191 protein-coding genes and 1 pseudogene (2 of these 192 running past the window's edge) are annotated in these 230,686 nt (G+C 64.2%); 76 read left to right on the top strand and 116 right to left on the bottom strand.

Annotated elements, in window-relative coordinates; all coding sequences use genetic code 11:
* On the bottom strand, positions 1-11,600 hold the 5' portion of the coding sequence (locus HV753_RS09360; protein WP_175174176.1) for a polyketide synthase. Its footprint begins 427 nt before the window's first position; 11,600 of the gene's 12,027 nt are visible here — the first part of the coding sequence; the start codon lies at positions 11,598-11,600; its stop codon lies beyond the left edge, outside the window.
* A gap of 582 nt (positions 11,601-12,182) precedes the next feature.
* Between HV753_RS09360 and HV753_RS09355 the strand changes: the two genes are divergently transcribed.
* From HV753_RS09355 to HV753_RS09335, 5 genes and pseudogenes are all read left to right on the top strand, one after another.
* Positions 12,183-13,364, top strand: coding sequence for an acetyl-CoA acetyltransferase (locus HV753_RS09355; RefSeq protein WP_175174175.1), 1,182 nt, complete (start codon positions 12,183-12,185; stop codon positions 13,362-13,364).
* A 6-nt stretch (positions 13,365-13,370) separates the two neighbouring features.
* Positions 13,371-14,906 carry a class I adenylate-forming enzyme family protein gene (locus HV753_RS09350; RefSeq protein ID WP_175174174.1) on the top strand — a complete coding sequence of 512 codons (1,536 nt, stop codon included), beginning with the start codon at positions 13,371-13,373 and terminating at the stop codon, positions 14,904-14,906.
* 65 nt (positions 14,907-14,971) lie between these two features.
* Positions 14,972-16,066: a TRAP transporter substrate-binding protein gene (locus HV753_RS09345; protein ID WP_175174173.1), complete on the top strand. Its 1,095-nt coding sequence runs from the start codon at positions 14,972-14,974 to the stop codon at positions 16,064-16,066.
* A gap of 52 nt (positions 16,067-16,118) precedes the next feature.
* Positions 16,119-16,649: a TRAP transporter small permease subunit gene (locus tag HV753_RS09340; protein ID WP_175174172.1), complete on the top strand. Its 531-nt coding sequence runs from the start codon at positions 16,119-16,121 to the stop codon at positions 16,647-16,649.
* Positions 16,650-16,670: 21 nt separating this feature from the next.
* Positions 16,671-17,906, top strand: a pseudogene (locus HV753_RS09335) (TRAP transporter large permease); the annotation flags it as partial.
* 103 nt (positions 17,907-18,009) lie between these two features.
* Here the strand turns inward: HV753_RS09335 and HV753_RS09330 are convergent.
* Entirely contained in the window at positions 18,010-18,570 is a 561-nt protein-coding gene (locus HV753_RS09330; RefSeq protein WP_175174170.1) for a LuxR family transcriptional regulator, read from the bottom strand.
* 287 nt (positions 18,571-18,857) lie between these two features.
* On the opposite strand from HV753_RS09330, the gene HV753_RS09325 reads away from it, so the two are divergent.
* The 4 genes from HV753_RS09325 (at position 18,858) to HV753_RS09310 (ending at position 22,383) form a co-directional block, all read left to right on the top strand.
* Entirely contained in the window at positions 18,858-19,535 is a 678-nt protein-coding gene (locus HV753_RS09325) for a 4'-phosphopantetheinyl transferase family protein (protein WP_175174169.1), read from the top strand.
* Between the two features lie 144 nt (positions 19,536-19,679).
* The gene (locus HV753_RS09320) at positions 19,680-20,861 is read left to right on the top strand and encodes an acetyl-CoA C-acyltransferase (protein ID WP_175174168.1); all 1,182 of its coding nucleotides are present in this window, start codon (positions 19,680-19,682) and stop codon (positions 20,859-20,861) included.
* Between the two features lie 266 nt (positions 20,862-21,127).
* Positions 21,128-21,520 (top strand): DUF4168 domain-containing protein, encoded by a 393-nt coding sequence (locus HV753_RS09315; protein WP_175174167.1) that lies wholly within the window; start codon positions 21,128-21,130, stop codon positions 21,518-21,520.
* Between the two features lie 164 nt (positions 21,521-21,684).
* Positions 21,685-22,383 carry a glutathione S-transferase family protein gene (locus tag HV753_RS09310; protein WP_175174166.1) on the top strand — a complete coding sequence of 233 codons (699 nt, stop codon included), beginning with the start codon at positions 21,685-21,687 and terminating at the stop codon, positions 22,381-22,383.
* Here the strand turns inward: HV753_RS09310 and HV753_RS09305 are convergent, their stop codons facing one another.
* From HV753_RS09305 to HV753_RS09280, 6 genes are all read right to left on the bottom strand, one after another.
* Positions 22,384-23,145, bottom strand: coding sequence for an ABC transporter permease (locus HV753_RS09305; RefSeq protein ID WP_175174165.1), 762 nt, complete (start codon positions 23,143-23,145; stop codon positions 22,384-22,386).
* On the bottom strand, positions 23,142-24,065 hold the full coding sequence (locus tag HV753_RS09300) for an ABC transporter ATP-binding protein (RefSeq protein WP_175174643.1): 924 nt from the start codon (positions 24,063-24,065) through the stop codon (positions 23,142-23,144). Before HV753_RS09300 ends, HV753_RS09305 begins: the two co-directional genes overlap by 4 nt.
* A 96-nt stretch (positions 24,066-24,161) precedes the next feature.
* Complete coding sequence (locus HV753_RS09295; RefSeq protein ID WP_175174164.1) at positions 24,162-25,091, bottom strand: dihydrodipicolinate synthase family protein; 930 nt, start codon at positions 25,089-25,091, stop codon at positions 24,162-24,164.
* A 7-nt stretch (positions 25,092-25,098) separates the two neighbouring features.
* Positions 25,099-26,271 (bottom strand): L-rhamnonate dehydratase, encoded by a 1,173-nt coding sequence (locus HV753_RS09290; protein WP_175174163.1) that lies wholly within the window; start codon positions 26,269-26,271, stop codon positions 25,099-25,101.
* Between the two features lie 9 nt (positions 26,272-26,280).
* Positions 26,281-27,309 carry a 4-hydroxythreonine-4-phosphate dehydrogenase PdxA gene (locus HV753_RS09285; protein WP_175174162.1) on the bottom strand — a complete coding sequence of 343 codons (1,029 nt, stop codon included), beginning with the start codon at positions 27,307-27,309 and terminating at the stop codon, positions 26,281-26,283.
* A 4-nt stretch (positions 27,310-27,313) separates the two neighbouring features.
* Positions 27,314-28,294: a Bug family tripartite tricarboxylate transporter substrate binding protein gene (locus HV753_RS09280; RefSeq protein ID WP_175174161.1), complete on the bottom strand. Its 981-nt coding sequence runs from the start codon at positions 28,292-28,294 to the stop codon at positions 27,314-27,316.
* A 123-nt stretch (positions 28,295-28,417) separates the two neighbouring features.
* Here HV753_RS09280 and HV753_RS09275 point away from each other — a divergent pair, with 123 nt between their 5' ends.
* On the top strand, positions 28,418-29,344 hold the full coding sequence (locus tag HV753_RS09275; RefSeq protein WP_175174160.1) for a LysR family transcriptional regulator: 927 nt from the start codon (positions 28,418-28,420) through the stop codon (positions 29,342-29,344).
* 89 nt (positions 29,345-29,433) lie between these two features.
* Entirely contained in the window at positions 29,434-29,775 is a 342-nt protein-coding gene (locus HV753_RS09270) for a zinc ribbon domain-containing protein YjdM (RefSeq protein WP_175174159.1), read from the top strand.
* 74 nt (positions 29,776-29,849) lie between these two features.
* On the opposite strand, the gene HV753_RS09265 is transcribed toward HV753_RS09270, so the two are convergent.
* From HV753_RS09265 to HV753_RS09220, 10 genes are all read right to left on the bottom strand, one after another.
* Positions 29,850-30,086, bottom strand: coding sequence for a hypothetical protein (locus HV753_RS09265; protein ID WP_175174158.1), 237 nt, complete (start codon positions 30,084-30,086; stop codon positions 29,850-29,852).
* A 13-nt stretch (positions 30,087-30,099) separates the two neighbouring features.
* Positions 30,100-30,354, bottom strand: a complete 255-nt coding sequence (locus HV753_RS09260; protein ID WP_175174157.1) for a FixH family protein — start codon at positions 30,352-30,354, stop codon at positions 30,100-30,102.
* 19 nt (positions 30,355-30,373) lie between these two features.
* Positions 30,374-31,864 carry a cytochrome c oxidase accessory protein CcoG gene (gene ccoG / locus HV753_RS09255; protein WP_175174156.1) on the bottom strand — a complete coding sequence of 497 codons (1,491 nt, stop codon included), beginning with the start codon at positions 31,862-31,864 and terminating at the stop codon, positions 30,374-30,376.
* A gap of 75 nt (positions 31,865-31,939) precedes the next feature.
* On the bottom strand, positions 31,940-32,917 hold the full coding sequence (gene ccoP, locus HV753_RS09250) for a cytochrome-c oxidase, cbb3-type subunit III (protein WP_175174155.1): 978 nt from the start codon (positions 32,915-32,917) through the stop codon (positions 31,940-31,942).
* Positions 32,914-33,090, bottom strand: coding sequence for a cbb3-type cytochrome oxidase subunit 3 (locus tag HV753_RS09245; protein WP_175174154.1), 177 nt, complete (start codon positions 33,088-33,090; stop codon positions 32,914-32,916). Before HV753_RS09245 ends, ccoP begins: the two co-directional genes overlap by 4 nt.
* A 2-nt stretch (positions 33,091-33,092) precedes the next feature.
* Positions 33,093-33,848, bottom strand: a complete 756-nt coding sequence (gene ccoO / locus HV753_RS09240; protein WP_175174153.1) for a cytochrome-c oxidase, cbb3-type subunit II — start codon at positions 33,846-33,848, stop codon at positions 33,093-33,095.
* A 10-nt stretch (positions 33,849-33,858) separates the two neighbouring features.
* The gene (gene ccoN / locus HV753_RS09235) at positions 33,859-35,346 is read right to left on the bottom strand and encodes a cytochrome-c oxidase, cbb3-type subunit I (RefSeq protein WP_175174152.1); all 1,488 of its coding nucleotides are present in this window, start codon (positions 35,344-35,346) and stop codon (positions 33,859-33,861) included.
* A 218-nt stretch (positions 35,347-35,564) separates the two neighbouring features.
* On the bottom strand, positions 35,565-35,726 hold the full coding sequence (gene ccoS, locus HV753_RS09230; protein WP_175174151.1) for a cbb3-type cytochrome oxidase assembly protein CcoS: 162 nt from the start codon (positions 35,724-35,726) through the stop codon (positions 35,565-35,567).
* Entirely contained in the window at positions 35,723-36,697 is a 975-nt protein-coding gene (locus tag HV753_RS09225) for a P-type ATPase actuator domain-containing protein (protein ID WP_175174150.1), read from the bottom strand. Before HV753_RS09225 ends, ccoS begins: the two co-directional genes overlap by 4 nt.
* Positions 36,698-36,798: 101 nt before the next feature.
* On the bottom strand, positions 36,799-38,067 hold the full coding sequence (locus HV753_RS09220) for an adenosylmethionine--8-amino-7-oxononanoate transaminase (protein ID WP_175174149.1): 1,269 nt from the start codon (positions 38,065-38,067) through the stop codon (positions 36,799-36,801).
* Positions 38,068-38,151: 84 nt separating this feature from the next.
* Here HV753_RS09220 and bioF point away from each other — a divergent pair, with 84 nt between their 5' ends.
* From bioF to bioD, 3 genes are read left to right on the top strand one after another with little or no spacing between them, the layout of a single operon-like run.
* Positions 38,152-39,339, top strand: coding sequence for an 8-amino-7-oxononanoate synthase (gene bioF, locus HV753_RS09215; protein ID WP_175174148.1), 1,188 nt, complete (start codon positions 38,152-38,154; stop codon positions 39,337-39,339).
* Positions 39,336-39,998 carry an alpha/beta fold hydrolase gene (locus tag HV753_RS09210; protein WP_175174147.1) on the top strand — a complete coding sequence of 221 codons (663 nt, stop codon included), beginning with the start codon at positions 39,336-39,338 and terminating at the stop codon, positions 39,996-39,998. The genes bioF and HV753_RS09210 overlap by 4 nt, the downstream gene beginning before the upstream one ends.
* 24 nt (positions 39,999-40,022) lie before the next feature.
* Positions 40,023-41,459 (top strand): dethiobiotin synthase, encoded by a 1,437-nt coding sequence (gene bioD / locus HV753_RS09205; protein ID WP_175174146.1) that lies wholly within the window; start codon positions 40,023-40,025, stop codon positions 41,457-41,459.
* Between the two features lie 18 nt (positions 41,460-41,477).
* Here bioD and HV753_RS09200 read toward each other — a convergent pair whose 3' ends face one another.
* The 3 genes from HV753_RS09200 to HV753_RS09190 are packed head-to-tail and all read right to left on the bottom strand — an operon-like array spanning position 41,478 to position 44,595.
* A complete protein-coding gene (locus HV753_RS09200; RefSeq protein WP_175174145.1) occupies positions 41,478-42,671 on the bottom strand; it encodes a CaiB/BaiF CoA transferase family protein in 1,194 nt (397 codons plus the stop codon).
* Positions 42,668-43,549, bottom strand: coding sequence for an HpcH/HpaI aldolase/citrate lyase family protein (locus HV753_RS09195; protein ID WP_175174144.1), 882 nt, complete (start codon positions 43,547-43,549; stop codon positions 42,668-42,670). Before HV753_RS09195 ends, HV753_RS09200 begins: the two co-directional genes overlap by 4 nt.
* A 41-nt stretch (positions 43,550-43,590) precedes the next feature.
* Positions 43,591-44,595, bottom strand: a complete 1,005-nt coding sequence (locus HV753_RS09190) for a tripartite tricarboxylate transporter substrate binding protein (RefSeq protein ID WP_175174143.1) — start codon at positions 44,593-44,595, stop codon at positions 43,591-43,593.
* A gap of 143 nt (positions 44,596-44,738) precedes the next feature.
* On the opposite strand from HV753_RS09190, the gene HV753_RS09185 reads away from it, so the two are divergent.
* Positions 44,739-45,596 carry a LysR family transcriptional regulator gene (locus tag HV753_RS09185; RefSeq protein ID WP_175174142.1) on the top strand — a complete coding sequence of 286 codons (858 nt, stop codon included), beginning with the start codon at positions 44,739-44,741 and terminating at the stop codon, positions 45,594-45,596.
* Positions 45,597-45,600: 4 nt separating this feature from the next.
* Here HV753_RS09185 and HV753_RS09180 read toward each other — a convergent pair whose 3' ends face one another.
* Positions 45,601-46,512 carry a LysR family transcriptional regulator gene (locus HV753_RS09180; RefSeq protein ID WP_175174141.1) on the bottom strand — a complete coding sequence of 304 codons (912 nt, stop codon included), beginning with the start codon at positions 46,510-46,512 and terminating at the stop codon, positions 45,601-45,603.
* 106 nt (positions 46,513-46,618) lie between these two features.
* Between HV753_RS09180 and HV753_RS09175 the strand changes: the two genes are divergently transcribed.
* Positions 46,619-47,683 (top strand): NAD(P)-dependent alcohol dehydrogenase, encoded by a 1,065-nt coding sequence (locus HV753_RS09175; protein WP_175174140.1) that lies wholly within the window; start codon positions 46,619-46,621, stop codon positions 47,681-47,683.
* A gap of 92 nt (positions 47,684-47,775) precedes the next feature.
* Here HV753_RS09175 and HV753_RS09170 read toward each other — a convergent pair whose 3' ends face one another.
* A complete protein-coding gene (locus HV753_RS09170) occupies positions 47,776-48,135 on the bottom strand; it encodes a hypothetical protein (RefSeq protein ID WP_246288205.1) in 360 nt (119 codons plus the stop codon).
* Between the two features lie 297 nt (positions 48,136-48,432).
* Positions 48,433-49,752: an isocitrate lyase gene (gene aceA / locus HV753_RS09165; RefSeq protein WP_175174139.1), complete on the bottom strand. Its 1,320-nt coding sequence runs from the start codon at positions 49,750-49,752 to the stop codon at positions 48,433-48,435.
* A gap of 322 nt (positions 49,753-50,074) precedes the next feature.
* Between aceA and queF the strand changes: the two genes are divergently transcribed.
* A complete protein-coding gene (gene queF, locus HV753_RS09160; RefSeq protein WP_175174138.1) occupies positions 50,075-50,899 on the top strand; it encodes an NADPH-dependent 7-cyano-7-deazaguanine reductase QueF in 825 nt (274 codons plus the stop codon).
* Positions 50,900-50,920: 21 nt separating this feature from the next.
* Here the strand turns inward: queF and HV753_RS09155 are convergent, their stop codons facing one another.
* Positions 50,921-51,925, bottom strand: coding sequence for a cytochrome-c peroxidase (locus tag HV753_RS09155; protein ID WP_175174137.1), 1,005 nt, complete (start codon positions 51,923-51,925; stop codon positions 50,921-50,923).
* Positions 51,926-52,084: 159 nt separating this feature from the next.
* Positions 52,085-52,993 (bottom strand): LysR substrate-binding domain-containing protein, encoded by a 909-nt coding sequence (locus HV753_RS09150; protein ID WP_175174136.1) that lies wholly within the window; start codon positions 52,991-52,993, stop codon positions 52,085-52,087.
* 99 nt (positions 52,994-53,092) lie between these two features.
* On the opposite strand from HV753_RS09150, the gene HV753_RS09145 reads away from it, so the two are divergent.
* From HV753_RS09145 to HV753_RS09135, 3 genes are all read left to right on the top strand, one after another.
* Positions 53,093-54,169, top strand: a complete 1,077-nt coding sequence (locus HV753_RS09145) for a tartrate dehydrogenase (RefSeq protein ID WP_175174135.1) — start codon at positions 53,093-53,095, stop codon at positions 54,167-54,169.
* Positions 54,170-54,356: 187 nt separating this feature from the next.
* A complete protein-coding gene (locus tag HV753_RS09140) occupies positions 54,357-55,511 on the top strand; it encodes an amidohydrolase (protein WP_175174134.1) in 1,155 nt (384 codons plus the stop codon).
* 91 nt (positions 55,512-55,602) lie between these two features.
* Entirely contained in the window at positions 55,603-56,934 is a 1,332-nt protein-coding gene (locus tag HV753_RS09135) for an MFS transporter (protein ID WP_246288204.1), read from the top strand.
* A gap of 72 nt (positions 56,935-57,006) precedes the next feature.
* On the opposite strand, the gene HV753_RS09130 is transcribed toward HV753_RS09135, so the two are convergent.
* From HV753_RS09130 to HV753_RS09075, 12 genes are all read right to left on the bottom strand, one after another.
* Entirely contained in the window at positions 57,007-58,299 is a 1,293-nt protein-coding gene (locus HV753_RS09130; RefSeq protein ID WP_175174133.1) for an MFS transporter, read from the bottom strand.
* Between the two features lie 226 nt (positions 58,300-58,525).
* Positions 58,526-59,098, bottom strand: a complete 573-nt coding sequence (gene pgsA, locus HV753_RS09125; RefSeq protein ID WP_175174132.1) for a CDP-diacylglycerol--glycerol-3-phosphate 3-phosphatidyltransferase — start codon at positions 59,096-59,098, stop codon at positions 58,526-58,528.
* Between the two features lie 85 nt (positions 59,099-59,183).
* Positions 59,184-61,013 (bottom strand): excinuclease ABC subunit UvrC, encoded by a 1,830-nt coding sequence (gene uvrC / locus HV753_RS09120; RefSeq protein ID WP_175174131.1) that lies wholly within the window; start codon positions 61,011-61,013, stop codon positions 59,184-59,186.
* Positions 60,976-62,034 carry a beta-N-acetylhexosaminidase gene (gene nagZ, locus HV753_RS09115; RefSeq protein ID WP_175174130.1) on the bottom strand — a complete coding sequence of 353 codons (1,059 nt, stop codon included), beginning with the start codon at positions 62,032-62,034 and terminating at the stop codon, positions 60,976-60,978. Before nagZ ends, uvrC begins: the two co-directional genes overlap by 38 nt.
* Positions 62,035-62,104: 70 nt before the next feature.
* Positions 62,105-62,536 (bottom strand): holo-ACP synthase, encoded by a 432-nt coding sequence (acpS, locus tag HV753_RS09110; RefSeq protein ID WP_175174129.1) that lies wholly within the window; start codon positions 62,534-62,536, stop codon positions 62,105-62,107.
* A 66-nt stretch (positions 62,537-62,602) separates the two neighbouring features.
* The gene (locus tag HV753_RS09105) at positions 62,603-63,343 is read right to left on the bottom strand and encodes a pyridoxine 5'-phosphate synthase (RefSeq protein WP_175174128.1); all 741 of its coding nucleotides are present in this window, start codon (positions 63,341-63,343) and stop codon (positions 62,603-62,605) included.
* Complete coding sequence (locus HV753_RS09100) at positions 63,340-64,857, bottom strand: efflux transporter outer membrane subunit (protein WP_175174127.1); 1,518 nt, start codon at positions 64,855-64,857, stop codon at positions 63,340-63,342. Before HV753_RS09100 ends, HV753_RS09105 begins: the two co-directional genes overlap by 4 nt.
* Positions 64,854-68,099, bottom strand: coding sequence for an efflux RND transporter permease subunit (locus tag HV753_RS09095; RefSeq protein ID WP_175174126.1), 3,246 nt, complete (start codon positions 68,097-68,099; stop codon positions 64,854-64,856). Before HV753_RS09095 ends, HV753_RS09100 begins: the two co-directional genes overlap by 4 nt.
* Before the next feature lie 65 nt (positions 68,100-68,164).
* Positions 68,165-69,427 carry an efflux RND transporter periplasmic adaptor subunit gene (locus HV753_RS09090; protein ID WP_175174125.1) on the bottom strand — a complete coding sequence of 421 codons (1,263 nt, stop codon included), beginning with the start codon at positions 69,425-69,427 and terminating at the stop codon, positions 68,165-68,167.
* Positions 69,428-69,633: 206 nt separating this feature from the next.
* Positions 69,634-70,044, bottom strand: a complete 411-nt coding sequence (locus tag HV753_RS09085) for a helix-turn-helix domain-containing protein (RefSeq protein ID WP_175174124.1) — start codon at positions 70,042-70,044, stop codon at positions 69,634-69,636.
* 145 nt (positions 70,045-70,189) lie between these two features.
* Entirely contained in the window at positions 70,190-71,383 is a 1,194-nt protein-coding gene (locus HV753_RS09080) for a DUF3734 domain-containing protein (protein ID WP_175174123.1), read from the bottom strand.
* A 14-nt stretch (positions 71,384-71,397) separates the two neighbouring features.
* On the bottom strand, positions 71,398-72,003 hold the full coding sequence (locus HV753_RS09075) for a DUF4136 domain-containing protein (protein ID WP_175174122.1): 606 nt from the start codon (positions 72,001-72,003) through the stop codon (positions 71,398-71,400).
* A gap of 159 nt (positions 72,004-72,162) precedes the next feature.
* Between HV753_RS09075 and HV753_RS09070 the strand changes: the two genes are divergently transcribed.
* The gene (locus tag HV753_RS09070) at positions 72,163-72,957 is read left to right on the top strand and encodes a TOBE domain-containing protein (protein ID WP_175174121.1); all 795 of its coding nucleotides are present in this window, start codon (positions 72,163-72,165) and stop codon (positions 72,955-72,957) included.
* 12 nt (positions 72,958-72,969) lie between these two features.
* Here HV753_RS09070 and HV753_RS09065 read toward each other — a convergent pair whose 3' ends face one another.
* The 4 genes from HV753_RS09065 to speD all read right to left on the bottom strand — a co-directional run bounded on the left by HV753_RS09065 (position 72,970) and on the right by speD (position 75,611).
* Positions 72,970-73,656, bottom strand: a complete 687-nt coding sequence (locus HV753_RS09065) for an ATP-binding cassette domain-containing protein (RefSeq protein WP_175174120.1) — start codon at positions 73,654-73,656, stop codon at positions 72,970-72,972.
* Positions 73,653-74,339, bottom strand: a complete 687-nt coding sequence (gene modB, locus HV753_RS09060; protein ID WP_175174119.1) for a molybdate ABC transporter permease subunit — start codon at positions 74,337-74,339, stop codon at positions 73,653-73,655. Before modB ends, HV753_RS09065 begins: the two co-directional genes overlap by 4 nt.
* Positions 74,340-74,363: 24 nt before the next feature.
* Positions 74,364-75,122 (bottom strand): molybdate ABC transporter substrate-binding protein, encoded by a 759-nt coding sequence (modA, locus tag HV753_RS09055; protein ID WP_175174118.1) that lies wholly within the window; start codon positions 75,120-75,122, stop codon positions 74,364-74,366.
* A 138-nt stretch (positions 75,123-75,260) separates the two neighbouring features.
* A complete protein-coding gene (gene speD, locus HV753_RS09050) occupies positions 75,261-75,611 on the bottom strand; it encodes an adenosylmethionine decarboxylase (RefSeq protein WP_175174117.1) in 351 nt (116 codons plus the stop codon).
* On the opposite strand from speD, the gene HV753_RS09045 reads away from it, so the two are divergent.
* Positions 75,600-75,761 (top strand): hypothetical protein, encoded by a 162-nt coding sequence (locus HV753_RS09045; RefSeq protein ID WP_175174116.1) that lies wholly within the window; start codon positions 75,600-75,602, stop codon positions 75,759-75,761. The genes speD and HV753_RS09045 overlap by 12 nt on opposite strands.
* Positions 75,762-75,788: 27 nt before the next feature.
* On the opposite strand, the gene HV753_RS09040 is transcribed toward HV753_RS09045, so the two are convergent.
* The 3 genes from HV753_RS09040 to HV753_RS09030 are packed head-to-tail and all read right to left on the bottom strand — an operon-like array spanning position 75,789 to position 78,725.
* On the bottom strand, positions 75,789-77,261 hold the full coding sequence (locus tag HV753_RS09040; protein ID WP_175174115.1) for a DUF4178 domain-containing protein: 1,473 nt from the start codon (positions 77,259-77,261) through the stop codon (positions 75,789-75,791).
* Positions 77,262-77,267: 6 nt separating this feature from the next.
* Complete coding sequence (locus HV753_RS09035) at positions 77,268-78,296, bottom strand: SPFH domain-containing protein (protein WP_175174114.1); 1,029 nt, start codon at positions 78,294-78,296, stop codon at positions 77,268-77,270.
* Positions 78,297-78,338: 42 nt separating this feature from the next.
* Positions 78,339-78,725, bottom strand: coding sequence for a DUF350 domain-containing protein (locus HV753_RS09030; RefSeq protein WP_175174113.1), 387 nt, complete (start codon positions 78,723-78,725; stop codon positions 78,339-78,341).
* Between the two features lie 89 nt (positions 78,726-78,814).
* Here HV753_RS09030 and HV753_RS09025 point away from each other — a divergent pair, with 89 nt between their 5' ends.
* The 3 genes from HV753_RS09025 to HV753_RS09015 all read left to right on the top strand — a co-directional run bounded on the left by HV753_RS09025 (position 78,815) and on the right by HV753_RS09015 (position 83,309).
* On the top strand, positions 78,815-80,326 hold the full coding sequence (locus HV753_RS09025) for a polyamine aminopropyltransferase (protein ID WP_175174112.1): 1,512 nt from the start codon (positions 78,815-78,817) through the stop codon (positions 80,324-80,326).
* The gene (locus tag HV753_RS09020) at positions 80,326-81,966 is read left to right on the top strand and encodes an NAD(P)-binding protein (protein WP_175174111.1); all 1,641 of its coding nucleotides are present in this window, start codon (positions 80,326-80,328) and stop codon (positions 81,964-81,966) included. Before HV753_RS09025 ends, HV753_RS09020 begins: the two co-directional genes overlap by 1 nt.
* Positions 81,967-82,049: 83 nt before the next feature.
* The gene (locus tag HV753_RS09015) at positions 82,050-83,309 is read left to right on the top strand and encodes an NAD(P)/FAD-dependent oxidoreductase (protein ID WP_175174110.1); all 1,260 of its coding nucleotides are present in this window, start codon (positions 82,050-82,052) and stop codon (positions 83,307-83,309) included.
* A 14-nt stretch (positions 83,310-83,323) separates the two neighbouring features.
* On the opposite strand, the gene gabT is transcribed toward HV753_RS09015, so the two are convergent.
* From gabT to HV753_RS08970, 9 genes are read right to left on the bottom strand one after another with little or no spacing between them, the layout of a single operon-like run.
* Positions 83,324-84,628: a 4-aminobutyrate--2-oxoglutarate transaminase gene (gabT, locus tag HV753_RS09010; RefSeq protein WP_175174109.1), complete on the bottom strand. Its 1,305-nt coding sequence runs from the start codon at positions 84,626-84,628 to the stop codon at positions 83,324-83,326.
* A gap of 55 nt (positions 84,629-84,683) precedes the next feature.
* Complete coding sequence (locus HV753_RS09005) at positions 84,684-84,902, bottom strand: hypothetical protein (protein WP_175174108.1); 219 nt, start codon at positions 84,900-84,902, stop codon at positions 84,684-84,686.
* Positions 84,903-84,904: 2 nt separating this feature from the next.
* A complete protein-coding gene (locus HV753_RS09000; RefSeq protein ID WP_175174107.1) occupies positions 84,905-86,602 on the bottom strand; it encodes a hydantoinase B/oxoprolinase family protein in 1,698 nt (565 codons plus the stop codon).
* 11 nt (positions 86,603-86,613) lie between these two features.
* On the bottom strand, positions 86,614-88,644 hold the full coding sequence (locus tag HV753_RS08995) for a hydantoinase/oxoprolinase family protein (protein WP_175174106.1): 2,031 nt from the start codon (positions 88,642-88,644) through the stop codon (positions 86,614-86,616).
* A gap of 42 nt (positions 88,645-88,686) precedes the next feature.
* The gene (locus tag HV753_RS08990; protein ID WP_175174105.1) at positions 88,687-89,391 is read right to left on the bottom strand and encodes a GntR family transcriptional regulator; all 705 of its coding nucleotides are present in this window, start codon (positions 89,389-89,391) and stop codon (positions 88,687-88,689) included.
* A 7-nt stretch (positions 89,392-89,398) separates the two neighbouring features.
* Positions 89,399-90,397 carry a branched-chain amino acid ABC transporter permease gene (locus tag HV753_RS08985; protein WP_175174104.1) on the bottom strand — a complete coding sequence of 333 codons (999 nt, stop codon included), beginning with the start codon at positions 90,395-90,397 and terminating at the stop codon, positions 89,399-89,401.
* A gap of 47 nt (positions 90,398-90,444) precedes the next feature.
* Positions 90,445-91,359, bottom strand: a complete 915-nt coding sequence (locus HV753_RS08980; protein ID WP_175174103.1) for a branched-chain amino acid ABC transporter permease — start codon at positions 91,357-91,359, stop codon at positions 90,445-90,447.
* 9 nt (positions 91,360-91,368) lie between these two features.
* Positions 91,369-92,124, bottom strand: coding sequence for an ABC transporter ATP-binding protein (locus HV753_RS08975; RefSeq protein ID WP_175174102.1), 756 nt, complete (start codon positions 92,122-92,124; stop codon positions 91,369-91,371).
* 23 nt (positions 92,125-92,147) lie between these two features.
* Positions 92,148-93,365, bottom strand: a complete 1,218-nt coding sequence (locus HV753_RS08970) for an ABC transporter substrate-binding protein (RefSeq protein ID WP_175174101.1) — start codon at positions 93,363-93,365, stop codon at positions 92,148-92,150.
* 209 nt (positions 93,366-93,574) lie between these two features.
* Here HV753_RS08970 and HV753_RS08965 point away from each other — a divergent pair, with 209 nt between their 5' ends.
* Complete coding sequence (locus HV753_RS08965) at positions 93,575-94,309, top strand: ABC transporter ATP-binding protein (RefSeq protein WP_175174100.1); 735 nt, start codon at positions 93,575-93,577, stop codon at positions 94,307-94,309.
* An 85-nt stretch (positions 94,310-94,394) separates the two neighbouring features.
* Here the strand turns inward: HV753_RS08965 and HV753_RS08960 are convergent, their stop codons facing one another.
* The 3 genes from HV753_RS08960 to HV753_RS08950 form a co-directional block, all read right to left on the bottom strand.
* Entirely contained in the window at positions 94,395-95,189 is a 795-nt protein-coding gene (locus HV753_RS08960) for an ABC transporter ATP-binding protein (RefSeq protein WP_175174099.1), read from the bottom strand.
* Between the two features lies 1 nt (position 95,190).
* Positions 95,191-96,081 carry an ABC transporter permease gene (locus HV753_RS08955; RefSeq protein ID WP_175174098.1) on the bottom strand — a complete coding sequence of 297 codons (891 nt, stop codon included), beginning with the start codon at positions 96,079-96,081 and terminating at the stop codon, positions 95,191-95,193.
* Between the two features lie 302 nt (positions 96,082-96,383).
* Positions 96,384-97,355, bottom strand: coding sequence for an ABC transporter substrate-binding protein (locus tag HV753_RS08950; protein WP_175174097.1), 972 nt, complete (start codon positions 97,353-97,355; stop codon positions 96,384-96,386).
* Between the two features lie 259 nt (positions 97,356-97,614).
* Here HV753_RS08950 and HV753_RS08945 point away from each other — a divergent pair, with 259 nt between their 5' ends.
* Positions 97,615-98,571 carry an aldo/keto reductase gene (locus HV753_RS08945; RefSeq protein WP_175174096.1) on the top strand — a complete coding sequence of 319 codons (957 nt, stop codon included), beginning with the start codon at positions 97,615-97,617 and terminating at the stop codon, positions 98,569-98,571.
* Between the two features lie 24 nt (positions 98,572-98,595).
* On the opposite strand, the gene HV753_RS08940 is transcribed toward HV753_RS08945, so the two are convergent.
* The 14 genes from HV753_RS08940 to HV753_RS08875 all read right to left on the bottom strand — a co-directional run bounded on the left by HV753_RS08940 (position 98,596) and on the right by HV753_RS08875 (position 115,363).
* A complete protein-coding gene (locus tag HV753_RS08940; RefSeq protein ID WP_175174095.1) occupies positions 98,596-101,040 on the bottom strand; it encodes a TonB-dependent siderophore receptor in 2,445 nt (814 codons plus the stop codon).
* 75 nt (positions 101,041-101,115) lie between these two features.
* Entirely contained in the window at positions 101,116-102,084 is a 969-nt protein-coding gene (locus HV753_RS08935; RefSeq protein ID WP_175174094.1) for a FecR domain-containing protein, read from the bottom strand.
* Positions 102,081-102,581, bottom strand: coding sequence for a sigma-70 family RNA polymerase sigma factor (locus HV753_RS08930; protein WP_175174093.1), 501 nt, complete (start codon positions 102,579-102,581; stop codon positions 102,081-102,083). The genes HV753_RS08935 and HV753_RS08930 overlap by 4 nt, the downstream gene beginning before the upstream one ends.
* A gap of 78 nt (positions 102,582-102,659) precedes the next feature.
* Entirely contained in the window at positions 102,660-103,631 is a 972-nt protein-coding gene (locus tag HV753_RS08925; protein WP_175174092.1) for a Bug family tripartite tricarboxylate transporter substrate binding protein, read from the bottom strand.
* 160 nt (positions 103,632-103,791) lie between these two features.
* Complete coding sequence (locus tag HV753_RS08920) at positions 103,792-105,333, bottom strand: malonate--CoA ligase (RefSeq protein WP_175174091.1); 1,542 nt, start codon at positions 105,331-105,333, stop codon at positions 103,792-103,794.
* Positions 105,334-105,338: 5 nt separating this feature from the next.
* Complete coding sequence (locus HV753_RS08915; RefSeq protein ID WP_175174090.1) at positions 105,339-106,130, bottom strand: enoyl-CoA hydratase/isomerase family protein; 792 nt, start codon at positions 106,128-106,130, stop codon at positions 105,339-105,341.
* A gap of 65 nt (positions 106,131-106,195) precedes the next feature.
* The gene (locus HV753_RS08910) at positions 106,196-107,512 is read right to left on the bottom strand and encodes a malonyl-CoA decarboxylase domain-containing protein (protein ID WP_175174089.1); all 1,317 of its coding nucleotides are present in this window, start codon (positions 107,510-107,512) and stop codon (positions 106,196-106,198) included.
* The gene (locus HV753_RS08905; protein ID WP_175174088.1) at positions 107,463-108,215 is read right to left on the bottom strand and encodes a GntR family transcriptional regulator; all 753 of its coding nucleotides are present in this window, start codon (positions 108,213-108,215) and stop codon (positions 107,463-107,465) included. Before HV753_RS08905 ends, HV753_RS08910 begins: the two co-directional genes overlap by 50 nt.
* A gap of 116 nt (positions 108,216-108,331) precedes the next feature.
* Positions 108,332-109,102, bottom strand: coding sequence for a class I SAM-dependent methyltransferase (locus tag HV753_RS08900; RefSeq protein WP_175174087.1), 771 nt, complete (start codon positions 109,100-109,102; stop codon positions 108,332-108,334).
* A 50-nt stretch (positions 109,103-109,152) separates the two neighbouring features.
* The gene (locus tag HV753_RS08895; RefSeq protein WP_246288203.1) at positions 109,153-110,202 is read right to left on the bottom strand and encodes an acyl-CoA dehydrogenase family protein; all 1,050 of its coding nucleotides are present in this window, start codon (positions 110,200-110,202) and stop codon (positions 109,153-109,155) included.
* A gap of 64 nt (positions 110,203-110,266) precedes the next feature.
* Positions 110,267-111,451 carry an acyl-CoA dehydrogenase family protein gene (locus tag HV753_RS08890; protein WP_175174086.1) on the bottom strand — a complete coding sequence of 395 codons (1,185 nt, stop codon included), beginning with the start codon at positions 111,449-111,451 and terminating at the stop codon, positions 110,267-110,269.
* A 5-nt stretch (positions 111,452-111,456) separates the two neighbouring features.
* Positions 111,457-112,425: a Bug family tripartite tricarboxylate transporter substrate binding protein gene (locus tag HV753_RS08885; RefSeq protein WP_175174085.1), complete on the bottom strand. Its 969-nt coding sequence runs from the start codon at positions 112,423-112,425 to the stop codon at positions 111,457-111,459.
* Positions 112,426-112,478: 53 nt separating this feature from the next.
* Entirely contained in the window at positions 112,479-114,563 is a 2,085-nt protein-coding gene (locus tag HV753_RS08880; RefSeq protein ID WP_175174084.1) for an acetate--CoA ligase family protein, read from the bottom strand.
* Positions 114,560-115,363, bottom strand: coding sequence for an enoyl-CoA hydratase (locus tag HV753_RS08875; RefSeq protein WP_175174083.1), 804 nt, complete (start codon positions 115,361-115,363; stop codon positions 114,560-114,562). The genes HV753_RS08880 and HV753_RS08875 overlap by 4 nt, the downstream gene beginning before the upstream one ends.
* A 113-nt stretch (positions 115,364-115,476) precedes the next feature.
* Between HV753_RS08875 and HV753_RS08870 the strand changes: the two genes are divergently transcribed.
* Entirely contained in the window at positions 115,477-116,250 is a 774-nt protein-coding gene (locus HV753_RS08870) for an IclR family transcriptional regulator (RefSeq protein WP_175174082.1), read from the top strand.
* Positions 116,251-116,296: 46 nt separating this feature from the next.
* On the opposite strand, the gene bktB is transcribed toward HV753_RS08870, so the two are convergent.
* Both bktB and HV753_RS08860 read right to left on the bottom strand, forming a co-directional pair.
* Positions 116,297-117,478 (bottom strand): beta-ketothiolase BktB, encoded by a 1,182-nt coding sequence (gene bktB / locus HV753_RS08865; RefSeq protein WP_175174081.1) that lies wholly within the window; start codon positions 117,476-117,478, stop codon positions 116,297-116,299.
* Between the two features lie 91 nt (positions 117,479-117,569).
* A complete protein-coding gene (locus tag HV753_RS08860) occupies positions 117,570-118,370 on the bottom strand; it encodes a crotonase/enoyl-CoA hydratase family protein (protein ID WP_175174080.1) in 801 nt (266 codons plus the stop codon).
* A 227-nt stretch (positions 118,371-118,597) separates the two neighbouring features.
* On the opposite strand from HV753_RS08860, the gene HV753_RS08855 reads away from it, so the two are divergent.
* The 4 genes from HV753_RS08855 (at position 118,598) to HV753_RS08840 (ending at position 122,323) form a co-directional block, all read left to right on the top strand.
* Complete coding sequence (locus HV753_RS08855) at positions 118,598-119,746, top strand: acyl-CoA dehydrogenase family protein (protein ID WP_175174079.1); 1,149 nt, start codon at positions 118,598-118,600, stop codon at positions 119,744-119,746.
* 11 nt (positions 119,747-119,757) lie between these two features.
* Positions 119,758-120,756 carry an acyl-CoA dehydrogenase family protein gene (locus HV753_RS08850; protein WP_175174078.1) on the top strand — a complete coding sequence of 333 codons (999 nt, stop codon included), beginning with the start codon at positions 119,758-119,760 and terminating at the stop codon, positions 120,754-120,756.
* Between the two features lie 87 nt (positions 120,757-120,843).
* Positions 120,844-121,788 carry a LysR family transcriptional regulator gene (locus HV753_RS08845; RefSeq protein ID WP_175174077.1) on the top strand — a complete coding sequence of 315 codons (945 nt, stop codon included), beginning with the start codon at positions 120,844-120,846 and terminating at the stop codon, positions 121,786-121,788.
* Between the two features lie 94 nt (positions 121,789-121,882).
* Positions 121,883-122,323 (top strand): CBS domain-containing protein, encoded by a 441-nt coding sequence (locus HV753_RS08840; protein ID WP_175174076.1) that lies wholly within the window; start codon positions 121,883-121,885, stop codon positions 122,321-122,323.
* Positions 122,324-122,356: 33 nt separating this feature from the next.
* On the opposite strand, the gene HV753_RS08835 is transcribed toward HV753_RS08840, so the two are convergent.
* Positions 122,357-123,121, bottom strand: coding sequence for a sulfite exporter TauE/SafE family protein (locus tag HV753_RS08835; protein WP_175174075.1), 765 nt, complete (start codon positions 123,119-123,121; stop codon positions 122,357-122,359).
* A gap of 271 nt (positions 123,122-123,392) precedes the next feature.
* Here HV753_RS08835 and HV753_RS08830 point away from each other — a divergent pair, with 271 nt between their 5' ends.
* From HV753_RS08830 to HV753_RS08815, 4 genes are all read left to right on the top strand, one after another.
* Positions 123,393-124,277 (top strand): FxLYD domain-containing protein, encoded by an 885-nt coding sequence (locus tag HV753_RS08830; RefSeq protein WP_175174074.1) that lies wholly within the window; start codon positions 123,393-123,395, stop codon positions 124,275-124,277.
* The gene (locus HV753_RS08825; RefSeq protein WP_175174073.1) at positions 124,267-125,172 is read left to right on the top strand and encodes an FxLYD domain-containing protein; all 906 of its coding nucleotides are present in this window, start codon (positions 124,267-124,269) and stop codon (positions 125,170-125,172) included. Before HV753_RS08830 ends, HV753_RS08825 begins: the two co-directional genes overlap by 11 nt.
* Positions 125,173-125,396: 224 nt before the next feature.
* Positions 125,397-127,988, top strand: a complete 2,592-nt coding sequence (gene acnB / locus HV753_RS08820; RefSeq protein ID WP_175174072.1) for a bifunctional aconitate hydratase 2/2-methylisocitrate dehydratase — start codon at positions 125,397-125,399, stop codon at positions 127,986-127,988.
* 216 nt (positions 127,989-128,204) lie between these two features.
* On the top strand, positions 128,205-128,804 hold the full coding sequence (locus HV753_RS08815) for a transglycosylase SLT domain-containing protein (RefSeq protein WP_175174071.1): 600 nt from the start codon (positions 128,205-128,207) through the stop codon (positions 128,802-128,804).
* A 104-nt stretch (positions 128,805-128,908) separates the two neighbouring features.
* Here HV753_RS08815 and HV753_RS08810 read toward each other — a convergent pair whose 3' ends face one another.
* The 4 genes from HV753_RS08810 to HV753_RS08795 form a co-directional block, all read right to left on the bottom strand.
* Positions 128,909-131,128, bottom strand: coding sequence for a TonB-dependent receptor (locus HV753_RS08810; protein WP_175174070.1), 2,220 nt, complete (start codon positions 131,126-131,128; stop codon positions 128,909-128,911).
* A 437-nt stretch (positions 131,129-131,565) separates the two neighbouring features.
* Positions 131,566-132,549 (bottom strand): Bug family tripartite tricarboxylate transporter substrate binding protein, encoded by a 984-nt coding sequence (locus tag HV753_RS08805; RefSeq protein ID WP_175174069.1) that lies wholly within the window; start codon positions 132,547-132,549, stop codon positions 131,566-131,568.
* A gap of 97 nt (positions 132,550-132,646) precedes the next feature.
* The gene (locus HV753_RS08800; RefSeq protein WP_175174068.1) at positions 132,647-134,149 is read right to left on the bottom strand and encodes an AMP-binding protein; all 1,503 of its coding nucleotides are present in this window, start codon (positions 134,147-134,149) and stop codon (positions 132,647-132,649) included.
* Entirely contained in the window at positions 134,146-135,033 is an 888-nt protein-coding gene (locus HV753_RS08795; protein WP_175174639.1) for an SDR family oxidoreductase, read from the bottom strand. The genes HV753_RS08800 and HV753_RS08795 overlap by 4 nt, the downstream gene beginning before the upstream one ends.
* 156 nt (positions 135,034-135,189) lie before the next feature.
* Here HV753_RS08795 and HV753_RS08790 point away from each other — a divergent pair, with 156 nt between their 5' ends.
* Together HV753_RS08790 and acnA are read left to right on the top strand one after the other, a co-directional pair.
* A complete protein-coding gene (locus HV753_RS08790; RefSeq protein ID WP_175174067.1) occupies positions 135,190-136,119 on the top strand; it encodes a LysR family transcriptional regulator in 930 nt (309 codons plus the stop codon).
* A 294-nt stretch (positions 136,120-136,413) separates the two neighbouring features.
* Positions 136,414-139,119 carry an aconitate hydratase AcnA gene (gene acnA, locus HV753_RS08785; RefSeq protein WP_175174066.1) on the top strand — a complete coding sequence of 902 codons (2,706 nt, stop codon included), beginning with the start codon at positions 136,414-136,416 and terminating at the stop codon, positions 139,117-139,119.
* 78 nt (positions 139,120-139,197) lie between these two features.
* On the opposite strand, the gene HV753_RS08780 is transcribed toward acnA, so the two are convergent.
* The gene (locus HV753_RS08780; protein ID WP_175174065.1) at positions 139,198-139,974 is read right to left on the bottom strand and encodes a DODA-type extradiol aromatic ring-opening family dioxygenase; all 777 of its coding nucleotides are present in this window, start codon (positions 139,972-139,974) and stop codon (positions 139,198-139,200) included.
* A gap of 243 nt (positions 139,975-140,217) precedes the next feature.
* Here HV753_RS08780 and HV753_RS08775 point away from each other — a divergent pair, with 243 nt between their 5' ends.
* The 3 genes from HV753_RS08775 to efp all read left to right on the top strand — a co-directional run bounded on the left by HV753_RS08775 (position 140,218) and on the right by efp (position 143,276).
* On the top strand, positions 140,218-141,420 hold the full coding sequence (locus HV753_RS08775) for a DUF2863 family protein (RefSeq protein WP_175174064.1): 1,203 nt from the start codon (positions 140,218-140,220) through the stop codon (positions 141,418-141,420).
* 6 nt (positions 141,421-141,426) lie between these two features.
* On the top strand, positions 141,427-142,539 hold the full coding sequence (gene earP, locus HV753_RS08770; RefSeq protein ID WP_175174063.1) for an elongation factor P maturation arginine rhamnosyltransferase EarP: 1,113 nt from the start codon (positions 141,427-141,429) through the stop codon (positions 142,537-142,539).
* Between the two features lie 176 nt (positions 142,540-142,715).
* Positions 142,716-143,276 (top strand): elongation factor P, encoded by a 561-nt coding sequence (gene efp, locus HV753_RS08765; protein ID WP_175174062.1) that lies wholly within the window; start codon positions 142,716-142,718, stop codon positions 143,274-143,276.
* A gap of 102 nt (positions 143,277-143,378) precedes the next feature.
* Here the strand turns inward: efp and HV753_RS08760 are convergent, their stop codons facing one another.
* The 17 genes from HV753_RS08760 to HV753_RS08680 form a co-directional block, all read right to left on the bottom strand.
* Positions 143,379-143,837, bottom strand: a complete 459-nt coding sequence (locus HV753_RS08760; protein ID WP_175174061.1) for a DUF1178 family protein — start codon at positions 143,835-143,837, stop codon at positions 143,379-143,381.
* Positions 143,838-143,965: 128 nt separating this feature from the next.
* On the bottom strand, positions 143,966-144,679 hold the full coding sequence (locus HV753_RS08755) for a DUF2968 domain-containing protein (protein WP_175174060.1): 714 nt from the start codon (positions 144,677-144,679) through the stop codon (positions 143,966-143,968).
* A gap of 117 nt (positions 144,680-144,796) precedes the next feature.
* Positions 144,797-146,197: a sigma 54-interacting transcriptional regulator gene (locus HV753_RS08750; protein ID WP_175174059.1), complete on the bottom strand. Its 1,401-nt coding sequence runs from the start codon at positions 146,195-146,197 to the stop codon at positions 144,797-144,799.
* A 49-nt stretch (positions 146,198-146,246) separates the two neighbouring features.
* Positions 146,247-148,340, bottom strand: coding sequence for a pilus assembly protein TadG-related protein (locus HV753_RS08745; RefSeq protein ID WP_246288202.1), 2,094 nt, complete (start codon positions 148,338-148,340; stop codon positions 146,247-146,249).
* 45 nt (positions 148,341-148,385) lie between these two features.
* Positions 148,386-148,856, bottom strand: coding sequence for a DUF3613 domain-containing protein (locus HV753_RS08740; RefSeq protein ID WP_175174057.1), 471 nt, complete (start codon positions 148,854-148,856; stop codon positions 148,386-148,388).
* A gap of 22 nt (positions 148,857-148,878) precedes the next feature.
* The gene (locus tag HV753_RS08735) at positions 148,879-149,751 is read right to left on the bottom strand and encodes a tetratricopeptide repeat protein (RefSeq protein ID WP_175174056.1); all 873 of its coding nucleotides are present in this window, start codon (positions 149,749-149,751) and stop codon (positions 148,879-148,881) included.
* Between the two features lie 11 nt (positions 149,752-149,762).
* Complete coding sequence (locus HV753_RS08730) at positions 149,763-150,761, bottom strand: type II secretion system F family protein (protein ID WP_175174055.1); 999 nt, start codon at positions 150,759-150,761, stop codon at positions 149,763-149,765.
* A 13-nt stretch (positions 150,762-150,774) separates the two neighbouring features.
* Entirely contained in the window at positions 150,775-151,701 is a 927-nt protein-coding gene (locus tag HV753_RS08725) for a type II secretion system F family protein (protein WP_175174054.1), read from the bottom strand.
* Positions 151,701-153,056 carry a TadA family conjugal transfer-associated ATPase gene (locus HV753_RS08720; protein WP_175174053.1) on the bottom strand — a complete coding sequence of 452 codons (1,356 nt, stop codon included), beginning with the start codon at positions 153,054-153,056 and terminating at the stop codon, positions 151,701-151,703. Before HV753_RS08720 ends, HV753_RS08725 begins: the two co-directional genes overlap by 1 nt.
* Positions 153,057-153,089: 33 nt before the next feature.
* Positions 153,090-154,433 (bottom strand): pilus assembly protein CpaE, encoded by a 1,344-nt coding sequence (locus HV753_RS08715; protein WP_175174052.1) that lies wholly within the window; start codon positions 154,431-154,433, stop codon positions 153,090-153,092.
* A complete protein-coding gene (locus HV753_RS08710; RefSeq protein WP_175174051.1) occupies positions 154,430-155,797 on the bottom strand; it encodes a type II and III secretion system protein family protein in 1,368 nt (455 codons plus the stop codon). The genes HV753_RS08715 and HV753_RS08710 overlap by 4 nt, the downstream gene beginning before the upstream one ends.
* 65 nt (positions 155,798-155,862) lie before the next feature.
* Positions 155,863-156,825, bottom strand: a complete 963-nt coding sequence (gene cpaB, locus HV753_RS08705) for a Flp pilus assembly protein CpaB (protein ID WP_175174050.1) — start codon at positions 156,823-156,825, stop codon at positions 155,863-155,865.
* A complete protein-coding gene (locus HV753_RS08700; RefSeq protein ID WP_175174049.1) occupies positions 156,822-157,313 on the bottom strand; it encodes a TadE/TadG family type IV pilus assembly protein in 492 nt (163 codons plus the stop codon). The genes cpaB and HV753_RS08700 overlap by 4 nt, the downstream gene beginning before the upstream one ends.
* Before the next feature lies 1 nt (position 157,314).
* Positions 157,315-157,728, bottom strand: a complete 414-nt coding sequence (locus HV753_RS08695) for a pilus assembly protein (RefSeq protein ID WP_425485883.1) — start codon at positions 157,726-157,728, stop codon at positions 157,315-157,317.
* Entirely contained in the window at positions 157,710-158,231 is a 522-nt protein-coding gene (locus tag HV753_RS08690; protein ID WP_246288200.1) for an A24 family peptidase, read from the bottom strand. Before HV753_RS08690 ends, HV753_RS08695 begins: the two co-directional genes overlap by 19 nt.
* A 151-nt stretch (positions 158,232-158,382) precedes the next feature.
* Entirely contained in the window at positions 158,383-158,565 is a 183-nt protein-coding gene (locus tag HV753_RS08685; protein WP_175174048.1) for a Flp family type IVb pilin, read from the bottom strand.
* A 116-nt stretch (positions 158,566-158,681) separates the two neighbouring features.
* Positions 158,682-159,512: an MHYT domain-containing protein gene (locus HV753_RS08680; protein WP_175174047.1), complete on the bottom strand. Its 831-nt coding sequence runs from the start codon at positions 159,510-159,512 to the stop codon at positions 158,682-158,684.
* 490 nt (positions 159,513-160,002) lie between these two features.
* On the opposite strand from HV753_RS08680, the gene HV753_RS08675 reads away from it, so the two are divergent.
* From HV753_RS08675 to HV753_RS08665, 3 genes are all read left to right on the top strand, one after another.
* On the top strand, positions 160,003-161,712 hold the full coding sequence (locus HV753_RS08675) for a ShlB/FhaC/HecB family hemolysin secretion/activation protein (protein WP_175174046.1): 1,710 nt from the start codon (positions 160,003-160,005) through the stop codon (positions 161,710-161,712).
* A 346-nt stretch (positions 161,713-162,058) separates the two neighbouring features.
* The gene (locus tag HV753_RS08670; protein ID WP_175174045.1) at positions 162,059-163,750 is read left to right on the top strand and encodes a collagen-like triple helix repeat-containing protein; all 1,692 of its coding nucleotides are present in this window, start codon (positions 162,059-162,061) and stop codon (positions 163,748-163,750) included.
* Between the two features lie 28 nt (positions 163,751-163,778).
* Entirely contained in the window at positions 163,779-164,327 is a 549-nt protein-coding gene (locus HV753_RS08665; protein WP_088589045.1) for a MarR family winged helix-turn-helix transcriptional regulator, read from the top strand.
* A 107-nt stretch (positions 164,328-164,434) separates the two neighbouring features.
* On the opposite strand, the gene HV753_RS08660 is transcribed toward HV753_RS08665, so the two are convergent.
* The 7 genes from HV753_RS08660 to HV753_RS08630 form a co-directional block, all read right to left on the bottom strand.
* Positions 164,435-166,138: an ABC transporter ATP-binding protein gene (locus HV753_RS08660; protein WP_175174044.1), complete on the bottom strand. Its 1,704-nt coding sequence runs from the start codon at positions 166,136-166,138 to the stop codon at positions 164,435-164,437.
* On the bottom strand, positions 166,135-167,649 hold the full coding sequence (locus HV753_RS08655; RefSeq protein WP_175174043.1) for an ABC transporter permease: 1,515 nt from the start codon (positions 167,647-167,649) through the stop codon (positions 166,135-166,137). Before HV753_RS08655 ends, HV753_RS08660 begins: the two co-directional genes overlap by 4 nt.
* A gap of 5 nt (positions 167,650-167,654) precedes the next feature.
* Positions 167,655-168,632, bottom strand: coding sequence for an ABC transporter permease (locus HV753_RS08650; protein WP_175174042.1), 978 nt, complete (start codon positions 168,630-168,632; stop codon positions 167,655-167,657).
* On the bottom strand, positions 168,629-170,869 hold the full coding sequence (locus tag HV753_RS08645) for an ABC transporter substrate-binding protein (protein WP_175174041.1): 2,241 nt from the start codon (positions 170,867-170,869) through the stop codon (positions 168,629-168,631). Before HV753_RS08645 ends, HV753_RS08650 begins: the two co-directional genes overlap by 4 nt.
* 90 nt (positions 170,870-170,959) lie before the next feature.
* On the bottom strand, positions 170,960-171,643 hold the full coding sequence (locus tag HV753_RS08640; protein WP_175174040.1) for a thermonuclease family protein: 684 nt from the start codon (positions 171,641-171,643) through the stop codon (positions 170,960-170,962).
* A gap of 122 nt (positions 171,644-171,765) precedes the next feature.
* On the bottom strand, positions 171,766-172,794 hold the full coding sequence (locus HV753_RS08635) for a magnesium and cobalt transport protein CorA (protein WP_175174039.1): 1,029 nt from the start codon (positions 172,792-172,794) through the stop codon (positions 171,766-171,768).
* Between the two features lie 65 nt (positions 172,795-172,859).
* On the bottom strand, positions 172,860-174,965 hold the full coding sequence (locus tag HV753_RS08630; protein WP_175174038.1) for an ATP-dependent helicase: 2,106 nt from the start codon (positions 174,963-174,965) through the stop codon (positions 172,860-172,862).
* 176 nt (positions 174,966-175,141) lie between these two features.
* Between HV753_RS08630 and HV753_RS08625 the strand changes: the two genes are divergently transcribed.
* Positions 175,142-176,038 carry a DUF72 domain-containing protein gene (locus HV753_RS08625; RefSeq protein ID WP_175174037.1) on the top strand — a complete coding sequence of 299 codons (897 nt, stop codon included), beginning with the start codon at positions 175,142-175,144 and terminating at the stop codon, positions 176,036-176,038.
* Between the two features lie 10 nt (positions 176,039-176,048).
* On the opposite strand, the gene pdxR is transcribed toward HV753_RS08625, so the two are convergent.
* A complete protein-coding gene (pdxR, locus tag HV753_RS08620) occupies positions 176,049-177,542 on the bottom strand; it encodes a MocR-like pyridoxine biosynthesis transcription factor PdxR (RefSeq protein ID WP_425485882.1) in 1,494 nt (497 codons plus the stop codon).
* Positions 177,543-177,638: 96 nt separating this feature from the next.
* On the opposite strand from pdxR, the gene HV753_RS08615 reads away from it, so the two are divergent.
* The 3 genes from HV753_RS08615 (at position 177,639) to HV753_RS08605 (ending at position 181,604) form a co-directional block, all read left to right on the top strand.
* Positions 177,639-178,901, top strand: coding sequence for a 4-aminobutyrate--2-oxoglutarate transaminase (locus HV753_RS08615; RefSeq protein WP_175174036.1), 1,263 nt, complete (start codon positions 177,639-177,641; stop codon positions 178,899-178,901).
* A 125-nt stretch (positions 178,902-179,026) separates the two neighbouring features.
* On the top strand, positions 179,027-180,496 hold the full coding sequence (locus tag HV753_RS08610; protein WP_175174035.1) for an NAD-dependent succinate-semialdehyde dehydrogenase: 1,470 nt from the start codon (positions 179,027-179,029) through the stop codon (positions 180,494-180,496).
* A gap of 253 nt (positions 180,497-180,749) precedes the next feature.
* The gene (locus tag HV753_RS08605; RefSeq protein WP_175174034.1) at positions 180,750-181,604 is read left to right on the top strand and encodes an inositol monophosphatase family protein; all 855 of its coding nucleotides are present in this window, start codon (positions 180,750-180,752) and stop codon (positions 181,602-181,604) included.
* A gap of 136 nt (positions 181,605-181,740) precedes the next feature.
* On the opposite strand, the gene HV753_RS08600 is transcribed toward HV753_RS08605, so the two are convergent.
* From HV753_RS08600 to HV753_RS08570, 7 genes are all read right to left on the bottom strand, one after another.
* On the bottom strand, positions 181,741-182,559 hold the full coding sequence (locus tag HV753_RS08600; protein WP_175174033.1) for an NAD-dependent protein deacetylase: 819 nt from the start codon (positions 182,557-182,559) through the stop codon (positions 181,741-181,743).
* A 51-nt stretch (positions 182,560-182,610) separates the two neighbouring features.
* Positions 182,611-183,558 carry a serine O-acetyltransferase EpsC gene (gene epsC, locus HV753_RS08595; RefSeq protein WP_175174032.1) on the bottom strand — a complete coding sequence of 316 codons (948 nt, stop codon included), beginning with the start codon at positions 183,556-183,558 and terminating at the stop codon, positions 182,611-182,613.
* A 183-nt stretch (positions 183,559-183,741) separates the two neighbouring features.
* Entirely contained in the window at positions 183,742-184,818 is a 1,077-nt protein-coding gene (gene galE, locus HV753_RS08590; RefSeq protein WP_175174031.1) for a UDP-glucose 4-epimerase GalE, read from the bottom strand.
* Positions 184,819-184,829: 11 nt separating this feature from the next.
* Positions 184,830-186,497: a glucose-6-phosphate isomerase gene (gene pgi, locus HV753_RS08585; protein ID WP_175174030.1), complete on the bottom strand. Its 1,668-nt coding sequence runs from the start codon at positions 186,495-186,497 to the stop codon at positions 184,830-184,832.
* A 13-nt stretch (positions 186,498-186,510) separates the two neighbouring features.
* Positions 186,511-187,914 (bottom strand): phosphomannomutase/phosphoglucomutase, encoded by a 1,404-nt coding sequence (locus HV753_RS08580; RefSeq protein WP_175174029.1) that lies wholly within the window; start codon positions 187,912-187,914, stop codon positions 186,511-186,513.
* 20 nt (positions 187,915-187,934) lie between these two features.
* Entirely contained in the window at positions 187,935-190,196 is a 2,262-nt protein-coding gene (locus tag HV753_RS08575; RefSeq protein ID WP_175174028.1) for a GNVR domain-containing protein, read from the bottom strand.
* An 80-nt stretch (positions 190,197-190,276) separates the two neighbouring features.
* The gene (locus tag HV753_RS08570; RefSeq protein WP_175174027.1) at positions 190,277-191,413 is read right to left on the bottom strand and encodes a polysaccharide biosynthesis/export family protein; all 1,137 of its coding nucleotides are present in this window, start codon (positions 191,411-191,413) and stop codon (positions 190,277-190,279) included.
* A 244-nt stretch (positions 191,414-191,657) separates the two neighbouring features.
* Between HV753_RS08570 and HV753_RS08565 the strand changes: the two genes are divergently transcribed.
* The 13 genes from HV753_RS08565 (at position 191,658) to HV753_RS08505 (ending at position 204,964) form a co-directional block, all read left to right on the top strand.
* Complete coding sequence (locus tag HV753_RS08565; protein WP_175174026.1) at positions 191,658-193,067, top strand: undecaprenyl-phosphate glucose phosphotransferase; 1,410 nt, start codon at positions 191,658-191,660, stop codon at positions 193,065-193,067.
* Between the two features lie 52 nt (positions 193,068-193,119).
* The gene (locus tag HV753_RS08560; RefSeq protein WP_175174636.1) at positions 193,120-193,572 is read left to right on the top strand and encodes a GDP-mannose mannosyl hydrolase; all 453 of its coding nucleotides are present in this window, start codon (positions 193,120-193,122) and stop codon (positions 193,570-193,572) included.
* Between the two features lie 5 nt (positions 193,573-193,577).
* A complete protein-coding gene (locus HV753_RS08555) occupies positions 193,578-195,008 on the top strand; it encodes a mannose-1-phosphate guanylyltransferase/mannose-6-phosphate isomerase (protein WP_175174025.1) in 1,431 nt (476 codons plus the stop codon).
* 76 nt (positions 195,009-195,084) lie between these two features.
* Positions 195,085-195,447, top strand: coding sequence for a VanZ family protein (locus tag HV753_RS08550; protein WP_175174024.1), 363 nt, complete (start codon positions 195,085-195,087; stop codon positions 195,445-195,447).
* A gap of 10 nt (positions 195,448-195,457) precedes the next feature.
* Positions 195,458-196,567, top strand: coding sequence for a GDP-mannose 4,6-dehydratase (gene gmd, locus HV753_RS08545; protein WP_175174023.1), 1,110 nt, complete (start codon positions 195,458-195,460; stop codon positions 196,565-196,567).
* A 6-nt stretch (positions 196,568-196,573) separates the two neighbouring features.
* A complete protein-coding gene (locus HV753_RS08540) occupies positions 196,574-197,536 on the top strand; it encodes a GDP-L-fucose synthase family protein (RefSeq protein WP_175174022.1) in 963 nt (320 codons plus the stop codon).
* A 32-nt stretch (positions 197,537-197,568) separates the two neighbouring features.
* Positions 197,569-198,885 (top strand): oligosaccharide flippase family protein, encoded by a 1,317-nt coding sequence (locus HV753_RS08535; protein WP_175174021.1) that lies wholly within the window; start codon positions 197,569-197,571, stop codon positions 198,883-198,885.
* A gap of 22 nt (positions 198,886-198,907) precedes the next feature.
* Positions 198,908-199,810: a glycosyltransferase family 2 protein gene (locus tag HV753_RS08530; RefSeq protein ID WP_175174020.1), complete on the top strand. Its 903-nt coding sequence runs from the start codon at positions 198,908-198,910 to the stop codon at positions 199,808-199,810.
* Positions 199,811-199,822: 12 nt separating this feature from the next.
* Positions 199,823-201,127, top strand: coding sequence for an O-antigen ligase family protein (locus HV753_RS08525; RefSeq protein WP_175174019.1), 1,305 nt, complete (start codon positions 199,823-199,825; stop codon positions 201,125-201,127).
* Positions 201,120-202,247, top strand: coding sequence for a glycosyltransferase (locus tag HV753_RS08520; protein ID WP_175174018.1), 1,128 nt, complete (start codon positions 201,120-201,122; stop codon positions 202,245-202,247). Before HV753_RS08525 ends, HV753_RS08520 begins: the two co-directional genes overlap by 8 nt.
* A gap of 13 nt (positions 202,248-202,260) precedes the next feature.
* Positions 202,261-203,148 carry a glycosyltransferase family 2 protein gene (locus HV753_RS08515; protein ID WP_175174017.1) on the top strand — a complete coding sequence of 296 codons (888 nt, stop codon included), beginning with the start codon at positions 202,261-202,263 and terminating at the stop codon, positions 203,146-203,148.
* Positions 203,145-203,705 (top strand): putative colanic acid biosynthesis acetyltransferase, encoded by a 561-nt coding sequence (locus tag HV753_RS08510; RefSeq protein WP_175174016.1) that lies wholly within the window; start codon positions 203,145-203,147, stop codon positions 203,703-203,705. The genes HV753_RS08515 and HV753_RS08510 overlap by 4 nt, the downstream gene beginning before the upstream one ends.
* The gene (locus HV753_RS08505; RefSeq protein ID WP_175174015.1) at positions 203,702-204,964 is read left to right on the top strand and encodes a glycosyltransferase WbuB; all 1,263 of its coding nucleotides are present in this window, start codon (positions 203,702-203,704) and stop codon (positions 204,962-204,964) included. The genes HV753_RS08510 and HV753_RS08505 overlap by 4 nt, the downstream gene beginning before the upstream one ends.
* A gap of 3 nt (positions 204,965-204,967) precedes the next feature.
* On the opposite strand, the gene HV753_RS08500 is transcribed toward HV753_RS08505, so the two are convergent.
* The 3 genes from HV753_RS08500 to HV753_RS08490 form a co-directional block, all read right to left on the bottom strand.
* Complete coding sequence (locus HV753_RS08500) at positions 204,968-205,630, bottom strand: helix-turn-helix transcriptional regulator (RefSeq protein WP_175174014.1); 663 nt, start codon at positions 205,628-205,630, stop codon at positions 204,968-204,970.
* A 355-nt stretch (positions 205,631-205,985) separates the two neighbouring features.
* A complete protein-coding gene (locus tag HV753_RS08495; protein WP_175174013.1) occupies positions 205,986-206,735 on the bottom strand; it encodes a response regulator transcription factor in 750 nt (249 codons plus the stop codon).
* 563 nt (positions 206,736-207,298) lie between these two features.
* Positions 207,299-208,903, bottom strand: coding sequence for a glucosamine inositolphosphorylceramide transferase family protein (locus HV753_RS08490; protein ID WP_175174012.1), 1,605 nt, complete (start codon positions 208,901-208,903; stop codon positions 207,299-207,301).
* 387 nt (positions 208,904-209,290) lie between these two features.
* On the opposite strand from HV753_RS08490, the gene HV753_RS08485 reads away from it, so the two are divergent.
* From HV753_RS08485 to HV753_RS08440, 10 genes are all read left to right on the top strand, one after another.
* Complete coding sequence (locus tag HV753_RS08485; RefSeq protein WP_175174011.1) at positions 209,291-209,962, top strand: TetR/AcrR family transcriptional regulator; 672 nt, start codon at positions 209,291-209,293, stop codon at positions 209,960-209,962.
* Positions 209,963-210,012: 50 nt separating this feature from the next.
* A complete protein-coding gene (locus HV753_RS08480; protein ID WP_175174010.1) occupies positions 210,013-212,361 on the top strand; it encodes an acyl-CoA dehydrogenase in 2,349 nt (782 codons plus the stop codon).
* Between the two features lie 12 nt (positions 212,362-212,373).
* Entirely contained in the window at positions 212,374-213,669 is a 1,296-nt protein-coding gene (locus HV753_RS08475; protein ID WP_175174009.1) for an acetyl-CoA C-acetyltransferase, read from the top strand.
* Complete coding sequence (locus tag HV753_RS08470; RefSeq protein WP_175174008.1) at positions 213,666-215,462, top strand: 3-hydroxyacyl-CoA dehydrogenase NAD-binding domain-containing protein; 1,797 nt, start codon at positions 213,666-213,668, stop codon at positions 215,460-215,462. Before HV753_RS08475 ends, HV753_RS08470 begins: the two co-directional genes overlap by 4 nt.
* A 94-nt stretch (positions 215,463-215,556) precedes the next feature.
* On the top strand, positions 215,557-216,879 hold the full coding sequence (locus tag HV753_RS08465; RefSeq protein ID WP_175174007.1) for an OmpP1/FadL family transporter: 1,323 nt from the start codon (positions 215,557-215,559) through the stop codon (positions 216,877-216,879).
* A 54-nt stretch (positions 216,880-216,933) separates the two neighbouring features.
* On the top strand, positions 216,934-219,324 hold the full coding sequence (locus tag HV753_RS08460; RefSeq protein WP_175174006.1) for a 3-hydroxyacyl-CoA dehydrogenase/enoyl-CoA hydratase family protein: 2,391 nt from the start codon (positions 216,934-216,936) through the stop codon (positions 219,322-219,324).
* A 10-nt stretch (positions 219,325-219,334) separates the two neighbouring features.
* Entirely contained in the window at positions 219,335-220,534 is a 1,200-nt protein-coding gene (locus HV753_RS08455) for an acetyl-CoA C-acyltransferase (RefSeq protein WP_175174005.1), read from the top strand.
* Positions 220,535-220,578: 44 nt separating this feature from the next.
* Positions 220,579-221,124 (top strand): DUF4442 domain-containing protein, encoded by a 546-nt coding sequence (locus HV753_RS08450; RefSeq protein WP_175174004.1) that lies wholly within the window; start codon positions 220,579-220,581, stop codon positions 221,122-221,124.
* A complete protein-coding gene (locus HV753_RS08445) occupies positions 221,088-221,678 on the top strand; it encodes a chalcone isomerase family protein (protein WP_175174003.1) in 591 nt (196 codons plus the stop codon). Before HV753_RS08450 ends, HV753_RS08445 begins: the two co-directional genes overlap by 37 nt.
* Positions 221,679-221,694: 16 nt before the next feature.
* Positions 221,695-223,401: an AMP-binding protein gene (locus HV753_RS08440; protein ID WP_175174002.1), complete on the top strand. Its 1,707-nt coding sequence runs from the start codon at positions 221,695-221,697 to the stop codon at positions 223,399-223,401.
* Between the two features lie 41 nt (positions 223,402-223,442).
* Here HV753_RS08440 and HV753_RS08435 read toward each other — a convergent pair whose 3' ends face one another.
* Positions 223,443-225,011, bottom strand: a complete 1,569-nt coding sequence (locus HV753_RS08435; protein WP_175174001.1) for a sulfatase-like hydrolase/transferase — start codon at positions 225,009-225,011, stop codon at positions 223,443-223,445.
* An 11-nt stretch (positions 225,012-225,022) separates the two neighbouring features.
* Positions 225,023-225,997 carry a tripartite tricarboxylate transporter substrate-binding protein gene (locus HV753_RS08430; protein WP_175174000.1) on the bottom strand — a complete coding sequence of 325 codons (975 nt, stop codon included), beginning with the start codon at positions 225,995-225,997 and terminating at the stop codon, positions 225,023-225,025.
* 128 nt (positions 225,998-226,125) lie between these two features.
* Here HV753_RS08430 and HV753_RS08425 point away from each other — a divergent pair, with 128 nt between their 5' ends.
* The 5 genes from HV753_RS08425 to HV753_RS08405 form a co-directional block, all read left to right on the top strand.
* A complete protein-coding gene (locus HV753_RS08425) occupies positions 226,126-226,659 on the top strand; it encodes a MarR family winged helix-turn-helix transcriptional regulator (RefSeq protein WP_175173999.1) in 534 nt (177 codons plus the stop codon).
* Positions 226,660-226,878: 219 nt separating this feature from the next.
* Positions 226,879-227,868, top strand: a complete 990-nt coding sequence (locus tag HV753_RS08420) for a 2-keto-3-deoxygluconate permease (RefSeq protein WP_175173998.1) — start codon at positions 226,879-226,881, stop codon at positions 227,866-227,868.
* On the top strand, positions 227,865-229,082 hold the full coding sequence (gene dtnK, locus HV753_RS08415; RefSeq protein WP_175173997.1) for a D-threonate kinase: 1,218 nt from the start codon (positions 227,865-227,867) through the stop codon (positions 229,080-229,082). The genes HV753_RS08420 and dtnK overlap by 4 nt, the downstream gene beginning before the upstream one ends.
* A complete protein-coding gene (gene pdxA, locus HV753_RS08410) occupies positions 229,079-230,131 on the top strand; it encodes a 4-hydroxythreonine-4-phosphate dehydrogenase PdxA (protein ID WP_175173996.1) in 1,053 nt (350 codons plus the stop codon). The genes dtnK and pdxA overlap by 4 nt, the downstream gene beginning before the upstream one ends.
* Positions 230,132-230,136: 5 nt before the next feature.
* A protein-coding gene (locus tag HV753_RS08405) for a GntR family transcriptional regulator (RefSeq protein ID WP_175173995.1) crosses the window boundary here: on the top strand, positions 230,137-230,686 show its 5' portion. Its footprint extends 341 nt past the window's final position; 550 of the gene's 891 nt are visible here — the first part of the coding sequence; it begins with the start codon at positions 230,137-230,139; its stop codon lies off the right edge, out of view.

Here is a 230,686-nt window from a genome sequence, read left to right as displayed (position 1 = left end):
TCCACCGGCAGCACGCCGCCGATGTCCGAGCCCAGCAAGGGGAAGTTCCCCATCGCAATGCAGCCTGAGATCAGGTTGTGCAGGAAGTCGCCCTTGTCCAGCCGGAAGTGGCCGCTGGCCGAACTGGCGCCCACGAACGGCAAGCGGTAGATCGAGGCCCGCGCCCCACGTCTGCGCGCGGCAGCCACCATCTGCTCGGCCATGTACTTGGAACTGAGGTAGCCGAACTCACGCTCTTCCTTGGATACCTCGTAGCCCAGGTAACGGGGCAGCGTGGCGGCAGTGGACACGAAATGCACCGCCTTGCCGCACCCACGCGAAGCTAGCCGCAGCACCTCGTGCGTACCGACCACGTTGGGCGCCAGGTAGTTGTCCAGCGGCAGCATCCAGTCGACCAGCGCGCCCGAATGGCAGATCGCGTCCACCTGGTTGGCCAACTGGTCGAACTCGTGTTCAGACAGGCCGAACAAGGGTTGGGTCAGGTCGCCGACGACCGGGTTCAGCAAGGCCGCGTATTCGGGTTTCCAGAGGTCGTACTTCTGCAAGATCTCCACTTGCCGCGCCATCGCCTTTTCCGCATCGTCCGCGCGCACCAGGCAGTACGCGATGACATTGGCGCTGAGCAGCTCGTGCAGCAGGAAGGCGCCGACAAAGCCGGTGGCCCCGGTCACGAAGACCGCTTCCGGGTCCGTTTCCATGGCCGCAACGTTGTCGAACTGCAAGTCGGGTTCCAGGAAGCCGCGTCGGGCCACCCGGTCGTCCATGCGCTTGGCGCCTGCCGCATCCTTGGGCGCCGCCCCCTCCACCGGCGCCGCCTCTTGGCTTTCCAGACCCGCCTCCGTCAGCTTTTCCAGCAGGAACTGGCTCAGCGCACGCAGGTTGGGATGGTCAAAGGCGATCTTGGCGGGCAAGGCCAGGCCCGTCATGTCTGAAAGCTGGTTACGCAGCAACACGGCCGTCAGCGAATCGATGCCGATGTCCTGTAGCGGCAAGCTGACGTCCACGTCTTCCGCCGACGCGAATTCCAGCGCCTTGGCGACTTCGGCGCGCACCGCTTCCAGTACCACGGCTTCGCGCTGTTCCACCGCGGTTTCCACCAGCAGCTTGCGCAGGCCGCTACCGCCGCCTCCCGCCCCCTGCCCGCGGGCACGGGCCGAGCGGCTGAACAGATCGCGGTACAAGGCCGGCGCCGCGCCGCCGTTGTTGTCCTCCAGCGTGCGTTGCAGGCGGCCCAGGTCCAGCGCTGCCGCCACGGCTGCCGGGGCGTCGCTCATCACGGCGGACTCGAACAGGTCCAGCGCCTCGGTCGGACCCAGCGCCTCCATGCCTTGACGGCTAAAGCGCGTCTTGTCGGCGTCGCTCAGGCGCGAGGCCATGCCCTGCCCGTCCCAGGCGCCCCATGCGACCGAGGTCGCCGCCAGGCCCTTGGCCCGGCGATGGTGCGCCAATGCGTCCAGGAAGGTGTTGGCGGCGGCATAGTTGCCCTGGCCCGGCGCTCCGGTCACGCCCGATATCGACGAGAACAGAACGAAGAAGTCCAGCGGCAGGTCCTGCGTCAGCTGATGCAGGTGCCAGGCGCCGTCCACCTTGGGTGCGAAGACCGTGTCGAAGCGCTCCGGCGTCTGGCCCGACAACATGCCGTCGTCCAGAATGCCTGCCGCGTGCACGACGCCCCGCAGCGGCCGCGCTTCGCTGAACTCGCCGACCACCGATTCCAAGCCTTGATAGTCGGCCGCGTCGCACGCCACCACCGTCGCCCGCGCCCCGAGCTCGGCCAGTTCCGCCACGAAGCTTTCCGCATCGGGCGACGTCATGCCGCTGCGCGAGGTCAGCACAAGATCCCGCACGTGGTGGTTCTGAACCAGCCACTTCGACACATAGCGGCCCAAGCCACCCAAGCCCCCGGTGACCAGCACCGCGCCATCGGGTTCGACCATGCTGCGGCGCTTCATCGGCACCAGCACGACCTTGCCCACGTGGCGGGCTTGCGCAATGAACCGCAAGGCGTCGGACGCACAATCCAGCGGGAATGTGCGCAGCGGCAAGGGCTTGAGTTTGCCTTCTGCGAACAGCGTGGCAATCGATGTCAGCATCTGCTGGATGGTTTCGACGCCCGCTTCCGGCAGGTTGTAGACCCGGTAGGTCACGCCGGGGTGGTTGGCCTCGACCCAGGTCTGGTCGCGCAGGTCGATCTTGCCCATTTCCAGGAAGCGGCCGCCCGGCTTGAGCATGGCGAAGCTTGCATCGATGAACTCGCGCGCCAGCGAATTGAGCACGATATCGAAGCTGCGGCCAGGTGCTGTCTGGGCGAATTCCTGCGCGAAGTCCAAGCTGCGCGAAGAACCGATATGGCTGTCCTCCAGTCCCAGCTTGCGCAACGCCGGCCACTTGGGCTCGCTGGCGGTGCCGTAGACCTCCGCACCGTGCAGCAAGGCCAACTGCACTGCCGCCATGCCCACCCCGCCCGCCGCCGCATGCACCAGCACGCGCTCACCGGGCTGCATATTGCCCAGTATGTGCAGGCCGTACCACGCCGTCAGGAAGGTCATGGGTATCGTGGCGGCTTCCTCGAAACTCAGGTTCTCAGGCTTGGCGACGACCTGCCGCGCATCCACCACGATGGACGAGCCGAACGCACCGCGCGCCAAGCCCAGCACCGGATCCCCGGGTTTCAGGTGCTTCACGGCGCTGCCCACTTCGGTCACGACACCGGCGAATTCCAGGCCCAGCGCAGGAATCTCCACCATCCCCAGCGCGTTCAGCACATCCAGGAAATTCACGCCGGTGGCTTTCACCGCCGCTCGGATCTCGCCCGCAGCCAGCGGTTCGTCCACCACCGTCTTCACCGACAAGGGCTGGTCCAAACGGCCCTTGGTGGCGATTTCCAGGCGCCAATTACCGTCGGCCGGCAAGGCCAGCCCGGCGGTCGACGGCGCCTTCTTCAGCCGCGCCGCCAGGATCTTGCCGCCGCGCACCGCGCACTCCGGCTCACCTTCCAGCGCCAAGGCGGCCGCCAGCGGATCCATCCCCGCCGCGTGCTCACCCAAGTCGATGATGCGCAGGTTCAGCTCGGGGTGTTCGTTGCGCGCGGTGCGCAGCAACCCCCACAAGGGACTGATGCCCAGATCGGCCACCGGGTCATCGCTGCTGGTGCCCACGGCGCCGCGCGTCACCCAGATCATGGGTTTGGCGAATCCGGCCAGCGCCAGTTCCTGCACTTGCAGCAACGCGACGGAGGCATAGCGGTGGGATTGGTCCACCACTTGCTTGTCCGCGCCCCACAGCTGGATCACCCCATCGCAGGCTTCCGCCTCGTTCAGCTGAGAGATGTCGATGATCTGCGCCCCGGCCTGTGCCAAGCGCGTGCGGACCTCGTCCGCCCAAGCGGTGTCGGCGCCGCCCATCAGCCCCCACGTACCGCCGAACACGGCCTCGGGCGCCTCAACCGGCTGCCACTCCATCCTGAAGAGATAGCGGTCCACCCCGGCGGATGCCAGGCGGCGCAACGCCGCGCGGTCGATTCGGCGGGCATGCAGACGGTGCAGCCGGCCCACGTGTTCGCCCGTGGCGTCATACAGATCCAGCGACGCCCAGAACTCGCCCTCGCCCATCTCAAATTCCGCCACACGCACCCACAATTCAGCCAAGCCGTCCTTCCAGACCGACAGGCGTTCGGCCTCGAACGGCACGAATACATCGTCGCCCACCTGATCCTTCAAGCGCTGCGTCAGCAGCAGCGAATGCATGGACGAATCCAACAGCGCGGGATGCAGGCCGTAGCGGATAGCCGACGGGGCGGCAGCCTCCGGCAGCGCCACACGCGCCCATACGTCACCATCCACATGCCAGGCCGCGGTGATGCCCTGGAAGGTCGGGCCGTAGCCGTAGCCCAGCTCGTGCAGGTCTTGATAAAGCGCGGTCACATCGATGGGGTCGCCATCCGGCGGCGGCAGTTGCGCCGCCTCGCGGCGCTCGGTCTGCGCAGGCACCAGCTTGCCTTCCGCATGCAACTGCCAATCCGCATCCTCGTCGGATTCGGGCGAACTGTATACATGCACCGTGCGCACACCGGCCGACTCGGCGCCCACCGTGATCTGCATGCGCAGGGGCGCCCCTGGGGTCAGCACCATGGGTGCCAGGATGATCACGTCGGCCAGGTCCCACTGGCCCTTGATGTGCTTGCCCGCCGCGCGCATGGCTTCGAAGAACGCCGTGCCGGGCATCAGCACGGCGTCCATCACTTGGTGCTCCTGCACCCAAGCCGGTTCGTCATCGGCCACCACCGTCGTGAACATCGTCAAGTCGGTGCCGGCGATCCGCACGCCACCGCCCAACAATTGGTGGTCCGCGTCATTCAGCCCCGCGCCAACCGCGCGCGTAGGCATGGGTTCCAGCCAATAGCGTTCACGCTGGAACGCATAGCAAGGCAGCTTCACGCGGTCACCGCCATATGGGGCGAAGAAGCCGCGCCAGTTGACCGGCGCACCCAGCACGTGCAGTTCGGCCAGGCCTTTCTGCATCGTCAGGGCCTCATCCTTGGCCGGATTGATGGACGTCACCCAAGCCACGGGACCATCGTCAGCCAGGCAAGCCGCGCCCATGCCGGCCAGGACCGGCTGCGGACCCAGCTCCAGGAAGGTGTTGACGCCCTGTTCGTAGAGGGTGCGCATGCCGGCGTTGAAGCGCACGGCCTGACGCGCCTGCTGCACCCAATATTCCGGCTGCGTCATCTCGCCGCTCTTGGCCAGCACGCCGGTCAGGCTGCTGACCAGCATCAGCTTGGGCGCGACGAAGCTCAGCGATTCGGCCACCTGGCGGAACTCCTCCAGCATGGGTTCCAGCAGATGAGAGTGGAACGCATGCGAGACTTCCAGTCGCTTGGCCTTGCGTTGCAGCGTCTTGAAGTGCGCCACCACACGCTCGATGCTTTCGATATCGCCCGACACCACCGTCTGCTGCGGCGCATTCAGGCCTGCCAGGGAAACCCTGGCGCCCAGGTCCAGCGCCGCCAACGCGGCCTCGGCTTCGGCGCCGCTGGCTTCAAGCGAGGCCATGCCACCGCCCGCGGGCAGGGCCTGCATGAGACGGCCCCGTGCGGCGACCAACCGGCAAGCATCGTCCAGGTCGAATACCCCCGCCACGTGCGCGGCGGCGATCTCGCCGATGCTGTGTCCCAGCAGCAGGTCCGGCTGCACGCCCCAGCTTTCCCAAACGCGCCACAACGCCACTTCCAGCGCAAAGAGCGCGGGCTGGGTGAAGTCGGTGCGGTTGAGCAATGCGGCGTCGGCGCTGCCCGCTTGCGCGAACATGACCTCCAGCAAAGGCTTCTCCAACGAGGTGAAACGCTGTGCGATGTCGTCCAGCGCCTGCTTGAACACCGGATTCGACTGATACAGACCATGTCCCATGCCGGGCAGTTGGCTGCCCTGGCCGGTGAACAGCAACGCCAGGCGGCATTCCTTGTCGCGGTCTTCCGCCGTGCTGACGGCGCCCGCCGGCAACTCACCGGTGCGGCCATACGCGGCCAGCGAATCCAGAAGATCGGACTTGCCCTTGGCGAACACCACCAGCCGCTTGCGGAAATGCGTGCGGGAGGTCGCCAGCGAGTACGCCACATCCAGGAAGCGGTCCTGAATGTTCATGCCCATGTGCAGGTGCAGCTTGTCTGCCTGTGCGCGCAACGCAGGCACGGTGAAGCCCGACAGTACGAAAGGCAGGGTCTCGGGCGGCGCGACCAACTTGGAGGTCTTGACCGCTGCTGTGGATTTGGGCGGCTCTTCCACGATGACGTGCGCGTTCGTGCCGCCAATGCCGAAAGAACTGACGCCTGCCCGACGCGGACGTTCGCCAGGCAGCCACGGCTGCTCCTGCTGCACCAGCGCCATCTGGGCTGCCGCCCAATCCACGGCAGGCGTGGGTTCGACCACATGCAGCGTGATGGGCAGCTTGTCGTGATGCATGGCCAGCACGGCCTTCATGACGCCGGCCAACCCCGCCGCCGCCTGGGTGTGGCCCAGGTTCGACTTGACGGAACCCACCCACAGCGGCTTGTCCGTCGTGTGGCTGCCCCCGAAAACGTCGGCCAGCCCATTGGCCTCGATCGGGTCGCCGAGCTTGGTGCCCGTGCCGTGCGCTTCCAGATAATCGATGTCCGCAGGCTTCAGCCCCGACATGGACAATGCCTGACGGATCACCCGCTGTTGCGCGGGGCCGCTGGGCGTGGTCAGGCTGGCGCTATGGCCGGCATGGTTCACGGCGGTGCCGCGCAGCACGGCCAGGATCGGGTCGCCGTCTCGCTGCGCGTCCGACAAACGCTTGAGCACCACCACGGCCGCGCCCTCGCTCCAGCCGGTACCGTCGGTGTTGGACGAGAACGACTTGCAGCGACCATCCGGCGACATGCCTCGCAGCCGGCTGAATTCCACGTGCAGGTCGGGCGACAGCATCAGCGTCACGCCAGCCGCCACCGCCAGGTCGCATTCCCCCTGGCGCAAGGCATTGCACGCCAAGTGGGTCGTGACCAGCGACGACGAGCACGCCGTGTCCACCGTCATGCTGGGCCCCTCAAGCCCCAACACATACGACACCCGGCCAGACATGGTGCTGCCGGCCGAACCCGTGCCGACGTAGCCATCCAGGTCGGCCAGGCCTCCCGCCAGCGCCAGGCCATACTCGTGATAGCCCTTGCCGATGCCGATGAAGACGCCCGTCTGGCTACCGCGCAGCTGGTCCATCGAATAGCCGGCCAGCTCGATCGCCTCTGAGGTCACTTCCAGCATCATGCGTTGGGCCGGGTCCAGCGCCCGGGCCTCGCGCGGAGAAATGCCGAAGAACGGCGCGTCGAACAGGTCGATCGGCGTGACGAAGCCTCCGCGCATGCAGTAGGACTTGCCGCGCGCGTCGGGGTCCGCGTCATAGATGGCCGCGGCATCCCAGCGTTCCTTGGGCACCTCGACAATGCCGTCGCCGCCCCGCTCCAGCAAGGTCCACAGGTCTTCGGCGCTGTTCACGTTGCCCGGCAAGCGGCACGCCATCGACACGATGGCAATGGGTTCGTCGGCCAGCGCATTGCGGCGCTTGGGCGTATTAAGCGCCGCGACCTTCTTGTTACCCGCCAGATAGGCCGCCAGGTCCTTGATGGTGAAGTGCTCGTACAGGGTCGACGTCGACACATTGCGGCCCAGCAGCTTTTGCAGCTCGGCCTGCACCCGCACCACACGCAGGGAATTTCCGCCAATCTTGAAGAAACTGTCGTTGATGCCGATGCGGTCGTGCCCCAGCACGTCGGCCCACACCGCCTGAAGCTGCTGCTCCAGTTCGTTGGTGGGTTGCACCGCCGGCTCCAGCATCACCTCGGTCGGTTCCGGCAAGGCCTTGCGGTCTATCTTGCCGTTGGGCGTCAGCGGAAACTCGTCAAGTTCCACGAAGAAGTCCGGGATCATGTATCCGGGCAAGCGCGTTTCCAGCCATGGCCGCAGCACTCGTTGCAAGACCGGCCGCGGCGGCGCCCCGGCGGTGGGCTGGTTGGCGAACTGCGACAGCGCGTCGCGGTCCATGGGCCTTGCGGCCTGCCAGGTGAAATCTGGCTGCGCGCCCGGCTTCCAGAACACCGCGTCGAACGCCCAGATATCGCGTTCGCGGCTGGGCAGCATCCGCATCTGGTAGCCCGCCGCCTCGGCCGCTTGCTTCAGGTCGCGCGGGTCCACCCACTGACCAGGGCCCGCCGCTGGCTTGACGCTCAGCACATGCCCCACCCGCTGCTGCACATCCGCCAACCGGCCGTTGGGAATATTGGCAACGGTCAGCTGCTTGTCTCCCTTGGCCAAGCGCTTGGCCAGCGCCGGCAGGTCAAGCCGGTCCTTCTTCCAATCCTGCGCCGCCATGGCCTGCGGCTTGCCGCGCGCAGAGGCAGGCACGGACACGCCGATGTGCAGTGTCACGTCATAACGGAAGCGCGTCATTTCATTGACGTAGCCGCCATCGCGCAACGCCACTTCAACCCGGGTGATTTGCGGGTATGCCGTGGGCAGATTGGCGAAAAACTCGGGCGACAGCACCAGCTCGCGCTCAGACCGCAGCGCACGCTGAACACGACGGTTCAATTCGTCGGCAGACAGGCTGCACAAACCTTGGAAGTTGGCGACATCGGCATGGAAGGCCTCCAGCAACGACAGATCCCGCACGTCGCCAATGAAGATTCGGCCCTGGGTCACGGCCTTCGTCGCCCAGTCCAGCACCGACAGCAGATACCCGGCATTGGGGAAATACTGCGCCACGGAATTGATGACCACGGTGTCGAAGCTGCCCGGCTCCACATCGGGCAGATCACTGGCCAGACGATGTTCGCAAGAGGCCTGCGGCAAGCCCGAAAGATGGCGGTTCGTTTTTTCCACCGCTTGGCTGGAGGCGTCGATGGCCCGATATTGACTCACCTTGGGCGCCACCCCGAACAACACCAGGCCCGTGCCGGACCCGATCTCGAAAACACGCTCGGGCGCGTTCGACAAAATGCGGTCCACGGTGCTCTTCTGCCAATCCCGCATCTCGTCCGCCGAAAACGGCAAGCCGTCATAGCTGTTGTACCAGCCGGCGGTGTTGAAACTGGGGTCGGCAGCGCCCGGTTCGTAGGCGCGGTCCCAGACGTCGCGCCACTCGGTCACGGCGGTATTTTCAGCGCGGCGGTCCTGCACGGCGCCAGAGGGCGCGGAATTGCGCAGGCAATAGGCAACCAATTGATCGTTGCGGCCCACCACCACGGCGCGGCTGATGTCCTCGTGGCTGGCCACCGTGTCCTCGACTTCGCCCAGTTCAATGCGGAAGCCCCGCAGCTTGATCTGGCCGTCGTTGCGGCCTAGCACCACCAGCTTTCCGGGCTCTTTGAAGCAGGCCAGGTCGCCCGTGCGGTACAGCGACCCCGGCGCAAACGGATTGGGACCGAACTGCGCGCGGGTCTGCGCCGCGTCCTTGTGGTAGCCGCGCGCCACGCCCGCGCCGCCGATGCACAATTCACCGGGAAAGCCCGCAGGCACCAACGAGAGATTCGCGTCCAGCACATACAACTGCGTGTTGGCGATGGGTTTGCCGATGACGATGTCTTCGCCCGGACGCACCTGCCACACGCTGGACCACACGGTGGTTTCCGTTGGACCGTACATGTTCCAAACCGACTCGGCCCGGGCCAGCAGCTCGTCCGCCAGCTGGCGCGGCAAGGCTTCGCCGCCACATAGGATGCGCTTGAGCGATGAGGCGCCCTGCTGCCATCCCGATTGCAGCAATAGCTGCCAGGTGGTGGGCGTGGCCTGCATCATCGTCACGGCGTGACGCTGCATCAGCGCCAGCAGCGTCTGTCCGTCCATGCTCTCCTGCTGGCGCGCGATGACCACGCTGGCGCCGCTGATCAACGGCAGGAACAGCTCCAGCGCGGCAATGTCGAACGAAATGGTCGTCACGGCCAACAGGCTGTCCGCGGCATCGCAACCCGGCTCCGTGCGCATGGACAAGAGGAAATTGCCCAGCGCGCCGTGCGTGACTTCCACGCCTTTGGGTTTGCCCGTTGAGCCGGAGGTGAAGATGACATAAGCCAAGTCTTCGGCCTGAGCCGAACTCGGCGGATTGGCCGAATCGGCCTCCGCGTCCGCCAGCGCCGCGTCGATATCCAGACAGCGGTCAGCCCAGGCACGCAGGCCCGACGTCCGCGCGGCCGGCGGTGCGATCAGCAACGCGGGCTGGGCGGCCTCCAGCATCTGCCGGATCCGTTCGGCCGGAAAATCCATGTCGACCGGCACATAGGCGGCGCCGGACTTCAGCACCGCAAGCAGCGCCACCACCATATCGATGGACCGATCCAGGCAAACGCCCACCAGTTGGCCACGCTTCACGCCTTTCTGGCGCAATGCGCTGGCCAGCCGATTGGCGGCGGCGTTCAGCTCACCATAGGACATTTCCTGGTCAGCGCATCGCAATGCCACCCGGCTCTCATGCTGCGCGGCGGCCTGTTCAAACAGTTGATGAACCACGGCGCCCAACGCGGCTTCGTTGCCCGTGTTGTTAAAGGTCTCCAGCAGTGCCTGCTTCTCGCTTGCGGGCAGCGCATCCAGCTCTCCCGGCGTCAGACTGGCGGCATCGGGCAGGCGACGGCACCAATCCGCCCATTGCGCGGCCAATTGCGCCGCCGTCCGGCGGGTGATTTTCCTGGGATTGAAATGCAGTTCAAACGCATCACTGCCCGGCAATACGACGAACTCCAGCGCGGGGCGCGCTTCGTCCGAGGCGTAGCTTGCGGGCACCTTGCTCGACACCAGCACGTCCGGCGTCAGTTCGCCCCGCTGGAAGCGCCCTGCCAGCCCGGCATCGCGGCCGATCAAGTCGCGGCGGATCAGACCGTGGGCGCACGAGTCGCGCAGGGTCTTGGCGATGATCTCCAGGTTCCGGGACACGGACGCAGCCGGGTCCACCTGCACCAACAGGGGCGTCCAGGCGCAGAACACATCGCGGTATTCCGGCGCCACGTCCGCGCACGCTGCCGCGATCGCCACATGTACGTCGGTCACGCCCGACGCGCGGGCCAGAAATGTGCACAAGCCGCCTACGGCCTGCTCGACGAACGCCTGCTCCTGGTCGCGTCCCTTGGGCGCGGCGGGCAGCTTGCCCACAATGGGCGCCGTATTGATTTCGGGCGATGCCGGCCGCGAATACGGCAGGCGATATGGCTGATAGGCAGCCAGTTGTCCGCGCCAGAATGCCGTCGCTTCGGACGCGGCCGATCCCGCCACCGTGACTTGCGCGCGTGCCGGCTCATCGGCCGACGCCAGGCTCGCGCCCGCTTGCAAGCTGCCGGCGTTCACCAGGTCGGCCAACGAAACATCCGCACCTTCCAGCGTGCATAGGGATTCCAGGCGGATTGCCCGGTTGCCGGTGGCAATGCTTGCGCCATTGGCGTCGACAGCAAGCACGTCGCCCGGCGTGGCGCCGGCGGCACGGGCGCCAATACTGGCCTTGCGCACCGCCAGGATACGGTCGTCGATCAGCACCTTGGGCCAGACCAACGGGCTGCTGAAGGGGCCGTTGTCTGTGGCGCGTACCAGCGCGGCAATCTGTTCCGCGTCCTGGTTCCAGTCAATCAGGCCTTCGGCCGAAATCTGCGAGTGCCGGGAAAAGTAGCGGCGGCGGGACAAGTCCTGCGGGGTTTCCTGTTCACGACCGGCAGCCAGGTCATCAACCAGCGTGCCAAAACTCTGAATGGCGGTCTCGTCGCATTTCAAGCCCAGCGACAATGCCGTATCCGTCGATTCGATCGGCACCGGCATGCGCTTCAAGATGCTGCCGCCGTCAATGATCTCGCCAATACGATGCCAGGTAATGGCGTAGTCAGTGGCGCGGTCATGTACCGCCCACGCCGGCACATGCAGGCCCGAGTATTCCGGCAGCGGACCATAGTGATAGTTGATGCTCATGCGCCGGGCGCGTTTGAGCAGGGAATCGGGGATCACCGAGTAATTCCCGATGCTAAAGAGGATGTCGGCCGAGAACTGGGACTCAAGCTTGACCGCATCGCTCAGGCTGTACTGCTGAATGCCTGCCTTGGCAGCCCATGAACGCACTATCAAGTCCGATGAAATCACTGCCTGTATGCGGTGCCCCTTCGCCATCAGCACTTCGCCGCAACGAACCAGAACACTCCCGTCTCCAACCAAAAGCGATACGAAACTCGTCATGATCTTATCTTCCTTTGAAGGACTACTCTGACCTTGGCGGCAGCACTTATTTCTTCTAATCCATTGCTTGCCGCCAGCGTGCTCGCGTCGACGAATTCTTATACAGATGATTCCAAATTTCCAGATACCTCACGGCGCCGAACACGTACGTTCACGGCCAATATTCGATTCAAAAATTCGCTTATTCATACGTTGTTCATGATGGCGAATCCAGCCCAAAAATGATGCTGATCATTTTCTCTGAAAGCCCCTGAATACGGGCTTCTTCACGTTATTTTCCCGACAGAAAACTGCCAAATTTCGATCTATTTTTTTGGCTTATTTCCACCTTGAAATCAGTACGTACGTGGACAGGCTGACGGCACCGAACTACGTATTCGCATACGTGGATGCACGTATAGAGATACGTACTTGCAACGCCCTACACTTAGTTCGCATAAGCACACCGCAGCGCAAGGGGAGAGACACATGTTCGATGACACGGGCGTTTCGATCGTGGGCAGCGGCCATACGCCGTTTGGCCGGTTGGATGCATTGAATCTTGAGCAGCTCATCGTGATGGCCGCGAAAGAGGCGATCGAAGACGCTGGGGTCGATCCCGCCGAGATCGACGCGGTGTACCTGGGGCATTTCAACGCGGGACTGGTGCCCGACGCTTTCGCCTCATCCCTGGTTCATCAGGCGCATCCCGCCTTGCGCTTCAAGCCCGCCACCCGATGCGAGAACGCCTGTGCTTCCGGCTCCGCAGCCATCCATGCGGGGCTGCGCGCCATCCAGTCCGGCGCCGCTCGCACGGTGCTGGTGATCGGCGTGGAGAAGATGACCTCGCGCACCACGCCCGAAGTCACCGAGGCCCTGGCCTGCGCCGGGTACAAGAACGATCCGCTTGAAAGTGCATTGAGCTTTCCGCAGCAGTTCGCCCGACTGGCCGATGAATACGCCGCGCGCTATCACGACCCCCTGCCCGTCATGGCCACCATCGCCGCGAAAAATCACGCCAACGCCCTTCGCAACCCGCTGGCGCAATTGCGGCGCGAATTGGATGCGGCGTTCTGCAACACGGTGTCGGAGCGCAACCCCATGATCGCGCCGCCCTTGCGCATGACCGACTGTTCCCCGATCAGCGATGGCGCAGCCGCGGTCATCATGACCTCCGAGCACCATGCCCCCCGGTATGCGCGGCAGGTCCGCGTTCGCTCTGCCACGCACGTCAGCGACATACTGCCGCTGGACGGCCGCGACCTGCTCGCCTTCGAAGGGCCGCACCGCGCCATGCAGCGCGCCTATGCAGACGCCGGCATCTCCGTGCAAGACCTGGATTTCGCCGAGGTGCACGACTGCTTCACCATCGCCGAACTGCTGATCTACGAAGCCATGGGACTGGCCGCGGCCGGCCAGGGTCATCGCGTACTGGACGAAGGCACGGTGCAGCGCGGTGGCGGCCTGCCCGTCAATCTGTCGGGCGGGCTCAAGGCCAAGGGGCACCCCGTGGGCGCAACGGGCGTATCCATGCATGCCCTGGCCTACCGCCAGCTCACGGGCCGAGCCGGCGACATGCAATGCCCTGGCGCCGAACTCGGACTCGTATTCAACATGGGTGGCATGGCCGTGGCGAACTACGCCTCGGTACTTGAAGCCGTACGAGCATAGCGCGCGATGAATATCGCCAACTGGTTGCAGGCCGCCGCCCTGGAGCACGGGTCCCGGCCGGCCCTATTCACGGGCCTGCGGTTGCATGCGAGCTACCGCGACTTCGCCCGCCGTGCCGCGGCGCTGGCTGACTGGCTGCATCGCGAACACCGCGTGGCGGCGGGTGACCGCGTGGCCCTGTTCGCCCGCAACCGCGCCGAGTATCTGGAATTACTGTACGCGGCATGGTGGTTGGGCGCGGTGGTGGTGCCCATCAATCCCAAGCTGCACGCCAAGGAAGTCGGTTGGATCGCCGAGAACGCCGGGGCCAGCGTCCTCTTCACCGACCGCTTGCATGACCTGCCGGCGGAATATCTGCCCGCCGGCTGTCATCACCTGGAAATCGACGGCCCCGACTACGCGGCTGCCTGCCAGACACCCGGCCCCTGGGCGCCGCCCGCGCCGCTTGCCGCGGACGCACTGGCCTGGCTGTTCTATACCTCGGGCACGACGGGCCGGCCCAAGGGCGTGATGCTCAGCCACCGGAACCTCGTGGCCATGGGGTTGTGCTATTCGGTGGACGTGGAAACCGTGGAGCCGGGAGACGGCATGCTGTATGCCGCCCCCATGTCGCACGGCGCGGGGCTCTACCACGTGCTGTACGTGCGCAAAGCGGCGCGGCACATCGTGCCCGAGTCCCGCGGTTTCGAGCCCGCCGAGATTCTGGCGCTGGCCGAGCAGACCGGCCCCCTGTCGCTGTTCGCGGCGCCCACCATGATCAAGCGCCTGGTCGAACAGGCGCGCGCCAGCGGCGGCGACGGCCGTGGCATCAAGACCATCATCTACGGCGGCGCCCCGATGTATCTCGCCGACCTGGAAGAAGCGCTGACCGTGTTGGGACAACGCTTCGTGCAGATCTACGGCCAGGGCGAAAGCCCCATGACCATCACCGCGCTATCACGCGAAGTGATCGCCGACGCCGCGCATCCTGAACGCGCGGCACGCCTGGCATCGGTGGGCACCGCCCAAAGCTGCATGGAACTGCGTGTGGTCGACGCCGCTCTGCAATCCGTGCCCTTCTGTACCGAAGGCGAGGTGCTGGTGCGTGGCAACGCCGTCATGCAAGGGTATTGGCGCAACGCGCCCGCCACTGCCGAAACACTGGTGGACGGCTGGTTGCGCACGGGCGATATCGGGCGGCTGGACCAGGCGGGCTTCTTGACGCTGACTGACCGCAGCAAAGACGTGATCATCTCCGGCGGCTCCAACATCTACCCCCGGGAAGTCGAGGAAACGCTGGCACGCCACCCCGGCGTGCGCGAAGTCGCGGTAGTGGGAGCACCCAGCGCGCAATGGGGCGAAGAAGTCGTCGCGTTCGTGGTGTCCCGCCCTGGCGCGACGCTTGTGCCCGAAGAACTCGATGCGTGGTGCCGCAGCGAAATCGCCTCGTTCAAGAAGCCCAAACGCTACGTCTTTCACGAAGAGCTGCCCAAGAACAGCTACGGAAAGATTCTGAAGACCGCATTGCGAGAAGCGCTGCGGCTCGCTGAATCCACCGGCTAGGGCGCTTCGATGCCCGGCCCATTCACCGGCGGAATCACACGCCGGAATCCCCCAAGGAGGAGAGCATGAGAAGACGCGATTTCATCAAGACGGCGGCCATTCTGGCCAGCGCTTCGGCGCCGGCCATCTGGACGGGCCGGGCCGCGGCAGCCGCCAAGCCGATCACGATCAAGTTCGACAGCTACATCAGCGAGACCGCGGGACCGTCCCGGCTGGATGACTGGTATCTCAAGCAACTGGAGACCCGGACCAACGGCGCCGTCAAAGTCCGCCGATACTGGGCGCAATCGCTGAACAAGGTCGGCGAACACCTGTCCGCCGTGCGCGACGGCACGTCGGAAATGTCGCTCATCTCTCCGGGCTACTACCAGTCGCAGCTGCCCGTCACCCGAGGGCTGGAATGGTACTACCGCATGCAGCGTTCGGACGCGCTGCAATGGCTGTGCCGTGACGTCTATGCCGAATACCAGCCACTGCGCGACGAATGGGAACGCCGCTACAACAGCAAGGTTCTCTATTGGACCAACTGGTACTACGCACCGTTGGTCACCCGTCAGCCCATCCGATCCATCGAAGACCTGCGCGGCAAGCGCATCCGTGGTTATGGCGCTGCCAACGAAGTCATCGAACGCTTGGGCGGCACCGCCGTTCCCATGGCCGCGCCCGAGGTCTACACCGCGCTGGAGCGCGGGGTGCTGGATGGCGTCTACGGCTTCGACTTCATCACCGCCGTGGCTTACAAGCTGCACGAGATCGCCCCGTACTTCACCGATATCGGCGACGGCCCGCACGGGCCGGCCGCGACCATCCTGAATGCCCGCACCTGGAATAACTATCCCGATCCGGTCAAGCAGGTCAGCGACGAAATCGTCAGCGAGATCTATGGCGGCAAGTATGCGCAGATCTATGATGCCGCCGCGCGCCAGTACGTGAAGACCGCCAAGGCCGAGGGCGCGAAGTTCTCGTCGCTGCCTCAATCGGAAAAGGACCGGGCCCGGGCGCTCGTGCAGCCGGCGCAGACCAACGGCTGGGAGGAAAGGGTCGCCAAGCCCGCAGGGGTGGATGGTCCGGCGATGCAGGCGTTGATCAATGCGGGAATAAGCAAGTACGACACGCAAGGCACGCTGAAGCGTTTCGACGAATTGGCCGCCGAAGCCTGACCCTCCGTCCCACGGCCCGGCCTCGGCGCCGGGCCGTCATAGGCAGACACTCATGGACCACACTTCCCGCCTGGGCGCGGCGTTGCGCGCCATCTCCAATGTCTTCGGCGCCATCGCCACCCTGTTCCTGCTGTTCCTGATGTTCGCCATCACACTGGATGCCTGCGTCCGGTTCTTCTATCAGCACTCCATACCGGGCGTGTTTGAAATGTCGGAGTTAAGCCTGGTGGTCATCGTCTTTCTCGGCCTGGGCTGGACCCAGATGGACGACGCCCACATCCGCGTCACCTTATTGCACAAGCGCGTGCCGCCGCGCGTCGCGCAATGGATGGACGCGCTGGCCTGGCTGGCGGCCGCCGCCGTGCTGGTCACGCTGGCCTATCCCGCCACGGGCGAAGCCCTGGAATCCGTCCAGATCCGCGAGTTCCGCTGGGGCTATGTCGAGGTTCCCATCTGGTGGACCAAGGTGATCGTGGCGGCCGGCTTGTGGTTCGGCGCCTTGCAAATGCTTGCCCAGGCCGGCTGTGCGCTATGTCGCACCGAAGCGGTTGCTCCCGCCTCGCCCGTGCTGGCCTCTCACTGATCTCCTCCGGGAACCCCTTCCATGGACGCCGTTACCGTTACGCTGATTGCCATCGGCCTGATCTTCGTGCTGCTTTTGCTTGGTGCGCCCGTGTTCGCCGCGCTGGCGCTGTCGGGCATCGTCGGGTTGATCATGGTTGAAGACACCACCTTTGTCTTGAACCGGCTCAAGTCCTATTCCTACGCCCAGTCGGCGTCCTACCTGTTGACCGTTATTCCGCTCTTTATCCTGATGGGGGCCTTCGCCCACCACGCCGGGGTGGGCAAGCGGCTCTTCGACGTGGCACGCAAATGGGTGGGACACATGCCTGGCGGGCTGGCCATCGCCAGTGTGCTGACCTGCGCAGGCTTCGCCGCCACATCGGGATCCAGCGTGGCCACCGCCGCAACCGTGGGCGCGGTGGCCATCCCCGAGATGAAGCGTGCCGGCTACGACCCACGCCTGTCGGCCGGGGCGGTGGCGGCAGGCGGCGTGCTGGGGGTGCTGATTCCTCCCAGCGTGCTGCTGATCTTCTATGCCGCGCTGACCGAGGTGTCCGCCGGAAAGATGCTGGTGGCCGGCGTGCTGCCTGGCCTGCTGTCGGCGCTGATCTTCATCATCGGCATCCGCGTGATCTGCACATCGCCGCGCATGTCGGCCGCTGTCCTGCCGAAGAGCCCATGGCGTGAGCGCCTCTTCTCGATCAAGAACGGCTGGCAAGTGCTGGTGTTGTTCGCCATCGTGCTGGGCGGCATCTACCTGGGTTTGGTCACCGCCACCGAAGCCGCTGCCGTGGGCGCGTTCGCCGCGTTCATCATGCTGCTGTTTGCGCGCCAGACCCGCAGCGACCTCAAGAGCAAGCTGTACGAAAGCCTGCGCAATGCCATCACTACGACGGTCATGATTCTCTTCACCATGCTGGGAGCAGGCATATTCAGCCTGTTCCTGAGCCTGGTGCAAGTGCCGCAGCAGATCGCCGAAGTCATCGTCTCGTCGGACGTGCCCCCGCTATTGATCGTGGGCCTGATGTTGCTGGCCTACTTCCCGCTGGGCATGTTCCTGGATGCGTTCTCGATGTTGGTCATTACGCTGCCGATCATGTTTCCCACGGTGGTTTCCCTGGGCTTCGACCCCATCTGGTTCGGCATCCTCGCCGTGAAGATGTGCGAGATCGGCCTGATCACGCCGCCAGTCGGGCTGAATGTATTCGTCATCGCGGGCATCGACCGCCAGACACCGCTCACGCAGATCTTTCACGGTGCCTGGTGGTTCGTCATCATGGAAATCGTCACCACGCTGATCCTGTTCGCATTTCCGGTCATCGTCACGATACTGCCCGAAATGATGCTCGGAAAATGACGCGGGTGAACCGGAGTTGAGCTCAGGAAATATTGTCGACCAGGATGATCTTCGATACCAATTCAGCGGTGTTTTTCGCGTCCAGCTTGCGCATGAGCCGGGCACGATGAACCTCCACCGTCCGATACGAGATATTGAGCCGAACGGCGATCTCCTTACAGCTCAGGCCGTTGGCAACATAAGCAGAGATTTCCCGTTCCCGGCGGGTCAGGTTGGCCGTGCGCAAACAGTTTTCGGCGATTCGTTCGAAGCTCCATATCATGAGCTCGAACGGATCTTCGGGGGTAAGCGTGATACCGCGCGCACGGGCCCAGAATACTTCGCGGCTGCGATGCTGCATGAAGCGCTCGTCTTCGTAGTAGCAGTTGCTTTCCAGGTGTCTAAGGCAACGTTGGCCAATCTGATAGAAGTCGGACAACGAGGGATACAGTTGCAGAATCGATTTACCCACCAGCTCCTTGCGCGTGTAGCCGAACAAATTTGCGAAGGAGTGATTGCATTCCGATATTTTGCGCGCGCTACATATCACTTGCGGCGCTGGGGATTCCTTGAAGGCGAGCAATGTCAGGTGAAAGTCACTCATATTGTCTCCCCGGTAAGTGCCGGTTTTGCCGTTGCGCAGCGGAATCCGCAGCGTGTTTTTGGCGGCCCGAATCTTGTCTGCACGGGCTTCGAGCGGCTAGTGTATAAGAAGCATTTGCCGCCTGGAATGCTCTTTTTCAGGCGGTTTGAAATTGAATTTCCCGCCCCCTGGAGTACGGGTAATTCCTCTGTTTTTCAGTACGATTGATCCCCATTTTTCTCGACCCAAAAACGGTGTTTTCCGTGCCTGATGCTGACCCCGATGAAATCCGGATTCGGACACGCTCCATGCGGCAGCCCGTCCTGAACCAAGACGAGGCGCCGGATCCCTGGGCGCCGTTTCCGGTAACACCGCGCCTACTCCAGCAAGTGCGACGAATCACGCCCGAAGAGATGGGGCGCGATGACCTGCCGCCCGGCAAGCGCAGGCAGGCGGAGTTTCAGGCGGGCCGCGAACTGGCCGCCGCCCTGCTCGCCTCGCTGGGTTCGGCATCGACACAAGTTGGCGTGGCCAAAGACCGGTCACCCATCTGGCCGGACGGCTATCTCGGATCCATCAGCCACAGCCGGCGGCTGGTGGGCGTGGCGATAGGCCGGAAACGGGAGGTGCGCGGTATCGGGATCGACATCGAGGCCATCGCCAACGAACGCGAAGTCGAAGCGATTGAATCGGTCTGCATGCGGCCCGAGGAACGCAAGATGGATCCCGGCGCGCTGACGCGCGCGCAGTTCACCACCCTGCTCTTCTCATCCAAGGAAGCGTTCTACAAATGCATGCATCCGCTGACCCGTTTCGAGTTCGATTTCACCGATGTCTCCCTGACCCGAATTGACCCTTCCCGCCAGCGCCTGGAGATGCAGCTGGTGCGCACGGCAACGCCCGAGTTCAGGCAGGGACACCTGTTTCACTGTGGTTATCAGATAGGACAAGGCCACGTCTATACTGCATTGGAGCTTGGCTATTGAGGCGCCCACCCGCAGCGCCAGACATCGCAATACGCAGCAAACAAGCCACGCGGCAGCCACGGGCGACACTCATCGCCGCCCTTGGGAATTCACCGCAAGTGCGCCCCTTTTTTTCGGTTGTTCCCTATCGATAGGAGAGTTCGCATGACTGACCATATTGTTATCGTGAGTGCCGTCCGCACACCGCTTGCTGCCTTCCAGGGCGAGTTTTCCACGCTGTCCGCCAATGAGTTGGGTGCTACCGCCATCAGCGCCGCCATCGAGCGTGCTGGCTTGAAGCCCGACCAGATCGATGCCGTGCTGATGGGCAACGTGTTGCAAGCAGGACAAGGCCAGGCGCCTGCCCGTCAGGCGTCCATCAAGGCTGGCATCCCCAGCTCTGTCGGCGCCATCACCGTATCCAAAGTCTGCGGCTCCGGCATGCAAGCCGCCATGCTCGCGCACGACGCCATCATTGCCGACACGCATGGCGTGGTCGTGGCAGGCGGCATGGAATCCATGACCAACGCCCCCTACCTGTTGACCAAGGCCCGTGGCGGCTACCGCATCGGCCACGGCACCATGTACGACCACATGATGCTGGACGGTCTGGAAGACGCTTATCAAGTGGGCCGCGCGATGGGCACGTTCGGCGAAGACTGCGCCGCCAAGTACGGCTTCACACGCGAAGAGCAGGATGCGTTCGCGGTGGAATCCGTATCGCGGGCACAAACCGCCGCCAAGGATGGCGCCCTGAAATGGGAAACCGTACCCGTCGTCATCAAGTCCAAGAAGGGCGATACGGTGATTGACCGCGACGAGCGCCCGCAAAAGCTCAACGTGGAGAAGATCCCCACGCTCAAGCCCGCCTTCGCCGCGAACGGCACCATCACGGCGGCATCCTCGTCGGGCAATGCCGACGGCGCCGCCGCGATGATCCTGATGCGGGAATCCACCGCGAAGAAACTGGGTTGCAAGCCGATCGCGAAGATCGTCGGCCACGCCAGCTTTGCGCAAGAACCGGAATGGTTCACCACCGCCCCCGTGGGCGCCATCAAGAAGCTGTACGACAAGGTGGGTTGGAAGACCACGGATGTCGACCTGTTCGAGATCAACGAAGCCTTCGCGGCAGTCACCATGGCGGCCATGAAAGAGCACGACATTCCGCGTGACAAGGTCAACATCCACGGCGGCGCATGCGCGGTCGGCCATCCCATCGGCGCATCCGGCGCGCGCATCATGGTGTCGCTGCTGGGCGCCCTGAAGGCCACGAACGGCAAGCGCGGCGTGGCCACGCTGTGCATCGGCGGCGGGGAAGCCACCGCCATCGCGTTGGAGCTGCTCTAAAGCGGCCGCGCGGGCGGGCTCTGCACCCGCCCGCCCGCAATTCCTGCGCGTTTCGCGGCCCCGACAGCGCCAATGCGGGCCGCGCAAACGATCTCTCAATGTCACAGAATGGCGCGAAAACGTTTCTGCGGCGCCCCAGGCGCCGCCCTCCTGCGCCGGCGCGCGCTACGGTGGCCTGCCGACACAGGAAAACACATTGCGAAACTTGAACCCCCTGCGGCGGCTTGTCATCATGATTGGACATTCATCCGGAACAAGGAGGTTTCATGCAGCGTTCCACTTACGCATTCCTATCCGCCGCCATTCTGACGACGGCGCTGTCCGGTGCCCCCGCCTTGGCGCAAAACGCGAGCCAGCCGCCGGCTCAGCCGCAAATGGCCCCCGCCATTCAACAGCCCACTGATCAGCAATTGCAGCGCTTCGCATCTGCATCGCAGAAGGTGTCCGGCGTGGTCGACGAATATCGTCCCAAGGTCGACGCCGCGAAGTCGGACGAAGCCAAGCAGAAGGTCGTCCAGGAAGCGGATGCCAAGATGGTGCAATTGGTTCGCGCTGACGGACTGACCGTCGAAGAATTCAATGGCATCGGCCAGGCCGTGCAGCAGAATCCGCAGTTGAAGCAGAAGGTCATGAACATGAGCCAGGGCGCTCCGAAATAACCCAAGGCCGAACCGGGGATTGTCCGGCCTGCGCCACGCGCCCCTTGGGCACGTGGCGCTTTTTCTTGGGCTCTCCGCTCACCCCTGGGTGCACGTCCCGCCGGAGAAAGCAGTATCCTGGCTGCGGTTCTCACCCAACATGCACGTCCAAGGAGCGCGGTATCTTGACCCCGGATCTCACCCTCTATGACCTGGCTGGCGCCGACTCGTCGCTACGTTTCAGCCCGCACTGCTGGAAAACACACATGGCGCTTGCCCACAAGGGCCTGTCCGCCACGACCGTGCCCTGGCATTTCACGGAAAAAGAAGCGATCGACTTTTCCGGCCAGAAGCTGGTTCCCGTGCTGGTTCACGGCACTCATGTCGTCAGTGATTCGTGGCAGATCGCCTGCTACCTGGAAGACACCTTTCCTGAACGGCCATCGCTGTTTGGCGGCACGGGGGGTCGCGCGGTCAGCCTGTTTGCGAATGCCTGGGGCGATACGACGCTGGTGCCGGTTCTGGCTCGCCTGCTGCTGCCCGCCATTCATGGCCTGATCCACGAGAAGGACCAGGACTACTTCCGGACCACGCGAGAAAAGCGCTTTGGCAGGCTGGAAGACCTGCCGGCGGGCTACACCGAGCAGATCACCGCGCTGCGGGCAGCGCTGCTGCCGTTGCGTCAGACGCTGGGCAAACAGCACTATCTGTCGGGTGAGCAGCACGCCTACGCCGACTACGCGGTCTTCGGCCTGTTCATGTGGGCCCGCTGCACCAGCCCGCTGGAATTACTGGCCGAGGACGACCCCGTCCATGCGTGGCGCGAACGGCTGCTGGATGCCTTCGACGGCTTGGCCCGCCGCGCGCCCACGGCCATGGGTTGATCAGGTCTTCAGGCGGTAACCCGTCTTGAAGATCCAGCGCACCCCGATCAGGCAGGCAAAGAGGAACACCAGGGTCATGCCAACGCTGACGCCCAGGCTGACGTCTGACACGCCGTAGAACGCCCAGCGAAAGCCGCTGACCAGGTACACCACCGGATTGAACAAGGTAGCCGTTTGCCAGAACGGCGGCAGCATCTTGATCGAATAGAAGGTGCCCCCCAGGAAGGTCAGCGGCGTGATGATCATCAGCGGGATGATCTGCAACTTCTCGAAGCCGTCGGCCCAGACGCCGATGATGAAGCCGAACAGGCTGAACGTGACGGCCGTCAGCACAAGGAAGCTCAGCATCCAGATCGGGTGCGCGACCTCGAAAGACACGAACAGCCGTGCGGTAGCCAGCATGATCAGCCCCAGGATGATGGACTTGCTGGCCGCGGCCCCCACATAGCCCATGACGATCTCCACATACGAGATCGGCGCCGAGTGGATCTCGTAGATGGTGCCGGAAAACCGGGGCATGTAGATGCCAAAGGACGCATTGGCGATGCTTTGTGTCAGCAGCGACAGCATGATCATGCCGGGCACGATGAACGCGCCATAGCTCACCCCGTCGATTTCGACCATGTGCGAACCGATGGCCGACCCGAACACCACGAAATACAGCGACGTGGAAATGACTGGCGACAACACGCTTTGCATCAACGTGCGCCAGGCACGGGCCATTTCAAACAGATAGATAGCGCGGATGGCGTAGAAGTTCATGATTGACCGTGTACCAGGCTGACAAAGATATCCTCAAGCGAGCTTTCCGATGAATTCAGATCCGTGAATTCGATCTCAAGCCGGCTCAGGTCGTGCAGCAGCTGCGACATCTGGCCGCCGCCCTGGTTGTCGTAGGTGTAAACCAGCTTATAGCCGTCGGCGGACAGGTCCAGCTGATAGGCGTCCAGCGCGGTCGGGATGCCCGGCAGCGGCGCCTTCAAGGTCAGGCTCAGTTGGCGCTTGCCCAGCTTGGCCATCAGGGCGTCCTTTTCTTCGACCAGGATGATCTCGCCTTTGCGGATCACACCGATGCGGTCGGCCATTTCCTGCGCTTCTTCGATGTAGTGCGTGGTCAGGATGATGGTGACGCCGCTTTCGCGCAGCCGCCGCACCATTTCCCACATGCCACGGCGCAGCTCCACGTCCACGCCTGCCGTGGGCTCGTCCAGGAACAGAATGGCGGGTTCATGCGATAGCGCCTTGGCGATCATGACGCGGCGCTTCATGCCACCCGACAGCGCCATGATGCGGCTGTCCTTCTTATCCCACAGGGACAAGTCGCGCAGCACCTTTTCGATGTAGGCGGGATTGGCCGGCTTGCCGAACAAACCACGGCTGAACGTCACGGTGTTCCACACGCTTTCAAAGGCGTCGGTGGAGATCTCTTGCGGCACCAGGCCGATCTTGGAACGCGCGGCGCGGAAGTCCGACACGATATCGTGGCCGTCGGCCAGTACCCGGCCGTCGCTGGGGTTGACGATGCCGCAGATGATGCTGATCAGCGTCGTCTTGCCCGCGCCGTTTGGCCCAAGCAAGGCGAAGATCTCGCCCCGCTGGATTTCCAGGTTGACACTCTTGAGCGCCTGAAATCCCGAGGCGTACCGTTTGGATAACCCTTGAACTGAAATAACCGGCTGCACGCGAGCCCCCAACATGATCGATAGTCAGGGATTTTACCCGCCATGCGGGGGCTCGCTTGGTCGGTCAGGCGGAACGCTGTGTTCGGGTTTCGAGAATTACCGGCCCCAGCGCAGGACCAGGGGGTCCAGCCTGCGGGCGGTTTCCAGCAGGCCCTGGCGGACCTCGGCACGCATGGGCGGGAACGGATGCCGGGGTGCCTCGCAATCGATCACGCCACCCGCCTTCATCAGCGCCTTGGCCGTCAGGATGCCGCCCTGGCGGTTTTCGTAGTTGATCAGCGGCAGCCAACGCTCGTACAGGCGATAGGCTTCGTCCCGCCGACCGGCCTGGTGCGCCTGGATAATGGGCCGGATCCCGTCCGCAAAGCCGCCGCCCGTCATCGAGCCCGTGGCGCCGGCGTCCAGGTCGGGCAACAAGGTGATGGCTTCCTCGCCGTCCCAAGGGCCTTCCACGGCATCTCCGCCCAGCGCGATCAGGTCGCGCAGCTTGGAGGCCGCGCCCGCGGTTTCAATCTTGAAGTAAGACACGTGTTGGATCTCGCGCGCCATCTTCGCCAGCAGCGCGGCCGACAACGGCGTACCCGCCACCGGCGCGTCCTGGATCATGATGGGAATGTCCACCGCATCCGACACCTGCTGGAAAAAAGCCTCGACCTGCGCGTCGGATACCCGGATCGTGGCCCCATGGTAAGGCGGCATGATCATCAGCATGGCTGCGCCCAGCTCCTGCGCGCGCCGGCTGCGCGCCGCGCAGATGCGGGTGCTGAAGTGCGTGGTCGTGACGATGACGGGCACACGGCCCGCCACGTGCTCCAGGATGGTCCGGGCCAGCACCTCGCGTTCCTCGTCCGACAGCACGAACTGTTCGGAGAAGTTGGCCAGGATGCACAGTCCATCCACGCCCGAATCGATCATGAAGTCCACCGCGCGCTTCTGGCTGGGCAGGTCCAGGTCGCCCGATTCCGTGAAAGGGGTGGGCACCACCGGGAAAATGCCGCGATAGCGCGGCGCCTGGATTGTCGTCATGGCGGGTTTACTCAATGATGTTGAAATCGTTCAGGTACTCGGTCTTCAGGGTCAGCCCCAGACCTGGCTTGTTGTCATCCAGATCGATGAAGCCTTCCTTGGCCACGGGTTCGCCGTCGAAGATGTAATAGAAGAGCTCATTGCCGACTTCCACATCGAACATCGGGAAATACTCGCTCATGGGCGAGGCCAGCGTGCTCATCGTCAGATGGTAGTTGTGCATCTGGCCGGCGTGCGGCACCACCGGCACGCTATAGGCCTCGCACAGGGCGTTGATCTTGTGCGCCGCCGTGATGCCGCCCACGCGGTTCGTGTCGTACTGCACCACCGACACCGCCTTGCGGTCCAGCAACTGCTTGAACCCGTACAGCGAAAACTCGTGTTCGCCGCCTGAGATCGGAATCGACGTCAGCTGGTTCAGCTCCGCATAGCCGTCGATATCGTCCGCGATGACCGGCTCCTCCAACCAACGCGGTTCATATTTTTCAAGCTTGGGCAGCATGCGCTTGGCGTATTCCAGGTTCCAGCCCATATAGCATTCCAGCATCAGGTCGGTGTCATACCCGATGACTTCGCGCACCGCCGCCACCGACTTCAGGTTCTCGCTCACGCCCTTCTGCAAGTGCGCCGGCCCGTAGCCAAAGCGCATCTTGAACGCCGTGAAGCCCTGGTCCAGATAGGTCTGCGCTTCGTCCTGCATGGCCTTCAGATCCGTGCGGTACAGCTTGGAGTAGTAAACGGGAATCTTCTCCTTCGTGCGGCCGCCCAGCAGTTTGAAGACCGGCTTGCCCACCGACTTGCCCAGGATGTCCCAGATAGCCAGGTCCACACCGGAGATCGCGGCCATCGTCACGCCTTTGCGGCCCCAGGCGTGCGTCGCCCGGTACATGCGCTGCCACAGGTATTCGTAGTCCCATGGGTCCTGCCCCACCACCAGCGGCGCCAAGTATTGGTCGATGATGGCCTTGGCCACACGCGGGGCCAGCGCCACATTGCCCAGACCCACGATGCCGTCGTCCGTTTCCACTTCGACGACGGTCCAGCCGTGAAAGCGGAACGTACTCATGGTTTCCTGCTTGGAATACAGCAGGTCCATGGCGTTGGAGCAGAAATTTCCTTGGGGCGGCACGGTCTTGCCGGTCCATTCAAAAACACGGGCACGGACGGATTTGATCTTCATGTCGGATTCCTACTTGAAAGAGGAGATGCGGTGCGAGACGCCCATGCGGCACGCAATCAGGAAGGCCTGCCAGGTGGCATCCACGTTGGCGCGGCCCTGACCGGCGATGTCGTAGGCGGTGCCGTGAGCCGGCGTGGTGATGGGAATGGGCAGCCCGCCCTGCACCGTCACCCCACGCGAAAAACCAAGCAGCTTGATCGCGATCTGCCCTTGATCGTGATACATGGTGACGATCGCCTGAAATTCGCCGGCTTGCGCCTTCAGGAAAATGGTGTCGGCCGGAAACGGTCCCTGCACGGGCAACCCTTCCTCGTTCAGTTGCCGCACGGCCGGCGCGATGATGTCGACCTCTTCGCGGCCGCAGGTGCCGCCGTCGCCGCCGTGCGGATTGAAGGCGGCCACGGCCACCCGCGGCGCGGCCACGCCGTTGGCCTGCAACGACCGGTAGATCAGCCGCGTGGCCGCCTTGATGCCGTCAACGCTCAGCGCCGCCGCGGCGTCTTTCAGCGGAATATGCGAGGACACCCGCGACGTCCAAAGATCGCCCAACGTATTGAATTCACAGAAGTAGCCGGTCACGCCCAAGTACTGCGCGAAGTGGTGCAGTTCGTCGTCGTGCTTCAGGCCGCCCAGCTTCATGGCGAACTTGTTCAGCGGCGCAAAGCAGATGGCATCGACATGCCCGTTGCGCGCAGCGTCCATGCAGGCGTCCAGCACACGCAACACCGACGCGCCGCCCGCGGCCTGCGGCTGACCCACCGCCACCTGCTCGGGGCGCACGGTCTCCATCGGCAGCCAGGCCGGCAGGTCCGTATCCGGCCGCTCACGCACCGCGTCGATGCGATCCACGGTGCGCGTCTGAATCTGAACCCCCGCCACGCGCTGGCCTTCTTGCCACAGCCAGGCATCGCCCACCAGCACGATGTTGGCCAGTTGGCAGGCCTCGGGCCGGGCCAGCAGGCGGGCAATCAGTTCGGCCCCTATGCCGGCAGGATCGCCCAGGGTCAGGGCAATAACGGGTTTCTGCTGCGTATTCATGCGGTCATTCCACGGAAATGTTGTTCTTCTTGATGATGCCGGCGTAACGCTGGTTTTCGGCCTTGTGGAACTGCGCGAACTGTTCCTGGCTCATCGGCGTGATGTCGGCGCCAATGGCCAGCAAACGGCTCTGCGTTTCGGGCAGCGCCAGAATCTGGTTGACGTCGTCATGGATGCGCTTCTGGATGGCGGCGGGCGTGGCGCTGGGCATGTAGATGCCGTACCAGGCGCTCATTTCGACGCCGGGCACGCCGGCTTCGGCCATCGTGGGCACATCGGGCAACTGGGCGTTGCGACGGGCGCTCAGCACGGCCAGCGCGCGCACCTTGCCGCTTTTGATATGCGGGATGACGGACGACGCGGTTTCAAAGGCGATCTGCACCTGCCCGCCCATCAGGTCCACCATGGCCGGGCCACTGCCCCGGTACGGGATATGCGTCATCTGCACGCCCGTGGCGTCCTTGAACAGTTCGGCGGCGATATGCTGGGTGCTGCCCGAACCGCTACTGGCGAAGTTGTATTCACCCGGTTTGCGCTTCAACAGCGCAATCAGTTCCTGCACCGACTGCGCGGGCACCTGATTGTTGACCACCAGGATATTGGGCACGGCGCCCACGAACACCACGGGCGTCAGGTCGCGGTCATTGTCGTAGCCCAGCTTCAGCAGATGCGGTGCGATCGCATGCGCGGTCGACACACCCATCACCATGGTGTGGTTGTCCGCGGACTTTGCGGCCAGGTCGGCGGCCAGCGTATTGGACGCGCCGGGCTTGTTCTCGACCACCACCGTCTGCTTGAGCATCGGCCCAAGCCTGTCGGCCACCGCGCGCGCCATGGCGTCCGTGCCGCCGCCGGGCGCGGACCCGACCAGCAGGCGCAGGGGCTTGGTGGGCCAATCGGCCGATTGCGCCTGCGCAAGGCCCGGCGTGGGCAGACTCAGGGCACTCGCCGCCATCGCGGCCAATACCAATACGCGGATCTTCATGGTTGTCTCCTTGATGACTTCTTTGCCGCTGACGGGCAATTTGTTGTGAAGGCATCTTATGAAGAACCGTTGTTTCCGTAAAATGAAACTTTTGCACCAACCGTTCACCCTAGGCGATCAATCATGGAACGCACCCTGAACGTCCCCGCCCTGCTGGCGCGACTGCGCATGCGGCAGATCGTGCTGCTGCTTGCCATCGACGACCGTGGCACGCTGCGCGCGGCCGCGACGCAACTGAACATGACCCAATCGGCCGCCAGCAAGATGCTGCATGAATTGGAATTGGCGCTGGGTCAGCCACTGTTTGAGCGCATAGGCCGGGGCCTGACGCTGACACCCGCGGGCGAATGCGTCATGGGGTATTTCCGAGGCATGCGCGGCACGGTGTCGTCGCTGGCCCGCGAACTGGACGAACTGCGGCTGGGCAGCGCCGGCAAACTGTTCATCGGCAGCATCATGGCGGCCTCGCCCGGCCACCTGACCGATGCCCTCTTGCGCCTGAAGCAGACGTATCCGCTGCTGGCCGTGGAGATCTCCACCGGCACCAGCGACCTGCTGATCGCGCAACTGAACGAGGGCAAGCTGGATGTGGTGATCGGCCGCATGCTGACCCTGCCGGAACGCAACTTCCTGTTCCGCCCCATCGGCGACGAAGCGCTGTCGGTGATCGCCGCCGTGGACCATCCCCTGGCCGGCAAACGGCGCGTCAGTTTCGATGCCATGCAGGCCTACCCCTGGATCCTGCAACCGCATGGCAGTCCGATGCGAGACGTGATCGAACATGAATTCCGGTCACACAACACAGCCATGCCTGCCGGGCTGATCGAATCCGCCTCCATCCTGACCACCACCAACCTGGCGATCAAGTCGCAGATGCTGGGCGTGATTCCGGAATCCGTCGCCAGCCGCTATGCCCGCCATGGCCTGCTGGCGATCCTGCCCTACCAGATTCAGCAGTCGTTGACGGCATTTGGCAGCATCGTGCCGCGCGACCGCCCCCTGACGGCAGCCGGCCAGCATTTTGTCGACTTACTGCATGAAAATACATGAAGATAGAGGCACGTTCAGCGCAAAACAACGTCTATCCCGACGTACAATCATGCATTGCGCGATCCGCGCGTTTTACCTGAGGTCCACCCGTGAGTGCATTGCCCGCCTGTCCGAAGTGCCAATCCGAATTCACCTATGAAGACGGCAGCGCCTACGTCTGCCCGGAATGCGCGCATGAATGGTCAGCAGAAGACGCCACGCCTGCCGATGACGAGGCCCGCGTCTACCGCGATTCCGCCGGCAATGTCCTGCAAGACGGCGACACCATCACCGTCATCAAGGACCTGAAGCTCAAAGGGTCGGGCGGCGTGGTCAAGATGGGCACGAAAGTCAAAGGCATTCGCCTGGTCGACAGTGACCACGACATCGATTGCAAGATCGACGGCTTCGGCCAGATGAGCCTGAAGTCAGAGTTCGTCAAAAAGGTCTGACGCAGCGCCCGCCCGCAGGCGGGCCACCCCTGCCCGCGCCGTGACCATTACGGACGGGCAGGAAGACCCCGGCATTACAGCGCGTCGTCCTCGTCGGCTTTAGGCATCAGGTACGCCGTCAACGTGCTGGACAAGCTGGCCATCACCCACAGCACGAAGAACGACACGGTGTAGAAGCCCGTGCGTCCCGTGGGGACATGCCCGAAGATCGCCACGTCCAGCGGGTCGATCAGCGCGAATATCAAGACGCTACCCATCGCAGCCGCCAGGAATGACGGCCACAGAATCCACATCAATGAACGCAGGCCCATCTGTGTCCTCCTGTCAGGGGTTGGCGCGCGCGGCGCCCGCACCCTGCGACGGCGCACCGTCACCGGTCTTCGGCGCTACCTGTTCAATCACCAGGCCACGCTTGACCACGCCGTCCAGGATTGGCTCGTGCACGAAATTGCTGTAGGCGAAGTAGATGGTGATGAAGCACCCGACCATGGCCGCGAACGGGCCAGCCATCAGGATCCAGGGCCAGGGTTCTTGATACCAGGGTTTGAGCGCCGGAGTGGCGGATTGGGCGATGGTCATGTGTTTGTCCTTTGCTTATTCAATCGGGCACGTAGAAGCTGGCGGGTTCGTCGGTCTCGATCGACCGGTTTTCACCGTCGTGACCGCGCGCGCGCAACGTGATGGCGTGCGCGCCCGGTTCGGCACCCGCAGGCGCCCGGATCACCATGGGAACCAGTTTGTTGGCAGCGGGCTCCACGTCCACCACGTCGGTCCCCTGTTGGCCCGCCATCACGGCCAGCCCCGGGATGCCATCGGCAGACAGCTGCAAGCGCATCGCCGTGTCTGAGGTGTTGATGATCTGCAAGCGGTAGACGTTCTCGATCTGGCCGCCCGCCACTTCCCTGCCCAACGCGCCACGGTCTCGGATGACATCGACCCGCAACGGGTTGCGCATCGCCAGCGACGCCACGAACGCAGCCACCAGGATCAAGATCAGCGTGCCATAGACCAGCACGCGCGGGCGTAGCAAGTGCGAACGCGCGCTCTTGCCGGACAGGCCTTCCTGCATGGCGCGATCCGACGTATAGCGGATCAGGCCGGGCTCGTATTGCATCTTGTCCATGACCTGCTCGCAGGCGTCAATACAGGCGCCGCAACCGATGCACATGTACTGCAAGCCTTCCCGGATGTCGATGCCGGTGGGGCAGACCTGCACGCACAAGCTGCAATCCACGCAGTCGCCCAGGCCGGCGGCCTTGTGATCCACCTTGCGCGAACGCCCCCCGCGCGGATCGCCACGCACTTTGTCATAGGTGACGACGAACGTATCGGGGTCCACCATCACGCTCTGGAAGCGCGCGTAGGGGCACATGTACTTGCAGACGGATTCACGCATGAACCCGGCATTGCCCCAGGTGGCAAAGCCATAGAAGAGCATCCAGAACCACTGCCACGGCCCCAGCTGCAACGTGAACAGTTCATGGCCCAATTCCCGGATCGGCGCGAAATAGCCAATGAACGTGGAGCCCGTCCACCAGGCCAGCGCGATCCACAGGAAATGCTTGGTGATCTTCAAACGTGCCTTGCGCCACGTCCAAGGCGATTCGTCCAGGCGGATGCGTGCGATGCGGTCGCCTTCGACCTTGCGCTCGATCCACATGAAGATCTCGGTGTAGACCGTTTGCGGACACGCATAGCCGCAGAACAGCCGCCCCGCCACCGCCGTGAACAGGAACAGCGCCAGCGCGGAAATCACCAGCAGCACGGCCAGGTACACCACGTCCTGCGGCCACAGCACCAGGCCGAACAGGTAGAACTTGCGTGCGCCCAGATCAAATAGCACCGCCTGCCGGCCATTCCATTGCAGCCAGGGCAGTCCGTAGAAGATCAGTTGGGTGATAAAGACGAAGGCGACGCGCCAACGGGCAAAGACGCCACTGACGGATCGCGGATAGATCTTGCTGCGCACGCCCGCCAGGGTTTGCTCCAGCGTTTCCTGCCCGGGGCGCGGCGGCCGAGTGTGCGGCCGCCAGGGTGGCGGGTCCCCGCCGGGCGAAGTGCCGACGCTTGCGGTTGACCCATCTTCCATTTGCTGCTCCGTACATTAAGTCCAATGATGTGGGGGCCGCATGCTGCGCCCCCCACCTAAACACCGCTGGCCGGCTTACTTGGCCGCCGTGCTGACGGCGGGCGGATTCCCCGCCGTCGTGGCCGCTGCTTGCGCGGCGGCTTCCGGCTTGTTCGACAGACCCCATACCCAGGCCGTCAGGATCTTGATCTGCTCGGGGCTCAGGATGTGTTCGTGCGCCGGCATGCGGTTGTCACGCCCGTCCAGGATCGTTTTGACAATCGATGCCTCGGAACTGCCGTACAGCCAGACGTCGTCCGTCAGGTTGGGCGCACCCAATAGCTGGTTGCCCTTTCCATCCACGCCGTGACAGGCCACGCAGAAGTTCGCGAACTCGCGCTTGCCGCGGAACACACGAATGTCATCCGACGTCAGACCCGACAACGAACGCACGTACTGCGCGATGTCGCCTGCCGTCTTGGCATCAATTGCGGCTTTCCAGGGCGGCATCACGCCATGGCGTCCTTTCGTGATGGTTTCCATGATGACTTCCGGCGAACCGCCATACAGCCAATCGCCATCGGTCAGGTTCGGAAAGCTGGGACCACCCTTCGCATCCGATCCGTGGCACTGCGCGCAGGTGTTCAAGAACAACCGTTGCCCCATTTCCCGGGCGCTGGGATCCCCCGCCACTTGCGGCACCGTCATGGTTTCAAAGCGCGCATAGATCGGACGCACGGCCTCGGCCATCTTGGCCTGGTGGCGCGCAACTTCCTCGGTGCTGCTATAGCCCAACTGGCCCTTGTACGAACCCAGCCCCGGCATGAAGAACAGGTATCCCAGCGCGAACACGCACGCCAGCAGATACATCCAGGTCCACCATGTGGGAACAGGGTTGTTAAGCTCGGTCAGGTCGCCATCCCACACGTGGCCGGTATCTTCGACCTGTCCGCTGGCCGGCTTGGTGCTGAGCCAGCGGCGCTGCGTGTACAGCAGCCACAGGCACCAGACCACACCGCCCACGGCGACGACCGAGATGAAAATCCCCCAGAAGCCATTAACGAAATCGCTCATGACCGATTCGCTCCATCTTGTTGTGCCTGATTGAACTCATCGGGCAAGGCGAACGGCAGCATGGCCGATTCGCGGTTGGCGCTCTGGCGGCCGCGCGAGCAGGCCCACCAGACAATGCCGAAAAAGGTTGCCATCGAAATGGCCGTAACGATTGCGCTCAGGTAGCCCACCATGATCAGCCTCCCGTTGCCGCTTGCGCGGCAGGTTGCTCTGCGGACGGCACGGAGGCTTGAGCAGCCTTTTTGGCTGCTTCGGCCTTCTTCGCGTCCTCAGCCTTCTTGGCTTCCTCGGCTTGCTTGATCTGCGCCTTGCGCACGCCTACGCCCAGGTCTTGCAGGTAGGCAACCAGCGCGTCCTCTTCCGTCTTGCCTTCGATGGCCTTCGGCGCAGCGGCGATGTCGGCATCGGTGTATGGCACACCCAAGACTCGCAGGGCGCGCATGCGTTCGGCCACGTTCTGGCCGGTGATGACCGTCTTCTCCAGCCACGGATAGGCGGGCATGTTCGACTCGGGCACCACCTTGCGCGGATCGCGCAAGTGGATGCGATGCCAATCATCCGAGTAGCGTTCACCGACACGGGCCAGGTCAGGCCCGGTGCGCTTGGAACCCCACAGGAACGGGTGGTCGAAGACCGATTCCGCTGCCGTCGAGTACGAACCGTAACGCTGCACTTCGGCAGCCAGCACACGCACCTGCTGCGAGTGACAGCCCACGCAGCCTTCACGGATGTACACGTCACGGCCCATCAGCCGCAGCGGGCTGTAGGGCTCGACGCCCGCAACGGGTTGCGTCGTGCTGTGCTGGAAGAACAGCGGAACGATCTGGACCAGGCCCGCGAAGGACACCACCAGGATGCTGGCGATGATCATCCAGCCGATGTTCTTCTCAAGCGTCTGGTGAGAAAAGAAGCCAGGTTTCTTGTTGGCCATGATGTCCTCGTCAAACAGTAGCCGGCGCGGCGGTCACGGCGACCGGCGGGCGAGCAGCATGGGGATCGTCTTGCGGAATGGCGGGGTTGACCGGTTGCGCGCCGCGCACCGTCATCCACACGTTCCAGGCCATGACAAACACACCAGACAGGAACAACGCGCCGCCGAGCAAACGGATCAGGTAGTACGGGACGCGCGTCTTCAGTTCTTCGACGAAGCTGTAGACCAACGTGCCGTCGGAGGCCGTGTCGCGCCACATCAGGCCCTGTTGCACCCCGGCAATCCACATGGCGGCGATGTACAGCACCACGCCAATGGTCGCGATCCAGAAGTGCAGTTCGATTGCCTTCACGCTGTGCATCTTTTCGCGGCCGTACAAGCGCGGGATCAGGTAGTACAGGGAACCGAAGGAAATCATGGCGACCCAGCCCAGCGCACCGGAGTGCACGTGGCCGATGGTCCAGTCCGTGTAGTGCGACAGCGCGTTGACCGTGCGGATCGACATCATCGAGCCTTCGAAGGTCGACATGCCGTAGAACGACAGCGCCGTCACCATGAACTTCAGGATCGGATCGGTGCGCAGCTTGTGCCAGGCGCCTTGCAGGGTCATGATGCCGTTGATCATGCCGCCCCACGAGGGTGCCAGCAGAATCAGCGAGAACGTCATGCCCAGCGACTGGGTCCAGTCCGGCAGCGAGGTATACAGCAGGTGGTGCGGGCCCGCCCACATGTACGTGAAGGCCAGCGCCCAGAAGTGGACGATGGACAAGCGGTACGAATAGATCGGACGGCCGGCCTGCTTGGGCACGAAGTAATACATCATGCCCAGGAAGCTGGTGGTCAGGAAGAAGCCCACCGCGTTGTGGCCGTACCACCACTGCACCATGGCGTCTTGCACACCGGCGTAGGCCGAGTACGACTTCCACATCGACACCGGCATTTCGATGTTGTTGAAGATGTGCAGGAGGGCGATGGTCAGGATGTACGAGCCAAAGAACCAGTTGGCCACGTAGATGTGCTTGGACCGGCGCTTGATGATCGTGCCGAAGAACACGATGGCGTAGGCCACCCAGACCAGCGTGATCAGGATGTCGATGGGCCATTCCAGTTCAGCGTATTCCTTGCTGCTGGTGAACCCCATCGGCAACGTGATCGCCGCGGCGACGATGACGATCTGCCAGCCCCAGAACGTGAAGGCGGCCAACGGGCCACAGAACAGACGCGCCTGACAGGTGCGCTGAACGACGTAGTACGACGTTGTGAATAGTGCGCTACCGCCAAAGGCGAAGATCACCGCGTTGGTATGCAGCGGGCGCAGACGCCCGTAGCTGAGCCATGCGGTATCAAAGTTCAACTGAGGCCAAATCAGCTGCGCGGCGATAAAAACGCCCACAGCCATGCCGACAATGCCCCAAACCACCGTCATGAGCGCGAACTGCCTCACGATCTTGTAGTTGAAGGTATCGGCCTTGCTTGCGATTGCGGCGCAATCGTTCATCACCCTTCCCCCAAAGTAACAAATAGCTCCAGGCTCAGATGATGGGACTAGTCACACAAGTCGGCGTTGATATGGATCAAGCTACCGACGCGCCGGTCGGGAACGCGGCGCGAGCGCAACGGAACAACATGAACTTTGAGAATTTTCTTAATCGAAAACGACGCAAGACGTCAGCACCGGCAGAGGGTGCCACGGAGGCCTCCGGTGTATGCCAGCGCTCAACCGCGGCTGGCTGGCCCGCTGTCGTCGTCGCGCAGGATGGCCGTGCCCGCGTCGTCGGTATCGTCGTACTGGCCATTGAATACGGCCCACCACAGCGATATGCCGATGGCCAGCACGAACAGCAGGGACACGGGCAACAGCAAGTACAGGATGGTCATTGCGCAGCCTCGAGCGCGCCGGACGGCACGCCTTCGCCGGACCAGTCCCGGCGGCAGAGGCGCCAGGAGTTATAGGCCACCGCCAGCGACGACACCAGCATGGTGATCGCGGCCAGCCATGGCGTGACCCAGCCCACCAGCGCCAGGGGCGTCATGAGCAGGTGCCAGATCAGCGACCCGTTGAGGTTCTGGCGGGCCTTGTGACGGGCCTGCCGCAGTAATTCGTCCAGCGCGGCATCCGGCATGGCGGGCTGGGCCGCCAACGCCGAATGCGCCGACGCCATGGCCGTGGGCACCGCCATCGACATGGCGCAAGGACAGCTCATCACCAGTAGCGCCACCATGACGGAGATGCTGTGCGCGGGGTCGATGTACGCCCATGCCGCCCCTGCCGCCAGCGCCAGGGCCACTTGCGCCAGGACGAAGCGTGACGCCAGGCGGTCGGCGCGGGCGCCAAGCTCCAGGCGCTGAGCCTCTACCCGCTGGTGCCGCACGCCGCCCGACGCCCCGCCGAAGGACTGGCGGGCGCAAAGCTCCAGATAGCGCGCGGTCAACAGGAACGCCACGAACATCGTGACGGAATCGAAATAGACTTCGCCACGGCCGGTCCAGGTGGCGTGAACGCTGGGGATGAAGGCGGCGACGATGCCCAGCGCCACCGGCACGTCCATGCCGGCACGGCCATGACGCAGGTTGTCGCCGGCATGGCGCCAGATGGGCCAGGCCGAATACAGCACCACGGGGATCGTCAACGCGAAGCTGGCCCAGTTCATCAGCACGATGGCCCAGTCCAGCGTTTCCAATGCGTCAACGGGCATGCTGTCGTGCCGCAGATAGCCGGGCCACGCGAACATCATGACCTGCATCATCGCCAGCCACGCCAGCGACAGGCGCACCAGCGCATGGCGGCGCTGCTGACGGTCGGCATCGGGCAGGGAGGCCGGGACGGCGAAGATCGATTTTGCTCGCATGCGCCGATGGTAACCAGCGCCTCGGCTAGGCGCCTTGATCTGGATCAAGGCGCCTTCCACCCCATGCGCAAGGTGGCAAGCGGATCAGGCGGCGGAGCGGATCAGGGACGTTGCTGGCGCAGCACGTCCACCACGGCACCCATCAACGTGGCCAATTCGTCATCGGCGATCGTCAACGCGGGCGTCAGGTACACCACGTTGCCGAACGGACGCACCCACACCCCTGCCTGAACCAGGCGGCGCTTCAGGCCTTCGCGGTCGGCGATACCCTCCAGTTCCACCACGCCAATCGCGCCCAGCACCCGCACATCGCGCACCCAGGGCAATTCACGGCAGGGTTCCAGGCCCGTGGCCAGGGCCGCCGACAGGGCTTGCGCCTGCGCCAGACGGGGTTCGCTCTGGAACAAGTCCAACGACGCATTGGCGGCCGCGCAGGCCAAGGCATTGCCCATGAAGGTCGGGCCATGCATCAGCGCGTGCGCCGGGTTGTCCGACCAGAAGGCGTCGAACACCCGATTGCTGGCCACCGTGGCGGCCAAAGGCAGCGTGCCGCCCGTCAACGCCTTGGACAGGGTGATGATGTCGGGCCGGATGCCGGCCTGCTCGAACGCGAACATCGTCCCCGTCCGCCCGAACCCGGTGAAGATCTCGTCGAAGATCAGCAACAGGCCGTGCCGGTCTGCCAACCGCCGCAGGCGGCGCAGCACTTCCGGATCATGCAGCAGCATGCCACCCGCGCCCTGCACCAGCGGTTCCACCAGGATCCCGGCCAATTGGGGTCCCCGGGTCTCCAGGAATTGATCCAGCGCGGCCATCCCGGCCTCGTCGCGCGGCAGATCCACGATATCGTGCTCGGCCAGCATGCCCCGATACAGGCTGTGCATGCCCTCGTCCGGGTCGCACACCGCCATGGTGCCGAAGGTGTCGCCGTGATAGCCGCCGCGAAACGCCAGGAACCGGCTGCGGCCGCGTTCGCCCTGGTTCAACCAGAACTGCACGGCCATCTTCATGGCGACTTCCACCGCCACGGACCCCGAATCGGTATAGAACACCCGGTCCAGCCCCGGCCCGAGCTGACCGGCCAGCCGGCGTGCCAGGGTCAGCGCGGGTTCATGGGTCAGACCGCCAAACATCACATGCGGCATGGCGTCCAACTGCGCGCGTACCGCCTGGGCGATATGCGGATGGTTGTAACCGTGGCAGGCCGTCCACCAGGATGCGACCCCATCAATCAGGCTGCGCCCATCGGCCAATTCCAGCCGGCTGCCCTGGCTGCGCACGACGGGCAACGGCGGCGTCGCCGTCTTCATTTGGGCATACGGCAGCCAGATATGGGGCTGGCCCTGGGCCACCCAGTCGGGTGTCTGCATGATTGAACTCCGCTCCACTACAATGGCCCGCATTCTACGGCCTGGCGCGGGTACACCCTTGCCCGGCCGCTGCCGGAACGATTGATGTCAAAGCTGGATTCCCTGTTTTCTTCCGAGTTGGCCGACGCCGACTCCCGCCGCGTGCGCCGTCGCCTGCGCACCGCCACGGCCGCACCGCCCGGCCGGATCGTGCTGAACGGCTCGCCCGTGCTGAATTTTTCCAGCAACGACTACCTGGGCTTGTCCAAGCACCCGCTGTTGATCGAGCGCGCCCGGGAATGGGCGGCCCGCCACGGCGCGGGCGCCCAGGCCTCGCGCCTGGTCTGCGGCAATCTGGATTTGCACGAACAAGTGGAAGCCAAGCTTGCCCGGTTAAAGGGCACCGAGGCGGCGCTGCTGCTGGCCTCGGGCTGGCAGGCCAACGCCGCCGTGCTGCCCGCCCTGCTGCGCGCGGCCGCAGCCCAAGGCCCGGTCGAGCTTTATGCCGACAAGCTCAACCATGCCAGCCTGCACCACGGCTGCCAGGCGGCCGGAATCAAGCAGATCCGCTTCCGGCATAACGATCTGGAGCATCTGGAACGGTTGCTGAAGGCCAAAGCGGACGCAGATTCCCACGCCCACGTCTCCCGGTTCATCATCACGGAAAGCGTGTTCAGCATGGACGGCGACCGGACAGATGTCGTCCGGCTGGCAGAACTGGCCGACCGCTATCAAGCGTTTGTCTATCTGGACGAAGCCCACGCCACCGGCGTGCTTGGCCCGGACGGCATGGGATTGGCCGGGCTGGCGCCCGGCCGCATCGATCTGGCCATGGGCACGTTCAGCAAGGCGCTGGGCGGATTCGGCGCCTATGTGGCGGGTTCCCGGGCAATGTGCGACTACCTGATCAACACCTGCTCCGGGTTCATCTACACCACGGCGCTACCGCCTGCCGTGCTGGGCGCCATGGATGCCGCGCTGGACCTGGTGCCCACGCTGAACGCGGAACGCGCCCGTCTGGCGGCGGCTGGCGACCGGCTGCGCTCAGCGCTCCAGGACCTGGGGCTGGATACCGGCGCCTCATCCACGCAGATCGTGCCGGCCATCGTGGGCGATGAAGGCCGCGCGCTGACCATGGCGGCGGGCCTGGAGCGCCAGGGCCTGCTGGCCGTGGCGATCCGTCCCCCCACCGTGCCGGCCGGCACCAGCCGGCTGCGCGTGACGCTCAGCGCCGCGCACCGCGATGCCGATGTGGCGCAACTGATCGAAGGCTTCGCGGCGGTGCTGGCATGACCGCCGCCCGCCCCACCCTGCTGTTCGTTCACGGCTGGGCCTTCGATGCGTCGGTCTGGGCGCCGCTCAGGGCAGAACTGATGGATTGGCCGCACGCGGTCGCCGACGCCGGTTACTTCGGGCCCGCCCAGATCCCGAAGATCGACGGGCCAGTGGTGGCCATCGGCCATTCCATGGGCGTGCTGCGCCTGCTGCGCGGTTTGCCGCCCGCCTGCACGGGGCTGGTCTCCCTTAACGGATTTCCCCGCTTTGGCGCTGGCCCCGGTTTCGACGCGGGCGTGCCGCGCCGCATGCTGGACCGGATGTTGAAGCGTTTTTCAGTGGAACCCACGGCCGTGTTGCAGGACTTCCGCCAGCGCTGTGGTGACGCCACCGCTTTTGGTCCCCCCCGGCTGGAACCGCTGGTGCAAGACTTGCAAGCCCTGCGCGACGAAGACCAGCGCGACGCCCTGGCGGCGCTACCCGTCCCCTTGCTGATCCTGACGGGCCAGGACGACCCGATCGTCCCCACCCCGATGACGCAAGCCGCCTTTGACGGACGTCCGGACGACGAACGGCATGACCGGGAACACGGCGGCCATCTGTTGCCGGTGTCGGACGCGCCCTGGTGCGCGCGTCACATCACCGGATTCATCACCCGCCTGACGCGGGCCGCCTGATTGCCGGGCCGGTTCACACGCACCATGACGCAAGCCCAACACAACAAGCAGATCGGCGCCCGTTTCGGCGCCGCCGCGCGCCGCTATGACGATCACGCGCGCATCCAGCGCATCACGGCCGAACGGCTGGCCGACGACATCAGCCGGCTGCGGCTGCCATCACGTCCCCGTATCCTGGAGATCGGCTGCGGCACCGGCCTGCTGACCCAGGCGCTGGCACGCCGGCTAGGCCCAGCGGACTGGACCATCACGGACATCTCGCCCGCCATGCTGGCCGCATCGCAACGCGGCCCCGCGCTACCCGGAACAGCCCGCTATCAGGTGTTGGACGGCGAATACCCCGAGGTCCTCGCGGGCCCCTACGATCTGATCTGCTCCAGCCTTGCCGTGCAGTGGTTTACGGACTTGAATGCCGGCCTGGGCCGATTGGCCGGGCTGCTGGCGCCGGAGGGCCACCTTGCCGTGGCGACGCTGGCCGACGGCACGTTCGGCGAATGGCAGGCAGCGCATCAGGCCGCGGGCCTCGTCGCGGCCACGCCACGCTATCCCTCGCACGCCGCCATCCGTCCGGCCATGAGCAATCTGGCCGGTGGCGTGCACAACGAACGGCTGATACAAAATCATCCTGATGGCCTGCATTTCTTGAAAGGCCTGAAAGGCATCGGCGCCACCACGCCCGCGCCCGGGCGCTCGCCGCTCAGTGCGGCGGAGCTGCGCCGCGTGCTGGCGGCGTTTGACGAACAAGGAGCCATGGTGACGTATCACCTGGCCTACGGTATGTGGAAAAAATCGACGCAACGCCCCGCCGGGGTTTTCGTGACCGGCACCGACACCGGCATCGGCAAGACGCTGGTGTCCGCCATTCTTGCGCGCGCCTGGAACGCTGATTATTGGAAACCGGTGCAAACCGGCGTATCCGAAGAGCCGGGCGACACCGACACGGTGGCCCAACTGGCGCAGTTGCCGCCCCATCGCCTGCACCTGCCTGCCTACGTGCTGCAAGCGCCGCTGTCGCCTTGGGCGGCCGCCACGCTGGAAGACACCGTGGTCGACGCCACCACCATCGTGCCGCCAACCACTCGCGCCCCGCTGATCGTGGAAGGCGCGGGCGGCTTGTACGTGCCGATCGACGACACGCACATGATGATCGATTTGATCGCCCGCCTGGACATGCCGGTGGTGCTGGCCGCGCGCAGCGGCCTGGGCACCATCAACCACACCCTGCTAAGCCTGGAAGCGCTGAAACGCCGCGGCATCCCCGTTCTGGGCGTCGTCATGAGCGGCCCGCTGTCGGCCGGCAACAAAGAGGCCATCGAGCGCTTCGGCAACGTGCGCGTGCTGGCCGAGATTCCGCCTCTGTCCAAGGTGGATGCCGCCGCCGTCGACGCCCTGGCGCAAGGCATCCCGCCGCTTGAAGAATGCCTGGCGGCACTCAGCGACGCACCGGCCCAGGCGGATTAGCGGACGCATCGCATCCGCTTATCCCAATGCCCCCTGGCGCCGTAGTTCCTCTACCCGGTTTGCCGGTATTCCCACTTCCGCCAGCACCGCTTCGCTATGTTCGCCAAAGGCGGGCGCCGCGCGAGGCGTGTCTGGCCGCGTGCGGCCGAATTTGATGGCTTGGGCAAAGCCTCGGTAGCTGCCCACCACGGGATGCTCGAATGTCGAGATCATGTGTTCGGCCTGCACCTGCGGGAAATCGAACATGTCCTCGACGCCGCGCGCCGCGGCGCAGGGAACCTCCTCGCCAAACAGTGCCTCCCATTCCAGCGCCGAGCGTGCGCGCAGCGCATCGTGCAGCCGCGGCACGATCTCGTCACAGTGTTCGGCGCGCTTGCGCACGGAGTCGTAGCGTTCGTTGGCCGCCAATTCGTGCAGCCCGGTCTTGGCGCACAGCGCCTGCCAGAAATGCGGCGTGTTGGCCGAGATGTACAGATAGCCTTCGCCGGTGGGATGAATGCCCGTGATGCCGCCCGAGCGCATGTCGCGCCCGACATGGCGCGGCTCGCCTTCGGCCCAGACCAGCCTGGCCGATTGCAGCGCCAGCGCGCTGCGCAGCAGCGACACCCCCACGAACTGGCCGCGCCCGCTGCGTTCCCGTTCATACAGCGCCGACGCGACACCAGCCGCCACCATGGACGAGGCGTAGTAATCCACCACCGACCCATACAGGACTTCCGGCGGACCTTCAGCCTTGCCCTGCAACGCGCACATGCCCGTCATCGTTTGCAGCACCTGGTCGTATCCCGCCTTGTCCTTCAAGGGGCCGGTTTCACCGTAGCCCGTGACCGCGCAATAGATCAACCGAGGGTTGATCTCGGCCAACTGCTCGTAAGAGATACCCAGCCGCGCCGGCACGCTGGGCCGGAAGTTGTGCACCAACACGTCCGCCTGACGCGCCAGTTCATGCAGCACGGCCAGCGCTTGCGGCTTCTTCAAGTCCAGCACCAGCCCGCGCTTGCCACGGTTCACCCCCAAGAAGGCCCGGCTTTCAGCTTCCAGCGTTGACGGATATTTGCGTAGGTTGTCGCCGCTGGGCGGCTCCACCTTCACCACGTCGGCCCCTTGGTCCGCCAACAATGCGCAACCATAGGGACCGGCGATGTAGGCGCTAAGGTCCAGCACCCGCACGCCCGCCAATGGCCCGCCCGTTGATTCCAACGCCGCCATCATTGCGCCTCCGTGATTTGCACCAGCCCCAACCCGGCGGCCGCGCGCAACACCGCCTCGGCGCGGCGCAGGAACGGGCCATCGATCATGCGCCCGTCCACCACGAACGCCGCCACGCCTTTCGCGCAAGCCTCTCGCGCGGCCTGCACCACGCGGCCCGCGTGCGCGATTTCATCATCGGTCGGACGGAACGCTGCATTGGCCAGCGGCACCTGACGCGGGTGGATGCAGCTTTTTCCGATATAGCCCAGTGCGCGCGCCAGTTCGGCCTCGGCACGGTAGCCGGCCTCGTCCTCGATGTTGGCGAAAGCGGAGTCATAGGCGAACACGCCGGCCTCGGCTGCCGCCATGCGCAGCGCGAACATCGCCTGCTGCACGGCGGCGGGCTCCCGCCGGCCGATTCCGGCCGGCTCAAACAAATCACCCAAACCCAGTTGCAAGCCGACCACGGAGGGATGCGCCGCCGCCAGGCAGGCGGCTTGACGCAGCGCGCGCGGCGACTCGATGTTCAGCAACAATCCCACCGGTTCTTCCACGCCGTTGGCGCAGCGCGCCTGCTCGATGGCACTGGCCGCCGCCACCACGTCGGCCTCGCGCTCTGCTTTGGGCAGGTTCACCAGATGCAGGCCCCGCCGCACCACCGCCTGGACGTCCGCATGGAAGTGTCCCGAATCCAGTGCATTGACACGCACGATCAGCGTCTTGCCCGACGCGGCGGCTTCAGGTGCGGCCAGCATGCTGGCCAGGTAGCCACGAGCCTCGTCCTTGCGTGTCGGGGCCACCGCGTCCTCCAGGTCGAACGACAGGGCATCGGCGTCGCCCGCCAAGGCTTTGGCGAACAATTCGGGACGCGATCCGGGTACGAACAGTTTGCTTCTCATGCTTGCACTCAGGGAAAGAGGAATGGATGCGGGAACGTTGCTTACTGGACGGAGATGTTGCGGTCGCGAGCCACCTGCTTCCACTTGGCGGCATCGGCTTCCACCAACGCAGCGAACTGCGGCACGGTCAGTTCGGCAGGCACCGCGCTTTCCTCGGCGAACATGGCGCGCATTTTCTGATCGTTGACGATGCCGCGGATCTCGGCGTTCAACTTGTCGACCAAGGGCGCGGGCGTGCCCGCCGGCGCCAGCACGCCCCACCACAGCTCCACCGAATAACCGGGCTGGCCTTCGCCGATGGTGGGCAGCGCGGGATAGAACTGCGACCGCTCGGGTGACGTCACGGCCAGCACGCGCAGCTTGCCGCCCTTGAGCAATGACGCGGTTGAAGCGAAGCTGCCGATCACGAAATCCACCCGGCCGCCGGCCAGGTCATTCAAGGCGTGCGACATGCCCTTGTAGGGCACGTGCGTGAATGCCGTTTTCTCGCCCCCCGCCAGGATTTCGCTGGCCATCTGGTTGACCGACCCCAGGCCGGCGCTGCCATACGTCAGCTTGCCGGGTTCCTGGCGGCCAGCCGCCAGCAGATCGGCCATGGTCTGGTAGGGCGAATCCTTGCCCACCACCAACGCCATCGGGCTGCGCGCCAGCATCGCCACCGGAGCGAAGCTGCGCACCACGTCGTACTTCAGGTTGGTCTGCACGGCGGCATTGGTCGTCAGCGTGGAGGACGACAGCATCAGCACGGAACCGTCCTTGGGCGCCCTGGCCACGTACTCCGCACCGATCGCGCCGCCCGCGCCGGGCCGGTTTTCAACAATGACCGTGGTCGACAGGCGGCCGCCCAGTTTCTCCGCCAGCACGCGGGCGAACACATCGTTGCTGCCGCCCGGCGGGAACGGCACGACCATCGTGATGGTGGCCGGCACGGCGGGTGCGGCCTGGGCGACGGACATGCCCGGCACGCCCAGCGCCATAGTCAACGCCAGCGTGGGCAACAGGGACGGCAACAAGACGGCGCGCAGGCCGGCTAGGGTCTTCTTCATGGATGTCTCCTCGGTGGCGGTCTGGCCGGCAGGCGTTCCACGCCACCGCTCCAGCCGCTTATCGTTTTGTCTGAAGCGAATACTAGGTCGCCTTCCTAGTGATATAAAGCGAGGATTCTTAAAACACTACGTGAGGATTTCTGATGAAGATCGAATCTTTCCGTACGCTCAACGCCGTGCTGCGCGGCGGCAGCTTCGCGGCGGGTGCGGCGGACATGAACCTGTCTCCCAGCGCGGTCAGCCTTCAGATGAAGCAGATGGAGGAGTATTTCGGGCAGCCCTTGTTCGATCGCTCCGCGCTGCAAGTGCGGCCCAATGCCTTCGCGGCGGAAGTCGACGCGGTATTGCAGGATGCGCTGGGCCGCCTGGACGAACTGCGCCGGCGCAGCACGCCCGCGGTGGAAGGACGTGTCCGGCTGGGCACCATCGAACCGCTGCAAGTCACACTGTTGCCGCCGCTGCTGCGCAAACTCCGCGAGCGCTATCCCCTGCTGGATGTGAGGCTGGTGCGAGGACGCGCCACGGAGCTGACGGACAAGCTCAAAAAAGGCGAAATCGACGCCGCCATCATCACGCAGCCTGAAACCGGCGGTTCCAGCCGCCTGTCCTGGACGCCGCTGTTTCGCGAAACCCTGGTGCTGATCGCTCCGCCCGATTCGCAGGAGACGCGCGTCACCGAACTGTTCAAGCAGTACGAATGGATCCGCTTCGACAAGACCACCATCGGCGGACGGCTTGCCGCGCGCTACGTGGCGCAGCATGCCCCGCATGCCCGCTGCCGCATCGACATGCAGTCGCTGGCGGCGCTGACGGCGCTGGTATCCGCCGGGCTGGGCGTATGCGTGCTGCCTGAACCGGGCCCGAACCTGCTGGACGTGCATCCCGTGCGCGTGCTGCCGCTGGGCAAGCAGGCGCCCTACCGGCAGATCTCGTTCGTCTGCCGCTTGGCGGACCAGGACAACCGGCTGGTGCAGGCCCTGCTGGAAGGCGCGCGGCCTTGAACCATCAATCGGGCGAAGGACTTGGGCGTCCTTCCAGTCTGGCCATGTCGATGAACGCCCGCAACGCCGACGACACACGCCGCTGCCGTGGGTAGTACAGCGTAAAACCCGGAAACGGCGGGCACCAGTCTTCCAGCAGCCGCACCAGCCGGCCAGAGTCCAGCAAGTCGTTCACGTAGTATTCCGGCACGCAGCCGATCCCGATGCCGTCGACCGCTGCCCGCACCTCGGCGTGCACATCGCTCAGTGCAATGCGGCCCGCCACATCCAGTTCGATCGCCTCGCCGCCTTTCTCGAATTCCCACTTGTAGAAGCGGCCGCTGGCAAAGCGGTAGCGCACGCATTCGTGCCGCATCAAATCGTTGGGATGACGGGGGGCCTCGCGCGCCGCCAGATAGGCGGGCGACGCCACGACCGCCATGCGCAGATTGGGGCCGATCGACACCGCCACCATGTCCTCGGGCACGGCTTCCAGCAGGCGCACCCCCGCGTCGAAGCCTGACCCGACGATATCGACAAAGCTGTCGTCTTCACCGATTTCCAGCTGGATGTCCGGGTAGGCCGCCAGAAAGCGCGCCGCAAACGGCATCAGCAGCATGTAGGACGCCGCCCGCGACGTATTGATGCGCAACGTGCCGGATGCCGAGCCCCGGAAATGGTTCATTTCCTCAAGCGCGTCGCCCAGGTCGTGCAGCACCGGCAGCAGGCGTTCGGACAGCCGCTGGCCGGCATCGGTCAACGCCACGCTGCGCGTGGTGCGGTTGAACAGATTCACCCCCAGCCGCTCCTCCAGGTTGCGAATGGCATAGCTGACCGCCGACGTCGACAAGCCCAGTTCCTCGCCGGCGCGGCGAAAGCTGCTATGACGGGCCACGGCCGCAAAGGCCGCCAGATGCGACAAATTATCGGGCAGCATGATTATGCAAATCCTTCGAACAAAGCATGCGGAAATTCTAGCTTGATGCCCGGTTTCGGCCAGCATATTGTGAACACCTGCTTAACAGACTTCATTCGAGACCCTGATGATTCAAGCCCGAGGCTACGCCGCCCACAGTACCGACACCCCGCTGGTTCCGTTCAGTTTCACCCGGCGCGAACCGGGCGACGACGACGTGCTGATCGAGATCCTGTACAGCGGCATCTGCCATTCCGACCTGCACCAGGCGCGCGGCGATTGGGGCAACTCGATCTACCCGATGGTGCCGGGCCACGAAATCGTGGGCCGCGTCACCCAGGTCGGCAAGAACGTCACCCGGTTCAAGGCCGGCGACTTCGCCGGCGTGGGCTGCATGGTGGATTCCTGCCTGCACTGCAAGGCTTGCCGCCTGAACCTGGAGCAATACTGCGAGGAAGGGCCCACGCCCACCTACAACGGCACGGAACGCGGCAGCGACCAACTGACCTTTGGCGGATATTCAGACCGCATCGTCGTCAAGGAACGCTTCGTCGTGAAGGTGTCCGACCAACTGGACCTGAAGGCCGTCGCCCCGCTGCTGTGCGCCGGCATCACCACCTACTCTCCTTTGCGCCACTGGAAAGTCGGCCCCGGCCAGAAGGTCGGCGTCATCGGCCTGGGCGGCCTGGGCCACATGGGCGTGAAGTTCGCCCGCGCCCTGGGCGCGCAGGTAGTGATGATCACGACCTCGGCCGACAAGGGGCGCGACGCCAAGCGCCTGGGCGCTGACGACGTATTGGTTTCTCGCGATGCCGAGGCCATGGCGGCGCACGCAGGCAGTTTCGATTTCCTGCTGAACACGGTGCCCGTCAGCCACGACGTGAATCCGTACATGGCGCTGTTGACCTTGAACGGCACCATGGTGATGGTGGGCGCGTTGACGCCGCTGGACCCGATCCCGGGCATCAACCTGATCCTGGGCCGCAAGTCGCTGGCCGGCTCCGCCATCGGCGGCATGGAAGAAACGCAAGAGATGATGGACTTCTGCGCCGAACACGGCATCGTCAGCGACGTGGAGATCGTGCCGATCCAATCGGTCAACGATGCCTACGAACGCCTGTTGAAAAACGATGTGAAGTACCGCTTCGTGATGGACATGGCTTCGTTGACCGATGCGCCGGTAGCCGCCTGATCTTCCACTTTCAAGCGTGTCACCGCCCTGCCCCCCAGGGCGGACAAGCGACCGACGATGCGCCCCGGAACATTGAAAACCGGAGTGGCCGTTTACGGCTCGTGCCCCCCGCGCCAGGGAATCAAGCCGGCTTTTTCCAGCTTCCAACGCGGGATCTTATATTCATACGACGCTTCCTCCAGCGTTTGATAGCGCTGCAACCAGGGCGCGGCGAACTGTTCAATATCCGCCGGCATCGCCGCCAGCCAATCGGCGAGGTCTTCCGGGCTGCTAATTTTGATCACCGCGCCGCTGCCCAGGGTTGGGTCCTGGGTCAACCCTCTGCCCGGGATCAGATAGGCGCGGCGGTACAACCGCCCCTTGTCCCAGATGTCGGACAAGACGTCGATCGATTCCGGCCAATGGCGTTCATAAGGAACCGACACGAATAGGCCGAGGGATACCCATTGCATGTTGTCGAACGACGCTTTGTGACGTATCAGTTCCACCCCTTGGCTCACATCGCCCAAAGCTTGCCACAGGCTCCGTTTCGATCACGTCGAATTCAATTGGCATGCCTGACTCTGGCCTGTGCGATGGATACGGGGCACATTCGACACCGATCAGGCGTGCGATGTGCGGCAAATGATGACAGCTGAAACGGAAATTGACGGGTATCTTGGCGGCACAAAAAAAGGGTGCCCGAAGGCACCCCGAATCCACCCTACAACAGCACCTACAACTGCAACTGCAAAGACTTATCCAGGCACTTACGCAACCTTCTGCGCCTTGCCGTGTTCAAACTGGGCCTCTTCCGTCGAGCCGGTCAGCGCGGTGGTCGAGGACTGGCCGTTCTCGATCGTCTGCGTCACCGCGTCGAAGTAGCCCGTACCCACTTCGCGCTGATGCTTGACGGCCGTGAAGCCCATTTCGGCGGCGGCGAATTCCTTCTGCTGCAATTCGACGAACGCGCTCATCTGACGGCGGGCGTAGCCATGAGCCAGCTCGAACATGCCGTAGTTCAGCGAATGGAAACCGGCCAGCGTGATGAACTGGAACTTGTAGCCCATGGCGCCCAGCTCGCGCTGGAACTTGGCGATCGTGGCGTCGTCCAGGTTCTTCTTCCAGTTGAACGACGGCGAGCAGTTGTACGCCAGCAGCTTGCCGGGGAATTGACGGTGGATCGCATCCGCGAATTTGCGGGCGTATTCCAGGTTGGGCGTGGACGTTTCGCACCAGATCAGGTCGGCGTAAGGCGCATAGGCCAGACCGCGCGAAATTGCCTGGTCGATACCGGCCTTGGTGCGGAAGAAGCCTTCCACGGTGCGTTCGCCCGTGATGAACGGACGGTCGTTTTCGTCGACGTCGCTGGTCACCAGATCGGCCGCGTCGGCATCCGTGCGGGCCAGCAACAACGTGGGCGTGCCCATCGTGTCCGCCGCCAGGCGGGCCGACACCAGCTTGGCCACGGCCTCGCGGGTGGGCACCAGCACCTTGCCGCCCATGTGGCCGCACTTCTTCACCGACGCCAACTGGTCTTCAAAGTGCACGCCCGCCGCGCCAGCGTCGATCATGGCCTTCATCAATTCGAAGGCGTTCAGCACGCCGCCAAAGCCGGCTTCGGCATCCGCCACGATGGGCGCGAAATAATCGATGTAGCCTTCGTCGCCGGGGTTTTTGCCTTCCATCCACTGGATCTGGTCGCAACGAGCCAGCGAGTTGTTGATGCGGCGGACCACTTGCGGCACCGAGTTGGCGGGGTACAGAGACTGATCGGGATACATTTCACCGGCCAGGTTGGCGTCACCGGCCACTTGCCAACCAGACAGGTAAATCGCCTTCAGGCCAGCCTTGACCTGCTGCATGGCCTGGTTGCCGGTCAAGGCGCCCAGCGAATTCACGAAAGGCTCGCTATGCAGTTGCTCCCACAGACGGGTGGCGCCACGCTGGGCCAGCGTGTGCTGCACGCTGATGGAGCCGCGCAGGCGGATGACATCTTCAGCGCTGTAGTCGCGCTTGATGCCCTGCCAACGGGTGTTTTCGGCCCAATCTTTCTGCAAATTGCGGATTTCGGTTTCGCGAGTGGTCATGGTGATGCTCCTGGTCAGTGATGGGAAGACTTCAAAAGATTCGCGTCCTGCATTGCGTGAATCGTTGGATAAAGTCTATGCCTGTGCTGCGGAGCAATGTGGGCTTATGTCTTATAGAAGAGGAAAAATATTTCCCTTTAAAATCATCATATTAAAAATTCAATTTCGCATTGCGAAACGATATTGCCATCTGTGAAATGGACTCTCGCTGCGTAGCAACAGGGACTTTCACATGACGAGACTTACATTTCACAATATGAAAAACGAAGGGTTTTACGACCGCCTACAATGCCCCCATTCCCCTTGTTTCTCTGATTCCGCCATGACCCTGTCTCACGGCCCGCTGGGCCAGAGCGTGGCCTACGCCTCGCAATACGACCCCTCGTTGCTTTTCCCCATCGCGCGCTCGCACAACCGCGCCGCGCTGAACCTGACCGCCGGCAACCTGCCCTTTACAGGCGTGGACTTGTGGAATGCCTATGAGTTGTCGTGGCTGGACGCCAAGGGAAAACCGCGCGTCGCCATGGCCACCTTCTCGGTGCCCGCCGACAGCCCCAACATCATCGAGTCCAAGTCATTCAAGCTTTACCTGAACTCGTTCAACCAGACGCGCCTGGTCAATTCAGCCGCCTTGCGCGGTCGCCTGGAGCGCGACCTGAGCGCCGCCGCTGGCGCCCCGGTGGGCCTGGACTTCTTCCTGCCGCAGCGCTTTTCCGAATTGCAGATGGGCGAACTGGACGGCATCTATATAGACAAGCTGGATATCGAGATCGACACCTACGAGCCCGCGCCCGAGGTGCTGCGCACCCGGCCCGGTGATGTCGTCGAGGAAACGCTGGCCTCGCGCCTGCTGAAGTCGAACTGCCCCGTCACCGGACAGCCCGATTGGGCCAGCGTGCAGATCCGTTATCGCGGTGCGCCAATCGACCGCGAATCGCTACTGCGCTATGTCGTATCGTTTCGCCAACATGCGGAATTCCACGAGCATTGCGTCGAACGCATCTTCAGCGACATCATGCAAGCCTGCGCGCCCGAGCAACTGACGGTCTATGCGCGCTATACGCGCCGTGGCGGGTTGGATATCAACCCGTGGCGCAGCAACGTCGAAACCGTCCCCCCGGCGGACGTGCGCACCGTCCGCCAGTAAGCGCACGGCGCGCGACCCCGCCTACTTCATGAATGGCTCAGGGCGGGGCGTGTCCGCTTCAGACGGCGGCAGCAAGGGATATTGAATCACCGGCTGGTCGCCTGTCAGCGTTTTCAGGAACGCCACAATGTCGGCGTTCTCTTCCTCGGTGAACTTGCGGCCCAGCTGCAAGCGGCCCATCACATCCACGGCCTGGGTCAGCGTGGCGGCCTCGCCGTCATGGAAGTACGGATAGGTCAGTGCCACGTTGCGCAAGGTCGGCACCTTGAAGTTGAAGCGGTCTGCGTCCTTGCCCGTCACGCCGGCCCGGCCTTCGGCCTTGTTGTCGGTCTGGTAGGGCTCGATCAACCCCATCTTCTGAAACGAGTTGCCGCCCACGGCCACGCCGTTGTGACAGGCAACGCATCCGCTGTTCTTGAACAACGTGTAGCCCGCCAGTTCCTTCACCGTCAACGCGCGGTCATTGCCTTTCAACCACTGGTCGAAACGCGAATTCGGTGTCACCAGGGTTTCTTCAAAAGCGGCCAGCGCACCGGTGACTTCGTCGATCGTGATGCCGTCCTTGCCAAACACCTGCTTGAACTCCGCCCGATAACCCGGAATCGAGTTCAACACCTGCACGGCCAGTTCATGCGTGGACGCCATCTCCATCGGGTTGGCGATGGGCCCGCCCGCTTGCTCGCGCAAGTCCTTCGCGCGGCCATCCCAGAACTGCGCGATATTCAGGCTGGAATTCAGAACCGTGGGCGAATTGATGGATCCCTGCTGCCACTTATGCCCAATGGACGCCTTCAGGTTATCGGACCCGCCCATGCCCAGGTTGTGACAGGAGTTGCAGGAGATCGCACCCGAGCGCGACAGGCGCGGATCGAAGAACAACTTCTTGCCTAGCTCGACCTTGGCCGGGTCCTTCACCACCGCCGCCTCGATCGGTTCAATGGGTTCCTGCCGCGCCGCCGCATTTGCCTGGCCCGCCCACAGGCCCAAGACGAGCCCCGCAGCCAGCATCGCACCATGCTTTTTCATGTGCTTCTCTCCTGTTGAATAACCCTTTTGCTCTTCTGGTTATTACATCGGGAGCCGGAAGCCCGGACCTTGCGTCGCGTCAATTCGCGGACCCGCCGGGCTCCGGGCGCAACGCCGGTTTGATATGCCGCAACCCGCAGATCAGTTGACCGGGGGGAATCAGTCCAGCGGCGCGTGGGTGCGCAAGTGAGCTTCCAGAAAGTCCACGCACACCCGTACCTTGGCCGACGCATTCAGGCGCGTGGGATACACGGCCCACACGTTCGCCTCTTGGCGATACTGGGGCAGCACCTGCACGAGCTTGCCCTGCGCGATCAACGGGCCCACATCCCAAGTCGAGCGCAGCACAATGCCACGGCCGTCCACGGCCCACTGCACCGCCATTTCCCCGTTATTGGCGGACAACGGCCCGCGCACCTTCACGGTGTATTCCTTCCGCCCGCGATGCATGCGCCACACGCCGAACGGATGGTCCCGTTCCTTGATGACCAGGCAGTCGTGCGCCGATAGCTCGGCCAGCGCGCGGGGTGCGCCGCGCGCGGCCAGGTAGGCAGGGGCCGCGCACAGCACGCGGTGGTTGTTGGCAATCTTGCGCGCGATCACGTGGGGTGCAATGTCGTCGCCCACTCGCACGTCCAGGTCATAGCCTTCGGCCGCCACGTCGATCAGGCGGTCGGACACATCAAAGCGCACCTGCATCGCGGGATACTGGCCCACGAACGCCGACAGCGCCGGCGCCACCACGCGCCGGCCAAAGCCGAAGCTGCTGCACACACGCAACAAGCCGCGCGGTTCGCGCCGCGACGCGCTGACCTCTTCAACCAGATGATCCATATCATCCAGCACCCGCTGCGCCCAGTGATAGACGCGCTCGCCGGCCTCGCTGATGACCACGCGCCTTGTCGTGCGATGGAACAACTTCACGCCCAGGCTTTCTTCCATCAGCCGGATGCGCTTGGTGACATAGGCGGGCGACATGCCCAGCCCCAGGGCCGCCTTGGAAAAGCTGGAGGCGCGCACCACCGCGTTGAAGACGCGCAAGTCGGCGGGCAGCAAGTCATTATTCACGATGTGTGCATAGTCATTTCACGATGACGCCCATTGTAAATGCGTACCACGCGCCCCTACCATGGCCGCACCTTGTTTCCCTCTTGAAGCGACATTCTCATGCCCCAGGTTTTCAAAATCGCAGCCATCGCCGGTGACGGCATCGGCAATGAAGTCATGCCCGAAGGCTTGCGCGCCGTCGACGCCGCCGCCAAGCGGTTCGGCCTGTCCCTGCAAATCGACACCTTCCCCTGGGCCAATTGCGACTACTACGCTGAGCACGGCGAGATGATGCCGGCCGACTGGAAGGCGCAGTTGCAAGGCTACGACGCCATCTTCTTCGGCGCGGTGGGCTGGCCCGCCACGGTGCCGGACCACATCTCGTTGTGGGGTTCGCTGCTGAAATTCCGCCGTGAGTTCGACCAGTACATCAATCTGCGCCATGTGCGCTTGTTCGATGGCGTGCCCTGCCCGCTGGTCGGCCGCCGCGCGGGCGACATCGACTTCTTCATCGTTCGCGAGAACACCGAAGGCGAATACACCAATCTGGGCGGCCGCCTGTTCGCCGACACTGACCGCGAAATCGTCATCCAGGAATCGGTGTTCACGCGGCACGGCACTGACCGCGTCATGCGCTATGCCTTCGAATTGGCCAACCGCCGCGCGCGCAAGCAATTGACCGTGGCCACCAAAAGCAACGGCATCGCCATCAGCATGCCGTGGTGGGACGAGCGCGCCGACGCCATGGGCAAGCACTATCCGGACGTCAAGACCGACAAGCAGCACATCGATATCCTGGCGGCCCGCTTCGTGTTGCAACCGCAGCGTTTCGACGTGGTGGTGGCCTCCAACCTGTTCGGCGACATCCTGTCCGACCTGGGGCCGGCCTGCACCGGCACCATCGGCATCGCGCCGTCCGCCAACCTGAATCCCGAGCGCACGTTCCCATCGCTGTTCGAGCCCGTGCACGGATCGGCGCCCGACATTTATGGCAAAGGCATCGCCAACCCCATCGCCATGATCTGGTCGGGCGCGCTGATGCTGCAATTCCTGGGCAGCCAGGACGCGCACGACGCCATCCTGGCCGCCATCGAACACTGCCTGAAGGACGGTCCCCGCACCCCGGACCTGGGTGGAGAAGCCCGCACGGAGGACATCGGCCGCGCCATCGCGGAACACATCGCGGCGCATGCCTGATCGCCGGTGTCAGCGTGCGCGGGACGTGCGCTTGCGTGCGCTGACGACGGCCGTTGGTCTGACAATCATCGGTAGCCAATCCGCATCGAGGTGATTTCGTCTATGGTTTGCCATGGCATTCACCCGGGCAGCAACGCCCGGGTTTCCATCCGCACATCAGACATTCACCTTCTGGCAGGAGGCCGCAATGCAGGTCCGTGATTGGTTTGTCGAACATCAGGCTGAATTTGCCGCTTGGCGGCGTGACATTCATGCTCACCCCGAATTGAGCTTCCAGGAACAACGCACCTCTGATCTGGTTGCGGCCAAACTGGATGAGTGGGGTATCGAGATCCACCGGGGTGTCGGCAAGACCGGCGTGGTGGGCGTGCTGCAAGGCGAACGGGCAGGCCCGCGCAGCCTGGGCTTGCGCGCGGACATGGATGCCCTGCCCATGCAGGAAAAAACAGGGCTTGCGTACCGTTCCACCCACGACGGCAGCTTCCATGGCTGTGGTCATGATGGCCACACGGCAACGCTGCTGGCCGTGGCGCGGTACCTGTCCCTGCACCGCGACTTTGCCGGCACCGTCAATTTCATCTTCCAGCCTGCCGAAGAAACCCTGTCGGGTGGCGCAGCCATGCTGGAAGACGGCTTGTTCAAACGGTTTCCCTGCGACGAGATCTACGGCCTGCACAACAACCCGATGCTGGGCAAGGGCCGCGTGGCCGTGGGCGAAGGCGCCATCCTGTCCGCCTGTGACGCCTTCAGCATCAAGGTGCATGGCATCGGCAGCCACGGCGCCATGCCGCACCAGGGCAACGACCCCATCGTCATCGCGTGCCAACTGGTCGGCATGTTGCAGACCATCGTCAGCCGGTCGCTGGATCCGCTGGTGGCGGGCGTGGTCAGTGTCGGCATGATGCATGGCGGTTCGGCGCCCAACGTGATCCCGGATTTGATGGAACTGCAAGGCACGGTTCGCACGCTGTCGACAGCCGCACGCGACACCGCATTGCGCCGCATGCGGGAAATCTGCGATGGCCTGGCGCTTAGCCACGGCACCCGCATCGACTGCGAAGTTGGCTTGGGTTGTCCGCCCACCATCAATGCCGCAGGCCCGGCCGCCACGGTCGCCGCCGCGGCCGCCCGCGTCGTCGGCGCGGAATCAGTCAACGCCCACATCACGCCACTGATGGCCTCGGAAGACTTCTCGTATCTGCTCCAGGCCTGCCCCGGCGCGTACTTCTTCATCGGCCAGGACGGCCACTTCTGCCATCACCCAGAGTTCGATTTCGACGACGACATCCTGCCCATCGGCGCCAGCGTCTTCGTCGAGATAGTGCGCGACCGTCTGGGCTGAATCCCCGATTCCCTTTATTTCCCACGGGACGTGGCGCAATGCGCCGCGCCCCGCGTCCCCTTGCGTCTTGTCACGCCTGCTGGAGTCCGTCATGCCATCCCATTGCCCCCCCACCTACGAGGTCTCAGCCAACATGCGCCGGCGCGTCGTCATCGCGTCGGTGCTGGGCAACGCCTTCGAGTGGTTCGATTTCGCCATCTACGGCATGTTCGCCGCCGTGATCTCCAGGCTGTACTTCCCGGCAGCGGACAACGCGAAATCCTTGTTGTTGGGTTTGGCCACCTTCGGCGTGGCTTTTGCCGTGCGCCCCATCGGTGGCCTGGTCCTGGGCATCTATGCCGACCGCCACGGACGTCGGCGCGCGCTGTCGCTGATGATCTTGATGATGGCCGGCGGCACCGCCATGATCGGCGTGCTGCCCACCTATGCCTCCATCGGCATGGCGGCCAGCGTGCTGATGTTGGTCGCGCGGCTGATCCAGGGGTTCTCGGTCGGCGGGGAATACGCCAGCGCCAGCGCGATGCTGGTGGAGTTTGCCCCCAAAGGCCGCAGAGGCCTGTATGGCAGCTTCCAGATGTGTTCGCAGTCGCTCGCGTTCTCGGCAGGCGCCGGCGTGGTGTATCTACTGTCCTCCAATTTGTCGACGGCCGACCTGGAAAGCTGGGGCTGGCGCGTGCCTTTCCTGTTCGGCATGTTGATCGGCCCGATTGGCTTCTACCTGCGCACGCAAGTTGACGAGACGCCAGAGTTCCGCCGCTTCCAGGATCAGCGCATCAAACCCGAACGCACGACGTTGCGTACGCTTTTCACGCGCTATCCGCGTGAACTGATCGGCTCATTCTGCCTGGTGGTGACAGGCACGGCGTCGAACTACGTGATGCTGCTGTACCTGCCCATCTACGCCGTGCAGGAATTGGGCTTGACCATGGGCGACGCGCAACTGAGCAGCGCGCTGGCGGGCGCCTTGTTGCTGGTGCTGTGCCCGATATCCGGAGCGCTGTCCGACAAGCTATCGCGTCGCGCGCTGATTCTTCCGGCCACGGTGGCGTTCGGCGTCGTCACCTGGATCATGCTGGCGCGTGTTCTGCAAAACCCGGGCTTTTCGACCCTGCTCCAGGCGCAGTTGTTGGCGGCGGCATGCATGGGCTTCATGTGGGGGCCGACACCCGCGCTGACCACCGAGATTCTGCCCGTGAACCTGCGGTCGACAGGCGTCTCGCTGTCGTACAACCTGGGGGTGATGCTGTTCGGCGGTTTGGCGCCATTCATCAACACGGCGCTGATTCAATACACCGGCAACCGCATGGTTCCGGCCTATTACGTGATGGTTGCCGTCGTCATTGGCCTGGGAGGATTGCTCTTGCTGGGTAACCGCGTACGCCCCCCCGGCGACGAGCTGACACCCGCGTTGCAACGGCCGTAGGTGCCGGGCCCGAGCCCTCGTGAAAACGGCGCCTTGCAAGGCGCCGTGGTTCATTCCGGAACAGCGTTGAAATCAGGAACGGGCCGCAGCCGTGGCCGCCATCGCAGGATCCGCCCGCCGTGCCTGCACCGCGATCCATTGCGCCAGGAACGCCGCCGCGGTGAATGCCACGCCAGCCCCCACCCACGGTCCCTGGCGGATGCCTGCGTCCAGCAACAGGCCGAACGCCAACGGCCCGAGCGCCGAGCCGACATCCATGCCGGAATACACCAAGCCATACACCGAACCCGTCGAGCCCTTGGGGGTCACCCGGCGAATCAGCATGTCGCGTGACGGTGCGGCCACGCCCGAGCAGAAGCCCGCCAATGCCACGACCGGCGCGGCCAGCGCCGCTGGCACCAAGCCCAGCGCCAGCACGACCAATGTCAGCCCCGCCAGGATCAAGGCCACCATCACCGTGCGTTCCGTCCGGGGATTGGCCGACACCAGGAAACCGCCCGCCGCCATGCCCACGGCCGATGCGACCATATAGCCTGACAAGGCCGAGCTGGCCGCCACCTTGGATAGGTCATACAGCTGGCCCAACAGCGGAATCGTGTAGTTCTGCACCGAAGACAGCGCGATGGACGTGCAGGCGAAGAACAGGAATGCCCCCCACAGCGCCGGCTTGGATAGCAGCGTGGTCAGCGTGACCAGCACGCCTTCCTGCGGTTTGGTGCCCGGCTTCGGGGACTTTGCATCGCCCTGGGCCTCCAGCGGCGACGGCCCGCCAATCAGATCACGGCCGATCACCGTCAGCAGCAACACCAGCGCCACCAGGCCGGCGGCGCTATAGGCCGCCACGCGCCAGTCCGCCAACAAGGTAATGGTGGTCATGAAGACCGGCGTCAGCGCCCAGCCGAGGTTGCCCGTCAACCCGTGCGCCGAAAATGCATGGCCCAGCCGGGGTGCGGTAATGCGATGGTTGATGATGGAGTAGTCGGCAGGATGGAACACCGAATTGCCGATTCCGCCCACCACCGCCGCGGCAATCAGCATCGTGTAGCCCGTGGCCGACCCGATCAGCAAGCCGGACACCACGAAGCATGTCAGCCCGAACCACAGCACCGGCCGCGCGCCGATGCGGTCGACCACGAAACCGGATGAGGCCTGTCCAATACCCGATACGACGTAGAACGTGGACACCAGCAAGCCCAGCCGCGCGAAGTCCAGTCCGAACTCATTGCCCAGCGACACATACAGCGAAGGCAGCACCAGTTGGAAGAAATGCGACGACGCATGCGCGACGCCAATCAGCAGAATGATTTTCCAGTCGCGTCGACGGACGTCGGCATCCGAAGGCAGGGTATTGGCAGCGGTGTTCATGACAAAAGGCCGCGGCAAGCGGCAGGTTACGCCCGCCTGAGGCGGTGCGCGGGGTTGTCTCCGGCAACGTCCGGGTGGCCCCGACGTTGTGTTCTCGGCGAATTCGGCCGGCACGTCCGGCGGATCGCTCTTGAAATGCCACGGCGGCCGTCTAGCGCGAGCCGGGCCGCCGGGGGTAGCGAAAAATGCATGGCCAGCGCGCAGGCGCCAGCCATTTCATCCAATATTACAGGGCCTTCTCGCGGATGGCGGGCCAGGCACGCTGTAGGTAGTACAGCATCGACCACACCGTCAGCACCGCCGCCACGATGATCAGCACATCACCCATCAGCTTGGTGCTGATGCCGTAGACCGGCTGGTTGTACAGCAGGCACGGAATCGCCACCATCTGGGCGGCCGTCTTGAACTTGCCCAAGCGGTGCACGGCCACGCTGGCGCTGGCGCCGATCTTGGCCATCCATTCGCGCAACGCCGAAATGGTGATTTCACGGCCGATGATGATCAGCGAGATGAAGGCATCGACGCGGCTCAGGTCCAGCAGGACAATCAGCGCGGCACAGACCATCAGCTTGTCGGCGACGGGGTCCAGGAAGGCGCCAAAGGCCGACGTCTGGTTCCAGCGGCGGGCCAGCCATCCGTCAAACCAGTCGGTCAGCGCCGCAATGATGAACGCCCACGCGGCAAAGGTGTCGCGCGTGGGGACCGACATCCAGCTTTCGGGCAGGTAGAACAGCCCGACCACCAGCGGAATCATGGCGATGCGCAGCCATGTCAGGATAATGGGTACGTTAATTGGCATAGTGTTCGTATGCTACATCAGCCGGGTGACACTGGCAGTATCGGCGCGGCGCGGCGGCCGCCCTCCGGCCGCTGGGACGCGGCGGTTATCCACGCAAGGCCTCATAGATGCGTTCGGCCAGATCCTGGGAAATGCCGTCCACCGACGCCAGGTCTTCGATGCTGGCCGAGGCCACGCCCGAAAATCCCCCAAACCGGGCCAACAGGCGCTGGCGCCGCCGGGCGCCGACGCCTTCGATTTCTTCCAGCCGTGACACATTGCGCGTTTTCGCGCGCCGCGCCCGCATGCCGGTAATGGCAAACCGGTGCGCCTCGTCGCGCACCTGGGCGATCAGCATCAGTGCGGCGGACTCGCCTCCCAGGGCCACGGGGGGCCGGTCATCGGCGAACACCAGGGTTTCCAGGCCCACTTTCCGCCCTTCCCCTTTGGCCACGCCCACCAGCGTCTGGATATCCAGGCCCAATTCCACGAAAACCTGGCGGGCGACTTCCACTTGGCCCTTGCCGCCATCGATCAGCACCAGGCCAGGCATTTGCGCGTCGCCGTCGGCCACTTTGGCAAACCGGCGCGTCAGCACTTGGCGCATGGCGGCGTAGTCATCGCCCGGGGTGATTCCGGCAATGTTGTAACGGCGATACAGCGAAGGCTGCATGTCATGGTGTTCAAACACCACGCAAGACGCCTGGGTGGCTTCGCCGGCCGTATGGCTGATGTCGAAACACTCGATGCGCAGCGCGTCCAGCGCGGCTTCGTCGGTATCCAGATCCAGCGCTTCGGCCAGCGCCAGGGTGCGGCCCGCGCGCGCGCCAGATTCCGTCAAGGCCCGCGCCAGCGCCATCTCGGCATTCTTTCCCGCCTGTTCCAGCCACGATCGGCGTGCGCCTTGCGGGCGCGTCAGCATCCTGGACGGCCGGCCGCCTGCTTGCTCGACCAGCAGATCGATCAGATCCGGATCGGGCAAGGCGTGCGAACAGACCAGCACGGGCGGCATGGCGTTGTCGGTGTAGTGCTGCGCCAGGAAGGCTTCCAGCACCTGGGGCGCGGCCTCGCCCTCGGCATGCGACGGAAAGAAGGGCTTGTCACCCAAATGGCGGCCGCCACGCACCATCGCCAGGTTCACGCATACCTTACCGCCCGCCACCGCCACGGCGATGATGTCGGTGTCTTCGCCGCTGGTGTTCTCCATGGTCTGCTGGTGCAGCACGCGCGCCAGCGAACCCATCTGGTCCCGCAACACCGCGGCTTCCTCAAAGCGCAACTCACCGGCCGCCTGCTGCATGCGGGTCTCGATCTCGCCCATCACATCCCGGGCTTCACCATTCAGGAACCGCACCGCGCGCTGCACGTCGCGTTCATATTCCTGCGCTTCGATGGCACCCACGCACGGCGCCGAACAGCGCCCGATCTGATGCAGCAGACAGGGCCGCGAGCGGTTGGCGAAGACCGTGTCTTCACAGGTTCGCAGGCGGAAGACCTTTTGCAGGATCTGGATGGTTTCACGCACGGCCCAGGCATTGGGAAATGGCCCGAAGTACTGCCCGCGCTTGTTCGTCGCGCCGCGGTAATACGCAATGCGCGGCCAGTCATGGCCCGTGATCAGCAGGTAGGGATAGGACTTGTCGTCGCGGAACAGGATGTTGTAGCGCGGCTTCAGGCTCTTTATGAGGTTGTTTTCCAGGATCAGCGCTTCGGCTTCCGAGCGCGTCACCGTCACCTCAAGCCGGGCCACCTTCGACACCATCTGGGCGATGCGGGGGCTGGCCAGATTCTTCTGGAAATACGACGAGACGCGCTTCTTCAGGTCGCGCGCCTTGCCGACATACATGACTTCACCTGCCGCATCCAGGTGCCGGTAGACACCCGGCAGATGCGGCAGATCAGTCAGGAACGATTTGAGATTGAAGTCGTCGGGCATTCTGGTAACGGCTTTCGGCCTGCAAGGTATCCCAGTCAGGGGCATCAAAACGCGGCATCAGGCGGCGAATGCGTTCAACCGATTCGGGCGCATGGTCGAACTTCAGGCGCGACAGCAATTCATCGGCCAGATCCGGCCGATTGCATACCAGCACCATGTCGCAGCCGGCGCGCAACGCAGCGTTGGCACGGTCCAGGATATCGCCAGCGACCGACGCGCCTTCCATCGTCAGGTCGTCGGAGAACACCACGCCGTCATAGCCCAGGCGTTTGCGGAGTATGCCCTGCACCCAGCGCTTGGAGAAACCCGCCGGATGCTTGTCGACCTTGGGATAGATCACGTGGGCCGGCATGACGGACGGCAGCACGGCGTCGCCCAGCCAGGCGTAGGGCGCGGCGTCGTCCTTCAGGATCTCGTCCAGGCCGCGGGGATCCACGGGAATCTCGTGGTGCGAATCAGCGCCCACGAAGCCATGGCCCGGAAAGTGCTTGCCGCAGGCCGACATGCCCGCCAGGGCCAAACCTTGGATAAGCGCGCGCGACAACATCGTGACCACGCGCGGGTCAGCGTGGAAAGCACGGTTGCCGATCACCTTGCTGACGCCGTAATCCAGGTCCAGCACGGGCGTGAAGCTCATGTCCACGCCGCAGGCACGCAGCTCGGCGGCCAGCACATAGCCGGCCTCGGTTGCCAGGCGCATGGCCTGTAGCGGATCGCGTTCCCACAAGGAACCCAGGTCATGCATCGCGGGCAAGGCGGTGAAACCGTCCTCGCGGAAACGCTGCACGCGGCCGCCCTCGTGGTCCACCAGGATCAACAGCGGCTCTTTGCGGGCCTTGTGGATCTGGCGCGTCAGCTTGGTCAGCTGCTTGCGGCTTTCAAAATTGCGGGCGAAGAGAATCACGCCACCCACCAACGGATGGCGAAGGCGACTCTTCTCTTCCTTCGTCAGCGTGAATCCCGCCACATCGACCATCACGGGGCCGGGGGGCAGGACCGCCTTGGATTTTTTCTTGGCCATGGGGCTGTCCTTGTGTCTATGTCAGGCAAGTTGATACCGCTGGCCCGGCAATCAGCGCCGGGCTTGGGGATCAGGGCTTGCGTTCGACCACCACGTAAGCGGCGGCCATGTCGGATTCGTCGGTAATGGAAACATGCGCCGCACCGAAGCGCTGGGCATACCATTCCAGCAAGTCGGGCGCGATCACCAGCACCGGGCGGCCGCCAGGCGCATTCAAGGTCTGCACCCGGCGCCACGTCATGGGCATCCGCATGCCCAGGCCGATTGCCTTGGAAAATGCTTCTTTGGCGGCAAAGCGCGTAGCCAGGAAGCGCACCCCGCGCACCGGATCCCGGGCACGGCGCGCGTGGAATTTCTGCAATTCTTCCACGCCCAGGATCTTTTCCGCAAAGCGGTCGCCGTGGCGTTCCAACGCGCGTTCGATGCGATCGATACGCAGCAGGTCCATGCCAATGCCGGCAATGGCGCCGGCCGGCGCCGGGGTTTTGGGCGTATCAGACATGGGTTTGCCCCCAGGGCATCGTCGCGGAACGCGCGGTGCGGGTTTCTATCATCCGGCCTGCGGTGGTCACAAGCCGCGCAGCGCTTGCAGGCGAGCCTGCACCATCAACGCCTTCATATCGCGCACGGCCTTTTCCCAGCCGTCGAACACCGCCTGCGCCACGATGGCGTGGCCAATGTTCAGTTCGGAAATGCCGTCGATCGCGGCCACCGGCGAAACGTTGCCCACATGCAGCCCATGCCCGGCGTTCACACGCAAGCCATGGCGCAAGCCTTCGGTCACGGCCAGCCGGATCCGTTGCAGTTCAGCCTGGGCAGCGTCACCCTCGGCTTCAGCATACGCGCCCGTATGCAATTCGATCACCGTCGCGCCGGCCTTGGCCGCCGCGGCGATTTGCACCGGGTCCGGATCAATGAAGAGCGACACGCGGATGCCGGCTTCAACCAGCAAGCTCACGGCATCGGACACCGGCCCCATCGCGCCCGCCACTTCCAGCCCACCCTCGGTAGTCAGTTCAGTGCGCTTTTCAGGCACCAGGCAGACGTCTTGGGGTTTGACCGCGCAAGCGATCTCCAGCATTTCGTCCGTCACCGCGCACTCCAGGTTCATGCGGGTGCGCAGCAGCGGACGAATGGCGTAGACGTCCGCGTCCTGGATGTGACGCCGGTCTTCACGCAGATGCAGCGTAATCAGATCGGCGCCGGCGTCCTCCGCGCGCAGCGCGGCGGCCACCGGATCCGGATACACCGTATGGCGTTGTTGCCGCAACGTGGCAACGTGATCGATATTTACACCAAGTTCTATCATTGAGCAGTCGTCGTAACTTTGGTCGGTTCTTTCGTGGTTTCTTCCCAGCCGCCGCCCAACGCCTTGTAGAGCTCCACGCGGTTGATCAGCGCGGCCAAACCGGTTTGCACCAGCGAAAGCTGGGCATTGAAGAAGTCCACCTGTGCAGTCTGCACTTGCAGGTAGCTGTCGATGCCATTCGTATAGCGCAGGTTCGACAGTTCCAGCGTGCGCGCGGACGAATCCTGCAATGCACGCTGCGCGTCAAGCTGGGCACCGTACGTGGCTTCACCAGCCAGCGCATCCGACACTTCCCGGAAGGCCTGCTGAATGGACTGTTCATACTGCGCCACGGCGATATTGTCGCGTGCACGGGCCAGGTTCAGACCTTCCCGGATGCTTCCGCCCGCGAACAACGGCGTCGTGATGGACGGCGAAAAGCTCCAGTAACCCTGGCCACCCTTGAACAGGTCACCCAGCGACGGGCTGGCCACGCCCAACAGGCCGGTCAGCGAAATGGTCGGGAAGAACGCTGCACGCGCCGCGCCGATGTTGGCGTTGGCTGCCTTTAGCTGGTTTTCCGCCGCAAGAATGTCGGGGCGGCGTTCCAGCAAGTCGGACGGCAGGCCGGACGGTACCGTCGCCAGCAGTTGGTCGCGGCCGAACGTTGCCGCTGCGGGCAGGTCTTCCGGCAAGGGCGTCCCCACCAGCAGCACCAGCGCATTCAGCGCCTGCGCCCGAGCACGGGCCAATTGCGCCAGGTCGGACGATGCCGTATCCAGCAGCGACTTGGATTGGTTCAAATCCAGTTCGGAAGCCACGCCGCCATCAAAGCGGCGCTTGACCAGGTTGTAGGATTCCTGGCGCGATGCCAATGTGCGCTGCGTCAGGTCGAGCTGGACTTCGGCGGCACGCAGATTGAAATACGACTGCGCCACGGAACCGACCAGCGTGATCTGCACGGTCTTCTGCGCCTGTTCGGTCGACAGGTATTGCTGATACGCCGCCTCGGACAGGTTGCGCAAGCGGCCGAACAGATCAATCTCGAAGGTCGTCAGGCCGATACCCGCCTGGTACGAACTGCTGATCGACGAGGAATCCGGACCACCCGCCCGCATGTTGGGGGGCAAGTGCTGGCGCTGGCCCTGGATGCCGGCGCCAATGCTGGGCCACTGCGCGCCGCGTTGCACGCCGTACTGGGCGCGTGCTTCTTCGACACGCTGCACGGCCACCCGCAGGTCGCGGTTGTTGACGAGCGACAGCGAGATCAGGCTTTGCAGACGAGGATCGCGGAAAAACTCGCGCCAGCCCAGGTCGGCGGCGGGCGTGCCTTCTTGCGGCATCACCGCCGTCGAAGGCTGCGTGCCCAGCGTCGACGGATTGGCGTAGCCGCCGTATTGCACCTTGGGCTGATCGGGCCAGGTGCCCGTCACCGGCGCATCGGGCCGCTTGTAGTCGGGAGCCAGCGAGCAGCCGGCCAACGCCACCGCCACAAAGGCGGACAGGGCGGTCTGTTTGAACATCAGGGCTTTCATACCTTGCCCTCCGGGCCACCGTTGGGTTGTGCGGGAGTGTGCGTCGCGTCGGGGGCAGCGGGTGCGTCCGGCGCCGTTTCGCCGGCGGCCTTCTTGGCGGCCTGCTCTTCTTCCCAGGCACGCAACTCGGCGCCCAGCAGGCGGGGACGGGTCTTGAACAGGCCCAGCACCACCACGAAGAACGTCGGCACGAAGATCACGGCGAACGGCGTGGCGGCCAACATGCCGCCCAGCACGCCCAGACCCACCGCGCGCTGGCTGGCCGCGCCGGCGCCGGTGGCCATCGCCAACGGCACCACGCCCAGGATGAACGCCAGCGACGTCATCAGAATCGGCCGGAACCGCAAGCGCGCGGCTTCCACCGCGGACTCGTAGAGGCCCATGCCCCGCGCGTACTGATCCTTTGCGAACTCCACGATCAGAATGGCGTTTTTGGCCGCCAGCCCGATCACCGTCACCATCCCCACCTGGAAGTACACGTCGTTCGACATGCCCAGGGCGCTGACCAGCGCCACCGCACCCAGCATGCCCAGCGGCACCACCAGCATGACCGAGATCGGGATGGCCCAGCTTTCATACAGCGCGGCCAACACCAGGAACACGATCAGCAGCGACAGGCCCATCAGGATCGGGGCCTGGTTGCCGGCCTGGCGCTCTTGGTAGGACAAGCCGGTCCATTCGTAGCCGAAGCCTTGCGGCAACTGCGCCACCAGGCTCTGCATTTCTTCCATGGCCTGGCCCGTGGTGTAGCCCGGCGCGGCCGTGCCGCCGATACGCATGGACTCGTAGCTGTTGTAGCGCACCACCTGCACCGGCCCCTGGACCCATTCCGCCGACACGAAGGTCGACAGCGGCACCATTCCGCCCTGCGCGTTGCGCGCATTCAGCTTGAGGATGTCGGACAACTGCATGCGATACGGCGCATCCGCCTGCACCCAGATGTTCTGCATCCGGCCCATGTTGGGGAACTTGCTCAGGTAGGCGGAGCCGACAGCCGTCGAGACGAGCGAGGCCGCCTCGTTGAAGTCCACGCCCAAGGCGGCCGCCTTGTCGCGGTCGATGTTCAGCGTCAGCTGCGCGCCCGCCGCAAGACCCGTGATCCGGACCTGCGACAACACCGGGCTCTTCATCGCCATGCCCATCAGCTGGCCAGTCGCCGCCGCCAGGGCTTCCGTGCCGCCCGACCCGCGATCCTGCAAGCGCAGGTCGAAGCCGGTGGCATTGCCCAGGGACGAGATCGCCGGTGGCACCAGCGTGAACACCATCGCGTCGTGCACACCCATCAGCTGCTTCTGGAACGCATTGAACGCGATCGCGCCCGCGGAATCGTCGTGGGCCTTGCGGTCCTTGAAGTCCTTCAGCGTGGTGAACGCGATGGCGGCGTTCAAGCCGTTGCCGTTGAAACTGTAGCCTTGCACGGTAATGACGTTCTCGACCGCCGGAATACCGCGGAAGTACTCCTCGACCTGCTCGATCACTTCAATCGTGCGGTTGGCGCTGGCGCCGGTGGGCAGCTCGATGTTGCTGATCACGTAACCCTGGTCTTCCTCGGGCAGGAACGACGACGGCAGGCGCAGATACAACCAGCCCAGCAGCACGACCAGGACCAGGAACGCCAGCATCATGCGGCCGCCCTTGTGCAGGACACGGGACACCCAGTTCTGGTAACCGTGGGTGGTGGCGTCGAACTTGCGGTTGAACCAGCCGAAGAAGCCCTTCTTTTCGTTGTGATGCCCCTTGGGCACCGGCTTCAAGATCGTCGCGCACAGCGCCGGCGTGAAAGTCAGCGCCAGCAATGCCGAGAAGAAGATCGACACGGCCATGGCCACCGAGAACTGGCGGTAGATCACGCCCACCGATCCGCTCATGAAGGCCAGCGGCAGGAACACCGTCACCAGCACCAGCGTGATGCCGATGATGGCCCCGCTGATCTGCGGCATGGCTTTCTTGGTGGCTTCCTTGGGCGGCAAGCCTTCTGTCGCCATGATCCGTTCGACGTTCTCGACCACCACGATGGCGTCATCCACCAGAATCCCGATGGCCAGCACCATCGCGAACATGGTCAGCACGTTGATGGAGAACCCCAGCGCCAGCATCACCGCGAACGATCCCAGCATGGCCACCGGCACGACCAGTGCCGGGATCAGCGTGTAGCGCACGTTCTGCAGGAACAGGTACATCACCAGGAACACCAGCACCATGGCTTCGGCCAGGGTGTGCAGCACCTGCTCGATCGACACCTTCACGTAGGGTGCGGTGTCGTAGGGGATGGAGTATTGAATGTTGCCCGGAAAGTACTTGGACAGTTCTTCCATCTGCTGGCGCACGCCCTGGGCCGTGGCCAGGGCGTTGGCGTTCGGCGACAGCACGATGGCGAATGCCGCCGTGGGCTTGCCGTTCAGGCGGGCCCCGAACTGGTAGTTGTCGGCGCCCACTTCAATGCGGGCGACGTCGCGCAGCAGCACCTTGGAACCGTCGGTATTGGCGCGCAGGACGATCTTGCCGAAGCCGTCGACGGTGCTCAGTTGGCCGTTGGCCGTGACCGTGGCGGTGATGCGCTGCGAATCCGGGTTGGGCGGTGCGCCGATGCTGCCGCCCGAGATTAGTACGTTCTGCCCGGAGATCGCCTGGTTGACCTCGGACATGCTCAGGTTGAAGCCCACCAGCTTGGCGGGATCGACCCAGACGCGCATGGCGCGCGGCGCCGCGAACAACTGGAACTGCCCCACGCCGGCCACCCGCGATACCGGGTTCTGCACGTTGCGTGTGATGTAGTCGGCCAGCGCGGTCTGATCCAGCGTACCGTCGGTGGACGACAGCGTCACGATCATCAGGAAGCCGGTGCTGGTCTGCTCGTATTGCAGGCCTTGCTGTTGCACGGCGGCCGGCAACTGCGCGATCACGTTCGATACGCGGTTCTGCACGTCCACCTGCGCCAGGTCGGGGTTGGTGCCCGGTGCGAAGGTGGAAGTGATCGTCGAGGTGCCGTAGGAATCGCTGACCGACTCGTAGTAGATCAGGCCCTTGGCGCCGTTGAGCTTGTCTTCGATGATGCTGGTGACGGATTCCGCCACTTCCTTGGCGGACGCGCCAGGGTAGGTCGCGGTGATCGTGATCGCCGGCGGCGCCACGTCAGGGTACTGCGCCACTGGCATGTTCGGGATGGCCAACACCCCTGCCAGCAGAATGAACAGGGCGACTACCCAGGCGAAAATTGGTCGATCAATAAAAAATTGCGGCATGTGGGCTGACTCTGAAAGCGATGCTCACCAAAGGGGAACGCGGCGCTTGTTGCGCCGCGTGCCGCTTACGATTTCTGGCCTGCTGCCTTGTCCTGCTGGGCAGGCGCGGCAGGCTTGGGCGATTCGGCAGGCGCAGCCGGCTTGGCGCCGGGTTGCGCCGCCGCTGGCTGGCCGCCTGGCGCTGGAGCGCCGTTCTTGCTCCATTGGCTGACCTGCACGGGTGCGCCGGGGCGGACCTTCTGGAAGCCTTCCACCACGACGACGTCACCGGCCTTCAAGCCGCTGGTGATCAACCAGTTGTTCTTGATGGCGCCGCCGGTCGTGACGGGCAACTGTTCAATCTTGTTGTCCTTGACCAGCATCAGGCTTTGCGACCCGTCGGCGGTACGTTGCAGCGCCTGCTGCGGTACCACCAGCGCCTGGTCGTTCACGCCCTGTTCCAGCCGCACGCGCACGTACATGCCGGGCAGCAGGACGCCGTCGGGGTTGGGCACTTCGGCGCGCAGGTTCACCTGGCCCGTGGACGGATCCACGGTGATGCCGGTGAACAGCAGCTTGCCGGGGTGCGAGTATTCAGAGCCGTCTTCCAGCACCACGGTGGCGCGGGCGGTGTCCTTGCCTACCTGCTGCAACTGACCGCTGGCGAATGCACGACGCAGCGTGGCCAATTCCGCGGTGGACTGGGTGAAGTCCACGTATACGGGATCCAGCTGCTGCACCGTGGCCATTTGCGTGGCCGACGTGGATTCAACCAACGCGCCTTCCGTGACCAGAGGCTTGCCGATGCGGCCGGTGATGGGCGACGTAACGTCGGTGTAGCCCAGGTTGATGGCCGCATTGTCTTGGGCCGCCTTGGCGGCAGCCACGGCAGCATCCGCCTGGCGGAACGAGGCCACGGCGTTGTCGTATTCCTGCTTGCTGACGGCGTTTGCCTTGACCAGGGGCGCATAGCGATCCGCCAGCAGCTTGGCGCTGAACAGATTGGCTTGTGCCTGCTTCAACTGCGCCGTCGCCTGATCGTAGGCAGCCTTGTAAGGCGCCGGATCGATCTTGAACAGCAGTTGATTTTCCTTGACGTCACCGCCCTGCTCGAAGGTGATCTTCTGGACGATGCCGGTCACGCGCGAACGGATCTGCGCGTCGCGCACCGCGTCCACGCGGCCGGGCAATTCGGAAACGATGGGGGCACGCTCAGGTTGCACGGTAATGACGCTGACCTGAGGCATGCCGGGGTTCATCTGGGGTTTTTCACCGCACCCCGCCAATATCAGCGCGAGGACGCCACCGGAAAAAGCCAGACCTGAAACACGTTTAGGCGAAAACCGCATTGAAACCCCCGCGTAGCGTAGTTAACCGCTTCAATTAACCGCGTCAAGCCAGCGCAATGTTCAATCGCGACGGCCATGCGCGATCAGAATAAGCCATGCGTCGTTGATGACACGTGAATAGCCCGATAATGTAACTCAGTTATTGGGGAAATTACGTATTTTCAGGCCGTGGCTTGATGCGCGAGGGTGACAATTACGTAACAGGTTCAGCGGTGGGGAATCTCCCTGAGATTGCCCAGGAACACATAGCCCGCGCCATGCACGGTATGCAGCGGCAGGCGGGTGCCGGTCTGTAGAACCTTATGGCGCAGCCGGCAAATGGCAAGATTCAGGCTGCGCATGTTGGTGCGGCTGCGCAATACCAGCAAGTCATCGCGCAGCAGCTCCCGGCCCGGATTTTGCAGCATGCAAAGGAAGCAGGCGCGCTCCGTTGCGGTCAGGTCGACGCGGACGCCGCTGGGCGTCACCAAGGTCCATCCCAGATAAAGCAGGTTCCACCAGCCGTCGATGTGGTCGGACGTCGAGGAAACGGGCGCGTTGCCCAAGTCGGGCAATGGCAGATGGCGTACAGGTTCCAGCGCCGGGTTCTGGCGGACGAAAGAGTCGGGAGCGTTCATGACGGGTCTCCACCGGGGCGGCCGCGCCAGGGATGGCGGCAGCCTGATCCGGAACAAAGTTGCTGATTGTCCCGAAAGGCTACCGGGGAGTCCGATGCCTTGGGTCACATTGCAGCAACTTTCAGACTAGTCCTGCTCCCTCGTGCTAACTGTGTTTTCCGTTGCGATGAATATCGTGCGTGACAAAGCAACTGTCCTCGGTAGGCCGAGCCAGAATCCCGGGTTTGGCCAGGGTCTGACGGATATCGGACAAACCGGACTCCCAGTGCTCGCGCATGGCCTCGGTGCCAAACTCGTAGTCCTTGGAGAAGCGTTCCAGGTGCTTGGATTCGTAGATGAGGTTGATGATATTGGTCGCGGGGGTATGCGACAACTTGCGGATTTCGGCCAGATCGGGCGCCTTGCGTTCATCCTCGGGCAGCCGTTCCAGGAGCCGCTGCAAACCATGACGCAGCTTCAGCACCCGCCGCAACTGGTCAGTGACCAGACGGGTCCGGCTGGAATACTGGATGTCCTTCTGGCGTTCAGCCACTTCTTCAAGCGAGGTGGGCAAACCGCCCCGCGCGGGCCACAAGTCCACCTGGAAGGCCAGCGTGTCGCGCATGTTATCGGTGGTCAACACCTGCGCCAACGGGGTGTTCGACACGACGCCCCCGTCCCAATAGTGTTCGCCGTCGATTTCCACGGATGGGAAACCGGGGGGCAAGGCACCGGACGCCATGATGTGCTCCGGGGTCAAGGTGTCCTTCAAGCTATCGAAATAGGCGAAGTTGCCCGTGCGCACGTTGACCACGCCAAAGCTGGCCCGCACCGCGCCGCTGTTGAGTAGGTCGAAATCCACGAACTCGCGCAGGGTGGCTGCCAGGGGCGTGGTGTCATAGAAGCTGGTGGACGCGGCCCCGCGCCCATGCACCAAATAGGGCGGCGGAATGCGAGGCTTGAAAAATCCGGGCTGCCCGGAGAACAGCGCCTGAAACGCCGACACCTGGCCGTTCAAGGCCGCCGAGCCGAACCCGAAGGGTATGCCGTCAAACATGCTTGCCAAGCTGTCGCCCCAGGGCACCGAGGCAAACCCGGAAGGACGGCAAATGCTCTCCCAGAATCCACGCAGCCGGTCAATGCGCTCATCCTCGCGGGAGCCCGCGATGATGGCGGCATTGATTGAACCGATGGAAATGCCCGATATCCAGTTGGGCCGAATGCCCGCCTCGTGCAAGCCTTGGTAGACCCCTGCCTGATAGGACCCCAGCGCACCGCCGCCTTGCAGTACCAGTGCGACGGTTTCGTAAGGCGGCGTATCGCCGGTGTCTTTGGACGGGGCCTTGCGGCGAGTGGTCATTCGGCTACCTCTGGCTAGGGTTTGCTTTTGTCCGGCAATTGCGGTGCGGCAACGCCCGCCCGGAACGGATACTTGGCGAAGATCTCGGCGACCGCCTTGTCGACGTTTTGCGGCGAACCGGCAGCTTCTGGGTTTCGGACTTCACCCACGGCGACGCCCTCCCACACCAATTGCTTGCGGCGTGTATCGACCAGGTCGATGTTCAGCGTGCCTTCGGTGTATTGATAGACGTCGTCGCCCCAGCCGTAGCCGGGCCAGCCGCCGTAGAACCCCGTCCGGTAGCCATAGTACGGCCCCATGGGCGGCGGCGCCGGCGTGACCTGGGTTTTTTGCTGGAGCTTCGCGCTGAAATTAACGAGCAAATCGGGGTTGGTCGCACTGTAGGCGTAGCCGCGCATTTCCATCTGGCCGCGCGTCGCGTCCTTGAGCCGTTCGGTCAGCAGGCTGCTGTAGCCCGCCTTGTCCGTGCCCAATGGGTTCATGTAGCCAAACGTCCGGTACTGCGCAAAATCGGCTTGGTGATCGTAATCGCCTTTTACCGTGGGGCCGGACGCGCAGGCCGCCAGCAATGCCGTCATGGAACCCGCCGTCACCCATTTCAACGCTGTAAACGCTTTCATGTCGATCTCTCCGAGAGCTCAGGGCCTGAACATAGTGCCGCGAACCCCATAAAGTTTCAACAGAATCTCATTCGCATCCTGCGAAAACGCAAGGAATCGATGGGCGCGCGTCCATTACACTCTGGCTGATTCCTCACCCTGATACAGACCTATAAAAGCATGTTGGAACTCGATGGCTCCATCTGGTTTCGTTCCGGCGCCCAGACCTGGGGCGGAAAGAACCGAATTGACCTACTGGCGCAGATTGACGCCACTGGCTCGATCACCGCGGCCGCCCGTGCCGTGGGCATGAGCTACAAGGGAGCCTGGGACGCCATCGACGCGATGAACAACCTGGCGGGCGAACCCCTGGTCGTGCGAGCGGCCGGAGGCAAAGGCGGCGGCGGCACACAGCTGACCGACCGCGCCCGCCGCCTGATTGCCACGTTCCGGGCCTTGGAAAACGAGCACCGGAAGTTCATGGAAAACCTGACGCGCGCGGGCCTGGATGCCAGCGGCGACATCGACCTGATGAGGCGTTTTATGTTGAAGACCAGCGCACGTAATAAATTCCTGGGCACCGTCGTCGAAATCCGCACCGGAGCCGTCAACGACGAAATCCTGCTGCGCATCGCCGGCGGCCAAACCATCACCGCCACGATCACCCGCGAAAGCACGGCCGAATTGGGCCTGGAAGCCGGCAAGGAAGCCATTGCCCTGGTCAAGGCATCGTCCGTCATCGTGGGTGCGCCGGGCCCCGGCTTGCGCGTGTCGGCCCGCAATCAATTGCAGGGCAAGATCACCGCCGTGCGTCCGGGCGCCGTCAACAGCGAAATCCTGATCGGCATGGAAGGCGGCACCACGATGGTGGCCATCGTCACCAACGAAAGCGCCACCGACCTGGGGCTGGGCGCCGGTGCGCCGGCCGTGGCGATTTTCAAGGCTTCCAGCGTGATCCTGGGCGTGCTGGACTGAACGCGGCGGGCGTCAGACGCCCAGATCGTCTTGGCGACGGCCGACCTTGCCGTCGCGCACTTCAAAAACTTCGTCGGCCAGGGCGTCGACGTCGGCAGGATCGTGCGTGATCAGCAGCATCGGCACGTCCAATTGCCGCTGCAAGGCATTCAGTTCCTGGCGCATCCTGCCGCGCAGTTGCGAATCCAGGGCCGAAAAGGGCTCGTCCAGCAGCAGGATGTCGGGTTGCAGCATCAGCGCCCGCGCCAGCGCCACGCGCTGTTTCTGCCCGCCCGATATCTCGTGCGGGTAGCTGCCCACGATAGCGCCCAATTCAAACGCATCCACCCAGCGCTTCGCCTGCGGACCAACCTCGCGCCGGGGCGGGTTGAGCCAGCCGCGACGCAGGCCGAACGCAATGTTCTGCGCCACCGTCAGATGGGGAAACAGCGCATAGTCCTGGAATAAATAAGCCACGCGCCGCGATTGCGTCGGCATGCAGACGCCCGCCTGGCTATCGAACAGCACATGGCCATTGATGTCGATGCGACCGGCATCCGGCCGCAACAGGCCCGCCACCGCGCGCAGGGTCAAGCTCTTGCCCGCGCCGGACGGGCCGAACAAGGCAATACGCTTGGACGACGAGGTGAACGCCACGTCAAGTTCAAAGTGGCGATCGCCCGACACCATCTTCTTTTTGATCTGGATGCCGACGCTCATCGTCCGCCTCCGTTGCGCTGGCCAGCGCCTATCGGCACGAGCTTGCCCGCCAACAACAGCACCACCACGCATGTCACGGACGTGACCAACACCAGCATGTTGGCGGTGCGGTCATCCCCCGCCTGCACTGCTTCGTAGATGGCGACCGACAGGGTTTGGGTGCGGCCCGGCAGGTTGCCGGCGATCATCAGCGTGGCGCCGAATTCGCCCAAGGCGCGCGCAAACGCCAACAGCACGCCCGCCGCGATCCCGCGAGCAGCCAGAGGCAAGGTCACGCGGAAGAACACGCCCGCTTCGCGCACACCCAGCACGCGCGCCGCGTTCTCCAGTTGGGGGTCCACATTTTCAAAGGCGGCCCGCGCCGACTTGAACACCAAAGGAAACGCCACGACGGACGCCGCGATCACAGCGCCCTGCCACGTGAAGACCAATTCGATGCCCCACTCCGCAAGGGTCTCGCCGATGACGCCACGGCGACCCAACAGCACCAACAGGTAGTAGCCCAACACGGTGGGAGGCAACACCAACGGCAGTGTCAGGATGGCGTCCAGCAGGTCGCGCCCTGGCCAGCGCCAGCGCGACAAGCCGAACGCCGCGGCGGTTCCGGCCACGGTGGCCAACAGCGTTGCCCAACCTGCCACTTTCAACGAAAGCAGCAGGGGCACCCAAACGGGATCAGTCATCAATACCTACAGCATCAACAAGGCTCAGGGCTTCTGGAAGCCGTAGCGCGACAGGATTTCCTGGCCAGCAGGCGACAGCACATAAGCCACGAAGCTTTCGGCTTCCTTGGGGGCGGCTTCGCGCGTGGTCACGGCGATGGGATACGTGACCGGGGTTTGCGACGGCACGCGCACGGCGATCTTGACCTTGTCCGGCATGACGGCGGCATCGGTGGCGAACACAAAGCCCGCGTCGACTTCACCGCGCGACACGTAATCCAGGCTTTGCCGCACGTTTTGCGCCAGCACGCTCTTGGCCTGCACGGCGGTCCACAAGCCGGCGGCTTCCAGCGCGCCTTGCGTGTACCGGCCGACCGGCACCGAGGCCGGATTGCCGTAGGCGATGCGCTTGACGTCATCGCGCGTCAGGTCTTTCAGGGCGGTGATGTTGGCCTTGCTGTCCGTCGGAACGATCAGCACGATCTGATTGGCCGCGAAGTCCACGCGCGAAGCGGGCTTGACGGCCTTTTCCTCGACGGCCTTGTCCATCGCCTTCTGATCGGCGGAGGCGAACACGTCCGCGGGCGCCCCCTTCACGATCTGCTGGAGCAACACATCCGAGGCGCCGAAATTCAGGACGACCTTGGTGCCGGCGTGCTGCTTTTCGTAGGCTTGCGCCACTTCCTTGAATGCGTTGGTCAGGCTGGCGGCGGCGGACACCACCAAGTCCCCGGCGTGGGCGCTGGCGCCCCAGAGGGCGGACAGCGCCAATGACAGCGCCAATACGGGGCGTTTGCAAGACATGATCTTCTCCTCGGATATCGCAATGGGCAGGCAATGGCTATCGCCATGTTCGTAACGAAATATATAGAGGTATATAACGCCAGTCAATTTCGCCCCTCAGGGCGATTTGCGCGATATCAAGCCGAAATGAAAGACGGATCAGCCGCGCGCCACGGTCGTGACGCGCACGGTTTCCGGGGCCAGCGCGGTTTGCAGATGCGCCAGCGCCAGCTCGGGCAGCGCGGCGCCGCACATGAAGATGTCCAGTGCCGCGAACTGGTGTTCCGGCCAGGAATGGATGCTGATGTGGGATTCGCTCAGCATCACCACGCCCGTCACGCCCGCGCCTTCGCCGAAATGGTGGAAATGCGCGCTCAGCACCTGCGCGCCCGCCGCCTGCGCAGCCGCGATCAATTGCGCTTCCAGCGCTTTGGCATCCGTCAGGCGCGCGGCCGGCACGCCGCGAAAATCCGCCAGGACGTGACGGCCAGGGGTGGCGTGCACGGTCACTTGTGGGATCCGCCCGACGACCAGCCCGAACTGCCGGACGAACTGCTGCCCCAGCTGCTGCTACTGCTGCTGCTGCCACCGCTGCCACCCGAGAAGCGGACACCGGGCGCACTGGCGCCAGTGGCCGCCATCACCACCACCAGCGCATAGACCGCATAGAGGAACTTGCCCATCGTCCTAGTCGTCCTTTCCGGAGAGCTTGTCTGCCAGCTTGGCCGGAATCCATAGGAATGCCATCCCGATCAGAACCGGGATGAAGCGGCCACCCAGGATATTGCTTATGTTCATGAAGCCCAGCGCAATCATCGCGACCCGTGCCCACGAGCCATACCGGCCAGACTTGCCGCCGCCCATGGGCCGTGACTTCACATTGGCCAGTTGGGCGTCGCCGAACCATTCCGCCAATTGCGTTGGCGACACCGGCGCCGACGCCGACCATCCCAACTCGTTGTCGGCCAGCTCTCGCGTCAGTTTCAGCGTGCCGGCCTTGTAATCGGTGATCTTCGTGGTGTCGCCCGCCTTGACGCGCCAATTGAACGCGCCCAGCGGTATCTCGACTCGCGAGGTGTAGTCGTACAGCTTCTGGTACAGCTTCGAGCGCCAGCGCACGCTGGACGCATTGTTCAAGCTAGGCCAGGTATCGCACACTTGCACGCGCTCCCAGCCTTCGTCCGTTTCCACCAGCCAGATGAATCCCTTGACCGGGTTGAACAACAGATATTCGATCCAGTCGGAAGGCTCTTCGGGATCGGGATCCGCGCATTTCATCAGCCCGATCAGCGTATAGCTGGCGCCCTCGATCTTGGCCACGGCGCCGAGCGCCAGCGTGGTCTTGATCGACTTGACCTTTTGCGCCTTCTCGATGACTTCCGCCGTGGGGCCCGAACAATCCACCGCAGCCGCACACGACGGGCAGACCACATGGGTCGCCATCGCTGCCACGAAACTGATCGGAGCGCCGCAATTCGGGCAGTCCAACGCCTTGATCTGGCCACGGAAGCGGCCGGCGGTTTCTTCGATCTGCTCGTTGGTGCGCAACGACCCCGCCTCCATGGCGGACAGATCGAACGCCTTGCCGATATAGAGCTCGGGCTCTGGCGCGTCGGAAAAATCCAGCGTCAGGAAGGCATCCAGGCTACGGAAGTCCGCGGTCTTGGCCTCCCAGCCGTCGCCCGGCACGAAGGGCAGTTCGCCTTGGGCGCCACCCGCCTTGCTGGTCCGCACGTCAGAGGCGACAAAGCGCTGGCCGTCCAGCTTCAACTCGTCGCCAGGCGCAATGTCGGCAAACGCCGGCATGCCCTGTGTGGATTTGACCTTGCGGCGGCGTGTCAGGGCGTACTGGCCCGAGGCATCCGACAGCCAGCCGTCGGACCCGTCGTCAAACCAGACGTACCACTCGTTCCAGAAACCCTCGTCGAAACGCAGCTGGATTCGGCCAATCACGTCGAACCGCTTGGTCTCGTACTTGCCGGTCGCGCCCAGGCACAACGGCGAATAGTCTTCCAGCACGTCGGCCATTTCGCCGATGCGCTTGACCGATTCGGCATCCTTTAGCAAGGTGCTGCGGCACGCGCCGCAGACCGCCATCACGGATGCGGTGGACGTGAATTTGACCGGGGCGCCGCATTGGGGACACAGAACCTGCTGCATGGGGCCTTAGCTGGTAAGTTTCTTCAGCACTTCCGCCTTGGCCGTGTCGTAATCGGCCGCGGTGATCAACCCCTTGTCCAGCAGGTCCTTGAGCTGTTGCAAGCGCGCGACCGGATCGACGCCGGCTGCCGCGGCGGGAGCCGCTGCTGGCGCGGCTGGCGCTGCTGGCTGGGCTTGCCCCACGCCCAGGCCGGCCGCCATCGTCTGCCCCAGCGCGGCGCCAGCCGCCAGGCCCGCGCCGATGCCGGCGATACCGCCTTCGTTCTGCGCCGCCAGCGGGATGGACGTGGCCGTCTGGTACTGGGTGAACTTGCCCAGATCACCCGCCATGCCCATCGAAATCCGCGTATCCAGCGCCTTTTGCAGCTCTTCGGGCAACGACACGTTTTCAACCGTGAAATTGTCCAGCTTGACGCCGTAGCGGTCGAACACGGGCGCCAGTTGTTCGCTGATGCTCTGCGACATCAGCCCCTGGTTGCCAGCGATGTCCAGGAACGGCACCTTGGAGCTACCGAGGGCGGTCGTCATGGCCGCGACCACCATGTTGCGCAATTGCGCTTCCAGGTCGTCGACCGTGTATTCGTCGCGCGTGCCGCTGATCTCGCGATAGAACTTGGCGGGGTCCGTGATCTGGTAGGAATACACACCAAAGGCGCGCAGGCGCACCATGCCGAATTCGCTATCGCGCAAGGTCACGGGCTGCGCCGTGCCCCAGCGCCGGCCCAATTGCAGCCGCGTGCTGAAGAAGATCACGTCCGACTTGAAGGGCGACTCGAACAGCTTGTCCCAGTTCTTCAGGTAGGTCAGGACCGGCAGCGTCTGCGTGGTCAGCTTGTACATGCCGGGGCCGAACACGTCGGCCACTTTGCCTTCGTTGACGAACACCGCCATCTGCGATTCGCGCACGGTCAGGCTGGCGCCGTACTGGATTTCGAAATCCTGCATCGGATGACGCCAGGCGAGCACGCCGTCGCGATCCTCGTTCCATTGCAGGATGTCAATGAACTGCTTGCGGATAAATGAACCGAGACTCATGGAAAGTCCTCCCGTGTCAGATCAGATGCAGCGCGCCTGCCATCAGGCCAGGCAGGCGGCGTTGACGACGCCCGCGGACAGCGAAATCGCGCCCATCAGGCCGCCCATGGCGATATTGTTTTGTTCGATGGCTTCGTCCATGCCGCGTATGGTCTTGTCCATGGCCACGTACACGACCAGCTGGACCACCATGGCGGCCACGCCCCACACCAGGAACATCACGAAGCTGGCATGCACGGCAATGCTGGAAGCCAGGGTAAAGCTGAAACCCACCAGCGCGCCGCCGTAGGACAGCACGGCGGCAATGTTGCCCTCGCGGATCAGCTCGAATTCCTTGTAGCTGGTCACCGCAGTGTAGACCGCGGTGAAAATGCCCAGCATGACCAACGCCGAGACGATATAGATCAGATAGACCACAGCCGGATGCATCGCTTCTCCCATTGCCATCCTCCCAATTGCGCGCAGTATATACGCGGCGTTCGATATACTGCGAACGCATTTTTCGCCCCGGAACCCTCATGCGCGACCGCGTTCTCATCCTATCGGTATTGATCGTTGCTTCCTGCGGTTTGGGCTATGAGCTCATCAGCAGTGCGCTGGCCAGCTATTTACTGGGCGATTCGATACTCCAGTTCTCTTCCGTCATCGGCTGCTATTTGTTCGCCATGGGCATCGGCTCATGGTTGTCAAAATATGTAAAAGACGAAGACGTTTTGAATCGGTTTATCGACGTCGAACTACTGGTCGCCCTATTGGGGGGAGTTTCCGCCGCCGTCCTGTTCCTGGTGTTCGCGTGGCTGTCGGCGCCCTTTCGCGCAGCCCTGTATGTGGGCGTGTTCCTCATCGGCCTGATGGTCGGCATGGAAATCCCGCTGGTCATGCGCGTCTTCAACCAGCGCAAGGCGGAATTCCGGGAAATCGTCAGCCGTGTGCTGACGTTCGACTACCTGGGCGCGCTGGCCGTGTCGCTTGTCTTCCCGCTGCTGCTTGCGCCCAAGCTGGGCCTGCTGCGCACCAGCTTCCTGTTTGGCATCATGAACGCCAGCGTGGCGCTCTGGACCACCTGGCTGTTTCGCGCCGAAATCCGCCGCCCCGGTGAAAAAGCCATCCGCGCCAGTGTCGTGATCGGCTTCCTGGCGCTGGGATTCATCTATTCCACCTCCATGACGGCGTGGGCCGAAAAGGGCCTGTACGGCGACGACGTGGTGCATGCCGAAACCACGCCCTATCAACGCCTGGTGGTCACGAAGTGGCACGACGACCTGCGCCTGTATATCAACAACAACCTGCAATTCTCGTCGCGCGACGAACATCGCTATCACGAATCGCTGGTGCATCCCGGGCTGCAAGCCCTGCCCTGGGCGCGCAATGTGCTGGTGCTGGGCGGCGGCGACGGCCTGGCCGTGCGCGAAATCCTCAAATACAAGAATATCCAGCACGTGACGCTGGTGGACCTGGACCCCGCCATGACGGGGCTGTTCTCGCGCTCGGAACCGCTGGTCGAACTGAACCAGGGATCTTTGAAGGATCCGCGCGTCACCGTCATCAACGACGATGCCGGCCGCTGGCTGGAAACCCATGCCGAGGTCTATGACTTCATCGTGGTGGATTTTCCCGATCCGTCCAACTTCGGCCTGGGCCGGCTGTACTCGGTGCCGGTCTACCACCTGATGGCGCGCCACCTGGCCGAAAACGGCTATATGGTCATCCAGTCCACGTCGCCCTACTTCGCGCCGCGCTCGTTCTGGAGCGTGGACGCCACCTTGAAGGAAGCCGGCCTGAACACATGGCCGTACCATACCTATGTGCCGTCCTTCGGCGACTGGGGCTTCATCCTGGCCAGCAAGCGACGCGACTACACGCCGCCCGACAAGATCACGGTGCCCACGCGCTACCTGGACTCGGCGACCACGCGCGAATTGTTCCACTTCCCCGCCGACATGCCACGCCTGGCGATGCCGCCCAACCGCTTGAATGAGCAGTCGCTGGTGCGCTATTTCGACGAGGACTGGCGCAAGGTCATCCGCTGATGCGCCGCCGCAGCTTCCTGCTGGGCGCGGCGACGGCGGCGGTGGCCGGCACCGCCGGCTACTACCGGTCGCGCATCATCGAGACCTCGCCCGACGTCCACTATCCGGGCATGCAGGCCGGCCACGCCTTGCGCGATGGCACGGCGCTGCCTGCCCCGTCCGCCAGCACCCAGCACGACGTCGCCATCCTGGGTGCGGGCGTCGCCGGCCTGTCCTGCGCCTGGAAGCTGGCACGGGAAGGCTTCACTGATTTTGTCGTGGTGCAAGGCCCGGAATTTGCCGGCAACGCCGCCGCCGGGCGGCGCGATGAACTGGATTATCCGCTGGGCGCGCACTACCTGCCTCTGCCTTCCCTGGCGTCCACCCATGTGCGCGAGATGCTGGCCGATTTCGGCATCATCGAACGCGGCGCCAACGACGTTCGCCCGTATTACGACGAATCCATCCTGGTGCATTCACCGCAGGAACGCCTGCTGCGCAATGGGCACTGGGAGGACGGCCTGCTGCCCATGACCGGGTTGCCCGAGGCCGATGTGGCGCAGCACCACCGGTTCCTGGCGCTGATCGACCGGCTGCACACGCAAGTGGGCAATGACGGCCGCAAAGTGTTCAGCATTCCCCTCGTGCTGTCGTCCCGCGATCCCGCGTGGCGCGCGCTGGACGCCATGACCTTCAAGCAATGGCTGGAACGCGAAGGCTACACGTCGCCCGCCCTGCACTGGTATCTGAACTACTGCTGCCGCGACGACTATGGCGCGCAATACGACGTCGTGTCGGCATGGGCCGGCCTGCACTACTTCGCCAGCCGCGACGGCCATGCCGCCAATGCCGCCGAAGGCGCGGTGCTGACCTGGCCCGGCGGCCTGGCGGTACTGGCCGACCGCATGCGCGCAGCCATCGACCGAGCGCTGGGACATCGCCGCTGGCTGATTCCAGGCACCGCGATGCGCGTGGACGACACGCCCGCCGGCCCGCGCGTGACCTGCGTCGCGGGCGGCGCCACGCCTGGCACCTACACCCTGCAAACGCGGCGCACCGTTTGCGCGATGCCGCTGTTCGTGGCGCAGCGCATCCTGCCGGACATCCGCGCTTACGGCTATGACCCGGCCGTGCACACCTCATCGCACGCGCCCTGGCTGGTGTCCAACTTCGTGCTCGAAGGCTATCCGCTGGAAGCGCCTGGCGAACCGCTGTCCTGGGACAACGTGGTCTATCAGGGGCGCGCACTGGGGTATGTGGTGTCCACGCACCAACTGTTGCGCGTCACGCGGTCTCCGCGCACGGTGTTCACGGCGTATCACGCGCTTAGCGGGCAAAGCCCCAGCGCCGCGCGGCAGTGGCTGGCCACGGCCAGCCCGCAGGACCTGCGCGACGAGGCCGCCGCCGATCTGGTCGCCGCCTACGGCCGCGAGTTCTGGCGCAATGCGCGGCAACTGGACATTACGGTGCGCGGCCACGCCATGGCCTCGCCACTGTGCGGCTTCTTGAGCAATCCGGGACTGGCCGCGCTGCGCGACGTGGACGGGCCCGTGCTGTTCGCCCATGCGGACTTGTCGGGCTATTCCGTCTTCGAGGAAGCGTCCTGGTGGGGTGTCGTGGCCGCCGGCCGCATCCTGGGGCAAAAGCCCGCGCAGGCCTGAACGCGCCGAGCGCCGATTTTTCTTCTTGGCCCCACGGCGGCGGCCCTACAATTCCCCGTCCTGGCCGCTTCAAAGAAAAACACATGGGAAAGCACGTCATCGTCTTGGGCGCGGGCATCGTAGGGGTGTGCTGCGCGTTGGAGTTGTTGCGCCGTGGCGCCAAGGTCACGCTCATCGACAAGCAAGACCCGGGCATGGAAACATCCCTGGGCAATGCGGGCGTGCTGGCGCGCAGTTCGCTGATGCCGTTCAACCACCCAGGCTTGTGGGGCCAACTACCCCGTCTGCTGAAGAACAACACCGTCCAGTTCCGCTACCGCCCGCAATACCTGGCGCGGAACCTGGGCTGGGCGGCCCGCTTCCTGCTGAATGCACGGCCCGCCGTGTTCCAGGAAACCGTCGAAGCGCTGGACGGACTGATCCGGCTGTCCGCCCCCGAACACCTGAAATTGCTGGACGCCGCCGGCGTACGCCATCGCTTGCGCGACACGGGCTGGGTGTTCCTGTACCGCAGCGAATCCGCATGGAACGGCAGCGAATTGGCGCGCAAAACCTTTGCGCGGCATCAGGTTCCGACCCAAATCCTGAGCCCCGCTGAACTGGCGCAAATGGAACCCGCGCTGGCCCCGATCTTCCATCGGGCATTGTGGATTCAAGGCTCGTATTCCGTGGACGACCCGCACGCCGTGGTCGCCGCCTATGCGGATCTATTCCGCCGTTCGGGGGGAACGTTTCAACACCTGACCGCCACCAGCATCCGCCGCGACGGCTCGCGCTGGACAGTACTGGGAGCCGAGGGGTCGAAATCGCTTTCGGCGGATCAACTGGTCGTGGCGCTGGGGCCATGGTCGAAAGCGTTGCTGAAGACCACGGGCATCAATCTACCCATGGCGTTCGAGCGCGGCTATCACATGCATTACCGCGGCGTGGACGGTGCCAGCGTCAGCCGGCCCATCCATGACACCGGCGGCGGATACGTGCTGTCGCCCATGGCGCGCGGCCTGCGCCTGACGACTGGCGTGGAACTGGACGCCTGCGATGCGCCTGGCAAGTCCGTGCAGTTGGAATTGGCCGAGTCGCGGGCCAGGGAGGCTTTCCCGCTGGGCGAGCGTCTGGACGCAACGCCTTGGCTCGGCCGTCGCCCCACCCTGCCCGACAGCCGCCCGATGATCGGCGAGGCGCCGCGCCACCCCGGACTGTGGCTGGCACTGGGACATCAGCACATTGGGTTCAGCACCGCGCCGGGCACGGCGAGGATATTGGGCGAACTGATGTATGACAGCGGTGCGGAAGGCAGCGAGACGTCTCGTCATCGCGCCTTCCGGCCGGGCCGATTTCTTTGACGCGGCAGCCAGGGTCAGGCCAGTTCTCTCGACTCGGCCAGCGCCTCTTGCAGCGCCGCTTCAAAAATATCCAGGCCTTCCTCCAGTTGCGCGAACGGGATCGTCAACGGTGCCAACACGCGCACGACGTTGCCATATACGCCGCAAGTCAACAGGATCAATCCCCGGTCAGCGGCTGAACGGGTCAGCGCCTTGACGAGCTCCGGCCACGGTTCTCGCGACTCCCGGTCTTTGACGAACTCCACCGCCACCATCGCACCCAGGCCTCGCACATCCCCCACGCATTGAAAACGATCGTCGTCCGACCACGCCTTGAAGCGGCGCGTCACTCGCTCGCCCACTTGTATCGCGCGTTCGGCCAGACTTTCCTCGGCCAGAATGTCGATCACGGCCAACGCGGCGGCGCAAGACAAGGGATTGCCGGCGAACGTGGAGCCCAGTCCCCCTGCGGGGATCTTATCCATGACGCTGGCGCGACCGGTGATCGCGGCAATCGGAAAGCCGCCGCCCAGGCCCTTCGCCATCGTGATGATGTCCGGCGCGACGCCCATGTGCTCCATGGCGAACATGCGGCCCGTGCGGCAAAAGCCGGTCTGGATCTCATCCGCGATCAACAAGATGCCGTGCGTGTCGCACAACTGACGCAGGCTCCTCATCAGGGAAGCGCTAGCGGGATTGAAGCCCCCCTCGCCTTGCACCGGTTCGATGATGATGCCGGCCACCCGTCCCGGATCCACCTCGGATTTGAACAGGGTATCCAGGGCGCGCAAGCTGTCGGCTTCGGTAATGCCCCGGTACGGCGTGGGAAACGGCACGTGGTAGACGTCGGGCACCAGCGGGCCAAAGCCCGCCTTGTATGGCACCGTCTTTCCGGTCAGGCTCATCGTCATCAGCGTGCGCCCGTGGAATGCGCCGGAAAACGCCACGAAGGCCGATCGTCCCGTCGCTGCCCGCGCCACCTTGATCGCGTTTTCATTGGCCTCCGCCCCCGTGTTCACGAGGAACGTCTTTTTCGGAAAGTCGCCAGGCGTCAAGGTGTTCAAGCGTTCGCACAGCGCAAGGTAGCCCTCATAGGGCGTCGTCTGGAATGACACGTGCGTATAGCGGTCCAACTGCGATTTGACCTGCGCAACGACCTTGGGATGGCGATGGCCCGTATTGGCCACCGCAATGCCCGCGCCGAAGTCGATGTAGCGCTTGCCGGCCTCATCCCAGTACTCGGCGTTTTCCGCGCGGTCGATCATCATATCCAGGTGCTGCGCCAGGCCAGCGGGAATCGCAGCCTTGCGGCGTTCGGTGAAAGTCTTGTTCTGGGACATCGTCCCCTCCTCCAGGTAAGTCTGCACCGCCCCGCGACCGCAGGGCGGCGTTGCCTCAAGCCTGCGCCGTCTCAAGCGCGCCTTCGCGCTGGGAAGCGCCATGCCTGGCTTCGCGCTCGCGCGCCCAATCCACGCACCACGATGAGCAGAAAAGACGCCCATCGGGCTCCACGCGCTTTGCCACGTCGTCCTCGGTGCCTTCGTAGATCAGCACGCCGCAATTGACGCACTTGATGTAGCGCTCGATATACAACCCGTTCTGAGAGAACTTCATGCTTATGCTCCTTGATAGTCGTAGTACCGACGCGCCGTGTCGGCCGACACGTAGCCTTCGTTCACGTCCTCTGCCACCGCCTCCGGCGCGCGGGCCTTCGGATCGCCGTAACCACCACCGCCTGGCGTGACGAGACGCACACGGTCTCCGCGCCGGATCACCACATTGGAGTACCGGCTGGAAGAGGCCTTGCCATAGGCTTCGCACATGGTTTCCCATGATTCGCCCCCTGCCTTCTGCACCAGAGTGGCGCCCAGGCCGCCTTCCGTGCCGCCATTCAAGCCCCAGGGCGCGAACTCGTGCCGGTCGGTCATCTGCGAGCAAGTAATGCTCTCGTTCAAGCAAAGCATCTGCTTGGAGTAGCCCACGCCGCCGCGATATTCACCCGCGCCGCAAGAGTCCTGGTTGAACGCCAGGCTTTCAATGCGCCAAGGGAAGCGTGTCTCATACACCTCCACGGGCGTGATGCGGCAATTGCCGTTGATGGAATCCACTGCGTCATTGCCATCGGCAAACGCACGCCCTCCCCAGCCCACGGCTTCCAGGTCATAGCATGCGAAGTACTCGCCGGAATCCGCCGACACGCCGCCGAACACGAAATTGCAGTGCGTGGCGCCTTCGGCCGCCATCACGCGGTTGGGCACGGCCTTGGCCATTGCGCCCAGGATCGTCCCAACGATGCGCGGGTGCGTTTCCGTGTTGCCGCCCACTTCGGGGGCCGGAAAGTCCACGTTGACGATGGTGCCAGGCGGCGCCACGACGCGAATCGGACGGAAGCACCCTGAGTTGCGCGGAATCGACGGGTCCGTCATATGCAGGACGGCGTTGTAGGCGGCCGACGTCGCCACGCCCAGCGTCGCATTGATGGGGCCGGCAGCCTGCGGCGACGATCCCGTGTAGTCGACGATGATCTCGCCGCCGCGCTTGTGTACTTCCACCTGCACCAGATATCTGCGATCCGCGTCGATGCCGTCGCTCTCGATCAGATCGTCAAAGGCGTAGATGCCGTCGGGAATGGCTTCAAGCTCGGCGCGCATGCGGCGTTCGGAATACAGCAACAGGTCATTGACCGTGCTGAGCATCTTTTCCTTGCCATACTTGGCGTAGACCTGCTTCATCTGGCGTTCGCCCAGATCGACCGCCGCGATCAAGGCACGTAAATCGCCGTAGTTGCTGCGTGGCGTGCGCACGTTGGCCAGCAGCAGCTTCCAGACATCGCGGTTGTCCTTGCCGCGCGACTTGATCTTCACCGGCGGAATGCGCAGGCCTTCCTGGAAGATTTCCGTCGCCTCGCCGCAGAAGCCGCCCGGCGCCATGCCCCCCACCTCGGCCAGGTGGCCGATGGCCACCGCCCAGCCCACCATCTCGCCCTCGACGAAAATCGGCTTGAAGAAGGTATGTTCCGGCGTGTGCAGGCCGCCCCGGTACGGGTCATTGTGCAAGATGATGTCGCCGTCTTCCAGCTCGTCCAGCGGCATTTCCCGCATGCACGACTTCACCAGCAGCGGCATGCCGCCGATCTGCGCGGGGCAATAGTCCGCCACCGCGATCATGTCGCCATTGCGATCCGCCAGGCCGCAGGTGAAATCCAGGGCTTCGTTGAAGATCGTCGAGTACGACGTCTTCATGAGCGTGATGCCCATTTCCCGGCAGATGGAAACCATGGTGGATTCCAGGATGTTCATCGTTACCATATCCATCGTGGTACTCCTTATGCCGAAATGATCAGGTTGCCGAACGGATCCACGCGCAACGTCTGGTTCGCGCGCAGGATCGTGACGGATGCGCTTTCCTCGATGACCGCCGGCCCAGTCACGACGTGGCCTTGCTTGAATGTCTCGCGGTCATAAGTAGGCGTATCGATCCAGCCTTCGTCGAGCCGCACGCGGCGGCTGCCTGATGCGGGCGGGCTGCCTTCGCCGCGAGCAAGCTCGCGCAGCACCGGTTTCTCGGACACCGCCACGGCAATGACTTTCAGGTTGACCATCTCGATGGTCTCGCCCGGGATGGCGAAGCCGAAGCGGGCTTCGTGCTGCTCATGGAAGCGCGCCCATAGCGCCGCGACGCTGGCATCGTCGAATTCGTCGCCATCCAGCATCACCTCCAGTTCGTGGTTCTGGCCCAGATAGCGCGCCTCGACCGACCGGTACACCTCCACGCCGCTGACATAACCTTGCGCATGTAGTTCGCCCACGGCGTCCTGCACCAGGGATTTCATCGCCGCCGTGACGCGCGCCTGCTCGAAGCGCGTGGACACCTGCTGCACCGTGCGATGCCGGTCCACCCGCGCATCGGTCATGATGAAGCCGAAGGCCGAAAACTGACCCGGATAGTTCGGCACCATGCCCTGCGGGATGCCGCTGATTTCCATCAGGTCGCATATATGCACCGGCCCCGCTCCGCCCGAGGCCACCAGCGTGAAATCACGCGGATCCAGTCCGCGTTGCAGCAATACCGCCCGCAACGCCCCCAACATGTTGTTGTTGGCGATCTGCACCATGGCGTAGGCGGTCTGGTCGACTTCCATGCCAAGTTCACCGGCAATGCGGGCAACCGCGCGGTGCGCGGCCTCGGCATCCAGCTTCATGCGGCCGCCCAGAAAATAATCGGGGTTGATGCGGCCCAGCACCACATTGGCGTCGGTCACGGTGGCGTGCTCGCCGCCCCGGCCGTAGCAGGCCGGCCCCGGATCGGCGCCTGCCGACTGCGGCCCCATGCGCAACATTCCGCCCTTGTCGATCCAGGCAATGGAACCTCCGCCCGCCCCGATCGTGTGGATATCGATCATGGGCACCTGGATCGGCAGCCCCCATTCGATCTCGAAGTTGGTCGTTACGTTCTCCATGCCGTCCACGACCGTGGAGCAATCCGTCGACGTTCCTCCCATGTCGAAGGTGACCAGGTTGCGCAGACCCGTCAATTGCGCCACCGCGCGGGTAGCGACCACGGCGCCGGTAGGCCCCGACAAGGTCATCTGCACGGGCGCGGCCGCAGCGCCCTTCAACGTCGATTCGCCGCCATTGGACTTGATGACACCCACCTTGCCACCGACGCCGATCTCGTCCAGACGCTTTTGCATGCGTTCAAAATTGCGCGAGACAATTGGCTTCAGATAGGCATCCGCAATCGTGGTGGATGCACGGTCATACTCTTTCCACTTGGGCAGCACGTCGTACGACACTGACACCGGCATGCCAGGAAGCTCCTCGGCAAGGATCTCGCGGATGCGGTGCTCGTGCGCCGGGTCGATATAGGAAAACAAAGTGCAGACGGCCACCGCTTCGATGTCGCCGCTTTCGCGAATGCGCGCCGCGACGTCACGCACGACAGCCTCGTCCAGCGCCTGCACGACGTCGCCGCTTGCCGACAGCCGCTCCGCCACTTCATAGCAGTCCGCGCGCTTGACCAACGGCTTGGTCTTGATCCAGGTGATGTCGTAATGGCTGCGGCGGTCTCCACGCTGGATGAAGGGCACGTCACGAAAGCCCTGCGTCGTGATGTAGGCGACCTTGGCGCCACGCCGCGTCAGCAACGCATTGGTCGCAATGGTGGTTCCCAGGCGGATCTTGGATACGGAATCCAGGTCCTGGTGTTGAGAAAGCCCTTGCAGGACGCCTTCGATCGGCTCCTTGGGGGTAGTCAGGTTCTTCCAGTTCCGTATGGCGCCGGTCTCAGCGTCATACGAGACAAAGTCGGTGAATGTGCCGCCTATGTCGATACCGACGATGTTGATGTCCTGCATTGCTTTCTCCCTTGAATTCCGCCAGAGCGAGCTGGCGGTGAACTAGTGATCGCTATAGGCAGCCGCGATCCGGCGCCAGGAATCCTGGATGTGGTCACGCAAGGCCTTGGCCGCTCTGTCCGGGTCACCCGAGGCGACTGCGTCGACGACGGGATAGTGGTCAACGGCCGCCGCTTCCAGGCTTTCAAAACGGTGTTCCACAAGCGTGATGAATATCTGCACTTCGGCATGCAGATTGTTGAAAGCCCGCAACGTCTGTGTGTTGCCGGACAATTCACAAATACGCTGATGAAAGCCGATGTCTTTCTGCACCAGCTCCATCTCCTTGCCCGCGTTGGCGGCTTCGACCATGCCGTCGACCATCTTGCGCAGGCCCTCGACATCGGCCGGCGTGATGCGCGTCAGCGCCTGACGGACGGCGAAATCCTCCACCATGGTCCGAAACGAGAACACGTCTTCGATGTCCTGCTTGGTGAATGACCGCACGAACGTCCCGCGCCGTGGCGAAGACACCAACAGGCCACGCTCCTCCAGCTTGCGGATCGCTTCGCGGATGGGATTTCGGCTGATGCCCAAGGTGCGCGCCAGCTCGGCCTCGTTGATGCGCTGCCCGCCTCGCAGCCGCCCCGACACCAGTTCGCGGAACAGGTGCTCCGCGACCTGATCGGACAGCATGCGGCTATCGATCAGGACGTTGCTGAGCAGCGGTTCATCAGGGGATGCCGTGTGCGGATAGGACGAAGTCATAAGTGGTTTATTCCTGTTTTTCAGACCGTGCCGGCCAGGTGAACTCGCGTCCACCCATCAGGCCTTCTCGCCGGTAAATGAGGATGAGCAACATCGCAGCGGCCAGCACCAGTTCCTGGGCGCCGCTTGGCAACGTGAATTGTGCTCCTCCCAGCGAAACGCCGCTTTCAAACTGGCGAAACACATCGATGACCAGTTGCACGAATACCACCCCCACCACGGCGCCAGCCAGGCTGCGCATGCCCCCCACGACCAGCATGGCAAGCGTGATGAATGTCAGATTCAGGAAAAAAGAGTCGACCGAGATCGTTCCCACGAAGTGCGCCTGCAAGACGCCCGCCATGCCCATGACCGCGCCGGACAAGGTGAAGGCGATCAGGCGGCTGCCGTACAACGACACGCCAGCCGCTCGCGCCGCGACTTCGTCCTCGCGCGCGGCCCGCAACACCAGCCCCCAGCGTGAACGCTGGTAGACGTACGCCGCCAGGATGCTGATCGTCGCGGCGCCGAAGGCCACGCCTGGCGTCACGAAGGTAGGCAGGCCCACGACCGAGGCGGTGCCCATGGTCACGCTATCCCAGTTGGAATACACCACGTTCAGGATGAACAGGATCGCCAATGTGGAAATCGACGCGGCCAGTCCCGACAACCGCATCAAGACCAGCCCGACGATGAAGGCGGCCACGGTGGCGGCAGCGACCGAAGTCGCCGCCGACATCCATACCGGCAGCGACTGCCCCAGCAGAAAGTCCGGCAAGCCCGACATGACAATAGGCTTCAATGCTTCGCAGCAGGTTTGCCACGCGGCGGCATACGCCGCTACCGCCATGAACGAAACCTGGCCAAACGAAACAATGCCGGAGTTGCCGATGAAGATGTACATCCCCACCACGGTGACGATGCGGATCAGCGCCAGGATCACGCTGCTTTGCAAAGACAGGCTGCCGTATTCGGCGGCCAGCAGACTGGCCAGCCCCAGCGGCACGACCAGCGCAAGAACCGGCATGGCGCCTTGCCATCCACGGCGTTGATTTGTAGCAGGTTGAGCATGTATCACACGCGCTCCCGGTTGGCACTGGTGGCAATCAGGCCCGACGGCCGCCACAGCAGCGTCAGGATCACAAGCGTGAAAACGCCGGCATCGCGGAAGGGCCGCAAATCCGCCGGCAGGTAGGATTGCAGCAGCACGCTGGCCGCGCCCACCAGGAATCCGCCGAGCGCCGCGCCCGGCAAGGACCCCATGCCACCGATGACGGTCGCAAAGAATGCATAGATGACCGGCATCATGCCCATGCGCATGTCCAGCGTGCCCGTCTGCATGATGAGCAACAACGACACCGTGCCCGACAACAGGCCGCTGACCGCGAACGCCACGGCAATCACGCGATTGGCGGGCACGCCCAGCAGCCGCGCCATCTGGAAATTCTCGGCCGCCGCGCGCATCTGCACACCGATGGATGTCCGCTTCAGGAACAGCACCAGCGCCACCAGCAGCACTGCGGTCACCCCCATCGTGAGCAGTTGCGTGCCCGGCAGCCGTAGTCCCCCGATATCGATCGCGCGCCCCATCCCGCCGCTGATGTCGATGGATTTCGGCCGCCCGGTATGCACCAGCATGATCAGGTGCTGAAGAAAGTAGCTGACGGCGAACGACGACACCAGCAAGGTCGCCGGATTGGTCTGACGCAGCGGCCGGAACGCGATGCGTTCGGTGGCCAACGCCAGGATGACGACAGTGAGCAATACCGCAATGACCATCAGCGGCGCGGGCAACGCGCCAAAAAGCAAGGGCGGCGCAACGCTGGCCGTGGGCACCACCAGCGCGTAGGCGCCCACCGTGATGTAGTCGCCCTGAGCAAAGTTGATCAGGCGCATGATGCCGAAGACGAAGCCGATCGCCAGCGACACCAGCGCATACAGGCTGCCTAGTGCTGCGGCATCTACCAGGGTTTGAATGAAGCTCATCATGGCGGGCTCCTAGATGTGCAAGGCCGGGTTGTCGGACTTGTGGCCCAGGTAGGCTCGCCGCACCTCCGGGTCCGCCTGGATTTCCTGCGGCGAGCCTTCGGCCAGGCTGCGTCCGCCGTCCAGCACGTGGATGCGGTGGCACGCGCCCATGATTACCTGCATGTTGTGTTCAATCAGCAGCACGCCGCAGCCGAAGCGGCCAGGAATCCCGGAGATCAGATGCATGAGGTCTTCGCATTCGGCGTCGTTCATGCCAGAGGCGGGCTCGTCCAGCAGCGCGAACGACGGTCCCAGCGCCAATGCGCGGCCGATGCCGATACGCCGCTCATGGCCATAGGACAGGCTGTCGCAGCGTTGGGCCGCCAGATCGCCGCATCCGATCCAGTCCAGAACTTCGAGCGCGCGCAGCCGTGCCGGACGGCTGCGCAAGCCGCTGCCCAGCGCCGCGACCATCAGGTTTTCAAGCACCGTCAGATCCTTGAACAGCCGACCGGCCTGGAAGCTACGCGCAATGCCGGCGCGCGCCGCGCGGCTGGGGCCGGATTCGGCCACGGGGCGGCCCGCCAGCCGCACGGTGCCGCGCGTGGGCTGCTGAAAGCCGCTAAGCACATTGACCATGGTGGTCTTGCCCGCGCCGTTCGGCCCAATCAGCCCGAATACCTGGCCGGGCGCAATCGTCAGATTCACCCCGGACAATGCCGAGATGCCGCCGAACGTCACATGAACGTCACGCGCTTCCAGCATCGCTGCTGTGTCGATGGACATCATCGTTTCCCTGGCCATCGTGCTCAGGCGCCCACCCGGAACAGCAACTTCAAATCCGGCGTGAACTGATTGCGGTACATCTCCACGGCACGGAACGACCCGTCCTTGACGGTCATGATGAGCCATGGCCGATTCACCTGCACGTGCAGATCCTTGGTGTAGCTGGTGGGGCCCACCAGGAACGGCTGGTCCTTGTATCCGTTCATCACCGCCAGCGTCTTGTCCGAGTCCGTACTCTTGGCTTCGGTCACGGCATGCGCCCATTGCTCGATCAGGCTGTAACCCAGCACGGAATAGGAAGACACTGGTGGCTCACCCCAGCGCGCCTTGAAGGCCTGAACGAACTGGTTCATTTCGGGGCGGGGATCGTCGCCGTATAGCGACATGAAGCCGGGCAGATAGAAATCCTTGAGGTTCGGCACAGCGTTAAGCCAATAGTTGTCCACCATGGCGGTCGTACCCAGGATGGGCATGTCCAGCCCGGCCGCGCGCAGTTGCCGGATGGCGGACGCCCCGCCCGGCGTGTAGCTGCACAGGAAGACCGAATCTGGCTTGTTCTTCAGGCCTTGCAAACGGGTGATCTGCGCGGCGATCGACGGGTCGTCATTGCGAAAAACATCCCCGCCCAGGATGCTCTCCTTGCCATTGACACGTGCCCAGGCCGCTCGGAATCCCGCGCACCCGGACTTGTTGTATTCAATGGAGACGTCCTCCAGCACATAGGTGGTTTTCAGCCCCAGCTTCTGCTGCGCGTATTCGGCAATGGCGATGCCTTCGGATTGGGCCGCGCTATTGGCGGTGAAGGCGAAATTGCCCACGCCCTGCACGCCCATCTTTGGATCGGCCGCGCAAAGACTCATTGAAATGATCTTGGCTTTCTGGGCAGCCAGCGCCGCCGGTGCGCCAAAGTCGTAATCGCACGACACCACCAGCATGTCCACGCCAGACTGCACCAGCTCAGCCCCGGCGCTGGCGGATCGCTCGCGCTCGGTCTTGGTATCCAAGACGCGGTACTTCACCTCGCGCCCCAGCAATCCGCCCGCCTTATTGATCTCGTCGATTTTCATGACGGCCGCACGAAACGGCGCGGCGTCGTAGTTGTGCAGCCAGCCAGACTCAGCGATGGCAAAACCGATAACGATGGGTTTGTCGGCGGCATGCCCTGCGCCGCTGCTGAGAACTCCGGCGCCGAGGACTGCCGCCAGACGAAGAAACTTCAGAAATTTTGACAACGTGCGCATCACTTCCCCTTGCGGAGTGCGCTCTTGGTCGCACCCCGGTTGTGTTTATGAATCACGACTCAATTTCTGACCACTGTTAACTGAAGACTGTGGACAGTTTGAATCTTGATCTTTAGAATTTGCAGCGTCAACCCGATTCATCCTAGTAACTTCCCTTACCCGGCTCTGGCAGCGCATGCGCTGGCCACGGTCTTCCCAAGAGGTGGTTCATGCTGGAAATCAAGGATCTGCACGCGGCCTATGGCCGTCTGGCCGCCCTCAAGGGAGTGGACATCCAGGTGCCCAAAGGCGGCATCGTCTTTGTGGTCGGGCCTAACGGTGCGGGGAAGTCCACCCTGTTGAAATCCATCGCCGGATTGGTCAAACCGGTGGGCGGCTCGATCGACTTTGAAAGTGTCCGCATCAATGGCCGCGCGCCTGAACGTTTATGCCGGGATGGACTGGTGCTGGTGCCCGAGGGCCGCCACATCTTTGGCACGTTGACGGTGGAAGAAAACCTCAAGCTGGCCATGAGCGCCCGCAAGCACAAGGCCGAGGCCGCTGCGGATCTGATGCAGGCGCTGGACGCCTTTCCCATCTTGCGCGAACGCTACAAGGGCGCGGCCGGCTATCTGTCAGGCGGCGAACAGCAGCAATTGGCGATCGCGCGCGCCATGCTGCTGCGGCCCCGTCTCTTGATGATCGACGAACCGTCATTGGGCTTGGCGCCCCTGGTCATTGATCAGGTCTATGACAAGCTGAGAATGTTGAATGCTTCGGGCATGACGTTGCTGGTGATCGAACAATCGACCGCCCGCGTCATGGATCTGGCGACCCACGTCTATGTGCTGCGCAATGGCAAAGTGGCGCTGGATTGCGACGCGCGTCATATCGGCGACGGCCGCGCGCTGGAGAATGCGTACTTCGGTTATGAGGCGGCGCAAGGCGTGGCGGTAGCAGCCTGAAACGCCGCCCCACCCTCAAGAAAAAGCGCCCGGCGCACACCCCTGGTGGGCATGCGCCGGGCGCGTATTCCGCCAATGCCGGGAATCAGCCCAGCAACAAGGCGTCGTCCGACAGTTTCTCGCCGCGTACGCGCTCGAACATGGCCAGCAAGTCTGGCACATCCATGCCACGGCGTTCGTCGCCGGACACGTCCAGCACTACCTGGCCTTGATGCAGCATCACGGTTCGGTCGCCCACGTCCAGCGCCTGGCGCATGCTGTGCGTGACCATCATGGTGGTCAGCTGATTCTCGGCCACGATGCGGGCAGTCAGTTGCAACACGAAGTCGGCCGTGCGCGGGTCCAGTGCTGCGGTGTGTTCGTCCAACAGCAGGATGCGAGACGGCTGCAAGGCCGCCATCAGCAAGCTGACCGCCTGGCGCTGACCGCCTGACAAGAGGCCGATGCGATCCGTCAACCGATCTTCCAGACCCAGGCCCAGCGTGGACAGGCGTTCACGGAAACCGTCCTTCATCGACGCCTTGACCGCGCGGCTGTAGCCGCGGCGCGCGCCGCGCATCTGCGCCAGCGCCATGTTTTCTTCGATGGTCAGGTCTTCGCAGGTGCCCGCCATGGGGTCTTGGAACACGCGGGCGACCCGGCCGGCGCGGGCCCAGACGGGCTGGCGCGTGACGTCCACGCCGTTGATGTCGATGCGCCCCGTGTCGATGGGCAGGTCGCCCGACACGGCGTTCAGGAACGTGGACTTGCCGGCGCCGTTGGAACCGATGACGGTCACGAACTGGCCCGACGGAATATCCAGCGACAGGCCGCGCAGGGCGCGGGTTTCGATGGGCGTCCCGGCGTTGAACGTAATTTTCAGGTCTTGTGCGGACAACATATCAGCGCCCCTTCTTGCCGACCAGGCGGCGCTTGAGCATGGGGATGACCAGGGCGACCGTGACCAGCACCGCGGTGACGAGGTTCAAGTCTTGCGCCTTCAGGCCGATGAAATCGCTATTCAGCGCCAAGGCGATGAAGAAGCGGTAGACGATGGCGCCAATGATGACGGCAAGCGTCGCCAGCACCAGCTTGCGCGAGGGCAGGATGCTTTCGCCGACGATCACCGCGGCCAGGCCGATCACAATGGTGCCGATGCCCATCGAGATGTCCGCACCGCCTTGCGTTTGTGCGAACAGCGCGCCCGCCAGGGCGACCAGCGCATTGGACAGCGCCATGCCGCCCAGGATCATGCGGCCGGTATTGACGCCTTGTGCGCGAGCCATCCGGCCGTTGGAGCCGGTAGCGCGCACGGCCAGGCCGGTCTGCGTGGCGAAGAACCAGTCCAGCGCCAGCTTGGCCAGGATCACGATCACGATCAAGATCAACGGACGGGCGACGTAGTCGGAAATCCAGGCGGGCTGCAAGATCGTGAAGACGGTGGATTCCGTGATCAACGGCACGTTGGGCTTGCCCATGATGCGCAGGTTGACCGAGTACAGCGCGATCATCATCAGGATGCTGGCCAGCAGATCCATGATCTTCAGCTTGACGTTCAGCCAGCCGGTCACCAGGCCCGCGGCCGCGCCAGCAAAGGTGGCGATGAGGGTGGCCAAAAACGGGTCGGTGCCCGAGGCGATCAGCGTGGCACAGACGGCGCCGCCCAAGGGGAAGCTGCCGTCAACGGTCAGGTCGGGGAAGCGCAGCAGGCGAAAGGAGATAAACACGCCCAAGGCCACCAGGCTGAAGATCAGCCCGATCTCCAACGCGCCTAACAACGAGAACAATGACATGGGTCAAATCCAATCAGGGTAAGGAAGGTGCATATTAAAGACTTGAAACGTCGGATTTCTTGCGTTTGGGGGTCAGTTTTACCCGAGCTTTCGCAATAAACGTTTCCCGGCCCGTCATTTTCACTTGTTTTCTGCCAAAGCGTCTCCGCGCGTGTCGGCCGGGCCGCAAGCGGAGTCGTTCAGGACCGTTCAGGGAGCAAAAACGCCACGGGCGGACAGGCGCCCCGGCAAGGCATCTAAAAAAACCTAACAAAAACCCCGCGCACGCCGGATAGGCGTGGCGGGGTCCGTGCGGAACCGCTTTACTTCACGACCACCGCAGCCGACTTGATGATGGCATCCGACAAGGTCACGCCTTGCTTGGCGGCAGCGCCCGGATTCACATACAGCTCAAGCTTGGAGATGGTTTCCGAGGGAATCGCGCCCGGCTTCTCGCCCTTCAGGATACGCACGACCACCTTGCCCGTCTGCACGCCCAGATCGTGGTAGTTGATGCCCAGGGCGGCAATGCCACCGCGCTTGACGCTATCGGTGTCCGAGGCGATCAGCGGGATCTTGGCGTCGTTGCCGACCTTCACCAGCGATTCATACGCGGACACGACGTTGTTGTCGGTGTTGGTGTAGATGACGTCGACCTTGCCGATCAGGCTGCGCGCGGCCGAGGCCACGTCGACGGAACGCGGAGCGGCGGCTTCAACCAGGCTCATGCCCGACTTGGGCAGGATTTCCTGAAGCTTCTTCACGACCACGACCGAGTTGGCTTCGCCCGGATTGTAGACAATACCGACGCGCTTGGCGTTCGGAACGATCTTCTTGATCAGTTCCACTTGCTTGTCCAGCGCCAGCAGATCGGACACGCCCGTCACGTTGGTGCCCGATGCGTCCATGCTGGCAACCAGTTGGGCAGCAACGGGGTCGGTCACGGCGGAATACACCACCGGCACGTCCTTGGTGGCGGCCACGACGGCCTGGGCCGACGGCGTGGCGATGGCGACGATCGCGTCGGGCTTGTCGCCGACGAACTTGCGGGCGATCTGCGCGGCGGTGCCGTTATTGCCCTGCGCACTTTGGTACTGCCACTTCAGGTTCTTGCCCGGCTCGTAGCCAGCTTGCTTGAGGGCGTCTTGCACCCCGTCACGCACGGCATCCAGTGCCGGGTGCTCGACGATGGCGGTGATCGCCACCGACTTCTGCTGCGCGGCCACAGGCGCGGCGATAGCCATCGCCAGCGCCATGGCGCCAACCGTCAGAAAATGTTTTTTTCCGATCAGCATACGTAAGCTCCTTGAACCCTTGGTAGTTGTTCGTTTAGGGGGTTGTCATGATTACGGCCGGGTCGGCGGCTTCCCGTCGGTTGCGCTGGCCGTAAAGCCGTATAGTCTAACTTGCCGCCAAGCAAAAGAACTTGGGGGGAATCCCTGAAATGGTGCATGCCAGGACTCGCATGCCCCAAGCCGGGGCGCGCGGCGCCAATATACTAAATCGGCGTGGCCGCCCTTCCCGCTGCCCGCTGCCGCATCCAAAGGCCACACCATGATCAAACGCGCTCTGGGCCGTTCCGGCCTGCAAATTCCCCCACTCACCTTCGGCGGCAACGTCTTCGGCTGGACCGTCGACGAGGCCGGCACGTATTCACTGCTGGACGCCCTGGTCGACGCGGGCCTGAACTTCATCGACACCGCAGATGTCTATTCGCGCTGGGTCCCGGGCAACCAGGGCGGCGAATCCGAAACGCTGATCGGCAAATGGTTGAAGCGTTCCGGCAAGCGCGACCGCGTGCTGATCGCCACCAAGGTCGGCATGGAAATGGGGCCCAACGCGCAGGGCTTGGCGCCCGCCTACATCCGGCGTTCACTGGAAGCCTCGCTGACTCGTCTGCAAACGGATCATGTGGACCTGTATCAGTCGCACAAGGACGATCCCGACACGCCCTTGACCGACACACTGGGCGAATACGCCAAGCACATCGAATCCGGCAAGGTGCGCGCCATCGGCGCGTCAAACTACACGGCGGTGCGCTTGTCCGAAGCGCTGATCTCCGCCGAACGGCACAACCTGCCGCGCTACGAGAGCATTCAGCCGGAATACAACCTCTATAGCCGCGAGCCCTTTGAATCGGGCTTGCAGAGCCTGGTGAAGACGCAGCAGATGGGCACCATCAACTATTACGCCCTGGCCAGCGGCTTTCTCAGCGGCAAGTACCGCAGCGCGGCCGACGTGGGCAAGAGCGCGCGCGGCAAGAAGATTGTCGACACCTACCTGAACGACCGCGGCTTGCGCATCCTGAAGGCGCTGGACGAGGTGTCCGAAGACGCCGGCTGCACACCCGCGCAAGCGGCGCTGGCCTGGCAGATCGCGCAGCCCGGCATCACATCGCCCATCGTCAGCGCCACCTCGATCGCTCAGCTGGACGAACTCGTCAAGGCCGCCAGCCTGACGCTGACGCACGACCAGCTGACCCGGCTGAGCCAGGCCAGCGAGTGGCGTTGAGCGCCAGGCGTCGAACACTGCCCCCTAGAAGCGCTGTGTCAACGTGACCAGCGCGGTTCGGCCTTCACCATAGAAGACCGAGTTATAGAAGCCCATCGAGCGGTAGTACTTCTTGTCGGCCAGGTTGCGCACGTTCAATTGCACCTGCGTCTTGTCCGAGAAGTTGTACTGGGCCATCAGATCAAACAGCGCATAGGGCTTTTGCACAATGGAACCGGATTGCAGGCCGTAATACGTCTGTGCGCTGGTCTGGCTCTGCCAGCGCACGCCGCCGCCCACCGTCAACTTATTCCACGCGCCGGGCAGCCGGTACGCCGTGCTTAGCTTCAGCAACTGCTCCGGCTGGGTGGTCTGCACCTTCTTGCCATTGTTGTCCTTGGACTGGCGATACGTGTAGCCCAGGAACACATTCCAGCCCGGCATCACTTCGCCAGCCAGCTCGGCCTCGAAACCACGGGTGCGAGTGCCGTCCAGGATGTAGTACCAGCCGTCGTCGTGCGCATAGTCGTAGCCGCCATACTCGGCCACATCCTTCTGATCGGTCTGGAACACCGCCACGGATGCATTCAGGCGGCCGTCCAGGTATGACGCCTTCAGGCCCGCTTCGTAGTTGTGGCCATACGCGGGCCCTGCCATGTCCCACGTCTGCGTCTTCACCATTTGCGGCTGGAAGATGTTGGTGTAGCTGGCGTAGGCCGTGTAGGTGTCGTTCAGGTCATAGGTGACGCCCACATAAGGCGTGACTTCGGAATACGTATGCGAATAGCCCGTCACGCCCGCGCTGGTCTCGGTGGATTCCCAACGAGTCCAGCGGGCGCCGGTCAGCAAGTGCAGCCGCTCGGTCAAGCCCAGGCGCAACGTGCCGTAGACGCCCGTCTGCTTGTTGCGGTTGGTTTGCGACAGCGCCAGGATGTCCCAGTTTGGCGTGGGCCAGTCGCCCGTCCAGTGGTTGACGTCAGGAATGGGGTACGTTGCCTGATCGGAGGTATCCCAGCTTTGGTTCCATGCCTTGATGATGGAATGGGAGAAACCCACATTGAACTGGTGACGCCGGCCAAAGGCATTGAAGTCGCCGTCCATGGAGCCGCCGTAAACATCCTGATCACTGCCGCCCACGAACTTGCGCAGCAGCGGCGGCGTCGAGAAGCCGTCGATCGTCACAGGCACGTCGGACGTGAACAACAACGGCGCATCGAACTTGTTTTCCAGGCGCGTATACGACAGGCGCGCGTTCCAGCCATTGGCGAAACCGTGGTCGATCTGCGCGAAGTACTCGTGGGAATCCGTATCCCAACGCGACCACTTGGCGCCCATGGCCTGCCCCTTGGGCCAATCAATCGGCTTGCCGTTGGCGTCCAGGGCGGGCAAGCCGCCCCAACTGATGCCGCTGGGCCGCGTGCGCTGCACCGAACCGCCGATGCTGACGGTGGTGGCGTCCGCCACGTCCGCCTCGATGATGCCGTAGAGCACATCGCGCTTTTTCTTGTAGAGGTCCATGGTGTCGCCGCGCCGTTCCTTGGCGCCGACGATGCGCCCTCGCACCGAGCCGGATTCGTTGAACGGCGTGGACAGATCCACTTCGCCACGGTAGGTATCCTCAGTGCCGGCCGAGAGTTTGACGTCGCCCTGGAATTCGCGCGTGGGACGCTTGCGGATGAAGTTCACCGAACCGCCGGGGTTGCCGGTGCCGCTCATCAGGCCCGTGGCGCCGCGAATGATCTCCACGTGGTCGTAGATGACCGGGTCCAGGTTGCCGTCGCCGAACTGGTACAGGCCGTTCAGCGGCTTGACCACGCCGTCGAACTGAAACGTGTCCATGGAAAAACCGCGTGAGTAATAGGTCAGCCGCTCGGACTCCGCCTGCTGCACGTTCATGCCCGTGGCGTTTTCCATGACGTCGCGCACCGACGTGATGGATCGATCGTCCATCTGCTGCCGGGTCAGCACGCTGGTCGACTGTGGCGTCTCGCGCTGCGACAGCACCAGGCCATTGGCCGACCGCATCCAGTCAGCGGTGTACAGCCCGGTGCCTTCGGTGGTGGCGCCCGCCCCCAGCACCACCACGGGAGCGAGCTGGGTGGCCGATTCGCCGCCCGCGCGTTGCAGCAGGTAATCGTTATCCGACCGGCGCACGGCCTCAAGCCCAGTGCCCGCCAACAGTGCGGCAAAGCCCTGTTCCACGCCGTACCCGCCTTGCAGGCCGGCGGTCTCCATGCCGGCAGCCAGCGCCGGGTCGAAGGACAGCAGCACCTGGGTCTGCTGGGCAAAGCTGGACAGCGCCGTGCCTAAAGCGCCCGGCGGCACATTGACGGAGTGGCGTAGCGACGCAGCAGCGTCCACAGGTTGGGCTTGGACCGAGGCCGGCGACAATGCGGCGCCGGCCATCGCAGCCAGCACCAGCGCGGCAAAAGCCTTCATGCGCAGGCCCGCTGGCGCGGCATGGTGGGAAGGAAAAAAGGGCAGAGACATATCGTTGGGTTCCAGGCGAAATCATTCGTTGCTTCACCCGTATGCCAATCGAGAATGCAAAAGTGACAGAAGAAATCAGCTTTTCGCGCGCAGCACCACCCAATATCGCGTGTAGCGGTCGGCGCGCACCGGCAGTGCGCGCTCGATGGCGGCCAAGATGCGGTCGGTGTCGCCCAGCGGGAACGATCCTGAAATGCGCAGTCCCGCCACGGACGGATCGCATACCAGCCTGCCCTTGCGGTAGCGGCTCAATTCATCGGTGAATGCGTCCAGCCGCATGCCATCAGCGAACAGGGCGCCCCGCACCCAATCGTCGGCGTGGGGCGCCGGCCTCGCCGCCCGCACGGCGCGTTCATCGAAATAGGTACCTGTGCCCGCTTCGATCACGCGGGCGGCATCCTTGTCCGCCCTGGCCGGTTCGATCCTGACGGCTCCTTCAGTCACGGCCACCCAGGTTTCGCCGTCCAGCAGCCTGACGACAAATCGCGTGCCCAGGGCCGTGATCCGGCCCATTGGCGTGGCGACCACAAGCGGCCGAGGCGGGATCATGGGATCGCCATGGGACGCAATATGCAGTTCCCCCCGGCGCAGCACGACCAGGCGCTGCACGTCATCGAAACGCATGTCGGCCGCGCTGTCGGTGTTCAAGATAAGCGCGCTGCCATCGGACAGCGTGGCGTTGCGCCGTTCGCCAACCGCCGTGCCGAAGTCCGACGTCCAGGCACGCCAAGGCAGACCCGCGGCAGCCAGCCCGCCCGCGCCCAGCCCCAGCGACAGCATCTTCAGCGCCTGACGCCGGCCACGCGACGCCCCTCGGTCCAGCACCGCCAGGCCTGCCTGCGGCTCAACCTGCCCGAATTGGCGCCCCAGCATCTCCACGCGCTCCCAGGCCAGCCGATGCAAGGGACTGGCATCGATCCAGCGGCGACAGGCGGCGTCATCTTCAGCGGTCACCTCTTCGGCGCCCAGACGCACGAACCAGATGCTGGCTTCGCGGATGACCGATGGCGGCAACTCCGCCCGGCCGGTCGCGCGCCCGCTCACCAGGCCGCCAGGCAGTGCTGCATGGCGCGGGCCAGATACTGGCGCACCGAACTGACGGACACCTGCATGCGTTCGGCGATCTCGCCGTGGCGCAGCCCTTCCAGCTGTGCCAGCAGGAACGCCCTGCGCACCTTGGACGGCAAGCCGTCAAGCAGGCGGTCGATCTCGATCAGCGCCTCCAGCGCCAGGGCACGCCGCTCGGGTGACGGCGCCGCCGCGTCCTCGACCAGCGCCAAGCTGTCCAGATAAGCGCGTTCTATGTCGCGCCGCCGGAACAGATTGACCATCAGTCCGTGCGCAATCGTCGTCAGATAGGCGCGCGGCTCGCGCAAGACCCGCGCGTCGTCGTCGCGCACCAGCACTTTCAGATAGGTATCGTGGGTCAGGTCGGCCGCGTCGAACGGGCACCCTGTCTTTCTGCGCAGCCAATCACGCAGCCACGATTGATGCTGGATGTAGAGCCCCTCGATGGGGGCTGGGGAACCGCTCTGATTCATGGCATTCGACGGATCGGAAGACAAACTTACCAATGATAACGATTATCAATAGTAATTGAAATCCGATCCGCGAGTGCATCAATCCAGCTTCACGCCGGAATCCTTGACCACTTTGGCCCAGCGATCCACCTCGCTGTCGACGAATTTTCCAAAATCCGCGCCCGTCAGCGTGGGTACCGACGATCCGTTGCCGGCCCAGGTTTCCTTGATCTTCGGCGTATTCAACGCCTTGGTGATTTCGACGGCCATTTTGTCGACCGCCTCTTTCGGTGTGCCCGCTGGCGCCCAGATGGCGTACCAGGTCGACACAACGTAATTGGGCACCCCCGCCTCGGCAGCGGTGGGCACATCGGGTAACGATGCCGAACGCTCGCTGGCGGCCACCGCAAGAGGCTTGATCACACCCGCTCGAATGTGACCCGAAGACGAACCCAACCCATCAAAGGCCAAATCCACCTGGCCTCCGATCAGGGCCGATAGCATCGGACCCGCGCCTTGGTAGGGCACGTCCACCAGCTTGATCCCGGTCTGCATGGCGAATAGCTCGCCGGCCAGGTGGTGCGTGCTGCCCTTACCGGCCGTGCCATAGTTGATTTCGCCCGGATGCTTCTTGGCGTAGTCGATGAATTCCTGCAAGGTCTTCACCGGCAGTTTGCTGGCGTTGATGACCACCACCTGCGGCGGCTGCGCCACCAGGGCAACCGGCACGAAGTCCTTCTGGATGTTGTAGTTCAGGCTCTTGTACAACGATGGAGCCAGCGCATGGTGCGCGCCGCCCATGAAGAACGTGTAGCCATCGGGCCGGGCCTTGGCGGCCACGCCTGCGCCCACCGTGCCGCCGGCGCCACCCTTGTTGTCGATCACGACCGTCTGCCCCAACTGCATGGTCAGTTGCTGGGCCAGCGGACGGGCGAAGGTATCCGTGCCCCCGCCTGCGGGGAACGGGACGATCAGCGTGATGGGGCGCTCGGGCCATTGCGCAGCGGCCGTGCCGCCGAAACCCAGGGCTGCCACGGCGAATAAGGCCGCGGCTGTCGTGCGATATCTCATATTGTCTCCTCTTGCTGCATCTTGGGGACGGCGCGATTTTGTGCGTCTCGTCTCTTGAAATTCTTATGGAATGAAGCTGCCAGAACGGCATGACGTTGTAGGGGGATGACCTCCTTGGATAAAAAATGCCGGCCCCATGAGACCGGCATTCTGGATGGCGTCAAAGTGCCTTGTAGGTTTCACGCAGCACGTTCTTCTGCACCTTGCCCATGGTGTTTCGCGGCAACTGCTCGATGATATGCACGCGCTTTGGCACCTTGAAATTCGCAATGCGCGACTTCAATTCAAGCTGCATCGCTGCCGCGTCCAGCGACACGCCGTCCTTGGGCACGACCACGGCCACCACGGCCTCGCCGAAGTCCGCATGCGGCACACCAATCACCGCCGATTCCGCCACGCCGGGCATGTCGTCGATCAGGGTCTCGATCTCTTTCGGGTAGACGTTGAAGCCACCAGAAATAATCAAGTCCTTGCTGCGGCCCACGATGGACAGATAGTCGGCCGGCACGTCTCGCCCGGCGGATTCCCCGCCCCAGCGGCCCACGTCGCCCGTCTTGAACCAGCCGTCTTCCGTGAATTCCTCGCGGGTTTTTTCCGGCATGCGCCAGTAGCCCGAGAACACGTTGGGCCCGCGCACCTGCACGTTGCCGATCTCGCCCGGTGCCAGCGCGATGCCGGTATCGTCCACCACGCGCACTTGCACACCCGGCAGCGCGCGGCCCACCGTGCCAGCCAGGCGCTCGCCCAGCTTGGCATCGTAGGGGTTGGACGTCAGCATGACGGTTTCGCTCATGCCGTAGCGTTCCAGGATCGCGTGCCCGCTGCGCTTCTGGAAGTCAGAGAAGGTCTCGGCCAACAACGGTGCCGACCCCGAAATGAACAGGCGCATGTTGGCGCAGGCATCGCGGTCGAAACGCGGGTCCGCCAGCAGGCGCACGTAATACGTCGGCACGCCCATCATCACCGTGCTTTGTGGCAGGTAACGCAGTGCCTGGTCGGCGTCCAGCTTGGGCAGCCAGATCATCTTGGCGCCGGCCAGCAAGGCCCCGTGCGACGCAACGAACAAGCCATGTACGTGGAAGATCGGCAGCATGTGCAGCAAGACGTCATCCTGGCGCCAGCCCCAGTATTCATGCAGAACCTGCGCGTTGGCGGCCAGATTGCCGTGCGACAGCATCGCACCCTTGCTACGCCCAGTGGTGCCGGACGTATACAGGATGGCGGCCAGGTCGTCGGGCTTGCGGCTCACCGTCTTGAAGGTCTGCGGCAAGCCACCCGCCGCGGCCAACAGCGTGCCCGTACGGTCCTCGTCCAGCGTGTAGACGTGCGCGCAACCGGCCTTGTCGGCGGCGCGCTGCACCCAATCCAGGTTCTTGCTGGCGCAAACCACCACGGCGGGCTCGGCGTTGCCCAGGAAGTACTCGATCTCGGATTCGCGGTAGGCGGTGTTCAGCGGCAGATACACCAGCCCGGCGCGCAACGTGGCCAGGTACAGCAACAGCGCTTCCGGCGACTTTTCAACCTGAACCGCCACGCGCGCACCCGCCGGCAGCTTCAACGACGTCAGCAGATTGGCCAGGCACGCCGTGGCGCGGTCGATGTCATCCCACGTGTATTCCAGGTCGGGCGTTTCCAGCGCGACTTTGCTGCGATCTTTGGGAAAGCCGCCTTGCAGGACGGCATAGAGGTTGGCGTTGCTCACCTTGGTCAGTCTCCGGAAAAGGAAGGGTCGACGCCGGCCAGGAAAGCGCGCACGCCTTCCTTGTGGTCCCGGCTTTCGGCATACGAGAAATAATCCTGGTACTCGTCCTCGGTCAAGGCGCCGCCTTGGGTCAGCCTTGCGGACAAGCGTTTATTGATGCGGGCGGCCAACGGCGCCCCCTGAGCGATGCGGTCGGCGCTGCGGCGCACGGCGGCGGCCACCTGATCATCCGCGACCACGCGGGTCAGCAGGCCGAGACTACGCGCCTCTTGGGCATCGAACACACGGCCTTCCAGCAAGATGGCCAATGTGGCGGCACGGCCGACCAGCGCCAGCAGGCCCCGCATTTCATCGGGCGCCATGGGAAAGCCCAGGCGGTTGATCGGCACGCCGAAACGCGCCGACGCACCGGCGATGCGCACGTCGCACTGGCTGGCGATTTCCATTCCGCCGCCCACGCATACGCCGTCGATCTGCGCGATCACGGGCTGCGGGCACGCCGCCACGGCCTGCAAGGCGGGCGCCAGGATCTCCCGGTGATAGCGTTGCACGCCGGCCATGTCGGCCCGTTCGACGGGAAACTCCCGGATATCGGCGCCGGCGGCGAAGTTGCCGCCTTCACCGCGCACGATCACGCAGCGCACGGTATCGTCGGCGCCGATCTGCGTGAACACGTCTTGCAGTTCACGCCACATGCCCACGGTGATCGCATTCAAGCGGCCCGGATGCGATAGCGTCACCCAGGCCAAATGCCCTTCGCGTTCCAGCCGCACACGGCCAGCCACGTCTTGCGTCATGTCCCCTCCTGCCCTGTCGTTCTTATGGTTTCCCTGTCCGGCCTACCTTGTGCCGGCAGGCTTCATCAGACCGCGCGCCCCACGCTTCGGCTGACCTGCGGCTTGCCCTCGCCCAGCTTCGCCAGATTCGTGTCCAGTTCATCCAGGTCGTACAGATAGTTCACCATCAGTCCGCAAGACTGCTTCAAGCCTTTCTGGGACGTATCTGCCGCCCAGTTCAGGCGTTCGATGCGCGCGCCGTTGCCCAGGTGAAAGCGGGCCACGGCATCCAGCGGCAAGCTGTTCTTCATGGTCTGCAAATAGCTGGCAGCCAGACGGAAGCCGGCACGCTTGACGACGTCTGAGGTGCTGCCTTGCGCCGCCTTGGCCAGCCGCGACACCCAGCGCTGCCCGTCGGGCACGCCTTCGCGCTGGCGCTCCTTGGCGCGCGCCTTGTCATCGCGCACGATGGCCTCGACGGCCGCGGCATCCAGCTTGCCCAACCAATCCGAGAAGCCAGGGATCGGGGACAAGGTGGCAAACGCCTTCAGCTTGGGCAATTCTTCCAGCAGTTGCTCGACGACTCGCTTCAGCAGGAAGTTGCCGAAGCTGATGCCCTTCAGGCCAGGTTGCGTGTTCGAGATGGAATAGAAGATCGCCCAGCGCGCCTTGTCCAGGTCCTGCGGCGGCAAAGTGCTGTCCAGCAACACCTGCACGTTGTCGGCCATCTGGCTGGCAAACGCCACTTCCACAAAGATCAACGGCACGCCCGGCATCTGCGGATGGAAGTAGGCATAGCAGCGCCGATCAGGCGACACGCGGCGGCGCAGGTCATCCCACGAGGTGATTTCGTGCACGGCTTCGTAGAGGATCAGCTTTTCCAAGAGTGAGGCCGGCGAATCCCAGGTCAGCGGGCGCAGCTCCAGCAAACCCACATCGAACCACGCCGACAACTGGCCTTCCAGTTCCTTGTCCAGGCTCTGGATGCCCGCCACCTGCTTGCGCCAACGCTGCATGTCGGCGCGCAGGTCCACCAGGAAACGCAGGCCTTGCGGCTGAGCATTGAAGCGTTTGAACAGGCGTGCGCCCTCGCCGCCGTCGTTGGCATAGGTGGCGCGCACTTGCGCCAGCGCAGCCAGCATCAAGCGGCGGTCCTTGCTGTCGGCCGCGCTGTATTGTTCGCACCAGCGGCGAGCCAGCTTGTTCGCGGCCACATCGGTCAGCCGCGCCTCGAACAGGCGCCGCACGTCGGATTCACTGGGCAAGCGCCCCCGTTCCCACAACCGGCCCAGCCGCGTGATCAGGCTGGACCCCTCAGCGGCCGAGGCGGCGTCGATGGCCTCGTTGTCGGGCTCAGGCGTGCGTGCGCCCCGCGCGGGCGCGAGATTGGCGGGTACGGACATGGATGGGCTCCTGGATGACGATGGGATCGGATAACGCCGGATCGGCGGCGTCTTCATTGGCCAATGCGCGCAGCGCTTCCAGCTGCCGCATCAAATGGGTGTGCGCCAGCGCTTGCGCGGCGTTGCTGTCATGCGCCTTCAGGGCGGCGAAAATGGCCAGATGCTCGGCGCAGGACTGTTCGATGCGCCCGGGCCGGGCCAGGCTGCGGTGCCGCGACAGGCTGAGCACCTTGCGCAGATTGCCCACCATGTCGTTCAACCACTGGTTCCCGGACAAGGCCTGCACGGCCTCATGGATCAGGTAGTTGGTCTGGTAATAGGCATCGATGCGGCCCGCTTCGGCGTGGCCCGCCAATTCGGCGTGCAAGGGCTCCAGCGCGGCGAGTTCCTCGTCGCTGGCCTTGCGCGCGGCCTCGAATGCGCAGCGCCCTTCCAGCATGGCCATCAGGGGAAAGATGTCTTCCAGGTCTTGGGTGGACAACTCGTTGACGAAGCAGCCGCGCCGCGGCTCCAGCCGCACCAGCCCTTCGGTGGCCAGCACCTTCAGGGCTTCGCGCAGCGGCGTGCGGGAAATGCCCAGTTCGCCCGCCAGACGCAATTCGTCGATCCATTCGCCGTTGGTCAGCGCGCGCGCATGGATCATGGCGCGCAGCCGATCCGCGACTTCCAGGTACAGGGCTTGGCGAACGATGGGTTGGCTCATGGGGAAACGGTTTTGACTTCACCGTAATTCATAATTATGAACAAACCCATCATAGATCCCAGGGCGGAAAAAGGGAAACCCCTTCCGCCCCGTGACTACCCTAATGCACCCAGGACTTAGAAATGCAGAACGCCGTCCACGGCGTGGCGGGTCAGCGCCCGCGCCCAGCGGCGAGCCGGCAGGCCATATTTGGATTCCACGACCTCGGCGCGCGCCAGCAGCTCGGCCGGCGTGACCGCCAGGCGTGGCCCCGAAAAGGCCAGCACGATCTGGTTGCCCGCGTCGACTTCGGGCAGCAGCAGCACGCGGTCGTCAAACGCCTTGGACATGTTGTCGATGTTCTTGCCGAAGCTCTCGTGGCGGCCGAACAGATTGACGGCCAACACCCCGACATCGCCCAGCACGCGGCGGCAGTCGCGATAGAACTTCACGCTATCGCGCACCGGCCCTTGCGCCGACGCATCGTACAGGTCAACCATCAGCACCGGGCAACGCCCCGCGTTCATCGGGTCGGCCACCCAGACGCCGGCGTCCGCGTGTTCGACTTCCAGCCGGTTCGATCCCGGCAGGCGGAAGAACATATGACAGGCGGCCGTCACGCGCGGATTCCATTCCACGGCCAACAAGGGGCTGCGCGTGTGCTTCACGCAGAACCGCACAAGCGAGCCGGCGCCCAGGCCCAGCATGCCCACGGCCTCTTCCTTGGGCGGTTCCAGGAACAACAGCCAGGCCATCATCTGGCCGGTATATTCCAGCACCAGTTCCGACGGATTCTTGATGCGCATGGCGCCCTGAACCCATTCGGTGTTGAAGTGCAGATAGCGGACGCCGTCCACTTCGGACAGCGTCGGCTGGTCCAGTTCAGAGGGGAGGTTCGATTTGTTCATGGCGGGATTGTAGGTCGGACACGGCCCAACGTCAGGCCACCCGCCCCACCCTAGCCCATGGCCACGGCCGCCCCCTGGGCGCCCCCTTCCCAGATGCGCTCAAGCAGTTCCGTGCTGGACGCCTCGGCATGCAGGCTGGCCGCCAGCCGCAGCACACGCTTCAGGTACAGATGCGCGTCGCACTCCCAGGTCACGCCCATCGCGCCGTGCGTCTGGATGGCATTTTGGGCGGCACGCCGGCCGCCTTCCACGGCCAGCAAGGGCACGTACAGGCTGTCGCGATCCGCCGACGCTTGCCCGGCATCGTGCGCGGATGCCGCCGCGGTGCCAGCCAGGCGCGCGTCATCCAGCGCCATCCAATCGTCGGCCAGACGATGTTTGATCGCCTGGTTGGCGCCGATGGCGCGGTCAAACTGGCGGCGTTCGCGGGCATAGGCCGCCGCCATGTCCAGCGCGGCCGAAGCCGCCCCCAGCAGTTCGGCCGAGCGCAACAGGGACAGCCGCGTGCGCAGCCGCCGCCAGGTGCCGGCGTCCACGCTCAGGTCGATACGATCCTGCAATTCGGGCCGAGCCACCCGCGCCACCGCCATCGTCGGGTCCAGTCCCGCCGCGCCGGGCACCGGCGCATAGCGTTCCAGCCTCAAGGTCTGGGGGCCAACGGCGCTGACAGCCAGCGCCGGCACGCCTTCGCCAGCGCCTTCAATAAAGGCTGAACCGTCCGGATACAACGTGACGTCGGCAAAATAGGCGCCGCCTTCCATCATCGTGCGCGCCCAGTCCGCCGGCCGCCCATCGATGCCGGCTTCGCACAAGGTCGGCAGCACAACCATGTTGGCCACCAGTGGCAGGCTCAACAGATGCCGCCCGGCCGCCTCGGCCACGATCCAGGCTTCACGCAGGCCCAAGCCCAGGCCGTCGAATGCCGCCGGCGCCAGCAGCGCGGGCCAGCCTTGCGCCGCGAGTTCGCCCCACAGGGCCAGCCGGGCATCCGCCGGCCGGATGGCCGCGCCACGCGCGGCCGAGACAGGATGGCGTTGCGCCAGGAAGCGCTGGGCCGCGTCTTGCAGCATGCGCTGGTCTTCAGTCAAAGGCAGGTTCATAGCGGGATCAGGGTGTGGGGCTGAAAACAGGGGATCAACATGCGGAATTCAACGTCGTCCGACGTCAGGCCTTGGGTAGCCCCAACATCTGTTCGGCGATGATGTTGCGCTGGATCTCGGAGGTGCCCGCCAGGATGGTTTCAGCACGCGACCACAGGTAGGCATGGGTCAACGCCACGGCTTGTTCGCCTGCGCCGTCCGCCAGGCAAGCCGTTTCGCCCAGCAGTTGCATGGACAGTTCCAGCAGGCGCTGATGCGCCTCGCTCCAATGGATTTTCGTGGACGAGCCTTCCGGCCCCGGAGGATCGCCCCGCATGGCCCCGGCCAATGCGCGCTGCGACTTCAGCGCCAGCACATGGCTGTCGGCTGCCAGCCGCGCCCATTGGTGGCGCACGGCTGCGGAGGACGCCGGCACATGGCCCTGCGCATCAGGACGCAACGCCAGATCGCGCACCAGCTCCAGCTCTTGCGCAAAGCGCACCAGACGCGGAATGAAGTAGGTGCCGCGCTCGAAACTGGCGGCGGCCATCGCCACTTTCCAGCCCTGATTCTGTTCGCCCAGCAACAGGTCTTGCGGCACAAAGACGTTTTCGAAGAACACCTCGCAAAACTCCGCGTCCCCCGTGATCTGCCGGATGGGCGCCACCCGCACGCCGGGGCTCTGCATGTCCACCAGCAGGAAACTCAGGCCTCGATGCTTGGGCGCCTGCGGATCGGTTCGAGCCAGCACGAAGCACCACTGCGCCCGATCCGCGAACGACGTCCAGATCTTGTGGCCATTCAGCAGATAGCCGCCCGCAGTCGGCTCGGCGCGCGTACGCACCGAGGCCAGGTCGGAACCGGCCCCCGGCTCCGAATAGCCCTGGCACCAAACCTCGTGGTTCGACAAGATACCCGGCAGGAAGCGCCGCTTTTGCGCCTCGGTGCCGAAGTGCAAGAGCGTCGGCGCAAGAATGCCGTGGCCGATCAGGTTCACCCCCAACGGCGCTCCGCTACGCGCATGCTCTTCATGGAACACGGCCTGCCGCGACAACGGCAAGGCCTGCCCGCCGTGCTCAGTCGGCCAACCCAACCCCGACCATCCGTTGGCGCACAACAGGTCTTCCCATGCGCGGCGAAAATCCAGGTCACGCGGCGCCGCCCCGCCCGGCCAGTCCCGGGCGAAGCCTGCGTAGGCCGACTCCAGCCAGCCGCGCAGTGTCTGGCGAAAGGCGGCGTCATCCTGCGCCGCATTTTCCAATCGACTCATTCCTGCTACTCCAGACGGATATTGGACTCGCGCGCCACCTTCGCCCAGGTCGTGACGTCCTGCCGGATGAAGGCGGAGAACGTCTTGGGATCGCTGCCGATGATGTCCAGCCCCAACCCCACGAACTGCGCCTTCACATCGGGCTGTTCCAGGATCTGCGCCAGGTTCTGATAGAGCTTGTCGATCACCGGCTGTGGCGTGCGCGCGGGCGCCACCAAGCCCAGCCACGGCATGGCCGAATAGCCCGGCAGGCCCGATGCGGCGACCGTCGACAAGTCCGGCACCGAGGCCGATGGGCGGGTCGTGGTCACGGCCAGCGCACGCAGCTTGCCGTCCTTGACGAAGGGGCCTGACGACGCCCAGGCATCGAACATCACCTGGATGCGTCCCGCCACTAGATCGTTCAGCGCGGGCGCGCTGCCTTTGTAGGGGATATGCGCCATCTGCACGCCCGCCATGCTGTTGAAGAGCTCGGCTTCCAGATGCGTCGAACTGCCGGTGCCCACCGAGCCGTAGCTGACCTTGCCCGGATTGGCCTTCAGATACGCGATCAGCTCGCCCACGTTCTTGGCCGGAATCGATGGATGCACCTCCAGCACGTGCACCACCGACGCCACCTGGCTGACCGGCGCGAAGTCCTTGATCGGGTCGTAATTGACCTTGGCGTAAATGCTGGGCGCAATGCCCAGGGAAGACGCCGCCATCAACAAGGTGTAGCCATCCGGTTCGGCGCGCGCCACGTAGTCGGACGCGATCATCGTCCCGCCGCCCGGCTTGTTTTCGACGATCACGGTCTGTCCCAGCTTCGCGGTCAGCCGTTCGGCCAGCAGCCGGCTCATGATGTCCGCCGCGCCGCCTGGCGAAAACGGCACCACGAGGCGCACGGGACGGCTGGGATAAGGGTCCTGGGCATGCGCCGGGTTCGCGACGCCGATGCAGGCCAGCGCGACGCCGGCCAATAGTCTCTTCATCATGCTTGTCTCCTCCTGGGGATACGCTGCGCGAGTTGCGTGATTGCGTGTTCGCGCTACGGGGTTGCGGGCAGGATCAGCGCGTCCAGTACCGCGACGCCTTGTCCCGCCTCTTTGATCAGCAATGGGTTGACTTCAATCTCCGCCACGTTGGCGGGCGCCGCAAGCAAGGCATTGCCCACGGCCACAATGCTCCGGCACGCCGCCGCCAGATCGGCGCGGGGCTTGCCCCGGTAGCCATCCAGCAGGGGATATGCCTTGAGTTCGCGCAACATCTGCAAGGCGATGTCTTCGTCGACCGGCAGCAGACGGTGGCTGGTGTCCTGGTAAAGCTCTGTCAGGACGCCCCCCAGGCCCACGGTCAGCACGGGCCCGAACACCGGGTCACGGGTCGCGCCGACGATGATCTCGGCCACGCCACGTTCCATCTTTTGCACCATCACGCCGTCAATCCGCGCATCAGGCTGCGCCTGGCTGGCCGACCGGACGACCTGATCGCAGGCGGCCTGCACTGCCTCGTCATCCGACAGGCCCAGCACCACGCCACCGGCCTCGGTCTTGTGTGCGATATCCGCGCTAAGGATCTTCAAAGCCACGGGATAGCCCGCCGCACGCGCATCCGCCACTGCGTCGCGGGCGTCGCGTGCCGCGTGCGCCCGAGCCTGCGGCAATCCGAAAGCGGCGACATACGCCCGCGCATCGACTTCGTTGCAAGGCAGCGTCGGCACGGCCACCGCCTCCGGGACCGGTGCCTGGGCCACGCGCTTGGCGCCGCGCGCCTCGCACCACAACAGGTACGGAGCCAAGGCAGACACCGCCTGCCCCAAGTCTTCAAACACCGCCACCTCGGCCTCGCGCAACGCAGCACGGCTTTGCGCCAACCCGGTATCGATCGCGACGAACAGGCGCGAATGTTGGCGCGAGGCTTCGGCCAGCGCATCCGCCATGCGGTCCAGCATGTAGCCCGGGGCATAGACCACCACGGCGTCGATCGCGTCCGTCGTGGCCAAGGCCTGCAACACGGTGCGCACGAAATCCGGGTCGTTGACCACATTGCCCGTCACGTCCACGGGGTTGCCGACCATGCCGTAGTCCGGGATGCCGCCGCGCAACACGCTTTGCAGCGTGTCGGGCAGATCGGGCAAGTCCAGCCCGGCGCCGATGAACTTGTCGGCCAGAATCGCCCCCAATGCCCCCGACATCGTCAGCACGGCCACCCGCTTGCCGGCGCTGCGATGGCGCAGCGTCGCCAGGCTGGCCAGGTGCGCCATTTGCGCAAAGTCCGACGCCTCGATGACATTCAACTGGCGAAACGCCGCCGCGTACACGCGCCGATCCCCGGCAAGCGCGGACGTATGGGACCGCACGGCCTGCGCCCCCTTCTCCGTGCTGCCCGCCTTCAACGCGATCAACAGCTTGCCCTGGCGTTCCAGCTCGCGGCAGGCGCGCACAAAGCGGTCGCCGTCACGCAATTGCTCGATGTAGCCCAGCACGATTTCCGTGTGTGGATCGGCCGCCAGATATTCCAGGTACTGCGAAAAATCCAGGCACGCTTCATTGCCGGTATTGATGAAGTGCGAAAACGGCAGATCCAATCTGCGCGCAATGGCATACACCGCCGCGCACACGTTGCCGCTTTGCGTCAGCAGGCTGACCACGCCCGGCCTGGTTTGCGCGGGCGCAGTCTTGAAGACCGAGGCGAACGCCGTATGCGCCTGCGTGTTCAGGTTGGCGAATCCCATGCAGTTCGGGCCCGCAACCGCCATGCCGCTTTCCGCCACGAAGGCTTCCAATTCATCCTGCAAACGCACGCCATCACCGCCCGCTTCCGCAAAGCCCGCCGCATAGACGATGGCCGCGCGCACGCCCTTGGCGTGACAACGGCGCAGCATGGGCGTGACCTCGGCCGCGGCAATTGCCAGCACCGCCAGATCAACGGGTTCGGGCACGGACTCGATGTCCGGCCAACAGCGCTTGCCGAACACTTCCTGATACTTCGGATTCACCGGATAGATGCCGCCGGCATAGCCGAAGCGGGTCAGCAGTTCCAAGGGCATTCCGCCAATGCGCCCCGCGTTCGCGCTGGCGCCGACCATGGCGATGGACGCTGGGTTCAGCAAGCAATCCAAAGGCGTTCTCATGCCGCCTCGCCCTTCTTGTTGCGCTGGATGGCCTGGGCCAGGCCGCGTTCGCGCACAGCCTGGAATTCCTCGCTCAGGTGCGAGAGCTGATGCGTATCAAAGTGCGCCGACAGCGCGGTGCGAAACCCCTGGGCATCCGCAGTGCGGTTCAGTGACCGCTTGATCAGGCGCAGGCCGAACGGTGGCGCCTGGGCAATGCGACGCGCCAACGCCAACGTGGCGTCATCCAGCTCGGCCTCGGGCACCACGCGGTTCACCATGCCGATGCGCAATGCCTCCTGCGCGTCGACCTTCTCACCGGTGTAAAGCATTTCCTTGGCTTTGCGCAGGCCCATGACCCACGGGTGGATCAGCACTTCGGTGGCCGCTGCCGCCAGCGTATGGCCGACCGGATCCGAGAAGTACGCCGTGTCGGAACACACCACCAGGTCGCACATGTTGGCGATCATGAATCCGCCGGCCACGCAGGCGCCCTGCACCTGGGCGACGGTCGGCTTCGGAAAGTCCCAAATGCGCAGGCAATAGCCGTAATAGCGGCGCGACTCGTAGTCCCAGCGCTCTTCCACCGTGAAGTCCGCGCGCTTGGCCTGCGCCTCCTTCAGATCATGGCCCGCCGAAAAATGCGCACCGCGCCCGGCCAGCACAACCACGCGCACCGCGTCGTCCTGCTCGGCCCGCGTCAGGGCGTCATCCAGTTCGTCCAGCATCTGCTGGCTTTGAGCATTGCGCGCGGATTCGCGCGCCAGGCTGATACGGCAAATCGAGTCAAGCCGTTCGACGGCCAGGGTGGCGTATTCCATAGTCTCCTCGTCTCTTGCTATGCCCGCGCTCGAAGCCGGCGCGGATCGACTGGATTGAATTAACGCACCTTAAATCCTAGAATACAAAATATTCGATCAATAATTCCCACAATATGAACAAATCAACTGCCACCGGCGGCACGCAAAGCATGCGCCGCGCCCTAGGGCTGCTGCGCGTGCTGGCGCAGCACCAGGAAGACGGGATCGACCTGCAAGGCGTGATGAATGCCAGCGGCCTGGAACGCTCGACCGCGCATCGCCTGCTGAGCTGCCTGCTGGAAGAACAGTTCGCCGAACGCGACAACCGCACCCGGCGCTACCGTCTGGGCGTGGATTCCATGCAGTTGGGGTTTGCCGCCCTGCGGCGCACGCCCCTGCTGGACGCGCTGCGGCCGTTCGCGCAGAAACTCGCGCGTTTGTCGGGCGACACGGTCTTTCTGGTGATCCGCCAAGGCGACTACGCCTTGTGCCTGCTGCGGGAGGCCGGGTCGTTTCCGGTCAAGGTATTCACGATCGACCAGGGCGAACGCCGCCTGCTGGGCGTGGGCGCGGGCGGCTTGGCGCTGATGGCCAGCTTGCCGGACGAGGAGATCGCATCGCTATACGCGCGCCATGCCGCCAGCTATGCGCAGATCGGCGTCAGCAGCAGCGCCTTGATGAAAGCGGTCAAGCAAACCCGCACGACGGGATACTCCGAGATCGTGGATACGATCACGCCGGGCGTGTCAGGGGTGGGGGTGGCATTCCCGGTGTCGGAACTGACCTGGGTAGCGTTCAGTTTCGGGGCGATCAGCAGCCGGCTGGATGGGCCGCGTCGCGTAACGATGGGCGCGCTGCTGCGCGCCGAATGCCTGGCGTGGGCCCAGGACTACCTGGGCCACGCCTGAAGGCCGCGCGTGCCGCCACGGGTGGCGGAACGCGCGGCCTTCAGGCTTAGATGCGCTCGAAGATAGCCGCGATGCCTTGCCCGCCACCGATGCACATCGTCACCAGCGCGTAGCGGCCGCCCACGCGCTGCAACTCGTGCAGCGCCTTGACGGTGATGATCGCGCCCGTGGCGCCAATGGGGTGCCCCAAACCGATGCCGCTGCCGTTGGGGTTGACCTTGGCCGGATCCAGCTTCAGCTCACGCGACACGGCGCAGGCCTGCGCCGCGAAGGCCTCGTTGGCTTCGATGACATCCAACTGATCCACCGTCAGGCCGGCGCGCTTGAGCGCGGCCTGCGTGGCCGGAATCGGGCCGATGCCCATGATGTCGGGATCCACGCCCGCGTGGGCATAGGCCACCAGACGGGCCAGCGGCTTGATGCCACGCTTGGCGGCCACCGAGGCATTCATCAACACCAGCGCGCCCGCGCCGTCGTTCAAGCCCGAGGCATTGCCCGCCGTGACGGTGCCGTTCTCTTTCTGGAAGACCGGCTTGAGCGTGGCCATGGTGGCAGCCGAGACATCGCGGCGCACGTGCTCATCGGTGTCGAACACGACTTCGCCCTTGCGCGTCTTCTGGACCACCGGCACGATCTGGTCACGGAAATAGCCTGCGTCGATGGCGGCGGCCGCGCGACGATGCGATTCCGCTGCCAAGGCGTCTTGATCCTGGCGGCTGATGCCGAACTTGGCCGCCACGTTCTCGGCCGTGACGCCCATGTGCATGCGGCCGAACGGGTCCGACAAGGCGCCCGTCATCATGTCCAGCATGACGCTGTCGCCCATGCGGGCGCCCCAGCGCTGGGACGGCACGATATAGGGGGCACGGCTCATGCTTTCGGCGCCCGCGCCGATGGCGATCTCGGCGTCGCCCAGCATGATGGTCTGCGCCGCCGACACGATGGCCTGCAAGCCCGAACCGCACAAACGGTTGACGTTGAAAGCCGGCGTTTCCTTGGCAATGCCCGCATTCATGGCGGCCACGCGCGCCAAATACATGTCGCGCGGCTCAGTGTTGATGACGTGGCCGACCGCCACATGGCCAACTTCGTCACCCTTGACGCCTGCGCGTTCCAGCGCGGCGCGGATGACGGTGGCGCCCAGATCGCACGGCGGCACGTCTTTCAGCGCGCCCCCAAAGTCGCCGATAGCGGTGCGGACGGCCGAAGCGACGATGACTTCATTCATGGTGTTTCCTCCTTGTAATACGTTCCATCATACCGCCGGCCCGCCGACGCCGTGCCGTCCCCAGCGGGCAAGTCCGGGTCAACCCGGAAGGTCACGCCCGGGGTTTGCGCGCCGCCCGCTGCGCGACAAAGTGGCCCACGGCATCCGCGTGCGCCTGCGTCTTGTGGGCCAGTGCCTGATAGGCAGCCGACAGTTCCAGCAAGGTGTCCAACCGCACGTGCTGGCTTTCGCGCAGCAGGCGCTTGGTCAGGCGTACCGCATCCGGGGAATTCGCCGCCATGCGCGCGGCCAGCGCTTGCGCGGCGGGCAACAATTCCACCGTCGGCACCACCCGCGACACCAGCCCCCAGTCCAACGCCGTGCCCGCATCAACGGCATCCCCGGTGAATGACATTTCGGCGGCCCGCGCCATGCCGATCAGCCGGGGCAGGAACCAGGCGCCGCCGTCGCCGGGAACAATGCCCAGCTTGACGAAACTCTCAGCGAAGCTCGCCGTTTCCGCCGCTATCCGCACATCGCACATGCAAGCGAGATCGCAGCCCGCCCCAATGGCAGGGCCATTGACGGCGGCGATGGTCGGCACTTCCAGCGCATGCAGGGCCAGCGGCAGGCGCTGAATGCCATGGCGATATTCTTGGCGCAAGGCGGCGCTGCCCACCTCGGGACCGATCTGGCGCTGCATGTCGTTGACGTTGCCGCCCGACGAAAACACATTGCCCGTTGCCGTCAGGATCAACACGCGCACGCCCGGATCGCGCTCAATGCGCGCGAACGCCGCCAGCAGCTGGTCCACCATGTCGCTGCCCGTCAACGCATTGCGCGTGGCGGGATCATCCAGCGTCAGCGTCACAATGCCATCCGCGCTCTGCTCGTAGTGCACGAGTTCCGTCATGCCTGTCTCCTGACCTCTAGGGTTCGTGATTCGCCGCCAACTGCGGCCCGATGCTCCGGACAGCGTAAGCAGGCAAGGCACCGCCGTCCAATATTAGTTTTTGCACTGGTGATACAGGATCGGTATCGAAAAACCAGAAAATAATATTGGACGACCGACATCACGCTCGGGGATAGTGGCCGTCAGCGCCCTTCCCATGACACGGCCCAGACCGCACCGGAGCACCCATGATCGACACGCTGGAACTCACTGCCATCCCTCCTGGGGACGAGGCCCTGCGCGCCGAGGTGCGCGCCTTTCTCGCTGACGCATTGGATGGCCTGGAACCCGACGAACGCGCGCGGTCATGGATGGGCTTTGACGCGGGATTCAGCCGCCAACTGGCCGAGCGCGGTTGGCTGGGCTTGACCTTGCCGCAAGAGCATGGCGGCGCGGCACGCGGCCACTTCGCGCGCTTTGTCCTGTCGGAAGAATTGTTGGGTGCGGGAGCACCCGTGTCGGCCCACTGGATCGCCGACCGGCAAAGCGCGCCGCTGATCCACAAATACGGCACGGCCGCGCAACAGGCCTTCTATCTGCCCCGAATCTGCCGCGCCGAAGCGTTCTTCTGCATCGGCATGAGTGAGCCCGGGTCCGGATCCGACCTGGCCAGCATCCGCAGCCGGGCCGAGCCCATGGCGGATGGATGGCGGCTGAACGGCAGCAAGATCTGGACGACCAACGCGCATCGTTCGCACTACATGATTGCGCTGGTCCGCACTTCCGGCACGGCGGAAGACCGCCATCAGGGCTTGTCGCAACTGATCATTGACTTGTCGCTGCCGGGTGTGTCCATCCGTCCCATCGAAGACTTGGCGGGCGACGCCCATTTCTCGGAAGTCTTCTTCGACAATGTCGAACTGGCCCCCGACGCCTTGATCGGTGAAGCCGGCGCGGGCTGGGCCCAGGTGAATGCCGAACTGGCATTCGAGCGCAGCGGCCCCGAGCGCCTGTATTCCAGCATCGCCCTGTTGGAATGCTGGCTGACGCATTGTCGCAACCTGTCGGACGATGCCGGCAGCCGTGCCGCGCTGGGCAATATCCTGTCGCAGATGGCGGTGCTGCGTGCCATGTCGCTGTCGATAGCCGGCAAGCTGGCCGCCGGGGGCAGCCCCGCCACGGAGGCCGCATTGGTCAAGGATCTGGGTACGGAACTTGAACAGCTTATTCCTCGCCTGATCGGCGACGTACTGGGCCGCCGTCCCGATGTGCCGCCGCCGTTGCCGCTGCTGCGCACGCTCGCGTATTTGGAACAGGTCAGCCCCACGTTTTCCTTGCGCGGCGGCACCCGTGAAATCCTGCGCGGCATCATCGCCCGCGGCCTTGGCCTTCGATAAGGACGACCTTCATGGACAATCTGCTTGGTGACGCCGCCGAACGCCTGTTCGCGCAGACCTGCACGCCCGAACAACTCCGCCGCATCGAGCAAGGCCACGCCGTCGCCGAAGCGTGGGCGGCCTGCGAAGCGGCCGGCTTTGCCGACGCGCTGGTGCCCGACGCGCAAGGCGGCGCAGGGCTGGACTTGCCCGATGCGTTGCCCGTGGTGCTGGCCGCCGGCCGCCACCTTTGCCCCTACCCGATCGCGCACACCTTGCTGGCACGCGCCTGGCTTGCCAACGCGGGACGCTCCCGGCCTGCGGGGTCGATCACCATCGCCGCGCACGGCCTGGCGATCCAAGGCAAGCGGGTGACAGGCAGCAACGTGCCCTGGATTCGGGTGGCGGACAATGTGCTGGCGCAGATCAATGGGCAGGCCTGGCTGCTGCCCGCGCAAGCCGGCTGCATCCACCCCAACGGCATCCATGGCAGTCTGGACGGCGAAGCGTCATGGACGTTGGCGGACGCGGAGTGCCTTGGCAGTGGCACGTTGCTGGACGAACTGTCGGCCACCGCCTATGCCGGCCTGATGGCGGGCGCGATGGACCGGGTCCTGGCGCTGACGCTGGACTACGCCAATACCCGCACGCAATTCGGCAAACCCATCGGCCGCTTCCAGGCGGTGCAGCAGCAGATCAGCGTGATGGCCGAGCAGGTTTGGGCCGTCCGCATGGCCGCGCAACTGGCCTTCCAGGGCCACGGCGCGCTGCCGCAAGCGCTGCTGGCTGCCATGGGCAAGGCCCGCGCCAGCCAGGCGGTGCCGGTCGTCGCCGACATCGCGCATGCCGTGCACGGCGCGATCGGCATCACGGCGGAATACGATCTGCAATTGCATACCCGGCGCTTGCGCGATTGGCGGCTGGCGGGCGGGTCCGAGTCCTATTGGCACGAACGCATTGGCGCGCACGCGCTGGCCAGCGGCGCGGACGCCCTGACCTACCTGCGCACGGCGCTTCAAGGCCAGGCATGACGCGCTGATACCAAAGGGATAGCACCGATGCCGTTGCCGATACGTGCGCCGTATCATCCAGGGCAACCATCGCCTCGGGCCGCCCCTATGGATTTCCGCCATCTACAGCAGTTCCTGGTGCTTGCCGACACGCTGAATTTCCACCGCGCGGCAGAAAAGCTGCACATGTCGCAACCGCCTTTGTCGGTTTCGATCCGCAAGCTTGAAGAAGCCGTGGGCGTGCCGCTATTCGTGCGTGGCCGTCAGGGCGTGCAATTGACCGAAGCCGGGCTGGCCGCCCGGGACGAAGCGCGCCGCGCCCTGTTCCATGCCGAACAGTTTCGGCTGGCGGCGCGCGCGGGCGCCGCCGGTGAAGGCGGCACCGTGCGGATCGGTTTCGTGGGCTCCGCCACCCACGGCATCCTGCCTCGCATCCTGCCGCTATTTCGCCAACGTTACCCTGGCGTGACGGTCGTGCTGCGCGAAGCGACGTCGATCCGCATCATGCAGGACCTGGCGGAAGATGCGCTGGAGGTCGGCATCGTGCGTGTGCCGGTCGCCATGGGGTCGAACGTGCGCCTGGCGCCGTTGACCACCGAGAACTTCGCGCTGGCCGTGCCCAAGGGGCATCCGCTTGCGCGCCGTGGCCGCATCCGCTTGACCGATCTGGCGGACGAAGCCTTCATCATGTATACCGCGACGGAAGCGGCGGGGTTGCGCATGGCGGCGATCAACGCCTGCCAGTTGCGCGGCTTCACTCCCCGCATCACGCAGGAGGCGGTACAGGTGCAAACGCTGCTGAGCCTGGTCGAAAGCGGGCTGGGCGTGGCGTTGGTGCCCGCCGGCAGCCGCCGCCATCCCGGCCCCAACGTGGTCTACAAGACGTTGGCCGACTTCCCGGCAGATGCCTCCATCGGCATTTCACTGGCATGGAATCCCGACACGGAACGCAGCGCCGCACGCAACCTGCGAGAGATGGCCAGCCAGGCATTCCGCGACAAGCCCGTCAAATATCCCGAGCCGCGCTTGCGGCAAGGTGGCCGGCAGGCTTAGGATGGAGCATGGTAGCGACGCGCGGCACCCCGCGGGGCCGAGCCCGCGACATGCGGTCCACGTTTGAACCTTGCAAGCGATTCGGGAGCACATCGTGAAGACAGTTGCTGAGATTCTCAGGGAAAAGCCGAACCAATCCGTCGTGACGGTTGCGCCGGACACATCGGTGTATGACGCCATCAAGACCATGGCCGAACGCAGCATCGGCGCGGTGGTCGTTGTGGAAGGCGATACCGTGCTGGGCATGCTGTCCGAGCGCGACTATGCACGCAAGGTCGTTCTGCAAGACCGTTCATCGCGCAGCACCAAGGTGCGCGACATCATGACGGACTCGGTCTATTACGTTGGTCCCGGTGACACCCGGGAACACTGTATGGCCATGATGACCGAACGGCACTTTCGCCATCTTCCGGTCATCGATAACGAAAAACTGATTGGCCTGCTGTCCATTGGCGATTTGGTCAAGGACGTCATGAGCGAACAGAAATTCATCATCCATGAACTGGAACGCTACATCAGCGGCGGCCACGCCTGAGCGTCCTTGCCGCGGCGCCGATGCGTTGACGGGCTAGCTCGTCGCCAGTATCCGCGCCGCCGGCACGATCAGTCCCAGGCCGGCGGCCAGCAGCAGTACAAACACCATGCGCTTGACGGTCTTCATCGAGCCAACCGTGCCGTAGCGCCGTGCCACCCAGGTCACGCCGATCACCACCGGCAGCGCCTGCACGCTGAGCCAGAACGACGAGGCCATGAATGCCCCCTGTCCGGTCACCAAGGCCAGGCGCACCGCGGCGTTCACTGAAAACAGCACGAGCAGGCTGTTGCGGATGGACGCCAGCGGCAAGGGTTGACGGTACAGGTGATAAACCATTGGCGGCCCGGCGCTGGAAAACAGTCCACCCAGCACGCCCGATATGCCGCCGAAGAAGACGAACGACAGCTTGGACGACAGCCGTTCCAACGGCTTCGCGCGCGCCACCAACAGGACGGCGCAAGCCAGGATCGTGACGCCCAGCAGCAGTTGCAACACCACCGTCGTCGAGCCACTGATCCACGTCAGCACCGCCACGCCCACACCCACGCCCGCCAGGCTTGCGGCCATCGCCGGCCGCATCACCGACCAGTTCACCTGCGGCTTGGCACGCGCCAGGGTCACGGCGGCGTTCACCAGCGACAGCACGCTGACCACATTCGCCACTTCGGACACCGACGCCAACTGAAACACGCCGGACAGCCCCAGCAGCACCAACCCGAACGCGAACCCGGTCATGGTCTGGGCATAGGTGGCAAGCGCCACGCAGGCCAGGAACAGCAGGTGTTGGGAGATGCTCATGCGTAAGGTTTTTTTGTCGCGGGCCGCCCCAGGACAACAGGCGCCCGTCAGGGGACGGCAAACCCGCACCGCGGATGCTGCGTGCGAGCTTTCAAGGGGATTTTCCTAAGGCGGCGATGATATCACCGGGGTACTGACACCCCGCTCAACGGCACCCGACGGGCCTGTTCACATATCTTGTCACAAATGGAAGCGTCCCTGCACCACGCCTTTGGCGCACTGCCGCTATCCTTGCCGCCCTGTCAGTCCTTACCGGTAAGACCTTGCCTGAATGACGCCCAAACAGACCACGATCAATACCGTGACGCTGACCTGCTCAACGTGCGGCAGCGCCCAGTTCACCAAATTGGCCCCAAACGAATACCGTTGCAACCACTGCCACGCCTTGACGCTGGTAGAGGACGACGTTGCTCAGCGGTTGGAAAAGATCCTGCGCGGCATGCAGCAGCCCAACGCTACGCCGCAGGTCAAGCCCGGCGCGGTCGCGGCAATCGTGCTGGCCGTGGTGGCCGCGATCGCCATCCCGCTTGTCGCCTCGCTGATGAATTCGGGCACCGCACCGGCCCCGCGCCGCGCCGCGCCGCCCCCGCCGATCGATGCCTCGCTGGTCAAGCTGACCGACGTACGCGAAACGCAGACGCGCGGCCGCAAGCAGTTGGTCATGATGATGCGCAACGAAACCGGCAAGAAGATCGATTCGCCGCGCGTGACCGCCACCTTCTTCCAGGGCGAATTAACGCTGTCGTCGACCTCCGCGTCCCCGTCGTCGCGCACATTGCAGCCGGGCGAATACGCCCCCGTGCTGATCACGGTGCCCGACAAGGCCTATACCCGCTATGCGCTGGAAGTGGCTACGCCGTCGCCCGCGCGCGGAAAGAACAATGACGTGACGCCCAGCAAGGTGCAATTGGTGCGCAACGACGGCTCGTACCGGCTGGTGGGCCTGCTGAAAAACCAGGGCTCGACGGTGGCCAACAGTACCCAGATCACCGTCATGCTCTATGGCGACGACGGCGCCCTGATCGGCACCGGCAACGGCTATGCCACTGCCGGTGCCCTGGCGCCCGGCGCGGTGACGGTGTTCGAGGCGCACTGCGAGATGCTAGGCGACGGCAACGTCGCGTCCTACGATTACATGGTGCAAAGTGAAAGCTGAACCGAAGCCCCTGTCCTGGCCGGCCAAGGCCGGATTGGCGCTGGTCGTTGTGGCCGCTGCCGGCTTTGCCCTGGCCAAGCACACCCCGATCGGCCCCTGGGTCGCGCAGCAGTTCGCGCCGCCCGCCCCCCCGCAGGCCGCTGCCGCGCCCAAGGATGAAGCGCCCAAGGACATTGGCCCTGCCAGCCGTATCGTGCGGGTCAGCCCGGCCAATACCCGGGTCATTGACCACGTACGCCTTACGACTGAAGAGCTGCTGGACCCGGATTTCGCGCTGTTCGACTCCAAGTCCTATGCCCTGTCCGAGCCCCGCAAGCTGTTGGACGAGATCGAACGGCCGGTCCTGTATGCCGAACTGGTCAACACCAGCGACAGCTACGTCGCCTTGTCGCCGGAGGTGAAGATCTCTGTGTTCGACGGGTCGCGCGGCGTGGACTTGCGCCAGGACTGGCGCCTGCCCGCCTACCTGTACCCGGGCGAACGGGTGCCGGTGGCCATGTCCGGTGGACGCTACGAACGGATAACCGAGGTCAAGGCGGATTGGCGGCCCGCCAAGCGCGCCGCGCTGCCCGGCCCCCGCGCGAAGCTGGCCGTCACGGTTGAGAAGACCGAGGCCGGCGTGGGCACCGGCACCCTCAATTTCAGCTACCGTTACCGTTACAAATACGTCACCGTCCACGGCCGGGTTCGTAATGACGACCAGATCGAGGTCGACAAGGTGCGCGTCTGGATCAGCCTGTATGACGCCCAGGACAAACTGTCGGGCGCCACGTACCAGGAACTGCGGTTGCCCAAGTTGAAACCTGGGGAAAGCGCGCCATTCGAGACCCAAGTCAAGCAATACGGCGGTAATTTCGCCCGCGTGGGACTGGTCTACGACACGGCGACCCGCTAGCCCCCGATCCGGCGCCTTCCCGTGGCGCGCACGCGAAACAGGCGGCCTGCGGGCCGTCTTTTTCTTGCCTGTGATGCTGCCGCGCGCCGTCTCCCGTCGCCGGTAAGCAACAGCTATCGGCTCAAGTCTTATATAAGATATAAGACATTTGCTAGCCGCCCCCTGTTACCTCTACAATTCTGCCCAACAACCCTTCTTCCAACCCGACTTTGAGCAGGCCTCACATGCTGGATAACTACCGCCAACACGTTGCCGAACGCGCGGCTCTGGGGATTCCCCCGCTGCCCCTTACGGCCAAACAAACCGCTGAACTGATCGAACTGCTGAAGAACCCGCCCGCTGGCGAGGAGCAGAATCTGGTCGAACTGCTGACCCATCGCGTGCCGGCCGGCGTGGATGATGCCGCCAAAGTGAAGGCGTCCTACCTGGCTGCCGTGGCGCTGGGCAAGGAAGCTTGTGCGTTGATCAGCCGTGCCAAGGCGACCGAACTGCTGGGCACGATGCTCGGCGGTTACAACATTGGCCCGCTGGTCGATCTGCTGGACGATGCGGAAATCGGCACCATCGCCGCCGATGCGCTGAAAAAGACCCTGCTGATGTTTGACGCCTTCCACGACGTGAAGGAAAAGGCCGATCGCGGCAATGCCAACGCCAAGTCCGTGCTGCAAAGCTGGGCCGACGCCGAATGGTTCACCAGCCGCCCGGAACTGCCGGAAAGCCTGACCATCACCGTCTTCAAGGTGCCTGGCGAAACCAACACCGACGATCTGTCGCCGGCGCCTGACGCCACGACCCGCCCCGACATCCCGATGCACGCCCTGGCGATGCTGAAGAACAAGCGCGACGGCGCCGCGTTCGAACCGGAAGAAGACGGCAAGCGCGGCCCGGTCAAGTTCATCGAATCGCTGAAGGACAAGGGCCACCTGGTCGCCTACGTGGGTGACGTGGTGGGCACGGGTTCGTCGCGCAAGTCGGCCACCAACTCGGTGCTGTGGTTCACGGGCGAAGACATCCCCTTCGTGCCGAACAAGCGCTTTGGCGGCGTCTGCCTGGGCAACAAGATTGCCCCGATCTTCTACAACACGATGGAAGACGCCGGCGCCCTGCCGATCGAACTCGACGTTTCCAAGATGGAAATGGGCGACGTGGTCGAACTGCGCCCCTATGATGGCAAGGCCATCAAGAACGGCGAAGTCATCGCTGAATTTGAAGTGAAGTCCGACGTGCTGTTCGACGAAGTGCGCGCCGGTGGCCGCATTCCGCTGATCATCGGCCGTGGCCTGACCGCCAAGGCGCGTGAAGCGCTGGGCCTGCCGGCCTCGACGCTGTTCCGTCTGCCCAAGGACCCGGTCGATTCGGGCAAGGGTTTCACCCTGGCCCAGAAGATGGTCGGCCGCGCTTGCGGCATGCCGGAAGGCCAAGGCATCCGCCCGGGCACCTACTGCGAACCGAAGATGACTTCGGTCGGCAGCCAGGACACCACCGGCCCGATGACCCGCGACGAACTGAAAGACCTGGCTTGCCTGGGCTTCTCGGCCGATCTGGTGATGCAGTCGTTCTGCCACACCGCCGCCTACCCCAAGCCCGTGGACGTCAAGACGCACCACACGCTGCCGGAATTCATCAGCACCCGTGGCGGCATCTCGCTGCGTCCGGGTGATGGCGTGATCCACTCGTGGCTGAACCGCATGCTGTTGCCCGACACCGTCGGCACCGGCGGCGACTCGCACACCCGCTTCCCCATCGGCATCTCGTTCCCCGCCGGTTCGGGCCTGGTGGCCTTTGCCGCCGCCACGGGCGTGATGCCCCTGGACATGCCGGAATCGGTGCTGGTCCGCTTCAAGGGCAAGCTGCAACCTGGCGTCACCCTGCGCGATCTGGTCAACGCCATTCCGCTGTACGCCATCAAGCAAGGCCTGTTGACGGTCGCCAAGCAAGGCAAGAAGAACATCTTCTCCGGCCGCATCCTGGAAATCGAAGGCCTGCCCGACCTGAAGGTCGAACAAGCCTTTGAACTGTCGGATGCTTCCGCTGAACGTTCGGCCGCCGGCTGCTCGGTGCACCTGAACAAAGAACCGATCATCGAATACATCAACAGCAACATCGTGATGCTGAAGTGGATGATCGCCAACGGCTACGAAGACGAACGCACGCTGGGCCGCCGCATCAAGGCGATGGAAGCCTGGCTGGCCGATCCCAAGCTGCTGGCGCCGGACGCCGACGCGGAATACGCCGCCGTCATCGAGATCGACCTGGCCGACGTGCATGAGCCCATCGTGGCCTGCCCGAACGACCCGGACGACGTCAAGACGCTGTCGGAAGTCGCTGGCGCCACGATCGACGAAGTGTTCATCGGCAGCTGCATGACCAACATCGGCCACTTCCGCGCAGCGTCCAAGCTGCTGGAAGGCAAGCGCGACATTCCGGTCAAGCTGTGGATTGCACCGCCGACCAAGATGGACGCCACGCAACTGACCGAAGAAGGCCACTACGGCGTGTTCGGCACGGCCGGCGCCCGTACGGAAATGCCGGGCTGCTCGCTGTGCATGGGTAACCAGGCTCAAGTGCGCGAAGGCGCCACCGTCATGTCGACCAGCACCCGTAACTTCCCGAACCGCCTGGGCAAGAACACGAACGTGTACCTGGGTTCGGCCGAGCTGGCCGCCATCTGCTCGAAGCTGGGTCGCATCCCGACCAAGGACGAGTACATGACCGACATGGGCGTCATCAACAAGAGCGGCGACCAGATCTATCAATACCTGAACTTCGACAAGATCGCGGACTACAAGGACGTGGCGGACGTGATCGAGGTCTAAGCCTCGCACGACCCGGCCAGGCCTCCTGGCCTGCACGACGGCCCCGGCGCAATCCGGGGCCGTTTTTATTTGCCCGCCACGGACGGGCGACGTGGTATTTCAGGGACGGAACTTTTTCCGCGATACGTTTTCATACAATCGCGCTACCTTGTGACACTTAGCCCTTGAACCGGCGCGGCTTGCCGCCTGCGCCCCCTTACAGGAGGACGCCCGCCAATGACCCGGCTTTTGCTGCCGCCGCTGCTACTGCTGGCGCTTGCCGGTTGCGCCACGGCGCCGCCATCCAACCCCGAGAACATTTGCGCGATCTTCCGTGAAAAGCCGGACTGGCACGACGCCGCCCTGAAGGTGCAGAAGAAATGGGGCGCCCCCGTGCCGGTGCCGATGGCCATGATGTACCAGGAGTCCTCGTTCAAGCAGGACGCCGTGCCGCCCCGCTACTACTTCCTGGGCATCATCCCCTGGGGCCGCGTCAGTTCCGCCTACGGCTACGCACAAGCCAAGGACGAGACCTGGGCCGACTACAAGAAGGATGCCGGTGGCTGGGGCTCAAGCCGCGACAACTTCGCCGACGCGCTGGATTTCATGGGCTGGTACATGAGCAAGTCGCAGCGCATCAACGGGGTATCGAAGTGGGATGCTTACGGCCAATACCTGAATTACCACGAAGGCTGGACCGGCTACCGCAACCGCAGCTATGACCGCAAGGCATGGCTGAAAACGGTGTCGCAAAAGGTGCAGGCGCGCGCGGAGAAGTTCACATCGCAGTACAAGAGCTGCGAGGCCGATCTGACGCGGGGCGGATGGTTCTGGTGAGAATGCGCCAACCAGAAGCCGCCCGGCGAGGCGGCGAGTACCAAGCAAAACCCCGGCGCCAGGCCGGGGTTTTTTTCATCCATGCCAGCGCAAGCCGGCCGCGATCAGAAGTCCATGCTGGCCGATAGCAGGAACGTGCGCGGGCCGCCCAGGACCAGATAGCCGTTGCCGGGATAGCCGCCCACCGACGACCAGTAGTTGCGGTTGGCGATATTCTCGACGCGCGCGCGCAGGGTCACGACGTGGCCGTCGATGTCCGTCATGTAGCGCAGGCCGGCATCGAAACGGGTCCAGCCCGGCACCTTGAGGGTATTCGCGTCGTCCGCGTAGGACGAACCGGTGTAGACGACGCGGCCGTCCACGGCCAGGCCTTGCACGCCGGGGATGTCCCATTCCACGCCCATATTGGCCTGGAAGCGCGGCACGCCGATCACGCGGTTGCCGTCGATCGCCGCATTGCCGGTGGAGCGTTGCTGAGCATCCAGCCAGGTCAGACCGCCCAGCACGCGCACGCTCTTGATCGGTTCGCCGTAGACGGTCAGCTCCGCGCCCTGATGGCGGTCCTTGCCCGAGGTGGTCAGCTCGTTGCTGGCGTTGTACATCGCGCGCGGCTTGTCGGTGGAAAAGAGCGCCAGCCCGGCTCCCAACCCATCGCCTTCATACTTCACGCCGATTTCCTTTTGCTTGGACACGTACGGTTGCAGGCTCTGGCCCACGTTAGGCACCGGCCTGCCATTGGCGTTCGCGGGCGCGGTCGGTCCCGCGACCAGCGCTTCGATGTAGTTCGCATACAGCGAAACGCTGGGCGCCACCTTGAAGACAATGCCCGCGGCGGGTGAATTTCGGCTGGCGTCATACGCGCCGTTTTCCTTGCCGGTGTTGTAGGCGTAGTCGCGCTGGGACAAGCGCTGATGGCGGATGCCCAGGGTCAGCAGCACCTTGTCGTCCAGGAAGGACAACGTATCGCCCAGGGCATAACTGCTCATGCGCGTGCGCCCTTGCAGCGCAGGGTTATCGATATCGTTGCCCCGCAGCGCGCCCGCGCTGAAGGCCGGCTTGTCGTAGGACACCGGGTCGTAGATGTTGGTCGCGAACGTGTTGGCGTAATCCATGATGTAGGCGTTCTTCTTCTTCAGATCGAAGAAGGAGGCCGACACGACGAATTCATGGCCCACCGGACCCGTGCGCACCTTGGCGCGCAGGCCCAATTCGCCGGTATTGACGCTGTCTTCACGGGTGTTGTCGAAACGGTAGAAGTTGCCTGCGCCCGTGCTGCCGTTGGTCAACGTCACGTTGCCCAACGAGTTCGCCTCGTCACTGCGGCGGAACCCGTATGCCGCCCAGCCCGTCAGCTTGTCGCTGAAATCGTGCTCGGCGCGCACCGTGCCGAACACGTCGCGTTCGTTGGAATAGGACCACGGCTGCGCATAGTTGGAGCTGGCGTCCGGCGCGTCGGGCACGCTGGTGACGCCGGCGCCCATCGTCACATTCGGCCGCGCGCGCTTCAGCTTGTTTTCCTGCCAGCCGATATCGGCGGACAAGCGCGTATCGGCCGACCGCCAATCCAGCCCCAGCGAAACCAGGCTGGTGCGGGAATGCTCATCATCGATCGCGGTATCGCCGCTGCGTTGCGCGGCGTTCAGACGGATGCCGGTGCTGTCGTCCGGGCCGAAACGGCGGGCGATGTCGGTGGACAACTGGAATTGGCCGCCGCTGGAAATGCCGGTGGTCACGCGGGTCAGCGGATCATTCGGCGCGCGCTTGGGCACCAGGTTGATCACGCCGCCGATGCCGCCGCCGCCGGGAGTCGCCCCCGTCAGGAAGGCCGTTGCGCCGCGCAGCACTTCGACGCGCTCGAACAGCTCGGTGGCGATGTACTGGCGGGGCAGCAGGCTGTACAGCCCGTTGTAGGCCACATCGTCCGAGCTGAGGACGAAGCCGCGGATGAAGTACGACTCTTGGAAATTACCGAAACCGCGCGCCACGCGCACGCCCGAATCATTTTGCAGCACGTCGCCCACGCTGCGGGCCTGCTTGTCCTGGATCAGTTCGTTCGTGTAGCTGGTGATGCTGAACGGCGTGCTCAAATTGTCTAGCGTACCCAGCACGCCGACGCGCCCACCGGTTGCCACCTGCCCGCCCGCGAACGGTGCGGCCAGACCGCCCGCCGAGGCGTCAGCGCTGGCTTCAACCTTGATGGCATCCATCGACACGACGGAGCCGCTGGCGCCGGCGGCTTGGGTTTCGGGGGAGGCAGTCTGGCCATAGGCAACGCCCAGGCACGGCAGCGTAGCGGCCACGCAGGCAAGAGTTCGGATTTTCATATGGGGATCGTGATAAGCAAGGGGAGCGCGTCGCCGCGCAAAGAAACACAAAATCCCGATGGGGTCACGCGCGGAAAACGGCTTATCAGATCGCACTACCGCAAGGCCGGGCAGCGGCCTTGCCGAGCCCGTTCGCCATGGGGTCTTGAGGTCTTACTTCGGAAATATTATCAAACGAAGAATCATTCTCATTCCGTCCCCAAAATAGAAAGGCAGTTCGTTGCCTGACTGCAACAAACACCCCTTGTCCGCATAGGGTTATGCGGCCAGGTCTTTTCTCACCTGGCCGCAGTCTCCCGCTTCATGGGCCGCCAGCGCCCTTGCCAGGCCACGCTGGCTGGACATCGCGATCTGGCCTTGCCTGAAAACAGGTTCGTCGACGGCATGACCGGCAACGAATACAAAATAGGTTCCCGCAAGCCCGCGCAAGCCATCAATCAATCCAGCTTGATCGCATTCGCCCGAATGACGGCGCCCCACCGTTCGCGGTCTTCGGAAACATATCGGTCGGTCTCCGCCTGCGTGCGCGGCGCCTGGATCACCAACCCAAGGGTTTGAAAGCGTTCCCGGAAATCCGGTTGGCTCATGACCTTCGCCACGGCGTCTTGCAGCGCCCGGGCCTCGGCGGCCGGTGTGGCCTGCGGCACGGCGATGCCAAACCAGGTCGCGGCGCGGAAGCCTGGAAATCCACTTTCCGCCACCGTGGGCACATCAGGCAATACGGACAGTCGCTCGGCCGTCGTCACCGCCAGCGCCTTGATCTTGCTTTCCTTCACCAGCGGCAAGGACGTGCTGATGACGTCCACCATCAACTGCGTGTCATTGGCCATCAATGAACTCAGGGCGGGCGCGCTGCCGTTGTACGGAATGTGCGCAATATCGATGCCCGTTCGTGACTTGAGCAGTTCCGTCGCCAGTTGCAGCGGGTTGCCAATGCCGACCGATGCATAGTTGAGCTTGCCCGGCCGCGTCTTTGCATAGCTGACGAACTGCGCCAGCGTCGTGGCGGGCACCTCGTTATTCGCCACGACCACCAAGGGCAGCTCCGCCACCACCGACAGCACGCGGAAATCGCGCGCCGCGTCGTAGGATATCTTCTGATAAAGCATGGGGTTAAGCACCATGCTGGCGTTGCTGGCCAGGAACAGCGTGTAGCCATCGGGTTGGGCGCGGGCCACCTGGGTCGCGGCGATCATGGTGTTGGCACCCGGCTTGTTTTCCACCACCACGGGTTGCGCGAGCTCGCGCGACAGGCGTTCGGCCAACACGCGCGACAACTGGTCGGCCGCGCCGCCAGGCGTGTAGGGCACCACCAATTTGACGGGCCTGTCGGGAAATGCCGCCAGGGCTTGCGGGGCGCCGGCGGCGCACACCAGCATCATGGCCGCCGCGCGGCCGAACCAACCATTCATCTTCAACATGCTTGTCTCCCGAGTCTTGGCCGACTCTTGTAGTGGGTACTGCCTGGAGGTACTGATCGAAGGAACTGCCGACCTGTCGGACGGGCCGCACGCATCGCTACACCTTGCGCGCCTGCCCTTCCCAGAATTCCGCCCTCAGGCGCCGCTTGGCGATCTTGCCGTTGTCGTCGCGCGGCAGCATCTGCCGCAGCAGCAACTCGCGCGGAACCTTGTAGCGTGCGATGCGGGAAGCCAGCCATTGCATGGCGTCCTCCACATTCAACGTGGCATCCGGCACGGGTTGGATGAGCCCCAGCAGACGCTCGCCGAATTCCGCGTCCGGCACGCCGAAGACCGCGCAATCGGCCACGCCCGGGTACTGCATCAGGTGATGCTCGATTTCCGCCGGATAGATGTTCACGCCGCCCGAAATCACCAAATCCGATTCGCGGTCGCACACGAATAGAAAACCATCCTCGTCGACGTAGCCGAGGTCACCCAGCCCGATCAGGCCGTCGTGCTCCACGGCCTGGCGGGCCTCGGGATGATTGCGGTAGGTGAAGTCGGCATAGGCCGGCTGGCGCACATGGATGCGCCCGATCTGGCCGGCCGGGCAGGCCGAACCATCTTCCGCGTAGATGCGCACCTGCGCCGGCCCGATCGGCCGCCCCGCGCTGCCCGGCTTTGCCAGGGCTTCGTGCGAATCAATCACCGTCACCATGCCCGCCTCGCTGGAGGCATAGGTTTCATGCACCACCGGCCCCAGCCAATCGATCATCGCGCGCTTGAGTTCGGGTGCGCAGGGCGCACCGGTCGACGCCACGAAGCGCAACGATGACAGGTCGAATGACGCCCGCACGCTGGCGTCCAGCTTCAGTAGGCGCACATACATGATGGGCACCAGATAAACGGTATCGATGCGGTGCTGCTCGATCAGGCGCAAGACCTCCACGGGGTCAAAACGCGCGGTCACCACCAGCGTGTCGCAAACGCGCAGGGCCACCTGCGCAAAGACGCTGGGCGCGCTGTGATAGATCGGCGCGGGCAGCAAGGCGCGGCATCCCGGGCGCAGTCCATAGGCTTGCTCCACCACGGCCTCCACGGCAGCCAGATGCTCGGCCAGGTGTTCCACGGGAAAAGGCTGGCGCACCACGCCTTTGGGGCGGCCCGTCGTGCCCGACGTATAGGCCATGTGGCCACGCGGCGCGACCAGCGGGCCGTCGTAGCGCGGCTGCGCGTTGCGCCAGGCCTCGTAATCGTTAGCCTCGAACGCGGATTCCCCGGCCCCCATCACCCGCAGCGCGGGCACATTCTTCGGTAGCGCCGTCCAGACCTGGCGCCACAGATCGTCCTCGGCGATCAACAGCTTCGCACCGCTGTCATTCACCAGGAATGCCACCTCATCAGGCAGGTAATGCCAATTGATCGGGCAGTAATAGCAGCCCAGGCGCTTGCAGGCCTGAATGATTTCCAGATACGGCATGCCATTGCGCAGCAGCACCGCGATCACATCGCCTTCGCGTATGCCCATGGCCGCCAGCCCTGCCGCCACCTGCTCGCCTCGCGCGATCAGGGCATCGCGCTCCAGGCTGACGTCTCCGGCAATGATGCGTCCGCTCATGCCGGCTTCCCGGCGCGCAAGGCCTTGTCTTGAGCCGTACGCGCTTCAATCGCGGCGCGGGCAGCGGCCCAGTCTTGCTCCGTCCATTCAAAGTACTGTTTGAAGTACGCACCGTTGGCCAGATAATCGCCACCATCCAGCGCGATCGTCTGGCCATTGATCCAGTCGTTGCCCGGCCCCAGCAGGAAGGCCGCCAATTCGCCAATGTCATGTCCGGTCCCCAGGCGCCGCATGGGATTCTGCTGGATCAAGGCGTCCTGGCCGTCACCATTCGGGCGCAGCCGCGCCGTCGCGCCTTCGGTCGGGATCACCCCGGGCGCGATGGCGTTCAGGCGGATGCCATGGCGGCCCCATTCAACGGCCAGCGATTTCGTCATTGCGTCGATGCCGGCCTTGGACATGGCCGATGGCACCACGAACGGCGATCCGGTCCAAACCCATGTCACAACGATGGAGAGGACCGCGCCCTGCGAACCGGTGGCGATCCAGCGCTTGCCCACCGCCTGCGTGGTGTAGAAGGTGCCACGAAACACGGTGTCCGCGATGGCGTTGAAGCCACGCGCCGACAGTTTTTCGGTCGGACTGATGAAATTGCCGGCAGCGTTGTTGATCAAGCCGTCCAAGCCGCCGTGGGCGGTCCAGATCCCCTCCACCATCGCGTCCACCGCGTCCGCATCGCGGATGTCCACGGCATGAGCGTGGGCCTGCCCGCCATGCCTGGCTCGCAGGGTGGCGGCCGCTTCTTCAAGTACCGACAGCCGGCGCCCACACAAATGCACGGTGGCGCCCAGGGATGCCAATTGCTCAGCCATCGCAAAACCCAGCCCGGTTCCCCCGCCGGTGACGAGGATGCGCTGGCCGCGGAACAAATCCGCCCGGAACATGCTTTGAGGCATGGTTTGTCTCCTGTTGTTGGGATGCCAGCACCGGACAGGTGAATCCGATGCGCTTCGGGCCCAGAATATCAACGGGCAGATATCGCGACAATCCTTCGTCTTGAGTAAACTCTGTTTCCTCACAGGCAACAATTGACGCCACCCATGTCCACCTTGCCCGCGCTGGACCTGAACCTGATTCAGCTGTTCGTGACCATCGTCGAAGCGGGCACGCTCAGTGAAGCGGCGCTGCGCCAAGGCGTGACCCGATCGCACGTCAGCCGCAATCTGCAAAAACTGGAACGCGCGTTTGGCGCACAACTGATCCGGCGCACCACCCGCCGCCTGGAACTGACCCATCAAGGCACCGTGCTGTACGAACATGGCGCCCGCATGGCCCGCGAAGTGGAATCCGCCCGCCATGCCTTGCAGAAACTGGGCGCCGAACCCACCGGCCATGTGCGCCTTTCCCTGCCCACCGGTCTGGGCGAACTGGATGCGTTGCGTCCGCTGCTGGTGCGTTTCGCCCTGGAACATCCCAGCCTGAGCCTGCGCGTGTTGTTCTCCAACCGGGTCAGCGACCTGATTTCCTCGGAGATCGACGTGGCCTTGCGGGTGGTTTCTTCACCCCCGCAGGACTATGTGGCGCGCGAACTGGGCGAAGTGAAATGGCATTTGTGCGCCGCGCCCGGCTACTTGCAACGCGCGGGCACGCCCTTGCATCCCCGCGACCTGGGCCGGCTGGATTTTCTTTGCCCACCGGGCCCCAAGAACCAGGCCACGCTGCGCCTGCACCGCAAGGGGCAGACCTACGAGACCAAGCTGGCGCCTCGGCTGCAATCCGAGTACTTCCCCTTTTTGGCCGAAGCGGCGCGCAACGGCGCGGGCGTGGCGCTGCTGCCTGCCTACATCGTGCAACCCGACCTTCAGGCCAAGCGGCTGCGTGAGGTATTGCCGGCCTACAAGGCCGAGGGCCCCGGGGACAAGCTCTTCATCCTGACTTCGCCCACCCCCTACCCCTCCACCGCCCAACGCGCGTTGGTGGATTATCTGAAGACCGAACTGGAACCGCTGCTGCGCGATTTCCTGGCATGAACCAGCGCCGACCGTCCAGGGCGCCCGGCCCACGGGCGGCCGCCATGCAACGGTAGGACTTTCTTGGTAAAACCGCAGGGTCTTGCAGGCTTGGCCCATGTCCGCCAAAGTAGGGGTTTTGCAGTTCCGGATGGAACCCTGCCGGAACACCGCCGGAACTTTGACGCGCAACCCAAGTCTTATATAAGATATAAGACACAAGGCCACACGCGGGCTTGTCTGTCCCTACAATGACAAACGCGCCAAAACGCCAGAAAATGCTGCCTTCAGTCGGGCAAAACCACGGAGTCCATCATGCCGCACAACACCCTAGACACCCTTAAGAACTTCAAGATCGGCAATAAATCCTGTCAGTACTATTCGCTGCCGGCGCTGGGAAAATCCCTCGGCATCGATGTGCAGCGGCTCCCGGTTTCAATCCGCATCGTCCTGGAATCCGTGCTGCGCAACTGTGACGGCAAGAAGGTCACGGAAGAGCACGTCAAGCAACTCGCCAACTGGCAGGCCAATGCCCGCCGCGAAGACGAAATCCCCTTCGTCGTGGCCCGCGTGGTGCTGCAAGACTTCACCGGCGTACCGCTGCTGGCTGACATCGCCGCCATGCGTTCGGTGGCCGACAAGATGGGCAAAAGCCCCAAGAGCATCGAACCGCTGGTGCCGGTGGACCTGGTGGTGGACCACTCGGTCATGATCGACTACTTCGGCACCAAGAATGCGCTGGACCTGAACATGAAGCTGGAATTCAAGCGCAACCAGGAGCGCTACCAGTTCATGAAGTGGGGCATGCAGGCCTTCGACACCTTCGGCGTCGTGCCTCCGGGCTTTGGCATCGTCCACCAGGTCAACCTGGAATACCTGGCGCGCGGCGTGCACCAGGACAAAAAGAACAACGTCTATTACCCCGACTCGCTGGTGGGCACCGACAGCCACACCACGATGATCAACGGCATCGGCGTGGTGGGCTGGGGCGTGGGCGGCATCGAAGCCGAAGCCGGCATGCTGGGCCAGCCCGTGTACTTCCTGACCCCCGACGTGGTGGGCGTGGAGCTCAAGGGCCAGTTGCGCGGCGGCGTCACCGCCACCGACCTGGTGCTGACCATCACCGAAATGCTGCGCCGTGAGAAAGTGGTGGGCAAATTCGTCGAGTTCTGCGGCGAAGGCACCGCCAGCCTGACCGTGGCCGAACGCGCCACCATCGGCAACATGGCGCCCGAGTACGGCGCCACCATGGGCTTCTTCCCCGTCGACGACCGCACCATCGACTACTTCCGCGGCACGGGCCGCACGGAAGCCGAGATCGCCGCCTTTGAAGCCTATTTCAAGGCGCAGAAGATGTTCGGCATCCCGACCGCCCAAGACATCAACTTCACCAAGCTGCTGACGCTGGACCTGTCCACCGTGGCTCCGTCGCTGGCCGGCCCGAAGCGTCCCCAGGACCGCATCGAAATCGGCAACGTCAAGAACACGTTCATTGACCTGTTCTCCAAGCCCATCGCGGAAAACGGCTTCAACCAGCCCGCCGAAAAGCTGGGCCAGACCTTCACCACCAGCGCCGGCACCAAGATCAAGAATGGCGACATCCTGATTGCCGCCATCACGTCCTGCACCAACACGTCCAACCCCAACGTGCTGCTGGCGGCCGGCCTGCTGGCCAAGAAGGCCGTGGAAGCGGGCCTGAAGGTGCCCAAGCACATCAAGACCTCGCTGGCCCCGGGCTCGCGCGTCGTCACCGACTACCTGACCAAGACGGGCCTGTTGCCCTACCTGGAAAAGCTGGGCTTCGACGTGGCCGCCTACGGTTGCACCACCTGCATCGGCAACGCGGGCGACCTGACGCCGGACCTGAACGAAGCCATCATCGGCAACGACCTGGTCTGCTCGGCCGTGCTGTCCGGCAACCGCAACTTCGAAGCGCGCATCCACCCGAACATCAAGGCCAACTTCCTGGCCTCGCCCCCGCTGGTGGTGGCCTACGCGCTGGCCGGCACCGTCACCCGTGACCTGATGACCGAACCCGTCGGCCGCGGCAAGAACGGCGACGTCTGGCTGGGCGACATCTGGCCCACCTCCGAAGAAGTCGAAGCGCTGCTCAAGCATGCGCTGGACCCGAAGGTCTTCGAGGCCAACTACGGCCAGGTCAAGAGCAATCCGGGCAAGCTGTGGGAGCACATCAAGGGCGTCAGCGGCGACACCTACAACTGGCCGGATTCGACCTACATCGCCGAACCGCCCTTCTTCCAGGGCTTCGACATGACGCCGGCCGCCATGCCCACCGTCAAGGGCGCGCGCGCGCTCGGCGTGTTTGGCGACTCGGTCACGACCGACCACATCTCGCCCGCAGGCTCCATCAAGGAAACCTCGCCCGCAGGCAAGTGGCTGAAGGAAAACGGCGTCATGAAGGCCGATTTCAACAGCTACGGCTCGCGCCGCGGCAACCATGAAATCATGATGCGCGGCACCTTCGCCAACGTGCGCATCAAGAACCTGATGATCCCGTCGCTGCCGGACGGCAGCCGTTTCGAAGGCGGTGAGACCCTGTTCCAGCCCACCGGCGAACAGATGTCCATCTATGACGCAGCCATGAAGTACGTGGCTGATGGCACCCCCACCGTGGTGTTTGGCGGCGAAGAGTACGGCACTGGCTCCTCGCGAGACTGGGCGGCCAAGGGCACGCAGTTGCTGGGCGTGAAGGCCGTGGTCACCCGCAGCTTTGAACGCATCCACCGCAGCAACCTGGTGGGCATGGGCGTACTGCCGCTACAGTTCAAGGGCGCCGACAGCGTGCAGTCGCTGGGCATCACCGGCGAAGAAACGTACGACATCTCGGGCCTGGAAGATGGCATCAAGCCGATGCAGGACGTCACGTTGACGATCACCCGCAAGGATGGGTCCAAGCAAGACGTGACGGTGCTGCTGCGCATCGACACGCCGATCGAAGTCGACTACTACCAGCATGGCGGCATCCTGCCCTTCGTGCTGCGCCAATTGCTGGCCGCCTGAGTCCCACTCCGGCCGTTGCAATGAAGAAAGCCCCGGAACCTTGCGGTTCCGGGGCTTTTTTACATCGGGGCGGATGAGCTAGTCGTCAAACTGATAAGCGTCCATGGCCAGCGCGCCATAGGAGACCTCGTCGATCAGCCGCTTGGCGGATGCGCCGCCCGCGCCCAGCGCCACATACAGCGGCATCAGGTGGTCGTCGTGCGGATGCGCCTGCATGGCCCCTGGCGCCTGCGCCTGCCAGTCCAGCAAGGCCGGCACATCGTGCTCTGCCAAGTGTTGCGCATACCAATCCTGAAACGCCGGCACATAGGGCACGACGGGTGCATTCTGTGGCATCCGCACATGACGCAAATTGTGCGTCAACGAGCCCGACCCAATGATCAGGATGTCTTCGTCGCGCAGTGGCGCCAACGCGCGGCCCAACGCCAGCTGACCGGCGGCGTCGCGCCCCATGTCCAGCGACAACTGCACCACCGGCACATCCACATCGGGGTATAGATAGCGCAGCGGCACCCAGGCGCCGTGGTCCAACGGACGACGCGGGTCCCGGTCAGCGGCAATGCCCGAACCGGCCAGCAGGGCCTGCACCCGCGCCGCCAGCTCAGGGGACCCCGGCGCCGCATACTGCAAGGTGTAGAGCTCGGGCGGAAATCCGCCAAAATCATGCCAGGCCACCTGCTGATCACGAGTCGACAACGCCAACCCTTCGCCCATCCAGTGCGGCGAGACCACCAGGATGCCACGGGGCTTGCGGCCTTGAGCAATGCTCCAGTCCGCAAGCGCGGGGCCCGTCAGGCCCGGTTCCACGGCCAGCATGGGCGAACCGTGGGAAACAAAAAGCGTAGGCCAACGCATGGCGATGCCTCCAGGAATCAAGTTGATGAGTACATTTTCGGACGTTTCCAATCAGCAATAAACCCCTTCGATGGGGATGATCTGTTGCCATTTCAGCACCAATCTGGAAACACCATCGCCGATGGCCTTTCCCGCCCGCACTTGCGATGGCACTTGCGCGGTCGCCAGGTTCGCCCTCATGCCAGCGCGCGCCGCGAGCGTTAAACTACGTCGTTACACACTTACTGGACGTCCCCCGAAGTTATGGCCCGATCCCGCAGCCAATCCGCTCCCCGCATGACCCGTGACGCGAACCGCCTGGTGGCGCTTGCCCAGGCGCTCAACCGCTCGGGCAGCCGCGTCGAAGACGTGTTCTGGGAGAACCAGCTTGGCGAAGCGATTCCCAAGCTGCTCAAGGCTGGCCAGGACGCCCCGTTGGAGGCGGCCCTGGACCACCTTGCGCAAAGCGACATAGGCGCCTACGAAGTCTTGATCGAACAAGCGGAAACCCTGTCCGAATCGATGAAGATGGAAAAGAACGGCGTCCGGTACGACATCTTGCTGATCGTCGCGCCGATTGTCGCCTGGACCCGTTACGCGATCCCCACCGGTCCCATCGCCGCCCCCGCCCAGCAAGCCCTGCTGGCCCAGCTGCATGGCCACGTACTGTCCAGCCAGGCGCAGACCGCCCTGATGCCGATGCTGGTCAGCGTGGACCAGATGCCGCGCACCTTCGGCGAAACCTGGCAGTGGCTGCAACGCCTGGGTACGCAGGCGCTGGGGGCCGAAACCACCAAGCCCGCGCTGAATACGGAAGCCGAAACCGCGAACATGCTTGCGGACACGCGCTATATCGTCGGCGCCGTGGCCGTGCCCGAAAACGCGCCCATCTTCCGCTGGCAGGAACAGTTGGGCGAAGCCGACGCCAGCCGCGACGCTTGCCAGGAACAATGGGCCGCGCAAGCCCAGCCCACCCTGGCGGCCCTGTTGCCCGGCTGCGGTTTTGAAGCACTGCTGCCCGATGCCTATTACGTCAGCAACCGCGAAGCCGACCGGCGCGTGCGCCCCTTGTCGCTGCGCGCGGCCATCAGCTGGCTGGAAGGCGCCGTCAGCCTGGAAGCCTCGCAATTGCGCGCAGTGGTGGCCGGCTGCGGTGAAAGCCGCATCGACGAATACCGCATCGGGTTCACGGCGCGCAGCAGTAACGACGTCTACTACGGCTGCGTGTGGCCCTTGTACGGCCGTGAGGAAGAATCGCCGTCCGACGAAGGCCAACCCGACGTTGTGGACGAAATCGCGGCCTTGCTGAAGGAATATGGCGTGACCGAAGTCCGTCGCATCCCGGGCGTGTTGCCCGCCGAATACTGCGAAGACTGCGGCGCCCCCTATTTTCCGAATCCGCTGGGCGAACTGGTGCACGCCGAATTGCCCGAAGACGCCGAAGCCGCGCCTGCCAAGTTCCACTAAGCAGCCATGCAAGCGGACATTTTTTGCCGGGTCGTCGATAACTACGGCGACATCGGCGTCTGCTGGCGCCTGGCACGGCGGCTGTCGCAAGGCCGCGGCTGGGATGTCCGCCTATGGGTGGATGACCTGGCCAGCTTCGCTCGCATCCAGCCCGGCATCGATAGCCGGGCGGCGCGACAGCGTCTGGGCGGCGTCGACATCGTGCATTGGTCCGACACGCCAGACCCCGCGCTCACCGCGCGCGACGTCGTCATCGAGGCATTCGCCTGCGATCCCCCGCAGACGTTCGTGGACAGCATGCGCCGCGTGCATCCCGCCTGGATCAACCTGGAATATCTAAGCGCCGAAGCCTGGGTGGAAAGCTGCCATGGCCTGCCGTCCCAACGGCCGGATGGCCTGGTGAAGCATTTTTTCTTCCCCGGTTTCACTGCCGCCACCGGCGGCCTGCTGCGCGAACCTGGGCTAAGCGCCGAACGCGATGCCCTGCAAGCGTCGATGGACCAGCAGAATGCCTTCCTGCGATCGCTGGGCGTGGATGAAGCGTTGCTGTTGCGCCGCCGCGACGGTGCCCGCACGGTGTCCCTGTTTTGCTATCCCACGGCCCCCGCCGACGCCCTGGTCCAGGCACTGGCGGCCGACGCGCGTCCCAGCGTGCTGTTGGCCCCCGAAGGCATCGCCCCTGGGCTGGAGCCCGCGTGTGCGGCGCCGGGCGCCCCTTTGCTGGCGCGTCTGCCTTTCGTGGCCCAGCCTGATTTCGATCGTCTGTTGTGGTGCGCCGACCTGAACTTCGTGCGAGGCGAAGACTCCTTCATCCGTGCGGCCTGGGCAGCCCGCCCCCTGGTATGGCAGATCTACCCGCAAGACCAGAACATCCATCTGGAGAAACTGGAGGCCTGGTTGGCGCGCTATCCGGCCCCGGATACGGCCCAGGCGCTGATTCGAGCCTGGAATCAGCCGGAAACAGGCCAGACTGCTGCCGCCCTGACGCAAGCCCTGGCGCCCAACTCCTGGCAAGCTTGGTCCGACGCCGCGCAACGCTGGGATGCCAGTCAAGCCGCCCTGCCCGATCTGGCCGAAAATCTGGCGGACTTTTGCGCAGACTTGGCCAAGAAACGTTAGAATAGAGAGTTTTCTGAGTCGCCCTGGATTTTGTCGGGCCTCAACAATGACGCCTCCCGGGGTGTGCATGAAACCGCTGTCAGGGTCTTTGGCCCTGCCCTATCGCTCGTATTTATTCGCGACGGCGGCTTTTTGCAAGCACGGCGAGTGCACCCATCACCCCCGGAGTTTTATCGATGAAAACCGCTCAGGAATTGCGAGTCGGCAACGTGATCATGGTCGGCAAGGATCCCCTCGTGGTCCAGAAAGCCGAATACAACAAGTCTGGCCGTAACGCTGCTGTTGTGAAGCTGAAGTTCAAGAACCTCTTGACCGCCTCGGCCAGCGAATCGGTCTACAAGGCCGACGAAAAGTTTGAAGTCGTCCAACTGGATCGCAAGGAGTGCACGTACTCCTACTTCGGCGACCCGATGTACGTCTTCATGGACGAAGAGTACAACCAGTACGAAATCGAAGCGGAAAGCATGGGCGATGCCCTGAACTACCTGGAAGAAGCGATGCCCGTGGAAGTGGTCTTCTACGACGGCCGCGCCATCTCGGTTGAACTGCCCACCACGCTCGTTCGCGAAATCACCTACACCGAACCCGCCGTCCGTGGCGATACGTCGGGCAAGGTCACCAAGCCGGCCAAGATCAACACCGGCTACGAACTGAACGTGCCGCTGTTCTGCGCCATCGGCGACAAGATCGAAATCGACACCCGCACGAACGAATACCGCAGCCGCGTCAACAACTGATCCGGCAAGCAGGTACAAAAAAGCCAGACCTTTTGGGGTCTGGCTTTTTTATTGCCTGTATCCACCGCGCTCTCAAGTGCCGCGAATCTTCGCTGCCACGCTTTACTGCAAGCGTTCGTCATCCAGGAAATCGGGCACGGCCATGACGTCAATGCCGTCATCGGCCAGCGCCTCGCGTTCTTCCGGGGTGGCGGTGCCACGGATGGGGCGCTCGTCGGCATCGCCTTCATGGATGCGGCGAGCCTCTTCCGCAAACCGTGGCCCGACGTTTTCGGTATTGCGCAGCAACGCCCGCACCTGCTTCATCACCACGGCCTGCAACGCAGCCATTTTTTCGGCCTCGGAAGCGCCAGCTGGCACGGCGGGCGGCTGAGCTGGCGCATGCAGATGCGACACGTTCAGGCGCGGCGCCGACAGACGCTTGGTAATGCTGGCCGACCCACAAACCGGGCACGTGACCAGGCCACGCGCCTGCTGCGCGTCATAGTCTTCGTGCGAACCGAACCAGCCTTCAAAGATGTGGCTGTGTTCGCACTGGAGATCGAAAACTTTAAGAGCCATGGTTGCTATATGGGGTCCGACATCCAGAATACAAGAAAGCCCCCGCAATGGGTGCGATCCCCCGCGTGATACGGGGGCCGCCCCAAGTAAAAACGGGCCCGCAGGCCCGTTCTGGCGAATGACGCCGCTTACTTGCCGCGCTTGGCGGCCGGGCTGGCGTCGATTTGTGCCTGCTGAGCCTGCAAGGAATCGATCTGGCGTTGCAGATCGCGCAGTTGCTGGCGCACATCCTTTTGCTGATCGGCCAATGCCGTGGCTTCCTGGCGCGACTGCTCCTGGCGTGCCGCAACCTGCTCTTCCTGCTGCATGCGCAGCGTACGGTCAGCCTGCAAGGTGCTGAGCTGGGCGTTGCGGCTGGCCAACAGTTTCTCGGCGTGGGCGTATTCAGCCTGAAGCTTGATGCGCTTGATGTCCACTTCGGCCAGATCGGCCGATTGCGTCGCGAAAGCACGATACGTGGTTTCAGCCTGCTTTTCCGACACCGTCTTCAGCACGCGCCAAAAGTCTTTCTGCTGGAACAGGGCAACGTAATAGGTCAGATCGTCCGGCTTGAACAACAGGCTGGCACCATACGAGCCGTTATAGGCCGTACGCAATTCGGAAACCTGCCGATTCTGGATCAGCCCCTGCAATTCGGCCACGGTCGAAGACGGCCGCGCGGCGGCTGCGGGAGCAGCGGCGGGCGGCGGGGTCACCGGCGTCGCGGCGTCGGGCTTGTCCTCGACCTGCTTAACCGTGGGCCGCGGCGCTTCGGATTGCGCGCTGGCGCAAGCCGCCAGGCCGGACAACGCCGCGCCTAACAGCGCCATGCGAGTGGCGGCACGGATAAATTGGACGTTCATGCCTTCCCCAAAAAAATCGTTGCGGAACTATAGCAATTTATTTCGCTCACGGTTGATCCACTTACATTCACCGCGAGCAAATTTGTGGCCCTCTACGGGCCTTTCCCTATTGCACGATCAGGACGCCTCGACAATCCCTTCTGCCGTTTCGCCCTGGCCACCCCCAAGATGCAGTTTTCGCATCTTCTCCCAGAGCACCTTGCGGCTGATGCCCAAGGTATTGGCGGTGTCCTGGCGGCGCCAGCCGTTGACGTCCAGCGCAGCCAGGATACGAGCGCGTTCCGCGCGTTCGGCGTCGGTGAACACGGGCGGTTCGCACAATGCGCTGGTACCGCCCAGTGCGCCGGCGGCGCGCAGCGGTTCGCCGATCTGGTCAAAAATGCGTTCAATTCGTGCCTGGTCCCAGCTTTTGAACTGCCGGCGCATGATCGCCACGCGCTCCGCCACGTTGGACAGCTCGCGCACATTGCCCGCGTAGCGGGTGCGCGCCACGCGCTCCAGCAGCCAATCCGGCGGCTCGCCCTCTCCGCCCAGGCGATCCAGCAGCGCTCGGAAAATAGCGATCTTCTCTTCGGGTCCGCGCTGTTCCAGGTTGGGAATGCGCAATTCGATCACCGCCAGGCGGTAATACAGGTCTGCCCGGAACTCGTCCTGGCCGACCAGCACCCGAAGGTCCTTGTTGGTCGCAGCCACCAGCCGGAAATCCACCGGTATCTCGACGGTGGAACCCAGCCGCGTGACCGCGCTTTGCTCCAGCACCCGCAGCAACTTCACCTGCTGATACAAGGGCAAGTCGCCGATTTCGTCCAGGAACAGCGTACCGCCGCTGGCCTGCTCGAAGTAACCCTTGTGCGCACCGACCGCCCCGGTGAAAGCGCCCTTTGCGTGGCCGAAGAAATGCGCTTCAAACAGGCCTTCGGGAATGGCGCCGCAATTGACCGCCACGAAGGGGCCGTCCGACCAGGCTGCCCGATCATGCAACAGACGGGCAATGCGCTCCTTGCCCACGCCTGTTTCACCGTGGATCAGCGCGTTGCTGCGGCAATCCGCAAACATCTCGGCCTCGGCCAGCAGTGCGCGCATCGACTCGGACACGGCAATCAACGCCTGCTCGCGCTTGGGCGCCGTGCGGTTCAACTGGTCCAGCGTTCCCAGCAACTCAAACAACAGCTTGCGCAAATCAGCGGTCGTGAACGACAGCGGCAAGGTGTAGGAATACTCGGGCGGGTAATAGCGCGAATCGCGCCCCCGGGCTTCAGCCGCGACCCAGATCACCGGCATGGCCTGCACCGCCAGCCAGTCATAGCCGCTGAAGCGGTTGTCGCCCATCACCGATACCGACACCAGCGCCACCGCCGGGCGCGTCGGGTCGCGTGGTGGCGGGAACGCCGTACCCGCGTCCGCACGCACCAACGAGACATCCATGCCGACCAGGCAACGCTCCGCCCGGGAGGCAATATCGGAAGTGCCTTCCCAAACGTATACGTCGAACTCGTCGCGGGCGAATTTTTGAGTCATGGCTGGGACCATGCTGGCAAAAGGGAAGCGGAAATCACAAACATCATCATCAGTACACCAAACGGGGCTGGCCGCAATCCACGGACAGCAGCGAGACATCGGTCTGACCGACGCTCAGGCCAAGCAGGTTGAGCAGTTGTTGCAGCAACGTCGACAGCGGCGCCAGCACCGGTTGCAGCAAGTTCACGACAATGGACAGCACGCCGCTGACTTGAGAGCCGCCGTTCAACGCCAAAGCGGAAACCGAGTTGATACGGCACTGCCGGATGGCGCTTGGCGTGATGCCCAGGGCGCAGACCACGTCATTGATCGGCGCCACCAGCAGCGAGGTCAGGATATTGCCCACCAACTGCAACGTCCCGCCCAGCACCCCCGTCAAGCCGCCCGTACTCAGGCGCTGGCCCAATTGGTTCAGGGCAGTCGTGGACCACTGTATGTCATTGAAAACCTGCGAAATCGACTTGCCTGCGTTGCTGCCGCCACCGCCCACCAATTTCGTGGCCAGCGCCGTGCGCTCCGCATCCGACAAGGGCGTTCCGGTATTGAAGAGATCCCCCAGAATGCCGCCGATCACGGCATCCGCCAGATTCGAGGCCAGCGTGCCCAGGTTGATGGACGTTGCGGTAACCGTCTGGGTCGACGGCGTGCCCGGCGGCTCGGTCAGCGTGACGGAGACCGGTGAAGTGGAATTGAAGACAGGCAGCGTGACCTTGGCGGTCAGCGGCAGGATGCCCAGCACATTCAACACCTGATAGCGCTGAATCGCGGCAAACGAACTGGGCTGGCAGCTATTGGTTAAAGAGACGAAGTTGGCCGCATTCTGGTCCGTGCTGGACGACATGCCCGGAAAGCGCCCCAGGCAGATGTTCGCCACCGAGGAGTTCACGGCGATGGTGGCCTGCGACTGCGTCAACGGCGCCTGGCACAGATTGGTCAACGTGCCCGTGGATTGCGCCACGTCGATGATGATGGGCAGATCCACATACGTGTTCAGCGTATTCGCCAGCAAGGGCCCTATCAGCGGAATATTGCTGGTATTGACGCGCAGGTACACGCGAATACCCGCGCTGGTGGCTTGCGTGCCGATGCCGCCGACGGCCAGCGTAGGCGGCTCCACGACACGCACTCGGGCGTCCACCCCCAGGATGGGCACGCTCAGGCCCAGGTTGATCAGGTTCTGGCCGTTGGCAATGACCAGTGCGGTTTCCAGAATATTCAGTGCGTTGACGTTCGCCGCCAAGGCCCCGGTGGCGTCACCGCCCACCACCGACAGGTTCAGCACGCCGCCATCACCGAACAGCTTGACGGGCAGGTTCAGCGGCATGACGGCGAGCACGGTATTGATGGCGTTGTTGATCAGCCCGATGCTGGCGCCTGCGGTGCCGCTCTGGTTGACCACCGTCAACGTGGCGTTCAGCAACTGGCCCAGCGTCAGGTTATTCACCGCCGCCAATTCCGCAGGCGTGCCCACGCCGGTCGCCACCGACAATGGCAATCCCAGCGCCTTCAGCAAGCCCGACGGCGTGATGTTGACACTGGCCAGGCCCGCCGCATCCAGCACGTCCAGTTGCGCGGGCGTCGCCCCGACGGAGGCCAGCAACTGCGACAGCAGGCCGCCGCGCTCCAACCGCACCAGGCGCGAGCCCACGGTGAAGGCCGCGACGGGCGCCGTGCTCGTGGCCACGGCAGTCGTCGTGACCAGCGTGCCGTTGTCCGCACCGGCTGAAAACTTGGGAATGATGCTGGTCAGTCTTTTGCTCACGGTCACGCGAACGGCGTTGAACGGCTGTCCGCTTGTGGCATCGAAGACATGCATCCCCGTGGCGTCGGCCCGGCTTGAATCCCAGACCTTGCACTCAACGGTGACGTTGGCCGCCGTGAACGTATCGAAGAAACCGGGCACGTTGGCCAATGCCGAGGTGCGGCCTGCGGTAACCGCCCGCGCGCAATCCGCTGACGCCCCCATGCCCAGCACCTGGACGGCCGACAAGGCCGCCAGGTCTGCCCCCTTCTGCATTTCTCGCTTCATGTAGAAGCTGTAGGCAAGATGCACCACCCCAAGCAACACCAACCCCACCAACACCGCGAATACGACAGCCACGGTGATGCTGCCGCGCTGGCGAAGCAAAGAAGCGGAACGCATTGGGGCGGCTCGCATGATCTGGCGACTCCGGCTCGTCTCCAAGCCTTAGTTGGTGTTCTTGGTCTCGACCCGTTTCTGGAACCATTCCGGGATGGGCTGTTTGAAGCTATCCACGTAGCGGTTCCAAGCGGCGGAAGAGACCGGCCCCAAGATGGGCAGCACGCCTCCCGCGCGACGCCCGTCGGCCTGCGCGGCCAGCAGGCCCCGCGTCACATCCCCAAACCCCTCACGCGCCTCGGCAGCGGCGGGCGCTGGTGCAGCCTGCTGCGTCGCCTGTGCCGTTCCTGGCTGCGCGGCAGGCGCTTCCGCTTGCGGCATCGCCGAGGGCACTTGTTGCACCACAGGCCTGTCAGGCAGGGTCGCGGCTGGCAGTGGCGCGGGCTGCGGCGCGGCCTGCGCGCCACCTGACATGTTCCCCGTCAGCGGCGCATTGGACTGGGCATGGGCCCCCAGGGGCGCCAACACGGCCAGCACCAGGGTCAAGGTGAAGGAAGGAATCAATCGCGGTTGAGACATAAAGAGTTTCCTGAACACGGAGTTAACGCACGATGGGCCCATTGCCCAGGCCATCGATCAACGGACTCATCATTGGCATCACGGCGCCGTCGCCGCTGGACACGCGGGTGGGCGCCTGCCCCCCCACCGCCGCGGCGGCCGGCATGGGCGCGGGTGCGCGTTGGCTGCGGATATCGGAGGCCAGGCGCAACACCTGACCGCGCGCATCATCCCCAAGGCGAGCCCGATCCATCACTTGCTGGGCCTTGACCGGATCGCCCTCGACCAGCAGCAAGACCGCCAAGTTGGCCAGGACCTTGCCGTTGTCCGGCGCCAATTCGGCTGCTTGGCCAAGGGGCACTCGAGCCCCCTCCACGTCGCCGGCCCGCAATCTTGCATAACCCAGGTCACCCAGGATCCGTGCGTTCATGGGCGCCAGCCTGGCCGCCCGGGAAAAATTGTCGACCGCCTGATCAAACTGGCCACGCCCGCCCGCGATCAGGCCAAGTCCATGCCACCCGTCCGCCGCCTGATCACCACTGGTCAGAGCGCGATAGGCCTGCTCGGCCAATGCGGTCTGGCCAGTCTGGCGCAAGGCGTCTGCACGCATGACGGCCAGCCGGCTGTCATTGCCGAATTTCTGCTGATACGCCTCGATGTACGCCAGAGAGGCGAAATAGCGTTCCTGACGCTGCGCCTCTGCGATCAGGGAGAGCATCATCTCGGGCTCCTTGGGCCGGCGCCGGCCCTCGGCTTCGTCTTCTTTCTGCCGCGCCAGCGCTTGTTCCTGCTGCTGTTGCTGCATCAACTGCCACGCCGTTTCCGCACTGTTGGTCTTGCATCCGCTCAAACCCGCGGTCACCGACACCGCCGCAGCCACAAGGGTCCAGCGCAATGCGCCCTGCCGACTTCCCATAGCGCTCGCCATCACGTCCCCCCCATGCGCGACATCGCGCGTATCACCGCAACAAACCCAGATCCGCCCGTGACGATCAACAGGGCAGGCAGCAAGGTCACGATCATGACTCCCGTCATCTTGACCGTCGTCTTGCCCACTTTCTCTTTCAATTCAAGCCGTCGAGAATCACGCAGCCGTTCGCCAAAGCGGTTCAGCGGCTCCTGCACCGCTCCGCCATGTTGATCCACCTGCGCGATCAGGCGGCAGATAGCGGACAGGTCATCGTTATCGAATCCAGCAGCCAGCCTGGACAGCGATTGCTCGCGCGTGCGGCCGCGCACATAGAGTTCCGAGGCCAGGCGCAATTCCTGCGACAGCACCGGCAACACCTGTCCGAACTCCGTCACCAGCACCTGCATGCTCTGATCAATCGACAGCCCCACGCCTTGCAACAGGCGCAGCAGGTCAATCAGCAAAGGCAGCTCATCGGCCGCCATCCGGCGGCGTTGCGCCACGCGCCGCCGCACGAACCACTTGGGAAGCATGTAGCCAACCGCGAAACCAAAGAAGGCGGCAACCAGCATTCCCGACAACGAATCGACGTAGTGGTAATGAATGGCCAGCGTCACTGCGGCGATGGGCAGCAGAATCGCCAGCCCGAACCGCAATACGACAAAACGCGACCTTGCCGCGGCGGCATCGGCATAGCCGGCGATGTCCACCAGTTTCCGGTCCTCGGCGGCCAGCAAGGCTTCCGCCAACCGGCCTTCGCTCAGACGCTTGCCGAACGAATCCGCCGCGCGCGTGGCGGCCGCGAATCTGCCCTGCCCGTCTTGCGGGGGCAAGGTGGCCGCCGCCGCGCCCCCCATCTGGCGCGATGCCAGCGCATGATCCACGATCTGCCGATTCCTGCTTTGGCCACGCAGCCGGCGCACGATGCCGATGCCCAACACCAGCATTGCTGCGGCGATCAGCATCAATCCCATCGCCAATACGGAGGAGACACTCCAGGATTTCAGGATATCCATCACGCCTCTCCCATCAAATGGACTTGGCCATGCGATACAGCCAATAGCTGCCGCCGATCTGCAAGAGCACGGCGGTCACCAACATCTTGAATCCCGCCGGGTCGCGCCACAGATTCATGAACAGATCGTTGTTCGTCAACATGATGAAACCCGCGATGCCCACCGGCAGCAGCGCCAGGACCCAGGCCGACAAGCGGATCTCGGCGGAACTCGCCGACAACTCATTGCGCGCCTGCGACACGTCGCGCATGAAAGCCGCCATGCGCTCCAGCACCTGGTCGCTGCGGCCGCCGAAACGCATCGCCAACGACACCACGGCGGCGATCATGTATAGCTCTTTCAATCCGTACAGCCGGGACACGTGCACCAGCGCCGCGTCCAGTTCCTTGGCCGAACGGCTAAGGCTGGCGGCCATTTCCACGACCTCGCGCAGCGGTTCGTCCGTGGTGGCGGACGCCGTCTGAAACGCGGCTCCCATGCTGTTGCCGATGGTGATCAGGCGAACAATGTTGTCCAGGAAGGCAGGCAGTTGCGAGATCATCCGGCGCTGCCGTTTGTCTGCCCGCAACCACAGCAGGAAATACTCGAAGACGGCCACAAGCAACAGCGTCACGATGCCCGACAGGATGCCCAACGTCAGCCACGCCAGCGCGGTCAGTCCCAACAGGGGCACGGCAAGCCGTACATAGAGCCCCGTGCTTTGGCGCACGCCGGCCAGCAGCAACAGGCGGTCCCATCCCGGCAGTCCGCTACGCAAGGCACGCGAGCTTTCGAAAATCGGCTCGGGTTTGGAAGATCCGTCGCGCCCCCGGTTCAGTTGATTTTCCAGGAACGTCGAACTCGCCGCCCGGCGAGCGCCGCTGCTGGCATTGCGCCAAAGCAGCACCGCACCGATCCCCAACACCAACGCCAGGCCCGCCAACACCAGGGCTTCCATCATCAGCGCCTCCGACTCCAGAATCCGCCGCCTTCGGTGTCGCCCGGGCCAGGCTCGTTGGTGCGCGCCTCGTTGCGCATCTTGGCGAGCTTGGGCGTATGGGGATGGATCCCCAGCCAGTTCCAACGATCCTTTTCTTCGCCCTCGGGCGTCGTGAACGTTTCGTGGCGATAGAGCTCCTGGGTGGAAATCACGTTGTCGCCCATGCCAGTGACCTCGGTCACCGACAGCACGCGGCGCTTGCCGCTGGACAAGCGGCCGATCTGCACAATGAAGTCCAGTGCGCTGGCGATCTGCCTGCGCAAACTGTCCTCGCTGCCCTGGAACCCGGCAAAGCCCGCCAACATCTCGATGCGATACAGGCATTCACGCGGCGAGTTCGCGTGGATGGTCGCCATCGACCCTTCATGGCCCGTGTTCATCGCCTGGAGCATGTCCATGACTTCGGCGCCGCGCACTTCACCCACCACGACGCGATCCGGCCGCATCCGCAGGCTATTGCGGATCAATTCGCGAATACTGACCGAGCCGCTACCGTCAAAGCCCCCCTGACGCGACTCCAACCGCACCACGTGCGGGTGATTCAGCGAGAGTTCCGCCGTGTCTTCCACCGTGACCACGCGCTCCGTTTCCGGAATGAAGAACGCCAGCGCGTTAAGCAGAGATGTCTTCCCGGAGCTGGTGCCGCCAGACACAAGCACATTGCAGCGGTTCTTCACCGCCTCGTGCAGCAGCCGGTAGATCTCTTCGTCAAACGAGCCCAGCGTCAGCAGGTCGGCAGGCTTTAGCGGGTCTTGCCGGAACTTCCGGATCGACACCATCGGCCCGTCCACCGCCAGGGGTTCGATCACCACGTTCAGACGGCCGCCATCCGGCAGCCGGGCATCGACCATGGGGCTGGACTCGTCCAGGCGGCGGCCGATGGGGGCCAGAATGCGGCGCACGATGCGCAGCACGTGCTGGTTGTCGGTGAAGCGCAGCGTCTCGCGGGCAAGCACCCCGCGGCGCGATACGAACACATTGTCGTAGCCGTTGATCAGGATATCTTCGACCGCCGGGTCCGCCAACAGATCCTCCAAGGGCCCCAGGCCGGCCAATTCCTTGGTCAGGGCTTCGGCTATCTGCCTCATTTCCCCTTCATTGATTGGCACCCTGCGCAGGCGCACGAAGTTCGCGACCTCGATATCGACGAATTCCTGAATCGCCGAGCGCGCCCAACGGCCGAACTCCGCGCCCAATTCCTCGATACGGGAAAGCAGGTGTTCGTACGCCGCCGTCTTCACTTCCTGAAAGCGGTTCGACGTCGAGAATCCCTTGTCGCCATCACCGCCAAACTCTATTGTCGCTGTCATGATCATGTCGGCTTCCGTTGCAATCCTTGCGTCGTTCCGTTAACCGACGACCATACGGCGATGCACACCGGGCAGCCAGGTGGCCAGCCAGCTTGCGCGCCCACCGGGCGTGCTTTCTTCCGCCCCCAGCTTTTCCACCAGTGTCTGCACTGCACGCACATAGACGTCGCGCTCGGCGTCCTCATGCAGCAGATGTCCCTGGTTCGTGCACACCATCAAGGCCAGCGTACGGTCAGGCAAAGTGCCCACCAGTTCCAGCTGGAAGCGCTCGGCGATTTGCTGCGCCGTCATGCCGTAACGTTCGTCGTAGCGGTTGACGATCAGGCCCAGGCTGCGGCGATCCACGTGCAACTGCTCCAGCTCTTGCAGCAACCCCGCCAGCGACACCAAGGCGCCGACGCTCTGATCGGTCACGATCCAGTTCTGCTCCGAGGCGCGCGCCAGGCCCGCCACGAACTCAGGATTGGTGAAGCCGCCCGAGTCCGCGATCACCACACCGAAATGCTGGCGCATGCGCTCAAACACCAAGAGCGAATCGGACTGTGAGACATCGCGCATCAGGGCCAGATCACGCGGCAACGACAGCACGCTCAGGCCGTTCGGCGTATGCGGCATGGCCGAGGCCAGCAACGTGGAATCCAGACGGCGCAGGTTGCGCGCAGCCTCGGAAAAATCGAACTCTCCGCCGATGTTCAGATAAAGCTGGCAATCGCCCACGGGCCACCCCAGGTCCATCAGCGCCACACGGCTCGACAAGGGCAGCGAAGCCCCCGACTCAGCCGCGGCGGCCTTGGCGCTCTTGCCGCCATTGGCCGTGGCACGGGCCCCGTGCGACTGTTTCAGGCGATCCTGTGCCATATGGGCCAGATGCACGGCCAAGGTGCTGGCGCCCACGCCGGGCCGTGCGCCCAGAAGCAGGACGCTACGCCGCGAACCGCCCGCGCGCCCACCGTCGGTCTGAGCGTCCAGCAGACGCAGCACGATTTCCTTGATTTCCTCGGGCGCGACCGTGGGGTCGACAAAATCGCTGACGCCCGCCCGCAGCGCGGCAATAGCCCCTTCCGGCTGACTCAGCAGACCCACCGCCACGCGCGGCAAGGTGGGTGCGATGCGCGCCAACAAACGCGCCAGCTCGGCGGACTTGAACAGTTTCCCAGGCTCGTCTTCGCTGAGCGTGAAATCCAGGAACACCACCTGCGGCGATATCTCGGCCAGACGCCGCGCCAATTCTTCATTGCCGGGAGACTCCTGGGTCAGCATGCCCATGTCGCCCAACACCTGCCCCAATTGCACAGCGACATCCGCACCCTTGGAGCAGAACAAAAAACGCTTGCTGTTTTGCAGGCCAACCCACTCGCTTGCATGTGTCTTCATATTGTTCACCGCGAAAAACCCGGCATTTGCTGGCCGCCCATTGGAGCCGTCAGGTAGTAGCCCCAGGCGTTAAAGCCGTTGTCCGCACGCTCTTGCTTTTCCCCTGGCAGTGGCAGATTCACCCCGCGTGCGATGGGGCGAACCAAGCGAGGTGTCACCACGATGACCAGTTCCGTTTCCTCTTGCGAGTAATCGAGGCTGCGGAAGAAGGCGCCGATGATCGGCAAATCGCCCAACAACGGCACCTTGCTGACCATGGCCTTGGTCTGGCGCGATACCAGGCCGCTGATCACGAAACTCTCGCCATCGCCCAGTTCGACGGTGGTATCGGCGCGGCGGGTGCGCAACGCCGGAATGATCGAGCTGGAATCCGTGCCGCTGTTCAGCACAATGCCGTTGCTGTAGTCCAGTTCGCTGGCCTCGGGCGCCACCTTCAGTGAAATGCGGTCCCGCGACAGCACCGTGGGCGTCACCGTCAACCCGATACCGAAAGGCTTGAAGGTGACCGACACCGTCCCCAGCCCGCCGGCTTCCGGAATGGGCAATTCACCGCCAGCCAGGAAACTGGCGCTTTGCCCTGTCATGGCCACCAGCGTGGGTTCGGCCAGCACGCGCGCCATGCCGTTGGTCTGCAACAGGCGCAGGTTCGCGGAGAAATTCTTGGTGTCGTAGAACAGTGAAAAGCCGGATGCCGCCGAAGCCAGGCTTGACGGCATCAAATTATTGGTCGCGCTCCAAGGGCCGCTGCCACCCGCGCTCCAATTGATGCCTGCCTCTTTCATCACCGAGCGCGACACCTCAACGACCTTGACCTCCACCTGCACAATGCCACCGGTGCCAGCGGAAGACAGATCGACGACGTTCTTCTCGCCGCCCACGGCGGAAGCCGCTATCGCGGCAGAGGCCACCTGCCCCATCGGCGTCTCGGCGTACCCGGACACCACCGCCCGGTCTCCCGCGATATCGACATTCGCCCCGCCGGCGATGCCTCGCGTGGCCAGTGCCCCCTGGACGCTGCCGCCTACGCGAAGGTTCCAGATCTGCGGCGCCGCGTTGTTGCCACTCCATATCTGCAACTGTGTCGTACCCGCCTTCTTGCCATAAATCAGCAGCGAGCCCGCGCGCTTGTTGGAGGCAGGCAAGACCTTCACGTCAGCCACCTCAGGGTCGCCGATCGCGATCCGCGACGGCACCGCGCCGTCCAGCAGTAGCGTCTGTTGCCCCTTCACGGCCAAGGCAAGATCTCGAACCGGCGCCGGCGCATTCGAGCCCGGCGCGGGCGCGGTGCTCTGCGCGGAGGCGATGACGCCATAGGACATCGATGCTGCCGCGGACAGGACGCAGATCATGGTGGTGCGCTGATATTTCATCATTGTGCTGAATCTAGTCATAAGAGAGAGTCCAGCCACGCGCGGCGACAAGCCGCGCGGAGCCACGTTCAATAACGGACACGTTCGGATTTGTCTCCGCGCAAGATTTCCACGGTTCTACCGCCGCCCGCCCCCGAGTTCGCACCGCGCACAGGTGCGGTAGGGGCACGCGCAGCAGAGGTCGAGCCGTCAAGCTGAACCAGGCTTTCACCGGCAAACGCGCGATTCGGCCCCAGCTTGAGCGCATCGCGTTGCTCCGGACTCAAGTCCGCGCGAACCGGCAATACCGTGCCGCGCTGGGCGAACAATTGCGTGTCGGGCATGCTGTCGTCATTCAACGGGCGCAACGCCAGTTGCAGGCGGCCAGAGCGGCTGGCCAATATCAATTCGTTCACGTGTTCGACCGGCACGGCCAGTACCGCGGTCTTGGCGGGCTGCGCTGGCGCACCCTGCTGCCCCACCGGCTTTTCTTCCGGCCCATCCACGGAATCCCTGCCGTACGCCAGCACGCGCACCTGCGATTGCAGCAACCGCGCCTGGCCGCCGGGCACTTCCTGGCCCTTTTCGATCATGAAGAACACATCCACCCAGTCGCCCGGCGCGACGCGATTGCCACCGCCGATCACTTCGTCCACCGCGATCGCCACGGCACGCTCGCCCGCCTTCAACTGCCGGGCCAACCCTTGCGCCAGCAAGCTGGGCAAGAGGGGATCGCCCTTGGCAATATCAACCTTGGCCACGGCGCCTTCCAAGGCGGCCTTGGTGCTATATCCGCCGGATAGCGGCGCCTGCCATTCGGCCACCGTCAACATGGTTTCGCTGTTGATGCGCGTGCCGGCCGGAATCGGATCCTTGGCCACGACAACCGAGTAAAGCTGGACCGGCGTGGCGGCAGCCGCCGGCGCCGAGGGCGCGGGCGTGGTGCTGACGGGCGGACTAGCGGGCGCGGATGCCAGACGCCAGGCGACGAAGGCCAGCACAAGGCCCGCCACCAACAAAAACCCTGCGACGATCTTGCTCAAACTGCTCATGGTGTCCCTTGCGATATCTGAACAACGGCTTGCGAATGCAATCGGGTAGGAATCCAGCTTGGCCCGACACCCGGCAGCGTGGTGATCAGGCGCTGAAGAGTGGCCAAGAGCGGCCAGGACTGGGTGTTGTAGGTCAGGCCAACGGTGGCGCAATTCGCTTGCTGCCCCCCCGAGCCCGTCCAGGCGCACGGTGCGCTGGTCGTCGCGCAGACGACAGCGGAACCCGAAGAGAAAGCGCTCATCGCGGCAGCGCAGGCGGCCACCGGGACATTCGCCTGGCCGTTGAACTTTGCGAACACCGCCGCGCGCGCGCCGTCAGTCGCGGCAGACGCCAGTTGCTGCTGCATCCAGAACAGCACCCCGAAGCTCAGCACGCCCAAGATGAACATCAGCAACATGATCAGGGTCAAAGAGAATTCCAGCGCTGCGATGCCACGCTGCCGCAAGAATGAAGAGTGGCCGGCACGGTGCCGCGGTTTGGCGCGCATATCAGCCTTCCCCATTCAAATGCACCGTGGCGCGAGCGCTCAGCACGCCAGAGGCCGGCATGAGCACCGTGCGCAGCAGCGGCAGCGAGGGAATCAGCGGATGTGCGCCATAGGCATAGGACACGGTGACCTCGACCTGCCCGTCGGCAAGGGGCCGGCCGCTGCAAGCCCCGCCCGTGGAGCTGCTAAGCGCGCCCGTGCTGCCGCAGACCGCCACCTGGACGGTGGCGGCGGACATGGAGCTGATCCATTGCGCCTGATACAAGGCGGCATCGCGCCCCGCGTTGGCCCGCACCGTCAATGACGGCGTGCCCGCCTGCCACTGCAAGACCTTGCGCGCGCCTTCCTGCGCGGCCAATGTCACGGATTGCTGTGCGGCGGCCACCAACGAATACGTCAGAATTGCGTAGAACACCAGGAAGAACACCACGAATACCAGGCCGAATTCAACGGCATAGACGCCACGCTGAGCGCGGCGACTCCCAAGTACGCGGCGTAGGGAATCTGGCGAATGCGATGGCTCAGCGGCCAGTAGCGCGACACGATCAGATACAGCAAACCATGCAGGCCGGCCAGCAGGCTCGCCAGTACCAGAATCAGAATCAGCGGTGCGATCCCCAGCAGCAGTCCGAGGATGGCGATGGCCTTGACGTCGCCCGCTCCCATCCAGCGCCGGGCCCACAAGAACATGAACGGTATTGCCGCCAAGAACCCGGCAAGCGCCATGAACCAGCCCGACCATCGAGGCGGGTAGACCCACCCCGGCACCACCCATGCGGCCACCAACCAAAGCAGCTGCGCCACGAACCCCACGATGATCAACCCGTTGGGGACACGGCGGAAGCGCAGATCGTTGTAGATCAGCACCAGATTCCAGCTTGCGAATAGCAGCCACCACAACACTTCCCCTGGATACAAGGCGGGACCTTCCGATAATTCAAAAAAACCAGACTTCAGAAGTGTTCGATCGGAACGGCAGAATCCTGCTGAAGCCAATGAATACGTCGTACAGCCTGCCCGTCGGGATGGCCCAAAGGGCCATCGCGACATGGACTAGGCTTGCCGGGCGTTAAATTGCCCCACCCTGGGAGGTAAGCTTGGCGCCCAAGTCTGTGAACAGACTGGTCAAGCCTCCAGTAAAGAAGCCAATCGCAGCGATGATCGCCACTGCCATCAGCCCGGCAATCAGCCCATACTCCAGGGCAGTGATGCCTTCTTCGTCATTCCAGAACTGCGCAAGTTTCGCTTTCATGTCGAGCTCCTAACACTCGATTGATCATTGAGCTGTGCCGCCTCGCGGTACTAGCCCCCTATGCCCGGAACTGCTTGCTTTGCGGATGTGCGACCCGCGCGCAAACCGGGGCCTTGCTAACCCGGCCCCAGCGGAGATCCAGGCACCCTGCCTGAATCCGACACTGGTGCCGATTCAATGAACGAGTCGATACGTTGCGCCATGCGGGCGCGAAACCGGGTTGATGCCCGCTGCAATTGCCAACGCATGATCAGCAAGATGACAGCGGACAGGGCAAAGGCGATATACGGCAACATCAGCCCGCCAATTTGCAGGCTGGAATAGTCCCGTGGCGTGGTGCAGATAACCGTGCCAGCCGCCGCGCCGGTGTAATGCATGCCGCACACGGCTATTGCCATCAAAACGGCGGCTCCGGCGCGTTGAAACTCATTCTGCGTATTGAAAGCCAGCCACAGCGCGGCTGACGCGGCAATTACCGCGATAAACACCGATAAAACAACCATCGGCAGATTCCAAAGCAATACGGCCGGCATGCGCATGGCGCCCATGCCCAGATAATGCATGGCAGCTACGCCCAAGCCGGCGGCAAGCCCGCCCACGAGGCAGCGCCCAAACGTGAAACTGTCGCGGCCGACATACCAGAACGCCCAGCCGGAGAAACCCGCGGCCACGACGAAGCTGAGTATGGTCAGGCCAACCTGGTAACCCACATCGAAGGGGAAGTCCTGCGCTTGCATGCCAATGAAATGCATGCTCCAGATACCCACCCCACCCATGGCCACGGCACCGATGAGGATGTAACCGATACGTATTTCACCGTCTTGGGTTTCGGCGCGGATACCGGCCGCGGCGAGCAATGCAACGTATGAACCCAATGCTGCCATCAGGAACGACAAGGCAACGAGACCGGCATTGAACGAGAGGGGAACAATGTCACCCGGGTTCATGGACGACCCCAGTGAAATAGCCTGCAATCGCGGGGTTCCGCTGGCAGGCCTTTACGAGATGTACTGCAGTCACACGCGCCCATCTTGTGGACTCCCGATAGCCCGAAAACCGATGTGTTTTGATACGTTTATATAGTCTTATCTATTAACATTTAATACACATCAGGGTTTACACCGATATTCGCGATACTACGACAGCAGACATGTAACGAATGCACGTAAATTCGCATGAATCTTATTAAAAACCACTAGTTAACCCTGACGTTCTCAATATGCATCAGTTGAAGAAAATTTCGCAATGTTGTTATCTTGCTGTTTCCGATCGGTCACAATGAAATAAATTGTCATTATCCTGAGCGACTGGCACCATACCGCCTACGGCGCACCGAATCCCTTCTTACTAATGTTATGTCCCTCAATAAATTCAATATTTAACGAATATCGAATACATGGCGGGACAGCGCCTGCGGAAATGAGAGACATAAAAGGCATGAGACGCACGTTCCAGGCAAGTCCGCTTACCCTCGCTCTTATCTGTGCCCTTGCCGTCAGTGCGAATGCGCGCGCGGATGGACCGTTGCGAGGAAACCCCGTTGACTCGCTGCCAACGCTTGAACGACCACCCGGCGCCGTCCCGCCGCCTCCCGTCGTGGAAACGGCCACTCCCGAGCAATTGGCATTGCGGGCCAGACTGGCGCAGCGCATCGTGCCGCTCAACTTCGACGTCAGTGGCGTGCACGCCATTCCGTTTGAAGAGGTGTCCGGCATTCTTGCCCCGCTGTCCGGCAAAGAGATCAGCTTGGGCGAACTGGTGCAGCAGGTTGACAAGATCACTCAGCTATACCGCGACAAGGGTTATCCGCTGTCATTCGCGCTGGTGCAGAACCAGACCTTCGCCAATGGTCTGGTCGTTGTGACAGTGGTCGAGGGCTATATCGGGAATGTGCGGATTGAAGGCGATATCGGCAATGCGCTGGACCGGCTGGAAACGCTGGCCGGCCCCCTGAAGGAAGACCGTCCGTTGCAACAGGCGACGCTGGAGCGCCAGTTGAATCTGATGCGTACGGTGCCTGGAGTTAAATTCACGCCCAATCTTGACCTGCCGCGCCGTGCGGACGGAGCGACGGAATTGGTGCTGACCGCCACCCGCCAACCGGTCAGCTTGACGGCGGGGATCGCCGACCTGGGCACCGGCATGCAGCCATTAGTCAATATGGGCACCAATAGCCTGACGCCATTGGGCGAGCAGGTGAAACTGACCGCTGCCGTTCCGTTCAATACCGACGACGTTAAATATGTCATGGGCGAAGTCCGCGTGCCCATTGGCCCGGACGGCCTGGCGATCAAGGTCGATGGTTATCACTACGACGCCAAGCCCAAGGACGATGCCATCGAGTACCTGGGATTCGAGCGCCGCGTAAAGAACGACCGCATCGGCATCGGCGTCAGTTATCCCTTTCTGCTGAACAACACGCGCTCCCTGACGGGTACGTTGGGGGTTTATGCCGCCAACTCAAAGGACCGATACGACTCCAAAACCTCGGATCTTTGGTTGCAGCAGGATGCGCGAGTGCGCGCCGCCAACGCAGAGCTCCGATATATTCAGGTGTCTGAAAGCAAAACAACAGACGTTACCGCCAGCGTATCCAAGGGGTTTGACGCGGCGGGTGCAAAGAAGGACATCACGACAAACTATGGATATTCGGCCACGCCGATCCTCGATTTGGATTTCACCCGTTACAACCTGAACGCCAAGCAAACGTTTGCCTTGCCCGCGCAGTTCGGTTTGACCTTTTCGGGTGCCGCGCAATACTCCAGCAATATATTGCCCTCGTCAGAGCAAGTGTCTTTCGGCAGCTGGCGATACGCCATGGGGTATGCGCAAGGCGAACAAAGCGGCGATAAGGGCGTCGGCGTATCTGCCGAAGTCAACCGTCGTTTCGGTACTGGTTGGGAATACCTGTCCAGTGTCCAACCGTATGCCTTGGTGGACTTTGCGCGCACCTGGTACAACAACAAGAGCTTGCAGGCACTTAACCAACGGCACTTGTCGTCGCTCGCGCTGGGCCTTCGGTTCACCGACGATAAATACTATCTGTTTGATTTCAACGTGGCCAAGCCGATCGGCTCCGCGTCCACCAACAACGACCGGGACGTGCGCTTCAACGCCAACTATTCCTTGTTCTACGACGCCTTCTAAGCCGAAGGCGATCCCCTCCCCGCTGATCAGCGCCTGTATTCACAGGCGCTTTTTTTTGCCGATTTCACACAGCACGTTACGTAACGTTGCCCGTAACGTAACGGGGATTAACCTTCCATTCGTAACATTCGCAGGGTTTTTGTGGTCGCAAAAGTGAGGGTTTCACAAGATTGGTATAAACCCTCAAAATTTACTGCAAGTCATTGATTTACAAGTATTTTATTTTCATCAAAACACTGACCAAGGGCAAAAATCCGGGCACGGAAAAAATATTGGCACGGTTTGTGCATGTAGAGACGTATCGGGCAGTTTCAACGCCTGACCTATCCAACCCAAGGAGCTCGCCATGTCTACCAAAGTCGAAGCAAACCGTGTTCAACGTATTCTGACCTCCACCGTCATGGCCGCCGCTCTGATGAGCGCTTTGGCTGCTTGCGGTGGTGGCGGCGGCGGCAGCAAGTCTGCCGGCCTGCCTGGTACCGATATTCCGACCAATCCCGGCGGCGGCAACCCCACCAACCCGGGCGGCGGCAACCCGACCAATCCCGGCGGCACCGATCCCAATCCTCCCACCAATCCGGTCACCGCCGGCTTGCTGCAAACGACGCTTGGCAATACCGGCAGCGCCGTGGATAACACCCTGCCCCTTAATCTGGGCACGACGCTGGGCGGCGTGGGCAAAGCGCTGGATCCGACGCTCGCCCCCGTGGTCGATACCGTCGTGGGCCTGACTCAGCAAGTCGGCGCCACGACGGGCTTGGGCCAACCCGTGGATGGCATCACCAAGCAAGTCGGCGGCCTGGTCAGCGACCTGGGCACCACGGTGAAAGGCTCGGGACTCCCTGGTGGCCTGAGCTCGGGTGTCGGCGGTTTGGTGGACGGCTTGGGCAAGACGGTGGCCAGCACGGGCGGCCTGCTGAACGCCAGCGCCAGCAACCCGCAACCGCTGACGACCATTCTGGGTAACGCGACGAACGCCGTGGGTGCATTGACCGCAGGGCTCTCTGGCCAAGGCGGATTGCTGAACCCGGTTACCCAAACGCTCGGCGGCATCACTGGCGGCGTGCTGGGCGGCCCCTCCAAGCCGATTCTGGAACCTGCTCTGGGCAACGTAGGCAAGACGGTGGACAACGTGTTGCCGCTTGGCCTGCAACCCACGTTGGCCGGCCTCGGCGCCGCACTGGACCCCACCGCCAGCCCGCTGGTCGGCACGGTCACGGGCTTGACGCAACAGGTCGGCGCGACGACCAAACTGGGCGCTCCGGTCGCCGGCCTCTTGACGAGCCTGGGCGGCACGCTGGCTAGCGCGGGCGGATCGCTGCCCGGCAACACGGCTGGCCTGAACGGCGTGCTGCAAGGATTGGGCGGCGCCGTCGCCAGCGCCGGTGGATTGCTGAACGCAACGCCGGGCAACACGAATCCGCTGGGCGCAACCCTGGCCAACGCCACCAACGCGGTCGCATCGCTGACGGGCGGCCTGGGTCTTGGCGGTGTCACGGGCGGCCTGACCGGCGGCGCTGGCGGCACGGGCGGTTTGTTGAGCCCCATCACCGGCATCCTGGGTGGCGTGGGCGGCGTAGGCGGCACGCCGGCCGCTGGCGGCATTGGCGGTTTGCTGGCTCCGGTGACCGGCTTGCTGGGCGGCGTGACCGGATCGGTCGGCGGCACGGCGGGCGGGACGGCCAACGGCGGCCTGCTGGGCGGCCTGTTGGGTGGCGTGACAGGCGGGGCGACGGGCGGGACGACGGGTGGAACGACCGGCGGTACGGCGGGCGGTACCAACAACGGCGGCCTGCTGGGTGGTTTGCTGGGTGGCGTGGTGGGTGGTGTCTCGGTCGGTGCAACGACGGGCACGGGTGCCAGTGCAGGCGCCAGCGCCGGTGGCGCAGCCGGAGCCGGCACGACCAACAATGGTGGCTTGCTGGGCGGTCTGCTGGGTGGCGTCACAGGTGGCGTGACGGGTTCCTCGACGACGGGCGGCGCAACGAATGGCGGCCTGCTGGGCGGTCTGTTGGGCGGCCTGTCGGCCAAGAAGTAATCCACCATATCCGCAAGGGAGCGACATCATGCTGCAACAAGAAACCATCGTTCACCACGAGCATGTGACCGTGATGCCTGAATCTCGCACGAGTGACCTGCGCCCGGGAATGCTTGACGATATCGCCCTGATGCTGGGTCGGCAGTTTTCGGTGTACAACGCCGCGTGCCAGTCGGCCCTGGCGGAAAAGCTGGGTATCCCCCTGGCGGATCTGAAAGCGCTGGAACTGGTGATGGAATTTGATGCCTTGCCCACCGGGCAACTCGCCCAACTGATGGGCATCAGTTCCGGCGGCGCGACCGCGTTGATCAACCGGCTGGAGGCGGCAGGATATGTGCAACGCGGCCGCCACCCGCTGGATCGCCGGATGATCGTGATCCGGCCGGTCGAAGAGCAGTGCCAGCATCTGTCGCAGGAGCGGCAGTGGATTGCCGAAGCGGTCATGTTGATGGCACGCCGCTACGACACAACCGAGCTGGAAACGGTTCATGCCTTCCTGGCGCAATGCGTCCGCACCTTGAGGCACGACACGTTGGTTTGGCTGGAAACCCGCAGCGCGCACCACGACGATCACTGACCCCGATCCGCGCGCAGCAGGTATGCGCCCGACGCGCCCTGATCCCACAAGATCAGGGCGCGTTTTTCATGGGCCATGCGCTTGTTGGCAGGACTTGGCGCCAGCGATCAGTCTGAGTCGGCAGCGCCGAATTGCAGCCGAGGCACCGCAGCCAGCAAACGGCGCGTCAGATCCTGTTGAGGTGCATGCAACACCGCATCAGCCTGCCCGAGCTCAACGATGCGACCGCCATCCATGACGGCGATGCGATCCGCCAGATATTCGACCACGCCGAAGTTGTGCGTGATGAACAGATAGGCCATGCCGAGTTCATCCTGAAGTTCGCGCAGCAGATCCAGGATCTGTGCTTGAACGGAGACGTCCAGCGCCGACGTGGGTTCGTCGCAGATCAGCACCTTGGGCTCTACCGCCAACGCCCGGGCAATGGCGATGCGCTGGCGCTGGCCGCCAGAGAATTCGTGCGGGTAGCGCGTCAGCGTGTTGATCGGCAAGCCCACGCGCTCGATCAATTGCGCGGCGTGCGCGGCGCGCGCTTCCTTGCTCATGCCGCGACGCAGGGATGCCAGCCCTTCGTCCAGGATCTCACCCACGCGCATGCGGGGATCAAGCGAGGCGTAGGGATCCTGGAACACGATCTGGATGTCTTGGCGAAGTTCACGCAGCGTGCGCCGGTCGGCCGACAGCACATCCTTGCCCAGCAGCATGGCCCGGCCGGAAATCCGCGCCCCATCGATCAGGCGCAACAACGCCTTGCCGGTGGTCGTCTTGCCGCAACCGGACTCGCCCAGCAGCGCCAGCGTTTCTCCGGCCCGCAGCGAAAAGGTCACGCCGTCAACCGCCTTGACCCACGACACGATGCGGCGCAACGGTCCCTTGCGCACGGGGTAATGCACTTTAAGGTCTTGCACGTCCAGGACGAGATCGCCTGCTTTGCGCTCGGGGCGGGCGCCCCGTGAGCCGCCGTCCCGCTGCGCGATGGCCTGGCGGCGTTGGTCCGTCAACGGCACGCCCCGTTTTTCAAACGTGGGAATCGCTTCAAACAGCTGCCGCGCATAGGGGTGCTTGGGCGCATGGAAGAATTCTTCGGCGCTGGCGCTTTCGACGATTTCGCCGCCGCGCATCAGCGCCACGTGATGGGCCACATTCTTCACGACCGCCAGATCATGCGTGATGAGCAGCACCGCCATGCCCATTTCCCGCTGTATGTCGGCCAGCAGGTCCAGCACCTGCGCCTGCACCGTGACGTCGAGCGCCGTGGTGGGTTCGTCCGCGATCAGCAGCAAGGGTTCGGCCGCCAGCGCGATGGCGATCATGACGCGCTGCTTCTGTCCGCCCGAGAATTGGAATGGATAGTCGTCGACTCGCCGCTCGGGTTCCGGGATGCCCACCCGGCGCAGCCAGTCGATGGCGCGGGCGCGCGCCGCGGCACCGCGCAGCGGCGTATGCGCCGTCAGCGTTTCGATGATCTGGTCACCCACGCGCATGACCGGGTTCAGGCTGGTGGACGGCTCCTGGAAGATGATGCCGATGCGGCCGCCGCGGACGCCGCGCATCGCGCTTTCGGGCAGGCGGTTGAGGTCTTCGCCATCCAGGTCGATCTGCCCGCCGACGATGCGGCCAGCGTCGGGCAACAGACGCAACAACGCCAGCGCCGTCATGCTCTTGCCACACCCGGATTCGCCGACCAGCGCAAAGGTCTGCCGCTGGGAAATAGCCAGTTGCAAGCGCTTGACCGCATGGGTCATGCCACTTTCACCTGCGATGTCGACGTCCAGGCCGTGCACGTCCAGCAGAATCGTGCCGTTGCTCATGGGGCGTCTCCCGATTTTGAGGGCCGTGGTTCGGCCGCAAGCGCGGGCGCGGGCCGGCGGCCGAACCAGCCACCCAAGCGGGCCATGCGGCCGGGCTTGTAGCGGCGGGTGCGCGGATCGAATGCGTCGCGCACGGCATCCGCGAACAGGTTGGCCGCCAGCACCAGCGCCAGCATGAACAGGAAAGCGGTCATCAAGCTCCACCAGATCATGGGATCCCGGGACATTTCCAAACGGGCGCCATCGATCATGGAACCAAAGGAATTCATGCTGGGATCCACGCCAATCCCCAGATAGGACAGCACGGCCTCGTAGAGCACCAGGCCCGAGAACTCCAGCACGACGGTAATCAGCACCAGATGCGCGACGTTGGGCAACAGGTGGCGCGTCATGATGCGCCAGTGCGACACGCCGAATGCGCGCGCCGCCTGCACGTATTCCAGCTCGCGCAGCTTCAAGGTTTCCGCACGCAACAACCGGCACAGTCCCGCCCAGCCGGTCAGGCCCAGGATCATGCACAGCAGGAACAGCCGCAGGTCCGCCCGTGCAACCGAGGTATCGAACAGGTCGGCGTGGTTGTCGATATAGACCTGCATCATCAGCGCGCACGCGGCCACCAACAGCACGCCGGGAATCGAGGTGATCGTGGTGTACAGGTACTGGATGGCGTCGTCGACCTTGCCCTTGAAGTAGCCGGCGGCGATGCCGAAGATGATGGCAGGCGGCAGCATGGCGATGGTCGTCAGGCTGCCGATGACCAGCGCCGTCCGGATGCTCTTGAGCGCCTGCCACAGCACGTCGTTGCCAATACGATCGGTGCCCAGCGCGTGATAGCCGCTGGACAGGCCTGCCAGCGCGCCGACCGTCAGGCAGAGCACGGCAAAAGTGATCGTCATGGCTCGCCATGGCACATCGGATCGTCCGCCCAGCATGGCCTCGGCCGCTTCCGCGGACGAGCGCGCGCGGCGTGCCAGGCAGGCAAAGAGCAAGGCCGCAGACAGCAGCGCAACGCCCAATCCGCCGGCCAGACCGAGCCCCAGGCGCTTGAGGACGTCGCCCCGGTACTCCTTGTCGGGATCGGTCAGGTGCGTGGCGGCGCCGCGCAGGCGCGGAAAATCGCGCACCGGCTTGTCGTCGACCAGCATGGTTTCCTTCAGGAACAGCTTGACCGCCAAGGGCTCGGAGTAGTTTCTTTCAGGCTGCGTCAACACCGTGCCGGCCAGCAGGCCATCCAGTGCCGACTTGACCACGGGGGCATAGACAGGCGCGGCGTCAGCCGCAGCACCCGGCACGGGGGGCAACTGAGGCCGGTAATGCACGGAATCCAGCAACCCGACCACGGTGAAGGCGACCAGGACAATGGCCGAACACATGGCGGGAGTGTCGCGTGCCACGCGGCCCCACGTCGCACGCAAGTTGGGGCTGCGGCGAACGTGCCAGACGTAGGCCAACGCGCCCAGCACCATGAGCCACAGTGCGACATCAGTCCATAGGAAGACGATCTTGGGCATGGCGGCTACTCGAATCGAACGCGGGGATCAGCCAGCGTGTAGGAAATATCGGCCAGGATCAATCCCACGATGTAGAGCGCGGCCCCCAGGAACACCATGGCACGCACGACGGAGAAGTCCTGCGCGTTGATGGCGTCGATGGTGTAGCTGCCCAGACCAGGGATGCCGAAGAAGGATTCGGCGATCAGGCTGCCCATGAATAGCAGTGGCAAGGCGGCAACCGTGCTGGTCAGGATGGGCAGCATGGCGTTGCGCAGGACATGGCGGAAGAGCACCACGCGCTCGGCCAGCCCCTTGGCGCGTGCGGTGCGCACATAGTCCTTGCCGATTTCCTCAAGGAAGAGCGTGCGGTAGAACCGCGCCTCTGGGCCCAGTCGCGACACGATCGCGATGAATACCGGCAAGGCCAGGAACTTGACCACGTCCAGCCCTCCCGAAAACCCTGAAAACGGCACCAGACGCAGCAGCTTGGCGAAGACCCACTGGCCCGCGATGATGTAGAACAGACTGGAAATCGATAGCAGCAACACGCACACCACCACGCCCCAGAAGTCCAGGCGGGTGGCCCTGAAATACACCAGCGTCAGCGAAAAGACGATGCTGACGAAGAGCCCAAGAAAGAACGTGGGCACGGCCAGCGCCAAGCTGGGCCCCATGCGGGTCTGGATCTCGCGACCGATGTCGCGGCCGCTGTCCGAGGCGCCGAACTCCATCGCCAACAAGGGCACCGACCGCTGATAGAACACGGTATCGGTCAATTGCCCCGTGCCTTGCGCCTTGGCGTTGAAGAACAAGGGTTTGTCGTAACCGCGTTCAACCTTCCATTTTTCAACCGCATCCTGGCTGGCGCGCTGCCCGCCGATGGCCAGCCGCGCCATGTCGTCGGGCGTATTGACCGCGAAGAACAGGATGAACGTGAAGAGATTCACGCCGATCAGAATCAGCACGCCATACAGCAGCCGGCGGATCACGTAGCCGATCATGATTGATGCTCCTTACGGCCGGCCGGGCCAAAGGCCGTCTGGCGTTCACGCCGCTTCAACGCGACATACGACGGCCAGATCGCCAGGACAAGCAGCAACACGAACAAGCCGATCGGCCACCACCGGGGGAAATTCCATTCGTCGATCTTCTGCTGCCGCAGCACGGGGTCGATCTTCAGGTATTGAAGCGTGTTGCGAACCATCTGCGTGGGCTTGGCGTTGCCGACCCATTGCTGATAGGCGCCGCCCGACATCGGAAAGTAGCCGAACATCCAGGGCGCGTCGCGCTGCACGATGGCCACCATTCTGGCGATCAGTTTTTCCTTCTCCGGGCCGTCATCCAGGAACTTCATCTGTTCAAACAGCTTGTCGAATTCGGGACTGTCGTAGTTGGCTGCGTTTTCACCGCCGCCATTGGCCTTGGCGTTGGGGCCATAAAGCAGGAACAGGAAGTTCTCGGCATCGGGATAGTCGGCGTTCCAGCCCCACAGGAATATCTGCGCCGCGCCACGCTTCATCTTGTCCTGGAAGCGGTTGTAGTCGGTGGACCGGATATCCAGCTGGACGCCTATCTTGGCCATCTGGCGACGCATCCAGTCAAAGCGCGGGTTCGAGCCTCCGCCCTGCATGGCGTCGTAATACAGCACCAGTGGCGCACCGGTCTTGGCATTGCGGCCGTCGGGATAGCCGGCTTCCGCCAGCAGGCGTTTGGCGACATCGACGGATTTGCGCACGGGCTTGCCGTCCACCAGGTCGTACACGACCGGATTCACGCCTTCCGGCTTGCTGGGTTCCTGGTAGCCCAACACGCCGGGCGGAACCGGCCCCTGTGCCACGGAAGCCTGATCGTTCTCGAACACCGTGACGAATTCTTCCCAGTCAAACACGATGCTGATGGCCTGGCGCAGCTTTCGGTTCTTTTCCGCCTGTTCAGGCGTATCGCCCTTGCCCACGACCGGATCCAGCCAATTGAAACCCATGTACCAGTTGGCGGTCTCCACCGTGGTGGGCAAGCGGATGCCGTGTTCGCGGTACTGCTTGGCTTTGTCTTCGCTATCGCCCGCCGCCACCAACATGGCGACGCCGTATTCACCGCGTTCGATCTGCGGCACGTCGTAATAGCCCTGCATGAACTTGCCAATGAGCGGAATGGCTTCCTTTTCCAGGCTGAATACCGCGCGATCAATAAAAGGCGTGGGCTTGCCGCAATCGTCCAGCATGCCGGCTGCCTTGTCGCCGGGCGCCCCTTCGCAGGGATAGGCTTCGCCATGGAAATTGGGATTGCGAACCAGCACGTGGCGACGGTTCTGCAACGATTCCGCCATCATGTAGGGACCGGTTCCGACAGGCCAGGTGTTCAGCGACAGGTCGTGCGAGGCCATGCCCGGCTGGCTGTAGAAACGGTCGGCCTCCCAGGGGATGGGCGCCGTGAACGTCATGGCCAGCCAGTATTTGAACTGGGGATACTTGCCCTTGACCCGGATGCGCAACGTGTGGGGGTCCAGCGCCTGGATACCCGTGAAGCCATCAGCGTCGCGCAGGTCCAGCCACGACGAAGCGCCGCCGCCCGGCAGGTCGCGCCGCAGGGCCTGATCGCGCTTGCGCAGGCGGTCGCCGTATTCCTGCATGCCCATGACGTGGTCGGCCATCACGGAATAGATGGGAGACACCACCCGCGGGCTGGCCAGGCGGCGGAATGCGTAGACGTAATCGTCCGCGGTCAGCTCGCGCGTGCCGGTGCGCGGAAAGTCGGGTATGTAGTATTTGCCATCGAGCTCGCCGTCGGCCAATGGGTAGTAGTCGTAGCTGCCGTCCGTCTTGCGGGCAAAAGCCGGATGCGGCTGGAAGCGCACGCCCGGACGCAGCTTGATGTCGTAGATGCTTTCGGCGATCTGCTCGCCCGGCGCGTCGGCTGGCAGCGGGTTGCCCTGCGCATCCAGATACTGCGGGAGATCAATGGACTGGGCGGCGCGCGGCACCAGCTCGTAGGGCCGCTTCAGATAGTGATAGCCGTACAACGTCTCATAGATGTTGTAGGTATAAGCCGTTTCGTCGACGGAATAAGAGCTTGCCGGGTCCAGATATTTCGGCGAACGCTGGACGAATGCGGTGTAGATCGTGTTCTGGCTTTCAGCGCCGGACGGATACGGGCTGTTGATGGGGCTTTCTTGCGAGCAACCCGTCAACGCCAGCGACAGCAGCATGGCCGTCGCCCAGAGCCGCTTCAGTACACGCATGGAACCCTTCCCTTCAAATCGTTGCGACAGAGGATAGCAAACGCGGGACGGAGCCAGTACCCAGGCATCCCCCTAGCGGTACGGGCGGGCTCAGCCGCACTGGCGTTGACGCCAGCAGTCGTAGCGCCATTTCCAGGGCTGGATGGCGCCCTGCTGCACCCACAGGCCACGGCCCGCGTCCTTGGCCTGGCGTTGCAGGTCGGGCATGGCCTTGTCGCGCAAATAGTCGCCTTTCCTGGCGGTATAGGCCCAGGCGTAGCCGGACTCCACCTGTAGGCGGTTGGCCGAACGGCCATCTTCCAGGATCAAGGCGCACACATCCCGGCCGTACTGGTCTTGCTCGTAGCACTGGGCGGTCAGCGTCTTGCCGGCCACCAGACTGGCCAGATTCTTGCGCGAGGCCTCGGCATAGGGTTGGCCGGGCTGGTCGGCGCCATGGCCTTCTTCCGGCGCGTCGATACTGTCCATGCGGATGCGCCGCTGGCCATCCGGGGCGCGCAGCGTGACCGTGTCGCCGTCGGCGACGTTGACGATGGCGCCCGTCAACGTGTAGCTGCCCCGGGGCACGCCACCCGCCAGAGGGGGACCGGGGCGGGTCTGGGCCTGGGATTGGGGCTGGCCAGAAGCCGTGGAGGCGCCAGTGGTGGGCGGACGCGGTTCGTCACGCCCAGACGGTTGCAGCCAATTGACGATGGCGCCCGCCGCCGCAAGAATCAGGGCGACGATCAGGGCGGTCAGCTTATTACCGCCGCGAAAGGAAGATTTGCCACGCACCGGCCGGGCTCCAGGTTGGAAACGCAGGAAGTTTGCCACACCCGGCCCGGTTGTAGCCGCCGAACGCGCGGAAAGATCGCGCGCCAGCGATCCGGCAGGCCGAGCCGTGCCTGAGCCGTACCTTATAGCCAGCCGGACTTGCGGAAACGCCAGTACAGGACGGAACAGATCGACACGATAACGCCCAGGGTGATGGGATAGCCCCAAGGCGACTTCAGTTCCGGCATGAATTCAAAATTCATGCCATAGATGCCGGCGATTGCCGTGGGCACCGCCAGAATGGCGGCCCAGGACGCCAGCTTGCGGGTGGTGTCGTTCTGCGCAGCCTGGCCGATCATCAGGCTGGCTTCAAACGCGAAAGCCAACGACTCGCGCAGGGCGTTGAACAGTTCGTCCACGCGCAGCACGCGATCCGCGACTTCGCCGAAATAGGGGCGCGCATGCTCATCCACGGCCGACATCTCGACTCGCGCCAGACGGCGGCAGATCTCGGCCATCGGCGACACAACAGTATGGATGCGCAACAAGTCGCGGCGCTGGCGGTACAGCCGGCGGATGTCGGAATCCTTGGCGCCGCGGATCAGTAGCTTCTGCTCGGCGCCTTCCACCACGCTTTCGATTTTTCCTGCCGCGGCGACGTAGCGGTCCACCAGCCAGTCCAGCACCTCGGACGCAACGTAGTCACTGCCGCGCTTGAGCAGGTCTGGTGACGCTTCCAGGCGTTCCCGCAAGGGGCTGTGCGCGGCCGTGGCGCCACGCCGCACCGTGACCAGGAAACCATCGCCGATCAAGAGCTGGGTCTCGCCGAAGATCGGGCGTTCGGCCTCGACCTCTACCGTGATGGTCACGATGAGAACCATATTGCCGTAGTCGATGATCTTCGGCCGCCGGTGCGGCTCCAGCATTTCTTCCTGGTTCTTGTCGCAAGCGCCAAGTTCCCCGACGACTCGTGACAGCAATTCCGGCGTGGGATTGCGCAGGCCGATCCAGAGCATGCCGGGCGGCTGGCCCTGCGTTTGGCCGTTGTACCGGCTGATGTGCTGCCCCACCTCGTCGATGGGAACCTCGCGGTCGCGCCGTCCGTTTACGTAAGCAATTGACGCGACAACCTCGCCCTTGTGGGCGTCGACGAAACTTTCTTCAGCGGACATGGACTACCTCTGGCAATGCGATCCCTACCGAACAGCTTATGGGTATCGGCCGATGATAGCCCAGCCTAGGAGAACAGACTGCGGACCCGTTTGGTGACGTCGATGCTGGGGGCTTGCGGCTGCTTGGGCTGCCCGCCCCCGGGCAGGTCGGGCAACGCGGGCGGCTTGGGCAGGTGGTCAAACAGCGGCAGCATCGCATTTGTGATGTAGCGCGTGCGCGAACCATAGACGTGACGGTCACCCATGCCCGTTTGTTGATGCACGTAGAAGCGTTGCGGCACGATCAGCTGCAAGCGCTCTTTGGCGCGGGTCATGGCCACGTACAACAGGCGGCGCTCTTCTTCGATCTCTTCAGCGGTGCCGGTGCTCATGTCGGACGGGATGCAGCCGTCGACCACATTCAGCACATACACAGCCTTCCATTCCTGACCTTTGGCGGAATGGATGGTGGACAGGATCATGTAGTCCTCATCACGCGAAGGCACGCCGGACTCGTCGCTGGTGGCATCGGGGGGATCCAACGTCAATTCGGTCAGGAAACGTTCGCGCGACGGATAGCCCGCCGCCAGCCGCACCAATTGGTCCAGGTCGGTCTTGCGCACGCGCGCATCGTCGTACAGGCGTTCCAGTTGGCCGGCGTACCAGCGAAGCGCCAGATCCACGTCGGCGGGCCAGCGCAGGCCGGGATCACAGAGCGCCGCATAGGTGTCGGCGAACGCGCCCCACTCTTCCTGGGCCGCCGCCCCCGGCTTGAATTCGCGCAATGCGCGCAAGGGTTCAGCGGACGCGGCCATGGCGTCCATCAATTTTCCAGCGGTGACGGGACCAATGCCGGGCATCAACTGCGACACGCGAAAGCCCGCCATGCGGCCGCGCGGGTTTTCCGCCCAGCGCAACAGAGACAGCAGATCCTTCACGTGCGCCGCTTCCAGGAAGCGCAGGCCGCCGAACTTCACGAAGGGAATGTTGCGGCGGGTCAGTTCCAGTTCCAGCGCGGCGCTGTGGCTGGCCGTGCGGAACAGCGCGGCCTGTGATTTCAGCGTGGCGCCGCCTTCGCGCTGGGCCAGCACCTGATCGGCGACCCAGCGCGCCTGCCCGGCTTCATCGCTGACCGACACCAGCTCCGGCAGTTGCGACGAGGCGCGATCGGTCCAGAGGTCTTTGGCGAACCGTTCCGTCGCCAGTCCGATCACCGCGTTGGACGCATTCAGGATGGGCTGGGTGGAGCGGTAATTGCGGTCCAGCGTGATGACCCGGGCCGGCTGGGGAAACTGGTTGGGAAAATCCAGGATGTTGCGCACGGTCGCGGCGCGGAAGGAATAGATGGACTGGGCGTCGTCGCCCACCACGGTCAGGCCGCGCCCGTCCGGCTTCATGGCCAGCAGGATGGCCGACTGCAAGCGGTTGGTGTCCTGATATTCGTCAACCAGCACATGGTCAAACCGCGCGCCCACGTCGGCGGCAATGCCCGGATCAGCCATCATTTCGGCCCAATACAACAGCAGGTCGTCGTAATCCAGCACCTGCTGGTCCTGCTTGGCGGCGACGTAGCCACGGAACAGGTTTTTCAGTTCGTCTTCCCATTGGGCGCACCAGGGGAAGGTGGTCTTCAGCACGTCGGCCACCGGCGTCTGGCTGTTGACCACGCGCGAATAAATCGCCAGGCACGTCCCTTTCAGCGGAAAGCGCGACTTGGTGGATGACAGGCCTTGTTCGTGCCGGACCATGCCCATCAGGTCTTCGGCGTCACCGCGATCGTGGATGGTGAAGGCTTCGGACAGACCGATCCGCAATGCGCAATCGCGCAGCAGCCGTGCCCCGATGGCGTGGAAGGTGCCCGCCCAAGGCAATGACGGCGCTTGCTGCGAGCCGCGCAAGTTCATGACCCGCTGCAATACCGACCCCACGCGGCGGTCCATTTCCTGGGCCGCGCGGCGCGAAAAGGTCAGCAACAGCATACGCTGCGGATCAGCGCCATTCAGGATCAGATGGGCCACCCGGTGGGCCAGCGTATTGGTCTTGCCCGACCCCGCCCCGGCGATGACCAGCAAGGGGCCGCCGTCACCCGATGCGCCGCCGACGCCGAACTCGGCGGCTTCGCGCTGGGCGGGATTCAGGTCGGCCAAAGGGTCGGGGCGGTTGTTCGCGGAAGAGGAATTCTGGTCGGACATGACGCTTGAGATGTGCCGCTTAAGGGGGCCGCTTGAAGCGGGCAATGCGGGCTGGACGGGATACGCCCCCTGAACGTTTCCTGCTGAACAGCGGGGCGAATAACTGGCTATATATCCAGCTATCATAGCAGCGTGGCCGCCCTTGGCCGCGCCTTGCACAAACCACGCTTTTTCCCATGCGCATCCTGACCGGCACCGCCTCCTGGACCGATCCCACGCTGCTGGCCTGCGGGCGCTTCTATCCGCCCCAGGCTCGAAGCGCGGAAGAGCGCCTGCGTTTTTACGCATCGCGCTACCGCATGGCCGAGGTCGATTCCAGCTATTACGCCCTGCCCTCGGCGGAAAACGCCTATCTTTGGACACAGCGCACGCCGGATGATTTTGTCTTCAACATCAAGGCCTTCCGCTTGTTCACGGGCCATCAGACGCCTCTTGCCTCGCTGCCTGCTGATATCCGACGCGAGCTGGACGATTGGCCGGAACCCGTCATTTATCACGACCAGATGCCCGAAGACCTGCGCGACGAACTCTGGCGCCGGTACCAACTGGCGTTGGAGCCCTTGCGCATGGCCGGCAAGCTGGGTGCCGTGCATTTCCAGTTTCCGCCCTGGATCCGTGCCGATGCGCGCGGCCGGGCGCGCGTGCTCGATTGCGCGCGGCGCATGGAAGAACATCTGATCTCGGTGGAATTTCGGCATCAGAGCTGGTTCCAGGCGCCAGCGGCCACGGCGGACACGCTTGCGTTCGAGCGCGATCTGGGCGTGGTGCATACCGTGGTCGATGCGCCGCATGGCTTTGACAACACGGTGCCTGCCGTCTGGGAAACCACGCACCCCGACCTGGCGCTACTACGGCTGCATGGCCGCAACGCGGCGGCCTGGAACGTGTCCGGCACGGCTTCGTCGGGGCGTTTTCAATACGAGTACACGGAACAGGAACTGGCCGAACTGGCCGAACGCTTCTCGCGCCTGGCAACGCAAAGCGCCCAGGCGCACGCCGTGTTCAATACCAATTTCGAGGACCAGGGCACGCGCAACGCTGCTGCCTTCGCGCAGGCGCTGCTGCACTACTAGGGCCGTCCGATCACGCCGCCGCAGGTTTGCGCGCGACTTCCGCCAGGCTTTCCAGCAGCACCTCGAACTTGCGCGCGATGTCGTGCTCGGGCACACAGGCGTAGCCCAGCAGCAGGCCGGGCCGCCGTCCTTCCGCATTCACGTAATACCGCGACAAGGCGCGCGTCAGCACGCCCTTGCTGCGCGCCACGTCCACCACGCGCAGGTCGTCCATGTCTGGCGGCAGGGTCAGCACCAGGTGCAGGCCGGCCATGCTGGCATCGCGGTGCAGCCATTCCGGGCCCAGGCGGCGTTCGATCAGGTTGACCAGCATGGCGCGGCGCCGGCCATACAACATGCGCATCCGGCGGATATGGGCCGCGTAATGACCTTCGGAAATGAAGGTCGCCAGCGCCGCGTGGGTCATCAGATGCCCCTCGCGATACAGCTCGGCATGCGCGGCCTGGAAGGCGGCGGTCAGGGGCTTGGGCAGCACCAGGTATCCGACGCGCAGCCCCGGATACAGGGTCTTGCTGAAGGTGCCCATGTAGATGACGGGCGCGTCAGGTTCCAGGCCCAGCAACGACGCGATGGGCCGGCCCGAGAAGCGGAATTCACTGTCGTAATCATCCTCGATGATCCAGCTGCCGCTTTGCCTGGCCACCGCCAGCAGTTGACGCCGCCGGGTCAGCGACATGACGGGACCCAAGGGGTATTGGTGGGAAGGCGTGACGAAAATGAAGCGCGGTGGCGTGCCACCGGCCTCGGGCAGCCGCATGCCCTCTTCGTCCACCGGCAGATGCACGGTATGCAGGCCATTGGCTTGCAGGATGGTGCGCGCGCCCCAGTAGCCGGGGTCTTCGACCCAGGCCGTTTCACCGGCTTCGCCCAGGATGCGAGTCGTCAGGTCGATGGCCTGGTGGGACCCTTCAGTGATGATGATCTGTTCAGGGTCGCAGTCGATCGAGCGCGTCAGCGCCAAATGCTGAGCCAGCGCTTCGCGCAGCGCCGGCAAGCCGCCCCCGTAGGCGTAGGTCAGCAGGTCGGGCGAGGGATTGCGCCACAGGTTGCTTACGATGCGGCCGAATTTCTTATGCGGGAATTCGGTCAGGTCGGGTACCCCGGGCATGAAGGCGCCCCACTGATACGGCGAAGCCGATACCCCGTCGACGATGGCTGCGCCGCGCGGCGACAGCGCCGGCCGCGGCTGAGACTGCGGCGGCTGGCGCAGGCGGCGGCCGCTGGCCAGGTAGGAATCCGGGACCGACGCATTGACGAAGGTGCCGTTGCCCTGGCGGCTGCGCGTATAGCCTTCGGCCAGCAACTGGCTGTAGACGTGAACCACGGTATTGCGGGCAATGCCAAGTTCGGCGGCCAGATCGCGCGACGCCGGCAAACGCGAGTCGGCGGCAATGGCGCCATCCAGGATCGATTCGCGGATGCCGCGGTACAGCCGCTTGTTCATGGGCTCGTTGGATCCGTCCGCCAAGCGCAGCAGCAGCAAGTCACCTACAATGGACCGCAATTGGTTCTACCTGTTTTATCAAAGTGGTTCCCACAAATGGGGCCATCGTAGCATTAAATAAGGTTTTTCCCGCCCACCACGTACCTCGAGGCTGAGATGAAGAATCAGGACCTGAATACCCGCCGTTCCCTGGCCACCCCGCGTGGCGTCGGCGTCATGTGCGACTTCTACGCCGTGCGCGCCGAAAACGCGACGCTGTGGGATACCAACGGCAAGGAATACATCGATTTCGCGGGCGGCATCGCCGTCCTGAACACCGGCCATCTGCACCCCAAGGTGAAGGCCGCCGTCGCCGCCCAGCTGGACAACTTCACGCACACGGCCTATCAGATCGTGCCGTATGAAAGCTATATCTCGCTGGCAGAGCGCATCAACCGCCTGGCGCCCATCGACGGCCTGAAGAAGACCGCCTTCTTCACCACCGGCGTCGAAGCCGTTGAAAACGCCATCAAGATCGCACGCTCGGCCACCGGCCGTTCGGGCGTCATCGCCTTCTCGGGTTCGTTCCATGGCCGCACCATGCTGGGCATGGCGCTGACCGGCAAGGTTGCCCCCTACAAGCTGTCGTTCGGTCCCATGCCGGGCGACATCTACCACGTGCCGTTCCCCAACAGCACGCAGTCCATCACCGTGGCGGATTCGCTCAAGGCGCTGGATCTGCTGTTCAAGTGCGACATCGACCCGAAGCGCGTTGCCGCCATCATCATCGAACCGGTGCAAGGCGAAGGCGGCTTCAACATCACCCCGCCTGAACTGATGACCGCGCTGCGCAAGCTCTGCGACGAACACGGCATTCTCTTGATCGCCGACGAAGTGCAGACGGGCTTTGGCCGTACCGGCAAGCTCTACGCGATGGAACACCACTCGGTGCAGGCGGACATCATCACGATGGCCAAGAGCCTGGGCGGCGGTTTCCCGATTTCGGGCGTGGTCGGCCGCGCCGACGTGATGGACGGCCCGGCCGCAGGCGGCCTGGGTGGCACCTACGCCGGCAACCCGCTGGCGGTTGCCGCGGCGCATGCCGTGCTGGACGTCATCGCCGAAGAAAAGCTGTGCGAACGCGCCGTCGTGCTGGGCGACAAGCTGCGCGCCCACCTGGAAGGCCTGCGCGCCAAGGTGCCGGGCATCGCCGACGTGCGTGGCCTGGGTTCGATGGTGGCACTGGAACTCAACGATGCCCAGGGCAAGCCGGACGCCGACGCCGTCAAGCGCGTGCAAGCCCGCGCGCTGGAACAAGGCCTGCTCTTGCTGAGCTGCGGCGTGTACGGCAACGTGCTGCGCTTCCTGTATCCGCTGACGATCCCCGACGCGCAATTCGACCGCGCGTTGGCTATTCTGTCCGAAGCGCTGGCCGCTTGATGTTCAGGGCCTGACCCCCGAGCTTCGGCTGGGCAGGCATGGCAATTGCGGGCGTGCTGCGGTTTTCCGCCACGCCCGCAGCCGTTTCCTGGCCCCGCTGCATTTCATTCAAGGAGACTTCGATAATGACCGCATTGACCCATCCCCTGTCGCGCCCTGAACTGCTGCGCGACGCCTGCTATATCGACGGCAAGTGGGTAGGCGCCGGCAGCGGCGCGTCGATCCCGGTGGAAAACCCCTCCACCGGCAAGACCATCGTGTCCGTGCCCAAGCTGGGCCGCAAGGAAACGGAACAGGCCATCGCCAGCGCGCAGGCCGCGCTGCCGGCCTGGAGCGCCAAGACGGGCAAGGAACGCGCCGCGATCCTGCTGAAGTGGGCGCAGTTGATGATGCAGAACCAGCAGGATCTGGCTGCCATCATGACCTCCGAACAGGGCAAGCCCGTGACCGAGGCCGCCGGCGAAATCGCCTATGCCGCGTCGTTCCTGGAGTGGTTCGCCGAAGAGGCCAAGCGCATCGACGGCGACGTGCTGCAAAGCCCGAAGGCCGGCCAGCGCCTGTTGGCACTGAAGCAGCCCATCGGCGTCACCGCGGCCATCACGCCGTGGAACTTCCCGGCAGCCATGATCACCCGCAAGGTCGGCCCGGCACTGGCCGCTGGCTGCACGATGGTGGTCAAGCCCGCGCAGCAAACCCCGCTGACCGCGCTGGCACTGGCTGTGCTGGCTGAAGAAGCCGGCGTGCCGGCTGGCGTGTTCCACGTCATCACCGGCAGTTCGCGCGACATCGGCGCCGCCCTGTGCGAAAGCGATGTGGTGCGCAAGCTGAGCTTCACCGGATCGACCGAAGTCGGCCGCACGCTGATGGAGCAATGCGCGCCCACGATCAAGAAGCTGTCGCTGGAACTGGGCGGCAATGCGCCCTTCATCGTGTTCGACGACGCCGACCTGGACCGCGCCGTGGACGGCATCCTGGCCTCGAAATACCGCAACGCCGGCCAGACCTGCGTGTGCGCCAACCGCATCTACGTGCAGGCCGGCGTGTACGAGGAAATCGCCAAGCGGCTGGTGGCCAAGGTCAACGCCATGAAGGTGGGCGATGGCTTTGCCGACGGCGTGACGCAAGGTCCGTTGATCGATGCCAGCGCCATTGAAAAGGTGCAGGAGCACATTGCCGACGCCACCGCGCACGGCGCCAAAGTGATCGCCGGCGGCAAGCCGCATGCGCTGGGCGGCACGTTCTTCGAGCCGACTGTCGTGCGCGACGTCACCCAGGCCATGCGTTTCGCGACCGAAGAAACCTTCGGCCCCGTCGCCCCGCTGTTCCGCTTTGAAACGGAAGAAGAAGTCATTGGCATGGCCAACGACACCATCTTCGGCTTGGCCGCCTACTTCTTCACGCGCGACTACGCCCGCATCTGGCGCGTGTCGGAATCGCTGGAGTACGGCATCGTCGGCATCAACACCGGCCTGATCTCCAACGAAGTCGGCCCGTTCGGCGGCGTCAAGCAATCGGGTCTGGGCCGCGAAGGCTCCAAGTACGGGATCGAGGAATACCTCGAGATCAAGTACCTGTGCGTCGATTTGGGCGGTTGATAGCGCCCCCACGCTGCGCGTGCTGCGTCCGCTTGCTGCCCCCCGCCTTGGGGCGGCCCGGCAGCGGCGCCGGCTTCCGCGCGGCGGGCCGGGGATAAGCAGGTTTCAGGCCCGCTTATCCCCAGCAACTGTGGACAACCCGGCAGATAACTTCTGCACAGCCCCGAAAAGTCCTTTCATTCCAGGCACTTACAAATCACGATCAATTGCCGCTCAGGCGTGATAGATTTGCGCGTTCCCTGGATGAGTCAGTATGAGCAGAACTTTTACCCGCGAGGACACCCGCAAGCTTGCCGTCGTGCTGGCCGAAACCGCCCTGGCGGAGGTCATGCCGCGTTACCGCAACCTGCCGGAAGGCTCCGTGCGGGGCAAGAGTTCACCGCGCGACCTGGTGACCGATGCGGACGAGGCTGCCGAACGCCTGATCTGCGCCCGATTGGCCAAGCTGCATCCCGGCGCCGTGCTGATCGGCGAGGAAGCCTCCTCACGCAATCCCGCCCTGTTGAACATGCTGGTCGACGCCGATCTGGCCTTTCTGATCGACCCCATCGACGGCACCCGCAACTACGTGGCCGGGCTGCCGCTCTTCGGCATGATGATCGCGGCCTGTCACCGTGGCGACGTGATCGCCGGCGTGATCTACGACCCGGTCAACCGCGACAGCGCGCTGGCCGTGCGTGGCGAAGGCGCCTGGATGGAATATGAAAACGGCAGGCAAGTGCCGCTGACCGTGGCCAACCCCGCACCGCCCGAAGAGATGGATGGCTTGATTTCCACCGGCGCGTTGCCTGAACCGCTGCGCACCACCGTCAACGGCAATCTGTCGCGCCTGGGCAGCACCGCGTCGCTGCGCTGCGCCGCGCATGAATACCGGATGCTGGCCGCCGGCCACTGCCACGTCGCCCTCTACAACCAGTTGACGGCCTGGGACCACGCGGCCGGCTGGTTGCTGCACCGGGAGGCCGGCGGTTATGCCGCCCGCTTTGACGGGTCGCCCTACAAACCCACGCATCGCACCGGGGGGCTGCTGTACGCGCCGGACGCCGGCAGTTGGCACGCCGCCCGCAAAGCCTTGCTGGGCGACGCCATTGAGGCGATTGAGGCCTGAAATTCGGGGTTATCCCTAGGAATTATCCACAGTTCCTGTGGACAACCCTATGGAAAGGTCTGTAACAGCGCGAAAAATCCCTTACAGGGCAAGCACTTGCTTAAACCGGTCAAAAACCGGCCGGCAAAAAGCGTGCCTACAGGGCATCCAGCGCTACCGCGCAAGGCTGTTCCACCTTCAGGGTCAATAACGGATCGGCCCGGGTGCGGCCCAGATTGATGGCGGCGATTGGCATGCCATTGCGGGAGGCCGCGGTGACGAAACGGTAGCCTGAATACACCATCAGCGACGATCCCACGACCAGTACCGCGTCAGCGCTCATCAGGCCGGCGTTGGCACGGTCCACCCGGTCGCGCGGCACGGTTTCGCCGAAGAAGACCACGTCCGGCTTGACGATGCCGCCGCAGCGCGGACACGCAGGGATGGTGAAGCGCGAGAAATCCTCGCCTTCCAGATCGGCATCGCCGTCGGGCGCATCCGTGGCGTCCAGCGACGTCCACTCCGGGTTGCTGTGTTGCAGCGCCTCTTGCCAATCTTGCCGGCCACCCCGCCAGTCGCAATTCATGCAGCGCACTTCGTCCAGCCGGCCGTGCAAGTCCACGACTTCGCGGCTGCCTGCGGCTTCATGCAAGCCATCCACGTTCTGCGTGACCAACACGGTGACATGGCCGCGCGACTCCAGCCGCGCCAGCGCACGATGCGAATCGTTGGGCTTGACGCTGCCAAAGCGGCGCCAGCCAACCATGCTGCGAGCCCAATAACGGGCACGCGCCAGGTCATTGCCCATGAAGGTCTGGAGCGTCATGGGCGGCTTGCGCTTCCATTCGCCTTCGGTGTCACGGTAGTCGGGAATGCCGGAATCGGTACTGACGCCAGCGCCCGTCAGCACGAACAGCCGCGGGTGGCGGTCGATGAAGCCGCGCAGCGCGGCCAGATCCGAGACTCGTGTATCCATCCTGACTCCTCTGTCCTGACCGCAACCGCATGCCCCGCATGGAACCGGCGTTCAGCCGCCCAGGCCGCAATCCGGCATGTCGCTGACCAGGCTGGCCTGGGTGACGTTGCTACCCGGCGCCACACTGCGCGTCAGCCAGACGTTACCGCCGATGGTCGATCCCTTGCCGATCGTGACGCGGCCGAGAATCGTGGCGCCAGCGTATATCACGACATCGTCTTCGATCAACGGGTGGCGCGGCAAGCCCTTCTTCAATTCGCCGTTTTCGCCCGGAGGGAAGCGCTTGGCGCCCAGCGTCACCATCTGGTAGAGGCGCACGCGGTCGCCGATGATGGCGGTCTCGCCAATGACCACACCCGTGCCGTGGTCGATGAAGAAGCTGCGGCCGATGGTGGCGCCGGGATGGATGTCGATGCCGGTATCGGCATGGGCGATCTCGGCCACGATACGGGCCAGCATCGGCACGTTCAGGCGATACAGGACGTTGGCCAGGCGATGATGGATCATTGCCGCCACGCCGGGATAGCACAGCAGTACTTCGTCCACGCTGTGCGCCGCCGGATCCCCCTGATAGGCCGCGGTCACGTCCAGGTCGAGTGCCGCGCGCACACGCGGCAGCTCGGCGCCGAATTGCCGCACGATCTCGATAGCGCGGCGCTGCGTGTCCGCCGGGTCCACGTGGTCATGGCGAGCGACGTATTGCAGTTCCAGGCCGACCTGATGCAACAGCGCGTCCAGCGCCGCGCCGATGGTGTGCCCGACGTAGAAGTCTTCGACTTCCTCGCGCAGATCGATGGGACCCAGGCGCATCGGGAACAAGGCGCCACAGAGGTCCTTGACGATCTGGCGCAGGCTTTCCTGCGACGGAAATTCACGCATGCCCGCGTCATCGCGCAGGCGGCCGCGCGGGCCACGCCAGGCGACGCGCGCATCGCGCAGACCGGACACGATGCTGTCCAGGTTCCAGTGGGCCTGCGGAAGGTACGAGGGGCCGCTCATTGCCGCTGCCCCAGCAAGACGCCGTTAAGCCCGGCATTGGGAAGGAATTCAAACATGGGAGTGCCTCACTGACGGTGCATGGCCCGGCCAGCCTGGCCGCCGGGCTATGTTGCTACGCAATAATCCCGTCAACTGTAACCGCTACCGCCCCTGTTCCGGAATCCCTCCGACATGGCATTGGGGTTATGCGGTGGCTTGGCCAGCCTTGACCCCTTCAAGCTCAGCCGTCTCGTAGCCCTGCGGATTGCCCTGCTGCCAACGCCATCCGTCGGCGCACATGGCGGCCACGTCATGCGTGCTGCGCCAGCCCAACAGGGTGGCCGCCAGGGCCGGGTCTGCCCACATCCGCTCGATATCACCCGCCCGCCGCGCCTGCGTGCGCAGGGGGATGCGGCAACCATTGACCTGTTCAAACGCGCGTACCAGTTCCAGCACGCTGGTACCCTGCCCCGTTCCCAGGTTCACCGCGACAAAACCCGGATGCCCCTCCGAATACGACAGCGCCTGCACATGGCCCTGCGCAAGGTCCATGACATGCAGATAGTCACGCACGCCCGTGCCGTCGGCCGTGCCGTAATCGTCTCCGAAGACGCGCAGAAAGGGTTGCCGGCCCACGGCGACCTGGGTGATGAAGGGGAACAGATTGTTGGGCAGGTCGCGCGGGCTTTCACCGATCAGCCCGCTTGGGTGCGCACCGATGGGGTTGAAGTAGCGCAGCGTGACCGCACTGAAGGCGGGGTCTGCAACGCAGACATCCCGCAGCATCTCTTCCACCATCTGCTTGGTGCGGCCATAGGGGTTGGTCGGCGCCAGCGGATGCGCCTCGGTGAATGGCAGGTACTTCGGTTCGCCATAGACGGTGGCCGATGAACTGAACACCAACCTTGAGACGCCCGTGTCGCGCATGGCGCGCAACAGCGCCATCGAACCCGCCACATTGTTGTCGTAGTACTTCAGCGGGTCCGCTACCGATTCCCCGACGGCCTTGCAACCCGCCAGGTGCAGCACCGCCTGCACCGGCGAGCCCCGCGCGACGGCGCCTGCCAGCACCGATTCCACCAGGCCCGGGGTGCGGATATCGCCCTCGATCAGCGGGATCGGCCGACCGCACAGGCGTTCGACCCGGCGCACGGCCTCGCGGCTGCCGTTGCTGAAGTTATCCAGCACCAGCGGCCGCTGGCCCGCCGCCAGCATCGCCACCAGCGTGTGCGTGCCGATATAGCCCGCCCCGCCCGTCACCAGCACATGCAGGTCTGGCATGCCCGCCTCCGTCAAAGATGCGCTGCCATGCCCGGCACCCATGCATGCCGCGGCCGCGGCGCCTGGGCGTGGCCGCGATAGCGGTCAATCCAGTACGACGTGGATGCGTCGTGGCCCCAGTCCACCACGCCCGCCGATACCGGCACCGCCAGTTCGCGTTCGATGCCGGTGGCCAGGCGCTTGCCCAGCTCCACGCCCCATTGATCAAAGGGATTGATCCCCCAGACCACGCTCTGCACAAACACCTTGTGTTCATACAGCGCCAGCAGCGCGCCCAGCCCGCGCGGGTCCAGTTGGCGCAAGACGATCAGCGTCGACGGCCGTCCGCCCGGATGCACCATGTGTTGCGCCAGGCTCAGCGCGCGCTCCTGGTCGTCGATATGGGCCACGTCCAGCAGCGCTTGCTCCAGGCACTTTCCGCGCAAGAGCGCTTGGCGCTGCGCCAGGCAATTGGCCAGCAGCATGCGGTGCGCATCGGGGCTGTCGGCATGGCCTTGCAGGCTGGCGATGAAGTCGACGGGCGCCCCATCCTCGCTTTGATGCAGCCATTGGAAGAACGTGTGCTGTCCGTCCGTGCCCGGCATGCCCCAGATGATGGGGGCCGTCGGCACGCCGACTGCCGCGCCGTCGCCCGCGACACGCTTGCCCAGCGATTCCATTTCCAACTGCTGTAGATAGGTCACCAGGTGGAGCAAGCGTGCGCTGTAGGCCGCGATGTTCAGCGAGTTGTGGCCCAGCACGCTGCAATTCACCAAGCCGGCCAGCGCCAGCTGGATCGGCGCATTCGAGGCGAACGGCGCTTGCTGAAAATGCTGGTCCATGGCCTCGGCGCCGGCCCGCATGCCAATCAGCACATCCGCGCCCACGGTCAACGCGATCGACAGGCCGGCCACCGACCACACCGAATAGCGGCCGCCCACCCAGTCACACATCTTGAACACCTGGCTTGTCGGCACGCCCAGGGCGCGCGCGGCCGGGGCATTGGCGGTAACCGCGGCCAGATGCTCGGACACGTCGGCGACGCCGCCCTGCTTGAGCCAGGCGATGGCCGCCCGCGCATTGTGCAGGGTCTCGGACGTGGTGAAGGATTTGGACGACACCACCACCAGGCAGCGGCGGGGGTCCAGCCCGGCCACGGCATCATGAAAGGCATGGCCGTCGATGTTCGACACGAAACGGATCTGACGGCGCTGCGAAGGACCGCCGAACGCCTGGATGGCCAGCCGGGGGCCCCAGTCGCTGCCACCGATGCCGATGTGCAGCACGGTGGAAAAATCCGCCGTCTGGTCCACTTTGCGAACGAAATCGGTCATGCGCGAGTATTCGCAAACCGAATCCGCATCCTGGCCGTCCGGCTGTTCACGGGTACGCCCAGCACGCAACGCGGTATGCCAGGCGGGCTTGCCTTCGGTCCAGTTGACGGGATCACCCGCGAACAACGCATGGCGCGCATCCGCCACGCCGCGCGCCTGTAGCAGATTCAACGCTGCCGCCTCCAGCGCCGGCGACTGCCGTTGCATGGTCAGGTCCACGCACAATCCTGCCGCCTCGATCACTTTCAACGTGCCGGCATCCAATCCGGCATTCTGCGCGGATTGCGCAAACGCCTGCCACTCGGGGCTGTGCGCCAGGCCGGAGTTCGCCCTTAACGCCTCAATCGCATAGTTGGCCTTACCCATCGCGTGATGCTCCTTAGAACGGTAAACGAACATGAGGTGCAATGCGCCGGAACGCAGTGCGAAAGTCCTCCTCGATACGGGCCAATGCGGCCACGGTGTCTCCTTCAAAACGCAAAACCACCGTTGGCGTAGTGTTGGACGGACGCGCCAGGCCGAAGCCGTCGGCATAGTCCACCCGAACGCCATCCAGATCGTTGATGGACACGGCGCCAGGGAATTCCCCCTGCGCTCGCAGTCTTTCCACCAGTTCGAACTGTTCGCCTTCAGCGGTGTCCAGCTTGATTTCGGGGGTGGCGCAGGATTGCGGCAGGCTTTCCAGCAAGCCCGACGGGTCCGGCGCCGACGACAGAATCTCCAACAGCCGGGCTGCGGCATAGATGCCATCGTCAAAGCCGTACCAGCGCTCTTTGAAAAACAGGTGGCCGCTCATCTCGCCGGCCAAAAGGGCGCCCGTCTCCCGCATCTTGGCCTTGATGAGTGAATGCCCGGTCTTCCACATCGTGGCCTTGCCGCCAGCCTCGACGATGGCGCGCGCCACGTGGCGGCTGCACTTGACGTCATAGATGATCTCGGCGCCCGGATTGCGCGCCAGCACGTCGCGCGCGAACAGGATCAGTTGCCGATCCGGCCAGATGATCTGGCCGGATTTGGTGACCACGCCCAGCCGATCGCCATCGCCGTCGAAGGCCAAGCCGACCTCGCAGTCGGAATAGCGCAGGCAATAGATCAGGTCTTGCAGGTTCTGCGGATCGGCAGGATCAGGATGGTGGCCGGGAAACGAGCCATCCACTTCGCAAAAGAGTTCAGTCACTTCGCAGCCCAGCGCCCGGAACAGCGCCGGCGCCACCGCGCCGGCCACGCCGCTGCCGCAGTCGATGGCGATCTTCATCGGACGCGCCATCCGGATGTCGCCAATCAAGCGTGCGGCGTAGCAGGGCTGAATGTGCATCTGTGTGCGCCCCCCCGCCACGGGGGCCGATTCGATCGGCAAGCGCATCGCATCTCGCAAGGCGGTGATGCCTTCGCCATACAGCGATGCGCTATCCAGCACGATCTTGAAGCCGTTGTGCGCGGGGGGATTATGGCTACCCGTGACGGCGATGCCGGCCCCGGTGTCCATCAGGCGCGTGGCGAAATACACCATCGGCGTGGTCGCCATGCCGATGTCGATCACATGCACGCCCGCCGAGCGCAGCCCTGCCTGTAGCGCCGCGGCCAATTCCACGCTGCTGATCCGGCCGTCGCGGCCCACCACCATCGAGCGTGCACCCAGCTCTCGCGCCCGGGTGCCGGCGGCCATGCCCAGGCTGTGGGCGAAGCGCGCATCGATTTCATCCGGCACCGTGCCGCGTATGTCGTAAGCCTTGAAAACCGCATCCAGAATTTGCGGGGTATCCCAGCCAAAAGTTCCGTGCATGCCAGTTTCTCCGGGTGGCGTTATTTGGGGCCGTTCTGTTTTAGGTCACCGTAATACGCCGCACGGGAGTATCGATAGCTCCCGTACTTGGACCGGAAGCCAAAGCGCTCCGGCATCAGCTTGAGTCCGTTGAAGAGCACGCCGTCCACCGGCGCTCCGGCCTGGATCAGCCGCTTGGCAGTCTCGCGGATCTCGCCCACGGTGTTCATGCCGCTGCGCACCACCACCATGACCGCCGCCGCGTGCGTGCCCACCACCGCCGCATCGGGCGAGGACAGCACGGGCGCCGTGTCCAGGATCACCATGTCGTATTGCGAGGCCAGCTCGCGCAGGGTGGCGCCAAACACGGGAGACGCCAGCAGTTCGGAAGGATCGAAGGTGACGGCGCCCGTGGCAATGAAGTCCACGCCTTCGGACACGCTGTGCTTGCGAACGCGCGCCAGCGGAATCGTGCCCGACAGCACTTCAAACAATCCGTCCTCCTTGGGCACGCCGAAATAGCGGTTCAACTGCCCTTTGCGGAAGTCAGCGTCGATCAGCAGCACGCGCTTGCCCACGCCGCCTTGGATGAAGGCAAAGTTGGCCGACAGGAACGACTTGCCCACGCCCGCCACCGGGCCGGTGAACATGACCATGTTGTTGGCGGACTGGCGCAATGACGCCTGCAACACATTGCGGAAGGAACGCAGGCTTTCAATGGGCGGCGCATTGCCCTGGCTTTGAGCAAGCAGCGCGGGCACCGTGGCGCTCTTGCGGCGGCTGCGGCGCCACAGTTTGTCTTGCAAGTCGCTGTAGGGAATGGCGGCCAACACCGGCAGGCCCGTGTAGCGTTCAACGTCTTCGGGTTCCGACAGGCCACCGAACAGCGCGTTGCGCACAAAGGCGCACAACATGCCGAAGATCAGGCCGATGACCGTGGCCACGCCGACGATGATGGCGGCCTTGGGACGCACGGGGCGGTCGGGTTGCACCGCGGCATCCAGGATGCGCACATTACCCACCTTGCCGGCGCGGATCAGCCGCAGTTGCTGCGCATTGTTCAGCAGCCCCGTGTAGAGCTCGGTATTGACCCGCACGTCGCGCACCAGGCGCACCACGTCCTGTTCCAGGTCGGGCAGTTGCTTGATGGTGTTGCCGATACGGCTGACGTCGCCGCTGAGCGATGCAATCTGCCGGTCGATGGCCACGATGCTGGGGTGGGTCGGCGCAAATCGCGTGATCAGTTCCTGGCGCTTGGAACGCAGTTCCATCACCTTCGTCTGCGCGTCCACCGATTGCGCCAGGATCAGCTTGGCCTCTTCGCTCAGGTCGATGGTGCCGCGCTTGTTGCGCAGGGCGTTGTACTTGGTCTCGGCCGCGTCCAGCTCACCCTTCAGGATGGGCAACTGCTGCTCCAGGAACGTCAGCGACTTCTCGGCCTGGGCCGATTTCCGGTTGACGTTCTGCTGCACGTATTCCTGGCCGATCTGGTTCAGCACCGCAGTGGTCAGCGCGGGATCATTGCCCTCCAGCGAGACGCCGATCACGCCCGACGCGCGGCCGCGCTCGAAGATGCCAAGATGAGATTGCACGTCTTCGATGGCCGCCAGGCGCGAGCTGCGCGATACCGTGAATTCCGTGCCGGGGCGGCCCGCCAACGCATCGATATGCACATCCATCGCACCACCGCCGGGCAACAGGAAGTGCTGTGGCTTGCCGACCGTGCCGTTGAACGTGGCGCCCGTGAACTTGTCGGTCAGCGTGTATCGGCCTTCGCCCAGCGTGGTCACGCGAAAGGGCTTGCCCAGCCATTCGTTGGGCACGTCCAATTGCGAGATCGCAATGGACTCCCCGCCCCACGCATACCCGCCGCGCGGCAGGCTGGACGGATACGGCAATGCCTCATAGCGTTGCGCCAGCCATTCGCCCACGACGGGGAAATAACGGGGCTTGGCGTGGATGTACAGCAGGAATTTGTCGACGGCAGGTCCCACCACCATGCGCGAACGCAGCACTTCCATTTCGCCGGAGGTCTCTGCCTTGGTGTCGAACATGGCGGAGACATCGCCCAGCAGGCTGCGCGCCTGACCATTGGGCATTTCCTCTTCGACCTGGACGATGATGTCGGCCGAATACACGGAGGGCGTCACCATCACGTAGGCCAACGCGCCAAAGAAGGCAAGCAAGGTGATCGCGATGATCATCCACCGATTCGATACGATGGCGTCCACATGCGAGGACAACGGGGTTTCCTGCTGTCGAGCCGGGACGTTCGGCTCGAATGATTCGATAGGCAACGACATGCAGCTCTCCAGACGTGGGCGCCGCCGCGGTTGCGGCCCCCCAAAGGCGTGGTTTAGGGCCTGCGGCCCCGAAAGTCGGACTAGTTGATCGATTTCACGGTCTGTACCGTTTGCGCGCTCGGGAACAGGTTGCTGATGAAGCGGTTCCACCGCACCAGCGCGGCCGTATCCACGAACACGACGTCTTTGGGTTCCAACTCGAACTTCGCTCCTACCGCCAGCGCCTGCGGCGACTTGGAGTTCAGATGGAACACCAATGGCGTCGCCTGCTCGGTGCTGCGGACCACAAACACTTGCGACGCATCTGCCGTGAGCTGGTTCGGTCCTCCCGCCATGCCCAGCGCCTCGGTCAACGACATGCGTCCGTCACGCATCACTACCGTGGTGGGCAGGAACACTTCGCCCATCACGAAAATCTTGCTGTCATCGCGTGGCGTCACGCGCACAATGTCACCCGACTTCAGCATCACTTGATTCAAGTCCTGGCCACGTTCGATCAGCGCCGGCAAGTTCACCCGCGTACGGCGTCCATCACGAATCACATAGACGGCGCTGCGGTCTGCGGTGGGCAATAAACCGCCCGCGCGGTTGACCGCTTCAAGCAAAGTCATCGGAATGTCGTTGATGGCAACCGTGCCCGGCAACTTGACCTCGCCTTCGACGTAGACACGCTTGCTGCGATAGCCCAGCACGCGCACCGTGATCTGCGGATCCTGGATGTACTTGCCGGAACTATTCACTATGAGATTGCGCGCCTGAAGTTCCGTCAACCCCGCCACTTTCAGCAATCCTGTATAGGGAAATTGGATATATCCAGAGGATGAGACCGTATAGCCCGGAATGCCCGAGGCGGTATCTCCCATGATTAGTTCGGTCACCCCTGTTCCGATGGCGTAGGTTTGCGTCGGAAGGACGAGCTCGGGGTGATCCCACACCACGATGGAGAGGATGTCTCCGGCGCCGATGCGATAGGGTTCGACACTGCCAACGAGGCGATCCACGCCATCGTTGTCGATCAGCGCCATGCGGGCGCGCAGGTCGTCCACAACCAGGGACGGCGTGATTTCCTTGATCTGCGCCACGGAGTTCGGATCCAGGGGATCGACGAGGTGTTTGGCGTCAAAGGTCATACCGGGAGACAGGGCGCAGGCGCCCAGCGAGGACACGAGCGCGATAGCGGCGATGGCTCGGCTCAACGTTCCGAAAAATGTCGTCATGGCAAATCCACTGTGAATGACTTCGTTGCTTGGAATGGAGCCCGATGCGTAACGGGTTGCGACATTCCACTCTCTTTTCCACGCCCCGCACATTCGACGGATGTCCTAAGCCTTCTCCTACATCGTTTGGAGGTTTCGGGTACGCCTGGCACTCAATAAGATTTCGTCGGTAGCCACATGTTTTGCGGCACTGCATCGTTTTTTTCCCGGCCGCAAGAAGACTCCCCACGAACAGGAGTGCGCGATGGACCCGTCCAACACGGACACGTCGGCAAGATTCGGCGGAGCAAGTTATCTGTACCGCCTGCTAGACGCCGCGATCGTCATCACCTGCGGCCTGACCGCCACCGGTTTGAAATTCTCGGACGAAGCTCTGGCGGACCCGCCGCAGATTCATCTGTTCCTGATCTACCTGTGCGGCTTGGGCGTGATTGCCCTGTTCCCGGCGTTCCGCCTGTACGTGTCGTGGCGGGGCCGCCTGCTGACCGATCTGGTCGTGCGCAGCCTGATGGCTTGGGCCACGGTGTTCGCGCTGGGCATTCTTGTCAGTTTTCTCATGCATCAGACCGCCGCGATATCCCGCCTATGGGCGGCTACCTGGTTTGGCATGGCCGCGTTGACGCTGGCCGGCGTGCGCATCGCCGTCTATGCGGTGTTGGGCGCCGCACGCGACCGCGGGCTGAACAAGAAGAACGTCTTGCTGGTGGGATTTGGCGCACTGGGCCATGACCTGTGGCGGCGCGTTGAGCGATTCCGGGGCGCGGGTTACGAAGTGGCCGGCATCTACGCCGAACCCCATGAAAGCCTGCCGCCGCAAGTGCGCCGTCTGCACGATCTGGACAACCTGCACGCCTTCGTCCATGAACACAAGGTGCGCGAGATCTGGATCGTGCTTCCGATGGAGGCGGGCCAGGAATTGCGGGAAGTGCTCTACCACCTGCGTAACGACCTGGTGGATATCCGCTGGATCCCCGACGTGATGTCGATTCAGTTGCTGGGCCACCGCATCGGTGAATTCCTGGGCTTGCCGGCGATTCAGCTCAACAGCCTGCCGGCCGCCGGCGTGCGCGGCTGGGCCAAGGAAGTGTTCGACCGGGGATTCGCCGTGTGCGCGCTGGCCGGGCTGGCACCGGTGATGCTGTCCATCGCCCTGTTGGTGAAGCTGACCTCGCGCGGCCCCGTTTTCTTCACCCAGCCGCGGCTGGGCGTGGACGGCAAGGTGTTCCATGTCTACAAATTCCGCACCATGACCCTGCATCAGGAGCATGGCACGGTCACGCAGGCGACCCGCAACGACGCGCGCATCACCCGCATTGGCGGCTTCCTGCGGCGTACCAGTCTGGATGAGTTGCCGCAATTCCTGAACGTGCTGATGGGCGATATGTCCGTCGTCGGCCCTCGGCCGCATGCGCTGGAGCACAACGAAATGTACAAGGACCTGGTGCAGCGCTACATGATGCGCCATCGGGTCAAGCCGGGCATCACGGGCTGGGCCCAGATCAACGGGTTCCGGGGACAGACGGACACGCTGCGCAAGATGAGCGATCGCGTCGAGCACGACATCTACTACATCCAGCATTGGACGTTCCGGATGGACCTGCTGATCATCGCCCGCACGGCCGTGTCGGGATGGACGGGCCGCAATGTCTACTAAGCCTTTGGGATGGCCCGGCCCCCACACCGAGGCGCATGCCGTCCGTGGCGGCATGCTGGCGCGCGCCGATTTCCGCCAGGCGGTGGAAATGCTGCCACTGGTGTCCATTGACCTGTTGCTGCGCGACATCAATGGCCGCTACCTGACCGGTCTGCGGACCAATCCGCCCGCCCGAGGCGCCTGGTTCGTGCCCGGCGGCCGCATCCGCAAGAACGAGTCCTTGCGCAACGCGCTGGACCGCATCGCCCGCGAAGAGCTCGGGCTGCCCATCGCGGCCGATGCCTGGACCCCGCGCGGCGTGTACGAACACTTCTATGGCACCAATTTCGCGGGTGAAGCCGGACGCTCCACCCATTACGTCGTCCTCGCCTACGAGGCCGAGCTTTCGTTGGACATCGCAAGCCTTCCGCAGGCCCAGCATCAGAGCTATCGCTGGCTGCCTGCGGACGAGATCGCCGCCGACCCCGGCGTGCATCCGTACACCCAGGCCTACTTCAAGGAGTGAGCGCCATGACGAATCCCCCTCCCCCCTACCGGGCTGTCATTCTTTGCGGCGGCTCCGGTTCGCGCCTGTGGCCGTTGTCGCGCGAGCTGCTGCCCAAGCAGTTCATCCGTTTGACCGATGACCGCAGCCTGTTGCAGAACACCTTGCTTCGACTGGCTTCGGCCGGCGCCCAGGCCAGGCCGATGCTGGTCTGCAACGACGCCCACCGCTACATTGCGGCGGAGCAGGCGCAGGAGCTGGGCATCAAGGATGTGGAAGTGGTGCTGGAGCCGTTTGCACGCAACACGGCGCCTGCGATCGCTGCGGCCACGCTGCGCGCCATGCAGGACGGCGAAGACCCCATCATGCTGATCATGCCGTCGGACCACGTGCTGGAGGACGGCGAGGTGCTTAGCGCCGCGTTCGCCGACGCCTACGAGGCCGCACGCCAGGGCGCGCTGGTGACCTTCGGGATCACCCCCACCGCGCCGCTCAGCGGCTACGGCTATATCCAGGCCGAAGAACCGGGCGCAATGGCGCCTGCCCGCCGGGTACGCCGCTTCGTCGAAAAGCCGTCGCCGGAAGTCGCGCAGCGCTTCATCGAAGACGGCGGCTACTACTGGAACAGCGGCATGTTCGCGTTCCAGGCGTCGGTCTTCCTGTCGGAGATGGCGCGGCTGGCGCCGAAGATCCTGGAGCAGGTGCAGGCCGCCGTGGCCACGGGCCACGGCGAAAACGCGCTGTTTCACCTGGACGGCCCCTCGTTCGAGGCCTGCCCCAGCGATTCGATGGACTACGCCATCATGGAACGCACCGACAGCGCGGTCGTCATCCCCCTGGCGGCCTCGTGGAGCGATGTGGGCGCCTGGGATGCGGTATGGGGCATCGCCCAAAAGACGGTCGAAGGCAACTCCACCACGGGCGACGTCATGGTGGAGGACTCGCGCAACTGCCTGATCCATTCGACCAGCCGGCTGGTCGCCTCCGTGGGGCTGGACGACATCGTGGTGATCGAAACCGCCGACGCCGTGCTGGTGGCCCACAAGTCCCGGTCGCAGGACGTCAAGCGCCTGGTCGAGATCTTCAAGACCCAGCACCGCTCGGAATTGAACCACCACCGCGAAGTGCAGCGCCCGTGGGGGTCTTACGACTCGGTGGGCCATGGGCCGCGCTACCAGGTCAAGCGCATCACGGTGAAGCCCGGCGCCAGGCTGTCGTCCCAGATGCACCACCACCGGGCCGAACACTGGATCGTGGTGTCAGGCACGGCGCGCATCTACAACGGCGACAAGCAATACCTGCTGACCGAGAACCAGTCGACCTATATCCCGCTGGGTGAAGTCCATAGCCTGGAGAACCCGGGAAAGATCCCGCTGGAGATCATCGAAGTGCAATCCGGCGCCTATCTGGGCGAGGACGACATCGTGCGATTCCAGGACATGTATGGCCGGGTATGAAAAGGGCACGCCTCCCAAGGAGGCGCCCTTTGCCCGGGGACTGCCTGACGGTAGCGCGCCCTTCTGGCGGCCGGGAATGGCGCGCATCTGCCTGCCGATAGCCGGGTTGTTCTTCCTGGTCCTGGTGACCGTGGGCAACCTGCCCGGCCTGGCCGCGGACATGTCCGATGCCTTCGGCGACAAGCGGTTGCACCTGGCGGCTTACGCCTTCCTGACCGGACTAGTCTACGTGTCGGTCAACCGGCGCCCCGCGCTGGTGGCCCTGCTGTCGGCTACCGCATTGGGTGCGTTGGATGAATCAATCCAGTCCTTTTTTCCCTATCGACAGGCTGAACTCTTAGACCTTTTGGCCGATATCTTGGCGGCTGGTGCAACAGTAATCTCATTGCACATTGGTTCCGCAGCCTTCGGCTCCTTTCGTGCAGTCACTAAGTCTTAAGGACACAACCATGCCAAAACGGGCACTGATTACCGGCGTTACCGGCCAAGACGGGGCCTATCTGGCGGAGTTCCTGCTGGCCAAGGGCTATGAGGTCCACGGCATCAAGCGGCGTGCTTCGCTGTTTAATACCGCGCGCATCGATCACCTGTACCAGGATCCGCACGATCAACCGCGAAATTTCGTGTTGCACCACGGCGACATGACCGATTCGTGCAGCCTGATCCGCATTGTTCAATCGGTGCAACCAGACGAAATCTACAACCTGGCGGCACAAAGCCATGTGGGGGTCTCGTTCGAGGAACCGGAGTACACGGCGAATGCCGACGGGCTGGGCACCTTGCGCCTGCTGGAAGCCATCCGCATCCTGAAGCTTGAGGAGAAAGCGCGCTTCTATCAGGCCTCCACGTCGGAACTGTATGGCTTGGTGCAGGAAACGCCGCAGAAGGAAACCACCCCCTTCTACCCGCGCAGCCCCTACGCCGCCGCCAAGCTTTACGCCTATTGGATCAGCGTGAACTACCGCGAGGCGTATGGCATGTACGCCTGCAACGGCATTCTGTTCAACCATGAATCGCCCAAGCGCGGTGAGACCTTCGTCACCCGCAAGATCACTCGCGGACTGGCGCGTATTGTGCTGGGCTTGCAGGAATGCCTGTACCTGGGCAATTTGTCTGCCCTGCGTGACTGGGGCCATGCCCGCGACTACGTGGAAATGCAGTGGCTGATGCTGCAACAGGACACGCCCGAGGACTACGTCATCGCGACCGGCATGCAATACAGCGTGCGCGAGTTCATCAATACGGCGGCGCGCGAGCTGGGCATCCTGCTGGCCTGGGAAGGCGAAGGACTGGAAGAGACGGCCACCGTGCTGTTCTCGCCCGTCCATGACATCAAGCCGGGGCAGGTCATCGTGCGCGTCGACCCGCGCTATTTCCGCCCGACCGAAGTGGAAACCTTGCTGGGCGACCCCACGAAGGCACGGGAAAAACTTGGCTGGTCGCCGCGCACCACCTTTGCGCAACTGGTCAAAGAGATGGTGGAGAGCGACCTGAAAGATGCGCGCCGCGACGCATTGGTCGAACAGAACGGCTACGAAATCTACGCCTACAAGGAGTAGTCCGCCATGACGAACCTGGACCAACGCGTGTTTGTCGCCGGCCATCGCGGCATGGTCGGCGCCGCGATCACCCGCGAACTGCACCGCCGCGGCTATCCGCACGTGCTGACCCGTGGCCGGGCCGAGCTGGACCTGGAAAACCAGAACCAGGTACATCGCTTCTTCTCGACCACGCCGGTCGACGTGGTGTACCTGGCGGCCGCCAAGGTGGGCGGCATCCTGGCCAATCAGAATCATCCGGTCGACTTTCTGTACAAAAACCTGATGATCCAGTGCAACGTCATCCGCGCCGCTTACGCGGCCGGCGTACGCAAGCTGTTGTTCCTGGGGTCGTCCTGCATCTACCCCCGCGATGCGCCGCAACCGATCCGTGAAGACGCCCTGCTAACCGGCCCGCTGGAATCCTCCAACGAACCGTACGCCATCGCCAAGATCGCGGGGCTGAAGTTGTGCCAGGCCTATCAGCGCGAGCACGGCGCGCGTTTCATCTGCGCCATGCCCACCAACCTGTATGGTCCGCACGACAACTACGACCTGCATAGCAGCCACGTATTGCCGGCGCTGATCCGCAAGTTCCACGAGGGCCGGGAATCCGGCCAGGAAAGCGTGACCATCTGGGGCACCGGCACACCGTTGCGCGAGTTCCTGTACGTGGACGACCTGGCCCAAGCCTGCGTGATGCTGATGGAGCACCCCGACGCCGAAGGCATCTACAACATCGGCGCGGGCAAGGACATCGCCATCGCCGACCTGGCAGCGCTGGTCGCGCGCGTGGTGGGCTACCGCGGGCGCATCGTCCACGACACCAGCAAGCCGGACGGCACGCCACGCAAGCTCATGGATTCCTCGCGCGTGCAGGCGCTGGGCTGGCAGCCCGAGATCTCTCTGACCGACGGCATCACGCTGGCCTATGGGCACTTTCTGCGTGAACGCGCCGACCAAACCCAACAGGCGCTGCCCGTGGCCTGAAGGCCGCGCCAGCATGAACCACAGGCTACCCGATGCTTGGATTCGTCAGGAAACACATCGCCGGCAATGCTTCTTTCTGGGGGCTGGTGGAATATGGCATCGGCCCTGTCGCGGCGCTGATCGCCTTGCCCATCCTGTTCCGCCAACTGGGCACGGTGGGCTTCGGCCAGTATTCGATGATCATCGCGCTGGCCGGATTCGGCAATGCCGCCAACCTGGGCGCGGCCGTCACCGCGACCAAGCTGGTGTCCGAGCGGATGCACGAACCCGGCGGCGCCTACCGCGCGGCGGGCGTCAGCATGTCGCTGATTGGCTGCGCGCTGGGCGTGGTCACGCTGGCCGCTGTGCTGCTGTGGGCTGTCGTGGGCCTGGGCTGGCCCGCCGCCACCTTCGGCGGCGTGGCGGTGACGTTGTTGGCCATGCCGGCGCTGGCCATCTATCTGACGCAGCAATATGACCAGCTCTTCTCGGGCTGCCTCAAAGGACGCGAGGATTTTCGCGCCACGGCGTTGTGCGAAGTCTTCAGCCGCACGGGCACGATGGCGCTGGCCTGCGCCACTGCCTGGCTGACTGCCTCGCCCACCTGGACAGGTCTGGCGCAAGCCGTCGGACTGCTGGTCGCAGGCACCGTGAAGATGCGCGTGTTCTCCCGCGCCTATGGCCGGGTGCTGGTGCGCCCCGTGCGCGATCGCAGCGCCATGATGGACGCCTTCAAGTTCTCTCGCTGGTCCTGGCTGAACAGCCTGAGCGCGCTGGCGTTCGGATCGGTGGACCGCGTGCTGGTGGGCAGTCTGATGGGGCCCGCAGCGCTGGCAATCTATACGGTCGGCGTCCAGGTCGGGCAGATCATTCATACCGCTGCGGTGGCGATCTTCCAGAAAGCCATGCCGCGCGTCAGCCGACTGTCGGTGTCGCCGCCCTCCACGGGCGCGGCAGAACGCGAGATCCGCCGCATGATGTTGTGGAATCTGGTGCTGTCGGCCAGCGCCACGCTGGCGGTGCTGGCGGTCAGCCATCCGTTGCTGAACCTGCTGTTGGGCGACAACGTGGCCAACGGCCATCTTGCGACCTTCCGTTTGCTGATCGTGGCGTCGGGGTTGCTGTCCCTGAATGCCGCGGCGCACTTTTCGCTGCTCGGACTTGGGAATTCCCGCGCGGTCGCCATCCTGAACGGGTTGGGCGGACTGGCGATGCTATGCGTCATGGCGGGACTGGTACACGCGGCGGGCGAACACGCCGCGGCTTGGGGCCGCATGGCCTACGCGGCGATCACGCTGGCCGGCGTGGCTCTCGCCATCCGTCAATCCCGCCCCGACTTCCCGGGCGCATTGCCAGCGGCCACCCGATAACACCTACATGTTGAGGTCTTACATGCGCAAGCGTCATAACGAGTACTCACGTCAGCTCATCGACTTCGTCCGCGAGCTCCGCCCGCCCGCGCCGATCGCCGGAGGCCTGTTGCCCAAGGTGACCATCGTGACCCCCTCGTTCAACCAGGCCAAGTTCCTGGAACGCACCATCTTGTCCGTGCTGAACCAGGGCTATCCGCGGCTGGAATACATCATCATCGATGGGGGTTCCACCGACGGCAGCGTGGACATCATCCGTAAGTATGAACGCTACCTGACTTACTGGGAAAGCACGCCAGACCGCGGCCAATCCCATGCCATCAACAAGGGGTTCGAGCGCGCCACCGGCGACTACGTGGGCTGGCAGAACTCCGACGACCTGTACTTCCCCGGTGCGCTGCGCAAGCTGGGCACGGCGGCGGCCCGAGGCCGTGCGCCGATTGTCAGCGGCAACCTGTTCGTCGCCGATGCCAACAACCATATCTTCCGCAAGATCCACTACACACCGGTCAATCGTGGCACGTTGACGGTGGTGAAGGCATCCATTCCCAACCAGTCCGCCATCTTCCGCCGCGACCTGCTGCGCAAATATGGCCTGCTACAGGAGAGCATGCGCTACTGCATGGACCTGGAACTGTGGAGCCGCCTGCTGCGTGAAGGCAAGAACCTGATCGTGCCGGACGCGCTGGGGGTGTATACGGCGCACGACGAGACCAAGACGGCCTTGATGCAGGACGTGCTGCTGGAAGAGCGCGAACAGATCGTCACCCGCATCCGGCGCACGGAACCCGGGATGGGCCGTCTGTTTGAACTGTCCTGCCGCGCATCGAAAGTGGCCGCCCATGCCCGCCAGGGAGACCTGTCCTACCTGTTCGAGAAGCTGACCACGAAGATCTTCGGGCGCGACGACTGGGCCGCGCACTAGGACAACGCCGACATGAGCCCGCATCGCCGTTTTTCCACTCTGCATCTGCTGGGGCTGTTTGCGTTCACCGCACTGGCCCTGAACGATGACCGCTTCATCTTGGGGGTGGGCAGCTTCAAGCTGTCCCCTTTCGACGTGCTGTTCGTCGCCATGCTGATCGTCAAGGCGCTGCGGCTGGCAGAACCCAGCGCCTATGCATTGCCACGCGGCATGCTGGGTGCGCTGCTGGGCCTGCAAGCGATGTCGGTGATCTACCTGCTGTTGGTATCGGCGCACCATCCCGGCATCGAAACGGGCGACGTGGCGCGCGACCTGCGCATCGTGTTCTATTTCTTGTGCACGCCGTTTCTTTGCTACAAGGACATCGACAGTCCCGCCGCCTACGCCGTGCTGCAGAAGTACATCGTTGCGGCTTGCCTGGCCGTCGCCACGCTGATGCTTCTGGAACAATTGCAGGGTTTCAGCGTGTCCAATCCGTTGCGCAACGTGCGGTTGGGCGTCTGGGCCATTCCGTTCGGGGTGGTGTCGCTGCTGTACTTCCGCCGCACGCTGAACGTGTCCGGGCCCAAGGCCTATGCCTTGACGGTGTACATGCTGCTGGCGCTGGTGTTCTCGCTGAACCGCAGCCAGTACTTGCAGCTGGCGGTGTCGGTGATCATCGCGGTGCTGCTGGGTTCCGGCCCCGAGATCCGTCGACGCGCCGTGCTGGTCTTCGCGCCAGCGGCCGTCGCCGGCGTGCTGGTCTTCGCCAGCATCGGCTATCTGGACGTCCTGACCAACCGCATCTTCAGTGTCGAGAAACTGGATGAGGACTCCAGCTATGGCGCCCGCATCCAGGAGATGCAAGGGCAGATGGATTTCTTTGCCGAAAGCCCTGTGTTCGGCAAGGGCGCGGGGTTTCGCAGCTGGGTGATGGGCGAGAACGGCTTTGAGCTAAGCACCTTTGCGCACAATTCCTGGGCCTTCTATCTGATGAAGTTCGGCGTGGTCGGCACCATCATGATCATGCTGCCGCCTTTGCTGATTCTGCTGCTGACGCTATTCAGGCGGTATCACCATCCCGGGCTGGAGATGCACCGGCGATACCTGCTGGCGACCGCGCCCATCTATATCTTCATCGATTCGCTGTCGGGCGGGCTGGCCTATGCGCCCAAGACCGCGTTCACCGGATTCCTGCTGTGCTATTGCCTGTCGCTGATGCGCAATGCCCAGACCATGCCCGTGCCTCAAGCGGACGCTTCGACCGCGCCGTCCCCCTCCAGCCATCGTCCGGACGCCGTGCGCCGGACGCCACCGCGAGTACTCCCCCATGCCTGATGTCTTGTTCGTCGCGCCAGACTTGCACGGCGGCGTCGGAAGATGCGTTGCCTTCATCGTGGACGCCTTGCCGGAACGGGGTATCGATTCGGCCCTGTTCCTGCTGCGTTCGCGCAATCGCGAATACCCGGTCGGCAACCCCAAGGTCACCCGTGCGCTGCCCGTCATCGAATCCCCCACTCGGCTCAGGCTGATGCTGCCGCTGGCCTTCCTGCGCCTGTTGGCCCAGATCCGGCGCGACAAGCCCGCCATCGTGTGCTCGCACGGTTTGTTGTGCAACATGCTGGTCGTGCTGGCCAAGAAGATCTTGGGCGGCACCTTCAGGACCGTCGCGTTTGAACACAGCAGCCCCGCCATCCATTACGGCGCGTCACGAATGCGGCGTCTGAAGTTCTGGTTGGTCAGCCAGACCTATCGCCGCCATGATGCCGTGGTGGGCGTATCGCGCGGCGTGAAGGAAGACCTGGTCAGCATGTTTCCGCCGCTGCGCGGCAAGGTGCACACCATCTACAACGGCGTGCCGCTGGACAACGTGCGCAGACAAGGCGCCCGGCGCCAGGACAACGACGGCAACGCGCCCTACCACGTGGTGGCCGTCGGCCGGCTGGAAGCGGTGAAGGACTATGCCACGCTTGTCGACGCGGCCGCGCTGCTGGACGACCCGGGCATCGCCTTCACCATCCTGGGCGAAGGCTCCGAGCACGCGGCGCTGCAAAAGCGCATCGATGAGCGCGCCTCGCGCACGTCCGTCACCCTGGCCGGCCACATCGACAACCCCTTCCCCGTGATCGCGGGTGCGGGCGCCTTCGTGCTGACTTCCATCCGCGAGAGCTTTGGCAATGTGCTGGTCGAAGCACTGTGCCTGGGCGTGCCGGTGATTTCCACCGACTGTCCTCACGGCCCGGCAGAGATTCTGGATGCGGGCCGCTACGGGCTGCTAGTGCCCGTGGGCGACGCCGCGGCGCTGGCCGATGCCGTGCGCCGCCTGGCCTACGACGGCAGCATCCGCGAACAACTGGCCGCCCAGGGCCCCGAGCGCGCCGACGCCTTTTCTCTAGAGCGGCATTGCCGCAACGTCATCGCGTTATTCCAGCCGCTGATGCAACGCGGCACGCTTTGAACAGGACAGCATCATGCAGAAGATACCGGTTTCCGTGGTGGTCATGACGAAAAACGAGGAACGCAATATCGCCAAGTGCCTGAAGGCCCTTGTGGAGTTCGACGAAGTATTCGTGGTGGACTCCAACAGCACCGACGCCACGTGCGCGATGGCAACGGCCCTGGGCGCCCGCGTCTCGAATTTCCAGTGGAACGGCAAGTACCCCAAGAAAAAGCAATGGTGCCTGGAACAACTGCCGTTCTCGCATCCGGTGGTGCTGTACGTGGACGCGGATGAGGAAATGACGCCCGCGCTGGCCGCCGAGATCCGTGAGGTGCTGCCACGCTTCGCCACTGGCGCGGGCGGCGCCTTCGTGCCGTTCGACTACGTGTTCTGCGGCAAGAAGCTGGAACACGGTCACCGCGTCTATAAGTTGGCGCTGCTGGCGCGCGATCAGTCGCGCTTCCTGGACTACGACGACCTGGACGTGGCCCATATGTGGGAAGTGGAAGGCCACTATCAGCCGCAAGTCCAGGGCGAGACCTTTGCACTGCGCCAACGCATGGTGCACAACGATCACGATTCGCTGTTCCACTATTTCGACAAGCACAACCGCTATTCGGACTGGGAAGCCAACCTGCGCACCAAAGGGTTGATGAACGACCCGCGTGAAGCCAACGTCGGCGCGCGCGCGTTGCTCAAGCGCATCTTCCAGGCCATGCCTTTCAAGGCGCCAATCTCGTTCCTGCACTCCTACGTCTTTCGCCTGGGCTTTCTGGATGGCAAGGCCGGCTATGACTACGCGGTCGCGCGCGCCATGTACTACTGGCAGATCCGCATCAAGACCGAAGAGCTGCAAAAGGCGCGACAAGCGCGAGCCAGCGACCCGCAATCCGACACCGTGGCAGGAGCCGCCAAATGAGTGCACTTCAGCAATTGGATCGCTTTGCGCTGGCCCCCGGCCAGCGTGGCCGCTCCGCGTTGACGGTGCAGGTGTGGTGGATGGTGCAGGGCACGCTGTTCCGATGGTCACCACAGGTGGCGTACGGCTTTCGCCGCTGGCTGTTGCGCTGCTTCGGCGCGCGCGTGGGCCGCAAGGTGCTGATCCGGCCGACGGCCACCGTCACCTATCCCTGGAAGGTGGAGATCGGCGACTACGCCTGGATTGGCGACGACGCCGTGATCTACAGCCTTGGCCCCATTCATATCGGTGCGCATGCCGTGGTGTCGCAGCGCAGCTATCTGTGTGCCGCCGACCATGACGCGGGGCAGGCGGATTTTCCCCTGCGCGAACGCGCCGTCCGTATCGAGGACGGCGCCTGGGTGGCGACGGATGTATTCGTCGGCCCGGGCGTGACCATTGGCCGCGAGGCCGTGGTGGGCGCGCGCAGTTCAGTATTTCGCAACATGCCGCCCGCGATGGTGTGTCACGGCAACCCTTGCCGGCCCGTCCGCCCTCGCATGGCGACGTCGAAATGAAGATACTGATCTATGGCATCAACTACGCGCCGGAACTGACGGGCATCGGCAAATACAGCGCCGAAATGGCCGAATGGCTGGCCGCGCACGGACACGAAGTCAACGTCGTGACCGCCCCGCCCTACTACCCCCAATGGCAGGTTCACGATGGCTACCGCGCAGGCCGTTATCGCAAGGAAAAGCGGGGCGGCGTCACTGTGCGCCGCGCGCCGCTTTGGGTGCCGACGCGCCCTGGGGGCCTCAAGCGCCTGATTCACCTGGCCAGCTTCGCCGTGTCCAGCCTGCCCTCGCTGCTGCGCGCGGCCGCGGGCCGGCCGGACCTGATCCTGGTGGTGGAACCCGCGCTGTTTTGCGCCCCCGCCGCCTGGTTGACCGCACGCCTGTGCGGCGCACGCGCCTGGCTGCATATCCAGGACTACGAAGTCGACGCGGCATTTGAACTGGGGCTGCTCAAGGGCGCTGGCATGCGTGCCTTGGTCAAGCGAGCCGAGAGTTGGCTGATGCGCCGTTTCGATCGCGTGTCGACGATATCGCACCGCATGCTGGATCTGGCACTGGCCAAAGGCGTGGCCCCCGAGCGCGCCGTGCTGTTGCCCAATTGGATCGATGTCAACGCCATCACGCCCGATGCGGACGGCGGCGACTACCGCGCCGAACTCGGCATCCCGGCAGACGCGATCGTCGCCTTGTATTCGGGCAACATGGGCGGCAAGCAGGGCCTGCAAACGCTGGCCGATGTCGCGCGGCGACTGAACGCGGATAGCCGGCTATGGTTCGTGTTCTGCGGCCAGGGCCCCGAGCGCGCGCCGCTGCAAGCCGCCTGCGACGGTCTGCCTCGCGTCATCTTCCTGGACCTGCAACCGGCCAACAGGCTGGGCGCGCTCCTGAACACCGCCGACATTCACCTGCTGCCACAACGCGCTGGCGCGGCGGACCTGGTGATGCCGTCCAAGCTGACCGGCATGCTGGCCAGCGGCCGTCCCGTCATTTGCGGCGCGGCGGCGGGCACGGAACTGGCTGAAGTCGTCGCCCATTGCGGACTGCTCACGCCCCCCGAGGATGCCGTCGCCATGGCCGATGCCGTACGTGCGCTGAGCGCCAATGCGCAGGCCCGCGAAACGCTGGGGGCCGCAGCCCGCCAGTACGCACTGACCCATCTGCATGTGGATGCGGTACTGGCCGCGGCCGAACGCGAGTTCGCGGCCATCGTGGGGACCCGGGGCAACCCTGTCGTCCCCGCGGATGACCGCCGCGGCTAAGCCCTAGCTGCTGTCCGCCTTGCCAGGCACAGGCATGCCGGCGCTTCTGACCAATCCCATCTGCACCGCGATATAGGCCGCCTCGGCCTGATTGCGCGCGTTCAGCTTCCAATACAGCGTGCGCGCGTGGCTCTTCACCGTGGCGACGGAGATGCCGACCTGCTGGCCGATCTCCCGCATCGTCTTGCCTTGCACCAGCAGTTGCAGGATCTCTTCCTGCCGCTGTGTCAGTTCGCGTAGTTCTTGGGCTGGCGCGTGCGACGCACCGTGAGGTCGGCCCGCCGGCTGGGGATAGCACTCGCCGCCGGCCATCACCAGGCTGACCGCGGCGGCCAGCGCATCCGGGCTGGAGGCCTTGGGCAGATAGCCCGCCACGCTGGCTCGCGCGCAGATAGCCATGACAGACGGGTCCAGCACCGAGTACAGCACCAACACCAGCCGGGGCATGAAGAAGGCCATCGACTGGGAGATAAGCCCGATGTCCTGCTCGGCCATGCCACTGCAACCGATGACCAGAAGTTCCACTGGACGGTTGATGGAACTGGACATGTTAAGCAAGTGGGCTGGCGAAATGGCCAGGATGTCGTCGGCATTCCGAACACGTTCCAGCACATGCTGAATTGCGACGCGAAGCAGAGCGTAGTCTTCGATCAGTACGGTTGTCATCCCGGGAAGAACCTTGTGACGCATGGCCCATACACGGTTCCCGCGACGTCGCCGCATCACGCTGCAAAGGCAGGATCTGGTGGCGCACCGGCGTAACGGGAATCTCGTCCGCGCTATTGGATTTTGATCGCGAGGCGTTGTGATTCGCGCTCTCAACCCATGCTTGCGGACACAACCCATGCTATCAGCGGCTACGTCCGCTGAATCTCGTTCAGGAGGATGATTGGAGGAGGAAGGACGTGTCCCGAAGGCTCGCGGACACTGCTATCTACGCCTTAGCCAAGATGGCTATGAAAACCCGGCAGCAACGGAACCTGTGCGTTCCAGGCTGCCGGGCAGGCAGCGCAACCTGCTATTACCCCAGCTTGCGCCCAAAGAGCTGCCCGGCATCCGTGTCCCTGCTATTGGGCTCATGCCATTCCAAGGTCGCGCCGCGTTGCAGCGCTGCGTATACCGCTTCGCCCTTGTTCTTGACATGCAGGCGCTGGTAAAGCGTGCAAGCGTGCGTCTTGGCGGTCGCGACCGAGATGTTGAGCATCCGGCTGACCGTCTTGATCGGATAGCCCCTGGCCAGCAACACCAGGACTTCGTACTGACGCGGCGTGATCTGAAGCAATTGCGCACCGGCGCTGACCGGCATCGTGCCCTTCCCTGAGACGTCCTCGCCATCGCGAGACGGCAAGGCGCAGACCGTAGCCGCCGGCGCTTGCAATGCCTGCTCGCTGGGAAAACACTGCCCGCCCGCCATGACCAGGCGTATCGCCGCTTCAAGAATCTCGACCGAGGCGGTCTTCATCAAGCAGCCATACACGCTTGCACCGGGCAACCCTTGCACCGGCATGGGCAGCGGCATCACGTCGGTCAAAAGCAGAATCCGCTTGGGGGTGAGCACACGCTGTATCTCGTGCAATGCACTCCATGCTTCGTCGGTATCCACCGGCAACCCGTAGATCAGAAGATCGGCGCCCGCGTGCGCGCCGTCGGCCTTGGACAAGTCCGCCAGGCCCATCCCCTCGATTTCCCACACATCGTCCAACTTGCTAAGTATCTGCCACAACCCCAACCGCAATAGCGGATGGGCTTCAATCAGGACCATCTTGGCCATGGTGTCCTCCCGGTTTTACGACGGGCCTAGAAGGGATCTTCGCTGTGCTGAAGACTATTTTTTTTCCAACCCCGCGGTGGGTGGTCCGCACTCTCCCGGAATATCTAATGAAGCTGGACCGGGGCGTTTGGGCTGGGCAACTTTGGTAGCCAACATAACGGATGGCATGAACCCATCTTATGGTCCGAAACTCTCAAAATCAAGACGTTTCAGGGCGATATAATCCGACAAAAACAGAAATCATTCGTTAGCCTTAATCACTCTCGTAAATACGGATGAGATGAGTCTCTCCGCCTTTTTGACGCTAGGGTTATTACTTAGATTCCTTTCGTTCCCTATGGGATTCCCTTCTTTCCTCACGATGAGGAGGCGCCCAAACGACGGGGGTTGAGTCCCGAATCCGTCAAAAAAAAACCGCGCCAGGGCTCGCCCCCGCCGCGGTACGAATGACGGATCTTTGATGAACAATCTGACGATATGTTTCCGCGGACACATCATGCCCGTGCGGAAACCTTGCAATCGAAATATGGGTAACATTTTAATTTTTGTGCCCAATGCATCATTTACTCCATATAGGCGAAGTCAAATACCGTATGGCCCCCTTGATGATGCCAATGGTGCATTGAAGCATGACGCTTGCCCAAAAAGCTTGCGTAATGAATTTCGCCATCCGTTTCCACGTAGGTGGACGGCGAAAGCTCCTCGATCCGGTTCAGCGACACGCCTTTTCCGTAATGGCAGAAGCCCTGGTACTGGGCGCAGCGGATCACCTCTCCGCTAGGAGAGACAACGATTCCAGCGTTGCGGGCACGCATCGGATTGCGCACGATGGGGTTGCACGCATGCGGCGTCCAGACCGTGGAACGGGGGGAGTCCGAAAAAAACGCGAACAGTTCATCACAATGGCTTTGACCATCCGTTCTGTCGATATTTGTTAATAACCACCAATATTCACCGTGCTTGAAAATAATCGTATCCACGGCAGATATATTCGTCATCAAAGTGACATCCAGCTCCCATTTAAGCGGAAATTCCGTGCATTTCCATAACTCAATACTTCGATTTCCGCACGTTTCCGGCACCATGTATGTCACGCCATCGTGCTCAAATATATACGGAAACGATAAATGATATGGCAGGTTCAGGGCAGTGCCCAACAGCCGGAAAGCCCCGTCGGAGTATGTCGCAACCGAGATCGTCCCCTTGCGGGAAGTAAAATCGTAATCCTCGAAAAAAATATATGGTTTTTTTTCGTGGGTATAAACAAACGGATCTGCAAAGAAACGACCCTTGGGCGGTTGCAGGACCATCGCATCGGAAATCACGGCCTGCTGCCGGGATGACGGAAACATACCAATCCGCCATCGAACATTGCGTTTCATGATGCGGCGCACAATCAAATCCGATATTAACCAGGCCTGGCGTGCGATATAGGCTGCGCTATCCCATTCCACGGGGTCGGTGCGCCGAGGCCCGCTCATGATCTGCATCTCGGGGGCTGTCACGGCTTGCTGGGCGCGGGCCAGCGCCTGTAGCGCGTCGTAGAGCATGAAATTCCCCAGACTGAAGGCGCGCGCCTGGTTCTTCAACCAGAACAGTTCCGTGTTGAAACTGCGCTGGTCCAGCAATTCATCCTGATCCGCTTCCGGGCCAACGCGCCAGAGTTTCACCGTGGTGTGGTCCTCGCGCTGATATACCTCCCAAAAACCCGCGTAGCGGCTGGTCGACACGGCGATATCCGAATAGCTCAACTGCCATACGCCCAGCCGCGCCCATCCCATCATCTGCGAGCGTGTCGCCGACGACGCGCCCAGCGTGATCACCAGATCCAGACCCAACGCAGCCACCACGTCCTCGCCGCCATCGGCAGGTTGCCCCGGCGCCAGCGCCAAGACGGGCAAGCCAGGCGGCATGCTTTGCCGCATATCGCGGCAGGCTGCCAGCATCTGGCGTTGCTTGGCCGGCAGCAGTCGCGCCTCGAAGCGCGACAGGGTGCCAAAAAATGCCTTCACGCCCAGCCTCGGCGCTTTACCGGTGCTTTCCGCGCTCATCACCAGTAAGGCGGACAGACCGAAGTCTTGGCTATGAATCAACCAGTCCACCATCTCATGCATCCAGCCGGGTTGCTCATACCCATCAACCAGCAGTCCCACTCGATAGGTCTTCATTTGTCCTGCTCCTGTGTCAGGGCGCACGGGCCGCAGCGGTTTGGCAAACGAGCCCGCGCCGCGAGTCGCCACCGATGCAACATGTTCAAGTCCTCGCGCTGATACTGCGGCGTTTTGGGCGCATCTTCCAGACCACATTCATCCTAGGTCGGCTGTACGAGGACAAACGGATCAGCTACCCGCCCAGGGATCCAGGCCTGTGCCGTCCGATCGCGCGGGCAGCCTCGTCCATCTGGTCTAGCTGCCCCGGTGCCTCAATACCCAAAAGGTGCAAATCAACCGGAGCAAAAAGCCGTTACGGGTAAACCCTATTGGGGATAGCCGAGGCTCGCTTCTCCTCTTTCCCTCACGCATAATGTTTTTAAACAAACGTTTGAATTCAACCTTATGCAAGAAATCAGAACCACAAACACTCGCGAATCCATCCTGGACACGGCCGAAGCGCTATTTGCGCAACAAGGTCATGACGGCACGTCGATGCGACAGATCACCGGCGCGGCCGGCGTGAACCTTGCGTCGGTGAACTATCACTTCGGATCCAAAGAGTCACTCGTGCAGGCGGTGCTCAAACGGCGCCTGGAAGTCCTGAATCGCGAGCGTCTGCGCCTGTTGGATGAACTCGAGGCGCAATCCGGCGGCAAGCCCCTGAAGGCGTCGCAGATTGTGGACGCCTTCTTCGGCACGCTGCTGCGCCTGGCCGCCGATCCGGCTCAGGCGGGAAGCACCTTCCTGCCCCTGCTTGAACGCACCATGACCGACCCGTCCGACTTCATCCGCGCGCTATTCGCGGAGGAATACGCCGACGTGCTGGAGCGTTATCGCAACGCCCTGTTTGCCGCGCTGCCCGATGTGCCCAAGGCCGAGATCGTGTGGCGCTTCCAATTCATGCTGGGCGCGACGTCCTACGCCATCATCGGCACCGACCTGCTGCGGTCTGTCACGGGATGGACGCTGGACGAAGCCGAGCAACCCGACAACCCCGACCTGCTGCTGCCCCGGCTGATGAGCTTCCTGCTGGGCGGCCTGCGCGCGCCGCTACCGCCCGTGGCCAGCACGTAGCCCGCCCCCCGGACAGGCAGCCAGAACAGAACCCATACGGAGACAAAGAAATGAACGCAGTCCTCTTCGCGCTGGTCGTCATCGCGCTCCTTGCCGCCCTTGTGCTGGGCGTGCGCCCCCTCCGTCGGGCACTGTTGTCGGCGCCGATCTTCAACCTGTACCGGAAAGTGCTGCCGCAGATGTCGGACACCGAGCGCGATGCGCTGGAGGCAGGCACGGTGTGGTGGGAAGGCGAACTGTTTCGTGGCCGGCCCGACTGGAGCCGCCTGCTGGCCTACCCGCGCCCGCGCCTGACCGACGCGGAGCAGCACTTCCTGGACAACCAGGCCGAAGAAGCCTGCCGCATGGTCAACGACTGGAGCGTCACGCAAGAGCGTTACGACCTGCCCGCGGAAGTCTGGAACTTCCTGAAGACCCAGGGCTTCCTGGGCATGATCATCCCCAAGGAATACGGCGGCCTGGCGTTCTCGGCGTACGCGCACTCCGAGATCGTGACCAAGCTGTCCACGCGCTCGTCCGCACTGGCCGTGTCGGTCATGGTGCCCAATTCACTCGGCCCCGCCGAACTGCTGCTGCACTACGGCACCGACGAACAAAAGAACCACTACCTGCCCCGCCTGGCGCGCGGCGAAGAGGTACCCGCCTTCGCGTTGACCAGCCCCTGGGCCGGATCGGATGCGGCGGCCATTCCCGATAGCGGCATCGTCTGCAAGGGTGAATGGCAAGGCCGCGAAGTGATCGGCATGCGAGTCACCTGGGACAAGCGCTACATCACGCTTGCCCCCGTCTGCACCTTGCTGGGCCTGGCGTTTCGCCTGTATGACCCGGAAGGCTTGCTGGGCGGCAAGAAAGACCTGGGCATCACGTGCGCGCTGGTGCCCCACGACCACCCTGGCGTGGATACGGGCCGCCGCCATTTCCCGCTGAATGCGATGTTCATGAACGGGCCCACGCGCGGCACCGACGTTTTCATGCCGCTGGATTTCATCATCGGCGGCCCCCCGATGGCAGGCCAGGGCTGGCGCATGCTGATGGAATGCCTGGCCGCCGGCCGCTCGATTTCGCTGCCCTCGTCCAACACCGGCATGTCCAAGCTGACCGCCCGCGCCGTGGGCGGCTATGCCCGCGTGCGCAGTCAGTTCCGCATGCCGGTCGGCAAGTTTGAAGGCGTCGAAGAGGCGCTGGCGCGCATCGGCGGCCACACCTACATGATGGATGCGGCCCGCAGCATGACGGCGGGCGCGGTGGACCTGGGTGAAAAGCCTTCGGTCGTGTCCGCGATCGTCAAATACCACGTGACCGAACGTGCGCGCCAGGTCGTCAACGACGGCATGGATGTGATCGGCGGCAAAGGCATCTGCCTGGGCCCCAACAATTTCCTGGGACGTGCGTATCAGCAGATTCCCATCGGCATCACCGTGGAAGGCGCCAACATCCTGACGCGCAGCCTGATCATCTTCGGTCAAGGCGCGATCCGCTGCCATCCGTATGTGCTGGCCGAGATGCAGGCCGCGCAATCGGCGGATCGCCAGCAAGGCCTGACCGACTTCGACCGCGCCTTCTGGGGCCATGTGGGTTTTGTCGCGAAGAACAAACTGCGTGCGCTGGGCACCGCGCTGACCGGCGCACGCTACGTTGGCGTGAACGCCGACGTAGCGCCTGACATGAAGCGGTACTACCAATTGGTCAGCCGCTACTCTGCCGCCTTCGCCTTGCTTGCCGACACCTCGATGCTGGTGCTGGGCGGCAGCCTGAAGCGCCGCGAGCGCCTGTCGGCGCGGCTGGGCGACGTGCTGTCGCAGATGTACCTGATCAGCACCACGCTCAAGCGCTTTGAGGATGAAGGCCGCCAGGCCGCCGACGCGCCGCTTGCGCACTGGTCGATTCAAGACGCGCTGTTCAAGTTGCAGGAAGCCTTCGACGGTGTATTGGAGAACTATCCCAATCGCTTCGTGGCCTGGTGCCTTGCGCGCATCATCTTCCCCTGGGGCCGCACGCAATCACTGCCGTCCGACCAGCTTGGCCAGGACGTGGCGCGGTTGCTGATCAATCCCAGCGCCACCCGTGACCGCCTGACCGCAGGCTGCCACCTGCCCGCCAGCGCCGACGAACCCGTGGGCGCCATCGAGCAAGCGCTGGCTGCCACGCTTGAGGCCGAACCCATTGAAGCCAAGATTCGCGAACTGGAAAAACGCGGCGGGCTGGAAGGCAATCCGCAGGCCAACGTGCGCGACATCGCCGATGCCGTCTACGCCGTCGGCGGCATCACCGCCGAAGAATATGCGGTGGTGAAACGCCGCAATAGCTTGCGCGATACCGTCGTGAAAGTGGATGATTTCCCCTTTGATCTCTGTGCGTCGGACGCAGTCCATCCCACCGCCGAGCGCAAGGTCGCATAAGAGAGGGAACGGATGGCATTCAAACCGGTTTACGTCGTCGACGGCGCCCGCACGCCCTTCTTGAAGGCGCGCACCGGGCCCGGCCCGTTCTCGGCAGGCGATCTGGCCGTACAGGCCGGCCGCGGCCTGCTGCTGCGCCAGCCTTTTTCACCCACGGACCTGGACGAGGTCATTGTGGGTTGCGCCGCGCCGTCGCCCGAAGAAGTCAACATCGGTCGCGTCATTGCATTGCGCCTGGGTTGCGGCAACAAGGTGCCCGGCTGGACGGTGATGCGTAATTGCGCATCGGGCATGCAAGCCTTGGATTCCGGCATCGCCAACATTCAGTCCGGCCGTTCTCAACTGGTGCTGGCCGGCGGCACGGATGCGCTGTCGCGCGCGCCAGTGTTGTTCTCGGACGACATGGTGCGCTGGTTGGCGGGCTGGTACGCGGCACGCGGCGCGGGCGCCAAGCTGGCCGCGTTGCGCCGCTTCAAGCTGAAGAGCCTGGCGCCCGTCATCGGCCTGCTGAAAGGCCTGACCGATCCGGTCGTGGGCCTGTCGATGGGCCAGACCGCTGAGAACATCGCCACCCGTTTCGGTATCGACCGCGCGGCCATGGACGCTTATTCCGCCAGCAGCCACCAACGCGCGCTGGCCGCGCGCGCGGCGGGCGCCATGACCGAGATCACGCCGCTGATCGATACGCAGGGCAAGCTGTACCCCGATGATGACGGCGTGCGGGAAGACTCCACGCCCGAAAAGCTGGCCAAGCTCAAGCCCGTGTTCGACAAGCCCTGGGGCAACATCACCGCCGGCAACAGCTCGCAAGTGACCGACGGCGCGGCCATGCTGGTGCTGGCCTCTGAAGAGGCCGTGGCCAAATGGAATTTGCGCCCGCTGGGCCGTATCGTCGACAGCCAATGGGCGGGTCTGGACCCGGCGCAGATGGGCCTGGGCCCCGTGCATGCGGCCACTCCCATCCTGCAACGCCACGGTCTGGGCTTGAATGACCTGGACTTGTGGGAAATCAACGAGGCCTTCGCGGCCCAAGTGCTAGGCTGCCTGGCAGCATGGCGCGACGACGCCTATTGCCAAGAGCACTTCGGTACGCCAGCATGGGGATCTCTCGACCCGGCCAAGCTCAACGTGGATGGCGGCGCAATAGCGATCGGACATCCCGTGGGCGCTTCCGGCGCCCGCATCGTGCTGCATCTGCTTGACGCCCTGAAGCGTCGCGGCGCCAAGCGCGGCATGGCGGCCATTTGCATCGGCGGCGGCCAAGGCGGCGCGATGCTGGTCGAAACCCTGGACGAGGACCAGCCATGACGACACTGGACACGCTTTCACACTGGCGCCTGGAGCGCGACGCCGATGGCCTCGCCTGGCTGACGTTCGACCGAGCAGGCAGCGCCGTCAATGCCCTGTCGGCTGACACCATGACCGAACTTGCCGTGGTGCTGGACGCGCTGGACGCCGCGCTGCCCAAGGGCCTGATCATCCAATCCGGCAAGGCAACGGGCTTCATCGTCGGCGCTGACGTGAATGAATTCGCCAGCCTGGACACGCCCGAGCAAGCGCGCGCGCTGGTCGCCCGCGGATGGAATCTGTTCAAGCGATTGGCTGCGGTGCGCTATCCCACGCTGGCGCTGATCCAGGGCCATTGCCTGGGCGGCGGACTGGAACTGGCCCTGGCCTGCCGCTACCGGCTGGTCGCCGACCAGCCCGGCACGTCGCTGGCGCTGCCCGAGGTCATGCTGGGCATCTTCCCGGGCTGGGGCGGCATGCTGCGCTTGCCTCAGGTGATCGGCGCCCCCGCCGCACTGGACATGATGCTGACCGGCCGTGGCGCGGATGCGCGCCGCGCCGCCGCGCTGGGTCTGGCGGACGCCCGCGTGCCTCCCCGCCTGCTGCTGGCCGCTGCCCGCCAGCTGGTGCTGTCCAAGCAGCCTGCGCGCCGCGCGCGCGGGCTGGGCGCGTTGGCCAACCACTGGCCGCTGAAATCCATCGTGGCCAACCGCGCCCGCAACCTGTTGCGCGTGTTCCGCTTGCAGGAACGCCTGAAGGCCAATGGCAAGCAGATCGGGATCAGCCCTGCCAAGCACGTCCACGTGGTCGGTGCTGGCGTCATGGGCGGCGATATCGCGGCGTGGTGCGCATTGAAGGGCATGACGGTGACATTGCAGGACCAAGACATGACACGCATCGCGCCCGCCATTCAACGCGCGGCAACGCTCTATGCACGCCGCCTGAAAGATCCCCGCCTGGCGCGCGCGGCGTTCGACCGGCTGATCCCCGACCCGGCGGGCAACGGCGTGCCGCTGGCGGACATCGTGATCGAGGCCATCAGCGAGCAACCCGAGGCCAAGCGTGCGCTGTATCGGTCGCTTGAGCCGCGCCTGAAACCCGGCGCGCTGCTGGCCACCAATACCTCCAGCCTGTCGCTGGAAACGCTGCGTGCCGGCTTGACACGCCCCGAACGGCTGATCGGCATCCATTTCTTCAACCCGGTGGCCAAGATGCCCCTGGTGGAAGTGGTGCACGCCGAGGGCGATACCGGCGATGCCTTGGCTCGTGCCTGCGCCTTCGTCGGCCAGATCGACAAGCTGGCACTGCCCGTCAAGAGCGCGCCCGGCTTCCTCGTGAACGCCGTGCTGGCGCCCTACATGCTGCAAGCCATGCGCAGCGTGGACGACGGCATCGCGCCTGAAACCGTTGACGCCGCGATGGTGGCGTTCGGCATGCCGATGGGGCCGCTGGAATTGGCCGATACCGTGGGGCTGGACATCGCGCGCGCGGCCGGCGAGGAGCTGGCAGGCGGCGCCGAGCCTCCGCGCTGCCTGGCCGAACGGCTGGCGCGCGGCGATCTCGGCAAGAAAAGCGGCAGGGGCTTCTACACCTGGCGCGACGGCAAACCGGTCAAGCAAAGCGCAGGCAGCCCCGCCGCCGCGCCCGCCGGCCTGGCGCAGCGCTTGATCCAACCGTTGGTGGACGCCACCCGGCAGCGCGTGGAGGCCGGCGTCGTTGCCGACGCCGATCTGGCCGATGCCGGTGTGATTTTCGGAACGGGTTTCGCGCCATTCACGGGCGGACCCTTGCATTACCAAGGTAGCAATGCGTAGCACGGAAGTAAAACGGCTCATGCCAAGTAGACCGGCCCGACAAGAGGACCGGCAGTGCCATAGAGACATACATCCAACTCGAGGAGGCAGTACCATGCGCAGACGTTCATTGTCCCTGAGCACCTTGTCGGCCATTGTGGTCGGCCTGGGCGCATCCGCAACGTCCTATGCCGCCGGCTTTCAGCTCTTGGAGCAGAACGCCAGTGGCTTGGGCAACGCCTATGCAGGCTCGGCGGCCAACCCGGAAAACGCCAGCATCATCTACTACAACCCGGCAGGCATGACATATCTGCCCGGCGTCAACTTTTCGGGCGGCGTCAACCTGATCAAACCATCGTTCAAATTCTCGGACAACGGCAACAGCCGCAATCCCAGCGTGCCCGGGCTGCCCGGTTCGGGCCTGAACGGATCGGTCCCCACTGGCGGCAACGGCGGCGACGCCGGCAACCTCGGGGTCGTACCCAACCTGTATGCCTCCTGGCAATTGAATGAGCAGTGGTACATCGGCCTGGGCGTGGGCGCCCCCTTCGGCCTGATGACCGAATACGACGATGGTTGGGTGGGCCAATACCATTCCAACAAATTCGAGATCAAGACCATCAACGTGAACCCGTCGATCGCCTACAAGGTCAACGACAAGTTCTCGATGGGCTTTGGCGTGAACTGGCAGCACATCGACGCCAACTACAAGAAAAAGACGGTGGTGCCAATCGCCGGCCTGCCTGTCGCCACCAACGGCGATGCGGACCTGAACCTGAAGGGCGATGCCTGGGGCTGGAACGTCGGCTTCATGCTTCAACCCACCGAAGACACCCGTATCGGCCTGTCGTACCGCTCGAAGATCAAGCACACGGCCAAGGGCGACACCGACATCACCAGCATCGGCCCCACCAAGCAGTCGGTGTCCTTCGACGCCAAGGCCTCGGTCGACCTGCCCGATTCGCTGATCCTTAGCGCGGCGCACCAATTGAACGAGCGCTGGGAACTGCTGGGCGATGTATCGTGGACGGGCTGGAGCAGCATCCCCGACCTGAAGATCCGCAACTCCGGCGCCGGCGCGCGCGACGACGACCTGCCGCTGAACTTCCGCGACACCTGGCGCGTCGCCGTGGGCGCGAACTATAAGTTCGCCCCCGACTGGAAGTGGAAGTTCGGCCTGGCCTACGACCAGTCCCCGGTCCACAAGGAAGCCGACCGCCCGACCTCGCTGCCCGACAACGACCGCTACTGGTTCTCGACGGGCGTGCAATGGCAGGCCACCAAGAGCACCACGCTGGATCTGGGCTATACCTATCTGTACCTGCGCAAGACGGACATCGACACCACGTCCGGCAGCCAGCTATCCAAGGGCCGCGTCGCGGGCACCTATGACAGCAGCGGCCACATCTTCGGCCTGCAATTGTCGTCCCGCTTCTAGCCTTGCGCGGGCGGGTGGCGCGGTGCCACTCGCCCGCTTTTCCAGGAGAATCCCTTGAGCAAGTTCGTCGTCAAACACGTTGCCGTCCTGGGTGCCGGCGTCATGGGCGCGCAGATCGCCGCCCACCTGGCCAATGCCGGCGTGCCGGTCACGCTATTCGACCTGGCCGCCGCCGAAGGTGACCGCAACGGCATCGTCAAGAAGGCACTGGCCGGCCTGAAAAAGCTGGAACCCGCGCCGCTGGCCGGCGCCGCCCGCATTGCCCTGATCACCCCCGCGAACTACGACGACCACCTGGACGCGCTGCGCGGCTGCGACCTGGTCATCGAAGCGATCGCCGAACGCATGGACTGGAAGACGGCACTGTACGAGCGCATCGCGCCCCATGTGTCGCCCAACGCCATCATTGCCTCGAACACGTCCGGCCTGTCGATCGACGCGCTGGCCAATGCCCTGCCCGCAAGCTTGCGCGACCGCTTCTGCGGCATCCATTTCTTCAATCCGCCGCGCTACATGCGGTTGGTGGAAATCATCGCCACGTCCCATACGCAGGCGTCCGTGCTGGACCAGCTGGAAACCTGGCTGACGTCCACGTTGGGCAAAGGCGTGGTCCGTGCCCTGGACACGCCCAACTTCGTCGCCAACCGCATCGGCGTGTTCTCGATCCTGGCCGCCATGCACCATACCGCGCGCCTGGGACTGGGCTTTGACGAGGTCGACGCGCTGACCGGCCCGAAGATCGGCCGCCCCAAGAGCGCCACCTACCGCACCGCCGACGTGGTCGGGCTGGACACGCTGGCCCACGTGGTCGGCACCATGGAAAAGAACCTGCCCGACGACCCCTGGCACCGCTATTTCCAGCTGCCGCAGTGGCTGTCCGCACTGATTCAGAAAGGCGCGCTGGGCCAGAAGACCGGTGCCGGCGTCTACCGCAAGCAAGGCCGCGACATTCTGGTGCTGGACCTGAAAGCGCAAGACTACGTGCCCAGTGCCGGCAAGCTGGCGGACGACGTTGCCGCGCTGCTGAAGGAACGCGATCCGGCCAAGCGCTTTGCCGCGCTGCGCGCAAGCGACCATCCGCAGGCGCAGTTCCTGTGGAGCCTGTTCCGCGACATCTTCCACTACAGCGCCGTGCAGCTTGAGCACGTGGCCGACAACGCACGCGACCTGGACCTGGCCATGCGCTGGGGCTTCGGCTGGTCGCAAGGCCCGTTCGAGACCTGGCAAGCCGCCGGCTGGCAGGCGATTGCCGCCGCCGTCGCCGAGGACATTGCCGCGGGCCGCGCCATGAGCGACGCTCCCCTGCCCGCCTGGGCACTGGAACCCGGCCGCCAAGGCGTGCACACGCCGGAAGGCTCGTATTCCGCACGCACCGGCCAGTTGCATCCGCGTTCGGCATTGCCGGTGTACCAGCGCCAGTTGTTCCCGGAGCGCGTGTTCGGTGAAGGGGCCGATGACCGTGGCGTCACGGTCTGGGAAAACGAAGGCGTGCGCCTCTGGAATCTGCCCGACGTGGATGCCGGCATCGCCATCCTGTCGGTCACGTCCAAGAACCACACCCTGGGCGGCGAGGTACTGGAAGGCGTGTTGCAGGCCGTCACGAAAGCGGAACGCGAGTTCGACGGCCTGGTGATCTGGCACGAACCGCCTTTCGCGGTGGGCGCCAACCTGCAACAAGTGGTCGAGGCCTGCGCGGCTGGCCAATGGGACATGCTGGAGGCCATGGTCGAGAAATTCCAGCGTGCGTCCCAGTCGTTCAAGTACGCGCAGATTCCCACCGTGGCTGCCGTGCAGGGCATGGCGCTGGGCGGTGGCTGCGAATTCCTGATGCATGCCTCGCACCGCGTCCTGGCGCTGGAAAGCTATATCGGCTTGGTGGAAGCGGGCGTCGGCCTGATCCCGGCCGGTGGCGGCAGCAAGGAGTTCGCCGGACGCGCCGCCGCGTTGGCGGCCAAGACGGCCACCCCGGGCGAGGTCTTCCCCTACCTGCAACCCATCTTTCAGACCATCGCCACGGCGCAGGTCGCCAAGAGCGCGCTGGAAGCCATCGACACGGGCTTCGCCCGCGAGCACGACGTTGTGCTGTTCCACCCCGACGAGTTGCTGTTCGTCGCCATCGGTCAGGCGCGCGCCGCGGCTCAGGCCGGTTATCAGCCGCCGCCTCGCCTGGCGAACATTCCGGTCGCCGGCCGCAACGGCATCGCCAACTTCGAGATGGTGTTGGTGAACATGCGCGAGGGCGGCATGATCAGCGCGCATGACTACCGCGTGGCGCGCAGCGCCGCCGTGGCCCTGTGCGGAGGCGAAGTCGACACCGGCACGAAGGTTGACGAGGAATGGCTGTTGGCGGTGGAGCGCCGCGAATTCGTCGCGCTCCTGCGCACGCCTGAAACCCAGGCCCGCATCCGTCACACGCTGGAAACCGGCAAGCCGTTGCGCAACTAAGGACACGATCATGACCAAGCAGATTCAAGACGCTTACATCGTCGCCGCCACGCGCTTGCCGGTGGGCAAGCGCAACGGCGCCTACATCACGACGCGCCCAGACGACATGCTGGCTGCCGCACTGAACGGCGTGCTGGCTCAGGTGCCCGGGCTGGACCACGCGCGCATCGAAGACGTGATTGCCGGCTGCGCCATGCCGGAAGCCGAGCAAGGCATGAACGTGGCGCGCATCGGCCTGTTGCTGGCCGGCCTGCCGCAAAGCGTGGCCGGCGTCACCGTCAACCGCTTCTGCGCGTCTGGCTTGCAGGCGGTGGCGGACGCCGCCGCCCGCATCCGCATGGGCGAGGCCGACATCATGATCGGCGCGGGCACCGAATCCATGAGCGCCATGCCGCAGATCATGGGCAACAAGGTGTCGTTGAACCCCAAGATCTTCGCCCACGAAGAGAATATTGGCATCGCCTTCGGCATGGGCCTGACCGGCGAAAAGGTTGCCGAACGCTGGAAGGTCTCGCGCGAGGATCAGGATGCCTTTGCATTGGCTTCGCACCAAAAAGCCGTCGCCGCCATCGCTGCCGGCCACTTCCGTGCCGAGACCACGCCGTTTGAAGTGGTGTCGCACCTGCCCGATGGCGCCACCGGCGCCGTGCGCGAGGTGCGCCGCCTGGTCGAGGTCGATGAAGGCCCCCGCCCCGACAGCAGCGCGGAAGCGTTGGCCCGCCTGCGCCCGGTATTCGCGGCGCGCGGCAGCGTCACCGCCGGCAATAGCTCGCAAATGTCCGACGGCGCGGCCGCCGTGGTCCTGGTGTCCGACCGCGTGCTGCGCGAACTCAACCTGAGCCCGCTGGCGCGCTTTGTGAGCTTCTCGGTTGCCGGGGTGCCGCCCGAAGTGATGGGCATCGGCCCCATCGCCGCCATTCCCAAGGTACTGAGCCGCGCGGGCATCACGCAAGACGCGCTGGATTGGATCGAACTGAACGAAGCCTTCGCCGCCCAATCGCTGGCCGTGATCCGCGATCTGAAACTGGACCCGACCAAGATCAACCCCTTGGGCGGCGCCATCGCGCTGGGCCACCCGCTGGGCGCAACCGGCGCGATCCGCACCGCCACGATCACGCACGGTCTGCGCCGCACGGGCGGCAAGTACGGGCTGGTCACCATGTGCATCGGCACCGGCATGGGCGCGGCCGGCCTGTTTGAAGCGATGTGATGCACGAGTCGGCCGCCAGGTAACCGCAAGCAAAGGCAAAAAGCGTGAAGCCCTATTGGTTCAAGAACCTGTCGCCGACATGGCGCGCGCGCCTGATGCGGGTGGGATTCAACCTGCACCCGGCGTTTCGCGCCACGGGCGGCCGGGTGTTGCACGTATCCCCGGACTTCCAGCACATCCGCATCAAGCTGCCCTTGCTAAGACGCACGCGAAATATCGTTGGTTCGATGTATGGCGGGTCGCTGTTCGCCGTGACGGACGGCGCCCACCCCACGATGCTGATGTCCGCGCTGGGCGCGGACCACATCGTGTGGGACAAGGCGGCGTCGATCCGCTACCGCAAGCCTGCCTACACGACCTTGTATGTGGATTTCCGGCTGCCGCCCGGCGAGATCGCGGACATCCGCCGCATCCTCGCACGGGACCACGAAACGACCCGCACGTACACCGTGGAATTGAAGGACAAGGACGGCGTGGTCTATGCCGTCGTGGAACGCACGATCTATATCGCCGACAAGAAGTTCTACAAGCGAAAGAACACAGGAGGAGACCCATGCATCGAATCTCTGGAGGGCGATCCGCCGCCCTGAGTCTTATTCTTGCCGCCAGCCTGGCAGGCCCGCCTGCCCTTGCCGCCGACATGGAGATCGCGGGTGTGCGCGTGCCGGAACAGCTGTCCGAAGGTGGTCACGCGCTGGTGCTCAATGGCGCCGGACTGCGAACAAAGTTCGTCGTGAAGGTCTACGTCGCCGCGCTGTACGCCACCACCAAAAGCAGTGATGCCGCCATGGTGGTCAACAGTACGGAGCCACGCCGCGTCCGCCTGCAATTGCTGCGCGATGTGGACAGCAAAAGCCTGGACGACGCTTTGCAGGAAGGTTTGCGCGACAATACACCCAAGCAAGAGCTTGCCGCGCTGAAAGCGCCGGCTGACCGTTTATCCCGCATGATGGCCGAGATCGGCACCGCCAAGACGGGCGACGTGATCGATCTGGATTTCGACGCTCGTGGTGTCACGCTCACGGGCAACGGCAAGCAACGGGGCCGCATCGACAGCCCCGATTTCGCGCGTGCCTTGCTGCGCGTCTGGCTGGGCGAGAACCCCGCGCAGGCCTCCTTGAAGAAAGCCCTCTTGGGCAACTAGGCGGAATCCCACCACAATGGAACGAATCTGGCACAAGAGCTATCCCGCAGGCGTTCCCGCGGACATCGAGATGGACGGCGTGACAACGCTGGTCTCGATCGTCCGGGACAGCTGCCGCCGGTACGCCGACAAGACGGCCTACATCAGCATGGGAAGGTCCATCAGCTATGCCGAACTGGACGCGCTGACACGCGACTTCGCCGCCTGGCTGCACGCCAACGGATTAGGCAAAGGCGACCGCATCGCGCTGATGATGCCCAATCTGCTGCAATATCCGGTCTGCCTGTTCGGCGCCCTGCGCGCCGGCTGCATCATCGTCAACTGCAATCCGCTCTATACCGCGCACGAGCTTGAGCACCAGTTGGCCGACTCGGGTGCCCGCGCCATCGTCGTGGCCGACAACTTCGCGGCGACGCTGCAAAAGGCCCTGCCCCGGACGTCGATCGAGCGCGTACTGGTGACCTCGATTGGCGAGATGCTTCGCCCCGTCAAAGGCGCGTTCGTCGACTTCGTGGTCCGCCGCGTCAAGCGCATGGTGCCCGCGTGGTCGCTGCCCGGCGCCGTCCGCCTGGGGGCAGCGCTGCGCGCTGGCCGCAACGCGCCCTTCACCGAGGTGGCGCTGGACCAGCGCGACCTGGCTTGCCTGCAATACACCGGTGGCACGACAGGCGTGGCCAAGGCCGCGATGCTCTCGCATGGCAACCTGGTGGCCAATCTTAGCCAGGCCCACGCCTGGATCAAGCCGCTGGTCACGGAAGGAAAAGAGTGCATCGTGACGGCCCTGCCGCTCTATCACATCTTCGCGCTGACGGCGAACTGCCTGACCTTCATGAAAATCGGCGCCAGCAACCTGCTGATCATCAATCCGCGCGACATTCCTGGTTTGATCAAAGAAATGAGCAAGGTGCCGTTTTCCTGCTTCACTGGGGTCAACACCTTGTTCAACGCCCTGCTCAACCACCCCGACTTCGCCAAGCTGGATTTTTCGCAACTGCGGCTGACGATGGGCGGCGGCATGGCGGTGCAACGCGCGGTGGCCGACCGCTGGCGTGCCGTCACCGGCAAATCGCTGGCACAAGCCTATGGCCTGACCGAGACCTCGCCTGCCGTCACCCTCAATCCGCTGGACGTCAAGGTCTTCACCGGATCGATCGGCTTGCCGATACCGTCGACGGAAATCTCCATCCGCGACGATGATGGCGTGGAACAAGGCATCGGCGAGAACGGCGAGATCTGCGTGCGCGGCCCCCAGGTCACACAGGGCTATTGGAACCGGCCCGACGAAACCGCGCTGGTGATGTACGCGGACGGTTTCCTGCGCACGGGCGATATTGGCTACGTGGATGAAGACGGCTATGTGTTTCTGGTCGACCGCAAGAAGGACATGATCCTGGTGTCGGGCTTCAACGTATATCCCAACGAGGTCGAAGACGCCGCGGCGTTGCACCCTGGCGTGCGTGAAGTGGCTGCGGTGGGCGTGCCGGACGAGCGCGCGGGCGAAGCGGTGAAGCTGTATGTGATCCGCAAGGATCCTCATCTGACCGCCGAGGCGCTGATCGCCCACTGCCGCACGCAACTGACGGGGTACAAGGTGCCGCGTTATGTGGAATTCCGTGATGATCTACCGCGCACCAACGTGGGCAAGATCTTGCGACGGGAGTTGAAGCCGGAAGCGCAGCAGGCGGCACCGCAGCCCGAAACGCAGTCATCCAGCCAGGTCTGAACGGTCTTCGGGAGGAGCGCCCCCCCCCCGAAGACCACCCCCTACCACTGCCCGAAAAACACACCCGCGCGCTTGTGCGCGTTGGTGGCGTTTTCCACGGCCTCGTCACTGATGGTGGTGCGACGCTTGCCGCGCAGCATCCAGTCCAGCAGCCGCTGGCGCAGTTCCAGGCGCACGCTGGCGTGCGCGGTGCTTCGTCCCAGGTCCTGGAATTCATCCGGGTCGGCATGCAGGTCAAAAAGCTGTTCGGGTTCGTCCAGCCAATACACGTAGCGCCAGCGGTCTGTGCGCACCGACCAGGCGCGCGCGTTTTGCGGCGTCTTGCCGCGCAGCACACGCGCCTGGCGGAAGCTGTAGTCCAGCTCTGAAAACACACAGTCCCGCCACGGCGTCGCCGCATCGCGGCCGTGCAGCAGCGTTTGCAGCTCGCGGCCTTCCAGCCGGTGTGCCGGCCCCGGCGTGCCCAGCGCGCGCAGCACGGTCGGCACCACATCCACGCTCTCCACCATATCGGCCAATGCGCGGCCTCTTGTGGCGTCGGCATCGGCTGACGGGTCCATCAGAATGAAGGGAACCCGTTGCACGGTGTCGTAGAACAGTTCCTTTTCCCCCAGCCAATGGTCGCCCAGGAAATCGCCATGATCCGCCGTGAACACGATCAGCGTGTTCTTCATCAGCCCCGCGCCTTCCATGTAGTCGAACAGGCGGCCCAGGTGGTCGTCCAGTTGCCGGATCAACCCTTGATAGGCAGGCCGCACCACGCGCACGCATTCATCAGTGGAAAAGCTGACGCTTTCTTCCTGCTGGCGATAGGCCGCCACGACGGGATGCGCGTCTGTCAGTTCTTCGCGGTTGCGCCGTACCGGCAGGCATTGATCGGCGGAGTAGCGCTGGTGGTATGGGGCGGGCGCCATGTAGGGCCAGTGCGGCTTGACGTAGCTCAGGTGCAACACCCAGGGTTGGCTGCCGCGCTGCTTCATGAAGTCCAGCGCCTGGTCCGTCATATAGGCGGTTTCGGAATGCGGTTCGGCAACACGCGACGGCAGATGCACGTTGCGCATGTTCCAACCACTGACGATCTGGCCGCTGGCGTCCACGCCTGCAATCACGTAGTCGGTCCAGGGGTCCGCGCTGTCATAGCCGTTGCGGCGCAGGAAGGCGGGATAGCCGCTTTCCTTGCCCGGGGCATGGTGGCCGTCGTAGCGGTCCAGCTCGGTGAAGCCCCCGCGGCTCAGCAGCACGCCCAGTTCGGATGCGCCGTCGATGGCCAGTCGTTCCATGCCGGCTTTGTCGGGGATGATGTGGGTCTTGCCCGCCAGCGCCAGTTCCCGCCCCTGCCCCGCCAGGTATTCGCCCAGCGTGATCTCATTGACCGACAGCGGCACGCGGTTCCATGTCGCGCCGTGGCGGGAGGGGTAGCGCCCCGTGTAGTAGCTCATGCGCGAGGGGCCGCAGACGCCTGAGTTCACAAAGGCGCGGTCAAAGCGCACACCGCGCGCCGCCAGCGCATCCAGGCTGGGGGTCTGCAAGTAGGGATGCCCATAACAGCTCAGATGGTCGGCCCGTAGCTGGTCGGCCATGATGAACAACACATTCTGCACCGTGCTCATTGCCGCTCCCTTCATTGCGTGGCCGTGAAGCCGGATGCCCGCACCACGGGCTCCCATTGCTTGCGGTAGGCCGTCAGCGCGTCGGCAGTGCCTGCCGCATCCAACGACACTGGCTCCAGGTACGCATCGCGCACGGCTGCCTGCATGGCGGGCTCTTTCAGGATGGCGGCAATGTCCGCGCCCAGCCGCTCGATCTTGGCCGCGGGCATCGCCGCGGGAGCAAAGAAAGCGTTCCAGCCGTCGGCCGCCAGGTTCACGCCGCTTTCGCGGAACGTGGGCACATCCTTCAAGTCCGCATCACGCGCGTCGCCAGAGGTGGCCAGGATGCGGATCTTGCCCGCCCGGTGCTGCGGCAACAGGGTATCCAGCGTGTCGATCCCTTGAGGCAATATGCCGCCGATCAGTTCTGAGATCAGCGGGGCCGATCCCCGGTAACCGACCACTTCCGGCTCCTGGCTGATCTCGCGGCCCAGCATCAGCGCGAAAAAGTGCGGCAGGCTGCCCGTGGCCGGCACGCCCACGGTGAACTGCTTGGGGTTGGCGCGCAGCCATTGGCGCAGGGCTTGCACGTCGTTGATCGAGGAACTGGCCGGCACCGCCAAGGCGAACTTGTAGCGGCTGACCAGCGACACCGGCTTGAAATCACGCTGGGCGTCGTAGCCCGGCTGGGCATAGACCAGCGGCGCCACCACCATCACGGCCGGGTTGGCCAGCATCAGCACGTTCTGAGTAGCCGGCGCGGCATGCAGGCCCTGTGCCGCGATGCGGCCGCCAGCGCCTGTCTTGTTCTCGACCACGACGGGCACGCCCACCCGGTCCTTGAGCCGATCCGCCACCAACCGCGCAATACGATCGGAACTGCCGCCTGGCGGATAACCCACCACAATGGTCAGCGCGCCATCCAGCGGCGCCTGCTGCGCACAGGCCAGCGACGCCGCCCCTGACAACATCGTCGCCGCCAAGGCGCCCGTCATCCACTTACGCATTGTCTTCTCCTGGAGACAGTGGCCCGCTGTCGGTTATGGTTATTCATGCCCGGCCGATACCCAAATGAGTGGATTGACTGTAGCAACCCGGCCATTGGTTGATCTAATCCAGGACTTTCCATAACGATATGCACGCCCTGCCATCCCAGCCTTCCCCCAGCCAGCGCAGTCTTGCGGACATGCTGATGTACCGGCTGTATCAGGCATGGTCCCAATCCAACCCCGTCTTTCTGCGGCTATGCGAAGGGCGTTTTGGCATCACGCGGCGCGAGTGGCGGATCCTGGCCTGCGCCGTTGAAGGCGGCATCATGAATTCGGCAGAGCTTGCCTCGGCGGCCAAGTTGGATCTGGCCCGTACGTCACGCACGGTGGGTGCGCTGTGCGAAAAGGGGTGGTTGCGGCGGCTGCATGACAGCGCGGATCGCCGCGTCGTGCGCGTGGAGGCCACCGCCGACGGCATCGCCCGCTATCAGGCGCTGCTACCCGAAGTCTCGCACTTGAACGACCTGTTGGTGCAAGACCTGAGTGATAGCGAAGTCGCGCTGTTTCGCGACTTTCTGGCCCGCATCGAACAGCGCGGGCGGCTCATGGCGGAAGGCAACCTGGTCGCCGAGAAGGCCAGCCGCCGCGAGGGGGGCACGCGCCGGGCGCGATACACCTGAATCGTCCCTGCATGGCGGCGCCCCGGTACAAGCGCCGCCATGCCACCGTCGCCGGGACTGGGGGAAACCTGTACGTACTAGCTGTACGTACAGGTGTACACTGTCGGTTTTCAACCCCCTGACAGACGCGCCAACGAACGTCTGCAACCCACCAGAACCGTCCTGGAGACTCCGCAAGTGTCGACCACCGCACCTTCTCGTTCGCCCTTTTTTGGCACCATGCAAAAAATCCCTGGTGGATTGATGCTTGTGCCGCTGATCCTGGGTTCCCTGATCGGCACCTTCGCCCCTGACGCGCTCGCCATCGGCGGGTTCACCACCGCCCTGTTCAAGAACAGCGCCCTGCCGCTGATCGCGCTGCTGATCTTCGCGACCGGCACGCAAGTCAACGCCCGCACGGGCGGCCCCATCCTGGCCACCGCCGGCACCATCCTGCTGATGAAGACGCTGGTGCCTGCCACCCTGATCATCATCCTGGGCAGCTATGTCGGCCTGGACGGCGTGATGGGCGTATCCATCCTGGCCCTGCTGGCCGCCTTCGACAACAGCAACGGCGGCCTGTGGCTGGCCTATACCGGCCAATACGGCGATGCCCGCGACCGCGGCGCCTATGTGGCCAGCGCGGTCAACGACGGCCCCTTCTTCAGCCTGCTGTTCCTCGGCGCATCTGGCCTGGCCGACATTCCGATGATCGCCCTGGTGGCGGCCCTGGTGCCCTTCCTGCTGGGTGTGGTCGTGGGTAACCTGGACCCGAAGTGGCGCGACGTGCTCAAGCCCGTGCCCAACATCGTCATCCCGTTCTTCGCTTTCGCGCTGGGCACCGGCATCAACCTGGGCGCGGTGATCAGCGGTGGCACCAGCGGATTGATCCTGGGTCTGATCATCAGCCCCATCACCGGCGGCTTGGTGTATCTGGGCTATCGCATGATCCTGCGCCGTGGCGGCAAGAGCGGTCTGGGCTTCGCGGCAGGCACGACCGCCGGCAACGCCATCGCCACGCCCGCCGTGGTCGCGGCTGCCGACCCCAACTTCCAGCAATACGTGTCGACCGCCACCGCGCAGGTTGCGGCCTGCGTGCTGATCAGTTCGATCCTGGCGCCGATGCTGGCCTCGTATTTCCTGAAACGGGCGGGTGAACTCAAATCCGAGGACGCCGACCCCACCAACGCCACGCCCACGTTGGGCGAAGCGCGCGGAGAGGCTCTTTGAATCCCACTATCGCCATCGTTGCCGATGATCTGACCGGTTCCGGCGACACCGCGGTGCAGTTCGTGCGCGCGGGCTGGAGCACGCATCTTTCCATCGGCGGCGCCGACGAAGCATTGTCCGGCCCGGCGACGGCTGGCGTGGAAGTCCTGGCCGTCACGACCAACAGCCGGGCCCTGCCCGCCGCCGAGGCCGCGCAGGTCATTACGCAGAACGTGCAACAGCTACGCGCCGCTGGCGTTTCGCGTCTGTACAAGAAGGTGGACTCCACCTTGCGCGGCGCATTCAAAGCCGAGATCGACGCCGCGCGCGCCGCCTGGGGTCCGGACACGGTGGCGGTCATCTGCCCCGCGTTCCCGGCCACCGGCCGCACCGTCGAGCAAGGCATTCTCTACGTGAACGGCAAACCGGTCACCGAGACCTCGGCGGCCACCGATCCGGTCACCCCGGTGACGGAAAGCCATATCCCCACCCTGCTGGGCTGCGCGCACGTCGCGGTGTTGGACGGCGACACGCCGGACGCACTGGCCGCCCGCATCCAGCAGGCGGGCCACACGGTGGTGGTCGACGCCACCACTGACGCCGACCTGGAACGGTTGGCGCGCGCCATCGGACTGCTGGGCGAACACGTCCTGCCCGTGGGCGCGGGCGGCCTGGCCGTGCCGCTGGCCCGAGTCTGGGCCGGCGCCGATCAGCGGGCACCCGTCGTGGTCGTCGTCACGTCGCAGCACAGCGCCGCGCGCGCACAAGCCGCGGCCCTGCAAGCCTCGGGCGCCGACACCTGGACGCCGTCGCTTGCCCAACTGGCAGACGACGCGGCGTGGCAGGCCTGGGCCCAACCCCTGCTGCGCGCACACGCGCAAGCCCCCGCCGAAGCCGGCACGGTGCTGCTGCTGGCGCCCGAAGGCCAATTGGATGGCCTGGATTCCGAGCGGGTCGCCGAACGTCTGGGCAGCCTGGCTGCGCAATTGATCACGGTCTCGCGCGCGGCGGGCGTGGTCGCCACCGGAGGCGACGGCGCGCGCAGCGTGCTGGTGGCGCTTGCCGCCCGCGGCATCGCCCTGGTGGATGAAGTCATGGGCGGCGTGCCTCTGGGCACGCTGACCGGAGGCACGGCCGCTGGCCTGCCCGTGGTGACCAAGGCCGGCGGCTTTGGCACCGAAGATGTACTGGTTCGCGCAGTGCGCGCGATCCGCGATAGGAGATTCAAGCGATGACACAATCCCAACCCAACAAGCTGCCGTTGCTGGCCGTCACCCTGGGCGACGTAGCGGGCATCGGCCCGGAAATCACGGCCAAGATGCTGATGGGCCATGACGAGCTGCGCCAGAAGGCCCGCCTGCTGGTCGTCGGCGACGTCGACGTCATGATCAATGCCGTGCGCGGCCTGGGCGGCGACCCCGCCATCGTGCGCAAGCTGGACCGTGCGGCCGATTGCACCAACACCCCGGGCACGATCGAAGTCCTGCAAGCCGGCCCGTCGTTGGCCCACGTCAAGCTGGGTGAAATCAGCGCGGACGCGGGCGACGGTTCGGTGCGCTTCGTCACCACGGCCTGCGCCCTGGCGCGTGCCGGCGAAGTCGACGGCATCGTCACCGCGCCGCTGAACAAGGCCGCCATGCACGCCGCCGGCCACAAGTGGCCCGGCCATACCGAACTGCTGGCCCACGAGTTCGGCGTCAAGACGTTCTCGCTGGTGCTGTCGGCGGGCGACCTCTATATTTTCCACGCCACCACCCACGTATCGCTGCGCCAGGCCATCGAAGACCTGACGCCCGTGCGCATGCGTGCGGTGCTGCGCCTGGCCGGATCCTTCGCCAAGGCCCTGGGCCGTGGCGACCAGCCGGTGGCCGTGTCGGGCCTGAACCCGCATGCGGGCGAAAACGGCATCTTCGGCAGCGAAGACGCCGACATCCTGGCCCCCGCCGTGGCCGAAGCCAACGCGGCCGGCATCCTGGCTGCCGGCCCGATCCCGGCCGATGCCCTGTTCCCGCAAGCCGTGCGCGGCAAGTGGCAGTTCGTGATCGCCTGTTACCACGACCAGGGCCACGCGCCCTTCAAGGCCGTCTATGGCGACGACGGCGTGAACATCACGGTCGGCCTGCCGGTCGTGCGCGTCTCGGTGGACCACGGCACCGCCTTCGACATCGCCGGAAAGGGCATTGCGCGCGAAGACAGCTTGATCCTGGCCGCCGAGCGCGCCGCGCATCTGGCCCCGGGCTGGACGCATGTATGGGAAACTGCGCGGGCACAAACCGGAGGTTGATTCCCATGGCGCCCGCCACGCACGACGCATTGCCCATTCTTGACCGCTCCGGCGATATCCCGCTGCACGCCCAGGTGGCGACCTTGCTGCGTGGCGACATCCGGACCAGCAAGCTTGCGGCAGGCGCCGTGCTGCCCAGCGAAGCCGCGCTGTGCGACCGCTTCGGCGTGGCGCGCAGCGTGGTGCGCCAGGCGCTTGCCGCCCTGGCCGCCGAAGGGCTGATCCAACGTGAAACCGGGCGCCCCGCCACCGTGGCGGCGCCCCAGGAACACCGCCGCTTGGTGCAGCGCTCCACGGGCCTGTACGAACAATTCGCCCAATCAGGCGTGACCTTGCAGACCCGCGTGCTGGCCTTCGCGCGCGCCGAGCCGCCCGCCGATGTCGCAGCGTTTTTCGGCACTACGCAATTGCTGATGCTGGAACGCCTGCGTCACGTGGCCGATGCGCCGCTGGCCTACGTGCGCACCTGGCTGCCCGCCAGCGCGGTGCCTGGCCTGCGCGCAGAGGACCTGACGGATGCCTCGCTGCATGGCGTGTTGACCCGGCAATTCGGTC

This window comes from Achromobacter pestifer (genome assembly GCF_902859625.1).
GTDB classification, from domain to species: Bacteria; Pseudomonadota; Gammaproteobacteria; order Burkholderiales; family Burkholderiaceae_B; genus Achromobacter; species Achromobacter pestifer.
Note: the sequence above shows the minus strand (reverse complement) of the source record. Positions and strands in the feature narration are given on the sequence as shown.

What these genes read in the sequence shown, in the direction of transcription:
- HV753_RS09355 (WP_175174175.1), top strand. Translation starts at nt 12,183, where the DNA reads ATGTTCGATGACACGGGCGTTTCGATCGTGGGCAGCGGCCATACGCCG.
- HV753_RS09350 (WP_175174174.1), top strand. Translation starts at nt 13,371, where the DNA reads ATGAATATCGCCAACTGGTTGCAGGCCGCCGCCCTGGAGCACGGGTCC.
- HV753_RS09345 (WP_175174173.1), top strand. Translation starts at nt 14,972, where the DNA reads ATGAGAAGACGCGATTTCATCAAGACGGCGGCCATTCTGGCCAGCGCT.
- HV753_RS09340 (WP_175174172.1), top strand. Translation starts at nt 16,119, where the DNA reads ATGGACCACACTTCCCGCCTGGGCGCGGCGTTGCGCGCCATCTCCAAT.
- HV753_RS09330 (WP_175174170.1), bottom strand. Translation starts at nt 18,570, where the DNA reads ATGAGTGACTTTCACCTGACATTGCTCGCCTTCAAGGAATCCCCAGCG.
- HV753_RS09325 (WP_175174169.1), top strand. Translation starts at nt 18,858, where the DNA reads ATGCGGCAGCCCGTCCTGAACCAAGACGAGGCGCCGGATCCCTGGGCG.
- HV753_RS09320 (WP_175174168.1), top strand. Translation starts at nt 19,680, where the DNA reads ATGACTGACCATATTGTTATCGTGAGTGCCGTCCGCACACCGCTTGCT.
- HV753_RS09315 (WP_175174167.1), top strand. Translation starts at nt 21,128, where the DNA reads ATGCAGCGTTCCACTTACGCATTCCTATCCGCCGCCATTCTGACGACG.
- HV753_RS09305 (WP_175174165.1), bottom strand. Translation starts at nt 23,145, where the DNA reads ATGAACTTCTACGCCATCCGCGCTATCTATCTGTTTGAAATGGCCCGT.
- HV753_RS09295 (WP_175174164.1), bottom strand. Translation starts at nt 25,091, where the DNA reads ATGACGACAATCCAGGCGCCGCGCTATCGCGGCATTTTCCCGGTGGTG.
- HV753_RS09290 (WP_175174163.1), bottom strand. Translation starts at nt 26,271, where the DNA reads ATGAAGATCAAATCCGTCCGTGCCCGTGTTTTTGAATGGACCGGCAAG.
- HV753_RS09285 (WP_175174162.1), bottom strand. Translation starts at nt 27,309, where the DNA reads ATGAATACGCAGCAGAAACCCGTTATTGCCCTGACCCTGGGCGATCCT.
- HV753_RS09280 (WP_175174161.1), bottom strand. Translation starts at nt 28,294, where the DNA reads ATGAAGATCCGCGTATTGGTATTGGCCGCGATGGCGGCGAGTGCCCTG.
- HV753_RS09275 (WP_175174160.1), top strand. Translation starts at nt 28,418, where the DNA reads ATGGAACGCACCCTGAACGTCCCCGCCCTGCTGGCGCGACTGCGCATG.
- HV753_RS09265 (WP_175174158.1), bottom strand. Translation starts at nt 30,086, where the DNA reads ATGGGCCTGCGTTCATTGATGTGGATTCTGTGGCCGTCATTCCTGGCG.
- HV753_RS09260 (WP_175174157.1), bottom strand. Translation starts at nt 30,354, where the DNA reads ATGACCATCGCCCAATCCGCCACTCCGGCGCTCAAACCCTGGTATCAA.
- ccoG (WP_175174156.1), bottom strand. Translation starts at nt 31,864, where the DNA reads ATGGAAGATGGGTCAACCGCAAGCGTCGGCACTTCGCCCGGCGGGGAC.
- ccoP (WP_175174155.1), bottom strand. Translation starts at nt 32,917, where the DNA reads ATGAGCGATTTCGTTAATGGCTTCTGGGGGATTTTCATCTCGGTCGTC.
- HV753_RS09245 (WP_175174154.1), bottom strand. Translation starts at nt 33,090, where the DNA reads ATGGTGGGCTACCTGAGCGCAATCGTTACGGCCATTTCGATGGCAACC.
- ccoO (WP_175174153.1), bottom strand. Translation starts at nt 33,848, where the DNA reads ATGGCCAACAAGAAACCTGGCTTCTTTTCTCACCAGACGCTTGAGAAG.
- ccoN (WP_175174152.1), bottom strand. Translation starts at nt 35,346, where the DNA reads ATGAACGATTGCGCCGCAATCGCAAGCAAGGCCGATACCTTCAACTAC.
- ccoS (WP_175174151.1), bottom strand. Translation starts at nt 35,726, where the DNA reads ATGACCATCCTGTACTTGCTGTTGCCCGTGTCCCTGCTGTTCGTGCTG.
- HV753_RS09225 (WP_175174150.1), bottom strand. Translation starts at nt 36,697, where the DNA reads ATGCGAGCAAAATCGATCTTCGCCGTCCCGGCCTCCCTGCCCGATGCC.
- HV753_RS09220 (WP_175174149.1), bottom strand. Translation starts at nt 38,067, where the DNA reads ATGCAGACACCCGACTGGGTGGCCCAGGGCCAGCCCCATATCTGGCTG.
- bioF (WP_175174148.1), top strand. Translation starts at nt 38,152, where the DNA reads ATGTCAAAGCTGGATTCCCTGTTTTCTTCCGAGTTGGCCGACGCCGAC.
- HV753_RS09210 (WP_175174147.1), top strand. Translation starts at nt 39,336, where the DNA reads ATGACCGCCGCCCGCCCCACCCTGCTGTTCGTTCACGGCTGGGCCTTC.
- bioD (WP_175174146.1), top strand. Translation starts at nt 40,023, where the DNA reads ATGACGCAAGCCCAACACAACAAGCAGATCGGCGCCCGTTTCGGCGCC.
- HV753_RS09200 (WP_175174145.1), bottom strand. Translation starts at nt 42,671, where the DNA reads ATGATGGCGGCGTTGGAATCAACGGGCGGGCCATTGGCGGGCGTGCGG.
- HV753_RS09195 (WP_175174144.1), bottom strand. Translation starts at nt 43,549, where the DNA reads ATGAGAAGCAAACTGTTCGTACCCGGATCGCGTCCCGAATTGTTCGCC.
- HV753_RS09190 (WP_175174143.1), bottom strand. Translation starts at nt 44,595, where the DNA reads ATGAAGAAGACCCTAGCCGGCCTGCGCGCCGTCTTGTTGCCGTCCCTG.
- HV753_RS09185 (WP_175174142.1), top strand. Translation starts at nt 44,739, where the DNA reads ATGAAGATCGAATCTTTCCGTACGCTCAACGCCGTGCTGCGCGGCGGC.
- HV753_RS09180 (WP_175174141.1), bottom strand. Translation starts at nt 46,512, where the DNA reads ATGCTGCCCGATAATTTGTCGCATCTGGCGGCCTTTGCGGCCGTGGCC.
- HV753_RS09175 (WP_175174140.1), top strand. Translation starts at nt 46,619, where the DNA reads ATGATTCAAGCCCGAGGCTACGCCGCCCACAGTACCGACACCCCGCTG.
- HV753_RS09170 (WP_246288205.1), bottom strand. Translation starts at nt 48,135, where the DNA reads ATGCAATGGGTATCCCTCGGCCTATTCGTGTCGGTTCCTTATGAACGC.
- aceA (WP_175174139.1), bottom strand. Translation starts at nt 49,752, where the DNA reads ATGACCACTCGCGAAACCGAAATCCGCAATTTGCAGAAAGATTGGGCC.
- queF (WP_175174138.1), top strand. Translation starts at nt 50,075, where the DNA reads ATGACCCTGTCTCACGGCCCGCTGGGCCAGAGCGTGGCCTACGCCTCG.
- HV753_RS09155 (WP_175174137.1), bottom strand. Translation starts at nt 51,925, where the DNA reads ATGAAAAAGCATGGTGCGATGCTGGCTGCGGGGCTCGTCTTGGGCCTG.
- HV753_RS09145 (WP_175174135.1), top strand. Translation starts at nt 53,093, where the DNA reads ATGCCCCAGGTTTTCAAAATCGCAGCCATCGCCGGTGACGGCATCGGC.
- HV753_RS09140 (WP_175174134.1), top strand. Translation starts at nt 54,357, where the DNA reads ATGCAGGTCCGTGATTGGTTTGTCGAACATCAGGCTGAATTTGCCGCT.
- HV753_RS09135 (WP_246288204.1), top strand. Translation starts at nt 55,603, where the DNA reads ATGCCATCCCATTGCCCCCCCACCTACGAGGTCTCAGCCAACATGCGC.
- HV753_RS09130 (WP_175174133.1), bottom strand. Translation starts at nt 58,299, where the DNA reads ATGAACACCGCTGCCAATACCCTGCCTTCGGATGCCGACGTCCGTCGA.
- pgsA (WP_175174132.1), bottom strand. Translation starts at nt 59,098, where the DNA reads ATGCCAATTAACGTACCCATTATCCTGACATGGCTGCGCATCGCCATG.
- uvrC (WP_175174131.1), bottom strand. Translation starts at nt 61,013, where the DNA reads ATGCCCGACGACTTCAATCTCAAATCGTTCCTGACTGATCTGCCGCAT.
- nagZ (WP_175174130.1), bottom strand. Translation starts at nt 62,034, where the DNA reads ATGGCCAAGAAAAAATCCAAGGCGGTCCTGCCCCCCGGCCCCGTGATG.
- acpS (WP_175174129.1), bottom strand. Translation starts at nt 62,536, where the DNA reads ATGTCTGATACGCCCAAAACCCCGGCGCCGGCCGGCGCCATTGCCGGC.
- HV753_RS09105 (WP_175174128.1), bottom strand. Translation starts at nt 63,343, where the DNA reads ATGATAGAACTTGGTGTAAATATCGATCACGTTGCCACGTTGCGGCAA.
- HV753_RS09100 (WP_175174127.1), bottom strand. Translation starts at nt 64,857, where the DNA reads ATGAAAGCCCTGATGTTCAAACAGACCGCCCTGTCCGCCTTTGTGGCG.
- HV753_RS09095 (WP_175174126.1), bottom strand. Translation starts at nt 68,099, where the DNA reads ATGCCGCAATTTTTTATTGATCGACCAATTTTCGCCTGGGTAGTCGCC.
- HV753_RS09090 (WP_175174125.1), bottom strand. Translation starts at nt 69,427, where the DNA reads ATGCGGTTTTCGCCTAAACGTGTTTCAGGTCTGGCTTTTTCCGGTGGC.
- HV753_RS09085 (WP_175174124.1), bottom strand. Translation starts at nt 70,044, where the DNA reads ATGAACGCTCCCGACTCTTTCGTCCGCCAGAACCCGGCGCTGGAACCT.
- HV753_RS09080 (WP_175174123.1), bottom strand. Translation starts at nt 71,383, where the DNA reads ATGACCACTCGCCGCAAGGCCCCGTCCAAAGACACCGGCGATACGCCG.
- HV753_RS09075 (WP_175174122.1), bottom strand. Translation starts at nt 72,003, where the DNA reads ATGAAAGCGTTTACAGCGTTGAAATGGGTGACGGCGGGTTCCATGACG.
- HV753_RS09070 (WP_175174121.1), top strand. Translation starts at nt 72,163, where the DNA reads ATGTTGGAACTCGATGGCTCCATCTGGTTTCGTTCCGGCGCCCAGACC.
- HV753_RS09065 (WP_175174120.1), bottom strand. Translation starts at nt 73,656, where the DNA reads ATGAGCGTCGGCATCCAGATCAAAAAGAAGATGGTGTCGGGCGATCGC.
- modB (WP_175174119.1), bottom strand. Translation starts at nt 74,339, where the DNA reads ATGACTGATCCCGTTTGGGTGCCCCTGCTGCTTTCGTTGAAAGTGGCA.
- modA (WP_175174118.1), bottom strand. Translation starts at nt 75,122, where the DNA reads ATGTCTTGCAAACGCCCCGTATTGGCGCTGTCATTGGCGCTGTCCGCC.
- HV753_RS09040 (WP_175174115.1), bottom strand. Translation starts at nt 77,261, where the DNA reads ATGCAGCAGGTTCTGTGTCCCCAATGCGGCGCCCCGGTCAAATTCACG.
- HV753_RS09035 (WP_175174114.1), bottom strand. Translation starts at nt 78,296, where the DNA reads ATGAGTCTCGGTTCATTTATCCGCAAGCAGTTCATTGACATCCTGCAA.
- HV753_RS09030 (WP_175174113.1), bottom strand. Translation starts at nt 78,725, where the DNA reads ATGCATCCGGCTGTGGTCTATCTGATCTATATCGTCTCGGCGTTGGTC.
- HV753_RS09025 (WP_175174112.1), top strand. Translation starts at nt 78,815, where the DNA reads ATGCGCGACCGCGTTCTCATCCTATCGGTATTGATCGTTGCTTCCTGC.
- HV753_RS09020 (WP_175174111.1), top strand. Translation starts at nt 80,326, where the DNA reads ATGCGCCGCCGCAGCTTCCTGCTGGGCGCGGCGACGGCGGCGGTGGCC.
- HV753_RS09015 (WP_175174110.1), top strand. Translation starts at nt 82,050, where the DNA reads ATGGGAAAGCACGTCATCGTCTTGGGCGCGGGCATCGTAGGGGTGTGC.
- gabT (WP_175174109.1), bottom strand. Translation starts at nt 84,628, where the DNA reads ATGTCCCAGAACAAGACTTTCACCGAACGCCGCAAGGCTGCGATTCCC.
- HV753_RS09005 (WP_175174108.1), bottom strand. Translation starts at nt 84,902, where the DNA reads ATGAAGTTCTCTCAGAACGGGTTGTATATCGAGCGCTACATCAAGTGC.
- HV753_RS09000 (WP_175174107.1), bottom strand. Translation starts at nt 86,602, where the DNA reads ATGGATATGGTAACGATGAACATCCTGGAATCCACCATGGTTTCCATC.
- HV753_RS08995 (WP_175174106.1), bottom strand. Translation starts at nt 88,644, where the DNA reads ATGCAGGACATCAACATCGTCGGTATCGACATAGGCGGCACATTCACC.
- HV753_RS08990 (WP_175174105.1), bottom strand. Translation starts at nt 89,391, where the DNA reads ATGACTTCGTCCTATCCGCACACGGCATCCCCTGATGAACCGCTGCTC.
- HV753_RS08985 (WP_175174104.1), bottom strand. Translation starts at nt 90,397, where the DNA reads ATGCCGGTTCTTGCGCTGGTCGTGCCGCTGGGGCTGGCCAGTCTGCTG.
- HV753_RS08980 (WP_175174103.1), bottom strand. Translation starts at nt 91,359, where the DNA reads ATGATGAGCTTCATTCAAACCCTGGTAGATGCCGCAGCACTAGGCAGC.
- HV753_RS08975 (WP_175174102.1), bottom strand. Translation starts at nt 92,124, where the DNA reads ATGTCCATCGACACAGCAGCGATGCTGGAAGCGCGTGACGTTCATGTG.
- HV753_RS08970 (WP_175174101.1), bottom strand. Translation starts at nt 93,365, where the DNA reads ATGCGCACGTTGTCAAAATTTCTGAAGTTTCTTCGTCTGGCGGCAGTC.
- HV753_RS08965 (WP_175174100.1), top strand. Translation starts at nt 93,575, where the DNA reads ATGCTGGAAATCAAGGATCTGCACGCGGCCTATGGCCGTCTGGCCGCC.
- HV753_RS08960 (WP_175174099.1), bottom strand. Translation starts at nt 95,189, where the DNA reads ATGTTGTCCGCACAAGACCTGAAAATTACGTTCAACGCCGGGACGCCC.
- HV753_RS08955 (WP_175174098.1), bottom strand. Translation starts at nt 96,081, where the DNA reads ATGTCATTGTTCTCGTTGTTAGGCGCGTTGGAGATCGGGCTGATCTTC.
- HV753_RS08950 (WP_175174097.1), bottom strand. Translation starts at nt 97,355, where the DNA reads ATGCTGATCGGAAAAAAACATTTTCTGACGGTTGGCGCCATGGCGCTG.
- HV753_RS08945 (WP_175174096.1), top strand. Translation starts at nt 97,615, where the DNA reads ATGATCAAACGCGCTCTGGGCCGTTCCGGCCTGCAAATTCCCCCACTC.
- HV753_RS08940 (WP_175174095.1), bottom strand. Translation starts at nt 101,040, where the DNA reads ATGTCTCTGCCCTTTTTTCCTTCCCACCATGCCGCGCCAGCGGGCCTG.
- HV753_RS08930 (WP_175174093.1), bottom strand. Translation starts at nt 102,581, where the DNA reads ATGAATCAGAGCGGTTCCCCAGCCCCCATCGAGGGGCTCTACATCCAG.
- HV753_RS08925 (WP_175174092.1), bottom strand. Translation starts at nt 103,631, where the DNA reads ATGAGATATCGCACGACAGCCGCGGCCTTATTCGCCGTGGCAGCCCTG.
- HV753_RS08915 (WP_175174090.1), bottom strand. Translation starts at nt 106,130, where the DNA reads ATGACGCAAGACGTGGCTGGCCGTGTGCGGCTGGAACGCGAAGGGCAT.
- HV753_RS08910 (WP_175174089.1), bottom strand. Translation starts at nt 107,512, where the DNA reads ATGTCCGTACCCGCCAATCTCGCGCCCGCGCGGGGCGCACGCACGCCT.
- HV753_RS08905 (WP_175174088.1), bottom strand. Translation starts at nt 108,215, where the DNA reads ATGAGCCAACCCATCGTTCGCCAAGCCCTGTACCTGGAAGTCGCGGAT.
- HV753_RS08900 (WP_175174087.1), bottom strand. Translation starts at nt 109,102, where the DNA reads ATGAACAAATCGAACCTCCCCTCTGAACTGGACCAGCCGACGCTGTCC.
- HV753_RS08895 (WP_246288203.1), bottom strand. Translation starts at nt 110,202, where the DNA reads ATGAACCTGCCTTTGACTGAAGACCAGCGCATGCTGCAAGACGCGGCC.
- HV753_RS08890 (WP_175174086.1), bottom strand. Translation starts at nt 111,451, where the DNA reads ATGAGTCGATTGGAAAATGCGGCGCAGGATGACGCCGCCTTTCGCCAG.
- HV753_RS08885 (WP_175174085.1), bottom strand. Translation starts at nt 112,425, where the DNA reads ATGATGAAGAGACTATTGGCCGGCGTCGCGCTGGCCTGCATCGGCGTC.
- HV753_RS08880 (WP_175174084.1), bottom strand. Translation starts at nt 114,563, where the DNA reads ATGAGAACGCCTTTGGATTGCTTGCTGAACCCAGCGTCCATCGCCATG.
- HV753_RS08875 (WP_175174083.1), bottom strand. Translation starts at nt 115,363, where the DNA reads ATGGAATACGCCACCCTGGCCGTCGAACGGCTTGACTCGATTTGCCGT.
- HV753_RS08870 (WP_175174082.1), top strand. Translation starts at nt 115,477, where the DNA reads ATGAACAAATCAACTGCCACCGGCGGCACGCAAAGCATGCGCCGCGCC.
- bktB (WP_175174081.1), bottom strand. Translation starts at nt 117,478, where the DNA reads ATGAATGAAGTCATCGTCGCTTCGGCCGTCCGCACCGCTATCGGCGAC.
- HV753_RS08860 (WP_175174080.1), bottom strand. Translation starts at nt 118,370, where the DNA reads ATGACGGAACTCGTGCACTACGAGCAGAGCGCGGATGGCATTGTGACG.
- HV753_RS08855 (WP_175174079.1), top strand. Translation starts at nt 118,598, where the DNA reads ATGATCGACACGCTGGAACTCACTGCCATCCCTCCTGGGGACGAGGCC.
- HV753_RS08850 (WP_175174078.1), top strand. Translation starts at nt 119,758, where the DNA reads ATGGACAATCTGCTTGGTGACGCCGCCGAACGCCTGTTCGCGCAGACC.
- HV753_RS08845 (WP_175174077.1), top strand. Translation starts at nt 120,844, where the DNA reads ATGGATTTCCGCCATCTACAGCAGTTCCTGGTGCTTGCCGACACGCTG.
- HV753_RS08835 (WP_175174075.1), bottom strand. Translation starts at nt 123,121, where the DNA reads ATGAGCATCTCCCAACACCTGCTGTTCCTGGCCTGCGTGGCGCTTGCC.
- HV753_RS08830 (WP_175174074.1), top strand. Translation starts at nt 123,393, where the DNA reads ATGACGCCCAAACAGACCACGATCAATACCGTGACGCTGACCTGCTCA.
- acnB (WP_175174072.1), top strand. Translation starts at nt 125,397, where the DNA reads ATGCTGGATAACTACCGCCAACACGTTGCCGAACGCGCGGCTCTGGGG.
- HV753_RS08815 (WP_175174071.1), top strand. Translation starts at nt 128,205, where the DNA reads ATGACCCGGCTTTTGCTGCCGCCGCTGCTACTGCTGGCGCTTGCCGGT.
- HV753_RS08810 (WP_175174070.1), bottom strand. Translation starts at nt 131,128, where the DNA reads ATGAAAATCCGAACTCTTGCCTGCGTGGCCGCTACGCTGCCGTGCCTG.
- HV753_RS08805 (WP_175174069.1), bottom strand. Translation starts at nt 132,549, where the DNA reads ATGTTGAAGATGAATGGTTGGTTCGGCCGCGCGGCGGCCATGATGCTG.
- HV753_RS08800 (WP_175174068.1), bottom strand. Translation starts at nt 134,149, where the DNA reads ATGAGCGGACGCATCATTGCCGGAGACGTCAGCCTGGAGCGCGATGCC.
- HV753_RS08795 (WP_175174639.1), bottom strand. Translation starts at nt 135,033, where the DNA reads ATGTTCCGGGCGGATTTGTTCCGCGGCCAGCGCATCCTCGTCACCGGC.
- HV753_RS08790 (WP_175174067.1), top strand. Translation starts at nt 135,190, where the DNA reads ATGTCCACCTTGCCCGCGCTGGACCTGAACCTGATTCAGCTGTTCGTG.
- acnA (WP_175174066.1), top strand. Translation starts at nt 136,414, where the DNA reads ATGCCGCACAACACCCTAGACACCCTTAAGAACTTCAAGATCGGCAAT.
- HV753_RS08780 (WP_175174065.1), bottom strand. Translation starts at nt 139,974, where the DNA reads ATGCGTTGGCCTACGCTTTTTGTTTCCCACGGTTCGCCCATGCTGGCC.
- HV753_RS08775 (WP_175174064.1), top strand. Translation starts at nt 140,218, where the DNA reads ATGGCCCGATCCCGCAGCCAATCCGCTCCCCGCATGACCCGTGACGCG.
- earP (WP_175174063.1), top strand. Translation starts at nt 141,427, where the DNA reads ATGCAAGCGGACATTTTTTGCCGGGTCGTCGATAACTACGGCGACATC.
- efp (WP_175174062.1), top strand. Translation starts at nt 142,716, where the DNA reads ATGAAAACCGCTCAGGAATTGCGAGTCGGCAACGTGATCATGGTCGGC.
- HV753_RS08760 (WP_175174061.1), bottom strand. Translation starts at nt 143,837, where the DNA reads ATGGCTCTTAAAGTTTTCGATCTCCAGTGCGAACACAGCCACATCTTT.
- HV753_RS08755 (WP_175174060.1), bottom strand. Translation starts at nt 144,679, where the DNA reads ATGAACGTCCAATTTATCCGTGCCGCCACTCGCATGGCGCTGTTAGGC.
- HV753_RS08750 (WP_175174059.1), bottom strand. Translation starts at nt 146,197, where the DNA reads ATGACTCAAAAATTCGCCCGCGACGAGTTCGACGTATACGTTTGGGAA.
- HV753_RS08745 (WP_246288202.1), bottom strand. Translation starts at nt 148,340, where the DNA reads ATGCGTTCCGCTTCTTTGCTTCGCCAGCGCGGCAGCATCACCGTGGCT.
- HV753_RS08740 (WP_175174057.1), bottom strand. Translation starts at nt 148,856, where the DNA reads ATGTCTCAACCGCGATTGATTCCTTCCTTCACCTTGACCCTGGTGCTG.
- HV753_RS08735 (WP_175174056.1), bottom strand. Translation starts at nt 149,751, where the DNA reads ATGGGAAGTCGGCAGGGCGCATTGCGCTGGACCCTTGTGGCTGCGGCG.
- HV753_RS08730 (WP_175174055.1), bottom strand. Translation starts at nt 150,761, where the DNA reads ATGGATATCCTGAAATCCTGGAGTGTCTCCTCCGTATTGGCGATGGGA.
- HV753_RS08725 (WP_175174054.1), bottom strand. Translation starts at nt 151,701, where the DNA reads ATGATGGAAGCCCTGGTGTTGGCGGGCCTGGCGTTGGTGTTGGGGATC.
- HV753_RS08720 (WP_175174053.1), bottom strand. Translation starts at nt 153,056, where the DNA reads ATGATCATGACAGCGACAATAGAGTTTGGCGGTGATGGCGACAAGGGA.
- HV753_RS08710 (WP_175174051.1), bottom strand. Translation starts at nt 155,797, where the DNA reads ATGATGAAATATCAGCGCACCACCATGATCTGCGTCCTGTCCGCGGCA.
- cpaB (WP_175174050.1), bottom strand. Translation starts at nt 156,825, where the DNA reads ATGAGCAGTTTGAGCAAGATCGTCGCAGGGTTTTTGTTGGTGGCGGGC.
- HV753_RS08700 (WP_175174049.1), bottom strand. Translation starts at nt 157,313, where the DNA reads ATGCGCGCCAAACCGCGGCACCGTGCCGGCCACTCTTCATTCTTGCGG.
- HV753_RS08685 (WP_175174048.1), bottom strand. Translation starts at nt 158,565, where the DNA reads ATGAAAGCGAAACTTGCGCAGTTCTGGAATGACGAAGAAGGCATCACT.
- HV753_RS08680 (WP_175174047.1), bottom strand. Translation starts at nt 159,512, where the DNA reads ATGAACCCGGGTGACATTGTTCCCCTCTCGTTCAATGCCGGTCTCGTT.
- HV753_RS08675 (WP_175174046.1), top strand. Translation starts at nt 160,003, where the DNA reads ATGAGACGCACGTTCCAGGCAAGTCCGCTTACCCTCGCTCTTATCTGT.
- HV753_RS08670 (WP_175174045.1), top strand. Translation starts at nt 162,059, where the DNA reads ATGTCTACCAAAGTCGAAGCAAACCGTGTTCAACGTATTCTGACCTCC.
- HV753_RS08665 (WP_088589045.1), top strand. Translation starts at nt 163,779, where the DNA reads ATGCTGCAACAAGAAACCATCGTTCACCACGAGCATGTGACCGTGATG.
- HV753_RS08660 (WP_175174044.1), bottom strand. Translation starts at nt 166,138, where the DNA reads ATGAGCAACGGCACGATTCTGCTGGACGTGCACGGCCTGGACGTCGAC.
- HV753_RS08655 (WP_175174043.1), bottom strand. Translation starts at nt 167,649, where the DNA reads ATGCCCAAGATCGTCTTCCTATGGACTGATGTCGCACTGTGGCTCATG.
- HV753_RS08650 (WP_175174042.1), bottom strand. Translation starts at nt 168,632, where the DNA reads ATGATCGGCTACGTGATCCGCCGGCTGCTGTATGGCGTGCTGATTCTG.
- HV753_RS08645 (WP_175174041.1), bottom strand. Translation starts at nt 170,869, where the DNA reads ATGCGTGTACTGAAGCGGCTCTGGGCGACGGCCATGCTGCTGTCGCTG.
- HV753_RS08635 (WP_175174039.1), bottom strand. Translation starts at nt 172,794, where the DNA reads ATGTCCGCTGAAGAAAGTTTCGTCGACGCCCACAAGGGCGAGGTTGTC.
- HV753_RS08630 (WP_175174038.1), bottom strand. Translation starts at nt 174,965, where the DNA reads ATGTCCGACCAGAATTCCTCTTCCGCGAACAACCGCCCCGACCCTTTG.
- HV753_RS08625 (WP_175174037.1), top strand. Translation starts at nt 175,142, where the DNA reads ATGCGCATCCTGACCGGCACCGCCTCCTGGACCGATCCCACGCTGCTG.
- HV753_RS08615 (WP_175174036.1), top strand. Translation starts at nt 177,639, where the DNA reads ATGAAGAATCAGGACCTGAATACCCGCCGTTCCCTGGCCACCCCGCGT.
- HV753_RS08610 (WP_175174035.1), top strand. Translation starts at nt 179,027, where the DNA reads ATGACCGCATTGACCCATCCCCTGTCGCGCCCTGAACTGCTGCGCGAC.
- HV753_RS08605 (WP_175174034.1), top strand. Translation starts at nt 180,750, where the DNA reads ATGAGCAGAACTTTTACCCGCGAGGACACCCGCAAGCTTGCCGTCGTG.
- HV753_RS08600 (WP_175174033.1), bottom strand. Translation starts at nt 182,559, where the DNA reads ATGGATACACGAGTCTCGGATCTGGCCGCGCTGCGCGGCTTCATCGAC.
- epsC (WP_175174032.1), bottom strand. Translation starts at nt 183,558, where the DNA reads ATGAGCGGCCCCTCGTACCTTCCGCAGGCCCACTGGAACCTGGACAGC.
- galE (WP_175174031.1), bottom strand. Translation starts at nt 184,818, where the DNA reads ATGCCAGACCTGCATGTGCTGGTGACGGGCGGGGCGGGCTATATCGGC.
- pgi (WP_175174030.1), bottom strand. Translation starts at nt 186,497, where the DNA reads ATGGGTAAGGCCAACTATGCGATTGAGGCGTTAAGGGCGAACTCCGGC.
- HV753_RS08580 (WP_175174029.1), bottom strand. Translation starts at nt 187,914, where the DNA reads ATGCACGGAACTTTTGGCTGGGATACCCCGCAAATTCTGGATGCGGTT.
- HV753_RS08575 (WP_175174028.1), bottom strand. Translation starts at nt 190,196, where the DNA reads ATGTCGTTGCCTATCGAATCATTCGAGCCGAACGTCCCGGCTCGACAG.
- HV753_RS08570 (WP_175174027.1), bottom strand. Translation starts at nt 191,413, where the DNA reads ATGACGACATTTTTCGGAACGTTGAGCCGAGCCATCGCCGCTATCGCG.
- HV753_RS08565 (WP_175174026.1), top strand. Translation starts at nt 191,658, where the DNA reads ATGGACCCGTCCAACACGGACACGTCGGCAAGATTCGGCGGAGCAAGT.
- HV753_RS08560 (WP_175174636.1), top strand. Translation starts at nt 193,120, where the DNA reads ATGCTGGCGCGCGCCGATTTCCGCCAGGCGGTGGAAATGCTGCCACTG.
- HV753_RS08555 (WP_175174025.1), top strand. Translation starts at nt 193,578, where the DNA reads ATGACGAATCCCCCTCCCCCCTACCGGGCTGTCATTCTTTGCGGCGGC.
- HV753_RS08550 (WP_175174024.1), top strand. Translation starts at nt 195,085, where the DNA reads ATGGCGCGCATCTGCCTGCCGATAGCCGGGTTGTTCTTCCTGGTCCTG.
- gmd (WP_175174023.1), top strand. Translation starts at nt 195,458, where the DNA reads ATGCCAAAACGGGCACTGATTACCGGCGTTACCGGCCAAGACGGGGCC.
- HV753_RS08540 (WP_175174022.1), top strand. Translation starts at nt 196,574, where the DNA reads ATGACGAACCTGGACCAACGCGTGTTTGTCGCCGGCCATCGCGGCATG.
- HV753_RS08535 (WP_175174021.1), top strand. Translation starts at nt 197,569, where the DNA reads ATGCTTGGATTCGTCAGGAAACACATCGCCGGCAATGCTTCTTTCTGG.
- HV753_RS08530 (WP_175174020.1), top strand. Translation starts at nt 198,908, where the DNA reads ATGCGCAAGCGTCATAACGAGTACTCACGTCAGCTCATCGACTTCGTC.
- HV753_RS08525 (WP_175174019.1), top strand. Translation starts at nt 199,823, where the DNA reads ATGAGCCCGCATCGCCGTTTTTCCACTCTGCATCTGCTGGGGCTGTTT.
- HV753_RS08520 (WP_175174018.1), top strand. Translation starts at nt 201,120, where the DNA reads ATGCCTGATGTCTTGTTCGTCGCGCCAGACTTGCACGGCGGCGTCGGA.
- HV753_RS08515 (WP_175174017.1), top strand. Translation starts at nt 202,261, where the DNA reads ATGCAGAAGATACCGGTTTCCGTGGTGGTCATGACGAAAAACGAGGAA.
- HV753_RS08510 (WP_175174016.1), top strand. Translation starts at nt 203,145, where the DNA reads ATGAGTGCACTTCAGCAATTGGATCGCTTTGCGCTGGCCCCCGGCCAG.
- HV753_RS08505 (WP_175174015.1), top strand. Translation starts at nt 203,702, where the DNA reads ATGAAGATACTGATCTATGGCATCAACTACGCGCCGGAACTGACGGGC.
- HV753_RS08500 (WP_175174014.1), bottom strand. Translation starts at nt 205,630, where the DNA reads ATGACAACCGTACTGATCGAAGACTACGCTCTGCTTCGCGTCGCAATT.
- HV753_RS08495 (WP_175174013.1), bottom strand. Translation starts at nt 206,735, where the DNA reads ATGGCCAAGATGGTCCTGATTGAAGCCCATCCGCTATTGCGGTTGGGG.
- HV753_RS08490 (WP_175174012.1), bottom strand. Translation starts at nt 208,903, where the DNA reads ATGAAGACCTATCGAGTGGGACTGCTGGTTGATGGGTATGAGCAACCC.
- HV753_RS08485 (WP_175174011.1), top strand. Translation starts at nt 209,291, where the DNA reads ATGCAAGAAATCAGAACCACAAACACTCGCGAATCCATCCTGGACACG.
- HV753_RS08480 (WP_175174010.1), top strand. Translation starts at nt 210,013, where the DNA reads ATGAACGCAGTCCTCTTCGCGCTGGTCGTCATCGCGCTCCTTGCCGCC.
- HV753_RS08475 (WP_175174009.1), top strand. Translation starts at nt 212,374, where the DNA reads ATGGCATTCAAACCGGTTTACGTCGTCGACGGCGCCCGCACGCCCTTC.
- HV753_RS08470 (WP_175174008.1), top strand. Translation starts at nt 213,666, where the DNA reads ATGACGACACTGGACACGCTTTCACACTGGCGCCTGGAGCGCGACGCC.
- HV753_RS08465 (WP_175174007.1), top strand. Translation starts at nt 215,557, where the DNA reads ATGCGCAGACGTTCATTGTCCCTGAGCACCTTGTCGGCCATTGTGGTC.
- HV753_RS08455 (WP_175174005.1), top strand. Translation starts at nt 219,335, where the DNA reads ATGACCAAGCAGATTCAAGACGCTTACATCGTCGCCGCCACGCGCTTG.
- HV753_RS08445 (WP_175174003.1), top strand. Translation starts at nt 221,088, where the DNA reads ATGCATCGAATCTCTGGAGGGCGATCCGCCGCCCTGAGTCTTATTCTT.
- HV753_RS08440 (WP_175174002.1), top strand. Translation starts at nt 221,695, where the DNA reads ATGGAACGAATCTGGCACAAGAGCTATCCCGCAGGCGTTCCCGCGGAC.
- HV753_RS08435 (WP_175174001.1), bottom strand. Translation starts at nt 225,011, where the DNA reads ATGAGCACGGTGCAGAATGTGTTGTTCATCATGGCCGACCAGCTACGG.
- HV753_RS08430 (WP_175174000.1), bottom strand. Translation starts at nt 225,997, where the DNA reads ATGCGTAAGTGGATGACGGGCGCCTTGGCGGCGACGATGTTGTCAGGG.
- HV753_RS08425 (WP_175173999.1), top strand. Translation starts at nt 226,126, where the DNA reads ATGCACGCCCTGCCATCCCAGCCTTCCCCCAGCCAGCGCAGTCTTGCG.
- HV753_RS08420 (WP_175173998.1), top strand. Translation starts at nt 226,879, where the DNA reads ATGCAAAAAATCCCTGGTGGATTGATGCTTGTGCCGCTGATCCTGGGT.
- pdxA (WP_175173996.1), top strand. Translation starts at nt 229,079, where the DNA reads ATGACACAATCCCAACCCAACAAGCTGCCGTTGCTGGCCGTCACCCTG.